The organism is uncultured Oceanisphaera sp., from assembly GCF_947495715.1.
Classification (GTDB): domain Bacteria; phylum Pseudomonadota; class Gammaproteobacteria; order Enterobacterales; family Aeromonadaceae; genus Oceanimonas; species Oceanimonas sediminis.
Genome location: NZ_CANLZU010000001.1, coordinates 1 through 230,686, shown reverse-complemented (window position 1 = coordinate 230,686; position 230,686 = coordinate 1). Strand labels below are relative to the sequence as shown.

Sequence of the window (230,686 nt, the reverse complement as noted above, 5' to 3'; positions counted from 1 at the left end):
ATCGAACAGAAAACGCCTTTCAGTGTGACCGTACTGGAATTGAAAGATCTGACCGAGCATCATCATCGCTTCGGATTCGAGGTGGCGGATCGTCTGTTGCAGGTTTTCTGTCAGCGCCTGCAACAGAGCCTGCAATCCCATGAGTTTATTGCACAGCCCCGGCAGGAAGGGCTGGTGATACTGGGGCGGGGCGTGGTCTCGCTGGAAGAAGTTCGAGCGCAGCTGTCCCGTTTTCGTCAGGCACTGACCGATAAGGTGTCCATCGATGCCCATGACTTTTACCTGACGCCGCTCATGGGGGTGGTGCTGTATCCGGCGGATGCGGACAACCTGGTGGACTTGCGGGCCCGAGGGGAGCTGGCGCTGGAGTTGTGTCGGCGAGAGCGGCTGCCCTATGTGTTTTTCGACCCCTCGCTGCTGAAGGAAATGTCGCGTCGCCAGCAGCTGGCCATCGATCTGCCGGCGGCACTGAACAGTAACGCCCTGAGCCTGCAGCTACAGCCGCTGATAGAAAAGCCCGGCGGCGATTGTCGTGGGCTGCAGGCGCTGTTGAGCTGGCATCATCCGGGATTCGGGATTATTCCAACGACAGAGCTGATGCGGGTCACCGAGCAATATCACTTGTCGGAGCGGCTGTTCATGTGGTTTTTGCAGCAGATCTGCCGACAGTTGCCGCTGTGGAAAGTACAGGGCACGCCGTCCGTGTTTGTCAGCCTGACGGTGCCGCCGGCGCTGTTTCGAACCGGGCTGGATCAAACGATTATGCCGGTGTTGCAACAATACGGGCTGCCGGCCGAGGCACTGGTGCTGGATATCAATGAAAATGTGGCGATGCAGGATACGCGTGAGGCACTGGAGGTGATGCAAGGGCTCAGGGCGGCGGGCATTCGCATCGCGCTGACGGAATTCGGTAGTGGTCGTTCGGCCTGGGGAACCCTGTCGCAACTCCCGCTCAGCTGGCTGAAGCTGGATGCCACCTTCTGCAGCGGCATTGAACGCGAGGGCGAGCCTCGCCGGCAGCTGGAGACCTTGTTTGCCCTGGCGGGTGTACTGCAGCAACCGCTGATTTGCTGCGGTGTTGATCATGCGGCGGAGCTTGAGGTGCTTGAAAACATGGGCCAGCCGTTGCTGGTGCAGGGAGATGCGGTGGCCGAGATCTTGCCGGCCGAAGACGTGGGCGGCTGGCTCAAGCGCCGCCAGCCTGGATAGCCGGCGGCGCGATACCGGCAAGGGCTCAAGACAGTCGGGAGAAATGACTGAGGGTTTCGGCCAGCAGCTGGATCTTGTGCACCATGCGTGACAACAGATCCTGATATTCCTCATCGGTGGCCGTTGCCAGCAGTTCCAGCTCTTCCGCCAGCTCGGCCACATAGGGCATGAAATGATCCGCATGGGTGATGAACTGGCTGTCTTCCCGCAGTACGGCACTGAACTTGGCCTGGCCACGAGTGCGCAGCTCGGCCAGTTTTTTGTCTGCATCAATCGCCTGGTGATACAGCTCTTTCAGGGTGTCGTTCAGTTTTGCGGTCACGGAGTCGTGCATATCGGTTCCTTATTGTTAATTTAGGGTCGGTTCAAGACCCAGATCGATGGGCGTCTTGCTGTGTTCACCGCCGATTTCGCGCACCAGCTTGGGTACCAGAAAGCCGGGCAGCCGGGCCAGCATGTCGGCCAGCAAGGCGGTTGCCTGCCGGTCGTTTACCGCGAAGTGTGCGGCGCCTTCAACCTGGTCCAGCTGATGCAGATAATAGGGCATCACCCCGGCCTCAAACAGTCGTTCCGACAATTGGCACAGAGCCTCGGCATCATCATTCACCCCGGCCAGCAGCACACTCTGGTTGAGCAGGGTAATGCCGCCGTGGCGCCAGGGAGCAAGCCGGGTGATCAGCTCGTCGTCGATTTCATTGGCATGGTTGATGTGCAGCACCATCACCGCCTGCAGCCGGCTTTGCGCGAGTCGCTGTTGCAGTGCCTCGGTCAACCGGGCCGGAATCACCACCGGCAGCCGAGTATGAATACGCAGCCGCTTCAGGTGAGGAATGGCTTCCAGGCCGGTGATCAGGGTGTCGAGGTGATCGTCTCTGGCCATCAGCGGGTCACCGCCCGAGAGGATCACTTCATTGATCTCGGGATGGGCGGCAATGTAGTCCAGCGCCTCGCGCCAGCCGTCGCGGCCCGGGCTGTTGTCTGCGTAGGGAAAGTGGCGGCGAAAGCAGTAGCGGCAGTTCACCGCGCAACCCCCACGCACTACCAGCAGCACTCGAGACTCATATTTGTGCAGCAGACCGGGCAGGGCGCTGTCGTGCTCGTCGAGCGGATCGGTCACAAAGCCGGGCACCTGCTCGAATTCTTCACCGAGGGGAAGTACCTGACGCAGCAGGGGATCCTGGGCGTCACCCGGCCGCATCTTGTCGGCAAAGGGGCGGGGCACCCGCATCGGAAACAGCTGCCGAGCCCGAAAGCCGGCCTGCCACGGGGCCGCGTCGATCTGCAGGTAATGCAACAGCTGCTCGGGAGAGGTAAAGGCCTGGCCAAGTTCTTTTTGCCAGTTAATATGTAAATCGCCCCCATTTACGGGTATCATTGCCGGCATTTTCTGCAACTCTGTCAAACTCACGAGGGTAAAATGGCCTCTTATAGTACCAATGATTTCCGTGCCGGCCTAAAGATTATGCTGGATGGCGAGCCCTGTGCCATTGTCGAAAACGAATTCGTCAAGCCCGGTAAAGGTCAGGCGTTCAGCCGGGTGAAGATCCGTCGTCTGCTCAATGGCAAGATGCTGGAAAAAACCTTCAAATCCGGTGACACCGTAGAAGCCGCCGACGTGGTGGATATGGAACTGGCCTATCTGTACAACGATGGCGAGTTCTATCACTTCATGAACAACGAGACCTTCGAACAGCTGGCCGCCGACGAGAAAGCCGTTTCTGATGCCAAGCTGTGGCTGAAGGAACAGGACGTGTGCACCCTGACCCTGTGGAACGGCGCCGCAATTTCCGTGACGCCGCCCAACTTCGTTGAGCTGGAAGTAGTGGAAACCGATCCGGGCCTGAAAGGCGACACCGCCGGCACCGGCGGCAAGCCCGCTACCCTGACCACCGGCGCCGTAGTACGAGTGCCGCTGTTCATTCAGATTGGTGAAGTGCTGAAGGTGGATACCCGCTCCGGTGAATACGTTTCCCGCGTGAAGTAAGCCTGACGCTTTGCTCAATAAAAAAACGGCGCCTTTGGGCGCCGTTTTTTATTGAGCAAAGCGGTGAGGAGTGAAGCGTAAAGAGTGAGGGGAAAACATGTTTAACCCCTCACCCCTCACCCCTCACATCTTATTCCTTGCCGTAGACGTTGTTTTCCTGTTCCCGCACCTGAATAAAGGTGGTGCGCTTGGTCAGCTCTTTCAGGTGCTGGGCTCCCACATAGGTACAGGTTGAACGAACGCCGCCCAGAATGTCCTGAATGGTGTCTTCTACCGGACCGCGAAACGCCAGCTCGACCGTTTTGCCTTCTGCCGCGCGATACTTGGCCACGCCACCGGCGTGCTTGTCCATGGCGCTGGAAGAGCTCATGCCGTAGAACTTCATGAAGGTCTTGCCATCGCGCTCGACCAGCTCGCCGCCGCATTCTTCGTGGGCCGCCAGCATGCCACCCAGCATCACGAAGTCGGCGCCGCCACCAAAGGCCTTGGCCACGTCGCCGGGGCAGGTACAGCCACCGTCACCGATGATCTGGCCACCCAGACCGTGAGCCGCATCGGCGCATTCGATAATGGCCGACAGCTGCGGGTAGCCGACGCCGGTCTTGACCCGGGTGGTACAAACGGAGCCCGGACCTATGCCGACCTTGACGATATCGGCGCCGCACAGGATCAGCTCTTCCACCATTTCACCGGTGACCACGTTACCGGCAATGATGGTGTGTTTTGGCCACTGCTTGCGAGCCTTGCTGACAAAGGCGGCGAAATGCTCGCTGTAACCGTTGGCTACGTCGATGCAGATAAAGCCAAGCTCATCCGACAACGCCAGTACCTGCTGCAGCTTCTCGAAGTCTTTTTCGGAGGTGCCGCTGGAGACGATAACGTTCTGCAGTACATCGGCGCCTTCTTCCTGAACAAATGCCTGCCACTCGGCCACCGAGTAATGCTTGTGTACCGCGGTCAGGATCCGGTGACGGGCCAGAGCGCGGGCCATGGCAAAGGTGGCCACGGTATCCATATTGGCGGCAATAACCGGCACACCGGACCAGCGACGACCTGAATGTTTAAACACGAATTCGCGGCCCAGCTCTACCTGAGAACGGCTGTTGAGAGTAGAGCGCTTGGGGCGAAACAGCACATCGCTAAAGCCCAGTTTCAAGTCTTGTTCGATACGCATGGTATTACCTCAGTAAGTGACAGGCACAAAAAAACCGGGGGTTTCTTAGGCCCCCGGTTTTCAGCATTGTAGGTGTGCGAAAACTTTTTGCAACTATCCTGACTCATTATTCAAGAAATTAATCGGCCGGCTCAGGCCAGCCCCGGCGGTGAACGGCGAGTCATGGCCGCCGCCCGAGCGCAATGGTGCTGTTATTTTGTACGCTTTTACGCCATGCTGTTAGCATCCTGGCAGGGAGGGTTTCGTTATGTTCAAGATTCTGGGGCTGGATCATCTGGTGCTGAGGGTGAGGCAGCCGGCGCGGATGCTGGATTTTTACTGTCGTATTCTTGGTTGTACTCTGGAACGGGAAAAAAGTGACATCGGCCTCTATCAACTACGGGCCGGAGCACAGCTGATCGATCTGGTCGATATTCGCGGGCCGCTGGGGGGAGATGGCGAAACTCCCGAACGGTGCAAGGCCAATATGGATCACTTTTGTCTTAACATCGATCCTTTCGATGCGGATGAGCTCTGTACCTATCTGTCATTGAACGGGGTGATCTTCGAAGCACCGGTGCTGCGTTACGGGGCCGGAGGTGAAGGTCTCTCCGTTTATCTGTTCGATCCCGAAGGAAACCAGATAGAGCTGAAAGGCGCCCGTTAAGCTGGCAAGCGCCCATATTAAGAGTAAAATCCGCTTATTTGGGCGCTATTTACATGACATCGCACATGACTTCCATTGCCTGGCCACCTACGGCCAGCCTCCCTTTTTTACAACAACGTGCTCGCCTGCTGGCGCGGATCCGCGGCTTTTTTGCCGAGCGTGGCGTGCTGGAAGTCGAGACCCCGACCCTGGCCAGCGCCGGCGTGACCGATGTGCACCTGGACAATTTCGAGACCCGTTTTGTCGGCCCCGGCATGGCCGAGGGGCTGGCGCTCTACCTGCAAACCTCACCGGAATTTCACATGAAGCGGCTGCTGGCGGCGGGCAGTGGTGCCATCTACCAGATCTGCAAGGCCTACCGTAACGAAGAGTCGGGGCGGTTGCATAATCCGGAATTTACCATGCTGGAATGGTATAGACCCGGTTTCGATCATCATCGGTTGATGGATGAAATGGCCGACTTGCTGCAGGTCGTACTGGGCGGCGATGTGCCCACGCGACTCAGCTATCGGCAGGCATTTATCGATACTCTTGGGGTGTGTCCGCTGACCGGCTCGCTGGACCAGTTGCGTGCCGCCGGTCTGGGTCTGGGAGCCGACGATCTGGTGGGCAGAGAAGAGCACAGAGATACCCTGTTGCAGCTGCTGTTTGCACTGGGAGTCGAGCCTCGCATCGGCCAGCGCGAGCCGTGTTTCGTCTACCACTTTCCCGCCAGCCAGGCGGCACTGGCCCGCATCAGCCCGACCGATGACCGGGTGGCCGAGCGGTTCGAGGTCTACTTCAAGGGCATAGAGCTGGCCAACGGCTTTCATGAACTCAGCGATGCCGGCGAGCAACGCCGCCGGTTCGAGCAGGATAACCGGGATCGTTTAGAGCGTGGCCTGCCGTGTCGGCCGGTGGATGACTATCTGCTGGCGGCGCTGGAAGCCGGGCTGCCGGACTGTGCCGGGGTGGCGCTGGGCATCGATCGGCTGATCATGCTGGCGCTCGGTGCCGAACGGCTGGAGCAGGTGATCGCCTTTCCGGTTACCCGCGCCTGATAACCGGGCGCAATCACGGCCTGAACCGTATTCAGCAGGCCGGAGTGTCACTAAGCGTGTTGATGCGGCTGATTACGAGTGTTGGCCCTCATTACCGTAATGCTTTCGCATTACCGCCATATAACGCAGGCTGGCCTCGGTGGACGGGGTTAGCTCTCCCGTGGCTTGAGGTGTGACCAGCAGGTTGCCGTTTGCTTCACGGGTGACCAGCCCCATGTTTTCCAGCCGACCGACTTTTCTGCGTACCGTCTCCCGGGCGATGCCGCTGCATTCTGCCACCGACTGAATATTGATGGGCCGGCTCACGGGCGTGGGCCGGTCGTGTGCCGTGAACTGGGCATAGGTCATGGCGCTGGCCAGGCGTGCCGGCTGAGTACGGGTGCCGATAATGCCAAGAATCAGCATCAGGTCGAGATCGCCGTCAAACTGCTGTCGTAGCTGGATCAGCAACTCGGTCAGCGCCTCCACATGCGCCGGCCATATTCGTTCAAAATGGGTGGTGAGATGATCGTCGTCGATTGCCATGCCGTTTTATATCTTTGTAAAAAAAGAAAAAATGATTACCCATTTTGGGTGTCCCCGACGTTGTTGGCAAGCGGACTTTGGCCGACACTATACCTTGAATAAAGCGCCTGGGGCCGGTTGGGGCCACAACAGACTCAAACAAACAAGAGTGGCAGAAACATGGGATGGAAAAACGCAGTGCTCGGTCTGCTGAGTGCAGCCGGGCTGTTGGCCGGCCTGGCCGGTTGTGATCGGGACGTGCCGCCAGTAGCCACCGAAGAAGTGGTACGGCCGGCGCAGATCATGCAGGTAGGTGCCGGTGTCGGCGAGGCGAGCCTGCGTTTTCCGGGCCGGGTGCGCGCGGTGCAGCGGGCGGAACTGGCCTTTAATGTGCCCGGGCGTATTGTGGAATTGCCGGTACGAGAAGGGCAACGGGTGGAGCGGGGCGCGCTGGTGGCCAGACTCGACGGAGAAAATTACCAAATTCGCCTGAACTCGGCCGAGGCCGAATTCGGCAAGGCCCGTACCGACTTTAACCGGGTTAACCGCATCTGGCAGCAAAGCCAGGCGGTGGCCCGGGCCGAGGTGGATCAAAAACGCACCGCCATGGAGGTGGCCCGGGCGGGCTACCTGGCGGCCAAAAAGGACATGGATGACACGCGGCTGCTGGCGCCCTTCGCCGGTGTGATCACCCGCCGCCAGGTGGAAAACTTCAGCAATGTGCAGGCCAAGCAGTCGGTGCTGAGTCTGCAGGACACCCAAAACCTCGAAATCGTGATTAGCGTGCCCGAGCGGGTGGTGCGTACCGCCCCCCGGCAGGTGGAAGGAGTTGCCGTGTTTGCCGACAAGCCCGGGCAGCCGCTGCCGGTGCGGCTGAAGTCGTTCTCCGCCGAGGCCGATCCCCAGACCCAGAGCTACGAGGCGGTACTGGCGCTGGACGCCGAGGCCGGCTTTATCCTGCTGCCGGGCATGTCGGTGGAAGTGCTGCCAACAGCGATGAAACAAACAGAAGCCGGTCCGGTCATGATCCCGTTGCGGGCGGTGGTGGCCGGCCCCGATGGCGACACCAGTGTGTGGAAGGTCAACCCCGAGAGTGAGCGAGTTGAGCGTCAGCCGGTTACCCTTGGCCGGGTGCGGGGCAACAGCGTGGTGGTACAAGTCGGCCTCAATCACGGCGAGCGCATTGTCACTGCCGGTGTCAGCCAGTTGCGGGAAGGCACCAGGGTGCGTCCGCTGCAACCGACTCCCTGAACAAGGAGCTTCCCGTGAATATTGCCGAACATACCCTGGCCAGGCGCACCATTGCCTGGATGGCCTGCCTGTTGTTGCTGGTGGGCGGTTACATCAGTTATCAGAGCCTGGCGCGTTATGAAGATCCGGAATTTGTCATTCGCCAGGCGGTGATCTCCACCCCGTATCCCGGCGCGCTGCCGACGCAGGTGGCGGAAGAGGTCACCGAAGTGATTGAAGACGCGGTGCAGCAACTGCAGGAGCTGAAAGAAGTGACCTCGGTGTCGCGCATGGGCGACTCCCTGGTCAAGGTGGACATAGACATGCGCTTTGCCCACAGCACCCGGGAGCTGGAGCAGGTGTGGGACAAGCTCAGGCGCAAGGTGAGCGACGCCCAGCGCAAGCTGCCACCGGGGGCGGGCCCCTCGGTGGTGAACGACGACTTCGGTGATGTGTACGCCCTGTTTTTTGCGGTCACCGGCGAGGGCTTTACCCTGCAGCACATCAAGGACTACCTGCAGGGGCTGGAGCGGGAGCTGCTGCAGGTACCGGGCGTGGCCCGGGTGGCCACCCTGGGGGCACCCCAGGAGGCTATTTATCTGGAAATCTCCGCCGCTCGGGCCGCCCGCCTGGATGTATCCCTGGACAGCATTTATCAGACCCTGCGCCGGCAAAATGTCATCACCGACGCGGGAGATCTGCAAATTGGCCCCCAGCGGGTGTATTTCAGCCCCACCGGACAGGCCGACTCGGTGGCGGCGCTGGGCAACCTGGCGTTGACCTCCCAGGATGGCGATCGGGTGGTATTTCTGAAAGATCTGGCCAGTATTACCCGGGCCGAAAGCGAGCCGCCCCATGCACTGATGAAATACGACGGCCGGCCGGCCATTGGCCTGGGTATCTCTCAGGTGACCGGCGGCAACGTGGTGGATATGGGCGATGCGGTACGAGCCCGACTGATGGAGCTTGAAGGCGAACGGCCACTGGGTATGGAGCTGAATGAAGTCTCCTACCAGTCCGACTCGGTGCGGGAATCGGTGAACGGCTTTGTGGCCAACCTGGCGGCGGCGGTGGCCATAGTAGTGCTGGTGCTGGTGGTGTTTATGGGGCTGCGCAGCGGCATTATCGTGGGCGCCGTGCTGCTGCTGACGGTGGCCGGTACCCTGATCGCCATGAAGCTCGATGGCATTGCCATGCAACGGGTATCGCTGGGGGCGTTGATCATCGCCCTGGGCATGCTGGTGGACAATGCCATCGTGGTGACCGACGGCATTCTGGTGCGGATGCAAAAGGGCGAGCGGGCCGGCCGGGCCGCCGTTGCCGTGGTGCAGGCCACCCAATGGCCGTTGCTGGGGGGCACCGCCGTGGGCATTCTGGCGTTCAGCGCCATTGGCCTGTCGCCCACCGACATGGGCGAATACGCCGGTTCCCTGTTCTGGGTGATCCTCTATTCCATGCTGCTGAGTTGGCTGTTTGCGGTTACGTTGACGCCGTTGTTCTGTGTGGCGCTGCTGAAAGTGTCGCCGTCGGCAAATGATGCTCCCGAGTCGAGCGTGCTGGCGCGCTATCGCGTTTTGCTGCGTGGGGCCCTGCGTCATCGCGCCCTGACCGGCGGCCTGCTGCTGGCGCTGCTGGCCGGTGCCGTGTTCGGCTTTAAATGGGTGCAGCCGGGCTTTATGCCGGAGTCGGCCCGGCCTCAGTTTGTGGTAGACATGTATCTGCCACAGGGGACCGATATTCGGGAAACCGAGGCGGAACTGGCGCGCATGAGCGACTTTGTGCAAGAGCAGGATGGCGTGACTCACGTCACCGGCTTTATCGGTCAGGGCGGGCTGCGCTTTATGCTCACCTACGGACCGGAAGATCCCAACACCAGCTACGGCCAGTTGCTGGTGGATGTAGAGGATCCCACCCGGATTGCCGACATGGTGGCCGGGCTGCAGCAGCAGTTGTCTGCGCGTCATCCGCTGGCCGACATCAAGGTGTGGAAGTTTATGCTGGGCCGGGGCGGTGGCAAGAAAATAGAAGCCGCCTTCATGGGACCGGATCCGGTGGTGCTGCGCCAACTGGCCGAAGAGGCCAAGGCCATCATGGCCCAGGACGAGGGCGCCATTGCCATTCAGGATAACTGGCGTGAAAAGGTACCGGTATTGCGTCCTGTGGTGGATGAAGTGGCTGCCCGCCGGGCCGGGCTGACCCTTACCGACATCAGTCAGGCCATCAATCGCGCCTTCAGCGGCGAGCGTATTGGGGTGTATCGCGAAGGAGACCAGCTGATCCCCATCATCTCCCGGGCACCGGCCGCCGAGCGGGCCAGTGCCGACATGGTGGAAAACGTGCAGGTTTACAGCCCCACGGCCAAACGGTATGTGCCGGTCGGTCAGCTGGTCACGGCGGTGAAGCTGGAATGGGTGGACGCCATGATACGGCGGGTGGACCGGTTCCCTACCATCAAGGCCCAGGCCGATCCGCTGCCGGGCGAGCTGTCGGGACCACTGCTGGAGCGGCTGCGACCGAATATTGAGGCCATGGCCCTGCCGCCCGGTTACCGGCTGGAATGGCATGGAGAAGACAAGGCTTCGAAAGAAGCCAATGAAGGCCTGCTGTTGTCGGCGCCCTATGGCTTCAGTGCCATGATACTGGCGGTGGTGGTGATGTTTAACGCCCTGCGCCAGCCCCTGGTGATATGGCTGACCGCGCCCCTGGCCATTATCGGCGTCACCGTCGGCCTGCTGGTGTTTCAGGTGCCGTTCGAGTTTATGGCTATTCTGGGTCTGCTGAGCCTGATTGGCATGTTGGTGAAAAACGCCATCGTGTTGGTGGATCAGGCGGATGCGGAAATCGGTGACGGCAAGGCGGGCTTTGCCGCCGTGGTGGACGCCGCCGTCAGCCGGGCCCGGCCGGTGTTTCTGGGCGCATTGACCACCATACTGGGGGTGGCACCGCTGTTGATGGATCCCTTCTTTAAAAGCATGGCGGTTACCATCATGTTCGGTCTGGCCTTTGCCACCGTGATTACCCTGGTGGTGGTGCCGCTGCTGTATGTGGTGATTTTCCGGATCAAGTCCGCATAATCGGCAAAACAGTGCTGCATCGGCCTGTTGTGATACCAATCTGGAAAACTAACTGATCTACTTGGCTTCACGGTAAAGGTCGAACGAAGGGTCCACTCCACCGACACGCTGAACCGCATCCCTGCGACGCTCAGCACATGACGTCCTGTCATGTAATGGTCGCTGGAGTAGAACCCTTCATCCTTCCTAATGCTGCGGAGTCGCCTGTGGAGCGACCTGCAGACCACTCGGTGCTAAGAAGAGGCAACAGAGAGCGACTCCCGAGACCGTGAAATGCCAAGGATGGCATTTCCGAGCCCCCATGGATGGGTTTATGGCGTGTCGTGGGAGGTGACTCTGTTTCCTCTCGTCTCCAGCTTTAAAATAAATCATATTTTTATTTAGATTGGTATTAAAGGGATCAGATTACGAGCAAGTCAGGCTCTTCTGTTGTGCCGGCCATACATACTCGGTTACGGCCACTGTTTTTGGCCTGATAAAGGGCCTCGTCAGCGGATTGCAGCAGATCTTTAATACCTTGATGTCGGCTTGATAAGGTGGCGACGCCCAGCGACACGGCAAACCTGATCTCGGCTCCGCTGGATACCGTGACCGGCAGTTCCGCCAGGGTCTTGCGAATCAGCTCTGCCTTGTGCGCTCCCTGCTGCAGTGGCGTGTCGGGCAGCAGGATCACGAACTCTTCACCGCCGAAACGGGCCAGAATATCGGTGCGCCTGAGGGCAAGCCGGCAATGTTCAGCCAGCGCGATCAGTACTTCATCGCCGGCATCGTGACCGTAAGTGTCATTCACCTTCTTGAAGTGATCGATATCGAGTGTTAACACCGTTAGCGGTGAACCGCTTCGGTTGGCGCGGATCATTTCTCGTTCGGCCTGTTCATAAAACCAGCGGCGGTTGGCGGTGCCGGTGAGCGGATCCTTGTAGGCCAGTTGTTGAAGCTGTTGCTCCAGTCGGGCCTGTTCGGTCACGTTCTGCATGCTGAAGCGGCTAAGCTCAAGGGTACGCTCATCATTAAGACGGGATGAAACACTGCAAGACATCACCTGAGGGGCCCCATGCTTGGTTTTCATGGTCACGCGAAAATGATGTTTTTCATCTTTAAACATGTTTTTCAGTAAGACCGGCGCATCTTTTTGAACCTCGTTATCGACCAGCTCAATCAGTTTTAAGCGATTGATCAGCTCTTCTCGCCGGTAACCCAGATATTTCAGTGCCTGCTTGTTGATATTGGAAATGCGGCCGTCCTCTGCCAGGGTGACGTAGCCGATAGGTGCGTTTTCGTAAAGATCCCTGAAGTACTCCAGTTGCATCTGTTCAAGCCGAGCTTTTTCCCGAGCATGGTGTTTATTGCGCACCAACAGGTACACTTTTATCAGCACCATCATAAAAAGCCCTGCGAGTGCCGCTTTGAACCAGGGGTGAAGGTAAATGGCCCCAGACTGCCATTGCCGAGGGGCTGACTGTACCATCATGAGCCACTGAGAGGCCCAGAGATCGCTGATCAGACCAAGGTTGCTGACATAGCGGCCACCGACCGTTTTTTCGTAGATATTGGCCATATCCAGCCACAGATAACTAAACAGGTTGTTTTGTATATTGGCCGTACCATGCCGGTTGGTTTGCATTTCTTGCCACAGTTTTGGCTGCCAGGTCGCTGCTATCAGATCAGGACGTTCGCGCATCCAGCCCCATTCATTGACCGGATCGTGATTGACCATCCAGTAGCCATCGGCGTTCAGCAGCATGGCCCTGTCGTCTTGTGGAAACAGCTCGATAAACTGATTGAGCATGGCAGCGGCGCGTAAGTTCAGTACCAGTAGCCCGGCGGGTTCGCCCCGAGTGTTTTGCATCATGCCCACCAGGCGTATCGTTGGCTTGAATGGTTTTTCCAGTTCACCCTGCTCGGTGTTGAGATCAAGCGGTGACAGATAAACCTGGCCGGGCGCCAGTTTCAGCCCTTGCTGGATATAGTAACGATGCCGTTTGTTCTGCAGTCCGGATTCGGGTACCGCAACAGGCCCTGCATGGGTATTGTTGATGCGAATACGCTCTTGCCCCTGCAAGTCAATAATACGGATTTGATCGTAGCGACCGAAGATGCTGGCGCGGTTAATAAACGCCTGCGTCAGCCGTTGCCGGTTCTCGCCGGTGGGAGCATCAGGGTAACCCAGATCAAATGCCATGATGGACAATAGCCGAGTGTCTTGCACGGCGACCATCAGGTGTTCATGGAACGTGGTTTTGGCGGCATTCATCAGGTGCTGGTGCCGGCTCAGGGCCTGCTGCTGCAGTCCTTTGTCATACATTTTTTTACTCATCCAGAGAACGGCGGCCAGCACTGTCCATGCGAGCAGCAACCACCATAAAAAGCGCTTAAGCATTATTAACCCGTTATTGTTATATATAGTCTTTTTTGTATCCGATTGAGACACTATACCAACTTGGTGCAACTTTGTCCGAAGGTAAAAGGCAGTCACTTGCATTGATGAGGATCAAGAAATGCGTCTTTTTCATGAAAAAATGATGGCGCTGTCTTCAGAGTAAGTCGAATCGGCGTTCTGATACCGGCCTCATACCTTACTCTCTTCAAGCCGTACCGACGGATTGTGCTGTCCGGATCGCGGAAGTTTGACGCCAACCGGATAGATGCGAGAATACGGCCTCCTCGTGTGTGCTGTTGAGGTTCCGGATCAGGGTATCAAATGAAATATAAGTCTCAGTACGGGTATCAAGGCAGTGTTTGGCTGGTTAGTTTTTTAAAATCAAAGAGATAAGTGCAATATGCTGCTGATGATCGATAATCGACATTCAAGTCCGTTAGTATCCATTACGGTCTCTTGGTAAAGCCTTTAAGTGTTAAATATCAGCATTTTAGCTCCATTTTAGGTTTTTTTCGTCTATTGCCATCCATGAAAATTGCGGGTATCGTTGCGGGTATCGAAATTAGGATACCCGCATTATGCCGCTGACAGATGCCAAAGTTCGCAACACCAAGCCTACCGAAAAGCCGCAGAAGCTGGCGGATGGTCAGGGCCTCTACCTAGAGGTTAGGCCTTCAGGCTCCAAGCTGTGGCGGTATCGTTACCGTATTGCCGGCAAAGAGAATGTCTTTGCCATTGGCGAGTACCCAACCTTAAGCCTGGCTGGCGCACGCACCGAGCATGACAAGGCGAGAGGCCTAGTCAAGCAAGGGCTACACCCGGCGCACCACAGACAATCCGAGCGCCTGGTGAACCGGGAGGCAAATGCCAACACCTTTGAGTCGCTGGCGCGAGAATGGATAGACAAGAAAGCTTCTAGCTGGACTCCTTACTATCTACGCCAGGTTGAACGCTTTTTGGCGGCGGATGTGTTTCCTTATATCGGAAAGCTTCCCATTCGCAATGTGACGGCGGCCCTCCTGCTGAAAATTATTCAGCGTGTGGAGAAGCGGGGAGCGGAAACCGTGGCCCTGCTGATCCGTCAGTGGTCTTCTGCCATCTTTCGCTATGCGGTTGCCACTTTGAGGGCTGACCACGATCCTGCCGCCGCTTTGAAAGGCGCTATTCACCGGCCCAAGGTAGAACACCGCAAGCCACTTACTAGAGACCAGATCGTTCAGTTCATCAAGGCGCTGGACGAATATGGTGGTTACAGAGCGACTGTGATAGCCCTTCGGCTGATGCTGCTGACCTTTGTGCGCACCGTAGAGCTACGCAAAGCAGAATGGCATGAATTTGATTTCGAGCGGGCCGAGTGGCGGATCCCGGCAGAAAAAATGAAGATGCGTCAGCCCCACATAGTGCCGCTTTCCCGTCAGGCAGTTGAGTTACTGCGGGAACTGCATACCTTCACCGGGGGCCGTCCGTTGTTGTTTCCTAACTTACGTAACCCGGATACCTGTATGACCCCAACCACCCTGAACCGTGCCCTGGAGCGAATGGGATTCAGCGGCAAGGGTAGCATTGGCTTTTCGGCTCACGGCTTTCGTGCCACGGCCTCTACCTTGCTGAACGAAATGGGCTACCGCTCCGATGTGATTGAGCGCCAGCTAGCTCACGCTGAACGGAACAAGGTCAGAGCCAGCTACAACCAGGCTCAGTATTTGGACGAACGCAAAATCATGATGCAGGTATGGGCGGATTTGATTGACGGGTTGGCATGTAGTGAGCTGCCTGCAGGGAAGATGCAATGACACACCGGATAACAAAAAATGAGCACATTGAAAGACATATGGCTTCGTTGCTGAGTAATGAACAGGTGCCAGCCATGACAGCCGGCAGAGCAGCCTTGGTTGAGTTGATGCGTCGCTACCTGGGTGGACTGCTTGATACAGTTGTTACCCTGCTGGAAGTGCATAAACTAATGTACTTTATGCAGGAAGCTGGTGAGCCATTGCGTCTGAAATATAAAAAGCTCCGTATGTTCCTTATGCGGAAAATCTACATCATGTGCTGAATTTGATTGAAGGTCACTTGGTATCTGGCTATGCCGACGGCAGTGATGCACCCGAAAAGCAGCTAACCTTGATGCCCGGTGCTGCTGAACAAGCTTCCGAATTTTTGAAACGTTCACCTGAAACCAGTGCTCGCTTTGATAAGGTTGCTGATTTGGTGGAAGGGTTTGAATCGCCTTTTGGACTGGAACTACTATCAACAGTGCATTGGGTGATGAAGCATAATACGGCAAGCTCAGTAGATGATGTGGTTTGCCAGACTTATGCGTGGAGTGAACGTAAACAGTAATTTAGCCCTCGCCAAATTTCCCTAGCAGTTAATGTTTTAAGTAAAAAAGGGATGAGTTACTACCGCGTAATGTGGATGGTGTGAATAAAATTGCTGGCTTACATAGTGAAAAAAGAGAATGAATGGGAGTGATACAGAAATCACTCCCATTTTTTACCATCTTTCAGCCTATCCTTGTTTTATCAATTGATAGGTGGTGTTATCCCAAATCCAAGTTTCACCAGGCTTGCCCGGAAGCTCCATAATGATTTTGCTCCCTTCAGTTTTTGTATCGATAAGATCACTGCAGGTTCCAAAACTTGGAGTGATCAGGGGCTGACTATGATGGTGAGATACAAGCAGCATGTGCATGGCCGGGCAGCCAGTACCGCCAGTCACTAATTGAATAACGGATACCTTATTATCACTGGTGGTGTACTCTTTTACTACACTGGCACTGTAATAATCATTGACAGTAAATACTGGCTCGTCATCCAGATAAATACTAGTGACATAGCTGCTCTCATCAGTATTCAGGCTGACTTTGAGGGCGGGTAGAGCTGTTGCTTTTTCAAACTGGGGCTCAAAGTAGGTATGACCATTGTTGTAGGTAACAGAGGCACCATTGAATCGTATTTTCTGCCCCACCTTATCAATCAGGTAGTCGTAGACATCATCGGTATCTGCCAGGTCGATGGTGTCTCCATTGTCCGTTTCCAGCCAGAAGTCCATGGAAGCATATTTTACCGTACCTTCTGCAATGCCCGGGATCTTTGATTCAATAGTCAGGTCAGCCATGGCTGATGTGCTAAGCAAGGTAAATGCTAAACCCACTGCAGAAATTCGTTTTTTCATGTGCTCTTTCCTTGTTGTTATAGAGATGACATTAAGTGCCGCTTTGAGTGTTTTATTTTTGAAACTATGCCAAAAAATTAAATGAAAGATCCAGTCGAACTGGCTGAAAGGGTGAAGTTGTGACGAAAGTGGTGTTATTTTAATTTTTACCTGTAATCTCCGCGGAAAAGTCGTATGAATCGCAGTCAATTGCGCGATGCTAACGTCATAGCGGGCGAGCTGGTGTCGGCGATTATCGGAAAACTTGGTAATGTAAATCAGTCATGATATTACTGATAAATTTGCTGTGCGTTGGCGCCAGGCTGGTCACTTCTCTGCTCAGTAATGATGCAATGTCACCCGAGCGATGGGGCCCAGGACCCTGTTTAGTCATGGCGCGAATTGGTTAAGGTATTGTTTAGTATGTTTCTCTAAAATCGGCACATACGGTACAGTTTCTGCCATTATCTTTTGCCTGATAGAGCAGTGTGTCGGCGAGGCGCATGGCTTCTTCCAGTTCACGGTCTTTACTCAGGCTGAAAAGACCAATGCTGACGGTGATAGACAGCGAAATCTGCTCATCATATTCAATTCTGGTTTGCCGCAACACCTGATGCAGGCGTTCTGCCGCCTGCCAGGCTTCGCTTTCTGTGGTGTCTGGCAGCAGAACAACAAATTCTTCTCCTCCCCAGCGACCGATTAAATCGGACTGGCGAAACACATTCCTGCAAACTTGGGCGAAGTGTTCAATGACCCTGTCCCCAGCTTTATGGCCAAAGTCGTCGTTGATTACTTTAAAATAATCCAGATCCATCATCATTAAGGCCGCCGGTGACTGGCCTCGCTGAATAAGAGCATGCTCTTGGCTCAGGCGTTCTTCAAATGCTCGGCGATTGTAAAGGCCGGTAAGTGGATCAGTGGCTGCCAAGTGGGTCAGCTCCTGCTGGGCAGATTGTAACTGTTGAATCAATCCGGACTGCGCCTGTTGTACGCGTATCAACTCCAGGTTTCTCATCACTTGATTGGCCAGCGTGGAGAGAGCGACCCGTTGTATTTCAGTCAGCTCCCGAGGGCGGTGATCAAGCACACACAGGGTTCCCAGGGGAAGGCCCCCCGGACTTTTGAGCGGTGTGCCGGCATAAAAGCGTACAAATGGCTTTCCTGTCACTAGTGGGTTATGGACAAAGCGAGGATCCTGACTGGTATCAGGTATGATAAATAACTCCGACTGTAGAAGAACATGGGCACAAATAGAGATATTCAGTGGCGTTTCCTTTACTCCCAGCCCTTTTTCGGATTTAAACCATTGCCGGTTACGACCTACAAAGTTAATCACGGCAATGGGAGTATCGCAGATCAATGACGCCAGCTCTGTTATTTCGTCAAACGCGGTATCCGGTGGCGTGTCCAGAATACAGTAGGACGCCAGTGTGGCAAGACGAGCTTCTTCGTCGTAAACGTTAATGTCGCAGTGCTGGGAGGTGCAAGATACCATGGTGAATACCGTTTAGTAATTGAGCCAAAATAAACTCAGGCTGTCAGCCATGCCTGAAGAATAAGCAATAGTAGTGTATTTCCCTGTTATGTACCTTAGCGAATGGCCTCAACACGTTCATCGGCCGCTTGTACCACCGATACATCCTGGCCATAAGGCATTCGAATAGTGGGAATGTAACAGGCCTCATTCGTGCTCTTCGACAATACTGGGCAGAGCAATTGGCTAGCTCGCCTGCAATGCGCGTCGCGCAGTTACACTGTTGAGTAAAGAGTACAACGATGTTCTAGAAATAAAAAAATAAGAACAAGAAGGTATTAGAACTGAAACTTAGGCCGATGAAGCTTGAACCTGAGCCGGGGACATCCATGACTAATTATCCTTGGGAGCGGGAATTTAAATGACCTTACAGCTAAGGTGTAAGGTCACCAGACCGAATAAATAAATTCAGCCAATATTACTACCTTCTGGTAGAGACTCACACACCTTTAAGTTTGCATCTACAAAATCACTCCAAGAGTACATATGACTAAGTAATCAAGCATAACTTATGTGGAAATTATTCCCAACTCCCTTGAGTAGAGTTGATACTTCATTTACTAACTCGTCTTTGCTCCAGGAAGTGAAGCTGCGCCAGTGATATTTCGCATGTTTCCACAATATTTCGATCAGATTCAATTCCGGGCTGTATGGCGGTAGATAAAGCAGCACAAACAGGTGTTCATACAGCCATTTATCGCGCATCGTTGGGTCAATAAAGTGATGAATGGAAGCATTATCCATCACCACGATAGTGACTTTATCCTGACTGGATGATTGTGCCAATTTATCCAAAAATGGAACGACATGCAGCCGTTTCACCGAGTGCTCAAAAAGCTCAAAGTGTAACGCTTCAGTGGCATAATCCAGCGCGCCAATCACATTCACGCGTTTACGTCCGACGCTGGCATCAGCGAGATGTGCCACACCGAGCGGTGACCAGGCTCGCTGTACACTCGGTATACAGGAGAAGCCACTTTCATCGCAGTAGAGAAGCTCTATTTTGCCTGCCTTGGCCGCCTCTCGATATCCCGCCAAGCGGTCTTTTGCTGCTTGGAAGGCGACGTTGTCTCTTTTTTTTCGAGACTGAGCCGAGTTCGTTTGAAAGAGAGCTTTCTGGCTCTCAGTCCAGCAGAAAGGCGATCCAAACTAAATGAAGGGGCATCAGGATAAAGGTCGCGGACACGAGCGGCAATCTTGGCTAGCGTCAGTGGCTCAGCACGAGCGATTTCTGCGGCAGCATCCAGCATGTCAGCCGTTAGCTTGGGAGGCCGGCCGCCTTTATGGCCCGTCAAAATGCCAGCCAAGCCCTTGGTTCGCCAGCCTTTTGCCCAGTTGTAAATCGGCTGATCGCTCATCCGAAACAGCTGGGTAATCTGCACAACAGTAGCGCCATCATTCAGAGCAAGTAGCGCCAGTGCTCTTCGCCTGAAGTCCGGGAAGGGATGATGTTTTGACATCTGCTCCAGAGTGATGACCTCTTCAGCTGTCAGTGGTTTTCCTAACAAATTTCGTTTCATACCGGGCCCCACAAGATGGCATCTATGATGACAGTATAGATCCACTTCGGTTATGCCGTATTACTTATAGTTTTTATCATACTGAACCTTCACCCTACAGATCTCAGGTCTTTCATTGTAGATAGAACAAAGTTTGGTCACTTTATCTAAGTGACGACAAACACCATCACCTCTATCGAGGTATCTCGTCAACTCAGATAGATGTACGTTGGAGCAGCATTTTCCGCACTGATAACACGGAAACTCTTTATTTTCCTTGTTCATCATAAACCTTTGAGCCAACTGCGAAGACTATCCACATTTCCAGGCTCAAATGGAATCTCTATCGAACGTTTATTGATCTCCGCTGCAAGTATAAGACTTCTTTCATACTCACTATTTTCCAATAGTAAGTCATCTGTAAATTTTGCTATGCTTTTTACATCAAGGTTAAATTCGAGACTGGCAAGTTCAATCAAATAACGATCTAGTTCTGCATTTACTTTTTGGAAGTATTCAAGAGTTTGACGTGCTTCGTTCTTAAATTGATCAAGGAAACGCCATACTTTTTGCATTACTTCGCTATGATCCAAAAAGTAAGTAATTCCTAAAGTAATTAGCCCTGTTGCTATAGCGCTTACAAAAGCTGCTAGCTCAATACCAAATGGAAAAGTCATCACTGATGCTAGGGTTTGATTTATGATTACACCTAGGGAAACAGAAGCTCCAATTGATAACACTCTAATTACTTCTCTGGTTAATTCACCTACAGTAAGTTTATTGGGGTTGAAAAAGATCAATTTGGCAGCAGAAACAAGGCTTGACCATAGCTCGCGAATTAATCTTCCAATTTGTCGGTGAGTGGTCATAAATATATTGATGAACGTCGTTGTTAAACTGGATAGTAATCCTGAAAGTATGCCGTCTTTAAATATTTCAAGAACGTTCCTGAATCTTGATTTAACTCTTTCCCAAATGTCAGATAGTAAGATTTTAAGGTTCGTTATGAAATCTTTAAATTCAAAGTTTGATTTTGTTTTTTCATACAAGTGAGGAATGCCTTCTCGTAACTCAAACCATATCTCAGCTAAAATTAAACCTATAGCTTGCCTTAACCCCATGTTAAATCCAGCGGTTGCTGATGCAAGAGCAGTGTCTTTAAAAAAACGACTACTTTTATAATATTCTTCATTGATCTGTTGGTCGTAAACTAACCGTGCTTTTTTATCAGCCTTTCTCATTTCTTCATGATTGAGACTCTCGAGAACCTCAATATGTTCTTTTTCTTTTTTTATTTTATCTTCTAATTTACGTTTGTTGTGACGCTGCTCTGGTGTATCTGAGGGAATTGAATTCAGCTTTTCTTGATTGTTTTGTATTCTTTCTTTTTTACTATTTATAGTCTTAGGTAAAATTTCGTCTAAGAACTTATCCATTGAGTGGTTTGATTTAAGATTATTAACATATGAATGTGTTGATTGAAAGTTTGATTCTTGGTTGGCAAGGTTAACGCCATCTATTCCTGCCAAAACGCGTCCTGCATCATTATGTACTTCATGGGATGATATGATGTGATCTAGCTGTCTGTTTTCATTTTCATTCATCAATGTATTGCGATATGTATCGTGCAATTGACCATTTACTTGTGATTTTTTATCATCTTTCCCTTTATTAATGTAGTTGTTGTGAGTGTGATATAAATCTACCTTTACGCTTTCCCCTTTGCTATTTATATAGGCAGGTTTATATTCTCCACGGTTTTCATGTTCATTTTTTATGTGCTCCGGAATATAAATATCAGAGTCACTATTATAATGCTTTCTAATGTTGTTGATGGTAGTAACATCACCACCTTTCTTATCTTCAAAAAGAAGAGGGTCAATCCCGAACGAGCTAATAAGGCTTTGTAGTATAGTTCTATTTAATTCTTCTTTTAATTGAAGTTCAGCACGGACTGAGACGGACATTTCGAAAATTCTCCTTTTTAAAAAGGTGGCTAGGCCACCTTTTTTATTAATTGAATATCATTGAGCTTTGTTTAGAGTTTTCAAGAACCTTGTCGATAGCATCGCTGTTGATAACTTTCATTCCTTCTTTATCTGTCTCTACTTCAACAACTTTGTCTTCGCCAATAGCAATCTCGCCATTGCGATTGTATTTCGGCTTAAATAGGGGAGTGGTGATGATGTCTGTTAGAATTGCCGCTACTTGGTAGCCATTGTTTACAACCAGGAGCAATTCTTTCTCTAATGCGTTTATGTCACCACCTGAGTTTTTATAGGTGTTAATTTGTTTCAGTTCTTCAAAGTAACCTAAAAATATCTCATGGATACGGGATGTTTCAGCATAGAGCTGCTCGACATAGTGTTTAACCTTAAGAAGGTTAGTTTTTCCCTTTGACATCTTATCTATGGCATTGGCAACTTCTTCGCGAGTATCCCTTGCAGCATTTAAAGCGTCTTCCGCATGGGAAGCAAATGCCCAACCAGCAATAGCAAGAATGGGAGCAGCAACAACGCCTCCTAGTACCATGGCCCCACCTGCCATACCAAAGCCACCGGCAGCAATGGAGCCGCCACCAATTGCTGCCATGGTCGCGTTGTATGCTGCTGCACCAGAAAGAGCGGCAATAGGAGTGCCTGTTGATGCTGCCGCGAGAGTCATAACACCACCGTCTAGCGAATCCCCTCATAATTTCCTTTGGGGTCATAGAGGTAGACGCGCATCCTGCCGTTTGATCTAATGAATTTCGCCAAAAACACATTAGTTCTCAACGCCCCGATGAGGAGAATGCAGGATGCGCGATGTTCATATTCTACAAGAATTGCTGGCAAAACAGTGCCCGGAAATTCATCAAAAGCGGCTGACTTCACTCATGGTCGCCACTTCAGCCTTGCTGGAGGGAGACACTTTGTCTTTGACCGCGTTGGGGCGCAGCATCAATGGTGCTGCGTCAGCTAAACATTCCATCAAGCGGATCGACCGCCTGCTGGGAAATCCTCATCTGCACAGCGAACGCTTGGCGTTGTATCGCTGGCATGCAAGCAACCTGTGCGGACTCAACCCCATGCCGGTCATACTGATTGATTGGTCTGATGTTCGTGAGCAACTTCGACATATGACTCTCAGGGCATCGATCGTACTCAAAGGCCGCTCCATCACACTGTATGAGCGCGCATTTGCGTGGGAAGATTACAACTCGCCGCGCAGTCACAACCGATTTTTGCGTGAGCTGGCGAGTATCCTACCTTCGGGGGCCACGCCTTTGCTGATCACCGATGCAGGCTATCGTAATACCTGGTTTCGCGAAGTGGCTTCCTACGGCTGGTACTGGCTGGGCCGGGTTCGAGGTAATGTTGCCTTTACTTCAGCCAGTCGGAAACAGTGGTGCTCAAACAAAACCCTGTATCCCAATGCCAACCACAAACCCCGCTATATCGGGCTGGTAGATCTAGCCAGAAAGTCTCCTATTCGCTGCCATCTGTACTTGTATAAAAGTAGTGCCAAGGGACGTAAAGACCGGCGCACTGCCAGCTCGGGCAGCAAGCACACTGCGCAACGAGAATATCTGAAAGGCAGTAAAGAGCCCTGGTTGCTGGCGACCAATCTTCCGACTGACTTATTCAGTGCGGCACAAGTGGTCAGGTTTTACGCCAAACGGATGCAGATAGAAGAATCATTCCGGGATCTGAAAAGTCCCCTGTACGGATTTGGCCTTCGGCACAGCCGAACACGCTGTCCACGGCGCTACGATATCCTGCTGCTCATCGCCTTATTGGCTGAAATCATCCTGTGGTGGTTTGGTCTGGCCGCTCAACAAGCGGGCTGGCAGCGTCACTTTCAAGCCAATACCATCCGACACAGAGCTGTGCTGTCATCAGTCCGGCTCGGTAAAGAGATCCGAAGGCGGCCGAAGTATCCTATCACCGAGCAGATGCTGTACTGGGCAAGACTGGAGTTAATGCGCCTGGCTCATAGTGCGGGTATCAGCGAATTATGAGGGGATCCTCCAGCACCACCGTATACTGCATACGCGGCTGCTGCACCTCCTACTCCGGCTGTGGCAACTTTTCCTACATAGGTAGTAGCAGATAATGCAAGTCCATCAATTTTATCCAGTTTATGTTGGGGGATATCAATTGATAAGTCTTTGTGTTCTGAGTTATTTATTTTTGCCAGCAAATCCTTTGCGATAGTGCGGAATTCTTTGAACTCACTTCCGATTTGGAGCTGTAATTCGCCCAGCTCTGTTAGACTTTCGGTAACGCTATCATTAATAATGTCAAAATTATTCTTAGCCTCTCTATAATTCTTCTTGGTGGAGTCTAGAATATCGTTAGCTAAGGATTTATCTTTATATCCATCATAACCTTTTTTAGCACCAAAGCCTGCGGCAGCTATGGCAGCACCAGCAAGAATAAAAGGTAACGGCATAATTAATTCTCCAAAAGTGCATAAGCTTCTTGAGTAAGAAGTAATTGTTGCTTTACCCATGACTCAAGGTTTTGCAGATGTGCAGTGGAAATTGCGAGTTTTTTAGCAACTTGAGTAATGAAATCTTTTTCAATATCTTGGTAATTCTCATCTGCATGAGCCACACCAATCAATTCCAGCATGAATGCTGTTTTTTGCTTTTCTTCTGCGAACAGAGCATGCAAAGAATCAATGTTAACATCGGAGTCAGGATTGAGGTTGTTACAACATTGTTGGCGTAGAGTGTCGAGTAAAAGTTGCTCTCTTTGATCTATGTAATTGTCGGCAGTGATTAGCTTTTTTGAAAGAGACAATAACGCTTCTTGCTGAGAGCTGCTTAATAATTGAACAAACATTTCGTTTCCCCTGAGGTTTTTATTCTTTAACAGTCAGCTATCCCGGACTGTCGTTCGAGCTAAGTTGAGTATCTCAATGCAGTGCGACATTTTGTGTCGCACTGCATCAATTTACACTTGCTACTATGAAATTTATTTTTAGGGGAGTCTAGCTAATATTGAGTGACTAATGTGGCAAGTTACTCCAAAATCGCTTTCAGCAGCGCATCCCTGGAGTCCAGGTAGAACTGGATATCGATCTTGGTCGCCATGTCGTCGGATAAATCGTAAAGCTGCCGGCGGGCGGTCACGGGCATCAGCAGTGTGCTGGCTCCCTTTTCTACCGCCAGTTCGGCGATATTCACCGCGCTGTTAATGGGCTCTATAGAGCCGCCCAGGTTGATTTCGCCTACCACCACCAGGCCACCCTTCACCGACTTTTTCAGCAGGCTGCTGCACATGGCGATGAGGGCTGCTACGCCCAGCTTGGAGCCTTTCTTGGCGGCATCGAAGGCCCGTAGCTGTACGCTGTATTCGTGGGAGCGGGGATCCCTGTCTCCCACTAGCTGCTGCGCGCGGGAGTAAAGGTTCTGCTCCGCATAGCGCATCGATTCCTTGAAGGCCGCAGGGGCGGGGTTATTCAGAATTTTCACGCCCGATCCCGGTCCTTCGTTTACCTCAATGCGATACAGTCCGGCGTTGTCGTCAATATCCGAGCCGCCTTCGCTGATGGTCCAGATTTGACCCGGCTCCAGCGGATCATCACCAATTTCGTTGTCGGCCCGTAACTCCGGCGTAGCCACAAACTTTTCAATGCCATCGTCACCGATGAAATAGCTGAAATGGGTATTGCGGAACTCGGCTGCACCTACCCGCTTTTGCTGCTCTTTTACCCGGCGACGCACTTCCAGGCCCAGACGGGTGGCCCATTCCAGGTCTGCATCGGACACCGGCATATCCGGATCGGGATACAGCAGCTTCAGCAGGCCGGAAACGGTCTTGTTCACCGCATTGGTGTCGCGGCCACTGAGGGCACCACCCAGGTGAACCCGGTTTTGCATGGCCGATACCCGGCTTTGAAAGCGCAGCCGGCTCATGCACTCGGAGAAAAAGTCGCTGACCAGGCCAAAATGATCGGTAGTTAGCTCCTTACTCATTTTGGGTACATCCCAGCCGGGCAGATAGCAATGAATGCGGTCCATCCAGGCGGTATCGTCGCGCATTTCCGCGGGAAGGGGGCCAAACAGGTGGCCCACCCGCTGCTGGTGCTCTACATCCACATCAAAGTTGCCTACAAACACCATGGAGCCATCGGCGCGAATGCTTTCCTTGCCGCGGCTGAATTCGCCGGACTCCATGTAGCCTTTCATGATGTTGATGCCTTCCTTGGTGTCGAAGGAAATACCGCTCACTTCATCGAAACAGACCACATCGTACTGACAGACCAAACCACGCTGGCCACTGGCGTTGTTGACGAACATTTTGGCAATGGTGGCCTTGCCCCCGGAAATCAGGTGAGCATAGGGGGATACCTGCTGGAACAGGTGGCTTTTACCGGTACCACGCGGGCCCAGCTCCACCAGGTTATAGTTGCGCTCCACAAAGGGCACCATACGCAGCAGTACAGCGTCTTTAGACCTGTCCGACAGGGCTTCGGACTCCAGGCCGATGGAGCGGATCAGAAAGTCGCGCCACTCCTGGCTGTCAAAATGACGGCGGGCATCGGCCATCACCTCCAGCACATTGCGCTTGGACAGCTGAATGGGCCGTAACTCGGCAATACCAAAGGCGTTGCCTTTTTCCTCGGCAATGATGGGGTCGTACTCCAGCGTGACTTCGGCATAAAAGCCGCCGGTCAGTAGGCGTTCATTGTCATCAACGATTTTATCGGCAATTCTCACCCGGTTCAGGTTCAGGCTGGGCAGGGAGGCAACATAGCCCCCTTCCTTTTCAACAAAGCGCACGCTGACAATGTCGATAAGCTTTACCGCGCCGGCCTTGTAGGCCTTTGCCTTGAACAGCTCTTCTTCACCGGCGCGCACCGTGCGTGAGGCTAGCTGCCGCTGCACGATTTCCAGCCCTTCTTCAATTTCGTCCGGATCCGTGCTGGCACAATAGCGCCCCAGCATAAACTCCACCACATAGGTGGGCACCGGAAACTGGCGGGCAAAGGTTCTCACCAGATCCTTGCGAACAAGGTAGCCTTCAAAGGCCTCGGCGGCTTTTCTGTCCAGTTGGTCCAGCTCCACTATTCATCTCCTGCCAAGGTTGGTTTTTTTGCCAAAAGGTTGCCCTGGGCGTCCAGCAGCACCAGTACCGCTGACGTTTGTTCATACTGGTCATCCACCATCAGGCTGCACTTGCCGTCTTTGAGCGGTTTGCGTGTGCAAATCTCGGAGTCCGGATCTGCCGGATGGGTGCGAAGCACGGCCACCACAGTGTCGGCATTGGTTTCCGCTTTTACCTTGCATACCAGCCCCAGCCAGCGAATGTCGGTAACAGACGCCGTCACCGTACTGGCAGCGGCGACCGGCTGCTGATTTTCCAGCTCAATCACGGGAGTCAGGCATTCCTGCAGACTCAGGCCGCCATGGTCATAGTGCCGGCCGGCAACAAAGCTTCTGGCACCGGGGGCCATGGCCACACTTACCTGCGGGTTCCAGTACCAGCCCACCTGCATAAAGCCGCTGGCTACCGACTGCTTCAGCAGGGCGCACCGGCTCCAGCGGGTTTCCGTCAGGTGTTTGGGCAGATCAACCTTGGCCATGGGCTCCGGGGTCAGCATCCAGCCATGGTCGGTCACAATACGGATTTTGCGCCAACCGGCGGCCAGCAGCTCTTCAACCCGTTCCACAATTTCACCCAGCAAGGCATCGATGCGAGCGGCCAGTTTCAGGCCTCTGACATGGCCTTCCTTGTCGATGTCGCCACTCTGCACCCAGGCATTGGTACTCGGGTCACCGGTTTCACCTTCGGACAGATACACCCAGCCTTTTTCGGCCAGGAATTTCTTCAGGTAGTGAGACGAGAAGGGAGTGTCATTGTCCACCAGGCTGGGCTGAAAATCCTTATCGTCGGGGCGTCCGGTAATGCGCTCATGCACCGGGGTAACGGCGGCTTTTGCCGTGGCCGTGACCGAGGGCAGGGCGGCCCAGTCATGGCCCAGGCGCACCTCACCGAGGTGCTCAAGGCACTGGGTTAGTCGCTGGGCAATATCAAAGCGCAGGCCATCGACAAAGAACACCAGCTCACCGGCAGGCTGGTATTCCGCCGTGGCCTCTTTGGCCACCAGATCTCCCGCATAGCCTTTTTGCCGCACCAGCTCCTGAAAGGTGCGGGTGGTTTCGTCGAGCCAGGGGGTATACATCTGTGCCAGCAGGGCCTGGATCAGATTTTGTTGACCTGGACTCAGCGGATAGGCCAGTGCCCGCAATAAATGATCGTCGGCTTGCCAGTAGCGCTCCCGGTATTGCTGTCCCATTTCTTCCATGGAGATACCGGAAAACTCTGTGTCGGTGAGCCGGGCGAGTTGGGCCAGGTGCTCCAGCACACCCGCCAGTGGAGACAGCCCCAGCGCGTGCCAGATCCACAGGCGGCGATCCTGATGCTGCTTTTCCAGGGCGAGAATTTGCTGGCGTACCTCCGCCGAGCCAAGGGGCAGAAGTTGGCTCAGTGCCTGCTCCAGGGCACTTTCTTCGGCCTGGTTAATCACCGGATAGCTTGAGCCGTCTGCAGCAAGGTCGGGCTCCACCTTCAGCAGCAGCTGGGGCAGACTGCCGTAGTGATGACAGCTTTCTACAAAGCGCTGCCACACTCCTTCCCAGATGCCCTGACGCTGGCAGAGCAACTCGGCGGCGGTGAGAGTCCCGTCGCGTTCCGGGCTGAAGTGGTATTCGGTTTCGCAGATCCCCAGCAGAGCCTGCCAGCGGCCGCCGTCCCAGCGCTCCTGCATGGCCTTGCTGTCGTTCATCCAGCTCAGCAAATCACGCACCGGATCACTGGAAATCAGCTTGTTGAAATCGGCGGCCTCCAGCCGGCGGTTATCCAGATCTTCCCGTTCACTTTCCAGCACTTCGGGCAGCACGCGCAGCATGGCCTGATGGGTGTTATCGTCTCTGGCCACATCCAGGCCGGCTCCGCCATTGGCGGAAGACAGAAAAGCCGTTACCGTCCAGTCGCGGCCAGCACTGTTATAGGCCCACCAGCAGCCCCGGTATTGCAGCTCGGCCAGGGGCATCAGGGCTTTGGGACATTCGGCAATGGCCCGCAAGTCCCGACGCTCAAGGCCCGGCAGATAAATGATGGGAGTGCGATCTTCGGGCAGCTCAAACTCGGGCAGCGCTCGTTCAATCACACACTTTATCCAGATGGCTGGCCCCTGTTTCTTGTTGGGGGCGTAGTCACCCAGCACCACCAGCTCGGGCATGGCGGACTGCAGCAGCGGCAGGGCGCTTTCCCACTGGCGTTGTTTGTCGGTCCAGAGGATCACGCTGGGCGCGACCTGAATATTGGAGTTATAGGTAGCGCTGGTCCGCACTTCGTCGGCCAGCAAATCAATCAGTTTCATAGCAGTCCCTGGCGGTTCGCTTCATGCCACACAAAAGGTGATTTCTTTTTCAAATAATCAGACGGCAGACCATGTTCCAGATAATCCTGGTACCAGCTCACACGCAACTCGCGACACTGCTGGTCATCAAGTCGCAGTCGCTCGATGGTATCCTCAACCAGACGCCTTGCTTTAGCAGCCAACCTCGGGTTTGGATAAATATGTCCGGTGGAAAGCTGAAGCCGGAACAAATCAGGCGCAAGATAGAAAGGATCCAGCACATCGTTAGCCGCACCTTTACGGCTATTCATGGTTGAGCATGCCAAACGATAGTTACCCCACTCATAGGCCAAGCCAGCATTGGTTGACTTGGCAATAAAATGATCAACACTTCCGGCACCCATCACTCGCTCAAAGTAAACACCAAGGTAGGCACAGATGCCGGTGTAGGAATGGTGCAGATCAGTCAAACACTCTCGCCAGTAGGGTGGGATATCGGCTTTAGGCGGTAAGGGCTTTCCCAAAGGAAAGCCTTTCTTTTTAAGATATTTCAAACCTTTACGTCGTACACGCGCATCAAAATTAGCGGGCTCTGGCTGCGCCACCACAGGAATCATTGCAGCCACCCCTGTTTTTCACCCACGTAACGCCAGCGAATCCAGAATGGATCCGTATCACCCAGCAAAGTCCGCAATTTGGCATCAAGCTTCTTCGCCAGTTGTTCATCAATGACTTCTTCCGACAGGATCTTTGCCGCTTGCTCCAGAGTCTGTTCGGCCTCTAATGACCGCGCACTTCCCAAATCAAAGGCTTCACTGATTAACCAGCGTGAAGCATCACCGTGACGAACAAACGGGCGGTTGCGTAATACAACCTGTCCGTACTCCAGATCAAGGTCATACCAGCAGTCCGTTCCAGGGTCAAAGCTTGGTTCGACCGACGCCATCACCAACGGAGAATGAGTGACCGTAATCAGCTGTACACGAGCGTTAGCGGCCAGCATCTGCATGACCTCAAGTAACGAAGGGATGACGGAGCGCTGCCAACGCGGATGCAGATGGGCTTCCACCTCATCAATCAGGAAGGTAACCCGTGTTTCAGGTTCCAGCCCCTTCAGCTCGACCGCTTTCAGGTGCTCTTCCCAGCACCACACAAGAAAATATGCCAGTGCAATAATCCTGCGCATACCAGCTGACACATGCAGAATGGGAACATCCATGCCATAAGGCATCTTGATGGTTGGCATATCACGCGCGTCGGTCAGGCTAATGCGGGTCAGAGGCCCAGGTGCAAGCTGTTCATCCTTACTGGGTGAAAGCTGACGCAAGACAGCCTGCAGGCTTTGAAAGGCACGGCCATTTTCTTTTTGCCAACCTGCCCAGTCGCGGATAAGACCATTACACAACCAGTTACCATCGGCATCCTGCAGGCCATCCCAAACTTCCTTGGGCGCGAAGACATAAGCATCTTTTCTTCCAGCCGGGTTTTCCTTGTCACGCCAATAGTTTCTTTCCGGATCCCATACCGCAAAGCTGCCATCTGACATGGCATAGATGACCAAACCTGATTTTACCGGGCGGCCCTTGGAGCGTTGCCAGTTTTGTGAATCGCGATCAAAGATACGGCTGCCTGCCTTATCGCCACTGACCGCAAGCACTTCAAGGTCGATAACGGCATCCTGCTTCTTATCATTTGGCAAAGCCATGCGCCCAGAGGTCAGTCGGGGGTTAACCTCAGCCGGCCAGGTGCCCGTCATTGCCCACCAGGCAATATCCAGCAAAAAACTTTTGCCCAGGCCGTTGTCGCCGGTAATCAGGTTCAGACGATCGCCGAACTCCAGTTCCATAACAGGGGCCGGGCCGACATTGGTCAATTTCAGTTCTTTAATCATGATCAAACCTGCGGTTGCGGTTGTAGTTGCCCCAGACGCTGCAGCCAGCGTTCAAAATCCTCGGCATTCAGGCGTTTGAACACGGAGGCACCCTGTTCGCGCTCCACCACGATCAGATCTTCAATGGAAAACTCATTAAGCAGCGGCACCGATTGGGTAGAGATAATCACCTGAGTGCGGGTGGCCGCCGAGCGGATCAGGGCACCCAGCAGGGTAATGGCATAAGGATGCAGCCCCAGCTCCGGCTCATCGATGATGATGGTGGTGGACGGGTTGGGCTGCAGCAGGGCGGTAACCAGGCAGATAAAACGAATGGAGCCGTCCGACAGCTGGCTGGGCCACAGCGAATAATCACTGTCGTTTTGCTTCCAGAGCAGGCGTATTTGCTGCTCTTCCGTGGCCAGTGTTTCGGGCTTGAGCACAAAGTCATCAAAAAACGGCACGGCCAGGCGCACCGTTTTGCGAATGCGGTTATATACCGTGGGCGCTTCCTGCCGCAGCCGGTAGAGAAAGGCGGCCAGGTTGGCGGCATCCTTGCGCAGATACTCGTTGTCGTGCAGGGCACAGCGGCGCTTAACCCCGGCGGTATCGCTGGGGTCGTGAAAGTGATACACCTTCCAGCCGGAGGTGGTGAGCGCCGAGGTTTCCTTGATGCCGTAGCTGAGCACGCGCTCGGCTCCGCCCTGCTTGCTGGTCCACAGCTGCAGCCGGCCCTTCACCAGCTCCGACAGCATACGAAAATAGGCCACAAAGTTGCTTTTGCCGGCACCATTGGCACCAATCAGCACATTTAGTGAGCCCAGCCGCAGCTGGTCCATATGGCGAATGGACTTGAAGCCGCTGATCGACAGGTTGTTGATTGCACTCATATTCGTGTTCCAGATTCAGATAGCCAAACCGCCGCCCGGGTGTTCCAGGCCGGCGGTGCCGTGATATGCCGCTACCCGGATTATGCCCGATTCTGAGCGGCTTTTTTCCCTGCCATGCTCAGGTGGTGGTCGTTGATGCGATCGCCTTCCTTGCCGCCGTATTCCAGGCCCAGGTGATACCAGGGGGCGGAGGGCACGTCGCTGCCGCGGTCCTTGGTCCATTTGATATTGGGTTTGGCGCGCAGTATGCCGGCGTCTTTTTTGCCCATGTCTTTGGCGGTCATAAAGGGGCGAATGTTCAGGCGTACGCCGTCGTTAAGATCGGGCTCCCAGCCAATGGGCTGCTCGGCGAGCGGCTTCCAGCGCACGAAAATATCGTAGGGGGCTTCGCCTTCGAGAATGGCTTCCAGCTCTTTTTTTAGGCTTTCGGCGGCGGCCAGGCGTACATCGGCGCCGTCTTCGCCATTGGCCATGGCGCTTTGCTGGCTGCGGATCCAGTCGCCCAAATAGGTGTAGATCAGCCGCTCCAGGCCGGCCTTGTCGAGCTTGTGGTAATTGACCAGGGCGCTGAAGCCATCTTTCAGGCCGTCCCAGATGTGCCAGATAAAGGGTCTATGCTGGAACAGTTTGCAGTGCTGCTCAAAGAACTTGTCGCGCAGCCAGAGGCTGAGTGACTTGCTGCCTACTGTGTCCAGCAGACGTTGCTTGAGCGGGGTGGTCCAGGCCTGGCCGTAGGCATCCTGCAGCAGGGCTTCCAGCCGAATATCGGCGGCCTTTTCACCGCGCACCGCGGGCAGACAGACGATGCCATCGTCGTCGGCATGGATCAGCAGCTTGTCGCTTTCTCCCAGCCAGTGCAGCATCTCCTGGGCCAGCTCCATGTCGTCATCCAGCTCCGCCGGCCAGCTGTAACCCAGCAGGCGGGCCACCGCCACCTGCAGCACGGTGTCGTCTACCCGCAGTTCGCCCTGGGCGGTCCATTTTTTTTCTTCATCCCAGACCACGGAGCCACAGGGATGGCCATGGAAGATCCACTGAGTGGGATCATTGCTATAGGGTTGAGGCAGGCCATTGGGGTATTGCTGTTCGGCGACTTTGGTCCAATGTTCAAGGTCGAAAGGGATCTTTACTAATGTTGCATTAGTAACGTTTTTCTTTTTATCTATTTTGCGTACTTCATCGTGAAAGTTAGGACTAGAGCAAAATGTCCAAATCGCAGCAAGGTGTTTATCATCTGCAGGGATAATTGCTGCGCTTGATTGATCGTATTTGTCACCAGAATAGAGCGTTGCAGGTAGCGATCTAGTCTGGCGTATTGCAACTCCCTTTTTCTCCCAAGCTTCTACACCTTGAATCCTTGCCTGACTTGAAGTGCTGAGGCTACCATTTGAACCTTCCCATCGAACCATGCCATCCCTTCCATTAAAATGTCTCGATAAGTCACAAGGTAGCTGGAAAAACTTCCAAGTTTTTTGGTTTTTGTGTTCAAACACTTCCCAGTATTGATATAGATATCTTGGGGCATCACCATTCTGGAGCCCTACATAAGAGCCTGCATAGGTCAATAGTAAAGGTGTTTTTGAAGTCTCAAATAAACCAATCCTATAATCTGGGTTTTTAAGTTGTTGATGCTGTTGGTAAAGTTCTGGCTTGACTTCTAGCAGGGTTTTGCTTTTGTTGCTGGGTGTTTTAATTTTTGTTGCATTAATTCCAAAGTAAAGATTGTTATTTTCTGGCTCGTTTCTAGTAAAAGATATTAATGCAGTGAAGGCCCCGGAAGCTTGAGGGCTTTCAAAGGCGTGCTCGCCTAAGTCAACTAGACTATTCCAAGTTGCATTCATTAAAAGCTCTTTCCGGACTTTTTCGTATGATTTCAGGAATAACCATTCGTGGGGCGTGACTGCTGTTAGTGTTCCTCCGTTTGCAAGCATCTCTTTGAGGCGTAGAATAAAGGCGGTTGCTAAGTTTGCTTTTCCTGAATGGTGATGTGTTTCAATATGCTTTTGAAGCTTAAGATCTAGCTGTTTTGTTTCTTTGAATGGAACATTAGTCGCTATCCACTGATACTTTTCGACAAGTAAGTTGGCTGCTTTTGCAGTTCCTTGAGCAACTACATTCATCTCATTTGTGTCAAAGCTCTCTTTTCCAGAAAGAGCTTGAGTGAGCGTGGTGGCTACTACAGACCAGTCTAACTCAAAAAAGGAGTCTTTGTTCAACCCAAGTTCTGGCTGTATTAAGCTGCCAAGGATTGGAGCGTCACGGAACTGCTCATACAAAATATCGAGAGCCAAACAAAGATCTTCATCTTCTCCAGCCAAGGCGAGCCATTCATCTTTTTTCGCGCTAACTGGCAAACCACTGCAGGCCAGGTGCAGCTCGGGCAGGGTGCGATAGCCGCCGGCACCGGGGTAGCGCCAGGCTTCCAGCGCCACCGCAAAGGCCGCCAGCTCCACACAGCGCTGGTCCAGCTCCAGGCCGTGCAGGTTTTCGCTCAGTACCCGAACGATGGCGGTGCGGGCATCCAGGTTTTCCAGCGTCATGCGCATGGGCACCAGCATTAAAAAGGCCGCCACCAGAAAATGGCCGGAGCCACAACAGGGATCCAGGGCTTTCAGATCGCTCAGGCGTTTGGGCCAGGCGTCAAAGGTGCCGGAGGCGGGTTGCCATTGCTGGGTAGCGTCGTCTTTTACAAAGCGCAGGTAGCTTAAAGGCACGCCGGGAATGGCGGCCTGGTCGCGCAGCGTTTGTTCGCTCTGGGCCTTGTGCCAGTCGCTGTCTTTTGATGAGAGCGACAGCCGCTGGCCGGCCCACCAGGCCCCCAGGCTGTTGTCGAGCAAAAAGCTCACCATATAGGGCTCGGTAAACAGCTGGGTGACCGGCGACAGCTCGTCGGCACCGATTTTTACCTCGGACTTGTTCACTTCTTCTTTGCGTTTGCTCTGCCAGAACTGGTATACCCAGCCCAGGCTGTCCTGGGCCTGAAAGGTCTCCAGGGCCAGGCCGGTGACCAGTTGCTCCAGGGTGCGCTGGTGCTCGGGGGCCAGCTCCAGCTCAAACACCGGTGAGTCGATACGAAAGATCTGCGGCAGCATTTTGGAGGCCAGCACCCCGGCCAGCTCCCAGCCGCTGGTGCAGCGGGCTTCCTGCTCGTCCCGGGCAATGTCCGGCTCCTGCACCAGCTCGTTGCACTCCGCCAGGGTCAGGGCGGTATGCTGGTCGTACATCAGCAGCTGGTTCTGCTCCAGAAAACGGGCAAACAGCATGCGGTGCCAGTGCTCGTAGGCCACCTCGGCCACCAGCTTGCCGGTGCTTTGCTGGCCATTGCTCTGCTTGATGTCGCCCAGCTGGCGGCCATGGGCCCGCAGCCGGTTACGCAACTGCTTTTGCTCATCGCTCAGGTAGTCGGCGGCCTTGGCATCGCCCACGCCCAGGCGGGCCAGGGCCTGGGCCGCGGCCCGCTCGGCCACCTCCCGCGCCTTGATAACGGTGGCTTCCAGCGCCCGGCGCAGGGTTTTTTCCAGAGGAATACGGCTGTTCATGGTTGCATTGATTGGTGTGTTCATCAGAAGGTCACCGGTCCGTCACTGAGTTTGTCGAGGATCTGCTGTTTTACCTGAGCCAGCCACGCATCCACTTCGGCTTCGCTTTCAAAGGTGGTGCGGGGCAGGCTGATGCGCTGCAGCTTGGGCTGCAGCAGTTGCACCGCTTCCAGCCGGGCGCTGTCGAATTTGCTGGCCAGGGAGTCGGTGCGATCGCGCCATTGCTCCAGGCTGACTTCGGTCAGGGCGTCGATAATGGCGTCTGCATCGTTCAGCCCGGGCTGGGGCAGGGCCAGCAGGTTGCGTTTGCTCAGCATGGCGTTTTGCTGCTCGGGGCTGAGCTGCTGCCAGTGGCTGTCGGCCTCCAGCTGGGCCAGGCAATGGGCATGCTGGCTGCAGTAGGCATCAATATGGTGGTTGATGGCATTGCGCAGATTGGTGACCAGTTGCTGGATCAGGCTGCGGGTGGGGTTGGGCTCGTCCAGTATGGAACGACGGGCCAGAATGGCGTCCACCTCCTCTTGTACCTGCTCATGAAAGGACAAGTCTTTGCTCAGCCTGAGCAGCTCACACAGCTGGGTCCAGTCTTCCCGGCGGGAGGCGATGCGCTCGGCGGTGCCGGCCCAGTTGGTGATGGCGGTTTTAATGTCGTCCTGATGGTCCAACACCAGCTTGAGCTGGGCATTGTTGGACTGACGGGCCAGCTCATCAAAGACGGTGGTGCTTGGGTGCTCGGGGAAGGGCGCTCCCCCCCCGGCTCTGGTCGCCAGGCTGCGGCCTTTTTCAATCAGCTCTACCAGTTTGCTGCCTTCTTCCCCGGATTGGCAGGGAATGCCGCAGGCGGTGAGTACGCCACGAATTTTGATTAAATCCACCGGGCGTATGGTAATGCTCTCGGGCTTGAAGCCGGTCTGGGCAATGTGCTTGCGTTCCAGCTTGCTGAGCGGCACGGCATTGCCGCTGGCGTCTTCGGTGATCAGAATGCCGGCGGCCACCAGGGTAAAGAGGGCGCCGTCTATGGCATCCTGAGGCCAGCCGTAAGGGGCTTGCTGAAACTGCTCGCGAATTTCCTTGCCCTTTTTCGATACGCCGATAAAGCGCTTGATCTGGGCGCACACCGGGTGCTGCTCCGGATCGCCCTTGAACTCGACCGCTTCCAGGGCGTTCTGGCCACCGTCCTTGCCGGCACGGGTAAAGACGGTGCCCCAGCCGGTGTGGTCGGCGGCGTCAAATTCACGGTACAGGCGGATTAACGAGGCTCGGGCGGCGGTGTCTACTCTGTCGGTAATGGTGTTGCCGTCCACTTCGCTGCCACCGGACTGCAGCACCAGAACGCCGTCGAAAATTTCGCGCAGCAGCGCCTCCACCTGTTTTTTGGCGTCTCGGTGGCGGGTTTCCATGGCGGTGCGGGCATCCTTGCCGGCGTCGGTGTTGGGAATGCCGCGCTTTTGCAGGGTGGCGTCCGCCGCATGCTCGGCAATAATGGCGTTGGTCAGCTCGGAGCGGTTGCGGGCCGGCACAAACAGAAAAATGGTGGGCTCGGCGGGCGGACGGCGGCGGGCTTCACTGACAAAGCTCTTTTCGTCCATGCTCCAGCCGTCCTGCAGCCAGACGTAAATCTTTTTGTCGGCGTCTGCCGGCAGCTCGGCCTCGGTGCAGAGGAGCACCTGGCGCGGCTCGTTGCATTTGCCCTGGGTCAGGCGCACCTGGGCAATTTGGCTGCGCACGGTTTTGTGCAGCAGATCGACGCGAATGTTTTCAATGCGCTGCATGTTGCCGCGCAAGTCGGCCTCTTCCTGGCGGAAGGTGTCGTACCACTGGGCGCTTTCCTGGGTTTGCAGCCGGTATTCGGTGCCCACGCTGGTTTTCATGGCCATTACCAGGCCGTCGTCGGCCAGGGCCTGCAGCAGCTGGGGCACTCGAGTGCGAATGGCGTCTTTGCCGTTGCTCAGGTTGTCGATCAGCAGGTCCGAGAGCATATCGGCGGTGGCCCGCACGCCGCAGTCGGCGGTGGGATCGGTGGGCAGTTTGCCGATAAGCAGGATCAGAGCCAGAATGCGGCCCTTGAGCTGATCCTGTTCGTTGCCGGCAGAGAAGCGGCCAATGACTTCGGAAATTTCCTTGGAAATCACCCCGGTTTGCAGCAGGTTTACCGCAATCTGGTTGTAGATGAAATCGGCGGGCACCACATGGCCCAGAGGCTCATCGGCGGTGGCCTGGGCGGCCTCGTGGATCACCTTGAGCTGGTTGCGCAGCTGCGACACTGTGCCGGTGGTATCCACAATGCGCAGCACCTTTTCCCAGAAGCGGCGGCGCACCGGCAGCAGCGGGTAGTCCGCCAGCATGACCTGTTCATCGTCGCGGTGATGTTCAATTTTGGTGCCGCGCAGCTGGCGTGAAATTTCTCCCAGGTGGTTTTTCAGCACCTGATCCAGCTCGGGCTTGGCGGATTCCTTTTTCTGCAGGATCACCTTGCGGATCACCGACTCCACGTCGGTGTCGGACAGCTGAATGGGGATCTGAAAGCGGCCCATCAGGCGCTGCAGGTTGGGCATGCCGGACAGCGCACTTTGTCCGGTGGCGACAAACAGCAGCTTGTTGGCAAACGCCGAGTGTTTGCAGCAGGTTTCCACCACTTCCTGCACCTGGTGCGCCTTTTCGGCGTCGGTGCCCACGTATTGCTGCACCTCGTCCAGCACAATCAGGGTGGCGGGGAACTGGCCATCCTGTGACAGGGCCTCGGCGATGGCATCCACCATTTGTTTGTTGGTGACATCCTGCACATGAGGGTATTGCTCTTTCAGCAACTGGCGCATTTGTTTGATGTCGGAGGCCAGGGTGTTGTCCACCTCCAGCAGTGCGCCGGCAATGCTGCGAGACATATAGAGGTCGTCCAGCTCGTCGAGCCAGTCGTCGTCTTCTGCTTCCACCAGGGCTTTTACCTGGTCCAGTAGGCCTTCTTTTTTCAGCCACAGCACAAAGCGGGCCTGGTGATATTGTTCGGGCAGGCCGGCCGATTTGAATACGATGTTGAGCAGCGCCAGGCGCACGTTGTTGTCGGCGCCGGCCCCCAAAGTGCCGGAGGCGGCATGCAGGCCACCGTGGCGGGCGGCGGTGATGCTGAGCTCCTTCAGGTGATCCTGAATTTCCTGAGGCAAATCGGCAATGTCCCGGGCCGAGACGCCACCGCCGAACGGCTGGTTTACCCACAGCGCCCGCAGCATTTTGGCCAGGTGGGATTTACCCGAGCCAAAGAAGCCGGAAATCCACACACCGGGCTGCTCGTGGCCGTCGGCCAGGTTGCGCAGATAGGTGGAGAGAATTTTCTCCATGCCGGCTTCGTATTCGCCATCGCACACGAAGGTTTCGAGTTCGTAGCGCAGGGTATTCAGGGCCTGGGCGGACTGATCGTCCTTAACCTCGGCCACGCCGTTGTTGGCCAGCCGGTTTTTGGTTGGGTCGAGCTGGTAAATATCGCGGTTAAGCATCCTGTTCGTGCTCCTTTGTTTTTTTATTGTTAGTTGTCTGCGGTAATGGCGGTGGCCTGATAGCCCCAGCCGTCCCTGGCATCCAGCAGCCGGTAGGTGTTGTCTGTGTATTCACCGGGAAACAGCACCAGCAGCCGGCCCGGAACATGCACCGACAGCTGTTTTACAAAGTCCGAGACCGAGGCAAAGCCAAACAGAGTGCTGCAGCCAATGAGGGCAACCAGGGTGTTCTCATTGGCCTGCTCGCCAATTTTCTCGGCCAGCATGTCGACGGCCTGGCGGGCAAACTTTTTGTATTTGGGGGCCAGACTCTCGGGCTCTTCAAAGTAATCCTCGCGGTATTTCTGGCTGGCCATCCACTCGGGAAACAGGCGGGTGATATCCAGCTCCAGCCATTGGTGTCCGGCACTTGCCGTAGCCAGGCGAAACTCTTCCACTCGTGCACGCAGCTTCAGCTCGTCTTCCTTGTGGTAAACGGCAAACAGCACGCGCTGTTCATCGGCCAGCCCCGGCATCCAGGGAATGTTGATAAAACCAGAAAAGCTTTTAATCAGTCGGTTCAGTCGGTTACTCATACAGCCAGGTCTCCTCTTCCTTGGTGAGGTAGCCCGGGAAAGTAACTTCCACGACCTCACTGGAGTGTTTGAATGTGATCAGTCCCGCATGGCTGGCCATTCTGGCGTGCTCCAGCAGTCGCTCGGTCCGGCACTCCAGCATGCGTGCCCACTCGGTAGTAAACAAGCGGTTGCCCGTTGCCCCCTGCAAATATCCTATAAACAGGGCAAAGGCCACGTTGACGGGCCGAATAACCGGCTCGCTGCGCGACTTTTTGGTTCTGCCCTTGAGGTAGCCGGCTTTGGTCCAGGTGCCGTTAACATTCTGCGCCAGGGACTTGAGAGTAGCGGGGCTGAAACGGTCCGGGCACTGCTCTGCCAGTATCTGCTCCATCTGTTCGCGAACGATGGGCTGGCCCAGCTCCAGAGACAGTATTTTGGCTTTGGACAAACGCAATAAAGAGTCGCGTGTCAGGCTCATCTGGCAGGCCAGTACAGTCCGCGCCTGTTCATCGCACTCCCAAAGGCGGCGAAACACGCGAAACAGCGGAAGATCAGGGCTCATGCCGTACAAATCCACCAGGTGCTTCCAGGTGAGCTGGCGGGCCTTTTCGGTAGGCTTGTGCAGTACGTTGAAGTGCTCGATATCTTCCTGATACTGGGCTGGACTTGCCTCGGGAGGCCGCCCTTCAAATAGGGTTGTGATTTCAGCCAGCATCATGGTGCGGCTGGCGTGGGCACCGTTGCGGCCGTATTTAAAGCCGAATTTTTCCTGTGTTGCCTGGGGTGTCATATCGGCTTGGGCTCCTTGTTAAAACCGGGTGCCAGGGTGAAATTGGACAAAACGTCAGTGTGCTTTTGAATTAGTGCCGAGACGTTGCGTAACCACAGATGATGCTCTGTTGCAGACAGATGGTGGTTTGCGGAAGCATCGACATTCCAGTATCTGAGCAGATATCCGGCGCGGGCGGCTCGGGTGGTCAGCTGCAGACTGTAGTGGCCATGCCGTTCTGCCATGCCATAGTCGTGAGCAACGGCCTCGGGGTAGGCCAACCCTGGGTGTGGCACCAGCTCAAGTGTCAGCAGGGTATTCCAGGCCAGATCGGCGTCTTGTTGTTCGTGACTTTGTACCGCCGGCGAGTTGCTCTGCTCGACACCAACAATGCGCATGCAGGCGAAATCCCGAAAGCTTTCATGCTTGCGGTCGTAGGCCCGCAGATACCAGCGCTTGCCGTTGTTGGCGAGGCTATGGGGTACCAAAGTGCGTTCGCTGCTGCCCGAGCTCAGCGACAAATAGTGAATCTTTACCGCCTGCTGCTGGCTGATGGTCCGGCTGAGCGGGGCCAGTATGTCTGGAGGGGGAGTGCTCAGATCCGGCATATCTTCACAAAAACCGTCACTGGCCGCTTCTGTGATGACGCCGTTACCAAAGCCATGAGCCAGTATGTTCAGTACTGTCCGGCTGTCGTGCTCAAACAAAGGCTGAAAATCAGATGTGCGATGGTAGCGTTTGTCTTCGTGACGCATTTCCAGGTTATCGGGAGCCAGGTCGCGGTAGAGGGTGAAATCCCGGGTGCCGGAAGCCACGGCGGTGCCGAAGTGCGCCATCAGCTCGCCACGGCCAACCGAGCCATGGTATTGCAGGCAGAAATCGATAAACGCCAAGCGTTCGCGCTGAGCGTGAGAATGACTGCTGAGTTGAGCAGAAAGGGCCGGCACTGTTATCCCGTTATTTTAATAGAAGAAGCGTACCTTAAGACATCCAGGAGAGGGGTGCAATCATTTTGATTTCCTCCGGATGGCAAGAGGTATTTTGGTGAAAGTGGCCTTTATTCAGTACGGTATTGCCATTCTGGCCTTCTTACCACCCCGGGTAGCGCTCTTCAATCCATAGTGAAATGTCTGTGTTTTCATTGTCGTCATAAACCGCTGGCACGAAGCTGATATCCGCAGCCATCTGGGTAATTACTTCTCTCAGTTCCAGCTCGGCCAGCCAGTGCGCGGGAATGGCTTCTGGGCCATGGATGAGGCCCAGCAGGTTGCCGGCGATCATGCCAGTACTGTCGCTGTCGCCGCTATGATTAACGGCCATGGTGATCCCATCTTCCAGGTTGTGGGCGCATAGGGCACACCAAAGGCCGATGGCCAGGGCTTCTTCTGCTACCCAACCACCTCCCAGTTTTTCAATGCCCTTCGGGGTAGGGCGGGCTCCTTCTTGATGAAGCTTTAGTACCAGTTCAAGTATTGTTTTTGTTTCTGCCATTCCAGGCAGGTCGCCATGCTCTTTCAGGGAGCTCGAGCATGCTTCTAGCAGAGACATGGAATGCTGCCAGATGCGTTGCAATATGTCGGCAAATAGTCCGGCTGCTAGATAGCCAGTGGGATGGCCATGGGTGAGCCTGGCGGTGTCACTGGCAAGCTCAAAGGCTCCACTAAAAAAAGCGCAAGGCGCCACCCGCATCACGCCACCACATCCCTTGCTGTTGTTTACCGCCGGCTCACCAAAGCTTGAGCTGAGGCGCAGAGCATTCACGCAGGTATTGCCCGGCGCCCTTCTTGCCCAGAGGGCACTTTCCTTGATTAGCCAGCCGTCTTTACCCACATTTGTTGTCGGTGAGATATTTTGGGTAAGTAGCCACCGCAAAAGGGCATGATGGACCACGGCAGGAGGATGGCAGATTCCTCGAGATTCCGCTCGCACCACGGCACGGAGTAGTCCTTCTGCTGTAAACAGCATCATCTGGGTATCGTCGGTGATGGCACCTTTGCGACCGTAAGCTTTGGTCATAGCACGGATACCTTGAGAGCCGAATTCGTACAGAATGTTTGTCCAGCTCATAAACTCTACAGCAGCGCCAAGTGCATCCCCTGCGGCGCCACCGAGTAGACAACCGAGGATGCGAGCAGGGTCACGGGCAAATAGTCCGGGACTAGTCGCAATACTCCATTTGTTAGAGAAGTCTGACGTCAACGGTAACGGATGAATATGGCCTTGTTCGTCCTGTCCCCAGAGCAGGGGGCGTGGATAGTGGGGGCTGCACTGGATGACTCGCAGTCTCTGACTTGTGTGATTATGCTGCAGACAATGGAATAGCATTGGCTTAATTGTGTTGGACATGTTTAGTGCTCTTGGTCGGTGAAATAATAGCTGAGCTCTTTGTCTTTAGCATACTTTTGTGTCGGGTAACGGCGAAAATATGTGCCAAGGTGACAAAAGTTGGGCCTGAAGTTGGCATAGAAACAAACCCTGTTTTTGAAATGTCGGTAAAGCGAATAGCTGGACGATAGGACATGCTGGCGACACTTGGCGTCGCTTGTTAGGCCAGGCGAGGATCGTTACTCTGTGGAGCAACGACAAGATAACGACCAGGGAGCGGCACTGACCCACGAGATCCTGAAGGAACGCCAACGCAGAGAACGAGAGACCCACACGGAGTGGCTGGCCCTGCGGGTACACCGATCCCTGATTTGGCTGCACCGGGCTGAACAGTGTGATGACGAAGACGGCCGCTTTGTATTCCTGTGGATTACCTTTAACGCAGCCTATGCCAACGAACTAGGCGAACAGCGCATGCTGGAAGGGGATAAATTCAATCGTTATCTGGCCGGCTGGTGGAGCTGGACACGAGGCGGCAGCTTTACGATCTGGTCTGGCAGCGTTATTCCGGGGCCATTCGAGTGTTGCTCGACAATCCCTATGTCTATCAGCCGTTCTGGGATCATTGCAATGGCCTGGCGACGGGAGAAAACTGGGGAAACCGATTTGCCGCTGCCAAGCGGTTTGCCAATGCGGCGCTGGCTGGTAAGGAAGCGGCCAGTGTGCTGGCAGTGGTGTTTAACCGGCTGTATACCCTGCGCACGAGCTGATCCTGGAATAGCCACATGAACCGACAGCAACTGCGCGACGCTAACGCCATTTTGGGGGAGCTGGTGCCGGTGATCATCGGCATCATGATGGACCATGCCGAGCTGGTATGGGGCGAAGCCAGTTATCCCTCGGTCAGCTGACATTCCTCCCGGGCATACATGGCCATCATCCTGCTGGCCTGCTCGGCGATGGCTTCTCGCCATTCAATAGGCTCTAATACTTCCACCCGGGCGCCAAAGCCCATTAGCCACCACTGGGTTTGCTGATCGTTGGGTACGGTGGCGGTGAGGGTGACCCAGCCGTTCTCGTCGGGCTTGGACAGCTGTTGCTGTTCGCTGACCGGGGTTTCCGCCAGAGTCCAGCCCACGCTTGGATCGATTCTGGCTACCAGTTGCACCTGTTGCCGGTCCAGCGGATAGCCGAAGGCGCCGTCGGCGATGTAGTTTTCCACTCTAAAGGTGGGGTGAGGCCGAAAAGATGATTCGCTCGGTGCCAGTTGCTGAATGCGGTGCAGGGCGAACTGGCGAATGTCTTCATAGTCGTTCACCGTGGCCAGCAGGTAGCTGACGCTATGGCGCACCACCAGCCCCTGGGGGTGCAGGGTGAACTGTTTTACTTCCTGTTTTTGTCTGCTGAGATAATGCACCTTTATCGCCTGGCGCTGGAGCAGGGCATCGCTGATGCCCTGCCACACCAGCGGGGTGATGGCCGCCGGCAGCAGTGCCTTGCCATTGGGAATGGCGCGCACCTGGCGGACCCATTCAGCAAAGCCATTTTCTCGCAGGCCGTCCAGAAACTTGCGTGCGTCGTGAAACTGAGGGCTGAGCTTGTCTACCGCTATTTGGGGCAACAGGCCCTTGAGGTATTCCTCCGCCAGCACTAGGGTCAGGGCGGTGGCGGTGTCCATGGCGGGCAGGGTGCTTTTGAAATTCGGGTCGAACGACCAGCGGTAGGGCCGTTCGCTCTGGTCGCAGATGAGCGGATAATGTCCGGATATTTTTTCCAGATCCCGCTGAATGGAGCGAAGGTTGACCGTGAAGCCCTTTTCTTCGAGCAGGGTTTGCAGGGTGGTTGTGGCCTTGTATTGGGGCGCACGCGGGATCAATTGCAACATGGCAATATGGCGGAAAAGGGTGTCCATGAGTGTTCCTGTTGTTGTATCGGCATCCTGACGTAAGCGGCAGAATACCCCATAAAGTGTTGTTTGTGTCTGTGGTTTGCGGGCGGTTCACACCGACTGTTAGGCCGGCTCTGTCGGCCTCAGTCGCCTATGGCCGCAAAGCCGATGGGCCTGGACTGCTCCCGGGTTTTCAGGGCGTGTTCCTGCTCCAGCCCGGCGAGCAGATTTTCCGGACTCAGGCGCTCGCCCCTCACGCTATATCGACGTAGCACGGCGGCGAAATCGCCTGGAGTCAGTTGCTCAAGCCGGATCAGGGCCGAATGCAGATGGGCGGCTTCCTGCTTCTGGAATTCCCCCTGTAGTTGCTGGCCCAGTACCGTATTGAAATACATCCAGGCCTGCTCTGCGTTGAAATAGTCAAAGCCTATCTTGAAGTCGAACCGGCGCAGGGCGTCCGCGTCCAGGTGATCCATAAAGTTGGTAGCCATCACCAGAATGCCTGGATATTGCTCCATTTGAACCAATAATTCGTTGACCTGACTCACTTCCCAGTTGCGCACAGCGCTGGCGCGGCTGGCCAGGAGGCTGTCAGACTCGTCAATCAGCAGGATGCCGCCACAGGCTTTGGCCTCGGCAAAGGCTGCGGCCAGCTTTTGCTCAGTGCCTTCCACATAGGGGGCGAGCAGGTCGGAGGCCTTTTTGGTGACCAGGGGTCTTTCCAACGCGTCGGCCAGGTGGCCCGCCATGGCGCTCTTGCCGGTGCCGGGGGGACCATAAAGGCACAGCCGGCCCATGCCGCTGCGTTTCAGCTCCCGGATGATGGGCCCCTGCGCAGTGTCGGTGGCGCATAGCGCTGGGTTGAACAGTGAAGGTTGGCGCTGCTGACTCAGCCGCTTCCAACGGTAGCCCAGGGCCTGATACAGGTTGGCCAGAATGTCTTCCATAGCGTTCTCCACTTTTTTAGCCTTGCGATATCCGAGTTTTTTTACCACCCAGGCCTTCCGGCCCTCGCAGGTCTGCTCGTTGAGCACGTCTTCCACCTCGTCGAACAGCACCAGGCTGTGGTTATCCTGGCGCAACACCTGCTGGCTGTTGGACAAAGGTGGTCAACAGGCTGCGAGGTCCGTCTTCCTCATACAGCAGAATGTCGTCCAGGCCGCGCATCAGCTCCAGGCCGTTGCCATGGCGCTCGGTCTGAACTAGGCCGCCCATCCAGTGTTGGTGCAGCAGCTCCAAGGTGTTGCTCAGCACATTGTCCAGCGGCACCAGCACCAGAAATGCCAGCATGTTGAGTTCAGCCTCTTCCAGTCCTAGGCTGTCGCCCAGCTGACGTCGGAAGGGGCCAGTGTGGATGCGTCCAGCCCGGGCTCCAGGGATTGCAGCAGTTCGTCCAACTCGTGGCGGTGTTTGCTCAAGGCCAGCCGGGCTCCGCCGGCCAGCACCAGCAGGCGCAGCGCCCACAGCAAGGGCAGCGGCGGGTGGGGTGAGTGTGACAACGCGCAAGTCTGTAGGCGTTTGCGCGGATGGTGGGGAAGGGTGTGCAGTGGTGGCATCGGCTGCTCCTGAAATGGGGAGGAGCCATCAGAGTATGGGGGCGGGCGACGTTTCGTGTCGTTTGGGTTGGTGCCCTGTCACCTGTCCGCCACGCAGGCGCTGTACCAACTGTCCAGACAGTGTTTTGACAGTAGCAACGGCAAGTAGAGATTGATTGCATTACTCGGAACAAAAAAAAAGCGACTCGCTGTCGCTTTTTTGCTTTTCAGTCCCCAAACCACTCCCGCAGCTTGCGGTCGGCTTGCAGCTCTACCTCGGCATCCACGTACAGCGAGATGGTGACCAGGGCGGCGCTCAGCACCGCTAGGTCATCGCTGTAGCCAATCACGAAAACAGCATCCGGAATGGCATCCAATGGGATGAGGAAGTAGGCCAGTGCACCATACACCACCGTCTTGGCCCAGAGCGGGGTCTCCGGCTTCTGGGCTGCGTAGTGCAGACACAGGCAGTGGCGGATCACTTCTTTACCTGCCCGGCGCAGGTTGGTCCTGAGCTTGCGCCAGAACCGTTGCTCGTTGAACTGGGGCTCCAGCTCATTTGGGTTGAACTCCATGGGGACTCCTTGGGTTAAATCTGGCCGCGCTCAGCCAGAGACACGCAGCCTTCCAAGCCAACAACCACATGATCCAGGGTGCGGATATCGACCAAGTTAAGCGCATCGCGCAGGCGCTGGGTAATGGCCACGTCCGCCCGGCTTGGCTCGGGATCGCCGGAAGGGTGGTTGTGCACAAAGATGGCGGCGGCTGCGTTGCAGGTTAAAGCCAGCTTGACCACCTCCCTGGGGTAAACGCTGGCGGCGTCGATGGTGCCGCGAAACAGCTGCTCGAAGCGCAGTATGCGGTGCTGGTTGTCGAGCAGGACCACCGCAAAAATTTCATGCTCGCATTCCTGCAGCAGGGTTTGCAGCGCCTCAAAGGTTTTGCTCGGGGCGTCGAGTACCCTGCCCTTAGCCAGCCGCCGGCGGGCCAGCTTGTGGGCCATGTGCAGAATGTCGGCCTCGGTCACCGGACCGGGGGCCAGGTAAGTGCCGGACTGCTCACCGGCGATAAAGATGTTATTGCTCATGGGATCCTCCAGGCATAAAAAAACGCCGCTCAATGGCGGCGCAGGAAAGGGATATGTATAACCAGGGCGTGAGGGCTAGAAGCGTTTCACTTCCAGATAAACTGAAACGACAACAATGATGATTAACAGCCCCCAGGCAAGCCATTCAATCCAGGGTTTGTTCATTCTGAGTCTCGTTTTTACTTGGTTGATGGAACGACAGTGCCGAGTTTGTTGGTCAGGCGAGTAGCCTTGACCAGTGTGGCAGGTTTGGCGTCTTGGGCAAGCTCAGGATGCTCGGTTTGCTCCGGGTAGAACTCGTCCAGTAACAGCGGGACTTCATCTTCACCGTCTTCAAACTGGCCGTTGTACAGCAGTTGCCTGGCGGTGTGTTCCAGGCTGGCCATGTCCACGCCAGCCTGCCGGTAGTGCTCGGCTTCCTGCAAGGCCGTGCTGACCGCTTTCGCCAGGGTGTCCTCGTCGCGCAGGGTTAAATCCACGTAGTACACCGGAGTGCGGTAAGACTGGGTTGTGCTCTTGGCCCTGAGCTTGAGTTGCAGTGCCAAGTGCCGGGTATGGCCACCGGTTACCGCCTCAAAGTACCTGAGCCGGGCCGCCAGGGTTCGCACCGAGTTGTAACCCGTGGTGCGAAAGATAAAGCTGCCCAGCTCGTCGTTCTGGCCTTCCACCTGCAGATTAAGGCGACCATAAAGCTTGCAGCCCTGCTCATGGGCAAAGCGGCAATACTCCGGCCCCGGGCAAGTCACTTCTTCTATTCCTCCTTCATTAACGCGTTTGGCGCTCTCGCCATTACCCACGCACAATGGCCGTCCGGTACTGCGATCAAAGGCGCTGTACTCGGCCCGCAGGTTCAGATCACTGTCGTTGAACAATACTCGCACCGGGATCGCCCGGATCTTGCCGTTGGCCGCCGTTTCAGCGTATTGCTGGTGCAGCGGATGCAGCATCCAGCCGTTACGGTTTTGAACCTGGGTGGTGAGGGTAAAGCTGTCGTCCTTTTCCGGCAGCCACTTGTCGTTTTTGTTGACCAGCTTGCCAATGCTGATCCGCCCAATAATGGGCGGTGTGATGGCCAGTCCCTTGATCATGACTTGCTCCTTTGCAGTTGCACGGTAAAGCGGCGAGAGCCGGGTACGGTTTTGCTGCAATGCTGCAGCCATTCAGGATGGGAGTTACTGAGCTTTTCGATATCGGGCACCACCCGATCACGGCTGCGTTTCCAGCTGATCTTTCCTTCCTGAAATACCGCTCCGCCGGCATCGCCCAGGGCGGCCTGAAGTTGTTGCTTGAGCCTGGACTCCCGGGCTTCGGCTTCTTCCTTCTTCTCCTTGGCACTTAGAAAGTGGCTGAACAGGGTGTTCATTTCCGCCGATTCGGTGAGATCCAGCACCGGTGTCTTGTCTTCGGGATAAAGCGCCTGCAGGGCCTGGCCGGCGTCTGCCGAACCGTCCGGCTCCGGCTGAGTGGCGTTGACCACGTGTTGCCAGAAGGCATTTTCCCGCCGAATGAGATCGGCAATTTTGTCGTCGTCCCGATTGATGCGGTAGATACGAAAATCCTGCCCGGCGATCAGTACCGCCACATCGGCCCAGGCGTGACCAGTGACGGCCAGCTGATGCAGCACCTGGCACTGATAGGCGAGGGGAATGCCCTGCTCCCACTGGGGCGCGGAGTGATAGCCGGCGGTCTTGATCTCCAGCGTGCCCACGCCATCGGGGTGTCCCAGCACTTCCCGATCCAGGTTGGCGAGCATGAAGGGATGATCCGGGTGCTGCAGCACCGCATTCACCCGGCGCACCTTGAGCTTGGTGCGTTGGGCATAAACGTAAGCCAGCACCGGCTCCAGCGTGGTGCCCCAGAACACCGCTTCGTTGTTGCTCAGGTCTGGGGCAGGACGACGATTAGTTTTCTCCAGCCAGAGTGACAAGGGGCTCTTGTAGGAAGAGAGTCCAATGGCCACGGCGGCATCGGATGAGCCAATACCGGACTGGCGCACCTGCAGCCATTGTTGGTGAGTGAGTGCCTTGGTGTCTGCCAGACGCAGGGCTTGAGAGTAACGAGTTTTCATGATGAGTCTCCTTAACGCATAAAGGCCCTGCTGGCTTTTGCCAGCAGGGCCTATGGGGGCTGTGTGAGTAATGAATTCAGGAAAGTAGGGCCATGGCCTGGCCGTAGGCTTTTTGCTTGAGCTGGGATCCGAGCCCAAACCAGGCGGAGTCGAGCCGGTTGTCTTGGCTGCGGGCACGGCGGTGATGATCCACAAACTCGGTCATGGCGTTCACCAGGCCCCAGGCGGTGTTTTTGCTGGAAGCCAGGTCAGCGCCCATACCGGCACCGTCGTACAGGCTCAGCAATTGCTGCATGGGTTTGGAAGGGGATAAATCGGTTTCACTTAAACATGGGTCGTCCAGCACTTCAGCAAAGAAGCGGTGCGCTTCTTCCGGTGAAACAGGGCGTTGGCTCATGGCCTTCAGGTCGCACATGAAGGTATCCCAGCTCGACAGGCCCAGCCCCAGGGCCTCTTTTACCTGTTTGGGGTTAAACACGGTGGAGTGGGGCACCTTGATGGCCCCGGCTTTCTGGTTAACGGCCACCTGCAAAGTGTTGTTGCACACCACCCGCACCGAGGTGAACTGTGCCGTGGTACACAGGGTGCCATCGCAACTGGTGGCCAGCAGCAGATAGCCCTTGATGTGATCGTTCCCCTTGAGCTTGTCTGCCTGGCCGGTTTTGGCCAGCGCCCACAGCTTGCGACCGCCTTTGAGCACACCGGCGGTTTCCAGCTCAAAGCCACCGGCATGCACCAGGTCTTTATAGAAATGCAGCACCTCCTTGGGCTGCACTACCTTGTAGCGATTGGATACCACCGACAGCGGGGCCAGAGTATCGGAGCGATACAGCACCTGAGCACCTTCGTGACTGCGCAGGAACAGTCCGTCATCGGCGGCGTTGAACATGACATCGCTTTGCTTGATGGACCAGTCCATGCCGGCCTCCTTGAGCCAGACCGACAGCGGCTGCTGGCGACTGAGCTGATTGCCCAGTCCATGCCAGGGCGTTTGGCCCACGTAGGCCATGGATTCGACGAGGTGAGACATAACAAATACTCCATTGACGCCTGGGAGGCCCAGACGAGGGGGGATTGGGCTGTGAGGCCCTGCAAATATCAGTAGGGTGATATGTTTTTGAAATAAACTTGAATGGTCTGCTTGCAGGGCTATAGACTTGCTACTGGTTTGGCTTGGTGGTGGTGTTGCCGTCTCGCAGAGCGATACGTTCGAGAATCCATTCCTGGATTTCACCTTCTATCCAGGCCACAGCACGTTCACCCAGGGGGACAGGTTTAGGGAAACTATCCTCGGATATGAACTTGTAGATAGTAGAACGAGCCAGCCCAGTGCAATCCATGACTTCTTTAAGTTTGATTAATCTCATGACGAACTCCGGTTGTTTTGGTCATGACATATGCCAGCTGTGTACAAATTTACGTTAGGTATCTGGTAGCGGAGTGGCTAAGGGTGATGCTGCTCTATTTTTGTGAGCAGCCAAAGCATCGCCGTCCATCACTGCGGTCTTTACTCTCAACCTTTGCTAGATAACTGGCTCGATAGTAAACCTCCTGATATTCCTGGAGGTGGTTAACAAGGTCGTTTCTGTTCATCTGGTAGAAGGGGTTCTGAGGGATGTGAACCAAGTGGTTTCTATTATCTGCATCTAGACCTAATGCACTATTCCATGCTTTACGGACCATATTGACCAGCACGTTGCTTTCGTTTTTATAACTCCCAATGAAGCGATAGGTGTCCTTGTTGAGAAATAGCATGACATGGTAGTGCTCCTTATGATTTTCACTCCTTTCTCTTGCCCATATGGACCGCAATGTGCACTTATGCACCCTGACGCCGGCCTTAATTCTCTTGCTCTGGTCATGATTAAGCTGAGCTTTTAGTGAGGCGAAAAACCTGGAGATGAGCTCCTCTTTGCTATTGGTGAAAAATACAGGGCTGTCTCTCTCCAGGTGACAAGCTGAAACTGAAGGCATCCTCAAATCCACCCTTATGGCAAGTGTTCTCGGGTGTTCGGTCAGTGCTTTTTCTAGGGTTTCCTTGATCCGAGAAAGGTGGCTCTGGTTCAGCTCTCCCCGATGACTAATTACTGTTGAGGGTGCGGTTGGTGATTGGCTTGGTTTGCTGTTCATTCTTCTTTCTTCCTATGGTCGTAGTCCATAGGAGTAGGCTTCAGTGTAATAATATATTTCTGATGATATTTGGGTTCGTTACTTCCCCTTGTGGGTTTGGGGGGGGGGCTGGCATGCATCTCTAAGGCTATAGAGTGATGATGGTTATATTAGACAAACCGACACGTTACTGAATCCTAGGGCTCAGCTAACAAAAGGGGACGCCTGGAAAATCACAAGCCTTAACGAGCAATGCTGAGGGAAGGGCGCTCTGGAGTTAACCACCATGAGCTCAATAAAGTAAGAAGTATAAGCTTAAATTAGCTGTGTTTTACCTGTAAGTTTCTGATTTTAATTGTTTATTGCCATTTTAATTAATGGTAAATAAGTCTGTAAAAACTAGATAATCTTACGTAATTTCGTTTGCAAAATTTCGTTAAATTAGTAAAAATTTACGTAGTAATATTTATTTTTTAGAGCTCCAGATGGCTAGGTGTTCACTCTGGCATTTTCTCTTCTACTGCTTGAGGTCGTAGGTCGTAGGTCGTAGGTCGTGGGTTTGTAGAATTACTATTTTTTTGTGTTAGGGGGGCTCAGCGAGGTAAGAGCCTCTTAATTTTTTTATAGTTGAGGTTTTAAATGGCAGTTCATACCACAGGCGGTGACCCGCTGTTGAAGATTAAAGATATAACTCTGCTTAAAGTCTGCAGAGACTATTTGGTGAGAGTAGGGATGCTCAATGGCTCTGAGACTTGCTGGCCTAATGTTGAAGGTTACGTGAACGATATCAACGGGTCTGTGCATAGGTATATTGAAAGCACAGAAGTGCGAAATGAGTTTATTGGGCAGGTTATCTCCAATGCTAAATCACAATGCTTTTCCAGTGATAGTGTTAACTGGCTTAGAGAGAGTCCTGAAGCATGCTGCTGGTTATGGGTTAAGATTAGAATTGGTTGCTTTCATGATTACTTCAGAAGGCACCATGTAAATGATAATTATGTGCCAGGTTCAACAATGTACACCCAATATGGTAGTGTTGAAAAAGTTATTTGGGAACCCCTCGGATATAAGAATCTTGGTTTTGATATAATGCCTGAGCCCTCATCGCATGAAGCTAGGTTACGGTTGGTGATAGAGTACCTTAATAGGTTCTCAGATGATTTTGAATATAAAAGTAAACTGCTTTCTTCAGCCCACATAGAATGGACGAATATCTACACCATAATCGATCAGTTAAGATGGTTGGATAGGAAAAATGAGGAGCAATGTGAATGGGTGTGGGATTACATTTACTCTAATATTCTTGTGAAGTATAAGTGGGACTTTATAGATGATATTTATATAACACCCCCGACAGTCCCGTATGAAAAATATTTATATTCTTATGCTTTTTTTTACAACTGGCTTATTCCTGATTCAAGTAAAGAACTGTTTGTCTATAAAATTAAAAATGCGTGGGGGCAAAAAAAGTTTAGAAAGAAAAAGGCAGCCAAAAGGAGTATTAATACATATATAGATGTAGAGGTTGGAAAAAAGCTTGATGAATTGGTTGAACACTATGATCTGACGATACATAGAACATTAGAAATGCTTATAAAAAAAGAATACGAAAGGCTGAAGGGGAAAGGGGGGAGCTTTTAGTAACATGCTGAGATTTGTGTTAAGTGAATAGTGGCGCTGTTGGTCAAGTCAGAGCCGGAACAGCCTGTCCCGATTGGGCTTATCGCCCTTAGCTGGCCGGCTGACGAGCAGGCATGGTGACCTTGTTCATTACCCTTCACTCCGCGCTGACCTGACCGTTGTAGTGACGCGGACTGAGCTTGGGGATCACCAGCTGTTTGTAACGGGACATTGCTGCTTCTGCCAGCGACTGCTGATGGTAGCTTTCACGCTTACGGTCTGGACGCGCTTGCTGATACTTCTGTAACTCGAAGAGGTCAGGGGGACATCCATCAATTGGAAAATGGAGTTGATGAACCCTTCCAGCGCCCGTAATGGCAAGCCGAAGAAGGCCTTGAGCATGAGCGCCGTTTTAATGGCGCTATCGCTGTAGATGAAGCCACGCCCGCGGCGGCCATGGTGCTGGTGGCAATGCCATTGCTCAATGGTTTGCTCCTCAACCCAGATGGTCAGTGAACCGCGCATGTCAAAGCCCGATTGTACTGCCGCCAATTGCTGAATCTCAAGGCTGACTGTTCAAGGAGCGGTGCAACCGAAGTTTGACGCCAACGGGATAGATGCGAAAATACGGCATCCTCATGTGTGCTGTTGAGGTCTCGGTCCTGGGTATCAAATGAAATTGCGGGTATCAAAGCGGGTATCAAAGCAGTATAAGGCTTTACTGTTTCAATGAAATCAAAGAGATAACTTCAATATGCTGCTGATGATCGATAACTACGACTCTTTTACCTACAACCTGGTGCAGTATTTCGGCGAGCTGGGGCAAGAGGTGCTGGTACGCCGTAACGATGAGATTGGTCTGGACGAGATTGCCGTGCTGCAACCGGCCGGGCTGGTGATTTCGCCCGGCCCCTGCACGCCGCTTGAGGCAGGCATTTCACTGATGGCCATCGAACACTTTGCCGGTCGGCTGCCCATTCTCGGCGTCTGCCTCGGGCATCAGGCCATTGCCCAGGCCTTTGGCGGTCAGGTGGTACGCGCACGACGAGTGATGCACGGCAAGACCTCGGCCATTCGTCATACGGCGCAGGGGCTGTTTGCCGGCTTGCCGGATCCACTTACCGTAACCCGCTATCATTCGCTGGTGGTCGAGTCTGCCAGCCTGCCGGACTGTTTCGAGCTGACCGCCTGGACCGAGAACGAGGCCGGCGAGCGGGACGAAATCATGGGCATGCAACACCGTACCCTGCCACTGCACAGCGTGCAGTTTCATCCCGAAAGCATCCTGACCGAAGGCGGGCACCGGCTGCTGAACAACTTCCTCGCACTGATTTAAGCCTTGCGCCTTCCTTTTATGTTGCCGGCAGTGTATTAGAAATTCTACTGGCGGCTCCCGGTATTAGTTTTATTTATCGGGGCTATCAGTGTTTTTCGTTCGTCAGCGTTCTGCAGAGCGGGAATAATGGTGTTTCCACCTTCTTTTGGTGGTCTTCGGATAATTTTTTTAATTGCCCGTTTATGCAGCCCGGGTCCGTCTTCATTGCCGGGCTGACGTTTTTAGTGCGAGCTTATGCAATATCAATGACTATATTTTTCAAATGCGCCGAACAAATGACTGAAATGTTCGCGTCATGTAGAGACAAGTCACCATTGGTTTGCAATAATGCTTGCGAATTTACATGGATTTAACTTTTATCGCAGAGCAAGCTGCGGTATTCGAGGAGCAAAGCATGTCTGATATGGCAGTCACCCGCGAAGTATTCGACCAGGTCATGGTTCCCAACTATTCTCCTGCCGAGGTGATCCCGGTCCGAGGCCAGGGCGCCCGGGTATGGGATCAGCAAAACCGTGAGTATATCGATTTTGCCGGTGGCATTGCGGTCAACTGTCTGGGCCACTGTCATCCGGCACTGGTTGGCGCACTGAAAGAGCAGGGTGAAAAACTCTGGCATCTGAGCAACGTCATGACCAACGAGCCGGCCCTGCGCCTGGCCAGCAAGCTGGTTGATGCCACCTTTGCCGACAAGGTCTATTTCTGTAACTCCGGCGCCGAAGCCAATGAAGCGGCCTTCAAGCTGGCCCGTCGTTATGCCATCGACCATTTCGGCGCGGAAAAAACCCAGATCATCGCCTTCAAGCAGGGTTTCCACGGTCGTACCTTCTTTACCGTGACCGTGGGCGGCCAGGCGGCCTATTCCGACGGTTTCGGCCCCAAGCCGGCCGACGTTGATCATGTGTCCTACAACGATCTGGACGCGCTCAAGGCGATTATCTCCGATAAAACCTGCGCGGTGGTGATGGAGCCGCTGCAGGGCGAGGGCGGCATCATCAGCCCGGATCCGGCCTTCGCCAAGGCGGTACGTGAGCTGTGCGATCGGCACAATGCGCTGCTGGTGTACGACGAAGTACAGACGGGTGTCGGCCGTACCGGCGATCTCTATGCGTACATGGGGCTGGATGTCATTCCCGATATTCTGACCAGCGCCAAGGCACTGGGTGGCGGTTTCCCCATCGGCGCCATGCTGACCACCGACAAGATTGCCGCTTCGCTCAAGGTCGGTACCCACGGCTCCACCTACGGTGGTAACCCACTGGCCTGTGCGGTGGCCGAGGCGGCGTTCGATACCGTCAACACCGATACGGTACTGCAAGGCGTAAAAGAGCGTGAAGCCTGGTATCGGGAAGGTCTGGAAGCCATCAATGCCAAGTATCACTGCTTCGAGCAGGTGCGTGGCAAGGGGCTGCTGCTGGGCTGCGTGCTGAACGAACAGTATCAGGGCCGTGCCCGTGACTTTTTGCTGGCGGCGATGGAAGAGCAGTTGATGGTGCTGGTTGCCGGCGCCAACGTGGTTCGTTTCGCTCCTTCTCTGGTGATCACCAAGGAAGAAGTGGCTGAGGGTCTGGCCCGTTTCGAGCGCGCCGTGGCCCGGGTTGTTAACGGATAAACTATTCCGACGACAGGAATTCAGAGCGGGGCAGCGTCGCCTCGCTCTGGTCGTCAATTTTGTGATAAGGAGTTCTGCATGTTGGTGATTCGACCCATCGAGCAGAGAGATTTCCCCACCCTCAAGCAGATCGCCATTGAATCCGGCCACGGTTTTACCTCGCTGCCAGTGAACGATGAATTACTGCAAAACAAGATAGATCAGTCCCTCGCTTCTTTTGCCAGTCGACCGGCGGGCAAGGGAGAGTGCCTGTATTTCTTTGTAGCGGAAGACAGCGACACCGGCGAGGTGCTGGGTACCACAGCGCTGGAGGCGGCCGTGGGTCTGTCTTCTCCCTTCTATACCTATCTGTTGGGCAAGCAGGTGCACAGCTCGCCGAGGCTGGGTATCTACAACGTGGTCGATACCCTGACCCTGACCAACGATTTCACCGGTGTCAGCGAGCTGTGCACCCTGTTCCTTCGGGAGCAGGCGCGGCAGGGTCTGAACGGCCGGCTGTTGTCCAAGTGCCGCTTCCTGTTTCTGGCCGAGTTTTCCGAGCTGTTCGATGACCGGGTGATGGCGGAGATGCGCGGCGTGTCCGATGAACAGGGCAAGAGTCCGTTCTGGAACTGGTTGCAAGAGCACTTTTTCTCCATGGACTTCCCGACGGTGGATTACCTGACCGGTATCGGCCAGAAAGGCTTTATCGCCGATCTGATGCCAAAATACCCGATCTACGTCAACCTGCTGTCGAAAGAGGCCCGGGCAGTCATCGGCAAACCCCATGACAAGACCCGCCCGGCGGTACGACTGCTGGAAGAAGAAGGCTTCACCTGTCGTGGTTATGTCGACATCTTCGATGCGGGCCCCAGCGTGGAATGTGATTTGCGCCAAATCCGTACCGTGCGTAACAGCCGTCAGCTGAAGGTGCATGTCGGCGAGCCGGTGGATAGCGGCACGCATCTGATCAGCAACACCCGGTTCGATGGTTTCCGGGCGCTGATCGGGGATCTGGCAGTTAATGAAGAAAAAGCCCAGGCGGTGATAACCGAAGAGGTTGCCCGCTTGCTCAAGGTGGAAGACGGCGATACCGTCCGGGTAGTGGAGATGAATCGATGACTGAAGCAGTACAATACATTAATGGCCAGTGGCTGGCAGGAGAAGGTGACGTCTTCGTCTCACTGGATCCGGCCAGGAATGAAGAGATCTGGCAGGGTGCTGCCGCCAGCACCGAGCAGGTGGCGGCCGCCATTGCTGCCGCACGTGACGCAGCCGTGGCCTGGGCCGATACCGGTGTTGAACAACGCCTGGCCATTGCCAAGCGCTACGCCGAGCTGCTGACCGAGCACAAGGAACATCTGGCCCGCATTATCGCCCGTGAAACCGGTAAACCCCTGTGGGAAACCCTGACCGAGGCGGCGGCCATGGTCGGCAAGGTCGGCATTTCCGAGAAAGCCTATTTCGAGCGTACCGGCACGGTAGAAAATCCCATGCCCGGTGCCCGCGCCTTCGTGCGCCACAAGCCTCATGGCGTGGTAGCGGTATTCGGTCCCTATAATTTTCCCGGCCATTTGCCCAACGGCCACATAGTACCGGCGCTGATTGCCGGTAATACCGTGGTGTTCAAGCCGTCCGAGCTGACCCCGATGGTGGCGCAGGAAATGGTCAAACTGTGGGAGCAGGCCGGCCTGCCCGCCGGCGTGCTCAATCTGGTACAGGGTGAAGTAGATACCGGCAAGGCGCTGGCGGCACATCCGGGTATCGACGGCCTCTTCTTCACCGGCTCGTCGCGCACCGGCAACCTGCTGCATAATCAGTTTTCCGGCCAGCCCGGCAAGATACTGGCGCTGGAAATGGGTGGTAACAACCCGCTGGTGGTGACCCAGGTGGAAGACGTGGACGCCGCCGTGCACACCATAGTGCAGTCTGCCTTTATTACTTCCGGCCAGCGTTGCACCTGTTCTCGTCGTCTGCTGTTGCCGAACGGCGATGCCGGTGATCGCATTCTGGCCCGGTTGCTGGACGTGACCAGAGCCATCAAGGTCGGTGTGTACGACGCCGAGCCGCAGCCGTTCATGGGTGCCATGATCTCGCAGCAGGCCGCCAGGTCCATGGTGGCGGCCCAGGCGCACCTGCTGGCGCTGGGGGGCGAGTCTTTGCTGATGCTTAAATCCTTGCAGGCCGGTACCGGTCTGGTCTCGCCGGGGATTATCGACGTGACCGCCATTGCCGAGCTGCCGGACGAAGAATACTTCGGTCCGCTGCTGCAGGTAATCCGTTATGACGAGCTGCCCGAGGCGCTGGCGATTGCCAACAACACCCGCTACGGCCTGTCGGCGGGTCTGCTGTCCGACAGCGCCGACGACTGGGATTACTTCTTCCGTCGCATTCGGGCCGGCATCGTCAACTGGAACAAGCCGATCACCGGCGCCTCCAGTGCCGCGCCTTTCGGTGGCATCGGCGACAGCGGCAACCACAGAGCCAGCGCCTATTACGCCGCCGACTACTGCGCCTATCCGGTGGCCTCGGTGGAAGAGGACAAGGTCAGCATGCCGGCCACATTGTCGCCGGGCCTGACTTTTTAATTTCTATCGGGCCTGAACAAACCAAAGGGGAACGCCATGGCGTTCCCCTTTTTGTCTTTATGTCCTTGTTTACGCTTTTGTTCAGAAGGTCAACTGCAGCTCGGCCCACCATTGACGGCCGGGTTCATTGATGCGCGTGGTTTGTGGGTTGGCCCCTGCGACATACCGTTCCTGCTTATTGATAAACTCGCTGTATTCCTTGTCGAGCAGATTATCGACGCCGGCCGCCAGCTTCAGTTGCGGGTTGAGCTGCCAGCCGCCATTGAGCGAGAACACACTGAAGCCGGAAGAAGCACCGATATCCTGGCCGATGATATTGCCCTGGCCCTCAACAAAGCGGCTCTGGCCGGCCACATTGCGCATCAGCAATGCCAGCTCATAATCGCCGTTGTCGAACATCAGGCTGGTGTTGAGTTCAAGGGGGGGAGTCTGGCCCAGAGGCAGGCCGTCGCTGTGATTCTGACCATGGGTATAAGCCAGGTTACTGCCGAGTGACCACTCTGGTGTGAACTGCCAGCTGAATTCGACCTCGCCGCCAACACGACGCGCGTCCACGTTGCGGGCCTGCGGGGCGGCCAGGTTGTCTACCAGAATGAAGTCGTCGATATAACCGGCAAACAGTGAGAGCGATCCGCTCAGTGGGCCCTCCCGATACATAACGCCGGTATCGAGTTGATGGTTGGTTTCACTGTTCAGCGCGCCATTGCGGTTACGCTCCCAGTAATCGGGAGCACGCTCGGCCTGGCCGTAACCCGCATACCAGGTCCAGGCCTGCTGCTGATGCTCGAGGCGCACAAAGCCGGCCTGCAGTTGGTAGTCCTGCTTCTTGAGCGGGTTGGTTGCCGGCAGTTGCTCAAAGCGCGCCTGGGTATGGTCGAGCCGCAGGCCGCTTATCAGCCGCTGGTGTTCGTTGAGTTGCCAGTGGTCTTCTGCAAAGACCCCCAGGTTTTCAAAAGACTGGGTATCGGTATAGGGCGCCTGAGTATAGCGTTCGGCGGCGGCTTCGGTCATGCCTTTGCCCATTCGCGAGCGATGATTATCCTCCATCCAGTCAATCCCGACCTGAGTCTGGTGTGTGCCCAGATTCAGCTCGGCCATCAGTCTGGCGGTATCCGTGCTGCGCTCCGGATTCATCGCCATAAACATGCCGCTGTTGGGGCGCAGGCTGTAGTTGTCCATCACATGATCCACCAGACTGTGGCCGTATTGCAGTTGCAGTTTGCCGAGCCAGGGTGTGATGGCCTGACGTTCCAGTTTGATGCCCCAGGCATCCCGATCGAACTGGCTGCCATCCATGTTTCGATCGGCGTAGGCGGCCTGGCCCCGGCTACGGTCGTAAGACAGCTCCAGCAGGCTCAGCTCGTCGGGCGTCAGCCCCAGCTGCACACTCTGGCTGTTCTTGTCATAAGACGAATGTACCCGGTTGCCGGCGCCGTCTTTATAATCACCCGCCTCGTTGTGATTGGCGTTGAGATGCAGGTAACCCAGGCGATTGCCCGCATCCAGCGCGGTAAAGGCATCAAACCGGTCGGCACTGCCGGTGGTGAGGCCGCCACTCAGGTTAAACGCCGCCTCGTCGTAATAGCGGGGATGGCGCAAAAACCGAATGGAGCCGGCCACCAGTCCAGGCCCCTGGGTTACGGTTTGTGGGCCCTTGGTGATCACCACTTCGTCAAACGAGCGGGGAAACAGATAGGCGGTAGGTGGATCCATGCGCGCGGCGCAGCCACCCAGCACGTAACTGTTGTCGCTGGTGATGGCCAGACGCGAGCCGCCGAGCCCGCGAAACAAGGGGTCTCCGGCCATGCCGCCCTTGCGGGTGATGCTCATGTTGGGCACGGTTTTCAGCAGGCCGGCACCATCGGCTGCCGGTATCGGCTGTACCGGTGCTTTTGGATCCAGGCTGACGCGGGTAGGGCGGCTCAACGGCGATGCGGTGATGACGATACTGGTGGCGGCAGAGCTTGAAAGCGGTTCATCGGATTGTCCATGAGCATGGCTCATGGCGAACAGGGGGAGCGTCAGAGTAAAAAGAGCATGGTGTTTCATGGGCGTTGCCGTTAGCCTTCTGTTTGTTGATTTGTTTATCGTTTAGAAAAAAGTGTTTGCATAAAAGGTGCGTGTTTCGAGTAACGGCGGCAGACTTTATGAGTATGAGGCCTCGGCTTCAATGCGACATATTGTCGCAGTCGGCCATGAGCGGCGCGCTATCATGGCGTTGAGGGAACCATACAGAAGGTGGAACAGAGGCCGATGAAACGTGAATCCGGCACCGAACCGGTGGCCGTCCCCTGGCGATCGTTCCGTGTCTTGTCGTTTGTGCCGGCGGTACGCTGGCTGTTTTTTATTGCCCTGTCCGGGGCCCTGTTATTGACCGACTGGCTGCTGTTGCCGGTGCTGGGTGTCGAGTTGGTCTGGTTGCTGCTGGCCTTGTTGTTGTTCAATGTGCTGGCTACCGTGCTGGCATGGCAGCGGCCCCGACTGGGCGGCGTGAAAGAGACCGGCCTGCTGGTCGATATTGTGGTACTGACCCTGGTGGCCTATTTCAGCGGTGGGGCCATGAATCCGGTGGCGTCGCTGTATCTGTTTCCGTTGCTGATTGCGGCGCTGACCTGCTCGGCCAGGTTTGCCTGGCTAAGCGTTGGCGTGGCCATGGTGGGTTATCTGTTGCTGTTCTACTGGTACCGGCCATTGGTGTCGGCGGCGGAGCATGGCGATCATGGCGCGGCGGCACCGCTGTTCAACCTGCATCTGCTTGGCATGTGGCTGACCTTCAGCCTGTCTGCGGTGTTGATCACGGCCTCGGTGTCCTGGCTGATGCGATTGTTGGCCGACAAGGATCGGCAACTGCAGCAGGCCTATCAGAAGCAACAGGAACAGCAGCAGTTTTTGCTGCTGGGTATCGAGTCGGCCTCGGTGGCGCATCAGTTGTCGACGCCGCTCAACAATCTGTTTTTACTGTCCGAAGAGCTGGCGGCCGAGCCGGCGCTGTCCGATGACGGCCGCCAGCATCTGGATACGCTGCATCGGCAGCTGTTACTGTGCCGGGAGGTGTTGTGGCAGCTCAAGCGTAAGGAAGAATCCGCGACCGAACCCGTATTACTGTTCAGTCAGCTGCAAGGCTATCTGGACCGCTGGATCAATCTGAGACCCGATGTACGATATCAATGGCACAATGCACCGCCGGGGAGGGACTATCGAGTGTGGCTGGACGAGTTATTCTGGTCGGCGTTGCTCAACATTCTGGATAATGCCGCCGATGCGGGCGAAAACCGGGTTGAACTTTATACCTCGGTGGTAGACGACAGCCTGCTCGATATCGGCATTTATAACCGTCAGGGTCATTTAAGCGAAGAGCAGTTGGCCCAGGCCGGGCTCAATCAGCAGGAGTCGGAGAAAGCGGCGGGGCTGGGCATGGGCGTCTGGCTGGCGCATGCCACCTTTTCTCGCCTCAATGGCAGCCTGACGCTGCGTAATCATTCCAATGGTGGTGTTTATGCCCGTATTCGGATTCCGCTGCTGCTGGCCGACGAGCCGACAGAGTAAACTTTATGACACAGCCGTAGGTGAGTGAATGCAGCATTTTCTGCTGGTGGATGACGATCCGACCTTTGCCAATCTGCTCGAACGCGGCTTTGCCCGGCGCGGGCTGACGCTGGTGTGGGCCGAAAACGGGGCTGATGCATTGGCGTTGGTAGCCGAACCGGACGGTATCATCCTGGATTTGAATCTGGGGACCGAAAGCGGCCTGCAACTGCTGCCCGAGCTGCATCGGCGCTTTCCTCGCGCCGCTATTCTGGTATTGACCGGTTATGCCAGTATCAGTACTGCCGTCACTGCCATCAAGCTGGGCGCGACCCAGTATTTGCCCAAGCCTGCCGATGTCGACACCATAGTGGCGGCCTTTCAGCAGCCGGAGGCGCCTGCCGAGGTTGCCCCTGACGCACTGGTGGCCTTTCGGCCCTCGGTGCGCAAGCAGTCGTGGGAGTATGTGCAGTTTGTTCTGCAACAGCACGATGGCAATATTTCAGCCGCCGCCAGGGCGCTGAACATGCACCGGCGTACCCTGCAGCGGATGCTGCAAAAAAAACCGGCGATCCGGTAATACCAAAGATGGGTATCAGGATACGCAGGAGCCGATTTCTTCTTCTGTCAGTTTGTATTTGCCGACATAGCCGGAGGTCATGGCATAGAGTAGTGCCCGATAATTCATCCGGAACGACAGCACATCCCCTACCTTTATATCGCACCCCGTGACATCAAGAATAAGATGATCGCTGCTGCCGCCGAGGATGGAAATATCCGGATCGAGCGGGCTCAGATCGGCAACAGGCACGTCCTGCTCTCCCAGGGCCACGATGGCTCTGGTATGTATGCCCCTGTCTATGAATTCGGGGGTTTCACCAAAGGCGTTCTTGCCCAGAGGCCCCCTGGGCAGGGAAGGCTTCTCCTTGACCTCTATGACTTCGGCCTCGAGGGTAAATATGTCTTCATGCATACCCGCTATGTGCCGGCCATAGGCGGTTTCCCGGCCGAAAAACAGAGCCTCTCCCAGCCTGAGTTGATTGATGCCGGGAGGTAGCCGATGCTCGAGCAGCAGGGGTAACAGGCTGGAGTTTCCGCCGGAGACAATGGTCAGGGGATGATTCAGTTCTTTTGCTATCCGGGCTTTCAGGCCGGTCAGCTCCAGCATGATGTCGGCGGTCGGGATCACTCCGCCATAACAGGTGAGGTTGGTGCCGATGCCGAGCCACTCGACATGGTCCTGTTCCAGAATGAAGCGGCCCATCTCAAGCGCCTGATGGGTGCAGACGCCTTCGCGTAGATCTCCCAGCTCAATCATCAGGATGATTTTATGGCGGCGGTTGTCTCTTTGCGCCTCGCGTTGCAGCGCGGCTATGGTGTCCTGCTCCGATACCAGGCTGATATCGGCGTAGCGAACCACCTCGGCGACCTCATGCAGCCCGGGCAGGCGCAGCAGCGTGGTCTGGCAGCTTGATGACATCTGCTTGATACGCCGGAGATTCTCTATTCTCGAGTCGGCGAAGGAGTCGTATCCCTGCCGGATTAGCGTGCCGACAATGTCGGGGTCGGCGCAGGTGACCTTGGTCACCGGAATCCAGCCAACGGAGTTTTTTTGCTGATGGCAGAGCCGATCCAGAAAGGCGGCATTGGCGAGAAGGCGGGATGGATCCCATACCACTCTGGGGAATTTTTTCATTTTACCCTGTTCCTGCTAGGTAGCGGCGTTCGCCGGGCTTGAAATGGAAAAGAGCAGGCCGGGGCCTGCTCATGTCAATCGATACCTGATTGCCGGCTCCGCCGGATAAACGGAGCCGGCGAGGTGAGCCTTAGTGACCGGCCTTCTGCATCATGCCCGGTTCTTCCGTGCTGGTGGTGGTGACGTCATCGGCGCCAGCCGCCACCTGCTCCGAGCTGTTCAGTTTCACGATGGAAAAACCGGTCAGTGCGAAGAGGATGGACAACAGGGGAACGGCGAAGTTGAGTACCGCATAGGGGGCATATTCCAGTGCATGAACCCCCAGAGTAGCCAGGATAAAGACACCGCAGGTATTCCAGGGAATGAATACCGAGGTCAGGGTGCCGCCGTCTTCCAGGGCCCGAGACAGGTTCTTGGAGTGCAGCCCTCTCTCTTTATAGGCGCCGGCAAACATTCTGGAAGGTACCACCACGGAAATATACTGCTCCGAGCACGTCGCATTGGTCATGAAACAGGAAGCGATGGTGGTCGGTATCAGGCTCTTGGCCGAGCGGGACTTGCTGAGGATCTTGGCGACAATGGCCTTCAGCATACCGGTGTTTTCCAGCACGCCGCCCAGGGTCATGGCAACGATGGTCATGGATACCGTATACATCATTGACTCCAGGCCACCCCGGTTGAACAGGCCGTCCACCATCTCGTTACCGGTTTCGATGCTGAAGCCGGCTTGCAGGGCCTTTACCGCGTCTGCGACAGATCCACCCTGGATGAACACCTGGCTGAGGAAACCCAGTGAAATACCCACGATCAGGGCCGGAAGCGCCGGTACCTTACGGGTGACCAGGACAATCACGAACACCGGGATCAGCAGCAGCCAGGGGGAGATGACAAAATTGTCCTGCAATATGGCCATGGTAGTGGCGATGTTCTCGAATTCGCTGGCGCTTGCACCGAAGCTCAGGCCCAGATACCAGTACACGGCCAGAGCAATCAGCAAGCCGGGAATGGTGGTATAGAGCATATGCTTGATATGTTCGAACAGGTCGGTGCCGGTCAGGCCGGCGGCCAGGTTGGTGGTGTCGGACAGGGGCGATAGCTTGTCACCGAAATAGGAGCCGGAAATCACGGCGCCGGCCACCATGGGAGCGGGGATCCCCATGCTGATGCCAATCCCCATGCCGGCGATGCCGATGGTACCCATGGTTGACCAGGAACTACCGATGGCGATGGACACGACGGCACAGATCAGGGTAATGGAGACCAGGAACAAAGAAGGTGAAAGTATCTGCAGCCCGTAATAAATCATGCTGGCGACAATACCACCACCAATCCAGGCGCCGATGGCAACACCCACCAGCATGATAATGACCACGGCCGGCAGCGCCAGCTTGATGCCGCTGTAGATGCTGTCTTCTATTTGTTGCCATTTGTAGCCATGCTTCCAGGCCACCAGAGCGGCAACAGTGGTGCCAAATGCGAGCGGTATATGGGGGCTGCCTTCAAAGATGACAATGGTGACCAGCATGGCACCAACCATCAGGATAATAGGCAGCATCGCCATGGCAAAGGGTATTTTCGGAGTGTTGTTATTCATAGTCCCTCTTACTGAAAAGTGTTGGTGTCGCAGCACAATATTTGTTCAGCGATCCAGGTTAAATCCATGTAACGAGCGGGATTATTGCAAAGTTATGTTTTTTTGTCTTTTTTTTTAGTAATAAAATGGTGTTTTATGTTGCCTGTTGTTTATATTTAGTTATTAAATTTGAATTTATTACCATTTTCTTCTGGTTTTATTGTCTGTTTTTGAATAAATAATCAAATTTATCGTCTGGTTTTGTGCTGGGCGGCCCTATCAAGCGTTATGGAAGGAAAGAGCCGTAGCCTGAGTGTGACTTTATTGGAAAGGCTGCGTTATGCTTTCGGCCATTATTGATGGCTATATAGATATTGGTTAACAAGACGGGGAGTAAAGATAATGAAACTGGCATTTATCGGACTGGGCGTGATGGGCTTTCCCATGGCGGGGCATCTGCAGCAGGCCGGGCACCAGGTGTGCGTTTATAACCGCAATGCAGACAAGGCGGCCGACTGGGTGTCCCGTCATGGCGGCACCCGCGGCGCGACACCGGCGCTGGCCGCCAAAGATGCCGATATGGTGATGCTGTGCGTCGGCAACGACGACGACGTGCGTGCCGTGGTGTATGGCGATGACGGCGTGCTGGCCGGCATCAAGGCGGGGGCGCTGTTGGTGGATCACACCACTACCTCGGCCATGCTGGCCGAAGAGCTGGCGGTGGCGGCGAATAAAGCCGGTGCCCGCTTCATCGATGCGCCGGTGTCCGGTGGCCAGCTGGGCGCAGAAAACGGCGCCCTGACGGTCATGGTGGGCGGCGCCGAGGCGGATGTGGCCGACGCCTCGCCGGTGCTGGCGGCCTATGGCAAAAAAGTGACCCGACTGGGCTCGGTGGGGGCCGGTCAGCGCTGCAAGATGGTGAACCAGATTTGCGTGATTGGCGCGGTGCAGGGCATTGCCGAAGGCTTGATGATCGCCAAAAAGGCCGGGCTGGACATTCCTACCCTGATCGACGTGCTGGCCGGTGGTGCCGCCCAGAGCTGGCAGTTGCAGAACCGGGCCCAGACCATGGCCGAAGGCAAGTTCGATTTCGGTTTTGCCGCCCAGTGGATGCACAAGGATCTGGGCATCTGTCTGGACGAGGCCGAACAGCAGGGGCTGACGCTGCCGCTGACCGAACATGTGCATCAGGTATATGAAAAACTGCTGGCCGACGGTCATGGTCGCTGCGACTCCACCGTGGTGATCAAGGATCTTGAGTCCTGAATTCGAGAAATCGATGAGGGCCGGCGGCGGTATTTTGCAGCAGCATCCTCCGTGTTTTGTGCCGAATACCGGTGAGCACTCTGGTAGTCACGAAAGGGGTCGGCTATGCTGTTGTCGTTTGTCGCCGCAGGCCACAGGCACTTTTCCTTGCGGTAATGTGATGTTTTCCGCAGTTTCTGAACAAAACAACGGCACTTGATATTTGGCCTCAAGACAAAGGCTTTGCTTGAGCCTGAAATTTGAATAGAGTGGGCAACCGCTTAATGCCAAGTGAGAAAGGATCCCCTATGAACAAGACTCAGCTTGTCGATGCAATTGCCGCCAAGGCAGATTTGAGCAAGGCTCAGGCCAAGGCAGCACTGGAAGAAGTACTGAACGGTATCACCCAAAGTCTGAAAGAAGGCGATCCGGTGCAATTGGTTGGTTTTGGTACTTTCAAGGTAAACCATCGCGCAGCTCGTACCGGTCGTAACCCCCAGACCGGCAACGAAATCCAGATTGCCGCCGCCAATGTGCCCGCTTTCGTAGCCGGCAAGGCGCTGAAAGACGCCATCAAGTAACAGCTTCCAAACCCGGCTTTCGCCGGGTTTTTTTATTCTCTGCTTGCTCCTCTTGTCCTTCGATTGTTATAACTGAAGCGAGTCTGTTCCCGCTCAAGGGAGGCTATGATGGAAGTGAACGCGATTCGACAGGTGGCAACGCCATGGGCCGGTGCCCGAGGCTTGACCAAGGGTCTGATGCTGACCGAACTGCATCAGAATGTGTGGAATGGCCAACTGGTGCTGTCGATGGGCATGCCCACCGACATCGACACCCCGCCTCAGGTTATCTACCAGCTGAGATTTGATCATCTGTTTGGCTATCGAGTGCTCGAAGGTGCCGATGTGCTGGATTTTATGGACGATGACGAAACTGACAGCGACAGTCAGATCCAGTTGATTACCCCCTCTCGTTTTCTGACCTGGTTTCACCAGCAGAGTCAGGGCACGCATCTGGATGAAGATATTCAGCATTATCGCATTGCGAGCTGGGATTATTGTGTGGACGTACTGGCGGCTCAGGCGCCGCGGGTACAGCGAAAAGCAGGAGTAACATGAAGGGATTTATTCTGGTTGCCCACGGCAGCCGCCGGGCAGCGGCCAACGAAGAAATTGCGGCGTTTGCCCAAAGTCTGACGGCGACCATGGCCGGGCGCTTCGAGCTGATGACTCATGCGTTCTGGGAGCTGGCCGAGCCTGCTCTGGATCAGGCGATTGACCAGCAGATAGCCGCCGGTGCCAAAGACATCACCTTGTTCCCGTATTTTCTGGCCGAAGGCCGGCATGTGGTCAATGACCTGCCCTCGGTGGTGGTACAGAAGCGGGAGCAGTATCCCGACGTCAATCTGACTCTGTTGCCCCATCTCGGTGCCCTGCCGGGGTTTGCCGACTGGCTGGGGCAACAGCTTTAATCGATTCCCGAACGAAAAAAGAGCCGCTTAAGCGGCTCTTTTTCTTCAGGGCCTGGCCAGATGCCAGACACCGAACTTGCCATCTCCCGACATATCACCCGCTTGCATGTCTTGTTTCCACAGGTACAGCGGCTGTCCCTTGTAGCTCCACTGCAGGATGCCATCGGCCCGGGTCACTATGCCGTAGTCGCCGTCGGCCTGATCATCGGCGGTGGCGGCCAACGGTGGCCAGTTATCGGCACAGCTGTCGTTGCAGTTACTCATTCCGGCCTGGTCTTTATCGAACACATACAGGCTCATGCCGACGTCGTTGGTCAGTATTGCTCCCTCCGGGGTATCGGCCATCTGCACCGGCGCCGCCAGTGCCTGCAGGCTGACGGCCAGGGTTAAACCGATCAGTGCTTGCTTGAACATAGCTCCTCTCCTTGAAGGTTGATTGCCGAATAGATGCGTTACAGAATCGCAACTGGCACCTGATTAGAGAGTAGGCGGTTTTCATGCAAGCTGGTGCCGACTGCCCTTGTTGCTTGAGCCGGATCGACCAATAAAAAAAGAGGCCGGATGGCCTCTTTTTGGTACCTGACGTTCAGCGGGTGACGCTTATTGCTGCTGCTGCTCGCGGGCGATGGCGCGATAGGCGATATCGCTGCGGCAGAATACACCTTGCCACTCAATCTGGCGGGCGGCGACGTAGGCGTTGGCCTGGGCCTCGGTCACGGTGTTGCCCAGGGCGGTGGCGCACAGCACCCGGCCGCCGGAGGTAACCAGCTCGCCGTCCTTGAACTTGGTACCGGCGTGAAACACCTTGGCGACATCGGTTTCGGCCGGAATGCCGGTGATGACATCATTCTGACGGTAGTGGCCGGGATAGCCACCGGCGGCCAGCACCACGCCCACGGAGGCGCGGGGGTCGAAGTCGGCGGTCACCGTGTTCAGCTCACCCTTGCAACCGGCCAGGCACAGTGCCACCAGATCGGACTGCAAACGCAGCATGATCGGCTGGGTTTCCGGATCGCCGAAGCGGCAGTTGAACTCGATCACCTTGGGCTGACCGGCCTTGTCGATCATCAGGCCGGCATAGAGGAAGCCCTTGTAAACATGGCCTTCTTCCGCCATGCCACGCACGGTCGGCATGATCACCTGTTCCATGATGCGATCATGGATTTCCTGCGTCACCACCGGGGCCGGGCTGTAGGCGCCCATGCCACCGGTGTTGGGGCCGGTATCACCGTCGCCGACGCGCTTGTGATCCTGGCTGGTGGCCATCGGCAGCACATGCTCGCCGTCGACCATCACGATGAAAGAGGCTTCTTCACCGTCGAGAAACTCCTCGATCACCACCCGGCTGCCGGCGTCGCCGAAGGCATTGCCGGCCAGCATGTCGCGTACCGCGGCTTCGGCTTCTTCCAGCGTCATGGCCACGATCACGCCCTTGCCGGCGGCCAGGCCGTCGGCCTTGACCACGATGGGGGCGCCTTTCTCGCGCAGGTATTCCAGCGCCGGCTCCACCTGGGTGAAGTTCTGATAGTCGGCGCTGGGAATCTGCTGGCGAGCCAGAAAGTCCTTGGTGAAGGCCTTGGAGCCTTCCAGCTGGGCCGCGGCCGCACTGGGGCCGAAGATGGTCATGCCGTCGGCTTCGAAGGCGTCGACCACACCGGCTACCAGCGGGGCTTCGGGGCCGACGATGGTGAGGCCGACCTGTTCTTTTTTGGCGAAGGCCAGCAGATCCTGAATGTCGGTGGCGGAAATGGCCACGTTGGTCAGGCTGGGTTCGAGCTCGGTGCCGGCATTGCCGGGCGCCACGAATACCTGGCTGACGTTGGGAGACTGGGCGGCTTTCCAGGCCAGGGCGTGTTCACGACCGCCACCGCCGATTACCAATACCTTCATGGTCTGTTCCTTAAAATTATCAAAGCAAACGAAGGAAACTACGGGTCTTTAAAATGCCACTCAGCCGGTAAGAGAGGGGTAGGGGATCTCTCTAAGCCGACCATCACATGACAGGGACGTCATGTGCGAGCGTCACAGGGATGTGCTTGAAGCGTGTCGGCGTGAGATACCCCTACCCCGATAACTAACAACCGCTCAGCAGCACCGCCCGTACTTTCCTGTCAGTGGCGGAAGTGGCGCATGCCGGTGAAGACCATGGTCATGCCGTGTTCGTCGGCGGCCTGGATCACTTCGTCGTCACGCATGGAGCCACCCGGCTGGATCACACAGCTGATACCGGCGGCAGCGGCGGCGTCGATGCCGTCACGGAACGGGAAGAAAGCGTCGGACGCCATCACCGAACCTTCTACCTTCAGAGCTTCATCGGCGGCCTTGATGCCGGCGATTTTGGCCGAGTAGACGCGGCTCATCTGGCCGGCGCCCACGCCGATGGTCTGGGCACCCTTGGCGTAGACGATGGCGTTGGACTTGACGTACTTGGCCACTTTCCAGCAGAACAGCAGATCCTGCAGCTCTTCCTCGGTGGGCTGGCGCTTGCTGACTACCTTGATATCGGCCAGATCGATCATGCCCTGATCCCGGTCCTGCACCAGAATACCGCCGTTGACGCGCTTGATATCACGGCCCTGGGTCTTGGCGCCCCACTGGCCGCATTCCAGCAGACGCACATTTTTCTTGTCGGCCACCACGGCCCGGGCTTCGGCGGAGATGCCGGGGGCGATAATGACTTCTACAAACTGGCGCTCGACAATGGCCTTGGCCGTGGCTTCGTCCAGCTCGCGGTTAAAGGCGATGATGCCACCGAAGGCGGAAGTCGGGTCGGTCTGGTAGGCGCGATCGTAGGCTTCCAGCAGGTTATCGCCCAGTGCCACACCACAGGGGTTGGCGTGCTTGACGATCACACAGGCCGGCACGTCGAATTCCTTCACGCATTCCAGGGCGGTATCGGTATCATTGATGTTGTTGAACGACAGCTCCTTGCCCTGCAGCTGGGTGGCGGTGGCAACGGACGCTTCGTCGATGTCGTTTTCCACATAGAAGGCCGCGCTCTGGTGGCTGTTTTCGCCGTAGCGCAGATCCTGCTTCTTGGTGAACTGGTAGTTGATGGTGCGCGGGAAGGCGGAGTCTTCGCTGGCCGCATGATAGGCCGGCACCATGGTGCCGAAGTAGTTGGCAATCATGCCGTCGTACTGGGCGGTGTGCTCGAAGGCGGCGATAGCCAGGCTGAAACGGGTGGCCTGGGTCAGGCTGTTGTTGCCGGCATCCATTTCGCTCAGCAGGCGGTCGTAATCGCCGGCGTTGACCACTATGGCCACGTCGTTGTGGTTCTTGGCGGCGGCGCGCACCATGGTCGGGCCACCGATATCGATGTTTTCGATCGCATCTTCGAGGGTGCAACCGGCCTTGGCCACGGTGTTGGCGAAGGGGTAGAGGTTAACCACCACCATGTCGATGGGCTGGATGGCATGCTCGGCCATGATGGCGTCGTCCTGACCGCGACGGCCGAGAATGCCGCCGTGTACCTTGGGGTGCAGGGTCTTGACCCGGCCGTCCATCATTTCCGGAAAACCGGTATAGTCGGACACTTCGGTGACCGGCAGGCCCTGTTCGGCCAGCAGGCGGGCGGTGCCACCGGTAGACAGCAGTTCTACGCCGCGGGCGTGCAGGCCCTGGGCGAAGGCGACGATGCCGTGTTTGTCGGACACACTCAGCAGAGCACGGCGAATGGGTCGAGCAGTTTCCATGGGTTCTCGTTCCTTTAACGATCAATCGGGGGGTTTGGTAAAATCGACAACCGGGTCATAATGCCGACTTTACCAAACCGCCTGGTACGCCAGAACGGGCGGCATATTCTACTGTATTTTGCCATGGCTTGTGTGACTATTTGCTTTGGTGTCAAGAGATTTCATGTGTAACGAAACGCGGTTTTCAGCACCTGCCAGGCAGGGAAGGGAGTAGTAGCAAATGTTTCGGATTGGTGAGCTGGCCAAACACTTTGGGGTGAAGGCCGACACCCTGCGTTTTTACGAGAAAGAAGGCTTGCTGTCACCGAGCCTGCGTACCCCGGCGGGCTACCGGCTGTACAGCGAGGAAGACAAGCGGCGGCTGCATTTCATTCTGCGCTGCAAGCGGGTCGGCTTTACTCTCAAAGAGGTGGATGAGCTGCTGTCGCTCAGGGTCAGCAGCTGCAAGGTGACTTGTCGCGAGGTCAAGGCGGTGGCCGACGCCAAGATTACCGACGTGGAAGAGCGGATCAGGGAGCTGGAGCAGTTTCGTGATTCGCTGCGCCAGTTGTCCGACGCCTGCTGTGGCGGCCTGGAAAGCGCCGAGCACTGTTCCATTCTGGAAGCACTGGACGGCAAGCAACTTACCGCCGAGAATAACGCCCGTTAACGCCCCCTGATACGGCAGCATTCGCCGCCGTTTTTCTTTGCTCGTCTTTATCAGGGCAGGAATCTTTCTGTCCGCTCTGCTTTGCGCCGCCTTCGGCATCGTTCACAGGAGTTGTTTATGCATTCTCGTTTTGGCTGGGGACTGAGTGTCAGCCAGTGGTTTATCTTTTTAATGGCCAATGCCCTGGCGCTGCCCATCATTCTGGGGCAGGCCTTTGGCCTGGACAGCGGCGAGATTGCCGGTCTGATGCAGCGCACCCTGATGCTGGTGGGGTTGAGCTCGCTGTTGCAGTCGGCGCTGGGCCATCGTTACACCATTGCCGACGGTCCGGCCGGCTCCTGGGCCATCGTGTTCGTGGTGATGGCCTATATCGGCAAAGAGCAGGGACACGACAGCGCCGAGACCCTGCAGTTGCTGGCCGGTGGCGTACTGGTGGCCGGGGCCATCATGCTGGTGCTGGGTCTGGCCCGACAGGTACACCGATTGTTGTTTCTGTTTACTCCATTGGTGACCGGCTGCTTCATGCTGTTGCTGGTGATCCAGCTGGCCGGGGTGTTTGTGCGTGGTATGGTGACCGATCCGCGCAGCGGCGTGATCAGCCTGCCGGTGGCGCTGGTGGGCTTGCTGGTGTTTCTGGGCGTCCTGCTCTGCTCTTTCAGCCGTCATTCGCTGTTGCGTACCTATGCGGTGATGGTCGGCATAGTGGCGGGCTGGATAGCGTTCGCGCTGTTCGATCTGGCTAACACGACCCTGCCCGAGGCGGCATCGGGACTGCAGTGGCCCGCGCTGTTTGCCTTTGGTCCGCCCCGGCTGGACAGCGGCATGCTGATTGTGGCGGTGCTGTTTTCATTGCTGTTGTTTTCCAACCAGGTGGCGGCGGTGTCGGCCATCAGCGCTGTGGTGAGCGAGAAGCAGCCGGATCTGGACCGGGTGATCAACCGCAGCAGCTCGGCGTCGGGGCTCAGCCATTTCATGGCCGGCAGCCTCTCGACCATTGCCGTGGTACCGCTGCCGGTGACCGCCGGCTTCGTACAGCTCACCGGCGACAGCCGACGCGGCCCCTTCATGCTGGCCTGTGTGCTGCTGGCGCTGGTGGCCCTGTTTCCGCAGGCGGTGGGCTTTCTGTCACTGCTGCCGGCGCCGGTGGCCAATGCCGCCCTGCTGGCCACCTTTATCAAGCTGGTGGCGCTGGCCTTTCAGATGCTGACCAAGCAGCCGCTGGACAACCGCGCCAGCACCATCATCGGGGTGTCGCTGTTGCTGGGCGTGGGCTGCATGTTCCTGCCGCCGGAGCTGTATCGCCACCTGCCGGGCCTGGCCCAGTACCTGCTGGGTAACGGCCTGCTGACCGGCACCCTGCTGGCACTGAGCATGGAAAAGCTGTGGCCGACTCAGCGTTAACGGATCACCAGCACGGTGCAGTCGGCGTGACGCACCACCTTTGATGCATTGGAGCCAAGGAGGTAGGTCTTGGCGCCGGGGCGGGACGCCGGCATCACGATAAGCTCGATGTCGTGCTTTCTGGCCTGGGCGAGAATGGTGTCGTACACCACCCCGTGCTTGATGCGGATTTTGCCCTGATGCTCTGCCGGAATATTGGCCTGCATGAAGTCGTCGAGCTGCTGTTCGACGACCTTGTTCAGGTTGTCGATCAGCTCGCTGGAATACAGCGGTGCGGCGGCATGGTGAATGCGGGCCGAATTGACGTACAACAGGTGGATCTGCCCCTGCGGGTGGCACAGCTTGAGGGCCGACGCCACAACCTGCGGGTAGAGCGCCTGATGCTCGAAATCCAGCGGTAACAGTATTTGCTTGAACATAAGTGCGTTATCCCATCAGTTTGTTAGGCAGCCAGGTGACGAGTTCCGGTACCAGCATGCAGAGCACCAGTACGCCCAGCTTGAGCATGACAAAGGGCAATACCGACTTGTAGATGTCCATCATGGTCACCCCGGGAGGCGCTATGCCCTTGAGGTAGAACAGGGCGAAGCCGTAGGGCGGGGTCTGCACCGCTATCTCTATGTTCAGAATCATCAGAATACCGAACCAGATAGGATCGTAGCCCAGACCGATGGCGATAGGGGTAAACAGCGGCGCACAGATCAGCACGATGATCATCTCGTCGATGATGAAGCCGAGCAGCAACATGATGAGCTGCATCATCAGGATGATCATGATGGGGGGCAGATCCAGACCGGCGGCAAAGTCGGCCACCATGCCCTGTACGCCCATCAGCAGGTGAAAGTTGCTGAACACCGAGGCGCCCAGCACGATCCAGATGGCCACGCTCACCAGCAGGGCGGTTTCGATACCGGAACGCTTCATCATCTTGAGCTTGAAGCGTTTGTACATGAGGGCCAGCAACAGGGCACCGACCACGCCGATGGCACCGGATTCGGTGGGGGTGGCAATGCCGGTGATGATGCTGCCCAGCACCAGCACGATTAGCGCCAGCGCCATGAAGCCGTCGCGCAGGGTGATGAAGCGCTCGCGGGCGTTTTTGGGCACGTCCAGGGCATGGCCCACGGGGGCGCGGCCGGGGTTCAGTTTGCAGGAGATCACCACATAGAGCACCATGACGGTGATGGAGATCAGGGCCGGCACCAGGGCGGCAACGAACATCTTGCCGACCGAGGTCTGGGTGGTGGAGCTGAACAGTATCATCGGAATGCTGGGCGGGATCAGAATGCCCAGCCCACCGCCGGCCATGATCACACCGAGTGCCAGCTTCTTGTCGTAGCCGCGCTCCAGCATGGGGCGCAGGGCTATGCTGCCGGAAGTCATGATGCCGGCACCGATGATACCGACCATGGCACCAATCATGGAACAGACGCCGATGACGCTGATGGCCAGCGAGCCGCGAATACGGCCGATAACCAGCTGGCTGGCCTTGAACATGGCATCGCCGATGCCGGAGCGGGTCAGCAGCTGGCCCATGTAGATATAGAGCGGAATCGCCAGCAGCACGAAGCTGAACAGGGTGCTCTCTATGGTCGTCGGTATTATGTTGAAAATACCATCGCCCCAGGTGGCATAGCCAATCAGCATGGCCACGCCACCCAGCGCCAGGCCCACCTGGGCACCCAGCGCAAAGGAAATCAGTACGCCCAGCAACAGCAGGCCGGTCAATAACTCGATACTCATTATTCTTCGTCCTCGGACAACAGGGGCTCGCCGGTGATCAATTGCCAGAGGTCTTTCAGCATGTCACTGGACAATTGCAGTAAAAACAGCAGGGCGGCGGCGGTGACCATCACCCAGAAGTGGCCGATGGAAGGACCCCATTCGGACTGGCGGGTATAGCCGAAATCGATGGCCTCCAGCGCCTTTTCCCAGCTTTTGCTGGCCACGATGATCAAAAAGAATCCGCCGAGGGTATTGGACACCAGATCGAAGATGTTCTTGGTTCGCTGGGATACCGACAGGTAGAGGATATCGACGTTGATATGCGCTTTTTTCAGCTGGCCACTGGCACCGCACAGGGCGCCGATATAACCGAACAGAAACAAAGACACGTCGTAGGCCCACATGGTCGGGCTGTTGAGTACGTAACGGGAAAACACTTCAAAGGCAAGGGTCGCCGCCAGCAGAGGAAGGGCCAGGGCGATGGTCTGACCGACGGTCGACACCAGGAGCCCGACCCCTTTGCACCATAAACAAAGTAGTTTTTTCATTATGCATCCATGGAATGAAAACAGCAGCCCCGCCGCAGCGGGGCTATCTCATCGGAAGGGGGTTACTTCATCAGCTTTACGAGGCGAGAGCTGTATTGGTCGGTCTCGCCATAGTGAGCCCAAACGGCTTCGGCCGCCTGCTGCCACTGGGCCTGGTCGGCGTCGGACGCCTCCGGGCTCCAGATCATGCCCATTTTCTGCATGTCGGCGACGGCTTCCTGCTCCCATTGGACGGATTTTTCTGCCTGCTCTTTGGCGTGCCACTGGCTGGCCTCGCGCACGACCTGTTTCAGGTCGTCCGGCAGCTTGTTCCAGGAATTCTTGTTCACCAGCACGGGCAGGGCCTGGGCGCTGGACACCGGCAGCGGATACATGAACTTGGCGACTTCGGCAAAGTTGCCGTCGCGGTGGTCGATCAGGTTGGAGCCGATGGTGCCGTCAATCACCCCGGTGGCCAGGCTGGTATAGACTTCGCCCCAGGCCAGGTTGACCGGAGAGGCGCCCAGCTCGCGGAAGAAGCGACCGTAGGCACCCGGAGCGCGGATCTTCAGGCCCTTGAAGTCTTCGACAGACTCGATTTTGGTCTTGGTGATGACGTAGACGCCGGGCTGGAAGTAGGGAGCCAGCCACACCAGGCCATGGCGGTCATAAGCCTCGGTCAGTACCTCGGACCAGCCTTTTTCATAGAACTGGGCATTCAGCTCTTCCAGGCTGCTGTTGGTGCCGGGCAGGCCAACCTCGACCACACCGAAGGGGATTTCACCGGCATGCATGGGCTGAAAGGGGGCCGCCATGTCGAGCAGGCCGGACTTGGTAGCACCGATAATGCCGTTGGTGTCGACGCCTTCACCGGCATACAGCATGTTGATTTTCATGCGGCCGTTGGAGTCGGCTTCTATCTTGTCGGCAAAAGACTGATAGACATCACCGAAGGCGGTGCCGCGAGAATACAGGTTGGTAAAGCGCCAGCTCACGTCGGCGGCCATGGCCTCCATGGTGATGCCCATGCCGGCAACGGCAAGCAGGGAAGCGGCGATTTTGGTGCGGGTGGAGCTCCAGATACGAGTCATGATGGTAGTCCCTTGTGTTATCACATTCCATTGCTCTGAGGTGAACTCAAAGTCTGTTTTGGTGTTTTGGTATCGATTCCCCCTTGGGGTGACATGCAGTCTGCGCCAGCCTCCAAAGGGGATAAATACATAATCATTCATGTTTGGTTTGAACTCAGTCAAACAAACAGCGGGAAACTACGCGATTATCAGCAGTAAGCACCATAATGGTGCATAAATGAAGCAGATTAGTTTGCTGTTGTGTGAGGTGGGTCACGCAGCGGAGCCGGCCGAAGGCCGGACTCAGGGCGCAATACCGCTAGTTAACGGGATCGATTGGCTTTCAAGCCGACCTTCTGCGCCATGGATGGCGCGGAGGGTCGGCGGAGCAGATCCCTTTATTTTCTCTGATGCCAAGGAGTTGCCTGTTAGCGTCGTTTACAGGCAACTCGGTGCTCGAGAAGAGGCAACAGAGATCGACTGCCACGACCATGAAATGCCATGGACGGCATTTCCTGAGCCCTCAGGGATGAGTTTATGGCGTGTCGTGGGAGGCGGCTGTGTTGCCTCTGAGCTCGGGTTTAAAAATGAACAGATCTGGTATTAGGACTCAGGGCGCGGCTTTCAGGTGGGCGTGCAGCAGTTGCAGAAACAGCGATTTCAATCGGCTCTGGCGACCATGCAGGCGGGTGATGGCGGTAATGCCCAGATCATGATTTTTCTGCTCCGGCAGCAGCGCTTTCATGCGACCGCTTTCAACCCAGCGGCGGGCGAAGCTCTCGGGCAGAAAGCCGATATACTGGCCAGACAGGATCAGGGCGGCTCTGGGTTCGTAATGATAGGCTCGCCCCGCCAGGCGCATGTCGGCCAGCTGGGCGCTGGACTCGGCATTGGTGTAAATGCCGGGGTGGATCAGCTTGCTGTCGGCCAGCTGCTGCGCTATGTCCTCGTCGTTGTCGACCGCGAACAGCGGGTGGCGATCGCTGCAGTATAAAAAGCAGCGCACCTTGTACAGATGGTGGTACTCCAGCCCTTCCAGATCCCGGTGATAGTGAATAAAGCCGATATCCGCATCTTCATTCAATACTCGCCGTTCTATCTCGCCCATGTGGGCGACATCCACGCTGACATTGACGTCGGGTGCCTGACAGCCCAGCGCCGCAAACACATCGGCCATCGGAAACTCGTCTTCCAGCCAGATGTTGTCACTGGAGACGATTTTCAGCTCGCCGGTCAGTTGCTCGTGCAGCTCGTTAACGGTGTAGCGAAATTCTTCCAGCCGGGAAAACAGCCGTTTGGCGGACTCGTAGATCACCATGCCGTCGTCGGTGAGGGCAAACCCGGAGCGGCCCCGTCGGCAGAGCTTGAGCTTGAGCCGGTTTTCCAGGTTGGCCATGTGCACACTGATGGTGGAACGGCTGATATTGAGCTCGGTCTCGGCCGCCGAAAAGCCGCCGCATTCCACCACCGTCTTGAACAGCTTCAGCAGACGTATTTCATAATCACCGATTTGGCCCAGTACGGGACGGTTTGGCTGGCTCATAGTTTGATAATCTTAAATGTGAATGTTGATACGTGATCATTTATGCGACTTTGAGCGCAAGGCTAACATGCAATCAAAATATGGCCAACGACGGCGCAGGGGCGGTCACGGTAATCGGCATTTTTAACTCGATTCTGTGATGGCGGTGCCGGTTAGGTGGCCGGTGGTCGGCCCATAGTAACGGGGCGGCATGGAATTACACCGAGCACAGTTTTGAGAGGCACAGTTTCCTATGAGCATGAATTCAGTCAACCGCACCCTGGTAAAAAATGCCGGGCACATTGCCGGCGAATGGTGCCAGGCCGACAGCGGCGCCACCATTGCCGTTTACAACCCGGCCACCGGCGAGCAACTGGGCCAGGTGCCCAACATGGGCGTGTTCGAGACCCGCGCGGCCATCGACGCGGCCAGCCAGGCCCTGGTTGGCTGGTCGGCCCTGGCGCCCAAAGAGCGTGCCCGGCTGCTGCGTGCCTGGTATGACCTTATCATCGAGCACAAGGAAGATCTGGCGCTGCTGATGACCCTGGAGCAGGGCAAGCCGCTGTTCGAGACCCGGGGCGAGGTGATGTATGGCGCTTCCTATATCGAATGGTATGCGGAAGAAGGCAAGCGCGCCTATGGCAAGGTGTTTGCCGCCCCCACTGCCGACAAGCGGGCGCTGAGCATTCAGCAGCCGATAGGCGTCGTGGCCGCCATCACGCCCTGGAATTTCCCCAATGCCATGATCACCCGCAAGATTGCTCCGGCGCTGGCCGCCGGTTGCACCATAGTGGTCAAGCCGTCGGAAGAAACCCCTTTCTCTGCCCTGGCGCTGATGGCGCTGGCCGAGCAGGCCGGCATTCCCGCCGGTGTCATCAACATGATTACCTCCAGCCAGGCCGCCGCCGTGGGCAAGACACTGACCGACGACAGCCGGATACGCAAGCTGTCGTTTACCGGCTCTACCCGGGTCGGCAAGCTGCTCTATGCCCAGAGCGCCGAGACGGTGAAGAAACTCAGCCTGGAGCTGGGCGGCAACGCGCCCTTTATCGTGTTCGACGATGCGGATCTGGATGCCGCCGTGGCCGGTGCCGTGATCTCCAAGTTTCGCAATGCCGGCCAGACCTGTGTCTGTGCCAACCGCATTCTGGTGCAGGACGGTATTCACGATGCCTTCGTGGCCCGTTTCAAGGCTGCGGTCGAGCAGCTGGTGGTCGGCAACGGCCTGAATGATGCCACCACTCTGGGCCCGGTGATCAACCAGGCGGCGATCGACAAAATTGCCGGCATGGTCGATACCGCCCAGTCGCAAGGCGCCACCCTGGTGACCGGTGGCCAGCGTCATGAGGCGGGTGCGCTGTTCTTCGCGCCGACCATTCTGACCGGCGTGACCCAGCAAATGGACATCGCCCGTCAGGAAATCTTCGGCCCTGTGGCTCCGGTCATTCGTTTCAAGGACGACGCCGAGGCGATCAATATTGCCAACGACACTCCTTACGGCCTGGCCGCCTATTTCTATACCGAAAGCCACAGCCGCATCTGGAAAGTGGCCGAGGCACTGGAATACGGCATGGTTGGCATCAACGAAGGCATTCTGTCCAACGAAATCGCGCCGTTCGGCGGGGTCAAGGAATCCGGCCAGGGTCGCGAAGGCTCCTCCCAGGGACTGGAAGACTACATGGAAACCAAATATTTGTGCATGGGCGGCATCCGCTAAGCCACCTTTCAGGAGACAGAACAATGAGCAAGAATCAGCAACTGCAACAGCGTAAAGATGCCGTCTTCGCACGGGGCATGGGTAACATGGCCGCCGTGTATGTGGATCACGCCAAAAACAACGAAATCTGGGACGTGGAAGGCCGTCGCTATATCGACTTCGCCGCCGGTATCGCCGTGGTCAACACCGGCCACAGCCACCCGCGCATTCAGGCCGCCGTGGCCGAGCAGCTGGGCCGTTTCAGCCACACCTGTGCCATGGTCACCCCCTACGAGAGCGCGGTGGCCCTGGCCGAAAAACTGGTCGAGCTGGCACCCGGCGACACCCGCAAAAAAGCCATTTTCGTCACCACCGGTGCCGAAGCGGTAGAAAACGCGGTCAAGATTGCCCGCGCCCACACCAAACGCAGCGGCATTATCGCCTTCAACGGCGGTTTTCACGGTCGCACCAACATGACCATGGGGCTGACCGGCAAGGTAGCCCCCTACAAGGCCGGTTTCGGACCTTTTCCGGGCGAGATTTATCACCTGCCGTATCCCAACGCCTATCATGGCGTGACCGCCGAGCAGTCATTGAAGGCGCTCGACGAGCTGTTTCATTGCGACATCGAACCGGGTCGGGTGGCGGCACTGATCATCGAGCCGGTACAGGGCGAGGGCGGTTTCTACCAGGCGCCACCGGCATTCCTGCAGCAGCTGCGCACCCTCTGCGATCAGCATGGCATCGTAATGGTGTGTGACGAAATACAGACCGGCTTCGCCCGTACCGGCAAGCTGTTTGCCACCGAATATGCCGGCATAGAGCCGGATCTGATGACCATGGCCAAGGGCATTGCCGGTGGCTTTCCGCTGGCCGCGGTGGTGGGCAAGGCCGACATCATGGATGCCGCCAACCCGGGTGGTCTGGGTGGCACCTATGCGGCCTTCCCTCTGGCCTGTGCCGCGGGTCTGGAAGTGCTGAACATCATCGAGGAAGAACAGCTGTGCGACAAGGCACTGGCTATCGGTGAGCTGATGAACAAACGCCTGAGCGAGCTGCAGGCGAAGTATCCTCACCATATCGGCCAGGTTCGCAACCTGGGCGCCATGGTGGCGATGGAGCTGGTTCACAATGGGGATGTGGAGCAGCCCAATGCCGAGCTGACTAGGGCGATGGTGGCCAAGGGCATCGAGAAGGGAGTGATCCTGTTGTCTTGTGGGGTACGAGGCAACGTGATCCGCTTTTTGCCGCCCTTGACCTCGCCGCTGGACGTGGTCGGTGAAGGTCTGGATCTGCTGGAGCAAGTGCTGGCAGAGCTGATCTGATAGCTATACGTCGTAGTCAATACTTTTGGCGGGCCACCTTGGCCCGCTTTTTTTATCCGCCCTCAGCGGCGAAAAGCATAGATGACAATAATGTCATTGTTATGTCAGCCTTTCGTCAGCGCCGGCTTGTTATTCTGTTTCCCGTCAACCACATCCAGCCGAATAACGAGGAAACACCATGCTTAACATGACCCGCTTTATTATTGCCATCAGCGCCGCCGCCCTGGCCCCGCAAGCCGCCTTTGCCTCCGCCGATCAGGTTCCTGCAAAGGTGTGTTTCAGTACCGCCAGCCACTTCACCGACGGGGTGGATCTGCATCAGGCAAGACTGCACGGCAATGACGGAGCCGCTGAGCAATGCACTTCGGCGCAGGTGTTTCTGAATGCAAACAGCGACTTCAGCGATGGCGTCGATCTGTTGCAGAACAAAATGGCACATCGTGATGCCGAGCAAAACCGGGGTGAAGCCGGCAAGGTATATCTCAATACCGCCAACAACGGCAGCGATGGCGTAGACCGTTTTCACCAGCGTATGGAAAATCTTGGCTGGTAACGCACGAGCGCAGACACAGGGCCGTGTCTTTCTTCTCTGAGGTGATTGTTTTCATACCCAAAAACGAACCTTCGGCGCGCAAGCGCCTTCGCCCCATCGATAGTCTTCCCCGCGTCTTGCGTGCGCCCTCCATGCCTTTTGTCGCTCAGCGGAGCCTTCCGTCTGACATTAGCGACTTCCTTCAGATTCCCGCCCTTCAATGCTCATTATTCTGCTTATACCAATCTAAATAAAAATATGATCTGTTTCCAAGCTGGACACGAGAGGAAACAGAGTCACCTCCCACGACACGCCATAAACCCATCCATGGGGGCTCGGGAAATGCCATCCTTGCATTTCACGGTCGTGGGAGCCGATCTCTGTTGCCTCTCCTTAAGCACCGAGTTGTCTGCAGACCGCTCCAACAGGCGACGCCGCAGCAGAGGGGCGGATGAAGGGTTCTACTCCAGCGACCATCACATGACAGGATGTCATGTGCTGAGCGTCACATGGAGGTGCTTGCAGCGTGTCGGTGGAGTGGATCCTTCGTTCGACCTTTACAGGTCAGCGAAACAGATCAGTTAGTTTTACAGATTGGTATTACCAGTTGACTCGCCATCAAAAAACAGTTGACCTTACCATGGTGGTAAGGCTGATACTGAAGGCTCACGATAGTGTTCAACCGATAGTGTTCAATGAGGAAACCGAAATGATCAGTTTTACCCTGCCCGACATGACCTGTGGCCATTGTGTTGGCGTGCTCAATCAGACGTTGATAGAGCTGGATCCCGACTGCGAGCTGGAATTCGACCTGCTGAATCACATTATCAAGGTAGAGAGCAGCATCCCCCGCGAGCAGCTGGCTGACGCCCTGACCGAGGCGGGTTATCCACCCGCATAAGTTGCCTGACCCGGTGCAAATTCCGGGTTTTGACGGGAGCGCCATCATGAGCAGAACTCCTGACAAGGGGCGCAACCCCAGCGACAAACAACTGCGGGAAGCCGACAGGGTGCAGCTGCTGCATCCGTTACAGCAGCGAGAGCATCCTTCTGCCGTGCCTGCGGATCATGACCAATTGGCCCATATCAATACCTACGGCGCCTTGCCGGATTACTATATCGACCAGCCCTTTATCTGCCGGGTCTGTGGCAAACGGGAGATCTGGAAGGCCCGGGATCAGAAGTGGTATTACGAGGAAGCGAAGGGCCATATCGACGCCATTGCGGTGGAGTGTCATGGTTGCCGCAAGGCCAGAAAACAGGGCCGCGGGCCTGAGGTTCACGAATGAACATAGGTGAAGCCGCAAAAAAGGCCGGTGTCTCGGCCAAGATGATCCGTCATTACGAACAGATAAAGCTGCTGCAGCCGGCCGGGCGAACCGCCGCCGGTTACCGGCAGTACGACGAACCGGATATAGAACGACTCAAGTTCATTCGCCAGGCGCGCTTGCTGGGCTTTTCCATTCGCCAGATAGATGAATTGCTCGGTCTTTGGCAGAACCCGCAGCGGTCCAGCCGGGCGGTAAAGCTAGTGGCGCAACAGCACCTGCAGGAGGTGGAGCACAAGATGCGCGAACTGGCGCTGATGCAGGCCACGCTGCAGCAGATGATAACCGCCTGTCCGGGCGATGAGGGATCGAACTGCGCCATTCTCGAACAGCTGTCGTCACCGACACCGCCAGCAGTGAATACTTCAGAAAAGTAAGCCGCTATGGCTTGACCTTGCCATGGTGGCAAGCCTTACGCTCGCCTGATGTTACTGACTCGAGGAACAACCGTATGACCTCATCGAATCCCCCTCTTTCTTCTTTCGAACCGGAATCCGGCCGTCGCGTGCAACTGCCCATCGTCGGCATGAGCTGTGCTTCTTGTGTGCGGCGGGTGGAGCAGGCGCTGCTCAAGGTGCCCGGCGTACAGCAGGCGACGGTCAACCTGGCCAATGAAAAGGCCGAGGTTCTGCTGGATGATGACACACCACTCGATTCCCTGACCGGGGCGGTGGGGAAAGCCGGCTATCAGACTCGCACCGAGCAGTTCGAACTGGCCATCATCGGCATGAGCTGCGCCTCCTGTGTAGGGCGGGTAGAAAAGGCGCTGCTCATGCTGCCCGGTGTGCTGTCGGCCAGCGTCAATCTGGCGGCAGAAAGCGCGCAAATAGCCGCATTGGCGGGCAATGTGAATGAACAACAGTTGATGGCGGCGGTAAGCAAGGCCGGTTATGAAGCGGCGCCGCGATCTGCCGAGCGGGATGACGACTCGGCTCGGCGCGCTCGCGAGCAGCAAGGGCTCAAGCGCTCTCTGTGGCTGTCGGCATTGCTGACCGCGCCGGTGTTCGTGCTGGAAATGGGCGCGCATTTCGTGCCGGGCATGCACCCGTGGATTATGGACACCCTGGGCCAGCCGCTGAACTGGGGCATTCAGTTTGTACTGGCCACCCTGGTGTTGTTTGGTCCGGGTCTGCGTTTTCTTCGCCATGGCCTGCCGGCGCTGTGGCGGGCGGCACCGGACATGAATTCGCTGGTGGCGATGGGCAGCCTGTCGGCCTGGGTTTACTCGGTGGTGGCGACCTTCGCCGGTGACTGGTTGCCCCAGGGCAGCAGGCATGTATATTTCGAGGCGGCGGCGGTGATCGTCACCCTGATCCTGCTCGGTCGTTATCTGGAGGCCAGAGCCAAGGGCAGAACCGGCGAGGCCATTCAACGGCTGCTCAGCCTGCAGGTAACCACGGCGCGGGTGAAACGCAACGGCGAAGCCCAAGAGGTGCCGCTGGCTCAGGTCAGGGTTGGCGATCTGGTGCTGGTGCGCCCCGGCGAGCGGGTGCCGGTAGACGGCACAGTGCAGGACGGCAGCTCCTATGTGGACGAGTCCATGCTCACCGGCGAACCGGTGCCGGTAGCAAAGACCGTGGGTGACGAGGTGGTGGGCGGCACCATCAACAAGAACGGCGCCCTGAGCTTCGAGGCGACCAAGGTGGGTGGCGATACCTTTCTGGCCCAGATCATCCGCATGGTAGAGCAGGCTCAGGGTGCCAAGCTGCCGATTCAGGCGCTGGTCGACAAGGTGACGGCGGTGTTTGTGCCGGTGGTGATGGCGGTGGCGGCGCTGACCTTTGTGCTTTGGATGTGGCTGGGCCCGAGCCCGGCACTGAGTCTGGCGCTGATCAACGGGGTGGCGGTGCTGATTATTGCCTGCCCCTGTGCCATGGGGCTGGCCACACCGACCTCCATCATGGTGGGCACCGGGCGGGCCGCCGAGCTGGGGGTACTGTTTCGCAAGGGGCAGGCACTGCAGACCCTGCGCAACGCGCGGGTGATCGCCCTCGACAAGACCGGCACCCTCACCAGGGGGCAGCCGGAACTGACCGACTTGCAGGTGCTGCCCGATTTCGATGAAGACGAGGTACTGGCACTGGTGGCGGCGGTAGAGCAACATTCGGAGCATCCGATTGCCGAGGCCATCGTCGCCGCCGCAACCAAGAAAAAGCTGGCGCTGGCTGACCCCGAACAGTTCCAGTCCCACTCTGGGCTGGGGGTAAGTGCCACCGTCGAGGGACGGCAAGTGGAAGTGGGCGCTGACCGTTATATGACACAGCTGGGCCATGAACTGGAGGCGCTGGCTGATGCGGCAGAGCAGTTGGCCCGCGAAGGAAAAAGTCCGCTTTATGCCGTTATCGACGGCCGGCTGGCGGCCATTATCGCGGTGGCCGATCCGATCAAGGAGGGCACTCCGGCGGCCATTGAGGCGCTGCACAAACTGGGGCTGAAGGTGGCGATGATCACCGGTGACAATCGCCATACCGCCGATGCCATTGCAAGGCAGCTGGGCATCGATGAAGTTGAAGCCGAGGTAATGCCGGACGGCAAGGTGGCGGCACTGCGGCGATTGCGTGACCAGCACGGGCCCGTGGCCTTTGTCGGCGATGGTATCAACGATGCGCCGGCGCTGGCTGAGGCGGATGTGGGGCTGGCCATCGGCACCGGCACCGATATTGCCATTGAGGCGGCAGAAGTGGTGCTGATGACTGGTGACCTGCGTGCGGTGCCCAATGCGCTGGCCATCAGTCGGGCCACCCTGCGCAACATTCGCCAGAACCTGTTCTGGGCCTTCGCCTACAACGTCTGCCTGATTCCGGTGGCGGCCGGTGCCTTGTATCCGGGGTTCGGCATTCAGCTGTCCCCCATGCTGGCGGCGGGCGCCATGGCCATGTCCAGCGTCTTCGTGGTCGGCAACGCCCTGCGGCTGAAAAAGTTCAGGGCGGTCAGCAAGCAAAACCAGTGATGCTCAGGGCGATATGTTGTTATTCAGCCATGAGCTCGATCCTGCTTGATCATATCGGCGCACTTTTCGCCGATCATGATCGAGGGCGCATTGGTATTACCGGATACGATTAGCGGCATGATCGAGGCGTCGGCAACCCTGAGCCGGTTGGCCAGCACACATCCTGCCGAGCCTGCGCCCACCACGATACCACCATGATATAGTCGAACTCTCCAAAAGTTTCATCTTGATGCAGACCCGCGATGTGATTACTCATACATGGCTCCAACAGTTTCGGCCGATCTGTCAGCGATCTGACATTCTGTCGGTAAATTACCCATCCAATAGAATTTATTTTCGATACTTTTTGTATCGTTTATTTATTTTTTGTTTGTTGACATAAAACATTTTGGTTAATATAGTCTCACTTGTTAAGTTTTTGTAAGTTTTTATCAAACCAAGGATGAGGTTACCTATGAAAATCACTCCGTTTATCCTGTCGTCAGTGGTATTGGCCATGTCTGTCAGTCCGGTCGTGATGGCTGAATACACAGGCCCCAAGATCAAGATGAAGCTGGCACACACGGCTCCGCCGGGTAATCACATTACTCAGGCCTATGAAAAATTTGCCGATCTGGTTAAAGAAAAATCAGATAGCCGGATAAGGATTCAGGTATTTCCGGGGGCGATTCTTGGTAGTGATCGCGTGCTGATAGAAGGGGCGCAGAGAGGGACGCTGGAGATAGGCGTTAGCTCGACACCGAACCTGGCAGGCTTTTCTCGCCTTTTCCAAGTCTTTGACTTGCCATACATCACCAGCCCTGAGCACCAGGATAAGCTTTACAAATCGCTGGACAAGGGGGGGCCGCTGAATACCTACTTCGAGCAAGCGTCGAATGATATTGGTTTGCAGCCAATTATGTACGCAGAATATGGCTATCGTAATTTTGTCTCGACCAGTAAACCGCTAACCGGTCCAGACTCACTATCCGGGTTAAAAATGAGGACTACTGACTCACCGGTAGAAGTGGCGGTGGCCAAGGCATTAGGCGCGAATCCGGCTCCTATTGCCTGGGGAGAGGTATATACGGCTTTGCAGCAGGGCACCATAGATGCGGAAGGCAACACTTTTCCGCACATGTTTGGTGCCAAGCACCATGAAAATCTCGAATATGCGGTGACCTCGGCCCATAACTATGGCATGCAGGTGGCAATGGCCAATAAGAAATGGTGGGATTCACTTCCTGTCGAAGCTAGGGAAGTCATTGAAGAAGCGGCTCAGGAAGCGGTTACTTATCAGCGGACAGAAGCTTATCCTGCAAACGAGGATAAAGCCCGACAGGGAATGTTAGAGGCTGGTATTACTATTCACCAAACAACGGCGGAAGAAAATGCCAGATTTCGTGAGCTGACCCGACCGGTATTTGAAGAATTTGCAGCCAATCTGCCGAAGGACCTTATCGATATGGTACAGGATACCCAACAGTAAAATTATCTATCAATGCGTAGCGGTACCGGAAAATGATTAATCGGCCGGTTGCCGAATAACGGGTGGGAATGGTATTCCCACCTTATTGATTGCTGAAGGTGTAGTGCCGGAGCTGCTTTATGGAAATGCTAAAGCAAAGCGAAATACAGGATGTTCGTGAGCGAAAATATTCATTTTTGAATGTGCTAAATAACCTTGAAAAACCTTTTCTTTTCGTTGGTTTGATTCTGATGATTCTAATTATCAATTATCAGACGTTTTTCAGATACGGTATATCCACTCTTCTGGAACTGATTGCTACTCCGGGCTTTGAGCGGTTTTTCGGTAGCTGGCTGGATACAGAAGTACTGCGTGATAACATCAAGGGGGCTGTCGGGTGGGGCGTCTGGACCGAAGAGCTGGCAAGATATGTTTTTATCTGGATTTCATATCTTGCAGTATCTATATCCATCCTTACAAGAGGTGGAATTCGGGTTGATGTGTTACACAACAGGCTTTCACTGCGCTGGCAGAGTATTGTCTGGATAATGATTGACTGTTGTACTCTGGTACTGGTGTTTCTTTTTTCTTATATGGGTCTTGATTATGTAAAAATGCAGTTGGCTATGCCACAAGTAACACCCGCTTTGCAGATAGGTTATTACATTCCCTACCTGATATTGCCTATTGGGTTTGGCCTGATGTCGGTGCGTACCTTGCAGACACTGTGGCAACAGAGCAGAAAGATGACACTGTCAGATGTTGTGCTGGGCATGGCGTTGTCGCTATTGCTGTTTTTGCCTGTATTGTTGTCTGAAGACTGGAATGCACCTCTGCTGTTGTTCGGTTACTTTACTTTTTTTCTTGTTTTGGGCGTGCCTATTGCTTTTTCCTTGGGGTTGGCGGGCCTGACCACTGTGCTGGGGGCCGGCACCCTGCCGGTGGATTATCTGGCTCAGATTGCCTTTTCTTCGATCGACTCCTTCCCCATCATGGCCATTCCTTTCTTTATTGCGGCCGGAGTATTCATGGGGGCCGGGGGCTTGTCCAGGCGGCTATTGGCACTGGGTGATGAACTGGTAGGCGCCTTGCCTGGCGGTATGGCACTGGCCAGTATCATGACCTGTATCTTCTTCGCCTCGATCAGCGGCTCGGGCCCGGCGACAGTGGCGGCCATCGGCTCCATTACCATACCGGCCATGATAGCCCGGGGATATGATAAATATTTCTCTGCTACCGTGGTGGCTTGCGCCGGAGCGATTGGGGTGATTATTCCGCCCAGCAACCCCTTTGTGGTCTACGGGGTGTCGGCTCAGGTCTCCATCGGCAAGCTGTTTATCGCCGGTATCATACCCGGTCTGATCATGGGCGTGGCCCTGATGGTCGTTGCCTACCTTATCTCCAGGAAAAATGGCTGGTATGGTGAGGTGCGGGAGCGTTCACTAAAAACCTTCATGAATGCGGCCTGGCAAGCCAAGTGGGCCTTGATGGTGCCGGTGATCGTGTTGGGCGGTATCTATGGCGGCATCATGACGCCAACGGAAGCCGCCGCCGTTGCCGCCTTGTATGGCCTGTTTGTGGGTATCTGTATTCATAAGGAGCTGACTTTAAACAAACTTTGGTCCTCGGCTCAGGATGCCGCCGGTATTTCATCCATCATTATATTGCTGATGGCGATGGCGACCATTTTTGGCAATATCATGACCATTGAGCAGATCCCCGAGTTTATTGCCGATTCTATTCTGGCTTTGACCTCAAACAAGATTGTCATTCTGATCATGATAAATATCTTCCTGCTCTGGATTGGTATTTTCATGGAAGCACTGGCAGCCATCGTTATTCTTACACCGATTTTACTGCCATTGGTCATAGCGGTGGGGGTAGACCCGATTCATTTCGGGGTGATGATGGTCATGAATCTGGCAATTGGATTCATTACGCCACCGGTAGGGGTGAATCTGTTCGTGGCCAGTGGTATCGCCAACGTCAGTATTGGTGGTCTTGCCAGAACTATCTGGGTGTATCTGCTGGTGATGATAGCGGTGCTGATGCTGGTTACCTATATCCCGGAAATATCATTGTTTTTATTATGATGGTTTCTTTAACACAAGCGGAGCCTGATGGCTTCGCTTTTATTTTTTAGGGCTACAAAGATAAAGGAGCCATCTTTGACTATCAGTTCAATGACAGTTGCGGCGGCCTGCCTGACAACGGCCAACATGGCCGGGCAGGACGGGGGGAAATCGGTCTGTTTTGCGGCCGTTGATGCCTCGGGAGCCCTGATTTATCTGTACCGGATGGATGGAGCGCCCGAACGGCTGATCAATATTGCAATAGGCAAGGCCTATACGGCGGCCAGGATGGGGGCATCTACCGAGGCCTTCAGACAGAGGCTGTGGAACGAGCAGTTGTCTCTGGCGGATTTTCTGGATGAAAAATTCACCTCTCTGCCAGGCGGGCTGCCCTTGTTTGAGAAGGAGCAACTGGTCGGCGCGATTGGCGTCAGCGGCCGAGCCCTGGAGGAAGATGTGGTCCTTTGTCGGCAGTTCGCGGAACGTATCCAGGTATCCCTATGATAAACTGCCTGAAAATTCATTCAGGAGGGCTTATGAGCACATCAGCCAGTGCAACCAACTCAACTCTGCTTCGTGCTTTTGCCTTGATCGAGGAAATGCTCAAGGAGGACAGGGCGACCACGGCGGCAGACTTGTGTCAGCGTCTTGATGTGCCCAAGCCAACAATACACCGCATTATCGGCCAGCTGGAGCAGGAAGGTCTGTTGCAGAAAGAACCCGATGGCCGTCACTTTAGTCCGGGACCGCGCTTGAGAAAAATGGCGCTGGGCGTGCTGGCCCAGCGCAGTGTCGGGGCTCCGAGACGGGCGGTGCTGCAGAAACTGGCCGAAGAGCTGGGAGAAACCTGTAATATTGCTCTGTTGGATGGCCATGAACTGGTCTATTTCGAACGGGTCGAAACCAACTGGCCGGTACGGATACAGCTGCATCCGGGGTCACGTATGCCATTACACAGTACCGCAGCCGGAAAGCTATTGTTGGCATTAATGCCACTACATAAACGCAAGGCTTTATTAAGGGGCTTGTCTTTGGATGCTCATACCCGACATACCATTACCGACGGGGAACAGTTGGAGCTTGAACTGGAGAAGATTGCCGCCAATACCCTGAGTATTGATAATGAAGAAATGTTTGAAGGCATGGTGGCTTTTGCCGTGCCCATTTATGACGAGGTAGGGCAGGTACGCGCGGCAGTCGCCGTACATGCCCCTACCGCCCGCAAGCCGCTGAACAGCCTGATGGAGTGGGCTCCGACCCTGCGCCGTGCCGCCGTCCAGCTGCAGGTGGTACTGGACTTATAGTCTTTCTTTTATTTCTGCGTGAAATAGGCAATAAGGCTCCGTTATTTTGTTGTTTATGTCTGTAACTGCGCCTTTATTTTTGCCAGCAACCGGATGCCGGGTTCGATTTTTTCGAGCGGTATCGCCGAGAGGCCTATTTTGAGGTAGTTTTTCGGCAGATGGTTGCCGAAATGGTAGCTATCGGCAGAGATCAGCAGCAGCCCTTCTTTTGCCGCTCTTTGCTTCAGCAGTCCTGCATCTATATGTTCTGGCAGTTCCAGCCAGCAAGAAGAGCCGCTGATGGGGGAGCTGACGCAGTTGGGCAGGTGCTGCTTTAACGCCTGCGCCAGGCATTCCCCTCGCTCCTGAAATACCCGCGCCAGTTTTCGCAATAGGGCATCGTGATAACCCTGGGCCAGAAACAGCGCCACGGCGCGCTGGTTATTGAGTGGCGGGTGACGCAGCATCAGTTGGCGAAGGTTACGGGCTTCCTGGATCAGGGCGCTGGGGCCGACCAGAAATCCCATGCGCAATCCGGGAGCCAGTGTCTTGGACAGGCTGCCGATATAAAGTACCCGTTCGGCCTTGTCCAGGCTCTTCAGGGCCGGGGTTGGATGGGTATCGAAGTTCATTTCCATCTCATAGTCATCTTCAATGACGATGAAACCCTGTTGTTGTGCCGCTTCCAATAGTGCGAGCCGTCGTGCCAGCGGCATGGTTACTGCGGTCGGACACTGGTGGCTGGGGGTCAGGTAGACGGCATCACATTCGTTCAGCTGCTCATCAACCACCATGCCATCTCCGTCGATCCTCAGGCTTTTCACTCGGGCATTGAACACCCGGGCGATATGGCCGGCACTGACATAACCGGGATCTTCAATACCGAAACAGGATTGGTCGTCCAGTAGTAACTGGGCCAGCAGATAGATAGCCTGCTGTGAGCCAACGGTGACCAGAATTTCCTCACTGCTTGCCTGTATGCCCCGGCTCGGCAGGATGCGTTTCTGCAGCTGTTCGATCAACTGGGGGTCGTCGCTGTCGTAACGATCCGAGCTCCAGTCACGGATAGCCTGCACACTGACGGCGTCCTTCCAGCATTTACGCCAGCTATCGATGGGAAACAGGCTGGTATCCAGCTGACCGTAAACAAAGGGGTATTGATAGCTTTGCCAGGAATGAGACTGACTGGCATTGGTCTGATGGCCGGGTTTTACCTTAAGCCGCTCAAGCCAGTTTACCTTGTCGATATGGGGTTCTGCAGGCATGGCCCGGGAGGTATCAAGGTGACCACCGACAAACTGGGCATTGACGTAATAACCGCTGCGCTCACGTGAAATAAGGTAACCATCCGAGACCAATTCATCATAAACCAGCACTATGGTATTACGCGCTACATTCAGATTTTTGGCCAGGCTACGACAAGAAGGGAGCGGTTTGTTCGGAGGTAAAAAGCCACCCAGTATGGCACTGACCAAGTGTTCCCGGACCTGCTGTTGCAGGGTCGCCTGACTACCTCTGTCGAGATGGAAAAGTGCCGACATCCAGTGGCCTCCGTGGTGAACTGTGAGTGAACGCGCAGGGCATCGATAAAGCTATCGGAACCCCTGCAACCCGCCAGTGATACCCTTTTTTACGGCTTTTATATCTCGATATTTACATAAAAATACACTTAAATCATTTAAAATGAGTGCTTATTTCTCATTTTTTATCTGCCATATTCACAGCCAGAATCCCAGCAGCATGAAGGCCGGTATCAATACCAGTAGCGGGCACTTGAAGGCGCGCAGGGCCAGCAGGCCTAGGGCGGCGGCGGCCAGCGCCGGGGCGCCGGTGACGCTGCTGACAAACACCGGCTGATACAAGGCCGCCAGCAATAATCCCACCACGGCGGCATTAATGCCTTGTACCGCACCGGCCATGAGCGGCCGCGCCGCCAATGCCTGCCAGCTGTGCTGCAATGCCAGCACCAGCAGAAAGCCGGGCAGAAACACCCCGAACGTCGCCACCAGTGCCCCCAGTATCGGCGCCGTTGGCAACAGTTCGGCGCCTAAAAAGCTCGCCAGGGTAAACATGGGGCCGGGCATGGCCTGGGCCGCCGCATAACCGGTCAGAAACACGTCCTGTGACAACTGCTCAGCCAGCAGTCCCTGCAGCAGCGGCAGTACCACATGGCCGCCGCCAAACACCAGGCTGCCGGCCTGATAAAAGTCGGCAAATATCGCCGCCGTGCCGGTGAGTGCCAGCAGCGGCATCACCAGCAGCAAGCCCAGAAACAGTAACAGAAATGGCAGGTTGAGGCCGAGTGGCTGGCCGGGTTCGGCATGCTCTTTTTTCAGCAACAGGGCACCGGTCAGCGCCGCCGCCAGCAGCACCACAAACTGACCGGCCAGTCCCGGCTGTAGCCACAGCAGGGCGGCGCTCAACACGGCGATGGTCAGGGTCAGCCGTTGGCGGCAGAACTGACCGGCCATGGTCAGTACCGCATCGGCCACCACCACCAGTGCAAACAGCTTGAGTCCGGTCACGATGGCCAGGGCTGCCGGTTGGCTGGCCCAGGTTTGCCCGGCCAGGGCCAGCCCCAGCATCAACAGAAAAGAGGGCAGGGTGAAACCGGCAAACGCCGCCAGGGCCCCCGTGAGCCCGGCGCGTTGGTAGCCGATGGCAAAGCCCAGCTGGCTGGAGGCAGGGCCGGGCAGAAACTGGCACAGGGCGAGGGTAGAAGCGAAACGATCCTGCGGTATCCAACCGAGTTTTTGCACGAAATGGCGTTGAAAATAGCCGATGTGAGCGGCGGGGCCGCCGAAGCTTATCCAGCCGAGTTTAAAGAATTGCCAGAATACATGGAGCATAAGATCAGATCGCAAGTGGGTACCCTGTCGCTATCATAACTTCCCGGCATGACAATCTCATGACAAATACGAAAAAATGGGAGTTTGGTTTAAATTCGTATTTAATTTACATCAATAGGCAGGTATTCGTATGCCCGATAAGTTAGGATGTCGCCTATTTTTATGGCAACAGCTTCTTGTGATAACTGCGTCATCCGGAATGTTTTGCATGCTTGCTAATTCGGGTACCGAGGCCATCAATATCCGTCGCCTTTTCGCATCCAACTAACAAGCTGAATATGACCACAGTGGTATAGAGCACATGTTATTTTATCAACGAGCAGCGTTGCTGCTGATCGGTTATTTTCTGCTGGCCGAATTTGGCATGTGGCTGGCGGTTCCGCCCATCTATACGGCGCCGGTGTGGCCGGCCACCGGGCTGGCGCTGTTCTGTCTGCTGCTATGGGGACTGCGCTACGGGCCCGTGGTATGGCTGGCCGCCTTTGCTTCGGATTTGTTCCATAAAATCGTTATCGCCGGTCACGTCCTGGATACCTCCATACTGGCGTTGACGTCGATCACCGCCATCGGCTCCATGCTGACTGCCCTCGTGGGGGCCAGGGGCATGGCGCTGCTGGTGACGGACAAACCGGGCAGTGTCAGCGAATGGCGGGTGATGCGGGCGCTGTTGTTGGCGGCGCCGCTCGCCGCTTCCTTGTCGGCGACCATTGGCATCGGCAGCATGTATTTTTTGCAATCGCTGCCGCCGGACTCTCTGACTGGTAACTGGCTCACCTGGTGGATGTCCGAGTGCCTGGGAATCCTGATGGTCACCCCCATCATGTTGCCGCTGGCCTATCGGCAGCATGATGGGCTCAAAGATCACGCCAGAAGGCTGCAGTGGCTGCCGTTGCTGTTCATCGTGCTGGTGGTCATGGTCTTCCATACCCTGGGCAAGAGCGAACAGCTGGAGTTTCGACAGCGTTTTGCCTCCTACAGCGAACTGGTGCATGAGCACTTTGAACGGGGGCTGTTCGCCCTGAGCGATTCGGTCAATGGCGTCGCCGCCTTCATGAACAGTAGCGAAGAGGTCAATCTGGATGAATTCAAACGTTTTGCGCAGCATTCTCTGAAAACCAGAGGTATTGAAGGTCTGGGCTGGGCACCGCTGGTACCGATTGAGCAACGCAACGAGTTTGAAGCGCAAGCGAAGCATCTTCGGCAGACCGCATTTTCCATTGCCGACAACGATGGTCAGGGTAATCTGGTGCCTGCCGGCGAGCGTTCCTACTATTATCCCTTTCTGTTTATCTCTATTCGAAACGGACACACTATTGCAGCCGGATATGATCTGGGCAGCGAAGATCCCGACCAGCTGGCAATGGCCATCAGGAGTGGCCGTGCCGTTTTGCTGGAACGGCGGGCGTTTTATGAAGAAAATCCGAACCGCCCCGACGACTGGCGCTATTTGCTACCGGTATACCGCACCGGTTTTGATTCGAGTGGGGCGAACGAGGCGGCAAGGGAAGAGGCTTTTATCGGCTTCGCGGTAGGATTGATTTATTTCAATGACTTATTGGCCGATCTGGCACAACGAGTCGAGAGCATAGGAGTGAGTTTCTGTATCACGCTTAGTGCTTTAGATGGCGGATCACCGGTGCAGTTGATGGACACTCGCCTGCCCATTCATCTGGAGCAAGAGCCGGACTGGAGTAATCATCCGGAGTTTCTGGCCGATAAACGGCTTGATATCAAAAGCTGGTCGGTCGCACCCTGGCAGCCGGCACAGTCCACCATTATGCAGGTATTTATTGTCGCCATTGTGGTGCTGATGCTGTTATTGACGGCTTATGCGATCATCACCGCCGGCCACAATATGCGTATTGCAGAGCGGGTCAAACGCCGCACCCTGGCATTGAAAAAGACCAAGCAAGAGTTGGCCGACATATTAAATAACATGGCGAGTTATATTGTTGAACTCGATCGGGGCGGCTTTATTGTCAGGATGAACAAGGCGCTGCTCGATGCTTATGGTCAGCCTGAATCCAGGTTAATCGGGCGGCATTTCACCCTGAGCCCCTGGTTCGACGACTTGCCTGAAGAACAGCAGGCTCTGTCCGGGGACTTTCAACACGCACTGCAGGGCAACAGGGTGCGACGGGACGTGCAATTACGCCGGCAAAACGGTGAGCTTTTCACTCTCGATCTCAATATCATTCCTATCTCAAATAATGAATCGACTATCGACAAGCTGATCGTATCGGCCATCGATATCACCGAGCGTAAAACGACCGAAGAACAGCTTAAAAATAATAAAAAATTATTGAACCGGGTGATTGAAGGCAGCGAGCTGGGCTACTGGGACTGGAACCTCGCCACCAACCAACTGGTAGTTAAGGGCCACTATGGCCGTATGCTGGGCTATGACAACGGCCAGTTCATCAATGGCGAAGACTTCTTCCGTCTGCTGCATCCGGAAGACAAACTCAGGGTGAGGCAACTGTTTGACCAGTATTATCGCCGGCAGAGCGATTACTTTCTGGCCGAATGCCGACTGCTTTCCGCCAGTGGAAACTGGCACTGGATTCGATCGCGCGGAAAAATCGTGCAATATGACGGCGCCGGCCAGGCCATGACCATGGCAGGCGTGAATGTCGATATTCATCAGGAAAAGCTGATTGAAATCGAATTGCACGACAGCAAGGCCCAGCTGGTGGCGCTGAACCAGTCGCTGGAGGAGCTGGTGGAAAGCCGAACCCGGGAGCTGCAGCTGCTTGCCGAACAGCTTGAACACAGAGTCACCGAACGCACCAAACAGCTGGAGCAAGCCAGACAGGATGCCGAGCAGGCCAACCAGTCCAAGTCCTATTTTCTGGCGACCATGAGCCATGAAATTCGCACTCCCCTGAACGGGGTGGTGGGCATGCTCGATGTACTGGCCCGGACCGAACTCACTCGCAGCCAGCACGACATGCTGAACCTGATCCACTACTCGGCCGTTTCCCTGTCCGAGCTGATTAATGCGATTCTGGAGTTCTCGAAGATAGAGTCGGGAAAACTGGATCTGGAAAAACAGCCGCTTTCGATTCCCGCCGTGGTGGAGCAGACCTGCCAGATGCTCGATCAGCAAGCGAGGATACTGGGGGCCGAGCTGACCCTGTTTATCGATCCGGTGCTGCCCGGCCGGGTGCTCGGTGACAGCCTGCGTATTCGTCAGATACTGATTAATCTGGTGGGGAATGCCATCAAGTTTTCCGGCAGCAGCCGGCCCGGCAAGGTGTCGGTCAGAACCTCCCTGTCTGCCAGCGGGGTTTCTTCCATCAGGATACAGTTCGACGTGGCCGATAACGGTATCGGCATAGACCCGGCGGTGCAATCGACCCTGTTCGATGCCTTTACCCAGGCCGACTCTTCCACCACCCGGCGTTTCGGCGGTACCGGCCTGGGACTGACCATTACCCATCATCTGGTACAGCTGTTGGGCGGCGACATCAAGCTGCAGAGTGAGCCGGGAGCGGGCAGCTGCTTTACGGTCTCGTTGCCCTTCGAGCTGGATGACGATAATACGGACAGTACGGTTAGCGCATCCGTGCTCGATGGGCTCTCCTGCCTGGTGATTGGGGGCAACGAAGGCATTGCCGAGGATCTGCTCTGTTATCTTCAGCACGAAAATGCTCAAGTACATTATGCTGCGGATATCGAGGCCGCTGCCCGGATGAGCGAGTGCTATCCTCCCGGTATGTGCATCTGGGTTTATGATGCCACTCGGCAGCAGTTTCCCACCGAACAGCTGCGGACGGCGGCTTCATCGTGGCCCGACCGGCAGGTTCGCTTTGTGACGCTGGAGCGGGGGGCCCGCCGGCATGCTCGCCAGGTGGCCGCCGATCACGTCATGATGGATGCCAATGTGCTCAAGCGGGCCGCCTTTCTCGATGCCGTGGCCGGTGCTGCCGGGTATATCCGGTTGCCGGAGCGGTACTATGCGACAGAGAAAGTGGTCAGGGCGGGCAGAGAGCCGTTAACCGGCCGTCATGAGGCGTCGATTCTGGTAGCCGAAGACAACGAAGTAAATCAGAAGGTAATTCGCCAGCAGTTACTGTTGTTGGGTTATACCGCCGATATTGCCAATAACGGGGTTGAAGCCATCGAGCTGTGGCGAAAGAAACCCTATGATCTGCTGATCACCGATCTCCACATGCCGGAGATGGATGGCTACCAGTTGACCCGGCAGATCCGGGAGCAAGAAAACGGGGCCTCGCCCATGTCCATAGTGGCGCTGAGCGCCAATGCCTTCAAGGAGGAAATTGCGCGTTGTCTTGAACAGGGAATGAATGATTATCTGAGCAAGCCGATGGAGCTGCAGAAGCTGAAGGCCATGCTTGAACGCTGGTTGCCTGAACATGAGGACGAGTCACCGCCCGTTGCGGGTACTGAAACCGATCCGACAGAGGCGGTGGATATAAGCAGACTGAAAGCATTGATCGGGGATGATGAGTCCATCTTTCAGGAATTGCTTACCGATTACCTGCAAAGCCTGAAAGAGAATCAGGTCTCGATGGCGGATGCCTGGAAGCAAAGAGACATGAAACGGTTAGGGGATATCGCTCACACCCTGAAATCCTCTTCGCGCTCGGTGGGGGCCATTACTCTGGGGGATTGCTGTGACCAGATAGAAGTGGCTTGTCATGGCGCTCGGCCGGCCATGACGCCGGAGATGCTGCAGGCGTTCTACGCTGAGGCCGAACGAGTCATTGGTTTTATCGAAAAAAGAATAAAAGAATAAAAGAATAATTGCACGGGATGTTATGAATAAAAATGATGACATGAAAGTATTGATTGTTGATGACGATCTGTTTTCGTTGAAGTTGCTGGCGCACATGGTCGGACAACATGGCGATTACCGGGTGGATATCTGCAAGAGTGCCATAGGAGTCCTTGAAAAGATTGGCTCCGGTGTGCAATGCCCCGATCTTATCTTCATGGATCTGAACATGCCGGAGATGGATGGTCTCGAGCTGATAAGGCGGTTGGCCGGCTGCGGCTATACGGGCGCGCTCGTTCTGGTCAGCGGCCAGAGCAAACGTATTCTTAAAGCATCGGAAGAGCTTTCCCGCTCCTATGGCATCAATGTACTCGGCCACCTGGAAAAACCGGTGTGCTCGACACAGCTGTCCTTGATGCTGGGCAGACTTGAAATATGCGAGCAAGCGCCGCTTAAAAAGGAGCAGCAGTTTTCGATTGAAGAAATTCTATGTGCCATCGAAAACAGAGAGTTTATTAATTACTATCAGCCCAAGGTGTCTTTGTCGGGTGCCGAGGTCAAGGGAGTCGAGGCGCTGGTTCGCTGGCGGCACCCGGAGCATGGCATCATTTTTCCCGATCAGTTTATTCATCTGGTTGAACACCATGGCTATATCAATGAGTTAACTCGGCTGGTGCTGGCTAACGCGATCGATGATGCGCAGCGCTGGCGTACCAGAGGTGACACTTTTCCGGTGGCCATCAATATCTCCATGCTGAGTCTTTCATCCTTTGATTTCATGGACAGTCTCTGCCAGTTGATCGACGGCAAGGGCATGTCTTCCGGTGATTTTCTGTTTGAAGTCACCGAAAGCAGGGCGCTGGATGACAGGCGTCAGCCGCTCGAAATCATGACCAGGCTGAAACTGAAGGGGTTCGAGCTGGCCATAGATGACTTCGGCACGGCGTATTCCAATCTGAGCAAGCTAAGCGACTATCCCTTTGGCGAATTGAAGATAGACAGATCCTTTATCAACGGCATTGCCAATAGTTCGTCGAAGGCCAACTTTTACCATGCCTGCCTCGCCCTGGCCGGAGAATATGGCATGACGGTAGTGGCTGAAGGGGTGGAGACCCATGAAGACTGGGCGTTTTTAAAGAGCACCGGCTGTGACATGGCGCAAGGTTATTTTATTTCCAGACCCATGCCGGCCGACGCCATGCCTGTATGGTTATCAGGATGGAAAATTGAATTTTTAGCGTAATGGTTTATTTCAAGGAGCCGTAATAGCCATGCCAGTCAATAAAAAAGATGTTATTTTTATTGCGACCAACAGCCATAGCACGGCAGAGGTTGTCAACAAGATGCTGGCTGTAGAGTTTGAACATATTGTAGTGTCAACCTCGATCGACCACGTTGTGGGCGAGTTTGATAGGGCTGATGCAAATGTTATCTTGCTGGCATACAAGGATGTTGAACAATCGGAAAATGTCTATGGAGAGCTTTGTCTCCGAAGTCGACATTTACATTCAAAGCCCTATAAGTGCCTGCTCTTATGCAACAAGTTGGAGGCGAAACTGGCCTATGAACTGTGTCGATCCCGAAAATTTGATAACTATATCGTATTCTGGCCGTTGTCTTATGATCCTTTCCGTTTGTTGATGTCTGTTCACCAGGCGATTACGGAGATCAATGAAACCTATCAGCTCAGAGAGAAAGTAACATTCTCTTCCGAACAGGATAAGGCGCTGACCGATCTGGAGGCGCTTTTTGTCAGGCAGGTGGAAGGCAGTCATACCTTTTCGGTCAAGGTGAATAACGCGGTTGAAACGGTAGAAAAAAATATTCGGCGGGTCATCGGTGAGGTTGAGCATGCAAAAGAGGCTGTCTCCGGCTTCTGGTCTAACGATGAAGCTGAAGATCATAATAGGGAAAATACGCCTGTTTACAGTCTTGACCGGATAAGACAGGGGGTTGAAAGTATCAGAAGCTTTGCCAACGAGCTTGATGCCTTTTCATCCGACAATGTTCGTTCATCCTATCAGTTGTCTCAAGCGTCACCCAAATCCAGAATCAGTGTCATGGTAGTTGAGGACGATGCCTTTCAGCGTAATCTGCTGCTCGCACTGTTGCGATCTGATGATTATGATGTTGACTTTGCGGCCAGCGGAGAAGAAGCGATAAACCTGCTGCAGCGATCCACACCGGATCTTATCCTGATGGATATCATGATGCCGGGTATCAGCGGCATTGAAACCACCCGCTTCATCAAGGCAAACTCCTGGACCAAGAACATTCCTATCATCATTATCAGCGGTAAAAATGAGAGAGATGTCATTCTGGAATGCATTAATCTGGGTGCCAGCAGTTTTGTACTTAAGCCGTTTAACCGGCAAACGATCATGAAAAAAGTATCGGCAGTATTGAATATCAATCAGTAGGCATGCCGGGAGGCGTCCTATGTTTTATTGATTTACATCAATAAAACATAGGACGCACGATGCATCGATTCTTGCTCTTGGGTATAGTCGGCGCTTCGGTGACAAGGAGAGCTCGCCACCATGGCTGGACGCCCAACCACAATCAAGCGCTATCTGCTGAATCGTACCCTGTTTTTTTCCATTATCGGCTTCTTGTTGTTGCTGCTGGTGGCAAATCAGGCCTATCAGAGCAGTATTCGGGAAAATGCCCATCAGGTAGCTTCCTCGGTGGCAAAGAATACCTTCAATTCCATGTATCTCATCATGAGTCAGGGCTGGACCCGATCACAGCTGGAATCGTTTCTGAGCGAGCTGGAGTCCGGCAGCCTCGAGGGCAACATTCGTATCAACCTGTACCGGGGCGGTCTGGTCGATGTCCGCTTCGGCGAGATAGCGCAGCCGGCGCTGGATAGTTCGTTGCACAGTGTGCTGTCGACCGGGCAGGTGGCCGCCTTCGATCAGGGCGAACACCTGCGTTACCTTTATCCGCTCAATGCCCGTGAAAACTGTCTGGCCTGTCATACCAATGCCCAGGTAGGCGATACCCTGGGGGTGATCGAGGTACAGCAGGATTTGTCGGCCCAGCTCGGCATGGCCAACCGTAATTTGCTCTATTACCTGTTGCTGCTGTCTCCGCTGCCGTTACTGTTTGCCTTCTGGGCGGTGCGCCGGGTCAGCCTGCATATCAACGATTCGGTTCAGCAGCTTTCTCGCAGTATCGAACAGGTCGAAACCCTGTCCGACCTGTCTCGTATGGGTGAAGGGCGCAGCGATTTTCGTTTTAAAGAGATGAACAGTATTTTCGGTCAGGTCGAGCAACTGGCCGACAAGCTGCGCAATATTGCGGTAGACAAGGATCTGCTGGAATTCGAGATCCGCCTGCTGGAAAAGTTCGTCATTACCTCGGAAGTGGTGCGTGACTGGCGCGAGTATGTCAACGTGCTGATGATTGACATCAACAAGGTGCTGGATATTTACACCATGTTCTCCATCTTCAAGGTGGATGATGAGTTGTTTGACCTGGAGATTTTCTGGCTGCATCCACCCAGCCCGCAAACCCTGAACATGATGGAACAGGCGGTGCTGCACCGGCTCAGAGCCCAGGACTCCCTGTTCCGCCACAGCGAATTCAAGCTGCATCACAACATGGTGCAGGGGGGCAGTGAAGTGGTTATCGAGCTGGATACTCATGATATTGAACTGCAGACCAAATCCCTGCTGGTGGAAACCCCGAAAATCGGCGGTATTGTCGGCATCGGGGTGCAGGCGGATATCGTCAAGGACAGAACCAAGGTGCTGGTGCTGGAGAGTATCCTGTCTACCCTGCTCAACGTGGTGGGGTCGGTCAAGGCCATCTACAAATACACCCGGGATCTGGAATATTACGCGACCCGGGATCCGCTCACCAATCTCTATAACCAGCGTATGTTCTGGGAACTGCTTGAATATGAGCTGGATCGCAGCCGCCGACACGAGTATCCGGTGGCCATGCTGCTGCTGGATCTGGACAACTTCAAATCGATTAACGATGGTTACGGCCATGCCAGTGGTGATCGGTTGCTGACCGAGCTGTCGGTCTTGCTCAAGCAGCAACTGGGCAATGGCGATGTGCTGGCCCGTTATGGTGGTGACGAGTTTGTGGTGGTGCTGCCCGAGGCCGATATGGAGCGGGCCGGGCAGGTGAGCGAGCAGATCCTGCAGGCGCTGGACAGCTTTGTGATGGAATACGACGGCAGCATGCTGAAAACGAGCTGTTCCATTGGTGTGGGCCTGTATCCCGACCATGCAGACAATGCCAAAGAACTGTTCATGTTCGTGGATAACCTGATGTACCGCGCCAAGGCGCAGGGAAAAAACCGGGTCAGCTTGCCGAAAGAGCAGGATGTGGCAGACGTTTTCCGCGATATGAGCGAAAAGACCCAGCTGGTGAACCAGGCTATCGAACAGCGAACCCTGCTGCCGGTGTTTCAGCCGATATTGCCGATGAGTGATGGCGAGCCGGGGGCGGTGGAAGTGCTGAGTCGCATTCGGCTGGCGGATGACAGCCTGATGAATGCCGGTGAGTTCATCGAAATTGCCGAGTCCATGGGCAAGGTACATCTGCTCGATTATATCGTGATGGAAAAGGCCTTTGCCCAGGTAAGCGCGACCGGTTATCGAGGGTTGCTGTTTATCAACCTGTCGCCACGATCTGTGCTGGTCAGTGATTTTCTGGGCCGGGTAGACAGGCTGGTTGCGCAGTATGCAATGTGCCCGGGCCGTATCGTGTTCGAGATCACCGAAAGAGATACGATAAAGAGTATGGTGTTGCTGGAGAAGTTTATTCGGGCACTGAAAGATGCCGGTTTTTTACTGGCAATCGATGATTTTGGCTCGGGTTTTTCGTCTTTTCATTACCTGAAGCATTTACCGATCGACTTTGTAAAAATCGAAGGCGAGTTTATCGCCAACATGGCCAATGACAGTCGGGACATGGCGTTTGTCAGCAGTATCACGCAGTTGGCAAAGCAGTTGGGTGTGAAAACGGTGGCGGAATACGTGGAAACGCAGGAGGTGCTGGCTCTGGTGCAGGCGACCGGTATCGATTATGCCCAGGGCTATCATATCGGCCGGCCCATTCCGGATTTGGCCGAGGCCATGATTAGACTTGGATGAGACATTTTTGTCGCCCCGTTGAGTCTATACTCTGAATGGTTATCAACTCGGCAAGAGGAAAACGAAGATGGTGAAGATATTACTGGCAACCCTGATTTCGATAGGCTTGGCTGTCGGTCTGGCAGGTTGTAACACCTTTGCCGGTGCCGGCAAGGATATCCAGCAGGGGGGCGAGGCGGTGGAAGAAGCCGCGCGTGATGTGCAGAGCAACTACTGAACTGATAACGACGGATTAATCCGAATGAAAACAGCCCGCGGATCGATTGATCCGCGGGCTGTTTTATTTGCTTAGCCGAAGCGCTGCTGCAGGTAGGCGATGATGTCGTTCGACTCATACATCCAGCGGCTTTCGCCGTTTTCCTCGATGCGCAGGCAGGGGGACTTGATGCGCCCGCCGCCGGCCTGCAGCTCGTCTCTATGCGGGGAGCCGGGCTGAACATTACGCAGTGCTATGGGCAGGTTCAGCTTGTGCATGTTGCGACGAACCTTGATACAGAAGGGACAGCGCGGCAGCTGATACAGTGCCAGTTGCTCGCAGGCTTCATCCACCTGTTGCTGTGCTTGTGGTGCTCGGCGCATTTTGGTAGGACGAGTAATAAAATCACCCAGCTGCCAAATCCTCCCAATCCCATTACGTAATACTTTTACCAGCATGACGGCTCCTTTTTATGAGCAGCCACGACCGCTCATCAGATGATCAAAAAAGGGATTGTATCTGAAACGCGCCGTTTTTTCGCTATTTCAGCCGGTCGTCGACCGAGGCCATGATGCGGCGTGCCCGGGCCATGACCGGGGTATCCACCATGTTGCCGCTTACCGCCACCACGGCGCCCTTGACCCTTTGTTCCGCCTCCAGAATATGTTTGGCCCAGGAAATCTGGGCGCTGGTGGGCGTCAGCGCCTGTCGGGCCGGTGCCACCTGGGCCGGATGAATCAGCAGAAGCCCGCCACATCCCAGCCGCATGCCCTGACGAATGTAGGCGGTCAGTCCCTTGGGGTCGTGAATGGCGGTATAAATGGCGTCCAGAGGTGCCGCCAGCCCATGAATGCGTGAACATATCACCAGCTGACTGCGGGCAAACAGAAAGGCCGATTCGTCGAGCGGTTCTCCCGCCGGTGGCGGATAGTCCATACCGAGATCCAGCGCCAAATCCAGTTTGCCGAACAGCAGCCGGGCCACACCGGGGGCGGCGGCAATGTCGTTCAGTCGGGTAAAGGCCAGCGCCGATTCAATAAAGGGTAACAGGGGTTTTTCGGTGATATGAGCCAGCTCTTGCAGCGCCTCGGGATCTTCGGCCTTGGGCACTACTATGGCGGCCACCGCCGGGGAGCGGCAAAGGGCACTGTCCTGATTAAACCAGGGGCTGCCGGTGCCGTTGATGCGCACCAGCACCGAGTTGGCGGCCTGTTTGTCCAGCCAGCCGCTCAGGGTGGCGCTGGCGGCGTCTTTTTCTGCCGCCGGTACCGCGTCTTCCAAGTCGATGATGATGGCGTCGGCCCCGCTGGCCAGAGCCTTGTCGAAACGTTCCGGCCGGTTGGCCGGAACAAACAGCAGCGTTTGCAGCGCATTGATATCCATAAAAACCCCCTGTCAATCCGGGCAGGGTTGCCCTGAAGATGTGCAACGGAGTCTTCTGTTTAGAGCAGTTCGTCAAGACTGTAAACCGCGAGAGTCGGATTGTGGGATCCGGTCGCCATTAGAGGCTCTGATGCGGGCCGAATACCTCGTAATGCAGGCGTGCGTCTTCGATGCCCCAGGCCGACAGCTGTTCCTTGACCATGGCCATGAAGGGCAGGGGGCCGCAGAAGTAATAATGGGCACCGTCCTGAATGATGGCGTCTTTTACCTGGCTCAAGTCCATCAGCCCTTCGGCGTGATAGTCTTCGGCCGGCTGATCGTTTTCGGCCGGGGTACGATACCAGACATGGGTATTCAGGTTGGCGTGGGCCTGGCGACGCCGTTGAATATCGTCCTTGAAGGCATGCTGGGCGCCGTTTTCGCAGGCGTGCAGCCAGTGAACGTCGGCCTGATGGCCCTGGCTGAGCAGCTGGTCGAGCATGGCGCGCATCGGCGTCAGACCCACGCCGCCGGAGAGCAGCACGACCGGCGTGTCGGCACTGACTTCCATGAAGAAGTCACCGGCCGGTGGCAGCACCTGCAGGGTGTCGCCAACCCGTACCTGATCGTGCATGAAGTTGGAAGCCACGCCACCCGGTTCGCGCTTGACGGCAATGCGATACTCCCGGCCGTTGGCGGCCTGACACAGGGAATATTGACGATATTCCTTGTGTTCGAGGACGGGGCTGTCCAGGTGCAGGTTCAGGTACTGGCCCGGCAGGTAATCGGCCACGGCGCCGCCGTCGGCCGGAGTCAGCAGGAAGCTTACGATTTGCTCGCTCTCCGCTTGCTTTTCCTTTACCACAAAGGCCCGGGTGCCACGCCAGCCGCCGGCCTTGCTTTCGTTGCCCTGATAGATCTGCTCTTCACGACCGATAAAAATTTCGGCCAGGGCACCGTAGGCCTGAGCCCAGGCGTCGATGACTTCGGGCGTAGCCGCATCGGGAGCCAGTTCCTTGATGGTTTCCAGCAGGTGATGGCCGACGATGGCGTACTGCTCGGGCTTGATGGCAAAGCCGGTATGCTTTTGGGCAATGCGCTCTACCGCCGCACTCAGCACCGCCGGGTTATCGATGTTTTTGGCATAGGCCAGCACGGCGGTAAACAGGGCGGCGGGCTGGCGGCCTGTTTTCTGGTGACTGAGGTTGAATACGTCTTTCAGCTCCGGGTTGTCACGGAACATGCGCTGGTAGAAGTGCTCGGTCAGGGCGGTGTTGGCAGACTCCAGCAAAGGGACTGTGCTTTTGACGATGTCGATGGTGCGGCTATCCAGCATGATATGGCTCTCTTTAAGTGATATTCAGGATGCAACTTAAGCGGCATATTATAGCTATATTTGATATGCATCAATACGGAGTCGAAATTTATTCGAGGGCGTCGGCCACTTTTTATCGGGTTAAATGGAGTAACTCCTTGATTGCTGCTTGCATTTACAGACCCAGAGGTAACAATGCTTTTTTTGTTACCTCCACAGGATGTCAGGTGATGACCCAGGATTCCCGTTTACAGCAGGTATTGGCGCTGATTGACGCCGAAAATCGCGAAGATCCCAATCAGGAGCTGGCCGACGGTCAGCATTGGCCGAAGGAGTATCTGTATAGTTGCCGAATGAGCGACACTCTGGCGCAATTTATGCCGAATGCACCGGAACTGCTGCAAATTGCCTGTCGGGCGCAGCACATCAAGCGCTGGAGTATTCCGCGATCCGACTACCCGATGGATAAGGCCGGTTACAAACGCTGGCGCACTGATCTGGCGCAATTTCATGGTGATCTGACCGCCAACCTGATGGCAAAAGTCGGTTACGGCGAAGACGAGCAGCAACGAGTCAAGGAGCTGCTGCTGAAAAAGCAACTTAAGCGGGATCCGCTGGTGCAGGCGCTGGAAGACGTAATTTGTCTGGTGTTTATTCGTTATTACCTGGCCGACTTCGCGACACGACACCAGGAAGACAAGCTAATCGATATCATTGGCAAAACCTGGGGCAAGATGTCGCCGGACGGTCACGCCGCCGCCCTGCAAGTGCCGCTTGCTCCTGCCATGCAGGCCCTGGTCGGCAAGGCGCTGCAGGGATAAATCATCCCGGATATTGCTCTCTTTCGGAGCATGGCGGGAGAGGCGGTCTGGCGGTATTCGCTCTGGTTCAGGGGGCGCGTGCAAGGTGGATAGCTAAAAAGATATCTATTGTATATACAAACTATATGAATCGTTAATGTGTATTTAATGTTAATTTTTTGTGAGTGCCTGGTGTTGTTCGGGCACCGAGAATACATCGATAAAGGGACTTGATTATATGAGGGAGTGGATCCTATGAATGCCATTGTTCTGGCCATCCTGGTGATGGTTGCGTTATGCCTGGCTCGGGTATCTGTGGTGTTTTCGCTGGTGGTCGCCGCCCTGATTGGCGGGCTCTGGGCCGGCATGTCGGTAGAGCAGGTGATTGGCGCCTTTAACGACGGTCTGGGCGGCGGCGCCACCGTCGCGCTGGCCTATGCCACCCTGGGGGCCTTTGCGGTGGCGCTGTCGCGTACCGGTATTACCGATCTGGTGGCCAACAAGGCCCTGGGCTGGGTCGGTACCCGGCGCGAGCCGGGCCAGCTGAGCGGCGTAAAATGGTTGATATTCGGTGCCCTGATCATCGTGGGTGCCGCTTCCGGTACCGTGGTGCCGGTACATATCGCCTTTATTCCCATTCTGGTACCGCCGTTGCTGGGGCTGATGAGCATGCTGAAGCTGGATCGCCGCGCCGTGGCCTGTGTGATCACCTTCAGTATCACCATCATGTACATGACCACCCCGGTGGGGTTTGGCACCATTTTCCTCAACGATATTCTGACCAACAGCGTCAACCAGGCCGGTGACGGGCTGGGCATGCATATCACACCGGGCATGGCGCCCAAGGCGATGCTGCTGCCCGCATTGGGTATGGTGCTGGGGCTGGGGGTTGCGGTGCTGTTCAGCTATCGTCGGCCGCGAGATTACCAGCATCAGCAGGTCGCCGTTAAAGAGCAGGGCACACCACAAACCCGGCTCAGTCGCAAACAACTGCTGATGATTATCGCCGCCATTGTCGGTGCCCTGGTGGTGCAATTGAGCACCGGCTCCATGGTGCTGGGCGGTCTGCTGGGTTTTGCCCTGCTGTCGATGAATGGCCTGTTCAAGTGGAAGGATCAGGACGACGTCTTTACCCAGGGCATGCGATTGATGGCGCTGATTGGCTTTATCATGATTGCCGCCTCGGGGTTTGCCGGGGTAATGAAGGCCTCTGGTGCCATTCCCGAACTGGTGGCCGGCTCCGGTGAACTGATTGGCAACAGCCCGCCGCTGGCGGCACTGGTCATGCTGCTGGTGGGGCTCTTCATTACCATGGGCATTGGCTCCTCGTTCTCTACCATTCCCATTATCGCCGCTATTTATGTGCCGCTGGCCATCAGCTTCGGTTTTTCACCCCTGGCGACGCTGGCGCTGGTGGGCACCGCCGGTGCCCTGGGTGATGCGGGGTCACCGGCCTCCGACTCGACCCTGGGACCAACCGCCGGCCTGAACGCGGACGGTCAGCACGATCATATTCGTGATTCTGTGATCCCCACCTTCATTCATTACAACATTCCGTTGGTGATCTTCGGTTGGATAGCGGCGCAGGTATTGTAAGCCATAAGCCATAAGCCATAAGCCATAAGCCGTAAGACCCCGGGTTCAACCTGAACCCGGGGTCTTACGGTTTTTTTATGCCTGATTATTCAGCCCGGCGACGCTGTCGAGAAACAGCCGGGCGGGGATGGAGAGCGGAAATTCTCGGGAGCGGGCCAGCACCACCCGCTGGGGCGGAAATTCATCCTGCAATGGTCGGCAGGCCAAAGGTTCACCGTCGTAGCTTTGATCGCCCGCCGGGCGGGTGCAGGACAGCGCCACCCCATGACCATGCGCCACCAGCCCTCGCTGCATCTCGAACGAGGCGGTGGTGTGTATCTGGCGTGGCTTGAGATCCTGATGCCAGAACAGTGACATGAAATACTCCCGGGTCAGCGGCATGTCCTGCAGTATCAGGGTCTCAGCCGCTATTTCCGCCAGACCGAGTACCGGCTTGGCGGCAAGCGCGTGACCGGCCGGCAACAGGGCATAGGGCTTCAGCTCGTCCAGCACCTGCACTTCTGTCTGCTGGGGCAGGCCCAGTTCATAACTCAGTGCCAGCTCGGCCTTGCCCTGTTTGAGCGCCTGGCTGACCCCGGCCAGATCCTGCTCTTGCATCACCACTCGAATGTGGGGGTAACGCCGCTCGAATTCGCTGACCAGCCGGGGCAGGTAATAAGGCGCTATGTCCCGAAAACAGCAAATGACCAGTTGCCCCTCTACTTCTGTTTCATGCTCATGCCGGCGGGCCAGCAGGTTATGAGACAGGGTGAGGATCTGGCGCGCTTTCTTGAGTAATTCTTCCCCCCTGGGGGTCAGGCTGACTCCCTGGCCGCGATGGCGTTGAAACAGCGGCTGGTTAAGCAGACTCTCCAGCTGATGAATGGCGATGGACACCGACGGCTGAGATACATGCAATGCCTCGGCGGCTTTGCTGATGCTGCCATGCTGGGCCACGGACACAAAATAACTCAATTGACGGAAGGTGAAGGGAATAGCCATTGGTCTATGTACTTAATATAAAAAGTGTATTTTTATACTATGTAATGGAAGTGTTAAAGTCGATTCATTACTCATGAAGAGAAAGGAAAACAGCATGAATATGCCGGTAACCGCACAGTCTTCAGCCAAAAAAATGTGGCTGACACCAGAGCAAAAGGCGGCGTATGAGCGCGATGGCGCCATCGTGATCAAGGGCGTGTTCAAGGACTGGATTGAACCACTGCGTGCCGGCTTCGACAGGGTGCTGAACGACCCCAGCGAGCATGGCCGTGAAAACGTCACCGGCAACGATACCGGCCGTTTCTTTGAGGATTACTGCAACTGGCAGCGTATTCCCGAGTTCAAACGGTGGATCGAGCAGTCGCCGGGGGCCGCCATCGTCGGCGAAGCCACCGGCTCGGAGCGTATTCAGGTGTTTCATGAGCACATTCTGGTGAAAGAGCCGGGTACCTCCAAGGCCACTCCCTGGCATCAGGACCTGCCCTATTACTGCGTCGACGGCGAGCAGACCGGCAGCTACTGGATACCGCTGGATCCCATCACCCCGGAAAACGCCCTGCAGGTGGTACTGGGCTCCCACCGCTGGCCCAGGCTGGTACGGCCGAGCAAATGGTCGACCAATGCCTCCTGGTACAAGGAAGACAGCCACTTCATGGAAATGCCGGATATCGACGGCGGCGACTTCGAGATCATGATCCCCGAAATGGAGCTGGGCGATGCCTTGCTGTTCAACTTCAAGACGGTACACGGCGCCCCGGGCAACCAGACCATGAATCGTCGCCGGGCCTTTTCTACCCGCTTCATGGGCGACGATGTGCGTTATGTAGACCGTGGTGGCGCCACCTCGCCGCCGTTTGACGGTATAAACCTGCAAACCGGCGACAAGATGCGGGAAGACTGGTTCCCGGTGGTGTGGCAACGCTAAGCCTGGCTGTAAACCAGAAAAGCCCGCCATACGGCGGGCTTTTGCATTGAACGGCGGCGATTAGACCAGTTACATCCAGTATGTGTGCATATTCAGAGTCCTCACTCCTGAGGCAACACAGCCGCCTCTCACGACACGCTACGAGTACATCCCTGTATGCTCGGAAATACCATCCATGGTATTTCACGGTCGTGGGAGGCGATCTCTGTTACCTCTTTTGGAGCGCCGAGTTATCCGCAGGAGGTGTTAACAGACGACCCGGCTGTATCAAGGAGGGCAAAGGGATCTGCTCAGCCGACCTTCTGTTTCATGGATGAAACAGAGAGCGTACATGGATGTATTCATAGCGAGTCGGCGGAGCGGGCCCTTTGGCCGACATATCAACGTTTAGCAGCACTATTGGCGGTTAACCGCCGAAGAAGTGTCGGCTGAGCGCCGCGGCTATGATACCGGCGGTAATGGCCGGCAGCGGCTTTTTCAGCACCAGCATGGTCAGTGCCGTGGCCAGCAGCGCCATGCGGGCGCCGATATCGCCGTTGACCGCCAGCGGCGTCAGAATGGCCACCAGTACCGAGCCGGACATGGCGCTGATAAACTGCTGCACCCTATGGTTGATGGGGATCAGCGACATCACGAAAACGCCGCCCCAGCGGGTGGCCAGGGTCACGACGGCCATGACGCCGATAATCAGCAGGGTGCCTGAACCGGCGGTTTCCAGTGTCATTTTGGTTTTTTCTCCATCCACAGGGCGCCGAGCAGGCCGCCCGACAGGGCGCCCACCACTACATGACTGTTGGCGGGCAGCCACCAGTAGGCCATCATCGCCGACGCGCCCGCCACGACCCAGATAATGAAGGTGCGCAGATCTTTGCGTCCGCCCAGGGTCATGGCCAGCAGAAAGCAGCCCAGCACCATGTCCAGCCCTATGCTGAACGGGTCTTCGATGGCGCTGCCGAAATAGAGGCCGAGCCAGGTACCGATCATCCAGAACGACCAGATGGCCAGACCGCCGCCAAACAGAATGCCCAATGCCCGCTCGCCCTTGTGAAAGCCCTGCATCGCCATGGCCCAGTTGGCATCGGAGGCAAACAGCATGATGGCGTAGCGCTTGGGTAACGACAGATGGCGTAGCCAGGGATAGAGGCTGGCGCCCATCAGCAGATGACGGGCGTTGATGGCAAAGGTGGTGATGATCAGCGGCACCAGCGGCACCTGGGTGCCCCAGATGTCCAGCGCGGCAAACTGGGAGGTACCGGCAAACACCAGCGCGCTCATCAACACTATGCTGCCTTCGCTCAAGCCTTCCTGCGCGGCGGCCAGGCCAAAGGCCAGCCCGAAGGCGGCCACAAAAAAGGAGAGTGGTAACAGCTGCTTGAAGCCAAACCAGGCATCGGCTGGCTCCAGTCGCGCCTGTTCGGCGTAAGTGTCCATAACGGTCTCGGGGCTCATGCTGTGCAAAGCCGACAAGAATACCATCATGCAGGGTGAGGGGCGAGGCGGCAGGCTCACAGTTCGGTGCCGACCTCAGCGGCAGGCCGGAATACGTGCCGCAGTTTACCGTTTCCCGGACGGCGTCGGGCATGGCTTGTCGTATTTGAATTTCATATAGGTAATGCCGGGAGCCATCACCAGACGCCAGGCTAACTCCACGTCTTCCGAAAACTCATCGTCAAACCGCTTTACGCTACTGATCAAACATTCAAGCCAGCGATCATAAAATTCTGGATGAATGTCCAGATGGTCACGGTTGTGCCTTTCGGCGATGCGGCGAATCGCACCGTCAGCCTGGCCACTGGCATAAAAAGCAAACAGGCTGTAGAAGGACTTTTTCAACATGCTTTGCTGAACCGCCATGTCGGTATTTGCAAAACGTTGGGCGATTCTTTCGTCATCATGCAGAAATCGATGATAGAAGGCGCCGAAAAAATCGGTTCCATCCTTGCGGGTGCGTAAAACGCGTTCGTAACTGTCATCAAAGATTTGTTCAAAACTCATATCACGCCCTTGTCACTCTACCCTATGTTTTACCTTGCCTGAAAAAGTCGCGAAACATGACCCAAACAAATGGAGTCTTGCTCGGTGGCAAGCATGCGGGCGCGCCGTTGCCGAATTTCCAGCTGGATTTGAACATCATTATAGCTGGTTCGATGGTCCTCGATGCAGTTGACATCAGTCAACAAAAAGCCCGCATCATGCGGGCTTTGGTGTTGTTCATCGGGTAAACAGTGTTACTTGGTGACTTTTTTGTACTTGATGCGCTTGGGCTGCACGGATTCGGCGCCGTAGGTTTTCTTCTTCCAGTCTTCGTATTCGGTGAAGTTGCCTTCGAAGAATTCCACCTTGCCCTCGTCCTGGTAATCCAGGATGTGGGTAGCGATGCGGTCGAGGAACCAGCGATCGTGCGAAATCACCATGGCGCAACCGGGGAATTCCAGCAGGGCGTTTTCCAGCGCGCGCAGGGTTTCGATGTCCAGATCGTTGGTCGGTTCATCCAGCAGCAGCACGTTGCCGCCGGTCTGCAGCAGTTTGGCCATGTGCAGGCGGCCACGTTCACCACCGGACAGCTCGCCGACCCGCTTCTGCTGGTCGATGCCCTTGAAGTTGAACCGTCCCAGATAGGCGCGGCTGGGGATCTCCAGGTTGCCGATGCGCAGCATATCCTGGCCATTGGCCACTTCTTCCCACACGGTTTTGCTGTCGTCCATGCTGTCACGGAACTGCTCGACCGAAGCCAGCTGTACCGACTCACCCAGGGTGATGCTGCCTGAGTCCGGCTGCTCGGCACCGGTCATCATGCGGAACAGGGTGGACTTACCGGCGCCGTTGGGGCCGATAATACCGACGATGGCGCCCTTGGGGATGCTGAACGACAGATCGTCGATCAGCACCCGGTCGCCGTAGGACTTGGTCAGGTGCTCGACTTCGATCACCTGATCACCCAAGCGCGGGCCGGGCGGAATGAACAGTTCGTTGGTTTCGTTACGCTTCTGGAAGTCCTGATTCTGCAGTTCTTCAAAGCGGGCCATACGGGCCTTGGACTTGGCCTGACGACCTTTCGGATTCTGACGAACCCATTCCAGTTCTTTCTGGATCGACTTCTGGCGGGCGGCCTCGGAAGACTGCTCCTGCGACAGACGCGCGTCTTTCTGCTCCAGCCAGGAAGAGTAGTTGCCTTCCCACGGAATACCCTCGCCCCGGTCCAGCTCCAGGATCCAACCGGCCACGTTATCGAGGAAATAACGATCGTGGGTAATGGCCACGACGGTGCCTTCGTAGTCGTGCAGGAAGCGCTCCAGCCAGGCCACGGACTCGGCGTCCAGGTGGTTGGTGGGTTCGTCCAGCAGCAGCATGTCCGGTTTTTCCAGCAGCAGCTGACACATGGCCACCCGGCGGCGTTCACCACCGGACAGCTTGTCGATGGTGGCTTCCCAGGGCGGCAGACGCAGGGCGTCGGCGGCGCGTTCCAGCTGGTTGTCCAGGTTGTGGCCGTCGTGGGCCTGAATGATGGCTTCCAGCTGACCCTGACGCTTGGCCAGTTTGTCGAAGTCGGCGTCCGGATCCGCATAGGCGGTGTAGACTTCGTCCAGCTCTTTCAGCGCGCCGGCCACTTCGGAAACCGCTTCTTCGATGGCTTCGCGTACCGTCTGCTCCGGCTTGAGCTTAGGCTCCTGGGGCAGGTAGCCGATGTTGATGCCGGGCTGGGGGCGGGCTTCGCCCTCGATTTCGGTATCCAGGCCGGCCATGATGCGCAGCAGCGTGGATTTACCGGCGCCGTTCAGACCCAGTACGCCAATCTTGGCGCCGGGGAAAAACGACAGGGAGATATTCTTCAGAATATGACGCTTGGGCGGAACTACCTTGCCCACGCGATTCATGCTGTAAACAAATTGAGCCATTTATGATTGTCCTGATAAATCAGTGAGTTGACAGGCCGTCTTGACAGGTGATGGTGGCAGGCTGTGCCAGGTATGCCAAACCTGCGGCCAACGCAGGGCCATGGCGCTATATGGTACTTGGCTGGGCGGGGAATGCCAGTGTCCGAAAGCGGAGAAACGGGAATTTCACGAGGGTGCGGTACTTTGAATGTTCATGCAAGTCGGGCAAAGGGCCAGCTCCGCCGACTCGCCGTAATAGAAGGTCGGCAGAGCAGATCGCTTTGCTCCTCTTATAGGCCTCGATGCAGCCGGCAGACGACTCGGGAATCAAGAAGAGGCAACCTGTTGCCTCTTAATGCAGCAAGCTAATTTGTGGCTATCAGGACTTGTTCTTCAGGGTTTCCTTGAAAGATTGGTCTACAAACTCGCCGCTGGCCGGATTGAACTCCTGGCCATCAAAGGTGGTTTTCATGGTGATTTCGCCGTTGATCAATTGTTTCGCCAGCTCGTCCAGCTTCGCTTTTACCTCGGGCGAGACATCGTCGGCCAGGGTCAGCTTGACCACGTCACCCTGGCCCAGACCGATTTCGGTGATCTGGTTGGGTTGCCATTCGCCGGTGGTGTAGTCCTGGGCGGCGTTGAGGATGGCCACGCTGGCATCGGCCACCGCCGAGCCGACGAAGGTCGGGTCAACCGGGGTCCAGTCGGACACGTTGCCGATGTGGCGCACCTTGCCGTCGTGCGACTTGATCTCGTCAATCACCCCCTGACGCCCGGCGTTGAGCATGGTGTAGATGACGTCGGCACCCTTGGCGATTTCTGCAGCCGCCGCCTCACCGTTGATGCTGGTGTTATCCAGATCACCGGTAAACCAGGTCAGGAACCGGGCATCGGGATTGACGTGCTTCACGCCGTCATAAAAGGCGGCGCGGCCGATCAGACCCGGCGTGGGCCAGGCACCGGAAATATGGCCCACCACGTCGGACTCGGTAGTCAGGCCGGCCAGGGCACCGGCCAGCCAGGCGGAGTCTTCCTGGCGCACCACATAGCTGGACAGGTTGGGGCCCTGCACATGGCCCTGAATGACCACAAACTTGATATCGGGAAACTCCTGGCTCACGGTTTGGGCCGGGCCGTTGCACTGGCCGCCGTGGGCGATGATCATGTCGGGGCCTTCCTGGGCCAGCTTGCGCATGGCGTCGGTCAGCAGTACCGGATCCGAAGTGGCGGAGATATTGGATACATAACTGGCGTTAACATCCAGCTCGGCCTGGATCTTCTCATAGCCCCGATAGGCGGCCTGCATAAAGCCGTTGTCGTTGTGTTTACCGGGGATCAACACGGCAATGTCGGCCTTGTCGGCGGCCATGGCCTGAGCCAGGGGAGCCAGGGTCAGACCGGCGGCGATCAGCAGAGTACTTCCAAATTTGTACATGGTGTTGTCCTTCATTTGTCTCGGCGTGTGTGCGTTTTATGAGTTTTTTGTATTCATTTATTTCAGGTCGTGAAGTTACCTAATGGTTTCACATTTGTTAATGATGATGGTGTTCAACTGCGAGTGCGGTCACAGAAAAGGGGAGGGCTGAAATAAACGAAAAGAAAAAAGGGGGTAGAAAGAGACAGGATCGCATCCCTGCGATCGGGTTATTCGTCGTCGCGTTTACTGCTCCAGCGGGTGAGGCCGGCGGAGATAACGGTATTGCCGAAGAAGCCCCAGTCCATCCAGGACGGTTTGTCGGCATGCTTGTCGATACTGGCGGCGGCTCCCAGCAGTGGCAGCCACAAGGCGGCCAGCAAGGAGCAGGTCAGCACGCCTTTTCTTACTTTTATTTTTTGTTTTTTTGGTTTCATCAGGGCACTCCCGAATCAAGGGAGCTCGGTTATAGCACAGAGCCTGCGGCCCCAGAAGTTAAATAAACGGCCACTATTTGCCTGGATGCTGGCAGATCCAGAGCATGGCATCGCGTACCTGCCCTGGCGGCTATTCTGCCGCCGAAAAGGCCTCGGCCAGGCTGATAAAGGCCCGGGCGGCGGCACTCTGATAGGCCCCTTTTCTCAACAGCAATACGGCGTTTCGCTTCAGCTCTGCCGGTGTCAGCGTCAGTGCGAGCAGATCTTCTCGTTGCTGCGTGACCTGGGCCGGCAGCAGTGAAGCCAGCGGCGTGTTTCTCACCATCTCGATCACCGCGTTCACCGAGTTGGCTTCCATCATCACCTTTGGCTGCAGTTCGTGCTGGCGACAGTAACTGTCTATCTGCTCGCGGGTGGCAAACTCGGCATTAAGTAGCGCCAGCGACAGGGTGCCGAGGGTGGGGGCGTCCAGACTTTGCTGCCCGGCCAGCGGATGATCCCGGTTGATCACCAGCGCCAGCCGTTCTTCCAGCAGAAACCGGGACTCGATATCGGCGTTGTGTACGTCGTCGAAGGCGATGCCCAGATCGAAGTCGTCATCGAGCAGTCGCTCTTCCATTCGCTCCTGCGACATCTCCTCGATTTGCAGCCTGATATTGGCATAACGCCGATGAAAGCGGCGTACCAGCGGGCCAATCAGGTAGGGCGTAAAGGTGGGAGTGATGGCAATGCGCAGGGTGCCACGGCTGAGATCGTTCACATCGTGGATGGCCCGCTTGCCTTCTTCCAGATCACGCAGCGCCCGGCGGGCGTAGCCGGCATAGACGTGACCGGCATCGGTCAGCGTTATGCGGCGCCCCGAACGGTCGAACAGGCGGGTGCCCAGGCTTTCTTCCAGTTGTTTGATCTGCTGGGACAGCGCCGGCTGCGAGACATACAGCGCCGCGGCGGCGCGGGTGAAGTTGCGGTGTTCGGCGACGGCGAGAAAGTAGTGGATATGACGCAACAGCATGGTATTACCTATAAGTAGGGCTTATCGCTTGTATTGTAAATGGGTATTTCACCTTATGAAACAGGCGGCGTAATCTTCAGCCATCGATTAGCGAATGGCCCGGAGAAACCCGCCATGAAAGAGATCATCGAAGGCTTTTTGAAGTTCCGCAAAGACGTGTACCCGGCGCATCAAGATCTGTTCAAGGGGTTGGCGCATCAGCAGAGTCCGCGCACCCTGTTCATTTCCTGCTCCGACAGCCGTCTGGTACCGGAGCTGGTGACCCAGCATCAACCCGGTGGCCTGTTTGTTATCCGCAATGCCGGCAACATCGTGCCCTCTTACGGGCCCGAGCCGGGCGGAGTCACGGCCTCGGTGGAATATGCGGTCACCGCGCTGCAGGTAACGGATGTGGTGATCTGTGGCCATTCGGATTGCGGCGCCATGAAGGCCATTGCCACCTGTGCCTGCATGGACTCGATGCCGGCGGTTGGCAGCTGGTTGCGCTATGCCGACTCGGCCCGCATCGTCAATCAGGCCCGCCATCACAACAGCGAGCGCGAGCGCATCGAGGCAATGGTGCATGAAAACGTCATCGCCCAGCTCGCTAATATTCAGACCCATCCCTCGGTGCGCCTGGCGCTGGAAGAAGGCCGGCTATTCCTGCACGGCTGGGTGTACGACATCGAATCGGGACACATAGAAACCTATGACGGCACCCGTCGCACTTTTGTGCCGCTGGCCGAGCATACCGAAGTTTGCGCCACACCGGTGCAGTTTGCCACGGCGGTGTAACGCCCCTGGTTCTTATCGGCAATCTTGAATTTTTACCAACAACCCAAGTTCTATCCACCAACCTATAGAGGTATCACCATGATCCACTCTCAAAACAGTAAAGACGCACGCCAGGCCCTGACCGACCGAATTCTGGCCATCAAAGGTGCCAAAGACCTGTCGTTTGCCCAGATCACCGAAGGCACCGGTCTGAGCACCACCTACGTGACGGCTGCGCTGCTGGGCCAGCATCCGCTGCCGGCCGATGCTGCTGCCGTGGTAGCCGACAAACTGGAGCTGGATGCCGATGCGGCGGCCCTGCTGCAGACCATTCCGATGCGCGGTAGCCTGGAGCAGGGCGTGCCGACCGACCCCACCGTGTACCGTTTTTACGAGATGCTGCAGGTGTACGGCACTACCTTCAAGGCGCTGGTACATGAAGAGTTTGGCGACGGCATCATCAGCGCCATCAACTTCAAGGTTGATATCAAGAAGGTGGAAGATCCGGAAGGCGGCTCACGCGCCGTGATCACCCTGGATGGCAAGTACCTGCCTTACAAGCCGTTCTGATAATTCATAAACCGTTTTGATGATTCGGTAAATGATACGCCGGTGCCAGCCACCGGCGTTTTCCCGCCCTGACTCGCCTCCCTTCTTCGTTTCACTCCACTGTGTTTTACCGCTGCTCCGTACACGAGGCCTTACACTTTGTTAGGCTGAGGCTTGCGCTTTTCAGGGGGTCGGCATTTTCAAAAAGAATGTTGTACAAGCAAATATTGTTTGTATAAGATTTCTCTCTGGTTGTACAAAGTCTGGTTGTTTGTATAAGAACTTCCTCGGTTTGATTATTTCCTGCTCATTCTTTTTTACAGCATTTTGAAAGTAAGGTTTTTTTGCTGTGCTTGCTGTGCTTGCTGTGTGATGGCGTCGCCGTGCCGAATGGCGGTACTGGATAAGGTACCTTGTGGCGGCCTTCCAACCTGATGCCCCTAATGGAGCCTGATGATGATGATGTTGCGTAAGTGGTCGATTAAAACACGTTTGCTGGTTCTGACAGGGTTATTGCTGCTGGGCTGTCTGTTGATGGCACTCAGCGGACTGACGGCGCTGCAGCGCAGCGTGGCGGGTCTTGATACCGTGTATCAGGACAGGGTGGTACCGCTGCAGGATCTCAAGGTGATTGCCGATATGTATGCGGTCAATATTGTGGGCAGCAGCCAGAAGGTGCGCAGTGGCGATCAGTCCCATGCTCAGGCGCTGAACGAACTGAAGGAAGCGGGTCGCCAGATAGATGAACACTGGCGTCTTTACAGTGCTACCCAGATGATACCGGAAGAGGCGCGGCTGGTGGATGAGCTGGCGCCGCTGATGAAGGCGGCCGAAGCGCCCTTGTCCCGCCTTGCCGACATACTTCGCCGGCAGGATGAGGCCAGCCTTAACCGGTTTATTCGGCAGGAGCTGTATCAGCTGATCGATCCTCTGAGCGAACGCTTCAACCGGCTGATGGAAATTCAGCTGGAGCAGTCCCGGCAGGAGTACAACCATGCCCACACCGCCTTCGAACAAACCCGCAATGGTGTGATTGGCCGGCTGCTGGTGATGCTGGTGCTGGGGGGCGGTCTGGCGCTGTGGTTGATCCGCAGCATCACTCAGCCACTGGACACGCTTAAAGCGGCGGCGGCTCAGGTGGCAGAGGGCGATCTGCGCCATGCCGTGGAGTGCAGCGGTAATGATGAAATTGCTCAGGTGCAGCAGTCGGTGCGGGATATGCAGCTGGCCCTGAATAGCACCCTGCGGGAAATTCAGGGCTCGTCCACCCAATTGGCGGCGGCGGCGGAAGAGCTGCATGTGGTGACCGGGGAAACCACCAGAGGCATTAATCAGCAAAACGATGAAGTCCAGATGGCCGCCACGGCGGTCACCGAAATGTCGGCGGCGGTGGAAGAAGTGGCCGGTAACGCCAATCGCACTTCATCGGCTTCGAGTGAAACATCACGGGTGGCAGAAGAAGGACGGCAACAGGTCACGGCGACCCGTGGCGTGATCGATCAACTGGCGGATCGGCTGGACAGCACCTCCGGCACCGTGGAACGACTGGCCACCGAAGCGACCAATATCGGTCAGATACTGGATGTGATTCAGGCCATTGCCGAGCAGACCAACCTGCTGGCGCTGAACGCGGCCATTGAAGCGGCCCGGGCCGGTGAGGCGGGTCGCGGTTTTGCGGTGGTGGCCGATGAGGTGCGCAATCTGGCCCAGCGCACCCAGAGTTCCACCGCCGAAATTGAACGCATTATTTCCACCATTCAGCGGGCCACCGGCGAATCGGTGAGTGAAATGCAGCAAAGTGCGGATTATGCCGGACGCAGCAGAGCCATGGCCGGTGACGCGGAGCAGGCGCTGAATCGCATCGCCGAGCGGGTGGGAGAGATTAACGACATGAATCTGGTGATTGCCAGCGCGGCGGAAGAGCAGGCCCAGGTGGCCCGGGAGATAGATCGCAATCTGGTCACCATCAGCAGCATTGCCGAGCAAAGTGCCACCGGTGTGACCCAGACCTCGTCGGCCAGCGACGAGCTGGCGCAACTGGCAGGACAGATGAGTCAGCTGGTGGGGCGTTTTCGCCTGTCATAATTCCGGTCGGTGCTACACCGGCACGGGATGACTGCCGGTGCTGCGCAGGCGGGGAGTCTCGGCCGATGCCGCCGCGCAGACCAGCAGTAACAAGGTCATCGGTCAGCGCGTCGTTATTGCCCTTCCTCCATCAGGATCTGGGTGGCCTGAATCTGGTGTTCCTGTAAAAAAGCCAGCAGCTTCAGCATGTGGTCGACGGTGACTTCCTTGTCGGAGGCCAGCACCAGCTCGGCGTCTTTCAGCGTTTCCAGCTGGCTGAGCAGCACGGGCCTGAACTGTTCCCAGTCTGGGTATTGTTCTCCCTGCAGCGCCCAGGCGGGACTGCCGGTCAGCAAATTGATGGTAACTGTTTTGTTGTCCTGCATACTGCTCAGGGCCTCGCTGTCGGTTTTGGGCAGATCCACTTCCAGTGTTTGCAGCGGAATATTGGCGGTGAGCAGCAGAAATACCAATACGATAAAGATGATATCGAGTAACGGGGTTATATCCGGTGTCAGCGCGCGCCAGCCGGCGTGGGCGGGTTCGGGGCGACCAATCATGTAGCGCTGCCTCCGAGTCTTACTCCTTCCAGATACAGGTTGCACTGGTTCAGCTCATCGGTCAGCTTGTCGAGCAGACGATCGGCCCACAGCCCGAACAGCTGGGCGCCGGCAATGGCGGGCAGGGCAATCAGCAGGCCGGCGGCGGTGGTGCTCATGGCCAGACCCAGGCCATCGGCCAGCAGCGCCGGGGTGACGGGATCGCCGCTTTCACCGATGCTCCTGAACATCTCTATCAGCCCCAGCACGGTGCCGAGCAACCCCAGCAGCGGGCTGATAACCCCCACCAGCGTCAGTACCCGCAAACCGCCATGCAGGCGGCGCCGCTGTTGCTGCAGCCAGACCGAGGCCAGGTCTTCCCGCGTGGTTTTGTCACAGTCCCGGTGGCGCACCAGCAGGCTGCACCCTTGCAGGATCTGCGATTTTGGGGCGGCAATGTCTGCCTCCGGGTAGGCGTTGCCATGCAGCCGCAGGCGACGTTTTTCCTGTTCGCCGCTAAGGCTGATCCACAGCAGAGACAGGCTCCGCTCCAGCCAGAGCGCCAGCGTAAGCACAGAGCACAGGATTAACGGCCAGCTCATCAGGCCCAGTTGTTGATGCAGTTGATTCAAGAATGACATGAGTTAGTCCAATTTAAAGCGAATGGGAATATGAACACGGTGAGTGATGCTTCTGCCGTTTTCTACGTAGGCGGAAAAACGCCATTTGGCGATGGCTTTCAGAGCGGTTTTATCGAGCGAATGCACGCCGGAAGAGCGGGCCAGTATTCGTTTGGTTTGTTTACCGTTTTCATCCAGCCACACCTCGATCAACACAGTGCCTTCCTGGCCTCGACGGCGCGCCCGGGACGGATAGGGAATCGGCGCCGGCCGGGTTTTGAAGCTAGGCTTTTCGATACGTCTGGGTGTACTGTCTTTGGCGGAGACAGGCTGTGGCTTGGGCTCGACGCGGGTTGCCGGTGCTGCAGGCGGTGGTGACTCGGCCGCAGGCTGAACCGCTGGCGGAGACTTTGGCGTTGGCTGCGGCTTGGGCTGTGGTGTGGGTTTCGGCGCAGGTTTTGGCTTGGGTTTTGGCACCGGTGCCGGCTTGGGCTCAGGTTTGGGCGTCGGTTTTACCATCGGTTCGGGGGTTACCGCGGGCTCGGGCTTTACCACAGGCTCGGGCTTTTTTTGCATCACGGTTGGCAGCATTTGCACGCTGATTGGACCTGGGGCGGTGTCGGATGAGATGGAGATGGTCTGATCTTCCTGCTCCATGGCCTGAACCAGCAGTCCATGCAGCAAAAGAGAGGCCAGTACAAACAGCGTGTAGCGTCGAACGTTCAAGCTCAAACCCCGGATATAAAAAGAGAATAATTAGGTTTTGTCGCCACAGGATACGGATTTTAAATACGATGTCTATTGCAAATGGTAATGAGTTGTATTTGTTTGTGGTGGGATTCAGAAGTAAAAGTGTGCCGCTATTCGCCACGATCGTTGCCGACGCCCACGTAGCCGGGTCTGGGTTATCCTGAAGAGTCGGGTGAAGGTCGCATTTGGCCGGGTTATCGGGTTAATGCCGGTTAGCGAGTGGCCGATAACCCGACCTGGCGTTACTATTCGCGCAAACGCACTGAAGGAATAACCACATGGTTGATAAAGCAGAAAAGCAGGCACGCCTGCAGGGCCGGCTGGAACCTGAAATTCGCGAGTTTCGCGATCGAATGCGTACCCTGGTGCTGGCCACCGTGGATGACGAGGGCACACCCAATGTCAGCTATGCGCCCTTCGCCCTGCGTGAAGACGGCTATTACATTCTGATCAGCGAGCTGGCCCGGCATACCAAAAACCTGCTGGCCAATCCGAAAATATCGCTGATGATGGTGGAAGACGAGCAGGGCTGCCACCAGCTGTTTGCCCGCAAGCGGCTGACCTTTGATGCTCGCCCGGAACGGGTGACCCGTGACACGCCCGAATGGCAGGCCGGCATAGCGGCGCTGCATGACCGCTTTGGCGACACCGTATCTGGACTCAGCGGGTTGGCGGATTTTCATCTGTTTCGGCTGGTACCGCTCAAGGGGCTGTTCGTCAAGGGCTTCGGTCAGGCTTTCGCCGTCAGTGGCGACGATCTGGTGGATGTACTGCATCTGACCGACGGGCACAAGCCGGTTGCAACCGCCGAGTAATGATATGGAATAATACCCGTCAAAAGCCCGTGAGTGCCTGAATTCACCGGGCTTTTTCTTTTTTGTTTGCAACCGAATCGGCTCTGTGCCACAACATGACGCATACTGTTAAAAGATTGAACCGAACAAACAAGGAAGGACGACCCATGGCTGCAAACTCTGTTGGCGATATCATGGCCCGCGATTTACTGACTCTGGATCAGAGTGCCACCCTCAAGGATGCCCATGATTTGATGCGGGAAAAAAGCATTCGTCATATTCCGGTGGTCGACAGGCTCACCGGCAAACTGCTGGGAGTGCTGACGCAGAAACGCATGATTGCCACCGTGATGAGCCTGCTGTCCGATTATGGCGTCAGTGCGCTGGAGCGGCGCGAACGCCAGTGCCGGGTGGTAGAGATTATCGATCCCGACGTTGAAAGTGTCGACGTCAAGGCGCCCCTGAGCGAAGTGGTGCCGTTTTTTCTCAGCAACAAGCATGGCTGCCTGACGGTGGTGGATGACGAACAGCGTCTGACCGGCATCGTCACCTCTTCCGACTTCGTGCGGTTGTGCGCCGAACTGCTGAAAGAACGTAACGCATAGTGATGAGTCGTAAGCGACCAGTCTGTATTTGAAGCTCGGTCGAAACAATCGGACAAAGGGCCCGCTCCGCCGACTCGCCGTAAACCCATCCATGGGGGCTCCGCCGCGCCATCCCTGGCGCGGAGGGTCGACGGAGCAGATCCCTTTATCCTCCCTGATATATCGGCGTCACCCGGTTAATAGGTATAACGGAGGGTCAGGAGTCAGGCTTGTGGGCGGGGTAGTGGATCAGGTTGTAAAACACCACCGGCGTCTCGCCCTGGTTGCGATAACCGTGAGGCCGGTCGGCGTGAAAACGCACTGCCGCGCCCGGCGCCAGCGGCTGCCAGTGCCCTTCCAGTAACAATTCCATTTCTCCCCGTTGCACGATGACATGCTCGATGACGCCGCTTTCGTGCGGCTCCGAACGGCGTTCATAGCCGGGCAGCAGCGTCAGCTCCAGCATCTCGAAACCAAATCTGGCTTCAAAGGGAAACAGCGGCGCCACCAGCATGCCGTCACCGGCCGGTTGCTGGCGCAGTGTGTCCGGTTGTCGGTAGAGCGGGCCGGAATCTGGCTCGGGCGTCGGCTCCAGAAAGGTCGACAACGAGGTGTTGAACCCACCGGCGATCTTCCACAGGGTGGCAACGGTGGGGCTGGACTCGCCCCGTTCAATCTGGCCCAGCATGGCCTTGCTGACCCCGGTTTCGGCGGCGCAGCGGTCCAGGCTCCAGCCCCGCTGTTGACGCTGTGCTCGCAGGCGGGTGGCAAGGTATTGATTGGGCTCCGGCATGAGACGCTTCCTGACTGAATTTGGTGGTTGTGCGTTATAGCATACCTTTGCTAGCATGAATTTTCTGTGCGTTATAACGTACAAACTCATCAACTCAGGGTACTCCACATGCGTGCGGCCATCAGTCTTTCTCATTTTTCCGCCGGTTTTATCGCCGTGCTGGTGGGCTATAGCAGCTCGGCGGCCATTATTTTTCAGGCAGCGGCGTCAGCCGGGGCCAGCCAGGCCGAAATCAGTTCCTGGACGTGGGCGCTGGGGCTGGGGGCGGGGGTGACCAGTATCTGGTTTTCTCTGCGCTACCGGGAGCCGATACTCACCGCCTGGTCGACGCCGGGGGCGGCACTGCTGGTGACCGCCCTGGCCGGGGTGCCGATGAGCGAGGCCATCGGTGCCTTTCTGTTCAGCTCGGGGTTGATCCTGCTGTGCGGCGTGACCGGCTGGTTCGATAAAATCATGCGACTGATGCCGGCAGGGCTGGCGGCGGCCATGCTGGGTGGGGTGCTGCTGAACTTTGGTCTGGACTTGTTTGCCTCGGCCGAGACCCAGCCCTGGCTGGTGGGGGCCATGCTGGTGACCTATCTGGCACTGCGTCGGCGCTGGCCGCGCTATGTGATTCCGCTCAGCCTGCTGGTCGGGTTGGCTGTGGCCGGGGGCGCCGGTCTGCTGCGCTTCGACGGCTTCGAGTGGCAGCTGGCCCGGCCGGTGCTGATGCTGCCGAGCTTCTCCCTTGCCACACTGCTCGGTGTCGGCATTCCGCTGTTCATGGTGACCATGGCCTCGCAGAATGTGCCGGGGGTGGCGGTACTGCGGGCTCACGGCTATCACACACCGGCATCACCGCTAATCGGCTGGACCGGCGTTACCGGCCTGCTGCTGGCGCCCTTCGGCGGTTTTGCCCTTAATCTGGCGGCCATCAGTGCGGCGATTTGCATGGGCAAGGAAGTGGATGCCAGTCCGGGCCAGCGCTACAAGGCGGCGGTGTGGGCCGGGATCTTTTATCTGTTGATGGGCTTGTTTGGTGCCACCGTGGTGGGGCTGTTTGCCGCCCTGCCAACGGAGCTGGTGATGGCCATCGCCGGCCTGGCCTTGCTCGGCACCATCGGCAACAGCCTGACGGTCGCCATGGCCAACGAGCAGGAGCGGGATGCGGCGCTGCTGACCTTCATGATCACCGCCTCGGGCCTGGCGCTGTTTGGTATCGGCAGCGCCTTCTGGGGGCTGGTGATCGGCGGCGGCGTGCACTGGCTGAACCGGCGGCATCGGCACTAAAAAGCCGCCTCGAAGGGCGGCCAAGGATGTTGGCTTGCGTGGAGATATCGCCATCAGGGCATGATAACGGTATCAATCACGTGAATCACCCCGTTGCTGGCTTCAATATCGGCCTGAGTCACGGTGGCGTCATCCACCATCACCTTGCCGTCCATGGTGCTAATGGTGATGTCGCCGCCCTGTACCGTGGTGGCGCTATCTGCCTTCATGGCGTCGGCGGCCATGACCTTGCCGGGAACCACATGATAGGTCAGTACCGCGGTCAGCTTGTCCTTGTTCTCGGGCTTGAGCAGATCTTCAACGGTACCGGCCGGCAGTTTGGCAAAGGCATCATCGGTGGGGGCAAAGACGGTAAAGGGGCCTTCTCCCTTGAGGGTGTCCACCAAATCCGCCGCTTTTACCGCGGTGACCAGGGTAGAAAAGCTGCCCGCCTCGACGGCGGTATCGACGATGTCTTTCTTTTCTTCATGGTGGGCGGCGAGGGCGACGCCTGCACTCAGCAGCAGGGCCAGGGCGGTCAGGGTTTTACTCATGCGAATTGCCAGCGTATTCATACTTCCTCCAGACAAATGTCGTTGATTCAGGGTGACGCTTAACAAACGATTGACCATCGTGACACGCAAGTATGGCGCATATTGCTCACGACGGAGCAGTAAACCCGGGGGAGGGAGAAGAACTTTCGCAAGCGAGGGTAAAAATGAGACTCAGCCAGAAAAAATAACCCCGGCGAGTGCCGGGGTTGTTGTTTAGTCGTCGTGGCGACCGTGACGCTGGGGCTGGTTGGGCCGGTTATTGCGTGGTGCCTTGTTGTTGGCGCCGCGCGGGTTCTGGCCGCGGCCACCACCGTTGCCGCGACCGCCATTACCACGGCCACGGTTGTTGGCGGCGGGCTTGGCGGGAGGCGGCTGCTGGCTGTCGGGCAGCGGCTCGTAACCGGGCATGATTTCCAGCTCGACCGTCTGCTTGGTCAGCCGTTCGATGGCCTTGAGCAACGGCTTTTCTTCGAAGCAGATCAGCGACATGGCTTCGCCCTGGCTGCCGGCACGACCGGTACGGCCTATGCGGTGCACATAGTCTTCCGCCACATGGGGCAGCTCGTAGTTGACCACGTGGGGCAGCTCGCTGATGTCGATGCCACGGGCGGCGATATCGGTGGCCACCAGCACGCGCAGCTTGCCTTCCTTGAACTGGCTCAGGGCGCGGGTACGGGCACCCTGGCTCTTGTCGCCATGAATGGCCATGGCCGGCAGGCCGTCTTTGTCGAGCTGCATCGCCAGGCGGTTGGCGCCGTGCTTGGTGCGGGTAAACACCAGTACCTGACGCCAGTTGTTGTGGCCAATCAGGTAGCTGAGCAGGGCGCGTTTTTTATTTTTGTCCACGCCGTAAAAACGCTGGGCAATGGTATCGGCGGTGGCATTGCGGGTGGCCACTTCGATATGTTCCGGCTCGTTGAGCAGGTCTTCGGCCAGTTGTTTGATCTCGTTGGAGAAGGTAGCAGAGAACAGCAGGTTCTGCCGTTTTATCGGCATCTTGGCAATAATACGACGAATGTCGCGAATAAAGCCCATGTCGAGCATGCGATCCGCTTCGTCCAGCACCAGCATTTCCACCTGAGACAGGTCGATGGAGCGCTGGGAAACGTGATCCAGTAGGCGACCCGGGGTGGCGACCACGATATCGACCTTGCGGCCCAGAGCCTTCATCTGCGGGTTGATGCTGACGCCGCCAAACATGGCCAGAGTACGCAGGTCGCTGTGTTTGGCGTAGGCACGCAGGTTTTCTTCCACCTGGGCGGCCAACTCACGAGTGGGGGTCAGCACCAGAGCACGAACCGGCGCGCGGCCATTGGCCAGCGGCTTGGCCTTGGTTTCACTCAGGCGTTGCAGCATGGGCAGACCGAAGCCGGCGGTTTTACCGGTGCCGGTCTGGGCGCCGGCCAGCAGATCGCCGCCTTTGAGCACCAGCGGAATAGCCTGGCGCTGGATAGGGGTCGGCTCTGTGTAACCACATTCATTGATGGCTTGAACGAGCTGGGCGTTCAGGCCGAGGGAAGCAAAAGACATGAGACTCCGAACAAATAAGGTCCTGGCGGACGATTGAGAGGCATTGCCGGTGGGCAAACTGCCACCATGATAACAGAAAAGCGCGGCAGGCTATAACAAAGGCGTACTCAGGCCTGAGGGCTGGGTCAATCGGGTAAAGGGCTCCACTCTGCCGACACGCGATGAATACATCCATGTACGCTCTCCGTTTCGTCCCTGAAACGGAAGGTCGGCTGAGCCGATCCCTTTGCCCTCCCTGCGGCCTGTCGCTCAGTTCGGGTGCCAGCCTGCGTTCAGGTAATGCTGTGGTGTGTCGGTGAAGATCATGTCTACGCCCCAGTCGGCAAGGGTGGTGGCCTTGTCCAGGTTGTTGACGGTATAGCAATTCAGCCGGTAACCGGCCGCCTTTATCTCCCGGGCGCGAGCGCGGGTCAGGTGGCGATGGTGGCAGTGCAGGGCGGTGCCGTTCATCCGTTGCAGCCGAGTTTGCCAGTCGGCGGGAATGCGCTCCACCAGCAGGGCGCGGGCAATGTCGGGCGCTAATGTCTGCATATGATGCAGGCAATCGGGCTCGAAGCTGGAAAACAGCAGGCTGCCGGGATCGAAAGCATGCTGTCTTATTACCTCGCTGACCCGACGGCAAAGCCGTGCCGCATCATCCTGCGGGTAGAGCTTGAGTTCGATATTGACCCGGATGCCGAGCGTGGCGGCGAGGGCGAGATAATCCAGCAACTGCGGAATGTGCTCGCCGGCGAAGGCGGGCGAGAACCAGCTGCCCGCATCGAGCCGGGCGAGTTCATGCCAGTCGTACTGGCGCAGCCAGCCGGTGCCGTCGGTGCAGCGCCTGAGCTTTTCGTCGTGAAACACCACCACCTGGCGGTCCTTGGTCAGCTGAACATCGATCTCCACCCACTCAAGGCCCAGCTGATGCGCCGCCTGCAATCCGGCCAGGGTATTTTCCGGGGCCAGGCTGGCCACGCCTCTGTGTCCGCACAAGATCATGACGCTCTCCTCTCTTTTTTCAGTGGCCGCCGCTGCGAGACCATAGCTGGATGACCGCCACCCCGGCGATAATGAGTCCCATGCCGAGCAGGGCGGGCAGGTCCGGAGTCTGCCGATAAAACAGCACCGCCAGCAGGGTGACCAGCACGATGCCGGCACCGGACCAGATGGCGTAGGCAATGCCCACCGGCACCGTATTCATTACCAGCCCCAGCAGCCAGAAGGCGGTGCCATAGCCGGTAATCACCAGCAGGCTTGGCCCGAGGCGGCTGAAGCCGTGAGATGCCTTGAGGGCGGTGGTGGCGATGACCTCGGCGATGATGGCCAGGGTCAGTAACAGATAGGCGTTCAATGGTGGCTCCCTTGCAGATATGTTCGGCAATGTGCCCGATTCAGGCCGGGAGATCAAAGCAGAATCACTCAGCCTCTGCCGGGCGAAAGCGTCGGTCACGTCCTCATTCAGCAACCGGACTCGCCGACAGTGAAGGACGGCAAGGGCTCGTTTGCAAGCCGGGCGATGGGCAGGGCGCCGACCTTCAGCGACCAGAGCGGCGCGGCGGCGGGCGCTTCACTCGGAGTGACCGGGTAAATAAGCGCAATCTTGAGTTGGGGCGCCCGTAGTTGCAGCCGCTGGGCGGTACCCAGGCCGTCACCGATATGAAAACGGCCCACGGTCAGCATCACCCGTTGGCCGGGGTGGGCCTGCAGGTAGCGGTCTATGCTCTCGGCCATGGTGTCATCCCAACTGGTCTGGGCGGCAAACTGAAACTCGCTCGGTGCCTGACCGTGATGGCGGGCCGCCATGAATCGGGCCTTGTAGCCGTCATCCACCAGCGTCAGGCGTTCGGCCACCCAGGCGCGGTGGTCGGCGGGCAGCCTGTTCAGATAATCGGGGCCCTTGCGTCCGATGCAGCGCACAATATGGCGCGGCGCGTTGGCGGCCAGCACCTCGATGCCCGCCTGGCGAGCCAGCTCAATCAGCGGCCGATAGTCGCTGCGATAACCGGGCCAGGCCTTGCTTCGCTCGATAAAGGCATCCTCTCCCAGCTTGCCCGCCAGGTAGTCGTCGAGTACGGCCTGCCGATCGCGACTGAACTGCTCCATGGCCAGGGCCATCGGCCGGGGCTGGTTCAGTAAGCGGGCCAGCAACTCGGCCTGAAAACGATGCACGGCCTGGTGACCGTGCAGTTCGCCCACCATCACCACATCGGCGCCGGCGAGCCGGCGGGCGGCCTGGTCGAGCGACAAGGGTTGCCCTTGCGGGTCGTGCAGCTGGTAGTCGAACAGGGTAGCCGGCGGGCGCGCTTCGGCCTGACAACCGGCCAGCAGAAAAAGGGTAAACAGCATGAGCAGACGCATGAGACCACCTTGGTGTGATTAGGGAACAGCAATTAAGTCATAAAGTTATTATCATAGGGCGCATTATTCTATAACTCCGTATCTGACATGGCGCCTGCATTCTGGCTTTCATCCTTTTTTGCCATCTATTACTTCGGTTACGGCATCTTTCTGCCCTACTGGTCATTGTGGCTCGATCACGTTGGTGCCGAGGCCGGTTTTATCGGCGTGCTGCTGGGTGTCGGTATGGCCACGCGTTGCGTGGGAAACCTGGTAGTCATGAGTCGGGTTCGCGCCGCCGCTCACCTGTTGCCGGCGGTGCGCTGGCTCGGTTTGTTGAGCCTGCTGTGTTTTGCCGGCTTTTATGGCAGTCAGTCCAGCGTGGCACTGTTGCTGCTGATGGTGCTGGTGAATCTGATCTACCCGGCCATCATGCCGGTAGGCGAGGCCATTGCCAGCCGGTTGATTGTGCAGGTGCACCTGGATTACGGCAAATCCCGGTTGTGGGGGGCGGTGGCCTTTATCGTCGCCAATATCGTGGTGGGGGCACTAAGCGGTAATCTGGGGCCGCAGTGGGTGCTGCACAGCATGGTGCTGGCGCTGGTGTTGCTGCAGTTACTCAGCCTGGTGCCCATGAACCCGGGCCCGGTTGACAGCCATATCGGCCGGCCGGGCGACTCCATTTTGCAGGTGTGGCGACGTCCCGGCGTGCCGCGTTTTCTGTTGATCGTGGGACTGTTGCAGGGCAGCCATGCCTTTTACTATGGTTTCAGCGCCCTGTACTGGCAGCAGCAGGGGTACAGCACCACCATGATCGGTTATCTGTGGGGGCTGGGCGTGGTGGCCGAAATTGTGGTGCTGGCCATGAACAAACGCTGGTTCGAGCGCTTCAACGCCCGTCAGTTGTTGCTGGCCGGAGCCGCTTGTGCCCTGTTACGCTGGGGGCTGCTGGGCAGTACCACCACGCTTGGCTGGCTGATGTTTGCCCAGCTGCTGCACGCCGGCAGCTTTTGTTTGAGCCACCTGGGGGCGATGCGTTATATCAGTCGGGATCTGGACGGCGAGGCGGTGTTCGGTGCCCAGGCCTTGTATGCGGCGCTGGCGATGGGGCTGACCGTGGCCCTGTTGCTGGTGCTGTGTGGCCAGTTGTACCCGTTGATTGGTGGGCGAACGTTCTGGTTGATGGCGTTGGCGGTGCTGCCGGCATTCTGGGCGCTGCGACGTTCTCTGATACCCCATTCACAGGAGGCCTGATGCAGGGCTGGACCGTCATTAATATTGCGCTGGCTTATCTGGCGCTGCTGTTTCTGTGTGCCTGGCTGGGCGACAAGCTGCGGATGGGAGCGGGCGTCAAGCGCCTGCGCCCGCTGCTGTACAGCTTTTCACTGGCGGTGTATTGCTCCTCCTGGAGCTTCTTCGGCACCGTTGGCCAGGCCAGCACCGATACCTGGTCTTACTTCTCGATTTATCTCGGCCCCATTCTGATGTTTACCCTGGCCGGACCGCTGATTGCGCGGCTGATCGAGGTGGCCAAACGCGAGCATATTACCTCCATTGCCGACTTTATCGCGGCCCGTTACGGCAAATCCCAGCGCCTGGCGGTGTACGTGACCCTGATTGCCATTGTAGGGGTATTGCCCTACATAGCGCTGCAGCTCAAGGCCATCGTGATGGCGCTGAATCTTATGGCGCCGGATGTGGTGGGCGGTGAAGGCAATGATGCCAGTGAAGTGGCCCTGATGGTCACCTTGCTGTTTGCCCTGTTCATTCTGCTGTTTGGCACCCGCCATATCGACGCCACCGAGCATCAGCGCGGCGTCATGATGGCGATTGCGGTCGAGTCGCTGGTCAAGCTGGTGGCCTTTATCGTGGTGGGCGGCTTCGCCCTCTGGTTGATTCTGGTTTACCCCAATCAGCAACGGATGATGATCGCCGAGGATTTCATCGGTAACTTCACCAACGTTACCGGCGCCAATCTGCTCGACATGGGGGTATACACCCTGCTGTCGATGAGCGCGGTAATCTGCTTGCCGCGCCAGTTTCATGTCACCGTGGTGGAACATCACGACCCGGCGGATTTGCGCTGGGCCCGGCGGCTGTTCCCGGTTTATCTGCTGCTGATGGGACTGTTTGTGTTGCCGCTGGCGCTGGCCGGTCAGCAGTGGCTGGCGGCCGATACTTCGCCCGATACCTATGTTATCAGTCTGCCGCTGGCATTGGATCATCCGGGGCTGGCGGTGCTGGCCTTTATCGGCGGCGCCTCGGCCGCCACCGGCATGATGATTATCTCGACCATAGCGCTGGCGATCATGGTCAGCAACGATCTGGTGTTGCCGATGATATTGCGTCGTCGTCAGTTTCAGGGCGCCGGTTTCGAGGATTTTTCCCAACTGCTGCTGAACGTGCGCCGTACCGCCATCATCGTGATCATGGCCACCGCCTGGCTGGTGTTTCTCTGGCTGGGAGATATCAGCAGCCTGTCGCGCATCGGTTATCTGAGCTTCGCCGCCATCGCCCAGTTTATGCCGGCGCTGGTGCTGGGCTTGCTGTGGCGTGGCGGCAACCGACGCGGTGCCTACTGGGGCCTGAGCCTGGGTATGGTGATGTGGCTGCTGAATCTGATGGCCGAAACCGGCCTCTTTGCCGGTGATGCCGACAGCAACGTGCTGCTGTGGGTGCTGACGCCACCGGCGTGGGGCATGGTCGGCGGAATGAACTCGGTCACCTGGGGCATACTGCTCAGCCTGGTGTTCAATCTGGCCGGTTACCTGGTGGGGTCCTGGCTGTCGGTGCCCTCGGTCAGCGAGCGCTTTCAGGCGGCGGCCTTTGTCGGCCGGCAGAGTCGGGATGACGGTGATGTATACCGGGCCAAGGTGTCGGTGCAGGAGCTGGAACAACTGGCCTCCCGCTTCGTGGGTGAGGCGAGAGTCGTTCGGGCCTTTTCTCGCTATGCCGGTGAGCAGGGCACCCTGGAAGGCAGCATGCAGGCACCGGCCAGCCTGATCCGTCATACCGAGCGGGTGTTGGCCGGGGTGTTTGGCGCCTCTTCGGCCCGGCTGGTGCTGTCATCGGCGTTGCAGGGCCGTTCCATGGAGCTGGAAGAGCTGGCCGCCATTGTCGATGAAGCCGGCGATGTGTTTCGCTTTAACCGCGGCTTGCTGCAGGGGGCTATCGAGCACATAGGCCAGGGCATCTCGGTGGTGGACAAGGAGCTGAACCTGGTGGCCTGGAATCGTCGCTACATCGAGCTGTTTTCCTATCCGCCCGGTTTGATTCGGGCGGGACGGCCGATTGCCGACATCATTCGTTACAATGCGGAAAAAGGGCTTTGTGGTTCGGGCCCGGTGGCCGAGCACGTGGCCCGGCGGGTGAATCACATGAAGGCCGGCAGCGCCCATGTGTCGGCCCGAACCCGGCCCGATGGCCGGGTTATCGAAATGCAGGGCAACCCCATGCCTGGCGGCGGTTTCGTGATGACCTTCAACGACATCACCACCTTTCGTCAGGCGGAGCAGCTGCTCAAGGACGCCAACGTGGTGCTGGAGGCCAGAGTCGCAGAGCGTACCCGGGAGCTGTCGACGGTCAATGAGCAGTTGCTGGCGGCGACCCACAAGGCCGAACGGCTCAGTGCCTCCAAGAGCCGTTTTCTGGCGGCGGTGAGCCATGATCTGATGCAGCCGTTAAACGCGGCCAAGCTGTTTACCTCGTCCTGGCTGGAAACCTCGGGCGACGATGAAAGCCGTCGGCTGGCCGGCCACATCGACCGCTCGCTGGCGGCGGCCGAAGACCTGATTGGCGATCTGCTCGATATGTCGCGGCTGGAGTCGGGCAAGCTGACGGCCAAGCTCGGAGACTTTGCGCTCAATAACCTGTTCGATACCCTCAAGGCGGAGTTTGGCGTGCTAGCCGAGCAGGATGGTGGCCGCTTCGATGTGGTGGCGACCAATCTTGGCGTGCACAGCGATGCGCGGCTGTTGCGCCGTATTCTGCAGAACTTTCTTACCAATGCGCTGCGCTATAACCCGGGTGGGCGTATTGTTCTGGGCCTGCGCCGCTGCCATGACGAAGAGAAAGGCGACGCGCTGCGCATTGAAGTGTGGGACAACGGTCCGGGTATCGCCCCCGATAAACAGGAAGTGATATTTGACGAATTCATGCGCCTGGAACATGGTCAGCGCCATCATCAGCAGGGACTGGGGCTGGGGCTGGCCATCGCCCAGGGGCTGGCGGTGATGCTGGGCCATCGGCTGGCGGTACGCTCAACGGAAGGCAAGGGCTCGGTGTTCAGCGTAACCGTGCCCCGCGCGATACCCGGAGCCGAGCAGGAAAATCCGCTGCCTGCGCCGCTACCGGCCAGCAGCAACAGTCAGCTGGCGGGGCTACGGGTGTTGTGTATCGACAACGACACCGACATTCTCACCGCCATGTCGGGCCTGTTGACCCGCTGGGGCTGCCAGGTGCAACTGGCTCTGAATGGCGTAGAGGCACTCCGGCACTGCCATAACGGTTTTGAACCGCAGGTAATACTGTCGGATTATCATCTGGATGAAGGAGAAACCGGGGTGGCGCTGATAGAGATGCTGCGCCGGGAATTCGACCCCGTGCCCACAGTGATGATCAGCGCCGACCGCCAGCCGGAGTTGCAGGCCCGGTGTCGGGAGCTGGGGCTGAGTTATCTCAGTAAACCGGTGAAACCGCTTAAACTGCGGGCGCTGCTGCAGCACCTGGCGAAGAGCGGGGATTAGGAATTAGGGATTAGGGATGAGGGACTAGGGATTAGGGACTTGGGATTCGAAAGTTTACCCTGCCATTCCCCATTCCCCATTCCCCATTCCCGGCCCGGCTATGATTAAAATTCGCTCCCTTCCTGCTGGGACAGGGCGATCACCGCCTGGGTGCGATTCTTGACATTCAGCTTGCGGAAAATGGCGGTAACGTGGGCCTTGATGGTGGCCTCCGATACCGCCAGTTCGTAGGCGATCTGCTTGTTGAGCATGCCTTCGGACAGCATGGTCAGTACCTTGAATTGCTGCGGCGTCAGGCTGGCCAGGCGCTCGGCAATATCGTTTTCGGGGGCATTGTCGAGGCTGATTCCCTCGGGAAACCAGGGCTCGCCTTCGAGAATGGTGTTGAGGGCGCTGACCAGGGTGCGCATGGGGGCGGACTTGGGAATAAAACCCATCGCACCGAAGCGCATGGCCTGTTGCACCACCGCCGGCTCTTCGCTGGCCGAGACCACCACCACCGGCAGATCCGGATACTGGTTGCGCAGCAGCGCCAGGCCGGAAAAACCACTGGCGCCGGGCATCTTGAGATCCAGCAACAGCAGATCGACCTCGTCGACGTCGCCCAGCAGCCGCATCAGGTTATCGATACTGTCGACTTCCAGCAGTTCGGCTCCGCTGATAGCCAGCTCAACGGCCTGGTGCAGGGCGTTGCGAAACAGGGGGTGATCATCGGCAATAATTATGCGGTAGTCCGTTTCCATGTCGTATCCAAATCCTGTGTCTGTGAGTAGGTAATGGAAACCGATTCCATCGTTTTCCCTGTTATGATAGGGCTTCGGCTTTGGTCTGAGAACTGCCTATGCTTATTTTCGTGATGCGGAAGGTAAACGAAGCCGGAAGTGGCGCTTGCGGCCGGCTGGGTAATCCGGGCTGGCGATGATGTTGGTGTTTTCTCTGCCGGGCTTGATTGGTGTATGGTTGGCGCAGACATTGCCGCCTGTTCAGGCAGAACATTGTATGAGGAAAGCCAAATGCTTAAAAAAGTCCTGTTGAGTCTGTTTGGTCTGATGGTAACCGGGGCGGCTGCGGCCAAGGATATTGACCATCTGAAGGCCGAGTTTTCCGTGTTGCTGAACGGCGATCCGACCCGGGGGGTAAATACCCTGACCATAGATCGCAACAAGAATCGCTACCATGTGCATTTTTCACTGGCGCACTGGCTGCTGGATGTAGAGCAGAAAGCCAGTTTCAACTGGCAGGACTGCTCCGCCCGCCCGGATACCTTCAGCTATAAGGCCAAGGCGCTGGGGATTCGGCGTGAAGAGCGACTGGTGTTCGATCCCCAGACCAGCATGGTGCTTTATCAGGGTAGGGACGGTGACAAGCTGCTGTCGACCGACGGCGGTGCCTTTGACTCGGTCAGCTTTTTCTTCGAGGCACGTTGCGATCTGATGGCCGGCAAAACCACCCTTAGCTACCCGGTGGTGCGGGACGGCGAAATCAAGCAGACCGCCTTCAAGGTGGTGGGCAGGGAAGCAGTCAAGACCGGTGTGGGTACCTTCGACAGTCTGATCGTCGAGCGGGACAGAGGCAACAGCAAACGTAAAACCCGGTTCTGGGTGGCGCCAGAGCTGGATTATCAGCTGGTGCAGATCAGCCACGAAGAAAATCGCCAGCTGGCGGTGACGGTCACGCTGGACAAGCTCAGTTATACCTTGCGAGACCAGCCAACAACGCTTGCCGAACACCAGGGCCAGTGACTCAGCCGGCGGCGGCCGAGGTGACCGCGAGTGCCGTATCGCAGCAAATTCGGCAGCGACCGGTTTCCTTGGCCTGATACAGGCATTGGTCGGCGCGGATCAGCAGTTGGCTGATGTCGTCTTCGGGGGTGGCTTCGGTCAGACCGCCGCTGAAGGTAAAGCCGATGGTTCTGTCGGCAAGGTACAGTGGCGTTTGTGCAATGCTGTCCAGCAGTCGCTGGGCCAGTTGCATAGCCTGCTGGTGCTGGGTTTGTGGCAGTATCAGTAAAAACTCCTCGCCGCCGATACGGGCCAGTACATCTGTGTCTCGTATGGCTTTGCGGCCGGTAACGGCAAAATGACGCAGCACCTTGTCGCCAATGTCATGACCATGCTGGTCGTTGACGTGCTTGAAGTGATCGATATCGATCATCACGATGCAGAAGGGATGATGATAACGCTGCAGATTGGCCAGCTCATAGCGCATCAGTGCCTCGGCGGCCCGCCGGTTCGGACATTGGGTCAGGGCATCGGTGGTGGCCTGTTGCTTTAACTGCTGGTTAAGACGCAATAATTCATTATTGGCCCGGCTTATGGCCAGGCCGTGCCGCCGGTTGCGCTTCAGCGTCAGTATGGTCAGTAATCCGCCCCAAAAAGAGCCGGTGCCCGCCAGGGTGATGATGGCCGCCAGGTTGTCTTTGTCCCGGGTCTGACGATAAATGGACTCGGCATCGGCGAGTGCGTGCACCTGATAGTATTCATTTTCGCTGGCGTAGCTGACCAGCAGTACCGGTTGACGTTCGGATCCGAGCAGCAGCACTTCGGAGTGCAGCGGGCTGATGCGAGTCGGCAGGGGGCTGGGAGGCAGCTCCGACTCTGTCGTAACTATCGGCTCCTTGCCGAGGGAGTGGCGCAGCCAGTCGGGGTTATTCGCCAGTACAATAATGCCGTTGGCATCGGTCACCAGCAGCTCGAGGCGATATGCGCTGAGGCTGACCGGTGTGGCGTTGGCGCAGATCAACAGTGTTACCGAGCCATTTTTCGTGACCGGTGTGGCGTGATAAATCCTGGCCTGTTGTTGTTCGGGATCGAAAATCAGACGAGACAGAGGACGGTTACCGTCGGTATAGCGATTGAAATCAGGTGGTGACGGGCTGGCGGTACTCTGTGCCAGTACCTTGCCCCGCCGGTCGAGCAGCCAGATACCGGCGAGATCGAAAATACTGCCGAATTGATCCATATCGGCCTGCAAGGCGGTGCTATTGCGGGAGTTTTTCAGAAAAAGCCGCAGACTGGATAATGATGACAGGGATTGGGCAATCTCCCCGGTCTGCCTGCGATCCTGTTGCAGGCCTTCGAGGGTGGTGGCGGCCACCTGGGTGCTCTGCAGCTTCAGTTCCTGTAACTGGTTTTGAATGCGCAGCTCAATCCAGTGTCGGCTGATAAACCAGCTCGACAGCGCCAGTGCCACCAGCAGCAAGCTAGTGGCCACAAACGAATAGTGATCCTGTGGTAGCCAACGAGATAGTCCGGGCAGTTTCATCCATGTTCCTGCATTGTCTCTGGGACTGATGAGTATTGTCATTCTAGTCAAGAAAGCCCGGAGCCGGCGGTTTTTGACCATCTGTTCGTAGGAATCTCGCTTTTACAGCCTGCGTATAGCGGCATCGGTGCTAATTATTTGAGCCATAGAGTATTATTGGCAATATTATCCGTTGTTGCGCCCATCAAACCGGAAAGGAGTCTTTCTTTGATTTTACCGAGCATGCTGGTGCTGTTACTGGCCGCCTGGAACCTTGACTGGCGAGCCTGGCTGGCGGACAAGACCCGTCAGCATTTGAGTTTTGGCGCGGCCATCGCCCTGGTACCGCTGTGGATGCTGCAGGCCGGCGTCAAGGACGGGCTGGAGGTGCACTTTCTCGGCCTGACCACCATGGTGCTGATGCTTGGCTGGCGAATGGGTGTGCTGATGGGCACCCTGAGCCTGCTGCTGATTACCCTGTTCGGTTTTGAACCCTGGCCGGATTTTGGAGCCAACTGGTTGCTGGGAGTGATAGTGCCGCTGTCGTTCAGCTATTTCGTGTTTCTGCTGACCTATAGCTATTTGTATCGGCATCTGTTCGTCTACATCTTCGTTGCCGGATTCTTCAATGCGGCCCTGACCATAGCGCTCAAGATGCTGACCTTTGCCGGTTATATGGTGTGGTCCGGACAATACAGCTGGCAGGTGGTGATGGATAATTACGTCGGCATTATGCCGCTGCTGCTGTTTCCCGAAGCCCTGCTCAACGGCATGGCCATTACCCTGCTGGTGGTGTTCAAACCCCGATGGATGAATACTTTTTTCGATCGCGACTATCTGATTAACAAGTAGGGCTCTTCTGATGGCGGTGTCTGTCTGGTAGTCTGCTCCGATAACTCAATCTGAAGTGAGAAACTGATGACCCCTCGAGTATTGAAACCACTTGCCTCCATACTGGCGCTGGGCCTGCTGGCCGCGACGCCGGCCCAGGCGGACATGAGCCGTGAAGAGTTCCAGAAACTGGTGCGCGAAACCTTGCTGGAGCAGCCGGAAATCCTGCGCGAAGCCATTATCAAGCTGGAAGAAAAAGACAAGATGGCCCAGCAGCAGGAGTTTGCCAAGCAACTGAAGCAGCAGTCGGCCCAGCTGTTTGCCAATCGCACCGACGGCATCATGGGCAACCCCAGGGGCAAGATAGAAATGGTGTACTTCACCGACTATAACTGCCCTTATTGCCGCCGCCTGAACAAGAGCCTGAACGAAGTGATTGCCGACGAGCCGGAGCTGAAGGTGATCGTCAAGGATATCGGTATTCTGGGGCCCGACTCGGTACAGGCGGCACGACTGGCGCTGGCCGCCGCCCAAGAGGCGCCTCGTCAGTATGAAGAGCTGCACCAGGCGTTGATGAGCCAGCAACGGGTGCAGACGGCCGCCCTGGCCACCATTGCCGACAAGGCCGGGCTGGATGCCAAGGCACTGCAGAAGACCGCCGACAGCAAGGACATTGCCGACAAGCTGAGCCAGAACCTGAGCCTGTTCCGCAGCCTGGGACTTAACGGCACCCCGGCACTGGTGTTCCCCGACGGCACCCTGATCCCGGGCGCCATCGATGCCGCCGCCCTGAAGGACCTGCTGAAAGACAAATCGTAAATTAAGGTGGGGATTCGGGATCAGGGATTGGGGACTGGAAAGATCCCCGAGCCACAATCCATTCTGCAGACACCGGCGTAACCCGCGATGGACTCCCGCCTTCTCGGGAGTGACGGTTTCGTAGATGGTGCTGCATGTAGCATTGTTTGCCCGGGATAAACCCGGGCCTACAATATCCCCAGTCCCCAGTCCCCAGTCCCCAGTCCCCAGTCCCCAGTCCCCAGTCCCCAGTCCCCAGTCCCCAGTCCCCAGTCCCGGCTCTTACTTCCAGCTGGCTTTACGCTTGGCGTTTTGCAGTTTTTCGTAGGTGGCCAGCAGCGCCTGATGGGCGGCAAAGTCCTGCAGGCTTTCGTCGGCCAGGGTCAGACCGTGGAAACGGGCGCTGCCGTCCAGCTGCTGCCATACCTGTTCAACGGTGTCGGTACCGAACATGCTCTCGAAAGCCGAACGGTATTGGGCCGGTTCGCGCTCTTCCGACAGGTGCAGTTCCAGTGCCGCTTTCAGGCAGCGATAGTAACGATGGCGCTCGTCGGTAAAGACAGATGCGTTGAAGCTCAGGGTCCAGTCGGCGTATTCCAGTGCGGTTTCCTGCTCACCGGCGGCCAGTGCCAGCATGCACTTGAGCTCGCCCACCCGCAGGGTATGCCAGGCGGTGCCCTTGTTCGGTGCTATGCCGATCAGTTCGCGCACCCGGGTAAAGTCGTCCAGCCCTTCTTCTTCCAGCAGTTCGTACAGGCCCATCAGTTGCTCGGCGTCCGCATCGCTGGCCGGCAGGCTCAGCAGGGTGGCGCGCAGGCCGGCGCCCATGCTGTTGTTGGCCAGTTGCAAATCTTCTACCGGGTAGATATCGGACATGCCGGGCACCAGAATACGACAGGCATACACGCCCAGGTGCTCGTAATCGGCGATGTACACCGGCTGCTCCAGCTGGTTGAAGATGGCCATCAGGTGATTGAATTCCTGCTCCGAGCTGCCGCTGAAGTCCCAGTCGGCAAATTCATAATCGGCCTCATCCTTGAACATGTCCCAGCTGATCAAGCCGGAAGAATCGATGAAGTGGGTTTCCAGGTTGTGGTGATCCGCAATTTCGTCATCTTCGAAAGACGGCGGCACGAACACGTCCAGATCCTTCAGGCTGCGGCCCTGCAGCAGCTCGGTCACGGTACGCTCCAGCGCCACTTCGAAGCGCGGGTGAGCACCGAAGGAGGCAAAACAGGTGCTGTTGCTCGGGTTGAACAACACCACGCAGATCACCGGATAAGCGCCGCCCAGTGAGGCGTCGAAGGCATGAATGGGGAAGCCTTCCGCTTCCAGTGCCGCTATGGGCTCCTGAATATGCGGATAGCGGGCCATCACCTCGGCCGGAATGGCCGGCAGGCTGATACGCTCGGCAATGATGCGGTTCTTGATATGGCGCTCGAACACCTCGGACAACCCTTGAGTCCGGGCCTCGGTGCGGGTGTTGCCGGCGCTCATGCCGTTGGAGACATAGAGGTTGCCGACGATGTTCATCGGAATATACACGGTCTGGTTATCACCCTGACGCTCGAAGGGCAGGGCACAGATGCCACGTTCTTCGTTGCCGGACTGCAGATCGATCAGCATGTCGGCGGTCAGCTCGCCGTCGGGATCGTAAAAGCCGCGGGTATAGTCGTCGAGCACACCGGCGGGCAGGCCGTTGTCGGCCGGCAGCGTAAACCACTTTTCGTTGGGGTAGTGCACGAAGTCGCCGTTGGCTATGTCCTGGCCCAGATAGAAATCGGCGAAGAAGTAGTTGGTGGCCAGACGCTCGAAATATTCACCCAGTGCCGAGGCCAGCGCCGCTTTTTTGCTGGCACCCTTGCCGTTGGTGAAGCACAGCGGGCAGTCTTTGTCGCGAATATGTACCGACCACACATTGGGAACCGGGTTGAGCCAGGAGGCTTCCTCGATATCAAAGCCCAGGGTACTCAGCTGCTGCTGAAAATAGCTGATGGAATCCTCTAGCGCGGCGTCTTTGCTGGGGATAAAGGTTTTCATGGGGGAGTCCTTGGGTGTGATCGGCAAAAATGGGGGCAGATCCTAACCCGCGCACAGAAATTGAACAAGTGGCATCATGAAAAGGGTGGTCGAGAAAACAGGGCTGCCTCTTCTTGAGCACCGAGTGCCCGCAGACGGCGTCAACAGGCAACGCCGGAGCATCACTGAGGACGAAGGGATCTGCTCCACCGACCATCACATGACAGGGATGTCATGTGCTGAGCGTCACAGGGAGGTGCTTGAGCGGGTCGGTGGAGCGGGCCCTTTGTCCGATGTTAACTCAATCAGCAGCAGTCGTTTAACCTGCCGACCACGAAAAAGCCCGCCGGGTGGCGGGCTTTTGAACACCAAAACCAAGACGTCGCTTACGGCAGCAGGTGCAGCATGCGGCGCAGCGGCTCGGCGGCACCCCACAGCAGCTGGTCGCCAACCGAGAAGGCAGACAGGTATTGCGGGCCCATGTTCAGCTTGCGCAGACGGCCAACCGGTACACTCAGGGTGCCGGTCACGGCGGCCGGGGTCAGTTCTTCCATCGACAGCTGACGGTCGTTGGGAATCACCTTGACCCAGTCGTTGTGGCTGGCCAGCAGCTTCTCGACTTCTGAGATGGAGATGTCTTCTTTCAGCTTGATGGTAAACGACTGGCTGTGACAACGCAGGGCGCCGACACGCACGCACAGGCCGTCAACCGGAATCGCCTGCTCTTGGCCCAGGATCTTGTTGGTTTCGGCCTGGCCTTTCCATTCTTCGCGGCTCTGGCCGTTTTCCAGTTGGGAGTCGATCCAGGGGATCAGGCTGCCGGCCAGTGGCACACCGAAGTTGTCGACCGGCAAATCGCCGCTGCGGGTCTTCTCGGTGACTTTGCGTTCCAGCTCGAGAATGGCGGAGGCCGGATCGGCCAGCTCGTCGGCCACTTCGTCCCGCAGCATGCCCATCTGGGTGATCAGCTCGCGCATGTGACGAGCACCGCCGCCGGAGGCCGCCTGATAGGTGGAGACTGCCACCCATTCGACCAGATCTTTTTCGAACAGGCCGCCCAGCGCCATCAGCATCAGGCTGACGGTGCAGTTGCCGCCGACGAAGGTTTTGGCGCCATTGTCCAGCGCTTGTTGAATCTGCTTGCCGTTGACCGGATCCAGCACGATCAGCGCTTCATCGTCCATGCGCAGGGCAGAGGCGGCGTCAATCCAGTAGCCGTTCCAGCCGGCGGCACGCAGCTTGGGGTAGACTTCCTTGGTGTAATCGCCGCCCTGGCAGGTCAGTACCACATCCAGCGCCTTGAGGGCCTCGATGTCGTAGGCGTTCTGCAGGGTACCGGCATCGGTGCCGAAGTCGGGGGCAGGCTGACCCGCCTGAGAGGTGGTGAAAAAAACCGGTTTAATACGCGAAAAATCACCTTCTTCCACCATACGGCTCATCAATACCGAGCCCACCATACCGCGCCAACCGACCAGACCTACCGTTTTCATCATCAAATGTCCTTCCCTTGGAAGTGAATAAATAAAATGCCCTAGGGTCTGTTGACCTTTCGCGGTGAAATTTTGTTCGAGTTAAACGCGTTTTTATCGCGGCGAGAGGGGAGTAGCCTAGCCATTCTAAGCAAAGCCCTCTCAACAAAGAGAAAAGCGCGTTTAGCCGAACCCGCAGGGCAGCGCTTGTGGGGGCTTGCTACTGCGTTATCGCTTATTTATGTAGCGTGACTACATGGCATAAGCGCTGCCTTGTATCAAGCCCCCACAAACTGCTGCAAAAATCATCTCGAAAGGTCAACAGACCCTAATAACCATACTGATTGAGCAAAAAGGTGCAAGAAATAAAGGAAAGACGGCGGTAGCGACTCAGCCGCCTAGCGACAGAAAGGCGAGAATGAAAACCGGCGCCGCCAGGCTCAGGATAAAGCCGGAGACGATGGCTACCGGCACTATGGCCACACCGCCGGAGCGTTGCAACACCGGCAGGGTAAAGTCCATGGCGGTGGCACCGCCGTAGCCGATGGCGCAGGACGGATGTCGGCGCATCAGCGCCGGAATCATCATGATGGCGACCAGCTCCCGGGCCAGATCGTTGAGGAAGGCGGCGCTGCCCATCACCGGCCCCAGCTGGTCGCTGATCAGGATGCCCGACAGCGAATACCAGCCATAGCCGGACGAAAAGGCCAGGCCATGACTCAGCGGCATGTTCAGCAGCCAGGCTCCGGCCAGGCCGCCGCCCCAGGAGCTGACCATGACCACCAGGGCTATGGTCAGGCCCCAGGGATTGAGCAATATCTGCCGCAGTTTCATGCCGGAGTTACGCAATTGAATGCCGATCAGCAACAACAGCAACATCAGGGCCCACTCGCTCAGGGTGTCGACCGCAAACCATTCCGGGTCGAGAAACTGCCCCAGCACCACACCGGCGAGAATGACCAGGCACAGCCAGACCGAGTCCAGCAGTAGCGACCATTTGCTGATAACAGGCGCGCCTCGCTCGCCGCTGACCCGGCCGCGACGTACATCCAGCAGCCAGAGTCCGGCCAGGTTGGCGAGGGTCGTACAGACAAGAAACACCACACAGACGGTAAAAATGGTGCCCAGGTGGGCGGTCAGGTTATCGACGAAGGCCAGGCTGATCCCCATCAGGAACAGGATCAGATAAACCATGCGTGCCACCGACACATTGATAACATGCAGGATCGACTGGGAACGGCAGGGGACACAATAGCCCAGCGCCAGAGGCAACAACACGATAAGTAAGCCGGAGTACATAGGGTTTATCTTCCAATTTGTTGATTCAGCGGGTTTTTTAACCGCTATATTCCATTGACGACAGGATACGTGAGCCGAAATGGAAAAAAAAGCCGAAATATGTGCGGTGTGGCTTTGTGCTCGGTGTCGGGATCGCGCGCAATCATCGTGAAGCTGCCGACGGCAGTTAATGCAGCAAAAACATTCCTGCTTGATAATTTATTCGATATTTTTGCATAATATTATACTGCCAGTGAGGGGTTATTGTGTATAAAAAACCAACTTGCAGGCTTTTTAAAAGTAGATTCTGTTGTTATTAGGGCAAACAGATGGTAGTTTTCTTCACAGCGGTTAACAAGCTGTTAACCATGAACGCAACTATGCCGCCTTGTCGGCATCGGGAACAAGGGTCTAACGGATGAGTAAAGCTGCCCTGGAAGTGTCGGGACTGCACAAACACTACGGCTCCCTGGAAGTGCTGAAAGGCATCGATTTAAAAGCCGACAACGGCGACGTTATTTCCATTATTGGTTCTTCCGGATCCGGTAAGTCCACCTTTCTACGCTGTATCAATCTGCTGGAAACCCCATCGGCCGGTGAAGTACGGCTGCATGGCGAGTTGATCGAAATGCGCACCAACAAGGCCGGCGAACGTGAGCCGGTCAGTATGCGTCAGGTCGAGCGCATTCGCTCCCGGCTGGCCATGGTGTTCCAGAGTTTCAATTTATGGTCCCATATGACTATATTGGAGAACATCATCGAAGTGCCGGTGCATGTGCTCAAGGTGCCGAAGAAAGAGGCCATCGAAAAGGCCGAGGCGCTGCTGCAAAAGGTCGGGCTCTACGAACGGCGGGAATATTACCCCAGCCACTTGTCGGGCGGTCAGCAGCAGCGGGCGGCGATTGCCCGGGCGCTGGCGGTGGATCCCGAGGTGATGTTGTTTGATGAACCCACGTCGGCGCTGGATCCCGAGCTGGTCGGTGAGGTACTGGGCGTCATGCGGGGGCTGGCCGAAGAAGGCCGCACCATGCTGGTGGTGACCCACGAAATGAGTTTTGCCCGGGAAGTCTCCAACCAGCTGATATTTTTGCATCAGGGTCTGGTGGAAGAGCAGGGCGATCCCAAGCAGGTGTTTGCCAACCCCAGCTCGGAGCGATTCAAGCAGTTTATATCGTCGTCCTATTGAAACCGGCGAATAATAAACCATTGATACAAGGCGTAATACAAGGAGCAAGACTTATGAAAAAACTGTTGGTAGCAGGCGCCATCATGGCCAGCCTGGCGGCAGGCGCGGTTCAGGCAAAGGAATGGAAAACCGTACGTTTTGGTATTGAAGGCGCTTATCCTCCGTTCTCCTGGACCGATGAAAGCGGTGAGCTGCAGGGCTTTGACGTGGACATGGCCAATGCATTGTGCGAGCAGATGCAGGTGAAGTGCGAGCTGGTGGCACAGGACTGGGATGGCATTATTCCGGCACTGCTGGCGCGTAAATACGACGCCATTATTGCCGCCATGTCGATCACCGAAGAGCGCAAGCGTACCGTGGACTTTACCGGTAAATACGCGCTGGTCCCCAACAAGTTCGTGACCAAAAAAGGCACCACGCTCGATCTGAGCAAGGAAGGCCTCAAGGGCAAGAAGGTGGGGGTACAAATCGCCACCACTCACGACAAGTACCTGACCGACAACTTCGGCCGTGATGTATCGCTGGTGCGCTACGGTAACGCCGATGAAGCCTATCTGGATCTGAAGTCCGGCCGTATCGATTATGTGTTCCTGGATGCGACGGCGATCGAGGAAGGCCTGCTCAACAAGGAAGGTGGCGATAAGTTCGAGTTTGTCGGCCCTTCGGTCACCGATGAGCAATGGTTCGGCGAAGGCTTCGGTATTGCGGTACGCAAGCAGGATCAGCAGCTGAAAAACATGCTCAACCAGGCCATTCAGGATCTGCGTGAAAACGGCAAATACGAAGAAGTGAACAACAAGTACTTTGAATACGACGTTTACGGCGGTTAATCAGCGTTTATCGGCCCCGTTTCGGGGCCGATATGATAGGACATCGTTATGCTGGATCTGAAAGGATACGAAGGCGCCCTGATGGAAGGGGCGGCAGTCACCATACAGGTGGCCCTGTTATCATTACTGCTGGCGGTTACCCTGGGATTGCTGGGGGCGCTGGCCAAACTCTCCTCATTCAAACCTGCCCGCTGGCTCGCCACCGGTTACACCACTGTCATTCGGGGCATTCCCGATCTGGTGCTGATGATGCTGATTTTCTTCGGCGGTCAGGTACTACTCAATAATTCACTCTATTCGCTCAACGAGAAGCTGAACAACTGGATCGGCGGCGGCGATCCCGCCCATGAATGGGTCAGTTATTTGCCCGACTATGTGGAAATCAGCCCCTTCATGGCCGGCATCGTTACCATTGGCTTTATCTTCGGCGCCTACATGACCGAAACCTTTCGCGGCGCCATTCTGGCGGTGGACAAGGGCGAGCTGGAAGCGGCCCGCGCCTATGGAATGCGCTCGACCCTGGTGTTTCGCCGCATTCTGTTTCCGCAGATGATGCGCCACGCCCTGCCCGGGCTGGGTAACAACTGGCTGGTATTGCTCAAGACCACGGCATTGGTGTCGATCATCGGTTTGGACGACATGGTGCGCAAGGCCTCGCTGGCGGCGGGCGCTACCCAGCTGCCCTTTACCTTTTACATGGCGGTGGCGGTGATCTTCCTGCTGTTTACCACCCTGTCTACCTCCATGCTCAAATGGGCAGAACGTCACTACGCCATTCAGACGAGGTAAGAAATGGATTTTTCAATCATCATCAATGAATGGACCGTCTACTGGCAGGGGCTTTATACCACCCTGTTTCTGGTGGCCATCTCGCTGTTGCTGGGTCTGCTGATTGCGGTGCCGCTGGGCATATTGCGCAACAGTGCCAACTGGCTGCTCAAGGGACCGGCCTGGGCCTATATCTACTTCTTTCGCGGCACGCCGCTGCTGGTACAGCTGTTTCTGATTTATTACGGCGCCGGGCAGTGGGTCTGGTTGCGGGAGTCCGCCGCCTGGGAGCTGTTCAGTCAGGCCTGGTTCTGTGCCATTCTGGCCTTTACGCTCAATACCAGCGCCTATACCGCCGAGATTATTCGTGGCTCGATCAATGCCATGCCCAAGGGGCAGATTGAAGCGGCCTATGCCTATGGCATGAACCGAATGACCACCTTGCGGCGCATCATACTGCCCAACTCGTTTCGTCGGGCCCTGCCGGCCTACAGTAACGAGGTGATATTCATGCTGCACGGCTCGGCGGTGGCGGGGGTGATCACCATAGTGGATCTCACCGGCGCGGCGCGGATCGTCAATTCGCGCTACTACTCGCCCTTCGAGGCTTTTCTGGCGGCGGGTCTGGTATACATGTGTCTGACCTTTCTGCTGGTCTGGGGCTTTCGCCGGCTTGAAAACCGCTGGTCCCGGCACCTTCAGCCCAGAACAAACTAAAGGCGCCAAGAGCAGCTGTCAGCCTTAAGCTGTAAGCGATCAGCCAAAGATAAAAACAGTGCCAAGCCAAATAAAAAAACCGAGCCAGTGTAGGCTCGGTTTTTTTCTTGCGGCTGACAGCTTAACGCCTATCGTTGCCTGTTATACCAATCTGGAAAACTAACTGGTCTATTTAGTTGCCCTGTAAAGGTCGAACGAAGGGTCAACTCCACCGACACGCTAAACCGCATCCCTGCGACGCTCAGCACATGACGTCCTGTCATGTGATGCTCGCTGGAGTAGAACCCTTCATCCGCCCCTCTGCTGCGGCGTCGGCTGGGAGCGTCCTGCAGACAACGCGGTGCTTAAGGAGAGGCAACAGGGATTGCCTCAGCCGACCGTCAAATGCCAGGGATGGCATTTGCTGAGCGTCACAGGGACGTGCTTGCAGCGTGTCGGAGGAGGCAACCCTGTTGCCTCTTATTCCACACGTTGATCTGTGACCAAGAGACAGGCTATAGCTGTAAGCGGTCAAAAAAACGAGTCTGCGGCAGACTCGGTTTTTTGTCTTTTCTTACGGCTGATCGCTTACCGCTTACGGCTTTGTTTTTTCTTTTTTCTTGCGAATACTCAGCCCCAGCTCGCGACCGCGAAACTTGGCGTAGTAGGTATTGCCGATGAACATGGTGCTGGCCAGCAGCAGTTCGACCAGCGCCAGCCAGCGCTCGCCTTCATCCACCCACAGCAGGGTGGCCGAGTGCAGAAAATACGGCATCAGCAGGTAAACGGCCCAGGCATGGGTATAGGGATTGCCCTTGATCATGCCTTTCATGGGAATAAACAACCAGGGCAGCCACATCACCAGCATGAAACCGACGCCGAGATCCGGGTGCGGGGAGAGCAGGCTGTGCCAGAGGGCAACCCAGATAATCAGGCCAAGGTAGCCGGTCAGTGCCAGCAGACGTGCCAGTTTGATGTTCATTACAGAATGTCCAGTACCTGCTCGGGCGGACGACCCAGGGCAGCTTGGTTGTTGTTGACCACGATGGGACGCTCGATCAGCCGGGGATGAGCGGTCATGGCGGCGAGCAGCGCGTCTTCATCCTGCACATCGGCCAGCCCCAGATCCTTGTATTCCTGCTCCTTGGTGCGCATCAGCTCCCGGGCCGAACTCATGCCCAGCTGGGTCAGCAGAGTCTTGAGTTGATCTGCGCCGGGTGGGGTATCGAGATATTTGATAATCTCGGGGTTCAGCCCTTTTTGTTCCAGCAGGGCGAGGGTTTCCCGACTCTTGGAACAGCGGGGGTTATGATAGATTGTCAGGCTCATTCTGAACTCCTGTGACCATGTGGTCGCTATGTTTCGGGTGATATGCGGGTGATAACTAGGATGATTGTATAAAAGCTGGTGCGGAGGGTACAGCATATGGGCAGACAGCAGGCTTTGTTTTTGGCGGTGTCGTGTTTGACGACGACGTTGTTGGCGACCTCGTTGGTGGGGTGTGGTGACGCGGCCACCCTGACCTTGTCGAATGGTGAACGTCGCGAGTTGAACGATTATCGAGGCCGGTGGCTGGTGGTGAACTATTTTGCCGAGTGGTGCGCCCCCTGCCTGCGGGAAATGCCCTTATTGAATGAGCTTAATGAGCGGAACGAACTCAGCGACGCCGAGGGTCCGGCGGTATTGGCGGTGAGCTTTGATGCTCTGCCGCCTGCCGAGCTGGATCGTCTGAAAACGGACTATCGAATGACGATGCCGGTGGTCGCCAGCCTGGCAGGCCCCTGGCCGTTTGAAACACCGCGGGCACTGCCGACCACCCTGGTGATCAACCCGCGCGGCAAGCTGGTCGACAGCCATCAGGGCGAGCTGAAAGCGGAAGATCTGGCTCGCTGGCAGGCCCAATACTGGGATTAGGGACTGGTGATCAGGGACTGGGAATTCGGCTCAAGCTGCCACTTTAGTCGGCAGGGCCTGCGCAGCAGGCCTTTTAAGCGTTGAGCAGACCTGCTGCGCAGGTCCCGCCAGCTGAAACGGCGGCTACAAAGGACAGTCCCTAATCCCTAGTCCCGCTCTCGAATCAGTTTCTCAACGCATCCCAGTCTTTTTGCTGCTGGCGTAGTTGTTCCAGCCGGGCGCCGAGGCGGGCGCGCTGCATGGCGTCTTTGGACAGATTGGCGGCTATTTCCATCTGATCCACCGCCAGATCGTAACGACCTTTCAGCGCCGCCACTTCGGCCTGAGCCTGACGGAAAGAAGACTCGTCACTCAGCGGCCGGTAGGCCTGAGCAATCAGCTCCCAGGCCAGCAGATTTTCCGGATAACGGCGCAGATAGTTGTCTAGCAGGGAGGCGGCGTCCTGATGACGACCCGCCTGCATCAGGCTGTCGGCCAGGTTGATGATCACCACCTGATTATCGGGGCGCTGTTTCCGGGCTTGCTGTAACCGGGCGATGGCACTGTCGAAGCGGTCTTGGGCGTTATCCAGATCGGTCAGCGCATCGAGAATAAAGATGTTGTTGGCGTGACGGCTTGCTAAAGCTTCCAGCAGGGGACGCGCCTTGTCGTATTCATTAACCTGCAACAGCGCCAGCGCCTGACCATAACGGGCGGCATCGGCTTGCCAGTTGCCGCCCTCAACGGCGGCCTGTTCAAAGAAGCGCTGTAAATCAACGGCACCGGATTGCTGAAAACGCACCATGATTCTGGCCTTGGCCAACTGAAACTCCAGGCTGGCCGGGTAGTTTTTGGCCGGATAGTCCTGGGCCCGGCTGCGGGCTTCGGCAATGCGGCTGGTGGGCAGCGGGTGGGTCAGCAGCATGGGCGGCGGCGTGCTGGCAAACTGATACTTGTCGGCCAGTTTCTGGAAAAAACCGGCCATGGCAGTGGGATCGAAGCCGGCGTTGTAGAGCAGACGCAGGCCGATGCGATCCGCCTCGAATTCATTGTCCCGGGTATAGTTGATGGCCGACTGCATCTTCAGACCCAGGGTGGTCTGCAGTGCGGCCATGCCCGCCTGTGGGTTGACCACCGCCAGCGCCACCGAGCCCACCAGTCCGGCGATAGTCAGCGGGGTACTGCGCGACTGGGATTCCAGATAGCGGGCGATATGGCGCTGGGTAACGTGGGTAATTTCGTGGGCGATAACCGAGGCCAGCTCGCTTTCGTTTTCTGCATACAGGAACAAGCCGGTATGCAGCTGCAGCACGCCACCGAGAAAGGCGCTGGCGTTGATGCTGTCGTCACGGATCAACAGAAACCGGAATGGAAACCGGACCGAGTCGGCCTGAGACAATAGTTTGAGACCCAGATCGGTGACGTATTCGTTGAGCACGGGATCGTTGCTTACCGGCTGATTGGAACGGGCAAAGCGGATAAACGCCTGACCAAAGCGGGCTTCCCGCTCCACCGACATGGCGCTGACGCCGGCGGTGCCGATATCGGGCAGACTGTTGGCGGCCTGTAGCGGCGTCAGTGTCAGCAGAGAAAAAGCCAACGCCAGCCTGGTGGCATGAAAACCCATTCTTGTTACCTGGTTGATGGTGCACTCCCTGCAGAATACTCGCCCCAATAAGGGGGAACAAGCATTGTTTGGTAGCCATAACAAAGGGATAATGCCTTTCTTTTTTGGCCGGAGGAACGGTGGAAATACTGGATGCGAGTGCCTGGCGCTGTCCGCTGCCGTTGCTTCGGGTAAAGCTTTGGCTGAAAGCGGCCGAGGCCGGGCAGCAGTTACGGCTGTTACTGAGAGACTCGGGCTCTCGTCAGGATATACCCGCTTATGTTTCGCGCATGGGCCACGCCGTTGAGGTGTTGGCCGACGATGGCGAAATGCTGATATTGATGATTACCAAGGCATCATGAGGAAGTTATTACATGCTGGATATTCTTAAGCATTGGTATCGACAGCGGTTTTCCGACCCCGGTGCCGTTGCATTGTTCCTGAGCCTGCTGTTCGGCTTTGTGGTGGTGTATTTCATGGGCCATATACTGGCCCCCTTTTTTGCCGCCGTGGTCATTGCCTATCTGTTGGACTGGCCGGTCAGCCGAATGGAGCGACTGGGGCTGATGCGCTGGCTGGCTGCCGCCGTGGTGCAGCTGCTGTTTGCCGTGATGGTGATATTGTCGCTGATCAGCATAGTACCCACCTTTTTGTCGCAAACGGCCAATCTGGCCCGGGAAATTCCCGCCATGATCGGCCGTTCCCAAGAGCTGCTGCTTACGCTGCCTGAGCGGTATCCGGAGTTGGTGGACGTGACCCTGATCCAGAATGTGCTGGATGACTTGCGCGCTCGCCTGCTGGGCTCGGCAGACGCCATTCTCAGCGTATCACTCAGCTCGCTGACCAATGCGGCGGTGTTGATGGTGTATCTGATCCTGGTGTCGGTGCTGGTGTTTTTCATGCTCAAGGACAAGCGGGCCTTGTTACAGAGCACCAACCGTTTTCTGCCTGAAAACCGGGAGCTGGTATCGCGGGTGTGGCACGAAATGAACGTGCAGATCGCCAACTATGTACGCGGCAAGGTGATTGAAATCCTCATCGTGGGCTCGGTCAGTTATCTGACCTTCATGCTGCTGGACCTGCGCTATCCGCTGCTGCTGGCGGTACTGGTGGGTTTTTCGGTGCTCATTCCCTACATCGGCGCGGCGGCGGCCACGGTGCCGGTGGCCATGGTGGGGCTGTTTCAGTGGGGCTTTACGCCGCCCTTCTTTTACCTGATTGTCGCCTACGGCATCATTCAGGCGCTGGATGGCAACGTGCTGGTGCCGATCCTGTTTTCGGAGGCGGTCAACCTGCACCCCATCGCCATTATCGTGGCGGTGCTGGTGTTTGGTGGCCTCTGGGGATTCTGGGGGGTGTTCTTTGCCATTCCTCTGGCCACCCTGGTCAAGGCGGTGATCAACGCCTGGCCCAGGCAGGATGATCTACCGGCCAACATAAATAATTAATGCAAAAGCAATAAGGAAAATACAGTGAGAGAACACTTTGGCTCGCGCTTCGGCTTCATCATGGCCGCCGCCGGGGCGGCCGTCGGGCTGGGCAATATCTGGGGCTTTCCGACACAGGCGGCCAGCAATGGCGGTGGCGCCTTTCTGATCGCCTATCTGGTGCTGGTGATGATGCTGGCCTTCCCGATGCTGGTGATGGAAGTGGCCATCGGTCGTTACGGCCAGGCCAATCCGGTGGACTCGGTGCGCAAGCTGGGTCGTACTCCGCTGCAAAAGGCCATGGCCTCGCTGGTGGGCTATGCGGGCATGCTGGTGCCGAGCCTGGTGCTGTCGTTCTATGCCATTGTGGCCGGTTGGCTGCTGGCCTTTCTGGCGGCGGCGGTGACCCGCATTCTGGGCTGGGATACCGCCACCGAATGGCTGCAGGCCTTTGGACTGGGGCGCAACATCGTCTGGACCCTGGTGTTCTATCTGCTCACCATTCTGGTGGTGCAGGCCGGGGTACGCCGGGGCATAGAGCGCTGGTCGGCGCGGCTGATGCCGGCGCTGTTTGTGCTGTTTCTGTTGCTGTTCTTCTACATACTGACCCAGGACGGCGCCATGACCGGCCTGAAGCACTATCTGGTGCCGGACTTCAGCAAGGTGCTGGAGCCTGAGCTGCTGATCAGCGCCATGGGCCAGGCCTTTTTCTCGCTGACCATCGGCGGTTGCTCCATGCTGATGTACGGCTCTTACCTGAACAGGCACGAGAACATACCGCGCACCGCCTTTCAGGTGACGCTGCTCGATACCGGCGTGGCCTTTCTGGCCGGACTGGTGATACTGCCGGCGATGTTTGTGGCCATGAACAACGGCGTGACCATCTTCGCGGAAGACGGCAGTCTGCTCAGCTCCGATACCCTGGTGTTTGTGGTGCTGCCGGCGCTGTTCGATACCATGGGGCCGATAGGGCTGGTGATGGCACTGGTGTTCTTCGTGCTGATGGGCATCGCCGCGCTGACCTCGTCCATTTCCATGCTGGAAGTACCGGTGTCTTACAGTATCGAGCGCTTCAAGACCTCGCGTCCGTTGATGACCTGGCTGCTGGGCGGTGCGCTGGCGCTGTTCAGCGTGGTCATCTGCCTGAATTTCGGTGCCCTGTTCGGCTTTGTGATCCGGCTGTCGACCCAGAATATTCAGCCGCTGGTCGGCCTGGGCTTCTGTGTGCTGGGCGGCTGGATGTGGGGGCGGGCCAAGTTGTTTGAAGAGTTGGTGCAGGGCAACCCCGAACTGGCATCCAGTGTATTCTGGCGCATCTGGCCCTGGTATGTGCGCATCGTGTGCCCGCTGCTGGTGCTGCTGGTGATCGGCTCCAGCTGGTAAGGCGTGAAGGCCTGTGAGGGGTGAGGAGAGAAGCGTGAGGGGTAAAAGACGAACAATGTCTTTGGCAGGTTACCTCACTCTTTACGCCTCACCCCTTACGCTGTTAGTACAGCATGCTGTACAGCTTGCGACGGTAGCGGGAGGCGACCGGGTCGGCGCCCATGGTGGTGAGCATGTCCAGAAAGTGCTTTCTGGCTTCGCCAAAGGCCAGGTCTTTTTGCAGTACCTCGGTCAGTAACTGCAGGGCTTCTTCCTGTCGGCCGGCCTGAAAATACAGTACCGCCAGCTCTTCTTTCAATTGCAGAGCGTCTGGCTTGGCGGAAAGCTTCTGCTCCAGCTCACGCAGCTCGGGGCTGTCGGCGGCTTCTTCGGCCAATTCCAGACGAGCCAGAATATGCTGATACTGACCATCCTGATCCGCCATGCCGATGGTGGCCAGCAGCTGCTTGGTTTCTTCCAGCTTGTTGAGCGCCAGCGCCGCTTCGGCCAGACAGAGGCGAATGGTGGCCGTGTCTTCCAGCGCCCGGGCCTGTTGCAGCAGACCATAGGCGGCTTGCGGATCCATGCCCAGCATCTGCTTGGCCCTATCCAGCAGCAGCTCGGCTTCGTTGGGCTGATAGGACTGCAGAAACTGCTTGATGCCGTTTTCATCCTGCGGCCCTTCCAGCACATCGACCGGCTGACCGTCCTTGAATGCCACCATGGCGGGCAGCCCACGCAGACCCAGCTGTGAGGCCAGACTCTGCAATTGCGGATCTTCCACATCAACCTTGGCCAGATCGATATGACTGTTGTCGGCGCCGATAAGGCGCTCCAGCAGCGGCGTCATGGGCTGGCATTCGGGCACCGCCTGGGCGTGAAAATAAATCACCACCGTCTTGTTCATGGATGCTTCGATAAGCGCTTGCTGAAAATTCTGCACATTGATGTCAACGATCATAAACAGGGTCTCACTCAGGAGTTATGAATTTGGGAGTCTAGGGATAAATTGGGTTGCGGTCCGGTGATTTCAAGCTCACAAGGCAAATCGCTCAGGCGGAGCAGGGTGGGCTCGGCTCGAGCCATAGCGTCGGTGATCCCGCTTCGCTCATCCATGGCGAGGGTCAGCCAGCTGTGCCCCAGCGCATATTGATGCAGCCGGTAACGGTGTTGCTCCAGGGTGGCGCATCTTGTGTCCGGTTGCCAGTGTACCCGCTGCAGATTGTTGGCGATGCCGCCGCCGTGGGCCTTGAGCACCGCCTCCTTGACCGTCCACAGGCGGGTGAAGTCGGCGGATGCGGTCTGGCTCAGGCTCAGCCATTGCTGCTCCTGCTCGCTCAGGTAACGACGAGCCAGGCGGGTTATCTGCGCCGGTGACAGCTGTCGGCCTTCAACATCGACCCCCAGGCTGTTTTGATTGCCGATGGTCAGCGCCAGGGTATCGCCACTGTGGCTGATATTGAAATGCCAGCCAGGCTGTTCCAGCAGCGGTTTTCCTCTGGCATCGATATGAATGGCGATACGCTCCGGTGCCTCCGATAGCCGGTCGGCAAGCAGCTGGCGCAGCAGGTAACGGCCCAGTACAAACAGCCTGGCCTGGCGCGGGTGCCGAATGCCGTCGAGCCGGGTGAGCTCGGCATGAGAGAGTGTTTTTTGGGCATTAATGGGCAGGCTGACACCGAGACTGTTGCAAATTAATAATTCGGTAAAAATATCTTTGTTTTTGCTCATATTATTTTTGCCAAACCCCCGAGATCTGCACTAGTATCTTTGAGATTGATAGCTGATTGCCATGACTCATATGAAAAAGGTAATTGTTCTTAGCAGTTTATTGCTGCTTGCCGGTTGCAGCAGCACTCCCCAATCTGAGTCAGGAAAAAAGACAGCTGGAAAAAAACCGTCTTCTTCCCTGACTTACAGTATCAGCACCGGTTCGATGAAGACCAGGCAGGCCTCGGTTCGAAATCTGCATCAGGTCTATCAGCGCTGGCGTGGTGTGCCATATCGTTTTGGCGGCGTTGATGCCGAAGGTATCGACTGTTCGGCCTTTACTCGTACTCTGTATCAGGAAGTATACGGGATGGAGCTGCCCAGAAGTACCTACGAGCAGGTCACCCTGGGGCGCCCGGTAAGCAAGAAGGAATTGCAACCGGGCGATCTGGTGTTTTTCCGTACCGGTCGTACCCGGCATAACGGTGTTTATGTGGGAGATGGCAAGTTTGCCCACGCCTCATCCAGTGTCGGGGTCACCATTTCCCGGCTGGATAATGTGTATTGGCGCAGTCGCTACTGGCAGGCCCGACGTTTGCTCGACGAACGGTAAAACCGGGATTAGGGGGGATCCGGGATTCGAGTCCCCAATCCCTTGAACCCCGATCCCGGTCTTAATCACTCACCCTGAAAACGATTCAAGTCGTCCATCACCTGCAACAGCAATGACAGTTCCGGGTTGGCGTTCGGCTCGGTTTTATAGTCCCTTGCCCGCAACAACTGAACGTCGCCCTGACGGTTAAACAGGGTAATGTCATCCTGTTGATAGATAACATATTCTTCTTCATCCGACGCCAGCCGCCAGCGATTAACGTCTGCCTTGAACAAGGATTGGCCGGTACTGTAACTACGCAGCGGACTCTGTACGCCCAGCGCCTGGCGCAGCAGGGTGGGCACCAGATCCAGCTGGCTGGTCGGGTGATCGTAGCGGGCCGGCTGGCGTTCACCCGGCCAGTCGACAACCAGAGGCACTCGCAGCTGATAGGGCGAGTAGGCGTTACCGAACCCCCAGGTATTATTGTCGTTATCGTTGAACTCCATACCGTGGCCGGAGGTAACGATGATCAGGGTGTCGCGCTCATCAACCTGTCTGACTTTTGACAGTAACTGTCCCAGCAGGCGATCGGTATAGAACACCGAATTGCGATAGCGGTTGAACAGGGCCTCGCGTTGCTCGTCTCGATAGGCCTGAGCCGGGTTAAGTTGCTGCAGCGAAGGCTGGAAGGGTCCTTTAATACCGGCGGGCAGATCCAGCGAGTTGAGTGCATCCAGGTAGACGAAAGAAAACCAGGGCCGTTCGTTATCCTGTTGTTCCAGCCAGTGACCGAAGTCGTTGACGGCCTGGCGATCACCTTCGGCACCGGCGGCAGCCGGGTCGAATGACTGATTGCGCAGGGTCGAAAAAATGGCATTACGGTACAGTGCTTTATTCAGGCCGCCGCTGGCAAAGAGGCCGAAACGATAATCCTGACGCTGCAGTTCATCGATCAACACCGGGGCTATGCCTTCCTGCTCGGTATCGCGCTGGTAATGAGACGGCAGACTGTAAAACAGACTGAACAGGGACGAGCGGGGCTGATTACCGGCACTCAGATGGTTATCGAACCGCAGATGACGATGAGCGAAACGATTCAGGTTGGGCATGGTAATGGCATCGAGCTGATCGGCGCGCAAGCCATCCGCCACCACCAACAGAATGTTGGGCGAGGTATCCGGCGCCTGTACCGACAGCGGGCGCAGCGGGTAATTCAATCGTCGCCGGGGTTGCTCTGCCACCTGTTGCGACAACTGGCGATATTGATCTTCATCCAGCCAGCCCTGCTTGATGAGGAAGCTCTTGGCCGTCATCGGGTAAGACAGTGGGAAATTGGCTTTCTGATTGGTGATCGGGGTGTATACCAGCGCATCGGCCCAGATATGGACGCTGTGGGTAAGAAAAAAACTCACCAGCAGCGGGAGCGCCAGGGGCAGAGCCAGCGAACGACGACGACGCTGGCTCCAGCGCCAGAGCCAGCCGGCCAGCCAGAGTTCAAACAGAAACAGCACCGGCACCCACACAAACAGCCAGCCCCAGCCCGACGCTTCCTCGGCCTGGGCTTGTTCCAGCAGCAGTTGCCAGACGGTCGGGTTAAGATGAAACCTGAACAGGCTGAATACCTGGGTGTCTACCAGCAGCAGGGTCAGCGCCCCGGTGGCAATGGCGGCCCCCAATAACTGTACGGCTCGTACTTTCGGGAACAGAAAGGTCAGCGGAAACAGCGTCAGCAGATAGGTAAAGAAGGTGAGAAAGGCGAAATGCCCAATCCAGCTGACCAGCATATAGCCGCCACCCAACAGGGTGTCGGGCCAGCCGGCAAGCAGCAGGTAACGACTCGACACCGCCAGTGCCAGCAGGATATTGAAAAGCACCATCCAGTGACCCCACCCGATCAGGCGAGAGACATTGTCGCGATAGAGATTACCGGTATCGAGCATCGTTCAGCCGTTTCTGTTGGCAAAAGGGCGCTTAGTGAGCCCCTTTCTGGGTGTCAACCGAGCTGGTGAGTACCTTGGCGAACTTGTCGGCAATGGCCTTGCGCTGCCCCGGGTTTATCTGGGTATTGATGATGTGGGTAGCCAGATTACCCAGCACCATCAACCGCAGGTCGGCGGGGGCCAGATGTTTGTCCATCACGGCTTCCAGCTCGCTCAGAAGTTGATCAAATTGTTTGTCGTACTTGGAAATAACAGGCATGGGCGTTCAATCATGTAACTTGGTAACAGGACGACTATAATACCCCACCCCTTCTGGCAACTCTATGGCAATCTGTTATGAGCCTGGACATCGAACACATCATAGTACACTCCCTGTTTCTGGATGAGCAGGGCCAAACCCGGCTGGCTACCCGGGAGCAGGAGCTGGCCACCGGGCCGGCGGTTAACCAATTGATGGGCGAGCTGCATCACATCTACAACACCAAGGCCGGCAAGGTATTCGGCTATTTCAATGAAGAAGACACCGGCTTTCGCGATCTGGTGCGGCGGGTGGAAGATCAAAGCCTGAATTTTGCCGCCTTTACGCATCAGGCGGCCGAGCGGCTGCTGGCCGAGCTGAACCGGCTGGACATGAGCGAGCAGGGGGTGCTGCTGTTTGTGCGCTATCAGTGGCTGGGGGCGCACTATCTGCTGATTGCGCTGCTGGACAACAAGGACAGCGTTACCGTGACCGAAAAGCTGGAAGTCAGCCAGGCCAGCTATCTGGATCTGGGCAAGATGCAACTGGCGGCCCGGCTGGATTTGACCGAGCTGCAGAGCCGCCCCGACTCGCATCGTTATTTCTCCTTTATCAAGGGGCGGGCCGGGCGCAAGGTGTCGGACTTTTTCCTGAACTTCCTCTCCTGTGTCGAAGGCATGGATCCCAAGGCCCAGAGCCAGGGCCTGCTGAAGGCGGTGGACGAGTTCTGTGAATCCCGCCAGCTCAGCAAGGAAGAAAAGCAGGAGAGCAAGGCGCTGGTAAACAAGTATTGCCGCGAGCAATTGAAGGAAGGTGAAGAGCTGGAGCTGCGCGAACTGTCGGCAGAGCTGGGTACCGACGACGATCTGGACTTCTACCAGTTTGTGAGCGAAGAGTACCAGCTGGAAGACAAGTTTCCGGTCGACCGCTCCGCGCTCAAGGGGTTGACCAAATACGTCGGCTCCGGTGGCGGCCTGACCATCAGCTTCGATCAAAAATTGCTCGGCGAGCGTATTCAGTATGATGCGGCCACCGACACCCTGGTGATTCAAGGCGTACCGCCCAACCTGAAGTCGCAGCTCAAAAGCGGGGACTAGGGATCAGGGAATGGGGAGTCCCTCTTCCCCATTCCCCATTCCCCATTCCCGGTTTTACGAGCGGATCAGGTGATCGAAGGCGCCGAGGGCGGCGGTGGCACCGGCACCCATGGAAATCACGATTTGCTTGTAGGGCACGGTAGTGGCGTCACCGGCGGCGAACACGCCGGTCATGGAGGTGGCGCCTTTGGCGTCGATCATCACCTCGCCAACGCGGGTCAGCTCGACTTCCGATCCCTGCAGAAATTCGGTATTGGGCACCAGCCCTATCTGCACGAAGATGCCGGCCACATTCAATTGTTTGTTCTCGCCACCGACACGGTCGGTATAGTGCATGCCGGTCACCTTGTTGCCGTCACCCACCACCTTTGTGGTCTGGGCGTTGGTGATGATGTCGATATTGCCCATGGCGCGCGCCTTGCGCTGTAAGACCTCGTCGGCGCGCAGGGTATCGGCAAACTCCACCACGGTGACATGCTCGACCAGCCCGGCCAGATCGATGGCCGCTTCAATGCCCGAGTTACCGCCACCGACCACCGCCACCCGCTTGCCCTTGAAGAAGGGCCCGTCGCAGTGGGGGCAGTAGGCCACGCCCTTGTTACGGTATTCCGTTTCGCCGGGTACATTCAGCTCGCGCCAGCGGGCGCCGGTCGCCAAAATCACCGAACGGCTCTTGAGAGTAGCACCACTGGCCAGCGGGATTTCGATGAGTTCGCCCCGAGTAATACCGGCGGCGCGCTGATCGGTGATCAGTTCTACCCCGTATTCCCTGACGTGTTGTTCCAGGCTGGCGGCCAGCTTGGGGCCTTCGGTATAGGGGATCGAGATAAAGTTTTCGATACCGACGGTATCCATGACCTGGCCGCCGAAGCGCTCGGCCACCAGGCCGGTACGAATGCCCTTGCGGGCGGCATAAATGGCGGCCGCGGCACCGGCGGGCCCGCCGCCTACTACCAGTACGTCAAAGGGGGCCTGTTCATTCAGCTCGGCGGCCTTGCGGCTGGCGGCGCCGGTATCGAGCTTGCCAACGATCTCTTCCAGGCTCATGCGGCCCTGACCAAAATGCTCACCGTTCAGGTATACCGAGGGTACCGCCATGATCTGGCGCTGATTGACTTCGTCCTGGAACAGGGCACCGTCGATCATCTCGTGGGTGATGTTCGTATTCAGGGTGGCCATCAGGTTCAATGCCTGCACCACATCCGGGCAGTTCTGACAGGACAGGGAAATATAGGTCTCAAAATGGTACTCGCCTTCGAGGTTGCGGATTTGTTGCTGCAACTCGGGGGCGACCTTGGACGGATGACCGCCGGCTTGCAGCAGGGCCAGTACCAGTGACGTAAATTCGTGGCCCATGGGAATACCGGCGAAGCTGACGCGGGGGGCCTGATTGGCAGCGGCAATGCTCATGCTGGGTGTGCGCTTGCCGATGGTTTCCCGCAGGCTGATATGGGGAGAGAGTTGGCTGATTTCGCCAGCCAGCTCGAGTAATTCTCTGGACTTGGGGTTATGGTCACCGGACACGCTGATCTCGATGGGAGAGACGATGTTCTGCAGGTAAGTGTCCAGCTGTTGCTTGAGATTGGCATCTAACATGTTCGTGTCCTGTGCGGAATGAGTTGTACGAGGGGGCTATCTACGGATGACCAGGCGGATGTTTACCATCGGGGCAGGGCGCCGCTACGCCAACACGCAGCAAGTACCTCCTTGTATGCTCGGCGATGGCATCCATGCCATCGACGGTTGGCTTATACGACTCCCTGTCCCTCCTGTATGTAACTGTGTCGCGGATCTAAGTCTTAGATCTTGCCGACCAGATCCAGAGACGGAGCCAGCGTGGCGTCGCCTTCCTGCCATTTGGCGGGGCAAACCTCGCCCGGATGGGCGGCAACATACTGGGCAGCCTTGATCTTGCGCACCAGATCGGAGGCATCACGGCCTATGCCTTCGGCGGTCACTTCGATGGCCTGGATCACGCCCTGCGGATCGATGATAAAGGTGGCGCGATCCGCCAGGCCCTGGCCTTCACGCATGACGCCAAAGTTGTTGGTGATGGTGCCGGTCTGATCGCCCACCATGTAGTACTGGATTTTGCCGATGGTGTCGGAGCTGTCGTGCCATGCCTTGTGAGTGAAGTGGGTATCGGTAGAAACCGAGAATACTTCTACGCCCATGCGCTGCAGCTCGGCGTAATGATCGGCCAGATCACCCAGCTCGGTGGGGCAGACGAAGGTGAAATCGGCCGGGTAGAAGAACACCACGGACCACTTGTCTTTCAGATGGGCTTCGGTCACCTCCACAAAGTTGCCCTTGTGATAGGCCTGAGCGGTGAAGGGTTTGATTTCGGTGTTGATAGCAACGGACATGTTGGCTCCTTGAGTTTCATTATTGGGTGTGTGTTGCGAACGATGTCCATAGTAGAAGGTGTGGATTGATTTGTTAATGCACTCATTTCTATTTAATTGATAGTATTTAACTATTGATTGGGGGGATCCACTTTCGTGGTCAGGCTCTGCTCCTTTTCGAATGGAAGTGCATCAATCCCGTTGTTTTTACCTGCCGAGTCACTCTTGATGAAAATGATAAAACAACGACAAGTCGATGTGCTCTTGTATTCGGGAAGCGTCATTGCTGTTTTTTGTGCAGTTGCAAAATTTGAAATTTTCATTAGCCATGCCTTGCATGACGCCTTGGTTTAATCGGGCTTGATCCGTCTTTCTTACCGAGTCAGCTCGACACTCATAACATTGGAGTAATGTCGGGAAAATTTATTGCATATGAATTTTAATTTCGTAATTAAATTACAGTGTGGAGTGTCTTGGTCCAATCCTTGCTCTTGTTAAGGCCAGTACTTACGGGCGTTGTGGCCATCATACTTTAGTTTTAAGTGTCATGGATTATGTGATTAATGTTGTATTTTTGTGAAATCACAACTTGATCTTCCGTCGTTTTTTAAGCAAGTTAATAGTCGTACCGCAACGCAGAACAAACGGAAACGACAAACCAGGCTGGCAGCACGGACTCGAGCTGCATCGCCAATAAAATAAAAAAGGTTGCGGAGCAAAAAGACGAAGACCACTGCACCATACCGGTCATCCGGATCCTGGTTATCCGATGTGCCGGTGTGACAGGGAAGTGAACAGGCTCTGAAAAAGAACCTTAACCCGACAGAACAGGAACGAGACCATGCCATACGCAAGCGAAATTGATGCACTCACCTCTTTGATCAAGCAAAACCCGACCTGGAGCGCCATTAAGCCGGAACATGCCGCCCGTATGCGTGCCCAGAACAAATTCAAGACCGGGCTGGATATTGCCAAGTACACCGCAAAAATCATGCGTGAAGACATGGCGAACTACGATAATGACAGTTCCCAGTACACCCAGTCGCTCGGCTGCTGGCATGGCTTTATCGGTCAGCAGAAGATGATTTCCATCAAGAAACATTTCGGCAGCACCAAGCGTCGTTACCTGTATCTGTCCGGCTGGATGGTCGCGGCCCTGCGTTCCGAATTCGGTCCGCTGCCGGATCAGTCCATGCACGAGAAAACGGCGGTCTCCGGGTTGATCGAAGAGCTGTACACCTTTTTGCGCCAGGCCGATTCCTGGGAGCTGAACCACCTGTTCCGTGCCCTGGAAGATGCCCAGCAGGCCGGTGATCACGCCAAGGTAAAAGAGATCCAGGCGGACATCGATAATCACGAAACCCACATAGTACCGATAGTGGCGGATATCGACGCCGGCTTCGGCAACGCAGAAGCCACCTATCTGCTGGCCAAGCAGATGATTGAAGCGGGCGCCTGCTGTATTCAGATTGAAAACCAGGTGTCCGACGAGAAGCAATGTGGCCACCAGGACGGCAAGGTGACCGTGCCGCACGCCGACTTCCTCGCCAAGATCAATGCCGTTCGCCTGGCGTTTCTGGAGCTGGGTGTCGACGATGGCGTTATCGTGGCGCGTACCGACTCCCTCGGTGCCGGTCTGACCAAGCAGATTGCGGTGACCAACGAGCCGGGCGATCTGGGCGACCAGTACAACAGCTTCATCGACGGTGACGAAATCACCAGTGCCGACGACATCAATAACGGTGACGTGGTTATCAAGCAGAACGGCAAGCTGGTCAAGCCCAAGCGTCTGGCCTCCGGTCTGTTCCAGTTCAAGGAAGGCTCGGGTGAAGACCGGGTGGTGATGGACTGTATCGCCAGCCTGCAGAACGGTGCCGACCTGCTGTGGATTGAAACCGAAAAGCCGCACGTCGGCCAGATTGCCAACATGGTGAATCGCATCCGTGAAGTGGTACCCAATGCCAAGCTGGTTTACAACAACAGCCCGTCGTTCAACTGGACGCTGAACTTCCGTCAGCAGGTGTTCGATGCCTGGGCTGCCGAAGGCAAGGATGTGTCCGGCTATGACCGTGCCAGACTGATGAGTGCCGATTATGACACTACCGATCTGGCCAAGCAGGCGGATGAGTGGACTGCCAACTTCCAGCGCGATTCTGCCCGCGAAGCCGGTATCTTCCATCACCTGATTACGCTGCCGACTTACCATACTGCGGCACTGTCGACCGACAATCTGGCCAAGGGCTACTTCGGAGACGAAGGCATGCTGGCCTATGTGGCCGGTGTTCAGCGCCAGGAAATTCGTCAGGGCATTGCCACCGTCAAGCATCAGGACATGGCCGGCTCCAACATCGGCGATGATCACAAGGAATTCTTCGCCGGTGAAGCGGCGCTGAAGGCCGGTGGTAAAGACAACACCATGGGTCAGTTCGAAAACATCTGATGATGGTCATCAGTAACCAATAACACCAACTAAGTCTATCTCGTTTTTGGCAGCCATCAGGCTGCCTTTTTTATGCGTACAGTGCTTCACTCCCACCCGCGGCATTCCCGGCAGACTGTTAATCAGGTGTTATAATTGGCGGCATATCAAGCGGGTAGCAGGGCGCAGGCTTGAGCCCGTTTCAGACTCGCCCGGCCAATGATGGGAGTGACGTCATGACCAACCCGAGCAATACCTCCGGCTCCATGGTGCATCAGGCCCGGTTTACCGATGCCCAGGCGCTGAATATTCCCACCCTCGGCATTTTGCAGGAAGACGGCACCCTGTTTGCCGGTGCCTCGTCGCCGGTACTGGACCGAGACACGGCACTGAAAATATACGAGAGCATGGTGTTTATTCGTATTCTGGACGAACGCATGCTGGCGGCCCAGCGTCAGGGCCGGATCAGCTTCTATATGCAGTGCCTGGGCGAAGAAGCCACCACAGTTGCCAGTGCCGCCGCCCTGAATCGAAAAGACATGATCATGGCCCAGTATCGGGAGCAGGGCGCATTGCATTATCGCGGCTTCAGCCTGACCCAGTTCATGAACCAGTTGCTGTCGAACGAGCGGGATCTGGGCAAGGGACGGCAGATGCCGGTGCATTACGGCAGCCGTGAACTGCATTTCATGACCATCTCCTCGCCGCTGGGTACCCAGATCCCCCAGGCCAGCGGTTATGCCTATGCTCAAAAGCTGCGGGGAGAAAGCAACGTCACGCTTTGCTATTTTGGCGAAGGGGCGGCCTCGGAAGGGGACTTTCATGCGGGCCTGAACATGGCGGCCGTGCTGCAGGCGCCGGTGATATTTTTCTGTCGCAACAACGGTTATGCCATTTCTACTCCCGCCAACGAGCAGTTTATCGGTGACGGCATTGCCTGTCGGGCCGTGGGTTACGGCATGCAGGCCATTCGGGTCGACGGCGCCGATGTGCTGGCGGTCTACGAGGCTACGCGGCTGGCCCGCAAGCTGGCGCTGGAGCAGCAGGAGCCGGTGCTGGTAGAAGCCATTGCCTACCGACTGGGAGCCCATTCGTCGTCCGACGATCCCAGCGGTTATCGCTCCCGGGAAGAAGAGGAACGCTGGCGCAGGCAGGATCCCATCGCCCGTTATCGCCTGTGGTTGCAGCATCAGGATTGGCTGGACGAAGCGGCGGATCAGATTGCCACCGACGCCCTGCGCCAGGAAGTGCTGGAAGAGCTGAAAGCCGCCGAACAATTGGCCAAGCCACATATCGATACCCTGGTAAGCGATGTTTATGCCACGCCCACCCTGATGCTGAAGGAGCAGCTCGAACAATTGAAAGCGCATGTTCGACAATATCCGGATGCCTATCCGCTGAGTGCGGGGAGGTTTGAATAATGGCACAGATGAACATGCTGCAGGCCATCAACCAGGCACTGGATCTGGCGATGGCCAGAGACCAGGATGTGCTTTGTTTCGGTGAAGATGTCGGCCATTTCGGCGGCGTTTTCCGGGCGACCAGCAAGCTGCAGGACAAATACGGCGCCCGGCGGTGTTTCAATACCCCGCTCACCGAGCAGGGCATTATCGGCTTTGCCAACGGCATGGCGGCGCGGGGGCTGAAGCCGGTGGCAGAAATCCAGTTTGCCGATTATATCTATCCGGCATTCGACCAAATCATCAACGAAACCGCCAAATACCGCTACCGCTCCGGCAATCAGTTCGACGTGGGCGGGCTGGTGATCCGCACGCCCTACGGTGGCGGCATTGCCGGTGGCCATTACCACAGCCAGTCACCGGAAGCCTACTTTGCCCATACGGCGGGCCTGAGAGTGGTGATACCGCGGGATCCGGCTCAGGCCAAGGGATTGTTGCTGGCGGCCATTGCCTGTCCGGATCCGGTGCTGTTCATGGAGCCCAAGCGGCTGTACCGGGCCGCGGTGGGCGAGGTGGACGAAGACTACTATGAAGTACCCCTGGGTGAGGCCGAAGTGGTGCAGCAGGGAACGGATGTCACCGTGCTGGCCTGGGGAGCCCAGATGGAGGTGGCGGCCAAGGCGGTGGCTCTGGCCGAGCAGGAGGGCATTTCCTGCGAGCTGATTGATCTGCGCAGCATACTGCCGTGGGATGCGGATAAGGTGGCCGAGTCGGTGAATAAAACCGGGCGGCTGGTGATCACCCACGAGGCGCCGCTTACCGGTGGCTTTGCCGGCGAAATTGCCGCCACCATACAGCAACGCTGCTTTCTGTATCTGGAAAGTCCCATCGCTCGGGTGTGCGGTCTGGATACGCCTTATCCACTGGCATTGGAAAAGGAATACATGGCGGATCATCTCAAGATCCATGCCGCCATCGTGCGCACATTCAATTTTTGAGGGGGCAGCATGAAGCAGGACTTTTATCTGCCGGATATCGGTGAAGGCATAGTGGAATGCGAGCTGGTGGAATGGCTGGTCGAAGAAGGCGACAGTGTCGCCGAAGATCAGGCGATTTGCGATGTAATGACCGACAAGGCGCTGGTGCAGATACCGGCGATGCACAGCGGTACCGTGACGCACTTGTATGTGTCCAAGGGAGAGATGGCCCGGGTGCATGCGCCCTTGTTTGAAATGGAAGTAGCGGGGCGTGCGAATGGCGAGTCGGCGCCCGAAGTGCCTGAGCCGGTCAAAAAGTCTGAGCCGGTCACCGAGCCTGAAGCGGCCCCGGAGCATGAACAGGTACAGGTACCCGAGTCGAAGCCAGAGCCCACACCCGAAACTGTCTCTGATTCTAATCGCGGCGATCATGAATCGCAGGCATTGCCCGAGGGGGGCAAGGTGTTGGCCAGTCCGGCGGTACGGCGTCTGGCGCGCGAGCAGGAGCTGGATTTGAAGCGGGTTGTCGGCTCCGGCGACAAGGGCCGCATCTACAAGGAAGACATCGAGGCTTATCTGGCGGAGCAAACACAACCGCAGGCCGCCAGCCCTCGGCGGGTCGAGCCAAAGCGCCGCGACGAGCATGCCCCGTCGCACAGCGAAGCCCTCACCGGCATTGCGGCGGCCATGGCCCGGCAGATGACGGCCTCGCTGGCGATTCCGCAATTTACCTTCTGTGACGAGCTGGAGCTGGGCGAGTTGCTGCGCGTGAAGCAGCGGCTGGTGCCGGTATTTGCCGAGCAGGACATCAAGCTGACCCTGCTGCCGTTTTTTATCAAGGCGCTGTCACTGGCCTTGAACGAGTTTCCGCTGCTTAACAGCCGACTCAACGAGGAGGCGACCGAAGTCAGTTATCTGCCGGATCATCATATCGGGGTGGCGGTGGATACCGACGCCGGTTTGCTGGTGCCGGTGCTGCGTGACTGCCAGCGACGATCCCTGCTGGAGATGGCGGTCGAACTGGAACGACTGACCACGGCGGCGCGGGCCGGTCGACTGGCCCCGGCCGAACTGCAGGGCGCCAGCATTACTCTCTCCAATATCGGTGCCCTCGGCGGTGTGGTGTCCAGCCCCATCGTCAGCCCGCCGCAGGTTGCCATTGCCGCTTTGGGACGGTTGCAGCAGTTGCCGCGCTTCAACGAGGCCGGTGAGGTGGTCACCCGGAATCTGATGATGGTGTGCTGGTCGGCGGATCATCGACTCATCGATGGCGCCACCATGGCTCGCTTCAACCGGCGTTGGTACCGGTATCTGGAGCAACCGGAACGCATGCTGGCACAATTGAGCTAGCGTGCTAGCTCCATCAAGCGAATGGCGGGGGGAGTCATGAGTCTCCATCGGCTGCGTAATTTCTATATTCCCGAAGAGCAGTCCATTTACCTGCTCAATGCCAACGACGCCAGAAAACTGAAAGACTGGATTGCCTTGTGCGTCAGCCAGCTGGAAAAGCTGGGCTATCGTCATATCAGCCTGGTCGGCCACGGTGCCTACGGTTTCACCTTTGCCGGTACCGCCGAGCCGGGTGAGGAATATGCCTTCAAGTTTTCGCGTATCACGCTGCCCGAAGCCATTCGGGAACGGCTGGCCGATGAGGCCTACATGCTGTCGCAGATACAACACCCGCGGGTGCCTCGTTACATCACCTATCAGCGCTTGAAAAAACAGGGCATTCTGATGATGACCCGGGCCGAAGGGCTGGATCTGGAGCAATACAGTCTGCAGCAGGGTCGTTTGCCGGCCCGCTTGCTGATCGACATCGCCGCCCAGCTGGCCGATATTCTGCAAGCCCTGCGTGAGCACCGAAAGGACGGTCAGTCCGCCCCCATAGTGCACGGTGATATCAAGCCATCCAATATCGTGTTTGATGCCGCCAGTGGTCACATCTGTCTGGTCGACTGGGGCTCGTCGGTATTCGCCCAGCTCGACCGGGAAGGGCAGTTTGTCTCTACCAACGTGATGCAATTGATGTCGGCGGATCTGCAGCACAGCAATGCCCGGCTGGGCGATGTTTATTTCATCGGGCCCGAACAACGGGAGGGCGCTCAGTCCAGCCCGCGTTTCGACGAGCAGGGCGTGGCGGCCACCCTGTATGCGCTGGCGTCGGGTCAGTCCTGCCGTTTTGGCAGCCAGGCCATACCGGCGACCAGCCTGGGGTTGCCGAAGGAGTTCGCGCTGATGCTGGATGGCCTGTTGGGCGACGATGCCGGGATCCGGCAGCGGGCGGGCGATCACTTCATTGCCGCCATGCCGCGATTGAAACGACTGGTGCTGCCCGAGCTGCCACTGTTTGACGACAGCCCCCTGTTGCCGGTGTGGAGCAGCCCCGAGCGCCACGAAATGGATACGGTAGTGTATTCGTCACGCAAGTCGTTTTTGCGCGAACGCAGCGAAGAAGCCGACATCCATTACGTGGACGATGCGCAGCTGGAGCGTTACTACAAAAACTACCTGGTGGGCATGGGCGACACCGAAAAGGCCTTTGTGGCGGCGGTCAGCCGCCTGGGGCGTTATCCGGTGGTGGGCGGGCTGGCGTTGCACTGGCAGGAAGAGGGGCTGTACATCGACTCCAGCCTCAACCTTTACGATGAGCAGATGCGGCCTGCCTTTGCGCTGGCGGTCAACAACGTGGTGATGTTGGCGCGAAGCATCGATAAAGTCGGTTTGTTCAAGGCCTGCCTGTTCAACGCGCGCAATACCCTTCATTTGAGCCGAAAAACGCCGGATCTGCCGTTCGTACCACCGGCGGAGACTCGCATTCCCTATCGGTTGGCGGCCATTCCCAGTACCGACGATGCCAGCCGTCAGCACTCCTATTTTGAAGATGGGCGGGATCCGGACGAACAGCTGGTGTTGCCCGCCGCCATCATGGCGGTGCTCGCCCGGCTGAACGGGATTCATCATACCGGCTGTATCATCTTCGAGGTGACGCCACTGTATATGAAGCTGCACAGCTATTATCGGCTGCTGGATGCCGGCGCCGAGACGGAGTTTGCCGATTTGTTGCGCCAGATAGTGGCACTGATACCGCAGATTGACGATCAGGGAGTGGGCGGCTTCATGAAGTTGCCGCACAAGAATACCCGGTTGTTCAGCCACCAGCCGGTGCAGCCGACGCTTTTCTACCCGGCCAATCCCAGGGCTCAGGGTTGTCGGGACTGATCCAGTACAAAAGACTGCAGTTCGGGGTAAAAGCCGAGAAAAGCCTGCTCCATGGCGGAATAGTGTTGCTGAAGCAGCGGTGCGCATTGGGGCAGGGGCGTGGGGCGGCGAAAACGACGATCGATACGGCCAAGGGCGAGGGTAATGCCGTCCAGACTTTGGTAGCTGGCCAGCAAGTTATGTTGCTTGAGGCGTTCCACCAAAGTGACCATGGCGTCCGGCCAATCTTTATCCGGCATCAGCTGCCGGTGGCTGTAGGCGATGAATTCTTCCAGTGGCCAGTCATGGTAACGAGCCCAGTGGCGGGCAAGAAAGTGGTCGAACATCATGTCCATGATGATGCCGCCATAGCGACGAAAGGGGCTGGGCAGGGCACGAACCGCCTCTGCATGCAGCGGATGGGCGTCGGTAAAGCTGTCGATGCGTCGGTGCAGCCGAATACCCAGCTGCAGGGAGCAAGGCAATCGAGGGTCGATACTGCCCCGGGCATATTCACCGAGCAGGGCGCCTGGCAGGCTGGTATTGCTGATATGTGCCAGATGCAGATGAGCCAGGTAATTCACCGGGCTTCCTGCTCGTCTTCGCCTTCCCGAGTCATCGCCAGATCCAGATCGTCGTCATCAAACTCGTCAGGTGATTGCTCGGCCAGCTGGGTATCCAGCACCTCCAGCAGGTGGATGGCCACAGTCACAAAATCACTGTCGGTCACTATGCCCACCAGTTTGCCCTTGTCGACCACCGGCAAACAACCGTACTTGCATTTTTGCAGGTAAAGGGCCGCTTCGCGGACACCGGCGCGGGGGCTGACGGTGGTGACCCCTTTTATCATGACCTCGCTAAGCTGATGCTGCTGCAGGAAGGCGCCGTTGTTGCCTTTTTCCAGGCTCGACTCCTGCGCGGCCAGAATGTCTCGCTGGCTGACCAGCCCCATCAGCTTATCTCCTTCCTGCACCGTCAGGTGGCGGATATGATGACGCTGCATCAGGGTGCGGGCCTCGGCCAGCGTAGCCGATGGCGGCAGGCCGATGACATTGTGTGACATAATTTCAGAGACGATCGCGGGCATCATCTTTCTCCTCTCTTTTATATCAAGATAGCTCAACCGGACGGCCGGGGAAGCGTAGCCTCCTGCGGCACCGGCATGGCCGGTCAGTAATGTCCATTATGCTCCAACCCCGGCCGAATTGCCTTGATCCCGTGGGGCGGCCTCACTAGACTAGCGCCCGTTATGACAAGAGGTTGTGTATGCTGGTCCGCGATTTTTCCTTTGAGCTCCCCGACGAACTGATAGCCCGCCATCCGATGCCGGAACGTTCCGCCAGTAGGCTGTTGCAGCTGAACGGCAACGGTGGTGACATCACCCATGGTCAGTTCGCCGAGATCCTGAATCTGGTCAACCCCGGCGATCTGCTGGTGTTCAACAACACCCGGGTGATTCCGGCTCGTCTGTTCGGCCACAAGGCCAGCGGCGGCAAGCTGGAAGTGCTGGTCGAGCGGGTACTGGACGACAAGCGGGTACTGGCGCATGTGCGTGCCTCGAAGGCGCCCAAACCGGGCACCGCTCTGATCCTGGAACCAAACGTGCAGGCCACCATGCTGGCGCGCCATGACGCCCTGTTCGAGATCGAATTTCACGACGACAGACCGGTACTCGAGATCCTCGAAGCTGTCGGCCACATGCCGCTGCCACCCTATATCGACCGGCCCGATACCGATGCCGATAAAGAGCGTTATCAGACCGTTTACAACGAAAAGCCCGGCGCCGTGGCCGCACCGACCGCCGGCCTGCACTTCGACCAGCCGCTGCTGGACGCGCTGACCGCCAAAGGTGCCGAGCTGGCCTTCGTTACTCTGCACGTGGGTGCCGGTACCTTTCAGCCGGTACGGGTCGAGCAGGTACTCGATCACAAGATGCATGCGGAATATATCGAGGTACCGCCACAAGTGGTGGCACAGATAGAAGCCACTCGTGCCCGGGGCGGCCGGGTCATTGCCGTGGGCACCACCTCGGTACGCTCGCTGGAAAGTGCCGCCCAGGCCACCATGGCCCGTGGCGAGCCATTGGCGCCTTTTTATGGTGACACCGATATCTTTATCTACCCCGGCTATCGTTTTCAGCTGGTGGATGCCATGGTCACCAATTTCCATCTGCCCGAGTCGACCCTGCTCATGCTGGTCAGCGCCTTTGCCGGCTACGACCACATTATTGAAGCCTACCGGCAGGCTGTGGCCGAGCGTTATCGTTTCTTCAGCTACGGTGATGCCATGTTTATTACCCGGCAGACCCAGCCGTAAAGAACCGTAAGGTGTGAGGCGTAAGGTGTGAGGGGCAAAGAGTAAGACATTGGTTTTTCACCTCACTCCTCACGATTTACCCCTCACCTGTTTTAGAAATAAGGTCGGACTGTTTATCCGGCCAGTGAGGTAACTGATGAAATTTGAACTGCAAACTACCGATGGCGGCGCCCGCCGTGGCCGCCTGATTTTCGACCGTGGCGTGGTGGAAACCCCGGCCTTCATGCCCGTGGGCACCTACGGCACCGTCAAGGGCATGACCCCGGAAGAAGTCGCCGACACCGGCGCCCAGATCCTGCTCGGCAACACCTTCCACCTCTGGGTTCGCCCGGGTCAGGAGGTGATGAAGATGCACGGTGATCTGCATGATTTCATGAACTGGCAGGGCCCCATTCTCACCGACTCCGGCGGTTTTCAGGTGTTCAGCCTGGGTGATATTCGCAAGATCACCGAAGAAGGTGTTCATTTCCGCAACCCGGTCAACGGCGACAAGATTTTCCTGTCACCCGAAGTGTCGATGGAAATCCAGTACGATCTGGGCTCCGACGTCGTGATGATCATGGACGAATGCACGCCTTATCCGGCGACCTGGGAAGCGGCCAAGAAGTCGATGGAAATGTCTCTGCGCTGGGCCAAGCGCTCGCGGGATCATTTCGACAAGCAGGGTAACAAGAACGCCCTGTTCGGCATCATCCAGGGCGGTGTCTATGAAGATCTGCGCGACGAGTCGCTGGCCGGTCTGCTCGACATCGGCTTCGACGGCTATGCGGTCGGCGGCCTGGCGGTAGGCGAGCCCAAGCACGAAATGCACAAGGTGCTGGAGCATACCTGCCCGAACATTCCGGCCGACAAGCCCCGTTATCTGATGGGGGTGGGCAAGCCGGAAGATCTGGTAGAAGGGGTGCGCCGGGGCATCGACATGTTCGACTGCGTCATGCCGACCCGCAATGCCCGCAATGGCCATCTGTTTACCACCGAAGGGGTGGTAAAAATCCGTAACGCCAAGCACAAGACCGACACCGGCCCGCTGGATACGGACTGCGATTGCTATACCTGCAAGAATTATTCGCGCTCTTATCTGCATCATCTGGACAAGTGCAACGAGATCCTGGGTGCACGTTTAAACACCATTCATAATCTCAGATTCTATCAAAGAGTTATGGAAGGTTTACGTGGAGCCATAGAGCAGGGTAAATTAGACGACTTTGTAGCTGACTTCTATGCGCGCCAGGGTAAAGCCGTGCCGCCACTGGGTCAGACTGCAGGTGAAAACGACGAATGAAGAACGGATGAGGGAAGGTGTCAGCTAAGTCGACCGTGACATGCCATGGATGGCATGTCCGAGCCCCCAGGGATGGGTTTATGGCGTGTCGACGTGCTGTGCCTTCCCTCACCGGTGCACAACACCGATATAACAGCTTTTAACCATCAATAACGAGGAACTGAAAAGAATGGATATTATCTCCAACGCTTACGCCCAGGACGGAGCCGCCGGTGGCGGTATGGAAATGATCATCATGCTGGTGGTATTCGGCCTGATCTTCTATTTCATGATTTTCCGCCCCCAGTCCAAGCGGGTCAAAGAGCACAAGAGCCTGATGTCTTCCCTGAGCAAGGGTGACGAAGTGCTGACCAACGGTGGCCTGGTAGGCAAGATTGCCAAAATCTCCGCAGAAAACGACTACGTATTGCTGAACCTGAGCGAGCAGAGCCAGGTCACCATCAAGAAGGACTTCATCACCGCTGTTCTTCCCAAGGGCTCTATCCAGTCCCTTTAATTCTCTGTCGAGGAGCACAGCGTGTTAAATCGATATCCGCTGTGGAAATACTTGATGGTGATCGCCGTGATCACCATCAGTTTTCTGTATGCAGCACCCAATCTATTTGGTGAAGACCCTGCCTTGCAGGTGTCTGGCTCCCGTGGCACTGAAGTGACCCCTGCCGTCCTGACTCAGGCTCAGCAGACGTTAAGCAAGGCCGGCATCGCGGTGAAGAGCGCGGCTTTGGCCGATGATCAGTTACTTATCCGTTTCCGCAATACCGACGATCAGCTCAAGGGCAAGGATCTGGTGGCGGATGCGTTGGGTGATGGTTACATCACCGCCCTCAACCTGGCGCCGTCGACGCCCTCCTGGCTTGAAGCCATCGGCGCCGGCCCGCTCAAACTGGGCCTCGATTTACGTGGTGGCGTGCACTTCCTGATGGAAGTGGACATGGACGAAGCGCTGAGCCGGGTGCAGGAGCAAACGGTGCAGGACTTCCGTACCGACTTGCGCGAACAGCGGCTGCGTTATTCCGGTGTACTGGCCAAAGACGGTGGCACCCTGGTGGTATTCCGTGATGCGGACACCCGTGACCAGGCGCTCAGTCATCTGCGCGGCCGCTATCCGGGCCTGATGTTCTCCGATCGCGATAATGGCGAGAGCTTCGGGTTGTTCGCGGTAATGAGCGAGCAGCGGCTGAAGGAAGTGAAAGAATACGCCCTGCAGCAAAACATCACCATCATCCGCAATCGGGTCAACGAGCTGGGTGTGGCCGAGCCGCTGGTGCAGCGTCAGGGTGCCGAGCGCATCGTGGTGCAGTTGCCGGGTATTCAGGACACCGCCCGCGCCAAGGAAATTCTTGGTGCTACCGCGACCCTGGAATTCCGCCTGGTGGATGAAAATGCCGATGTGGCCGCCGCCAACGCGGGTCGGGTTCCGCCCAACAGCGAGCTGCTGCGTGACCGTGACGGTCGCCCCGTGGTGTTGAAAAAGCGCATCATCCTGACCGGTGAGCATATCGTCGATGCCAGCTCCGGCATGGATGAATTCAGCCGTCCGCAGGTGAATATCAGCCTGGATGCCCCCGGTGGCAGCCGCATGGCCGATTTTACCAAGGATAACGTCGGTCGCCCCATGGCGACGGTGTTTACCGAGTACAAAACCGGTGATGAGCTGAATGAAGATGGCACGCGCCAGTTCCGCAAACAGCAGGAAGTGATCAACGTCGCCACCATTCAGTCGCGACTGGGCCGCAGTTTCCGTATCACCGGCATCGATTCCATGGCGGAAGCCCAGAACCTGGCGCTGTTGTTGCGGGCCGGCGCCCTGATTGCGCCCATCCAGATAGTGGAAGAGCGCACCATAGGCCCGAGCCTGGGCAAGCAGAACGTGGAAAACGGCCTGATGGCCATGGTCTATGGCATGCTGGCGGTGGTGTTGTTCATGACCATCTATTACCGCAAGTTCGGCCTGGTGGCCAATGGGGCGCTGCTGGCCAACCTGGTGATCATCATCGGGGTGATGTCGATGGTGCCGGGGGCAACCATGACGCTGCCGGGCATTGCCGGTATCGTGCTGACCATCGGTATGTCGGTGGATGCCAATGTGCTTATCTTCGAGCGTATCCGTGAGGAACTGCGCGACGGGCGCGGGGTGCAACAGGCGATTCATATCGGCTATGACAAGGCGCTCGGCACCATTGCCGATGCCAACATCACCACGCTTATCACCGCCATCATACTGTTTGCGGTGGGCACCGGCCCCATCAAGGGCTTCGCCGTGACCCTGATGATCGGTATTCTTGCCTCCATGTTTACCGCCATTGTCGGTACCCGGGCCCTGGTTAACCTGCTCTGGGGCGGCAAGCGTCTCAGCAAACTGTCGATATGAGGAAATAACCGATGTTTGAGATCCTCAAAACCCGGGCGCCCATTCGCTTCATGCACTATTCAAAGGCGGCGACTGCATTGTCGCTGGCCTTGATAGCGTTGTGCTTTTTCAGCCTCTTTACTCGAGGCCTGAACTGGGGCCTGGACTTCACCGGCGGTACCGTGGTTGAAGCCGCTTTCGAGCAGGCGGTCGAGCTGGACCAGGTGCGTAACAGCCTGGAACAGGTCGGCTTGCCGGGGGCCACCGTGCAGAACTTCGGCACCAGCCGGGATGTGTTGATTAGGCTGGCCCCGCAGGAAGGCGTGGATGTACAGCAGCAGGGCGAATCGGTCATGGCTGCCATGGCGCAGGTGTCCGAATCCGTCGAGATGAAGCGACTGGAGTTTGTCGGCCCCGCCATCGGTGCCGAGCTGGCCGAACAGGGTGGCCTGGCCATTCTGGTTGCCTTGCTCTGTATCCTGATGTATGTCGGCATGCGTTTCGAGTGGCGTCTGGCCTCCGGTGCCGTGCTGTCGCTGGCTCACGATGTGATCATTACGCTGGGCGTGTTCTCCTGGATGCAAATCGAGGTGGATCTGACCATAGTGGCGGCCTTGCTGACGGTGGTGGGCTACTCACTCAACGACACCATAGTGGTGTTCGACCGGGTGCGGGAAAACTTTCGCCGGGTGCGCAATACCACGACCGCCGAGGTGTTTAACGAGGCCATTACCGAAACCCTGAGCCGAACCCTGATCACCTCGGCCACCACCCTGGTGGTGGTGGTGGCGCTGTTCCTCAAGGGCGGGGCGCTGATCCACGGTTTTGCCACCGCACTTTTGCTGGGCATCGGATTCGGTACCTATTCTTCCATCTATATCGCCAGTGCCTGGGCCATGTTGCTCGGGGTACAACGGGAGCATATGCTGCCGCCGCAGGTAGAGAAGGAAGGGGCGGATCAAGAGCCGTTAGCCTGACAGCATGAAACCCAAGGGGCCCGGCGGGCCCCTTTTTGTTATGAAATGCATTTGCAACATGACAAACGTCGTGGAGCTGCATAACATGTGGTCATAATAAGACAAGTTCGGAGCCGTCTTGAACGACAGATTATTGCTTGCTCCCCTGGCGCTTCTGGGCCTGGTGCTGGTTGGCTGCAGCGCACCCCGGGTGGTGACTCCCACCCTGGTGCTGCCGGTACCCATGCAGGTTTCCTATGAAAGCGAGCTGGGGATTGCCCGCCTGGGGCAGATGCTGAATTCACCGGGACTGACGCCCGAGCAACGTGCCGAGCTGTTTTTTCAGCGCGGCGTGGTATTCGACCGGGTCGGCCTGCGGGCCATGGCCCGGCTGGACTTTAACCGAGCCCTGCGGGAAAGACCCGATTTTGCCGATGCCTACAACCTCAACGGTGTCTATCTGACCCAGAATCAGGAGTTCGACGAAGCCTATGAAGCCTTCGACTCGGCGCTGGAGCTGGCGCCGGAGTACGCCTATGCCAACCTGAACCGGGGTATTGCGCTGTATTACGGCGGCCGGCCCACCCTGGCGGCGCGGGATCTGAAAACCTTCCTCGACGAAGATCCCGCCGACCCTTACCGGTTGCTGTGGTGGTATCTGGCATTGGAGCAGACCGATAGCGATGCGGCACTGGAGGCGTTACGCAGCCATCAGCAGATCCATGGTTCCGACGAATGGGCCTGGGATATCGTCAATGTCTATCTGGGCACCATGAGTGATGAACAGTTGCTCAACCGGATCTCGGAAGAAAGCGAAGATAACCAGGAGCTGGCCGAACGGTTGTGCGAAGCCTATTTCTATCTGGCCAAGCAGGCCCAGCGCAACGAGCAGCCGGAGCAGGCCATGGTGTATTTCAAGCTGGCCCTGGCCACCAACATCTATGACTTTGTCGAACACCGCTACTCACTGCTGGAGCTGGATCTCATCGGCGAACAGGCCCGGCTGAAACGCTGAAAGGCGGGCTTGCTTCCTCGTTATGACTGCACCATGTCTGCCGGTGACGGCAGCCACTCCATGCCCGGCAACTGGTTCCAGTAGCCATTGCAGTAGCGGGAGTTCAGCGGGTATCTCTCCGGCCGGCGTTGCTGCTGCTCAAAACGACCAATCCATTGCAGACATTCCCTGCTGTGGGCGCTGATGCGTACCGCATCCACCCAGTCGGTCATGGTCGGCACCTCGTTGATCAGGTTATAGCAATAGCCAGATTGGGTCTGAATGCCGTTGAGGTTAAAGGCCGCTTGCCCTTCCTGGGTCAGTGCCTGACGGCCGCCGGGATAATCGATGCAGACCAGCTCGCAGTCATCCTTGAGCCGATTCTCGGCCCGGGCGGTAAAACAGCGGGCAGAATAGGCCAGCGGCAGGTAACCATAGCCGAACACTTCCAGCTTGAAACGCTCCCTTATGCCGTCTGCTTCGGCCGCCCGATGAATGCCCAGCAGCCAGTCCCGCGACAGCTCCACCGGTGGCACCCAGGTGGTCATGCCCTTGTTCAGCAGCAGGCGCAGGGTATCCAGGTTGTAGACGTTGAGCGCCGGGCCCGCGACAAAGGGCAAGCCATGCTCATGGGCCAGCTGAACCGCGCCCAGATCATTGGCTTCGATGGTCAGCTCGCCGTTATCACACAGTTTCCTGATGGCCAGCAACTCGGCCGGTGACTGGATCAGCGCCAGGGTGGAGTACACCACCTCCTTGCCCGCCCGCTGTAGTTCCCGGCCCAGGGCCAGCCAGTCGGCCGACTTGAATTCACGGCGTTTGGGACAAACGGTTTCTCCCAGGTAAATACGCCGGCAGGGCTGGCTTAGCGCCTGTTGATAAAATGATTCCAGCTCGGCTTTGGGCCAGAAAAACAGCATGGGCCCGAGATGAATATGCATGATGTCTCCTATTGCCATTTACGATGGTAGGCACCCAGGGTGGTCTGGCTGCCTTCGGACAGGGTGGCGAGTTGCTCATGCCAGGCCGCCTTGACCGCGTAGCCGTCGGGGTTGGCCAGATAGCTGTCCAGCGCCTGGCGCCATACACGGGTGACCTGGGTGGTATAGGCCGGGCTGCGCTGGCGTCCTTCTATCTTGACCGACTTGATGCCGAGTTTGGCCAGGCTGGGGATCAGACTCAGGGTGTTCAGGCTGGTGGGCTCTTCCAGAGTATGAAAACGCTTGCCATCCACCTCGAAACGGCCTTTGCACAGGGTGGGGTAGCCGGCCTGCTCGTCAGGGCCGAAGCTGTCGATCAAGACCCCGTTGAGGCGGGATTCAAGCTGTTCTCCTTTTTCCTCCCAGCGTACATAACGGGCCGGTGAACAGGCGCCCACCGTATTGGGACTTTCGCCGGTCAGGTAGGAAGAGAGATAACAACGTCCTTCCGCCATGATGCACAGGCTGCCGAAGGCAAAGACTTCCAGCTCGGCGTCCGTCTCTTTGGCAATTTGACGTACCTGCTGGATAGAGAGTACCCGGGGCAGTACCACGCGTTTGACGCCGTAATTCTGCTGAAAAAAGCGGATGGCGGCGGCATTGGTCGCACTTGCCTGCACCGACAGGTGCAGCTCGGTGTCCGGATATTGACTGGCGGCATAGGCGAGTACCGCAGGGTCGGCAATGATCAGCGCATCGGCACCCAGTGCCACCGCCTGATCCACCGCGCCCTGCCAGAGCCGCTGCTTGCCCTGATGGGCGAAGGTATTGATGGCGACATGCAGCTTGCGTCTGTGCCGCCCGAGATAATCCACACCGTCACGCAAATCCCGTTCGCTGAAGTTCAGTCCGGCGAAATGGCGGGCATTGGTCTGATCTTTAAAACCGATGTAAACCGCATCGGCACCCTGGTCGACGGCGGCTTTCAGGGCCGGCAGGCTGCCGGCGGGGCATAGTAGTTCCATCTTGTTCACTCCGGGTCAGAAGCGGGCAGTCTAGAGAGGAACGGATAACGAGTATTTGATTTGAGACAAAAAGGGGTATTTGATTTGGCGCAGCATTAACAGCATGAGTTTGTGTTGTGATAGTGCTTTTACGGAAGAGGAATCATCTATGCTAGCGCTTGTTTGTCGAGATATTTGTCAACATGCCCCGTCGCTGCTGAAAATTCCCCTGCACCGCCTGCCTCATCGTCTGCAGGGGCCGCTGCTCGAGCAGTTGCTCAACCGGGTGCTGGCCGAGCCGTTGCAACGAGGGCAGCTGGATTTTCTGACCGGCGCCCGGTTGCAGGTGCTGGTGCCGGATCTGGATTATCGGCTCACCCTGACACTGGAGCAGGGGCGTTTGCGCAGCCTGGCCACCCACGAGGCCGATGTGATTATTCGAAGCGAATTGCAGGACTTGATCCGTCTCAGTACCGGAGAGCTGGATCCGGATACGCTGTTTTTTCGACGTCGCTTGCTGATCACCGGCGATACCGAGCTGGGTCTGGCATGCAAGAACATGCTGGATAGTCTGGATCCGGATGGTCAGCCGGCCTGGTTCCGCCGTTTGCTGGGGCTGATGTCCGCCGTGGTGCGCCAGGCCGATATGGCGGTGCAGACAAAAGCCGGACGAGGTGAGGATAACACCTGAATCCGGGCGGTGGCTGTGCTAATATCCTGCGCCTTAAGCACCCTTGGATCTCATGAATATGCTTGAGCAAATTCGCGTTGTGTTGGTCAACACCTCACATACCGGTAATATCGGCTCTGCCGCCCGTGCCATGAAAACCATGGGCCTGGGCGACTTGTGGCTGGTCGATCCGGTCAGCTCCCCGGACAGCCAGGCCGTTTCCCTCGCCGCCGGCGCCAGCGACGTGCTGGGCAGAGCCCGCATCGTACCGACGCTGGCCGAGGCGGTGGCCGACTGTGGTCTGGTCATCGGTGCCAGCGCCCGTTCGCGCACCTTGTCCTGGCCCATGCTGGATGCCCGGGAAGCGGGCGAAAAAGCCATGATTGAAGCCCCTCGGCACAAGGTGGCGCTGGTGTTTGGCCGGGAGCGAACCGGACTCAGCAATGAAGAGCTGCAGCTGTGCCATTTTCACATGGCCATTCCGGCCAACCCGGAATACAGCTCGCTTAACCTGGCGATGGCGGTGCAGACCCTGAGTTATGAAGTACGCATGGCCTGGCTGGCCCGCGAGCAGGCCGCGACGGGCCAGATAAAAGGTGACACCGATGCCGAGCCGGAGTATCCGTTGTCCGAAGATCTGGAACGTTTCTATCAGCATCTGGAGCAAACCCTGCTGAACACCGGCTTTATCATCAAGCCTCATCCGGGACAGGTGATGACCAAGTTGCGGCGGCTGTTCAACCGGGCGCGGCCGGAAGATCACGAGCTGAACATACTGCGCGGCATCCTGACGTCGGTGGATAAAAAAGGCCGCTGACCGGGGCCGAATAGCCGAGTGCTTTGGTAGGACTTATACTTGACTGAAACACTCGGGTATGACACCCTGAGCCCATGTCTGAAAACGGTTTAATCACATGAGACTGACATCAAAAGGTCGTTATGCGGTAACAGCCATGCTGGATGTGGCGTTGCACGGAGAATCCGGCCCGGTGTCCCTGGCCCATATCTCCGAGCGACAGGGTATTTCCCTGTCCTATCTCGAGCAGCTGTTTGCCCGTTTGCGCAAGCAGGGGCTGGTCAGCAGTGTGCGGGGTCCCGGTGGTGGTTATCTGCTGGGTATGAAACCGGCCGCCATTTCCGTCGGGGCGGTAATCGCCGCTGTCGATGAGTCGGTGGATGCCACCAAGTGTCAGGGTAAGGGCGATTGTCTGAGTGGCAATCAGTGTCTGACCCATTCGCTCTGGTGTGCACTCAGTGATCGCATCAGCAACTTCCTCGATGGCATCAGTCTGGCCGAGCTGGTTAACCAGCAGGATGTCCGGCTGATTTCCGAGCAGCAAGACAGTAATCTGAATCTGTTGACTCTGGACTAGCCCGAGTAGCAGCAAGTGAGCCTGAAACATTCAATTTTAAATGTCGATGACAAGACTGCCGAACAGGGCAGCGTTGAACGGAGAATATGATGAAACTGCCCATTTATCTCGACTATGCGGCTACCTGCCCGGTAGACCCTCGCGTCGCCGAAAAAATGATGCAATGCCTGACCCAAGACGGTGTTTTCGGTAACCCGGCTTCTCGCTCGCACCGCTTCGGTTGGCAGGCGGAAGAGCTGGTCGATATTGCCCGTAACCAGATTGCGGATTTGATCAATGCCGACCCGCGCGAAATCGTGTTCACCTCCGGTGCCACCGAGTCCGATAACCTGGCCATCAAGGGCATTGCCAATTTTTATGGCAAGAAAGGCAAGCACATCATTACCTCCAAGACCGAGCATAAAGCGGTGCTGGATCCCTGCCGTCAGCTGGAGCGTGAAGGTTTCGAAGTCACTTATCTTGAGCCTCAGCCCAACGGTCTGTTCACCCTGGCACAAATCGAAAATGCCCTGCGCGATGACACCATTCTGGTGAGCATCATGCACGTGAACAACGAAACCGGCGTTATCCAGGACGTGAAAGCCATCGGCGAGCTGTGCCGCAGCCGCAAGATCATGTTCCATGTGGATGCCGCCCAGAGTGCCGGCAAGACCGACATCGACGTGCAGGACATGAACATCGATTTGCTCTCTCTGTCTGCCCACAAGATTTACGGCCCCAAGGGTATCGGTGCGCTGTATGTTTGCCGTAAACCGCGGGTTCGTCTGGAAGCCCAGATGCACGGTGGCGGTCACGAGCGCGGCATGCGCTCCGGTACCCTGGCCACCCACCAGATTGTCGGCATGGGTGAAGCCTTCCGCATCGCCAAGGAAGAAATGCACGCCGAAGGCGAGCGGATTCTGGCGCTGCGCAACCGTCTGTATGACGGCATCAAAGACATCGAAGAAGTCTATGTCAACGGCGACCTGGAACAGCGGGTACCGGGCATTTTCAACATCAGCTTCGCCTATGTCGAAGGTGAGTCACTGATCATGGCGCTGAAAGACCTGGCGGTCTCTTCCGGTTCGGCCTGTACCTCTGCCAGCCTGGAACCGTCTTATGTACTGCGTGCCCTGGGTCTGAACGATGAGCTGGCACACAGCTCCATTCGCTTCAGTATCGGTCGCTTTACCACCGAAGAACAGATTGACTATGCCGTGCGTCTGGTCAATGAGGCCATCGGCCGCCTGCGTGACATGTCTCCGCTGTGGGAAATGTTCAAGGACGGAATAGATCTGGATCAAGTTGAATGGGCACACCATTAAGGTGTCTAAATCATTGAAGCATGGGTGAGGAACTAAATCATGGCTTACAGCGAAAAAGTAATAGATCACTATGAAAACCCCCGCAACGTCGGTGGTTTCGACAAAAACGATCCTAGCATCGCAACCGGCATGGTCGGTGCGCCGGCCTGTGGCGACGTGATGAAGCTGCAGCTGAAGATCAGCGACGCAGGCATCATCGAAGACGCCAAGTTCAAGACTTACGGCTGTGGCTCTGCCATCGCCTCCAGCTCGCTGATCACCGAATGGGTGAAAGGCAAGAACCTGGACGAAGCGGCCAGCATCAAGAATACCCAGATTGCGGAAGAACTGGCCCTGCCACCGGTGAAAATCCACTGCTCCATTCTCGCAGAGGATGCCATCAAGGCAGCGATTGACGATTACAAGAAGAAGAAAAACCTGGCGTAAGACGGAGACACCATGGCGATCACCATTACCGATGCAGCTGCACAACGGGTGCAGACTTTTCTGAACAACAGAGGCAAGGGCCTGGGACTGCGGCTGGGGGTCAAGACTTCCGGTTGCTCCGGCCTGGCCTATGTGCTGGAATTCGTCGACGAATTGTCCGAAGGCGACCAGGTGTTCGAGCATGGCGAGGTCAAGGTGATCGTCGACAGCAAAAGCCTGGTGTATCTGGACGGCACCGAACTCGACTTCGCGAAGGAAGGCCTGAACGAGGGCTTTAAATTCAACAACCCCAATATCGACGGGGAATGTGGTTGCGGCGAAAGCTTTAACGTTTAAGGACCCCGGCATGAACTACTTCGAGCTGTTTGGCTTACCGGCAGAGTTTGCCCTCGACAGCCAGACACTGGCCGACACCTATCGCCAGCTGCAGATGCAGTTTCATCCCGACAAGTTTGCCTCCCGCCCCGAGCGGGAGCGCCTTCAGGCGGTACAACGTGCCGCCCAGATCAATGATGCGTTCACCACCCTCAAGCAGCCCCTTAGCCGTGCCGAATATCTGCTGTCCCTGCAGGGATTCGATATCCGTGCCGAACAACAGACCCTGAAGGATCCGTTGTTTCTGATGCAACAGATGGAATGGCGCGAGCAACTGGAAGACATTGCCGGTGCTGAGGATGTGTTTGGCGCCATCATGGCGTTTGATCGGGAGCTGCAACAGGCGTCTGCCGATTTCTATGCCGAGCTGGAGCAACAGCTTGTCTCGTCACGCTGGCCGGATGCTGCCGATACGGTACGCAAACTTAAATTCATGACCAAGCTGCATGCCGAACTCGAACGTTTGGAAGATGCGCAGCAGGAATTCTGAACCTCATGGCATTATTACAAATTTCCGAGCCGGGCCAGAGCGCGGCTCCGCATGAACACAAGTGGGCGATCGGTATCGATCTTGGTACCACCAACTCTCTGGTGGCCGTGGTACGCAGCGGCCTGCCCGAGACCCTGACTGATGATCAGGGGCGCGACCTGTTGCCTTCGGTGGTGCACTACACCCAGGACGGTCTGCGGGTTGGTCATGACGCCAAGCACGAAGCCGAGTTTGATCCTGAGCACACCATCGCCTCGGTAAAACGGCTGATGGGCAAGGCATTGGCGGATATTCCCCGTCATCGGCTGCCTTATTCGTTCAGGGAAACCGGCACCGGCGTCATCGAGTTGAACACCCCTCTGGGGGCGGTCAATCCGGTGCAGGTGTCGGCCGAGATCCTGAAAACGCTGGCACAAAGAGCCGAGCACAGCCTGGGCAACCCGGTTCAGGGCGCCGTGATTACCGTGCCGGCCTATTTCGATGATGCCCAGCGTCAGGGCACCAAGGATGCGGCCCGTCTTGCCGGTCTGGAAGTGCTGCGGTTGCTCAACGAGCCCACCGCCGCCGCCATCGCCTATGGCCTGGACTCCGGTCAGGAAGGGGTGATTGCGGTTTATGATCTGGGTGGCGGTACCTTCGATATCTCCATTCTGCGTCTGCACAAGGGCGTGTTCGAGGTGCTGGCCACCGGCGGCGACTCCTCCCTGGGCGGCGATGACTTCGATCATGCGCTGGCCGACTGGATTCAGCAGCAGGCCAATATCAGCGACATGACCCCCACCCAGCAGCGTAACCTGCTGGACGCGGCCTGTGCCGCCAAGCAGGCACTCACCGACAGCGACAGCGTCTCGGTAAGCTGGGCCGGCTGGCAGGGCACCCTGACTCGCGCCGACTTCGATGCCTTGATCCTGCCCTGGGTCAACAAGACCCTGATGGCGTGCCGTCGGGCCCTGAAAGACGCCGGCGTCACCGCCGATGAAGTACGGGAAGTGGTGATGGTTGGCGGCTCTACCCGGGTGCCGCTGGTGCGCAGTCGGGTTGGCGAGTTTTTTGCGCGCGAACCCCTGACCAGCCTGGATCCGGACAAGGTGGTCGCCATCGGTGCCGCCATTCAGGCCGATGTGCTGATCGGCAACAAGCCGGACAGCGACATGCTGCTGCTGGACGTGATTCCGCTGTCGCTGGGGCTGGAAACCATGGGTGGCCTGGTGGAGAAAATCATTCCGCGCAACACCACCATACCGGTGGCCCGGGCGCAGGAATTCACCACCTTCAAGGACGGTCAGACCGCCATGGCCATTCATGTGGTGCAGGGCGAGCGTGAGCTGGTGGCCGATTGCCGCTCTCTGGCCCGTTTTAACCTGACCGACATTCCGCCGATGGCCGCCGGTGCCGCCCACATTCGGGTCACTTTTCAGGTGGATGCGGATGGTTTGCTGTCGGTCAGCGCCATGGAAAAGTCTTCCGGGGTGCAGGCCGCCATCGAAGTGAAGCCGTCTTACGGGCTGAACGAAGCAGACATCGCCACCATGCTGAGCGCGTCTTTCGAACACGCCAAAGAAGACATAGACGCGCGCATGCTGGCCGAACAGAAAGTGGAAGCGGCGCGGGTGATTGAAAATATCGTCAGCGCGTTGGCCACCGACGGTGACGAACTGCTCAGCGAGCAGGAACGCGCCGAGATCCTGGCTTCTGTCGAGTCGCTGCAGCGAAGCGCCGAAGGACAGGATCTGGATGCCATCAAGGTGGCGATAGAAGAAACCGACAAGCAAACGGCCGATTTTGCTGCCCGCCGAATGGATGCTTCCATTCGCCGCGCGCTGGCCGGCCAACGAGTGGATAAGGTGTAACGATGCCGAAGATTGTTTTTCTGCCCCATGCCGAGCTGTGTCCCGAAGGGGCCGCGCTCGAGGCCAAGCTGGGTGAAACCGTACTGGATGTGGCCCTGCGCAATGGTATCGACATTGAGCACGCCTGCGAAAAGTCCTGTGCCTGTACTACCTGTCATGTCATAGTGCGGGAAGGCTTTGATTCGTTGGAAGAAAGCTGCGAACTGGAAGATGATATGCTGGACAAGGCCTGGGGTCTCGAACCCGAGTCGCGTCTGGGGTGTCAGGCCCGGGTCAGCGAAGAGGATCTGGTAGTAGAGATCCCCAAATATACCGTGAACATGGTATCCGAAGGTCATTGACCGGGGAGGGCGTATGAGTCTTAAATGGACCGACAGTCGCGAAATAGCACTGGAGTTGCTGGATGCCTATCCGGAGACGGACCCCAAAACGGTGCGCTTTACCGACCTGCACCAGTGGATCTGCGAGCTGGAAGACTTTGATGACGATCCCGCTCATTCCAGCGAACGCATCCTCGAGGCCATCATCATGGTCTGGATGGATGAATACGAATAAGCTACAAGCTATAAGCTTGAAGCCGTAAGCTGCCCGAGTGGTTGGTGGACTTGGGCTTATGGTTGTTGGTTTTTCAGGCGCCGATTCTTTCGGCGTAAAACCTTCAAGCTTCGCGGAATTGACAAACACAACGCAGCTCCTGTAACTGCGGTTGTGTTACTTACAGCTGACAGCTTATCGCTTTCTTTTGAGCCACAGTTCTTCTGTGGCTTTTTCCGTTTTTCAGTCAACAGAACAAGGAATGATCATGCCTGCAATGATGAAGGTCGTACTCTGTGCCGAAGCCGCTCCTGCGCAATGGGGCGACAAGGCACTGTTGAGTTTTAAGGACGATGAAGCCCGGGTTCATGTACCCAATGCCGCCGAGCAGGAGCGCAAGGCGCAGCAGGCCGGGCGCAAGCTTGATGCCATGGGTATCAAGGCGGTACAACTGAGCGGCGATGGCTGGCAGCTGGAAAGCCGCTGGGCCTTTGCCCTGGGTTTCTATAATGCCCGTGGCGGTCAGCAACTGGAGTGGGGCGAGATGTCCGCCGATGAGCTGGTCGAGCTGGAAGCCCGCAACCTGTCTTCCCGCTGGGTACGGAAGATGATCAATGGCACCCCGGAAGAGGTGTATCCGGCCTTTCTCGCCGCCGAGGCGGGCAAGTTCATTCAATCGCTGGCCCCCGATGCGGTCAGCTATCGCACCTACAGCGGCGAGCAGCTAAAGGATCTGGGTTATGTGGGTATCTATGAAGTCGGCCGGGGCAGCGAGCGTCCGCCGACCCTGCTGGAGCTGGACTTCAACCCGACGGGCGACGCCAATGCGCCGGTTGCCGCGGCGCTGGTGGGCAAGGGCATTACCTTCGACTCCGGCGGTTACAGCCTCAAGTCGTCCGACGGCATGGCGGTGATGAAGTCCGACATGGGCGGCGCCGCCACCGTGACCGGCGCCCTGGCATTGGCCATTCAGCGCGGCCTGCAGCAGCGGGTCAAGCTGTTCCTGTGCTGTGCCGAAAACCTGGTCTCCGGCCATGCTTTCAAGCTGGGTGACATCCTCACCTACAAGAACGGCATCACAGTCGAGATCCTCAACACCGATGCGGAAGGCCGCCTGGTACTGGCCGATGGTCTGCTGGCCGCCGGCGCCACCGGTGCGCCCTTTATCCTGGATGCGGCTACGCTGACCGGCGCCGCCAAGATGGCCCTGGGCCGGGATTACAACGCCGTGTTCAGCATGAACGAGACGCTGGCCCAGAGCACGGTGCAGGCGGCTCGAGCCGAGCATGAGAAAGCCTGGCATCTGCCGCTGGAGCCGTTCCATGTAGGGCAGCTGACCTCGTCGTTTGCCGACATGGCCAACATTCACGGTGGCGAAGGCATGGCCGGCGCCTCTACCGCCGCCGCCTTCCTGTCGCGCTTCGTGCCGGAAAACGGCTGTCAGTGGGTACACATGGACTTGTCCGGTTCTTACCAGAAGTCGGCCAACGATCTGTGGGCGGCCGGTGGCAAGGGCCACGGCGTGCGGACCATCGCCGCCATGCTGGCCCAGATATGCGAAGGTACCGGCTAATACCAAACTGATTAAATAACAGATCTATTTGATTACTCTGCAAAGGTCGGACAAAGGGCCAGCTCCGCCGACACGCCGTGAATACTTCCATGTAGGCTCAGCCGCACCATCCGTGGTGCGGATGGTCGGCTGAGCAGATCCCTTTGTCCTCCCTGATACCGCAGAGTCATCTGTTGGCACTGTCTACAGGCAACTCGAAGCTCAGGAAGAGGCAACAGAGACGACCTCCCACGACCGTGAAATGCCAGGGATGGCATTTCCGAGCCCTCAGGGATGAGTTTATGGAGTGTCGTGGGAGGCGGCTGTATTGCCTCTGAGCAGATCCTTTTTCCCTCGCTGAGACATCAGCGTCGTCTGTTTGTGCTGCCAACTTCGGGGGCAATTAAATTATCCGGCAATGGTGTTAACTTGAGTCGGCTTTACGTATAATTCCGCGCGTTTTATTCTGTCCTATTTATCATTTAAGGAACAAACATGGCTATCGAACGTACTTTTTCCATCATCAAGCCTGATGCCGTAGCAAAGAACCTGATCGGTGCCATCTATCACCGTTTTGAAACTGCCGGCCTGAAAATCGTTGCCGCCAAAATGGTACACCTGAGCCAGGAACAGGCTGAAGGTTTCTACGCCGAGCACAGCGAGCGTCCTTTCTTCAAGGCGCTGGTCAGCTTCATGACTTCCGGCCCGGTAATGGTTCAGGTTCTGGAAGGCGAGAACGCCGTACTGCGTCACCGTGAAATCATGGGCGCCACCAACCCGGCCGACGCCCTGGCCGGTACCCTGCGTGCCGACTATGCCGACAGCATCGACGAAAACGCCGTGCACGGCTCCGATGCCGCCGCTTCTGCCGCGCGCGAAATCGCTTATTTCTTCAGCGACGAAGAACTGTGCCCGCGTACCCGCTAAGGGATAAGGTTCGGTGAATAAAAAAGGAGCTTCGGCTCCTTTTTTTGTGTCCGGCATCCTGCTGTTATGAATTTTTTGTTAATTGTGTACGATTTATCTGTGAAAAATGTTTACATTATTTTTTACATAAATCATTATGTTGATGTGGTTATCGTATACACAATATGAACATGCAGGGAGCAATAATGACTACAAAATCATCGGCCCGTCCTTCACAGGCCCGTCCAGAAGATGAAAACCTCGGTGTTGGTGCCAATATCGCTTACGGTTTTCAGCACGTACTGACCATGTATGGTGGCATTATTGCCGTGCCGCTTATCGTGGGGCAGGCTGCGGGCCTGGGCTCGGCGGAAATCGGCATGTTGATCGCCGCCTCATTGTTTATCGGTGGTATCGCCACCTTGCTGCAAACCATGGGCTTGCCCTTCTTCGGTTGTCAGTTGCCGCTGGTACAGGGTGTGTCCTTCGCCAGCGTGGCGACCATAGTAGCTATCGTGACCTCTGGCGGGGGCCTGCCATCGGTGTTTGGCGCCGTGATTGCCGCTTCGGTGATTGGCTTTCTGATCACCCCCATCTTTTCCAAAATCATCAAATTCTTTCCGCCACTGGTCACCGGGGCGGTCATTACCACCATAGGTCTGACGCTGATGCCGGTGGCGGCGCGCTGGGCCATGGGTGGCAACAGCCGGGCCGAAGACTTCGGCAGCATGACCAACATCGGCCTGGCTGCCATGACGCTGGCCATGGTGCTGGTGCTGAGCAAGCTGGGTAATGCGGCCATCAGCCGTCTGTCCATTCTGCTGGCCATGGTGTTCGGTACCCTGGGGGCCTGGGCCATGGGGCTGGTTGATTTCTCCCGCGTGCTGGACGGCCCGGTGTTTGCCTTTCCGACCCCGTTCCACTTCGGTGCACCGGTGTTTGAAGTGGCGGCCATTATCTCCATGCTGATTGTGGTGCTGGTGATTCTGGTGGAAACCTCGGCCGATATTCTGGCGGTGGGTGACATCATCGACACCAAGGTCGACTCTCGCCGTCTGGGCGATGGCCTGCGCGCCGACATGATTTCCAGTGCCGTGGCGCCGCTGTTCGGCTCTTTCACCCAGAGCGCCTTTGCCCAGAACGTGGGGCTGGTGGCGGTAACCGGCGTCAAGAGCCGTTACGTGGTGGCCTTTGCCGGTCTGATCCTGATGACACTGGGTCTGATGCCCATCATGGGCCGTGTAATTGCCACCGTACCGACTTCCGTCCTGGGTGGCGCCGGTATCGTGTTGTTCGGCACCGTGGCCGCCAGTGGTATTCGCACCCTGGCCAAGGTGAACTATCACAACAACATGAACCTGATTATCGTGGCCACTTCTATCGGTTTCGGCATGTTGCCCATCGCGGCACCTTCTTTCTATCATCACTTCCCGGACTGGTTTGCCACCATCTTCCACTCCGGCATCAGCTCTACCGCCATCATGGCCATACTGTTGAACCTGCTGTTCAACCACGTGAAAGTGGGTAACTCGGACAAACAGTCGGTCTTCTCCGCCGGTACCGAGCGCACCATTCGTCAGGAAGACATTTCCTGCCTGAGCGAAGGGGATTACTTCACCGATGGCAAGCTGTTCGATGCCGACGGTAATGAAGTGACCATCGAGGGCAGCAAGAAAACCCGCTCTTCGGCCAGGATCGACACCAATAAACCGCTCACCGATCACTAAGCCCGGAACGACTCTCTTCCGCCACTCGAAGGAGGAGAGGCGACAGGGGTGAAAGAATCGGTCAGCCACGCCGCCTCGTTATGAGGCGGCGTTTTATTTTGCGGGCTTTCGCAGCGGTCGAAGTGCCACTACTGGCAACCCCATGCTAAATTCTGTACAATTTCGCGCCCTGTGGGCCCTGGTCAGAAAGCGAGAGGCAACCGATGAGTGAAACAAAAATAAACCTGCTGGATCTGGATCGTGATGGCATGCGTGCGTTCTTCAGTGAACTGGGCGAGAAGCCGTTCCGGGCCGATCAGGTGATGAAATGGATTTATCACTTCGGTTGTGACGATTTCGAGCAGATGACCAATATCAACAAGGTGCTGCGCGCCAAGCTGCAGCAGCGGGCCGAGATCCGCGCGCCGGAAATCAGCGTCGAGAAAAAATCCGCCGACGGCACCATCAAGTGGGCCATGCTGGTGGGCGGTCAGGAAGTGGAAACCGTCTATATACCCGATGGCGACCGCGCCACCCTGTGCGTGTCTTCCCAGGTGGGTTGTGCGCTGGATTGCAAATTCTGCTCCACCGCTCAGCAGGGCTTCAACCGTAACCTCAAGGTGTCCGAGATCATCGGCCAGGTATGGCGTGCCGCCAGCCGGGTGGGCTTTGTGCGTGATTCGGGTCGCAAGCCGATCACCAATGTGGTGATGATGGGCATGGGCGAGCCGCTGCTCAACCTGAACAACGTGGTACCGGCGATGAAACTGATGCTGGAAGACTACGGTTTCGGTCTGTCCAAGCGCCGGGTCACCCTGTCTACTTCCGGTGTGGTACCGGCGCTGGACAAGATGGCTGACATGATTGATGTGGCGCTGGCGGTGTCTTTGCACGCTCCCAACGACAAGCTGCGCTCCGAGATCATGCCGATCAACGACAAGTACAATATTGCCGAGTTGATCGCCAGCATTCGTCGTTACCTTGCGGTATCCAACGCCAATCATGGCAAGGTGACCATCGAATACGTGCTGCTTGATCACGTCAACGACGACATGCAGCATGCCCACGAGCTTGCCGAGCTGTTGAAAGACCTGCCCTGCAAGATCAACCTGATTCCGTTCAATCCCTTCCCGGGCAATGATTACGGCAAGCCGAGCAACAGCCGTATCGATCGCTTCAACAAGGTGCTGATGCAATACGGTAACACCGTGACCATTCGCAAGACCCGCGGCGACGACATCGATGCCGCCTGTGGCCAGCTGGTCGGCGATGTGATCGATCGTACCAAGCGCACCATGAAAAAACGGATGCAGGAACAAAGTATATCCGTCACAATGGTTTAAGAAAAAAACCATTGGTGTAAAGGGAATGCGAACGCTTATTCTGTTGCCCGCGCTGCTGATGGGATCCATCTTGAGTGGTTGTGTTCATGAAACCACTTATTTGTCTGATGGACGTCAGTCCCGGGAAGTGATGTTCGCGCCGTCGGAAGCGGCGTTAACTCGAATGAATCTTGGTTTGGCCTACTTGCGGCGCGGAGATACGGAGCAGGCCAAGTTTAATCTTGACCGGGCCCTGACTCAGGATCCGCAGAATGCCGACGTTCACCTTGCTCGCGCCTGGTTTTATCAGTCGGTATCGGATGTTGAACAGGCTGAACACAGTTACCGCCAGGTGCTGAAGCTGGACCCCAACCATGGCGATGGCCTGAACAATTACGGCGTTTTTCTGTGTGGACGGGAACGTTTCGATGACGCGGATGTCATGTTCAGAAGGGCGATAGTGTCACCTGGCTATGTACAGGTGGCAGACAGCTACGAAAATGCGGCCATGTGCGCCATTCGAGGTGGTAAACCAGCGGTTGCTCTCGACTATTTCAGGCTGGCGCTGGAGTACAGTCCGGCCAGATCGAAGGCCCTGCTGGGGATGGCCGAACTGCTGGCAGAGCAGGGGGATAACGGGGATGCACTCGACTATCTTGCCCGCTATCGCAACGAGCATCAGCCCAGTGCACAGAGCTTATGGTTAACAGTGCGTACCGCAGAGGCACAAGGCAGTGTGGCGCAAGCCCGGCTGGCCGGTGCCGAGCTGGTACGGTTATTTCCGGATTCAGAACAGGCCAGGCGATTCTTATCAAATGACTATTAACGAAGCAGATCCGCAGCCTCAGGCTGAAGCAGAATCAGAACCAGTAGTAACAGCTGGCCCCGGCGCCCTGTTGCGTGAAGCGCGAGAAGCCAAGGGGTGGACGCAGGCTGAAGTGGCCCGTCGCCTTAACCTGAGGCTGGCGGTCATCGAGTCTATCGACGGCGATCAATACAAGGCCGGGGTTGCACTTACCTTTTTGCGTGGCTACGTCAAAGCCTATGCCAAGGTGGTGGGGGTCAGTGAACAACAGGCGCTGGCCGCCTTCGATAGCATGAGTGGCATCGAACAGATCAAGGCCTCAGCCCCCATGCAGAGCTTTTCCAGAAAAACCCGGCAGCAGGCCAGCGACAACTGGCTCAAACGGATCAGCTGGCTGGTGCTGCTTGGCTTGATTGGTTCCTTGTTTTACTGGTGGTGGCAGGACAGCGGCTCCAGCTACATGGTACCCAGCTTTGAGCCTGCAACCGAGCAACAGGAGGTGTCGACACCCGAGGCGGATATTCCGGTGGTTGCTCCCCAATTGACGCTTCCTCCCGCCCCGGCGGATGAAATGGATACCACGGCGGAGGTGACGCCGCCTTCTTCGGCGCCGGTTGCGGCAACCGAGAATCAGCCGGCAGACGTTAGCACGCCGGTCGTAGCAGAGACCCTTGAGGCGACTGTCGAGCCGGAAGTCGAAACGCCGGCGGCCGATCCCCGCCTGCTGACCATGCGCTTTACCGACGATTGCTGGATCAAGGTGACCGACAGCCAAGGACGGGTGTTGTCCGAAGGAGTACAAAAGGCCAGCCAGTCGCTTAACCTGGAAGGGGAGCCGCCGTTTCGTCTGACGCTGGGTGCGCCGCAGGCGGCCAGCATCGAGTATATGAACCAGGCGGTGGATATGTCCGCTTTCCGCGCCGGCCGGGTAGCCCGCCTGACCGTACCGAAACCCTGATTAATGCAAGAGTAAATGATGTCCCTACATGAAACCCCCATCGTTCGTCGCCTGTCCAAACAAATTCGCGTTGGCTCTGTGCTGGTGGGGGGAGATGCCCCCATCAGCGTGCAGACCATGACCAATACCCTGACCACGGATGTCGCGGCGACCCTGGCCCAGATTCGGGCGGTAGAAAAGGCCGGTGCCGACATAGTGCGGATCTCGGTACCGACCATGGAGGCGGCCGAGGCTTTCAAGTTGATTCGTGCCGGCACCAGCATGCCGCTGGTGGCCGATATTCATTTTGATTATCGCATCGCCCTGCAAGTGGCCGAATATGGCGCCGATTGTCTGCGTATCAACCCGGGTAACATCGGCCGCGAAGACCGGATTCGGGCGGTGGTGGACTGCGCGCGGGACAAGGGTATTCCCATTCGCATCGGCGTCAACGGCGGCTCGCTGGAAAAGGATCTGCAGGAAAAATACGGCGAGCCCACCCCGGCGGCGCTGGTGGAGTCGGCGCTGCGCCATGTGGAGATTCTGGACCGACTCAACTTCGATCAGTTCAAGGTCAGCGTCAAGGCCTCCGATGTCTTCCTGGCGGTGGGTGCCTATCGGGAGCTGGCGCGTCAGATTGAGCAGCCGTTGCACCTGGGCATCACCGAAGCCGGTGGTTTTCGCAGCGGTGCGGTCAAGTCCGCCATCGGCCTGGGCATGCTGCTGGCCGAAGGCATCGGCGACACCCTGCGCATCTCGCTGGCGGCCGATCCGGTAGAAGAAATCAAGGTCGGTTTTGATATTCTCAAGTCCCTGCGCATTCGCTCCCGGGGCATCAACTTCATCGCCTGTCCGTCCTGCTCCCGTCAGGAATTTGATGTGATCAGCACCGTCAACGAGCTGGAAAGCCGGCTGGAAGACATAGTGGTACCGATGGACGTGTCCATTATCGGCTGCGTGGTCAATGGCCCCGGCGAGGCGCTGATTTCCGATCTCGGTCTGGCCGGGGCCCAGCGCAAGAGCGCCCTCTACGATGGGGGCGAGCGGGTGGGGCGGCTCGACAACACCAGCCTGGTAGACGAGCTGGAAAGCCGTATTCGGGCCAAGGTGGCGATGATGGATCCGGCCGCCCGTATTCCGGTGCAGGGCAAAGACTGAGGCTGGATGAAGAAGCGGACACAACTGCTCTCACGCCGACACGCCGTAAACCCATCCCTGGGGGCTCGGACATGCCATCCATGGCATGTCACGGTCGGCTTAGTGAACAGCTGAATCCGCTTATCAAGCTTTGCGGCACCACCTCTAGCATTCAATTTATTTTAAGCCGTCAACCATAGAGATATTTTCGTGGCCAAACAGATTCAAGCAATTCGTGGAATGAACGACTGCCTGCCGGAACAGACACCGGCCTGGCAACAGGCAGAAACGGTACTGCGTGACCTTATGCGTGCCTATGGTTACGCCGAAGTGCGCATGCCGATCATGGAAGTCACCGGCCTGTTCAAGCGGGCCATCGGCGAAGTGACCGACGTGGTCGAAAAGGAAATGTATACCTTCGACGATCGCAACGGCGACAGCATGACCCTGCGCCCGGAAGGCACCGCCGGTTGTGTGCGCGCCGGTATCGAGCACGGCCTGCTTTACAACCAGGAACGCCGCATGTGGTACATGGGTCCCATGTTCCGCTACGAGCGCCCCCAGAAAGGCCGCTATCGCCAGTTTCATCAATTCGGGGTTGAAGTATTCGGGCTGCAGGGCCCGGACATCGACGCCGAGCTGATCATGCTCACCGCCCGGCTGTGGAAGCAGCTCGGCGTCAGCGAGCATCTGGTACTGCAGTTGAACAGCCTGGGTCAGCCCGAAGAGCGGGCCGAATACCGCCAGGCGCTGGTGGCGTACCTGGAGCAGCATAAAGACCAGCTGGACGAAGACAGCCAGCGCCGACTGTACACCAACCCCCTGCGGGTGCTGGACAGCAAGAACCCGCAGGTTCAGGCGTTGCTGCAGGACGCACCGGTCCTCGGCGACTATTTCGGCGAGCAGACCCGGGCCCACTTCGAGGGGCTGAAGGCGCTGCTGACGTCCGCCGGTATCGACTTCGAAATCAATCCGCGCCTGGTGCGGGGCCTGGACTATTACAACCTGACCGTGTTCGAGTGGGTGACCGAAAGCCTGGGTGCTCAGGGCACCGTCTGTGGCGGCGGCCGTTACGACGGCCTGGTAGAGCAGCTGGGTGGCCAGGCCACGCCGGCGGTGGGCTTCGCCATGGGCATGGAACGACTGGTGCTGCTGCTGGACACCCTCAACCAGATTGAAACACAGCCGGCGCTGGCCGATGTGTATCTGGCGATGATGGGCGACAACAGCCAGGTGGCCGGCTTTGCCCTGGCCGAGCAGTTGCGTGATCAGCTGCCGGGTCTGCGGGTGATGAGCCACTGTGGTGGCGGCAATTTCAAGAAACAGCTGAAGCGGGCCGACAAGAGCGGTGCGGGCATCGCGTTGATCCTGGGTGAAGATGAGATTGCCCGGGGCGAAGTGACGGTCAAGTATCTGCGCGGCCAGGGCGAGCAACAGACGCTGGCGGTGAACGACATGATTGAACAGCTCAAGAAGGGGATCTAAGTGGATATCAACAGCACGGAAGAGCAGCAACTCGAGACCCTTAAACTGTGGTGGCAGGAATATGGCAAGTCCATCATCCTAGGAGCCGTGATAGGCCTGGGTGGCTTGTTTGGCTGGCGTTATTACCAGAGTCATCAGATTGAGACACGCGCCGCCGGCGCCGATGCCTTTGCACAGGTAAGCGAGCAACTGGCCAGCAAAGGCCCGGCGGCGTTCGACGACACCGCGGCCTTTGTCGAGCAGAACCGGGGCAACAGTTATGGCGAGCTGGCAGCCCTGCTGCTGGCGGCCGAAGCGGTCAAGGCCAACAAGCTGGATCTGGCGCAACAACAGCTGGAACTGGCCCTGGCCGGCACCGATGATGCGGCGCTGTCTGACACCATTCGCCTGCGCCTGGCCCGGGTGTTACTGGCACAAAATGAACTGGCCGAGGCCCAGTCCACTCTTGATGCCATCACGGCCGATGCCTTCGCCGCCCAGCGCAGCGAAGTGCAGGGCGACATCCTGATGGCCGAAGGCAAGGGCGACGACGCTCGTGACGCCTATCGCGCGGCGCGGGATGCGGGTGGCCTGAATGATAATCCGGGTCTGCAGCTGAAGCTGGACAATCTGGCGGTCTCTGCCGAGCTGAGTGACGAGGAATGATCATGCATAAACGGTTGACCATGATGTTGCCGCTGGTACTGGGCTTGGGCCTGAGCGCCTGTTCCAGCCAGCCGGAAGTGGCACCGGCAAGTCCCTTGCCCGACATCAACAATACCCTGGATACCGACGCACGCTGGTCGACCTCGGTCGGCAATGGCGTCGGCGACTTTTATTCCCAGCTCAGCCCGGTGGTTGACGGCGAGCGGGTATTTGCCGCCTCCCGCGACGGCGTGCTGGCCGCCTATGCGCGTGACAGCGGTGATCGCGCGTGGCAGCTGCGGCTGGACAAGCTGGATATCAATGAAAACCAGCGCAGCCCGCGTATTTCCGGCGGTCTGACCGCCGCCTACGGCAACCTGTACTTTGGCTCCGAAAACGGCATTGTCTACGCCGTTTCCCAGTCGGACGGCAAGCTGCTGTGGACCCGTGACGTGCCCGGTGAGGTGCTGGCCGCCCCGGCGGTGGACGAGGGCAAGGTGGTGGTGCACACCAGCGCCGGTAATCTGGTGGCGCTGGATGCGGTCAGTGGCGAGCAGCAGTGGCAGTTACGTAACGAGCAGCCCAGCCTGACCCTGCGCAGCATGGCCACCCCGGTCACCACCGGCGGCGCCGTGCTCTACGGCCGGGCCGACGGCCGGCTGGGGATAGCCCTGCTGGCCAATGGTCAGCCGGTGCGCGATACCCGCATTGCCAGCCCTCGCGGTGCCACCGAGCTGGAGCGCATGGTCGATGTGGCGGCAAAACCGGTGATTCTGGGCGATATCCTGTTCACTATCGCTTATAATGGCCAATTGACCGCCCATCAGCTGATTTCGGGCCAGGAATTGTGGAAGCGCCAGTACCAGGGCTCTCAGGATCTGAGCACCGATGGTCGCCAGCTCTATATCAGCGACAGCCGTAGCCACTTGTTTGCAGTGGATGCGCGCAGTGGCATGGAGTTGTGGTCGAATACCGAGCTGGAAAATCGCCAGCTGACGGCCTCGGTGGTGTTCGGTGATTATCTGGTAGCAGGTGACGCCGAAGGTTATCTGTACTGGTTTGATCGTCAAAGTGGCGTGCTCAAGTCCTTGCTGCGTATCGACAGCGAGGGGCTGTATGTGGCGCCTCTCGTGGCCGGCGATACCCTTTATGTGCAAAGCCGCGGCGGCGATCTGGTGGCCATCGGCCAGCCTTGATCCCGGCACAAGTGACACACCGGCTCCTGATCTCGGATCAGGAGCCGTTATTGTTTTTTGGAGACTGATTTTATGATGCCAGTAGTGGCTCTGGTGGGCCGCCCCAATGTGGGCAAATCCACCCTGTTTAACCGCCTGACCCGTACCCGGGACGCGCTGGTGGCGAACTTTCCCGGTCTGACCCGGGACCGAAAATATGGCCAGGCCAAGATTGGCGAGCTGGAATTTATCGTGGTCGACACCGGTGGTATCGACGGCACCGAAGAAGGCATAGAGCTGAAAATGGCCGCGCAGTCACTGGCCGCCATCGACGAAGCGGATGTGGTGCTGTTCATGGTCGATGCCCGCGCCGGCCTGACCTCGGCCGATGAAGCCATTGCCGCCCACCTGCGTCGCTGCCAGAAAGACACCCTTCTGGTGGTGAACAAAACCGACGGTATCGATGCCGACTCTGCCGTCAGTGAATTTTATCAGCTGGGCCTGGGCGAGCTTTATCCCATCGCCGCGACCCATGGCCGGGGCGTGCTGAGCCTGCTGGAAACCGCACTGGCTCCCCAGCTGGAAGAGCGGGCGGCCAAAGAGGAAGCCGAAGCACAGGCCCTGGCCGACGCGCAAGCCGAAGACGACACAGCCGAAACCGGTGAATTCGATTTCGAGCAGGTGGACTTCGACGGCGACGACATCGACAGCGTTATCGCGGCGATGGACAAGATTGACGAAGCACAGGAGGTGCCGTTCGACGATCTGCCCATCAAGCTGGCCATCGTCGGTCGCCCCAATGTGGGCAAGTCGACCCTGACCAACCGTATTCTCGGTGAAGACCGGGTGGTGGTGTACGACATGCCGGGCACCACCCGCGATTCCGTTTACATTCCGATGAAGCGGGACGAGCAGGACTATATACTGATCGATACCGCCGGGGTACGCCGTCGGGGCAGAGTGCATGAAACCGTCGAAAAATTTTCGGTGATCAAAACCCTGAAGGCGATTGAAGACGCCAACGTGGTGTTGCTGGTGCTGGATGCCCGTGAAGGCATTTCCGATCAGGATCTCAGCCTGCTGGGCTTCGTGCTCAACGCCGGTCGCAGCATCGTGCTGGCAGTCAACAAGTGGGATGGCCTGAATGAGGACGTGAAGGACGATATCAAGCGTGAGCTGGATCGCCGCCTCGGCTTTATCGACTTTGCCCGTCTGCACTTCATCTCGGCGCTGCACGGCAGTGGCGTGGGCAACCTGTTCGGCTCCGTGATAGAGGCGTATCAGTCCGCTACCAAGCGGGTCAACACCTCCATGCTGACCCGCATCATGATGATGGCGCAGGAAGATCACCAGCCGCCGCTGGTACGCGGTCGCCGGGTCAAGCTCAAGTACGCCCATGCCGGTGGCTACAACCCGCCGCGCATCATAGTGCACGGCAACCAGGTCAAGGATCTGCCGGAGTCCTACAAGCGTTACCTTATCAACTACTTCCGTCGTTCGCTGCAGGTGATGGGAACGCCGATTCGGGTCGAGTTCAATGAAGGTGCCAACCCGTACGAGGGCATCAAGAACAAGCTGACCGAAACCCAGATGCGCAAACGTAAACGGATGATGCGTTTCAACAAGAAAAAATAATCACTCAAACGCCGGCTCAGCCGGCGTTTTTTTATTGGAAAAAGTGAGGGGATAGGGGTGAGGAGTGAGGTGTAAACAAGCACCGCATGCAGATTGGGCCTTACTCTTCACCCCTCACCCCTCACCCCTCACCCCTCACCCCTCACCCCTCACCCCTCACCCCTCACCCCTCACCCCTCACCCCTCAAGTAAAGTTCTTGGTCTAGTATGGATAGCAGGGGTCAAGGGGCCCTGTATGGATAACAGGAGGTTTTATGTACAGTTCACTGTTGGTGGCCGTGGACGGCTCGGAACATAGCAGAAAAGCGCTGACGCTGGCATGCCATCTGGCGCGTCAGGACGATGCCACGGTACATATTCTGCATGTTCCCGAGGTCTTGCCCCATGAAGCGACCCTGATCTGGGGCATTGGTGCCGTAGCCATCGGAGATGAACTCAAGGAGATGGATGCGGCCGGCAAGAAAGTGCTCGCCGGTGCCGAAGCCGAGGCCCGAAAACTCGGAGTGAAACATCTCCAGACGCATACCGCGCGGGGTGAGCCGGCGCGTGCCATCATGCACGAGGCGAAGGCGCTGGATGTCGATGTGATCGTCATGGGCTGTCGCGGGCTGGGAGATCTGGCGGGCTTGATGATGGGCAGCGTATCTCACAAGGTGAACCACGGTGCCGAGTGCGGGGTGATTACGGTACGTTAATGGCTGTTCTGTGCTGGTTTATGTTCAGGCAGGACAGGGAGTTCATACAGGAAGTGACGGCGGCGTCAGGCCGCCGAGTCGACGTTGATCTGGGTAAGAAAATAGGCATTGTTACGGCGCAGTATTTTACGGCGAACATCCTGCAGCAGTATTTTACGGCGGTGTGACCAGTTGGCCGGCTTGCGCTGTTTAAGCAGGGCGCGTCTTCGTTTCAACATGGTGAATTCCTCTTTAAATCGATACGGGCCGCCGGCGAGGTTATCGGCGCTCGGCGGCATAATATAATGTGGCGTTACAGCACTAAATATCAGGTTGCTGGGCCCGGGTAAAGTGACATTACCGTTAACTTTCCGGTTCTGCCGACGGGCTCTCATGCTGGGCGGTCAGGCCCGGGTCTGTGCCCGGGTTGTCCTGCCACAGCAGGCTCTGGTAATACTGCCGGATATTGTTGACAAACTGCCGTGTTTCCCGGCCGCGGGCATAACCGTAGCGGGTTTTTTTGTACCATCTGGGTTGATGCAGCAACGGCAGACTCTCCTTCACCGCAGTCCAGGAATTCGGATCCTGCTCGCGCAGTCGGGTCAGTCTGCGGGCATCCAGCAAATGGCCCAGACCGATATTATAGGCGGCCATCGCAAACCAGACCCGTTCACTGTCGGGAATGGCATCCGGCAACCGCGCTATCAGCGAGGCAAGATAATGCGCGCCGCCACGAATGCTTTGCTCCGGATCCAGCCGGTCGGAGACACCCACCTGTCTGGCGGTGTCTTCGGTCAGCATCATCATGCCACGCACGCCGGTATAAGAGCGGGCTTCTGGGTCCCAGTGCGACTCCTGGTAGCTGATGGCCGCCAGCAGCCGCCAGTCCAGCTCCCCCGCATAACGTTCGAACAACGGCTGGTAGTTGGGCAGTATGGTTTCCGTTCGGCGCAAAAAAGTGCGGGTATCGACGTAATCGAAGCTCTGCACATGACCGAAATATTTTTCATTCAGTCGCGCCAGGGTGCCGCTTGTCTGTTGCCGGTTGAAAAAAGTCAGCATCCGGCCGAGCAGGCTGTCGTCTGCCCGTCGGTCCAGCACCCAGGCCACCGGTTGCGGCTCACCCAGAGTAAAGGCGGCCTCGATATTGGGATAATAACGCTGGGTGCGAGCCAGCAGAATATCGGCCACCAGGGTATGATCCGCTCCCCCTTCGGCGACCTGACGCAGCAGGTCTTCCGCATCTGTATCCCGGCGGGTTTCCCAGTGCAGTTCCGGTAACTCCCGTTGCAGCTGGTGCAGCGATTCGGCCTGGCTGGAGCCTGCCAGTACCCGGACTTCTCCCTCAATCTGGCTGGGATCCTTCGGCCGGGCGCTGCCCTTGCGATACACCAGCGTCTGGGCGATGTCATAATAGCTGGGGCCAAAGCGATACTGGGCTCGCCGCTGCGGCGTGCTGGTCAGGCCGGCGGCCAGCATGTCGACCTTGCCGGTGTCGAGCAGGCCAAACAGCTCGTCCAGGCTGTAGGCGGGCACCATGGTCAGCTCCACGTCCAGCGAGTCGGCAAATCCCTGTGCCAGCTCGTAATCCAGCCCTTCTTGCTGACCATCGCGCAAAAAGTAATAGAGCGGATGATAGAGGGTACCGACCCGCAAGGTGCCACGGTCCTGAATCTGTTGCTGCTGGGTCTGATTTTTTGGGTGAAGGTCGCAGCCGCTCAGGGTGATTAACCCCAGCAGCAGTGTGGCGTTGAACAGCATCGGCAGTCGGCGCAAAACAAATCCTCATACAAGACGACTGGCATCTTATAGCAGAAGTTAACCGTCTCGTCAGGCAAGAGCTGTCTTTTCGGGCAACTTTGCGGAACAAACGACGGGAAATGGGCGTCGACAGAGCAGGGGGGTAAACCTATAATACCGCCAATTTCTCAACCCCCCATTCACTCACGCTTTGAGAACTGCCACTATGGAAATACTGAGAGGCTCACCGGCCTTATCCGGTTTCAGAACCCGGGCCCTGGTTCGCCGCGCCCAGCAGCAGAAGCTGCCGCTGGCTGCCATTGAAACCGAGTATGTGCACTTTGTTGCGCTGAACGCCAACCTCGAGGCCGACAGTCGACAAACCCTGAGCCAGCTGCTCGACAGCCCCGCTCGGGGCGTTACCCCTGCCGCCGGCAGCCTGCTGGTGGTGGTTACTCCCCGTCCCGGCACCCTGTCTCCCTGGTCTACTAAAGCCACCGATATTGCGCGTAACTGCGGCCTGACCCAGGTCAAGCGTATCGAGCGCGGCATCTGCTATTACCTGAGCTTCGAGCGCACTCCGAGTGCCGCCGAACTGACGGCGGTGTCGGCCATGCTGCACGATCGCATGACCGAAGTGACCCTGGATGCGCCGGAAGATGCCAGCTGCCTGTTTGCCGAAGCCGAGCCGGCACCGGTGACGGCGGTAGACATCCTGACCGGTGGTCGTGACGCCCTGGCCGAGGCCAACCTGCGATTGGGTCTGGCACTGGCCGAAGACGAAATCGATTATCTGTATGACGGCTTTACCGCCCTGGGCCGTAATCCCAACGATATCGAACTCTACATGTTCGCTCAGGCCAACTCGGAGCATTGTCGGCACAAGATTTTCAACGCCGACTGGACCATCGACGGCGTCGAACAGCCCAAGTCGCTGTTCAAGATGATCAAGAACACCTTCGAGCAGACGCCCGAGCATGTGCTGTCTGCCTATAAAGACAACGCGGCGGTGATGACCGGCTCACCCGCCGGGCGTTTCTTCGCCAGCGCCGAGTCCGGTGAATATCGCTACCATCAGGAAGACATTCATATTCTGATGAAGGTGGAAACCCACAACCACCCCACCGCCATTTCGCCTTATGCGGGTGCGGCCACCGGCTCCGGTGGCGAAATTCGCGACGAAGGCGCCACCGGCCGTGGCTCCAAGCCCAAGGCCGGCCTGGTCGGCTTCAGCGTGTCCAACCTCAAGATACCGGGCTATGCTCGTCCCTGGGAGCAGGACTTCGGCAAGCCGGAACGTATCGTCAGCCCGCTCGATATCATGATCGACGGTCCGCTGGGCGGCGCCGCCTTCAACAACGAATTCGGCCGTCCGGCCCTGCTCGGCTACTTCCGTACCTTTGAAGAAAAGGTGTCCAGCTTCAACGGCGAAGAAGTGCGCGGCTATCACAAGCCGATCATGCTGGCCGGTGGTCTGGGCAACATTCGTGGCGAACACGTACAGAAAGGCGAAATCACCGTCGGTGCCAAGCTGGTGGTGCTGGGTGGCCCGGCGATGAACATCGGCCTGGGCGGCGGTGCCGCTTCCTCCATGGCCTCCGGCCAGTCGTGCGAAAACCTGGACTTTGCCTCGGTACAGCGAGACAACCCGGAAATGGAACGCCGCTGTCAGGAAGTCATCGATCGTTGCTGGGGCATGGGCGAAAACAACCCCATTCAGTTTATCCACGATGTGGGCGCGGGCGGTTTGTCCAACGCCATGCCCGAGCTGGTTAACGACGGCGGCCGTGGCGGACGTTTCGATCTGCGCAGTGTTCCCAACGACGAGCCGGGCATGAGCCCGCTGCAAATCTGGTGTAACGAGTCCCAGGAACGTTACGTGATGTCGGTGGCGAACGATCGCATGGCCGAGTTTGAAGCCATCTGTCGCCGCGAGCGGGCACCCTTTGCCGTGGTCGGTGAAGCCACTGCCGAGCCGCACCTGAGCCTGCACGACAGCCACTTCGACAATCAGCCTATCGACATGCCGCTGGAAGTGCTGCTGGGCAAGGCGCCCAAGATGCAGCGTGACGTGACCAAGGCCCAGCACCGAAGCCCGGCGCTGGAGCTGAGCGGTATCGAGCTCAAGGAAGCGGCCGAGCGGGTCATGACCCTGCCGACCGTGGCCGACAAGGGCTTTCTGATCACCATCGGCGACCGTACCGTGACCGGTCTGGTGGCGCGGGATCAGATGGTGGGCCCCTGGCAGGTGCCGGTCGCCGACTGTGCCGTGACTGCCGCGGCCTTCGACACCTACGCCGGTGAGGCCATGTCGATGGGCGAGCGCGCCCCGGTGGCCCTGCTCGACTACGCCGCCTCGGCCCGGCTGGCGGTGGCGGAAGCCATCACCAACATCGCCGCGACCGACATCGGCGAGCTCAAGCACATCAAGCTGTCTGCCAACTGGATGTCTGCCGCCGGCCACCCCGGTGAAGACGCCGGCCTGTATGAAGCGGTCAAGGCCGTGGGCGAAGAGCTGTGCCCCGAGCTGGAACTGACCATACCGGTGGGCAAAGACTCCATGTCGATGAAAACCGGCTGGCAGGAAAACGGTGAAGACAAGACGGTCACCTCTCCGCTGTCGCTGGTGATCACCGCCTTCGCCAGGGTCAACGACGTGCGTGCCACCGTCACCCCCTGGTTGCGTACCGATCTGGGCGATACCGACCTGATCCTGGTTGACCTGGGCAACGGCAAGAACCGTCTGGGTGCATCGGCTTTGGCCCAGGTATATCGTCAGCTGGGTGATCAGCCCGCCGACCTGGACAGCCCGGAAGCGCTGAAAGGCTTTTTCTATGCCATTCAGGCGCTGCTGGCCGAAAGCAAGCTGCTGGCCTACCACGACAAGGGCGATGGCGGTCTGTTCGCGACCCTGGCGGAAATGGCCTTCGCCGGTAACATCGGCCTGGATGTCGAGCTGGATCTGCTGGGGGCCGATCAGCTGGCGGCCCTGTTCAACGAAGAACTGGGTGCCGTGCTGCAGGTGCGTCGCGAAGACAAGGAAGCGGTGCTGACCTGTCTGGCCGGTCATGGCCTGGCTGCCTGCAGCCATGTCATCGGTCAGCCGAATCAGGACGATCAGCTGCGCTTCTTCTTCGCCGGTGAAGAAGTCTATGCCGAGTCTCGCACCGAGCTGCGCCGCCTGTGGTCCGAAACCAGCTACCGTATGCAGTCGCTGCGTGACAACCCGGACTGCGCCCAGAGCGAGTTCGAGGCCAAGCTGGAAGCGGATAACCCCGGCCTGTCGGTGTCGCTCAGCTTCGATCCCAAGGAAGATATCGCCGCGCCCTTTATTGCCAAGGGCGAGCATCCGCGCATGGCCATACTGCGCGAGCAGGGCGTCAATTCCCACGTGGAGATGGCCGCCGCCTTCGATCGTGCCGGCTTTGCCGCCGTCGACGTGCACATGAGCGACCTGCAAAGCGGTCGCTATCGTCTGGACGAGTTTGCCGGCATGGTCGCCTGTGGTGGCTTCTCGTACGGTGACGTGCTGGGCGCCGGCGGTGGCTGGGCCAAGTCGGTGTTGTTCAACGAGGCGCTGCGGGCGCAATTTGAAGCCTTCTTTGCCCGTGAAGACAGCTTCGCCCTCGGTGTGTGCAACGGTTGTCAGATGTTGTCGCGGCTGCGGGATCTGATCCCCGGTGCGGCGCACTGGCCGGACTTTGTACGCAATACCTCCGAGCGTTTCGAAGCCCGCTTCAGCCTGGTGGAAGTGCAGGAGTCGCCCAGCCTGTTCCTGTCCGGCATGGCCGGCTCTCGCCTGCCCATCGCCGTGTCTCACGGCGAAGGCCGGGTGCAGACCCTCAATGCCGACATCAACGCCATCGAGGCCAGCGGTACCGTGGCCCTGCGTTTCGTGGACCACCACGGCCAGGCTACCGAGCGTTATCCGTTCAACCCCAACGGCTCTGCCAACGGCATTACCGGCCTGACCAGTCAGGACGGTCGGGTCACCATCATGATGCCGCACCCGGAGCGGGTGTTCCGCACCGTGGCCAACTCCTGGCACCCGGATGGCTGGGGCGAAGACGGCGGCTGGATGCGCATCTTCCGCAACGCCCGTAAAAATCTCGGTTAAATTTGCAACTTGCTTCCAATAATAAAAAGCCCGCAGCGATGCGGGCTTTTTATTTCTCAAGTGAGTCTGTAATATGACTGCACCCGAAAAAAACACTTCATACACCGCCTCGGAGTGCCAGTCATCGGGCAATGAACGGCAGAGGCCGTTTTCATTTACTCGTTCAATTATCTGAGTACCGACATGGATGACACTTTGTTATTGACCACGCTGAACGCCGGAGTCCGGGCCGGCAGCGAAAGCGTGCAGGAACGGGCCGCGACCTCGCTGAATCTGACTCGGCAGATCATGCATCATACCCGTGAAGGCATAGTGCTGATGGACGCCCGCGGCCGGGTGCTGGAAGTGAACCCGGCCTTCTGTCGGCTCAGCGAGCTGGATGCGGCCGATATTGAAGGGCGCCATCTCACCCGGATCAACGAGTCGCTGCACGGGCGCCGCTACTATCAGGACATCTGGCTGCGGCTGCAACAGCAGGGAGACTGGCAGGGCGAGGTACAGCATCATAACCGTGACGGCCAGCTGGTAACCCACTGGCTGATACTGCGGCTGGTCAGAAATCATGACGGGCGGATCGTCTACATCATCGGCATTCTCGACGATATCAGCCAGCTCAGACAATCCGAAGACCAGCTCAGTTACCTGGCCCATCACGACGCCCTGACCGATACCGCCAACCGCACCTTTTTGCTGAGCTGGTTCGACGAGGTGACGGCGGCGCTTGCGCCACAGGAAACCTTGTCATTGTTGTTTATCGATCTGGATCGCTTCAAGCCGATTAACGACAGCTTCGGCCATGGAGTGGGGGATGAGGTGCTCAAGGTGCTGGCGGCCCGGCTGCAAACCCGGATTGAGGCCAATGAAATGGTGGCCCGTATCGGCGGTGACGAGTTTGTGATGATCTGGCGCGGTACCATGACCAGAACGGAGCTGATGACCAGAGCCACGAGCTTGCTGGAGCAGATCCAGCGGCCGGTGCTGGTGGGCGGTTATGAGCTGAGCGTGGGCGCCAGCATCGGTATCAGTTTTTACCCCGAGCACGGGCGCGATATCGATACCCTGCTGCGTTATGCGGATACCGCCATGTATCAGGCCAAACGCTATGGCAGCACCAAGATCTGCCTGTTTGACGGTGTTCAACTCTCTTATCTGGAGCAACAGCAGCGGTTGACGACCGAATTTCATCGGGCACTCGAGGAGCACCAGTTATTTCTGGAATATCAGCCGACCCTGGCAACGAATGACCACCGGCTGGTCAGTGTCGAGGCGCTGTTGCGCTGGCGTCACCCCGAGCTGGGCGTTTTGTATCCGGATCAATTTCTGTCGGCGGTCAAGGCGGCCGGGCTGCTGCTGCCGCTGGCCGAGTGGGTCTTTACCGAGGCGGCTCGACAAGTTGGCCTTTGGCAGCAACAGCACCACTGGCAGGGGCGAGTCAGCATCAATCTGAGTGGCCTGGAGCTGGAACAACAAAAAGTAGGTCGCTTACTGGCGCTGCTGCAACGCCACGGGGTGGCTCCCGAGCATTTCATACTGGAGTTGTGCGGCGATTTCATGATGCGCCGCAGCGAGTCGCTGACCGGCATGCTCAACGGCCTGAGAGACGCCGGTATCAAGGTGTTTCTGAATAATGTGGGCAGAGGGCGCTTCAACTTCAGCAAGCTCGGGCAACTACCGATAGATGGTATCAAGCTGGATCACAGCCTGCTGACGGAGAGTTTTGACAGCCTGGATCGCTCGGTTATTCGCTCGTTACTCTTGTTGTCCCGGACGCTGGGCATCGGGGTGGTCGCCTGTGGCGTCGAGCATGAGGAACAGATGCGGTTTCTGCGCCAGTACGGCTGTGACGCGGTTCAGGGGCGACTGCTGGCGTCTCCGGTAGGCCCGCACGAACTGGACGCCTTTATCGCCGCCAGTGGCGCGGTGGATGCGGGTGGTGACTATTCTATTCCGCGCAATGACAGCTGACCCGGGGCTATCTCCAGGCTCAGCACCCTGTCTTTCAGCTGGCGCTGCAGGGGATCGGTGTCATCCAGGGTGTAGACCGGGTACTGGGACAGATAACTCGCGAGTCCCTGCAGCAGCAAGGGCAGCATCATGCTGGCCTGAGGCGAGCTGGTCTGCTGATTCAGCCGATAGCTCAGCAGCTGGAATTCATCCAGAAACAAGGCACCCTGCTCGCTGTCGTAGCGGGGGCGGGCACTGAAGTCACCCTCTATATCCCAGTGACTGCGTTGCTGACCCTGCTGCATCGACAGTATTCCCTGCCCCTGTACTCTGGCCTTGTCCGCTTCCTGTCGGCCCAGCTCGACACTGAGCTGTTTCAGCTCAATCCCCGCCGATAGCCAGGAGCCGAGAGAAACCGGAAACTCCTTGCCAAGCTGCTGGTTCAACTGCTGATTGAGTTGTTGCTCGGTCAGGATCAGACTTTGTGCCCAGGACAGGCCGCTGATGCCGAAAGTGATTAAAAAAACTATAATTTTCATCAGTCTGTATCCCTTTCTCGATTTTCTGTACCTTAATCAGTCTGCACCGTCCCGCTTTAGAGGAGCAAGGCATTTTTGAGTGATTATATCTATACCGCCCTGGGTTGGCTGCTGTTTGCGGCGCACACCAGCCTGGTAATAGGGGTGACGCTCAGGGTCATCATGAAGCGTCGTCCGGTCGGTGTCTCTCTGGCCTGGCTGGCGCTGATCTATGCCATTCCCATTCTGGGGGTGGCAACCTATATTCTGTTTGGCGAAGTACGGCTGGGTCGCAAGCGGGCAGACAGGGCCAAGGCCATGTATCGGCCCTATGCGGACTGGATCAACGTGCTGGTGGCGCGCTTTCCCGGCCAGAAGTTTGAGGTCAGCGATCCGGCCCGGCCCATTTATGAGCTGGTCAAGGCACGGCTTAACATGCCGATGCTGAGCGGCAATGGCATGACGCTGCTGCAGCAGCCGGATGAAATACTGTCGACCTTGCAGGCCGATATTCGGGCGGCGCGCAGTTCCTGTTATCTCGAATACTATATCTGGTATGCGGGGGGGCGAGCCGACGATATTGCCTTCGAGCTGATGAATGCGGCCCGTCGGGGGCTGGACTGCCGGCTGTTGCTGGACTCGGTCGGCAGCGCCGATTTTTTTCGAAGTTCCTGGCCGCGGCGATTGCGGGAAGCGGGCGTCAAGGTGATAGAGGTGCTGCCGGTGGGCACCTTCCGCTTGCTGTTCGAGCGTCAGGATCTGCGCATGCACCGCAAGCTGGTGGTGATTGATGACGATATTGCCTACACCGGCTCCATGAACCTGGTGGATCCGGCCTGCTTTAAACAACACGCGGGCGTGGGGCAATGGGTCGACATCATGCTGCGCATCCGTGGGCCCATAGTGCCCATCTTCTGGTCGCTGTTCGTGTGGGACTGGGAAATGGAAACCGGCGAGCGGCTGCTGGAGCAGCTGGAATATCACCCTATCAGCTGTCTGGACAACCAGCTCAAGCTGCAGCTGCTGCCTTCGGGTCCCTTCATGGGCGGCGATGCCATTCAGCAGAGTCTGCTGACCGCCATCTATCAGGCCCGGCGACGACTGGTGCTGATTACCCCTTACTTCGTGCCCGACGATGCGCTGGTGGCGGCCCTGTGCTCGGCGGCGGATCGCGGGGTAGAAGTGCAACTGGTACTGCCGGCCAGGAACGACTCGCGCATGGTCAACTATGCCTGCAATGCCTTCTTCGACGAGTTGCTGCAGGCGGGCGTGGAAATTCACCTGTACGGCGCCGGCCTGCTGCATACCAAGTGTGTGCTGGTGGATCATCAGTTTGCACTGGTGGGCACGGTGAACCTGGACAAGCGCAGCCTGTGGCTGAATTTCGAAATGACGCTGCTGGTGGACGATGGTGCGGCGATGGGGGAGTTGCTGCAGTTGGCAGACAGTTACCTGAGCGATGCCCAGCCGGTCTCCTGGCTGGAGTGGCGCCAGCGGCCGCTGCGCCGTCGGGTGGCGGAAAACCTGTTCTACCTGTTGAGCCCGCTGCTGTAACGGTAATGTGAGGGGTAAAGTGTGAGGCGTGAGGGGTAAAACACCGAATCTACAGACCCGGTGTTTTTCTTTCAGCCTTTTTAGCCGTCATCCTGACGTACGTCAGGATCCTGGTTTTCTTTTAGCTCGTTAACTCAAGATTTTCGTATTGTGGAGTTGCTTGTTCACCTCACCCCTCACCCCTCACATTTTATTGTTGGTAATGCTTGAGGAAGCGGGCGAGGCGGCCGATGGCATCTTCCAGCTCTTCTACCCGCGGCAGGGTGACCAGACGGAAGTGGTCCGGGGTGGGCCAGTTGAAACCGGTGCCCTGCACCAGCAGCATCTTTTCCTGCAGCAGCAGGTCATACACCATCTTCTGATCGTCCTTGATGTTGTACATCTTGGGATCCAGCCGGGGGAACAGGTAGATGGCGCCCTTGGGCTTGACGCAGCTCACGCCCGGAATCTCGTTCAGCAGCTCCCAGGCCCGATCCCGCTGCTGGCGCAGGCGCCCGCCGGGCAACACCAGCTCGTTGATGCTTTGATAGCCGCCCAGTGCCGCCTGAATGGAATGCTGCATAGGCACGTTGGCGCACAGTCGCATGGACGACAGTATCTCCAGCCCTTCGATATAGCCCTTGGCCTGATGCTTGGGACCACTCAGCATCATCCAGCCCTGGCGGAAGCCGGCGGCACGATAGCTCTTCGACAAACCGTTGAAGGTGGCGACCAGCACGTCGTCACACAGGGTGCACACCGAATGGTGGGCTACATCGTCATAGAGGATCTTGTCGTAGATTTCATCGGCGAAGATGATGAGCTTGTTCTGGCGGGCGATCTCGATCACTTCCAGCAGAAACTCGCTGCCGTAAACCGCGCCGGTGGGATTATTGGGGTTGATCAGCACTATGCCCCGGGTCCGCGGGGTGATTTTGGACTTGATGTCGTCCAGATCCGGGTACCAGTCGGCCTGCTCGTCACAGAGGTAGTGCACCGCCTTGCCGCCGGACAGGGTGACGGAGGCAGTCCACAGCGGATAGTCGGGCGAGGGCACCAGAATTTCGTCGCCGTTGTTCAGCAATGCCTGCATTGCCATCATGATCAGCTCCGACACCCCGTTGCCGATATAGATATCGTCCAGATCCGTGGTGCGCAGGCCTTTCTGCTGGTAATACTGCATCACCGCCTTGCGCGCCGAAAACAGCCCCTTGGAGTCGCAATAGCCCTGGCTGGTCGGCAGGTTGACGATGATGTCTTTTTGCAGCTCTTCCGGTGCATCGAAGCCGAAGGGAGCGGGGTTGCCGATATTGAGCTTGAGGATCCGATGGCCTTCGTCTTCCAGGCGACGGGCTTCTTTGTGAACGGGTCCGCGAATGTCGTAACAGACGTTGTCCAGCTTGTGCGATTTTTCTACGGAATACATGGGTACTGACGGCCTCGGATTACACATCGGCCCGGATTGTCACCGGCAAGCAAAATGCCACCCGGCGACATGATGTTCATGCGCAGTGGGCAAAATAAGCAATCCGGGAGACACCGGCCGATAAAGACTAGTGATATGTTCCATGATGAGACTTTGTAGCCGGGATGAAAAGAGTAATCAGCGACTTGTGACGAAAAAAGACAATAGGGCGTGAGGAGTGAGGGGGTAAGAAGTGAGGAGGACAAGCAAAAGAGTGGTTTTCTGGCCGCCGTGTTTTACCCCTCACGCCTCGCCACTCACCCCTCACGTCTCAGCCCTTACTGATACAGTCCCAGGTGGACCTTGGCGTGGGCTTCAAACTCGGTGTAACCGCCGATGTGCTGCTGGTCGATGAAGATCTGCGGTACGGTTTCTACCGGCTTGCCGACGGTTTTTTCCAGATCTTCCTTGGAAATGCCTTCGGCGTGAATGTCGATGTAACGGAAGCTGAAATCATCCCGTTCCTCGGTCAGTTTTTCTGCCAGCTCTTTGGCACGAACACAAAAGGGGCAACCGGGACGACCGAAAATCACTGTAAACATGGGCTCTCTCCTGACTGATTAATTTATTCATTCATTTAACAGGCACAGTATAAGGACGGTGCTCTCGTTCTATAAATCGTTAGTTTGTTGCTGATTGATTGGTTTTAACAATGGAATCTGGCGTCACCACCGACTCCAGCCAGCGGCGCTCGAAGCGCCGGGCGGGCCATTCCCCCTGGCCGGCGGCAATGTTCTTTTCATGTTGCGGGCTGATGGACAAGCCATTCTGCAACAGCACGAACGCCTTGCGCCGGCCGCCATCGGTATCGATAAAGCCGACCAGATTCTGCACATGGGCTATGGTGCCGGTTTTGGCCATGATTTTGCCCTTGAGTGCCGGGCCGAGCACGCTGCGACGATAGCGCAGGGTGCCGCTTTCACCGCTGACCGGCAACACACCCATCAGCCAGTTGGCGCGGGGATCCTGTGCCATTACCAGCAACACCGCCAGCAGATCGTCGGCGCGCAGCAGATTGTGGGAAGACAGCCCCGAGCCATCCGCCAGCCAGGAAGGACCCAGATCGATGCCGGCCTTCTGCTTGAGAATGTCGCGCACCGCCTGGGTACCGTTACGGAAGCTGCCGGGCTGATTAAAGTGCTCGGCACCGAGAGTACGCAGCAGGCTGTCGGCATAAAGATTATCGGAATGCTCCAGGATCCGACGGCTCAGTTCCCGAAGCTCGGGCGAGTGGTGATGGGCCAGGGCGGGCCAGTCACCGGCCTCGATGCGGCTGGCCTTGATGCCGCCGGATACGCGAATGCCGGCCTGGCTCAGGGCCCAGCGCGTCAGCTGCTCGCCCCAGGCGTCCACATCCTGAATGGCAAAGCGCAGGGGCCAGGGATCCTTGCGTGGGCCGATACAACCGGTGAGGCGATACCGGTTGGGCGGGCTCATGTCCACTTCCAGTTCGCAGAAGCGGCGCTTCTGTTCGGCACGACTCAGCACCTCGACCTGGGCGCTGACCTTCACCGGCTGATGCGCCGGCACGGTCGCGCGGGCCGCCTGTCCGGTGCGGGCATAGAGGGCGCCCTGCACGCAGTTGCGATCCAGGATCAGCGCCGATACCGGCGAGGTATAGCAGACGCTCAAATCGTTCCACGACCAGCCGTTACCGCGATCGTAGCCGCCGAAACGTTGCTGATTGAGTAATACATTGCCGCTTACCTGACGCACACCGGTGCGTTTCAGCAGATCGCGCAACTGCTCTCTGGTCAACGAGGGATCACCGACGAAATCGATCAGCAGATCGCCGACCAGCTTGCCGTTTTGCAGCTTGCCCCGGTAGTGAACGCGGGTCTGGTAACGCCAGTCTGGGCCCAGCGCCAGGGCGCCGGCCAATGTGGTAACCAGCTTTTGGGTCGAGGCCGGTTTCAGCAGCAGATTCGGATTATGGGCCGACTCTATCTGGCCGGTGGCGGCATCGGCCAGAATCCAGGCCGCCTGGCCGTGTTCTGGCGGCGTGACTGCCTGCACGGAAACACTGAAGATGATGGCGGCAAGGCCGGTTATATAACGATGCATACTTCTCTTTAAGGTCATGGGCCTTCACGGTAACGAGCATGTTAAAGGGAGTGGGCGGTACGAAACCGGCCCTGATAATCGAACAGGGTTTCCTTTATTCGCCAGCCGCGTTTATGGCTTCTGGCAATCACGAAGTCCGGGTGACGAAAGCGCGAGGCCGAGGCCACGACTTCTGCCAGCGAGGCAAACTCCGGCTCCAGTCCGGGGGCCGGCCAATGCGGGCGCACAAATTCCAGAAAAAAACGACCGCGCCTACCCTTGTTGTCGAAAGCATACCATTGCTGCAGCTCGGTGCCATCCTCGTCGTGATAGGTGACCTTCAGTGCCGGTCCGAACTTGCCGCTGCTTTCTGCCAGGCTCAGGCCCGCACAGCGCAGCACCAGCGCATCCTTCAGCGCCAGTGCCTCTTTCAGCTTCTTGTCCGGATCCACCAACAGGTGGCCGCAGTCGTTGCACTCCCGGGCGGCGATGTCGTTTTCCGCCAGACACTGGGGGCAGGACTTGAAGCGAAAACGGTAACCGCAGGGCTCACCGGGTTCGCCTTCGTCATTCTCAAACAGGCCCTGACAGCGGCGGCCGAAGTGTTCCAGTACCCGGCCGTCGCTGTCAGTCTTGCCCCAGAAGATATTGGCGAAGCCGCAGGCGGGGCACAGCACCTGCACCTGGGTGGTGTCCGGGTGGGGGCGGGGCTCGCCCACATCGGGGGCGAAGATATCCATGTTGTTACCCGCGTAATCCAGCACCAGACAGTCGGTCTTGTCGGGGCTGAGACGCAGGCCCCGGCCGATGATCTGCTGGTAAAGCGCCACCGACTGAGTGGGACGCAGCAGGGCAATCACATCCACGTGGGGGGCATCGAAGCCGGTGGTCAGCACCGAGACGTTGACCAGATACTTCAGCTCTCGCGCCTTGAAGCGGTGAATAATGGCATCCCGCTCCGGCCCGGGAGTGTCGCCGGTGATCAGCGCCGTTTCTTCTTTCGGCAGCAGGCCGGCCACCTCGGCGGCGTGGCGTACCGTGCTGGCAAACACCATGACCCCGACCCGGTCGGCGGCGTAGTCCTGAATTTGCTGCACTATGTGCGGGGTGACTCTGGGCTGGCGCGCCAGCTCCTTCTCCAGCTGTTGCTCGGTAAAGAGTCCCTGCTCATACAGGCGGGAAAAGTCATAGTGCACCACGGGGGCGTCTATCAGCTCGGGCCGACACAGATAGCCCTGTTTGATCATCAGCCGCAGCGGCAGTTCGAAGAGGCAGTGTTTGAAGAAGCGTTTTGAGCGGCTGCGTACCATGCCGTGATAATGAGTCTGGTAAATCCAGCCCAGTCCCAGCCGATAGGGGGTGGCGGTCAGGCCCAGCACCTTGAGCCGGGCATTGGACTGGCGCAGGTGTTTGATCACCTTAAGATACTGGCTGTCGTCGTCATCGGATACCCGGTGGCATTCGTCGATCACCACCAGGCTGAAGTTCGCGAAATGCTCCAGATTGCGCGCCACCGACTGCACAGAGCCGAACACCACCTGGGTGTGGGCCTGCTTCCGGCCGAGGCCGGCGGAGAAGATCGCCGCGGGCTGGCCGTAACTCTGATATTTGGCGTGGTTCTGCTCCACCAGCTCCTTGACGTGCGCCAGCACCAGCACCCGACCACGGGCGATGCGCGCCAGCTCGGCGATTACCAGGCTCTTGCCGGCACCGGTGGGCAGCACCAGCACCGCCGGATCGTCATGACGACGAAAATACTCCAGGGTGCGATTCACCGCATCCTGCTGATAGGGGCGAAGGGTAAACATATGTTCTCTCTGCGTTTTATTCGGCATTATCACGCTGAGCACGAAGATATAGCAGCTGTAAGCCTGTCTTTTAGTTAGTCACAAGTCATTGAGAATGACCGCCATGCGAAGCAGCAGCGCGGTTGCGCTCCGCCGACACGCTTCAAGCCCATCCATGGGACGCTCGGCAAATGCCGTCCCTGGCATTTAACGGTCGGCTCCGGCAATCCCCGCTGCCACTTCGTGAAGCTGCTGTGCTGCCTGTCAGATACTGAACGTCAACTCCGTGCTCAACCAAGGAGTGGTCTGTCAGTGGTGCTCACCGACGACTCGGCGCCTAAAAAGAGGTGACTGGGATAGCCTCAGCCGACCATCACATGACAGGACGTCATGTGCTGAGCGTCGCAGGGATGCGGTTTAGCGTGTCGGAAGAGGCTACCCAGTTGCCTCTGAGCATATCTTATGGGCTGACAGAGTTGTGACTAAGAGACAGGCTCAACGCTTACAGCAATGAAACACGTCAGGCCTCACTTTTGTCTCGGAATAAGGTATCTTTAGCGTCTATCCGAGAAATAACCGAGGCAAACATCTTTATGATCATCAAACCCAAGGTCCGTGGCTTTATCTGTACCACCACCCATCCGGTCGGTTGTGAGGCGAATGTACGCGAGCAGATCGCCTACGTCAAAGCCAAGGGCCAGCTTGAACAGGGTCCCAAAAAGGTACTGGTGATCGGCGCGTCCACCGGTTATGGTCTGGCTTCCCGCATCAACGCCGCCTTCGGCAGCGGTGCCGCCACCATTGGCGTTTTCTTTGAAAAGCCGGCCACCGAGAAAAAGACCGGCTCCGCCGGTTGGTATAACGCCGCCGCCTTCGACAAGGTCGCCAAGGAAGAAGGCCTGTACGCCAAGAGCATCAACGGCGATGCCTTCTCCAACGAATGCCGCGATCAGGTGATCGAGCTGATCAAACAGGATCTGGGTCAGATTGACCTGGTGGTGTATTCCCTGGCCTCGCCGGTACGCAAAATGCCCGACTCCGGCGAACTGGTGCGCTCCGCCCTCAAGCCGATTGGCGAACCCTACAAGTCTACCGCCCTGGACACCAACAAGGACGTGCTGGTAGAAGCCGTGGTCGAGCCGGCCAACGAGCAGGAAATTGCCGATACCATAAAGGTAATGGGCGGTCAGGACTGGGAACTGTGGATGAACGCGCTGGCCGATGCCGGTGTGCTGGCCGACGGTGCCAAGTCCGTCGCCTATTCCTACATCGGTACCGATCTGACCTGGCCGATTTACTGGCACGGCACCCTGGGCAAGGCCAAGGAAGATCTGGATCGCGCCGCCCACGCTATCGATGCCAAGCTCAAGGCCAAAGGCGGCAACGCCCATGTGGCGGTGTTGAAGTCGGTGGTGACTCAGGCCTCCGCCGCCATCCCGGTCATGCCGCTGTATATCTCCATGGCCTTCAAGATCATGAAAGAGCAGGGCATTCACGAAGGCTGTATCGAGCAGATTCAGCGTCTGTTTGAAACCCGCCTTTACAGCGGCGAGCAGGCGCCGGTCGACGAGCAGAACCGCCTGCGTCTGGACGACTGGGAATTGCGTGACGAAGTACAGAACGCCTGCCGCGAGATCTGGGCCCAGGTACAGGACGACAACATCTACCAGCTGACCGACTATCAGGGCTACAAGGACGAGTTTCTGCGTCTGTTCGGTTTCGGCCTGACCGGCGTGGATTACGATGCCGACGTCAGCCCCGAAGTCGAGTTCGAGGTGATCGAACTGGCCTGATGCCGCGTCGATAATCATCAAAAGCCCCGGCCGGATATGACCCGCCGGGGCTTTTTATTGGGTTCGTTTGTCGGTCATGATGTTCGAGCGTACAGTGATAACAACGTCAACCGTAACGGGCGTTGCTTGCGTCAGGCGACCTCTACCCGGTTTTTGCCGGCATGTTTGGCGGCATACAGCGCGGTGTCGGAGCGGCTTAGCCATTCGGTAGCATGAGGAATGGCGTTATTCAGCGTGGCAATTCCGGAACTGATGGTATAGCGAATCTCCATGTTCCGGGTCGTTATCACCGCGGCTTCGACGGCCTGTCGCAGACGTTCGGCGATGACCACGGCGCCTTCGGTATCGGTTTCCGGCAATATAATGCCGAATTCCTCGCCGCCGTAGCGCCCCGATTGATCGGTACTGCGCAAGACGGCGCGAATGGTGGCGGCAAGGTGACGAATCACCTCATCACCGACCGGGTGACCATATCGATCGTTGATTGACTTGAAGTTGTCGATATCGATCAGCACCAGACTGCAGGGATGGCCATAGCGCTGGTATCGGGAAAACTCGCTATCGAGCTGGTTTTCCCAGGCGCCCCGGTTCAGCAGGCCGGTCAGGTTGTCGGTGATGCTCAGCCGGGCCAGCTTTTTGTTGGCTTGTTCCAGCGCCAGTCGGCTGCTGGCCACATCGGTGACATCGTAGATCATCAGGCAAACCCGCTTTACGCTGCCATCCGGCTCGGCCAGCGGGCTGATGGTCAGGTTCTGATACATGATGGGCTCGGTACCGGTGACCGGACGGCTGGTGCCAAAGCGAAACAGGTAGGGACGCAGCTCCCAGGAGGTGAAAGCCCGGGTTTTCAGAGTGACCACGGTGTCCACCTTGCGGCGCAGCCAGGTCTGGGGCAGATCGGGAAACAGGCTGAACAGGTTTTTATCCCGAACTGCGGTCGAGGTCAGGCCGCTGTGGTTTTCCATGAAGCCATTCCACAGCTGTATCTGGAAGTCCAGATCCAGTACCACCAGGCCGATTTCGACCGACTCCAGCATATCCACCAGAAAGTGAAAGGCATGTGCATCCAGTTTGTCGAGAGACATGGTTTACTCCGTCAGGTAAATCAACCGTTGCTCCAGCCGGTTGACCGAGTCTTCTGTCAGTAGCACCAGAAGGTTGCAGGAAATATGTTGCTGTTCCAGTTCGTAAGGAATTTCGATGCACAACAGTTGCTCGGCCTGCTGACGATGATGTTCGAGCAGAACCTCGAGCTGCTGGTGTTGTCCGAGAATGGTTGGCTGATCCAGCCCGAAGTGGATATCCAGCTGATCGCCCAGTCCCTTGAGAAAGGCACCAAACAGTATGCTCGACATGTCCATCAGAATTTCCATGTCCGGAGCCGGATTATCGGGTTCGTCATAATGCAGCAAACGCGCCATGGCCTCGATACTGGAATCGGAGAACAACAGCAGTGCTTCGCCGGACACACCGGCACCGACAAACCCCTGGCAAACGGCAGAGTACTGGCTGTTGCCCTCTACCGCCGAAATCGCCATGCTCAGTTCGCTGCGGGCGATCATCGCCACCTTGGGAACGGGTTGCAGAATAAACACATCCAGCAGCCGGGCCAGCAGGTTCGAGGCCTGCCCCATGGCGACATTGGCCAACTCCTGCAAGTAATCCTGCAACGACAGCGTGAGCGAGGGCAAGGCCTCGGGCGGCGTTTGGCGGGCGCCGCTATTGGGTTGATAAAGCCCGTATTCGGTCAGCAGCCGGGTCAGCTCGTCGGTATCGATGGGCTTCTTGATGAAACCGATGGCGCCCAGCGCCTTGACCCGCGACATTGCCTGAGGCTGAATATCACCGGAAACCACCACAGTGATGACCTGCAACTCCTGCTTCCTGATGGCCTCCAATACGCCGTAACCGTCCAGTACCGGCATGTTGAGATCGAGAAACAAGACATCGGTACCCTGATTATGCAGCAGCTCAAGGGCTTCACTCCCCTGGCTGGCAAACCGGATCTGTACGTCCCAGTCGGAAGGCAGTGTTCTTGCCATTTGCTTGCGCGCCAGGGCGGAGTCGTCACAAATCAGAATGCGGATTGTCATGCCATGGGACCTGCGCTGATAAAAAGAATAGATAGATGGTCTGAGCTGAAGAGAATGATTCAAACATACATCGAGTTCGCAGGACAGAAAATAACGGGGACTCTTTTCCATTTTTATGCGCCGGGTTCTTTTTACCAATAAAGCGGAGGAGCGAAATGATGCTGACGGTAGGGTGATAAGTCATGCAGCATAACAGGCATGGTGCTGTCGTCATTCCACATCGGTGATGAGATCTTACTTAAGGTGTTCAAATAAAGATGAACAGGTATTTTCACCGAGGCTCACCCTATAATGAAATATAAACAAATAATTATAATTGGTTGAAAAATGAACAACTTTTTCTCTCTGGGACGATGGATGCCGGGGCTGGTCACCCTGCTGGGATACCAGCGGGCCTGGTTGTTGCCGGATGTGCGGGCCGGGGTATCGGTAGCGGCAGTGGCGCTACCGGTGGCCATCGCCTACGCGGAGCTGACCGGTGTTGGTGCCGTGGTCGGGCTCTATTCCTGTATTCTGCCTATGCTTGCCTACGCCTTGTTCGGCACCTCTCGTCAGCTGATTATCGGCCCGGATGCGGCCACCTGTGCGGTCATTGCCGCCGTGGTCACGCCGCTGGCGGCGGGGGATCCTACCCGCCACTGGCAACTGGTGATGACCATGACCGCCATGACCGGTTTCTGGTGTCTGGTGGCCAGTCGATTAAAGCTGGGGGTGCTGGCCGACTTTTTATCCCGCCCCATTCTGATGGGGCTGCTGAACGGGGTGGCCATCACCATTATCGTCGGTCAGTTGTCCAGCGTGTTCGGCTTCAGCTTTACCCAGTCGGGTCTGATTGAACGACTGCTGGCGGCGCCCGATTATGTCTCCCATATCCATACTTCGACCCTGAGTATCAGCCTGCTGACGCTGGTGGTGATGCTGCTGAGCCGGCGTTTTCGGCCGCAGTGGCCCAGCTCCCTGCTGGGACTGGCCGTCGCCACCACCCTGCTGTGGGGGCTGGATCCTTCGCGGCTCGAGGTGGCGGTGGTCGGCTCCCTGAGTGGCGGCATTCCTCAGCTGCAGCTTCCCGAATTTCCTCCGGGTCTGATTCGGGAGCTGGTGCTGCCGGCGCTTAACCTGGCCATGGTGAGCTTTGTGTCCATGATGCTGACGGCGCGCAGCTTTGCCGCCAAGAACGGCTACGATATCGATGCCGACAAGGAATTCCGGGCGCTGGGTTTTGCCAACCTGGCGTCGGCGATGTCTCAGGGCTTTGCCATCAGCGGCGCCGACTCGCGGACCGCGGTGAACGATGCCAACGGCGGCAAGAGTCAGCTGGTCTCCATTGTGGCGGCGCTGGTGATTGCGGTAGTGACCTTTTTTCTGACCGCGCCGTTGCAGTACATTCCTACCGCCGCCCTGGGGGTGGTGCTGATCATGGCGTCGTTGTCGCTGACCGACTTCAAAGGTCTGTGGGCGTTGCGCCATTCGGATAAATCGGCTTTCTGGCTGGCCTGGATTACCTTTGCCAGCGTGTTGTTCATGGGGGTGATCCCCGGCATTACCCTGGCGGTGCTACTGGGCCTGTTCCAGTTTCTGCGCAATGTGATGCGCCCGACCGATCAACTGATGGGCATGAACGATGAAGGCATAGTGCATACCCTGGGCCATAACGAAGAAGTCAAGGCCATCACCGGGGTGCTGATTTATCGCTTCAATTCACCGCTGACCTACTTCAACGCCGCCTATTTCAAGCGGCGGGTCTTGCTGCTGCTGGGCGGTGAGCATCATCCGCCCAAGTGCCTGATCATCGATGCGGTTTCCTGCTTTACCCATCAGGATATCAGCGTAATGAGCATGGTGGGGGAGCTTCATAAAGAACTGAAACGACGCGGGGTACATATGGTGATGGCCGGAAGGCGAGGTCAGATGACGCACTGGCTGAAACAGGCCGGTATTCGGGTCGGGGAAGAAGGTATTCAGGTCTATCCCGACCTGTATCAGGCGTTGCGTATCAGCCGCCATCACTGGGCATCGGAGCCCGGTGATGGCGCGGAAGACAAGGAGCCGAAAGAGAATAACGCAGACAAACAAGCGGCCAGCCCCCCGGCAGGGATGCAGTCGGGCGCGTCGGCGTCGACCGATACCGGCGTAAAGAGGCAGATGATCGAGCCGGAGTCGGCAGCCGCCATCAACACCCGGCAAGAGCGAGTCGACGAGTCGGTGGCATTACCGGTAACGGCCTTCCATCGGCGGGACTTTCCGCTATGACGCCAAGGCAAAGTCGACTCCTGTGGTTACCCCCGCCGGCCGTGCTGGCGCTGACGGCCACCATGATGTGGCTGACCGAGCAACAGGCGAGCCACTGGACGGTCTCTTTTTTCGGGCAGCAGGGGATAGCGATCCTTATCATGCTGACCGGGCTGGCGCTGATGCTGCTGGCGGTGTGGCAATTGCACCGGGCCCGGACGACGGTATTGCCGTTCAACCCGGGCAAGACTAGCAATTTGGTGACTAATGGTATTTTTGGTTATTCGCGCAATCCCGTTTATCTGGGCGACTCCCTGCTGTTGCTGGCCTGGGCCGTCTGGCTCGGTAATGGCCTCGGTCTGCTGTGGTTGCCGTTGTTTGTCGGTTATATGAACCGGGTACAGATAGGGGCGGAAGAAGGGGCGCTGGCGGCAAAATTTGGTGCCGATTATCATGATTACTGCCGTCGGGTGCGGCGTTGGCTATAGGACGGAGTCCGACACGAGACATGAAGCGGTCGGGCTTGCGAGCGACTGCCGGCAACTTTACACTGACCGCTTTTCATCATAGCGCCTGCCCGGGCAGGCGACAGCAAGAGATCTCCGACCCCATGAGCGAAGACAAGAGCGCGACCCGCCTCAATAAATTCATCAGCGAAACCGGCATCTGTTCCCGGCGTGAAGCCGACCGGTTAATCGAGCAGGGCCGAGTCACGGTCAATGGCGACGTGGCGGGCATGGGCGTCAAGGTCACCGATGCCGATCAGGTGACTGTCAACGGCAAGCCCTTGCGCGCCAAGCCGAAGGCGGTGTATCTGGTTTACAACAAGCCGATTGGCATTACCTGCACCACCGACAGGGCGATTCCGGAAAACATCGTCGATGCGGTCAACTACAAGGCGCGTATCTTTCCCATCGGGCGGCTCGACAAGCCTTCCTGCGGCCTGATTCTGCTGACCAACGACGGCGATATCGTCAACAAGATACTGCGCGCCGGCAATGCCCACGAGAAGGAATATATCGTCTCGATGGACAAGCCAGTCACCGACGACTTTGTTGCCCGCATGAGCGCCGGGGTGCCGATACTCGACACCGTGACCAAGCCCTGCAAGGTCAGAAAGGTCGGTCCCAAGACCATCAATATCATCCTGACCCAGGGCCTGAACCGGCAGATCCGCCGCATGGCCGAATACCTGGGCTTCAGCGTAACCAGCCTCAGACGAGTGAGGATCATGAACATCGAGCTGGGCGGACTGAAGTCCGGTCAGTGGCGTGAAGTCACGCCTCGGGAGCTGGCGCTGATCAACAGCATGATCGGTGACTCGAGTAAAACCGAAGAAGCCTCCATTCTCCAACAGCCCAAAGCCGCCCGCCAGGGCCCGCGCATCAAGGACAAACCGGCGACGGCCAGCCGTGGTAAACCGGCCAGGACCGGTAGCGGACGCGATCGACGTTCAGCTCCGCCTGGGGCCGGCCGGCCCGGCTCGCGTTCAAATGCCCGGCCAGGCAGCCGCACCGGCGGCAAAAAGACCGGACGTTAAACGCGGGTTACCGAGGGGATTAGGGACTGGGGATTAGGGATTGGCTGCTGTTTCAGCTGGCGCCGGGCAGCTCCTCCCCCTTGGCAGCGGGGCCGCAGATATGACTGCGGGCTTTCCCCAGGGGGAGGCGGGGTGGGGGTGTCATTTCTGACTGGACATCGAAACGGCAGAAAATGCAGGTATTTTGCAGTAACCCCTCCCTAACCCTCCCCTTGCGTTGCATCTCGCTGTGGTTCTGCGCAATCCGAGCCTAAGGGGAGGGAGCTGAGCGGCGCCGAGCTTACCATCGATACGGAACGGCTCCTCCCACTTGGCAGCGGGGCCGCAGATATGACTGCGGGCTTTCCCCAGGGGGAGGCGGGGTGGGGGTGTCACTTTTAACCGAGCTGTCGGGCTTCGATACCAGACCTCGTCTGGTCGGTGATTACTGCCGAGTGTATACTGGCCGCCACTCCGGGCGTATTTAACGAATAACAGGGAACAGGCCGTTATGATCCCAAGGATAGATCTGCAGCAGCAGATAACCCCTACCTATTTTGCTTTTCTCGACGCACTGGCCGAGAGCGGCTTTCGTGGCGATATTGAACGCAGCTATGCCAGCCGGCTGGCGGTCGCCACCGACAACAGTGTTTACCAGAGTCTGCCACAGGCGGTGGTTTTTCCGCGCTCGACGCAGGATTTGGTGGTCATGCTGGGTCTGGCGGCCAAAACCGCCTATCAGGACATCAAGTTTGCCCCCCGCGGTGGGGGCACCGGTACCAACGGCCAGTCGCTGAACGACAACATAGTGGTGGACCTGTCCCGTCACATGCATCAGTTGCTCAACATCGATGCGGACGGGCGCCGAGTTCGGGTGCAAACCGGCATGGTCAAAGACAGACTCAACCAGCTGGTGGCACCGCACAACCTCTTCTTCTCTCCGGACCTGTCGACCAGCAACAGGGCAACTCTCGGCGGCATGATCAACACCGATGCCTCCGGTCAGGGCTCCCTGGTCTACGGTAAAACCTCGGATCATGTGCTGGGCGTCACCGCGGTGCTGGTGGATGGCACCATCATCGAAACCGGCCCCGTCTCCGGTGAGGCGCTGGACAAGAAACTGGAAGAAGACAGCCGGGAGGCGGAGCTCTATCGCTGTGTGTATCACAGCGTGACCGGGCATGCCGGTGAAATAGAAACACGTTTTCCCAAGCTGAATCGCTTCCTTACCGGCTACGATCTCAGGCACGTCTATGACAAGGCCAGCCATACCCTGGATTTGACCCGCATCCTGTGCGGCTCCGAAGGCTCGCTGGCTTTTATTGCCGAAGCCTGGCTCGATCTCACTCCCATCCCGACCTATCGCACCCTGGTCAACGTCAAGTACGACAGCTTTCAGTCGGCGCTGCGCAACGCGCCGCTGATGGTAGAGGCCAAGGCACTGTCGGTGGAAACCGTGGATTCCCGAGTGCTGGGTCTGGCGCGGGAAGACATCATCTGGCATTCGGTCAGCGATCTCATTCAGGACGTGCCGGGCAAGGTGATGGACGGCCTCAACATGGTGGAATACGCCGATCAGGACGGTGACGCCCAGCGCGAGAAGGTCGAGGCGCTCTGTGCCCGGCTTGATGGCCTGATCGAGCGGGGCGAGGCGGGCATCATCGGCTATCAGGTGTGTGACGATCTGGCCTCGCTCAACCGTATCTATGCCATGCGCAAGAAGGCGGTAGGGCTGCTCGGCAATACCAAGGGCCGCAAGAAGCCGATCGCCTTCGTGGAAGACACCGCGGTGCCGCCCGAAAACCTGGCCGACTATATTGTCGAGTTCCGTGCCCTGCTGGATGAGCACGGCCTGCAATATGGCATGTTCGGCCACGTAGATGCGGGCGTGCTGCACGTGCGTCCGGCGCTCGACATGACGGATCCCGAGCAGGAGGTGATGCTGCGCAGAATCTCCGACCAGGTGAACGCGCTTACCGCCAAATACGGCGGCCTGATGTGGGGCGAGCACGGCAAGGGCTATCGTTCCGAATACAGCCCCACCTTTTTCGGTGAAACCCTGTTTACCGAGCTGCGTCGCATCAAGTCGGCCTTCGACCCCTTCAATCGGCTCAACCCCGGCAAGATCTGCACTCCGCTCGACAGCCTGGATCAATTGGTGTCGGTCGACGCCACCAAGCGCGGTTTCTATGACCGCCAGATTCCGGTCAATGTGCGCGACGGTTTTACCCAGCCGATGGACTGCAACGGCAACGGCCTGTGTTTCGACTTCGATGTGCGCTCCCCCATGTGCCCCTCGATGAAGCTGAGCGCCGACCGTCGCCATTCGCCCAAGGGGCGGGCCGGTCTGGTGCGCGAATGGCTGCGCCAGCTGGCGGCCCAGGGTTTCGATCCCATGGCCGAAGAAGCGGCGGTAATGAGCCGCGGTGCCAGCGTCAAGGGCCTGGTGGAGCGGGTGAAATACACCTGGCAGAAAAGCCGGGGCGAATACGACTTCTCCCACGAAGTGAAAGAGGCGATGGACGGCTGTCTGGCCTGCAAGGCCTGCTCCAGCCAGTGCCCGATCAAGGTGGATGTGCCCACCTTCCGCGCCCGCTTTCTGCAGCTGTATCACCAGCGCTATCAGCGCCCGCCCAAGGATTACATGGTGTCCTGGGTCGAAAGTTATACCCCCTGGATGGCGAAGGCGCCCAGGCTGGTCAACCCGGTGATGAGCAACAAATGGGTGCAGCGCGGCGCCAGCTCGCTGCTGGGCATGGTGGACATGCCGCTGGTGAGCGACCCCAGCCTGAAAAACCTGCTGGCAACCGGCCCGGCGGCGCGGTTCGACATGGCCGAGCTGCAGGCATTGAGTGATGAGCAGAAGGCAAAAAACCTGCTGATCGTGCAGGACCCCTTCACCTCCTTCTACGATGCCAGGGTAGTGTTCGATCTGGTACAGCTGGCCACCGCGCTTGGCTTCCACCCTGTGGTGCTGCCGTTCAAACCCAACGGCAAGCCGGCCCACGTCAAAGGCTTTTTGCGTCGCTTCGCCGGCATGGCCGCCGACAGCGCTCAGTTCCTCAACCATCTGGCCCGGCTCGGCATTCCGCTGGTGGGCGTCGACCCGTCGCTGGTGCTTTGTTATCGGGACGAATACACCAAGGTGCTGGGTCCGGCCCGGGGCGAGTTCGAGGTGCTGCTGCCGCAGGAGTGGCTGCTGCAACAACTGGAGCGGCTGCCGGCCAGAACGCCGGCTGGCGAGCCCTGGTATCTGTTTGCCCATTGCACCGAAAAAACCGCGCTGCCGGCTACTCATCAGGACTGGGGCCGGATCTTTGCCCATTTGGGCGCCAAACTGGAGCCGGTGGCCGTGGGTTGCTGCGGCATGGCCGGCACCTATGGCCACGAGCGGGAGCATGCAGAAGGTTCCAGAGAGCTGTATGGCATGAGCTGGGCCGAGCCGATGAACAAACTGCCGCGCGACCGGTGCATGGCCACCGGTTTTTCCTGCCGCAGTCAGGTCAAGCGCATCGAAGGACAAAACATCAAACACCCGGTGCAGGCGCTGCTAAGCTTGTTGGCTTGAGTCTGACGCAGGATGTGAGGGGAAAGGTGTGAGGAGAGAGGGGAAACACACAGGGTCTGCAGATTCGGTCTTGTGCTCCTCACACCTCACACCTCACCCCTCACAATATTTTCGAATAAGGAGAAATAATGGGATTGATACTGGGATTGATTATCGGTGGTCTGGCGGGCTGGATCGCCGGTAACCTGATGAAGGGGCGGGGTTTCGGCCTGCTGGGCAATATTCTGGTCGGCCTGGTGGGCGGCTTTCTCGGCGGCGTGGTGTTTCGGCTGCTGGGGCTGGCGGCTACCGGCGTGATTGGCTCCCTGATCATGTCGGTACTCGGCGCCGTCCTGCTGATTTTCATTGTTGGAAAGATAAAAAGCCGACGTTGAGAGAGGGGCAGGGGTTAGGCGGGGAATAGGGATTAGGGAATCGGGAGTGGACCTTTCCCAATCCCTATTCCCTATTCCCTATTCCCTATTCCCAATCCCTATTCCCTGCAGTTAAATATGTGGAAAGATGAATTTACGCTGGACAATTCCCCCCAATTAACAGAGAATGCGCCCTCAGCCCAGTTGGGCATGACCTTTTGTGATGTGGGTCACGATATTCAAGCCGTAATGTGTTGCTTGAACATCGTAATAACCCGCCTATTCGGCATGCTACGTGGTGATGCATCAGATGTATTCGCCAAGACCCTGGGTTTTAGTAGCTGCCAAAATATGTGCGTTGAAGCGGGTTATATTGCGTTTTTTAGGAACATAACGCATCACGTCCGCGCCAAACGACGCGACCCTTGTCGGGTTGCCCGTCCCCTCCATTTGGGCGCGACGACACAAGTCTGGCAGATCGACATCCATGATGAGAAAGACGGACTGGTTTTTACCGGAACGTTAACCATGGCGGTGTTGAGACAAAAACGGCCAGATTAGCCTTGTGAATCTTAGTGTTAAACACACTCTGTAAAGGGAAACCCTCGTCTTTGGCGAGAATAGGTTGTCCCTGGCCTTTTACTGTATCAGTCCGCCGACATTCTATTAATTCGGAACTGTTAAATGACAAATACTTCTATTGTACCTGCTACCGACGCACCTGCTTTCACCGAGCTGGGTCTGGCCCCTGAAGTCTTAAAAGCACTGACCGATGCCGGTTACGTGACGCCTTCTGCCATTCAGGCTGCCGCCATTCCTACTCTGTTAAGCGGTCAGGACGTATTGGGTCTGGCTCAAACCGGTACCGGTAAAACAGCGGCATTCGCATTGCCGCTGCTGAGCACCATCACCGGTGGCAATGCCACCCCGCAGGTACTGGTACTGGCGCCGACTCGCGAACTGGCCATTCAGGTTGCCGAGTCTTTCGAAGGCTACGCCAAGTACCGCAAAGACATTCGTATTCTGTCCATCTACGGTGGCCAGGCATATGATTCGCAAATTCGCGCCCTGAAGCGCGGCGTCGACATCGTGGTCGGCACCCCGGGCCGGGTGATGGACCACATGCGTCGTGGCACCCTGAAGCTGGACAATCTGAAAGCACTGGTACTGGACGAAGCAGATGAAATGCTGCGCATGGGCTTTATCGACGACGTTGAATGGATTCTGGAACAGACTCCGTCTACCCGTCAGATTGCCCTGTTCTCGGCCACCATGCCGCCGGCCATTCAGCGTGTTGCGCAAAAGTACCTGAAAAACCCGAAAGAAGTGCGCATCGAAAACAAGACCCGTACCAACTCCAGCATTCGTCAGCGTTACTGGTTTGTGCGTGGCATGAACAAGCACGAAGGTCTGTGCCGTCTGGTCGAGACCGAAAACATGGATGCCATGCTGGTATTCGTGCGTACTCGTAAAGATGCCGAAGATCTGGCCGACATGATGAGTCGTGAAGGTCACGCCTGTGAAGCTCTGCACGGTGATATTCCGCAGAAACTGCGTGAAAAGGTGATCGAGCGTCTGAAAAACGGTCGTCTGAACATACTGGTAGCCACCGACGTCGTCGCCCGTGGTCTGGACGTCGAGCGTATCAGCCATGTGGTCAACTTCGACATGCCGCACGACAACGAGTCTTACGTACACCGTATCGGTCGTACCGGTCGTGCCGGTCGTGAAGGTGACGCCATCCTGTTTGTAACCGGTCGTGAAAAGCGCGGTCTGTACAACCTGGAACGTCATACTCGCCAGCCGATTGAAGAAATGCAGATGCCGTCTGCCGACGAGATCAACAAGATCCGTGCCGAGCGCTTCAAGACTCGTCTGCGTGTCAGCGTTGAAGCCGATGAGAAATCACTGGCACCGTTCGTCGAGATGATCGAGTCGCTGCAGGCCGAAGGCATGGACAGCTCTCAGCTGGCCGCCGGTCTGGCCCGTTTGCTGCAGGGTGACCGTCCTCTGTTCATGGAAGATCGTCCGCAGGCCGCTCGTCGTCCCGATGTACGTGAAAACCGTGAGCGTGGCGAACGCAGCGAGCGTCCGCGTACCCCTCGTGGCGGCCGTGACGATGTGTCCGGTGTGGTCATGGAAACCTTCCGCGTAGACGTGGGTCGGGTACACGGCGTCAAGCCGGGTCACCTGGTGGGTGCCATCGCCAACGAGGCGGATCTGGAATCCCGTTACATCGGCCAGATCCAGATTCACGACGATTTCTCTACCGTTGATCTGCCGGAAGGCATGACTGCCGACGTGCAGAAGGTACTGCAGAACGTGCGTGTTTGTCAGCGTCCGCTGAACCTGGCCAAGTACGAGGGTGGCCCGCTGCCCCGTCGCAGCTTCCGTCCCAACGACGATCGCAAGCCGCGTTCACCGCGTCGTAACGACAAGCGTCTGAACGGTTAATCACCGCTTCACACCGCGATTAAAAGGCCTGCCGGGTAACCGGCAGGCCTTTTTGCTGTGCGGGGGAAAGCGGCGCCTACGGCCGCCGTATTTCGTAGATACTCTGTTGGACGTCAAGATTTTATATGCTCTTCACTGAATAATAATGTTGAGTCAAAGGGTGTTTCTGTT

Annotated in this window: 207 protein-coding genes and 2 pseudogenes (1 of these 209 cut by a window edge); 110 read left to right on the top strand and 99 right to left on the bottom strand. The window is 57.3% G+C overall.

The genetic code is table 11. The annotated features are described in order from the left end of the window. Positions 1-1,209, top strand: partial view of an EAL domain-containing protein gene (locus Q0753_RS01040; protein WP_298715938.1) — the 3' portion only. 726 nt of this gene lie to the left of the window's left edge; 1,209 of the gene's 1,935 nt are visible here — the last part of the coding sequence; the start codon falls outside the window, past its left edge; it ends in the stop codon at positions 1,207-1,209. Between the two features lie 25 nt (positions 1,210-1,234). On the opposite strand, the gene Q0753_RS01035 is transcribed toward Q0753_RS01040, so the two are convergent. Further along, positions 1,235-1,543, bottom strand: a complete 309-nt coding sequence (locus Q0753_RS01035; RefSeq protein ID WP_298715936.1) for a hypothetical protein — start codon at positions 1,541-1,543, stop codon at positions 1,235-1,237. Between the two features lie 15 nt (positions 1,544-1,558). Next, entirely contained in the window at positions 1,559-2,584 is a 1,026-nt protein-coding gene (gene epmB, locus Q0753_RS01030; RefSeq protein ID WP_298715934.1) for an EF-P beta-lysylation protein EpmB, read from the bottom strand. Positions 2,585-2,626: 42 nt separating this feature from the next. Here epmB and efp point away from each other — a divergent pair, with 42 nt between their 5' ends. Beyond that, a complete protein-coding gene (gene efp / locus Q0753_RS01025) occupies positions 2,627-3,193 on the top strand; it encodes an elongation factor P (RefSeq protein WP_071471633.1) in 567 nt (188 codons plus the stop codon). Positions 3,194-3,323: 130 nt separating this feature from the next. Here efp and Q0753_RS01020 read toward each other — a convergent pair whose 3' ends face one another. Continuing rightward, the gene (locus Q0753_RS01020; RefSeq protein ID WP_298715930.1) at positions 3,324-4,367 is read right to left on the bottom strand and encodes a GMP reductase; all 1,044 of its coding nucleotides are present in this window, start codon (positions 4,365-4,367) and stop codon (positions 3,324-3,326) included. Positions 4,368-4,614: 247 nt separating this feature from the next. Between Q0753_RS01020 and Q0753_RS01015 the strand changes: the two genes are divergently transcribed. Together Q0753_RS01015 and epmA are read left to right on the top strand one after the other, a co-directional pair. Then, a complete protein-coding gene (locus Q0753_RS01015; protein WP_298715928.1) occupies positions 4,615-5,013 on the top strand; it encodes a VOC family protein in 399 nt (132 codons plus the stop codon). 53 nt (positions 5,014-5,066) lie between these two features. Continuing rightward, positions 5,067-6,053, top strand: a complete 987-nt coding sequence (gene epmA / locus Q0753_RS01010) for an elongation factor P--(R)-beta-lysine ligase (protein WP_298715926.1) — start codon at positions 5,067-5,069, stop codon at positions 6,051-6,053. Positions 6,054-6,125: 72 nt separating this feature from the next. Here the strand turns inward: epmA and Q0753_RS01005 are convergent, their stop codons facing one another. Then, positions 6,126-6,578: a hypothetical protein gene (locus tag Q0753_RS01005; protein ID WP_298715924.1), complete on the bottom strand. Its 453-nt coding sequence runs from the start codon at positions 6,576-6,578 to the stop codon at positions 6,126-6,128. A gap of 159 nt (positions 6,579-6,737) precedes the next feature. Between Q0753_RS01005 and Q0753_RS01000 the strand changes: the two genes are divergently transcribed. Next, positions 6,738-7,808: an efflux RND transporter periplasmic adaptor subunit gene (locus Q0753_RS01000; RefSeq protein WP_298715922.1), complete on the top strand. Its 1,071-nt coding sequence runs from the start codon at positions 6,738-6,740 to the stop codon at positions 7,806-7,808. Positions 7,809-7,822: 14 nt separating this feature from the next. Then, positions 7,823-10,861, top strand: coding sequence for an efflux RND transporter permease subunit (locus Q0753_RS00995; RefSeq protein ID WP_298715920.1), 3,039 nt, complete (start codon positions 7,823-7,825; stop codon positions 10,859-10,861). Between the two features lie 400 nt (positions 10,862-11,261). Here the strand turns inward: Q0753_RS00995 and Q0753_RS00990 are convergent, their stop codons facing one another. Continuing rightward, a complete protein-coding gene (locus Q0753_RS00990) occupies positions 11,262-13,166 on the bottom strand; it encodes a sensor domain-containing diguanylate cyclase (protein WP_298715918.1) in 1,905 nt (634 codons plus the stop codon). Positions 13,167-13,819: 653 nt separating this feature from the next. On the opposite strand from Q0753_RS00990, the gene Q0753_RS00985 reads away from it, so the two are divergent. The 3 genes from Q0753_RS00985 to Q0753_RS00975 are packed head-to-tail and all read left to right on the top strand — an operon-like array spanning position 13,820 to position 15,584. Next, positions 13,820-15,034 (top strand): integrase arm-type DNA-binding domain-containing protein, encoded by a 1,215-nt coding sequence (locus Q0753_RS00985; protein ID WP_298715916.1) that lies wholly within the window; start codon positions 13,820-13,822, stop codon positions 15,032-15,034. Continuing rightward, the gene (locus Q0753_RS00980) at positions 15,031-15,297 is read left to right on the top strand and encodes a hypothetical protein (RefSeq protein ID WP_298715914.1); all 267 of its coding nucleotides are present in this window, start codon (positions 15,031-15,033) and stop codon (positions 15,295-15,297) included. Before Q0753_RS00985 ends, Q0753_RS00980 begins: the two co-directional genes overlap by 4 nt. Continuing rightward, complete coding sequence (locus Q0753_RS00975) at positions 15,291-15,584, top strand: hypothetical protein (RefSeq protein ID WP_298715912.1); 294 nt, start codon at positions 15,291-15,293, stop codon at positions 15,582-15,584. The genes Q0753_RS00980 and Q0753_RS00975 overlap by 7 nt, the downstream gene beginning before the upstream one ends. Before the next feature lie 168 nt (positions 15,585-15,752). Here the strand turns inward: Q0753_RS00975 and Q0753_RS00970 are convergent, their stop codons facing one another. From Q0753_RS00970 to Q0753_RS00945, 7 genes are all read right to left on the bottom strand, one after another. After that, positions 15,753-16,418 carry a hypothetical protein gene (locus tag Q0753_RS00970; protein WP_298715910.1) on the bottom strand — a complete coding sequence of 222 codons (666 nt, stop codon included), beginning with the start codon at positions 16,416-16,418 and terminating at the stop codon, positions 15,753-15,755. Between the two features lie 397 nt (positions 16,419-16,815). Next, positions 16,816-17,892, bottom strand: coding sequence for a sensor domain-containing diguanylate cyclase (locus tag Q0753_RS00965; RefSeq protein ID WP_298715908.1), 1,077 nt, complete (start codon positions 17,890-17,892; stop codon positions 16,816-16,818). Positions 17,893-18,429: 537 nt separating this feature from the next. After that, a complete protein-coding gene (locus tag Q0753_RS00960; RefSeq protein ID WP_298715906.1) occupies positions 18,430-18,969 on the bottom strand; it encodes an IS630 family transposase in 540 nt (179 codons plus the stop codon). Continuing rightward, the gene (locus Q0753_RS00955; RefSeq protein WP_298715904.1) at positions 18,930-19,451 is read right to left on the bottom strand and encodes a helix-turn-helix domain-containing protein; all 522 of its coding nucleotides are present in this window, start codon (positions 19,449-19,451) and stop codon (positions 18,930-18,932) included. Before Q0753_RS00955 ends, Q0753_RS00960 begins: the two co-directional genes overlap by 40 nt. Positions 19,452-19,511: 60 nt before the next feature. Then, complete coding sequence (locus Q0753_RS16670) at positions 19,512-19,715, bottom strand: YkgJ family cysteine cluster protein (RefSeq protein WP_367179482.1); 204 nt, start codon at positions 19,713-19,715, stop codon at positions 19,512-19,514. Next, positions 19,715-21,397 (bottom strand): hypothetical protein, encoded by a 1,683-nt coding sequence (locus tag Q0753_RS00950; RefSeq protein ID WP_298715902.1) that lies wholly within the window; start codon positions 21,395-21,397, stop codon positions 19,715-19,717. The genes Q0753_RS16670 and Q0753_RS00950 overlap by 1 nt, the downstream gene beginning before the upstream one ends. A gap of 46 nt (positions 21,398-21,443) precedes the next feature. Then, positions 21,444-22,094 (bottom strand): hypothetical protein, encoded by a 651-nt coding sequence (locus Q0753_RS00945; RefSeq protein WP_298715900.1) that lies wholly within the window; start codon positions 22,092-22,094, stop codon positions 21,444-21,446. A gap of 133 nt (positions 22,095-22,227) precedes the next feature. On the opposite strand from Q0753_RS00945, the gene Q0753_RS00940 reads away from it, so the two are divergent. Then, complete coding sequence (locus Q0753_RS00940; protein WP_298715898.1) at positions 22,228-23,430, top strand: IS4 family transposase; 1,203 nt, start codon at positions 22,228-22,230, stop codon at positions 23,428-23,430. On the opposite strand, the gene Q0753_RS00935 is transcribed toward Q0753_RS00940, so the two are convergent. The 13 genes from Q0753_RS00935 to Q0753_RS00875 form a co-directional block, all read right to left on the bottom strand. Then, a complete protein-coding gene (locus Q0753_RS00935; protein ID WP_298715896.1) occupies positions 23,403-23,864 on the bottom strand; it encodes a hypothetical protein in 462 nt (153 codons plus the stop codon). The genes Q0753_RS00940 and Q0753_RS00935 overlap by 28 nt on opposite strands. A gap of 2 nt (positions 23,865-23,866) precedes the next feature. Next, positions 23,867-24,259, bottom strand: coding sequence for a TerB family tellurite resistance protein (locus tag Q0753_RS00930; RefSeq protein ID WP_298715894.1), 393 nt, complete (start codon positions 24,257-24,259; stop codon positions 23,867-23,869). Positions 24,260-24,438: 179 nt separating this feature from the next. Further along, positions 24,439-26,487, bottom strand: a complete 2,049-nt coding sequence (gene brxL, locus Q0753_RS00925) for a protease Lon-related BREX system protein BrxL (RefSeq protein ID WP_298715892.1) — start codon at positions 26,485-26,487, stop codon at positions 24,439-24,441. Next, positions 26,487-28,805 carry a BREX-1 system phosphatase PglZ type B gene (gene pglZ / locus Q0753_RS00920; protein WP_298715890.1) on the bottom strand — a complete coding sequence of 773 codons (2,319 nt, stop codon included), beginning with the start codon at positions 28,803-28,805 and terminating at the stop codon, positions 26,487-26,489. The genes brxL and pglZ overlap by 1 nt, the downstream gene beginning before the upstream one ends. After that, positions 28,802-29,401 (bottom strand): hypothetical protein, encoded by a 600-nt coding sequence (locus Q0753_RS00915; RefSeq protein WP_298715888.1) that lies wholly within the window; start codon positions 29,399-29,401, stop codon positions 28,802-28,804. The genes pglZ and Q0753_RS00915 overlap by 4 nt, the downstream gene beginning before the upstream one ends. Further along, positions 29,398-30,675: an AAA family ATPase gene (locus Q0753_RS00910; protein ID WP_298715886.1), complete on the bottom strand. Its 1,278-nt coding sequence runs from the start codon at positions 30,673-30,675 to the stop codon at positions 29,398-29,400. Before Q0753_RS00910 ends, Q0753_RS00915 begins: the two co-directional genes overlap by 4 nt. 2 nt (positions 30,676-30,677) lie before the next feature. Beyond that, a complete protein-coding gene (locus tag Q0753_RS00905) occupies positions 30,678-31,544 on the bottom strand; it encodes an AAA family ATPase (RefSeq protein ID WP_298715884.1) in 867 nt (288 codons plus the stop codon). An 80-nt stretch (positions 31,545-31,624) separates the two neighbouring features. Next, on the bottom strand, positions 31,625-35,011 hold the full coding sequence (locus Q0753_RS00900) for an N-6 DNA methylase (RefSeq protein ID WP_298715882.1): 3,387 nt from the start codon (positions 35,009-35,011) through the stop codon (positions 31,625-31,627). A 95-nt stretch (positions 35,012-35,106) separates the two neighbouring features. Continuing rightward, the gene (brxC, locus tag Q0753_RS00895; protein WP_298715881.1) at positions 35,107-38,571 is read right to left on the bottom strand and encodes a BREX system P-loop protein BrxC; all 3,465 of its coding nucleotides are present in this window, start codon (positions 38,569-38,571) and stop codon (positions 35,107-35,109) included. 29 nt (positions 38,572-38,600) lie between these two features. Then, positions 38,601-39,146, bottom strand: coding sequence for a DUF1788 domain-containing protein (locus tag Q0753_RS00890; RefSeq protein ID WP_298715880.1), 546 nt, complete (start codon positions 39,144-39,146; stop codon positions 38,601-38,603). Then, positions 39,139-39,918, bottom strand: coding sequence for a hypothetical protein (locus Q0753_RS00885; RefSeq protein ID WP_298715879.1), 780 nt, complete (start codon positions 39,916-39,918; stop codon positions 39,139-39,141). Before Q0753_RS00885 ends, Q0753_RS00890 begins: the two co-directional genes overlap by 8 nt. Further along, positions 39,915-40,790 carry a WYL domain-containing protein gene (locus Q0753_RS00880; RefSeq protein ID WP_298715877.1) on the bottom strand — a complete coding sequence of 292 codons (876 nt, stop codon included), beginning with the start codon at positions 40,788-40,790 and terminating at the stop codon, positions 39,915-39,917. The genes Q0753_RS00885 and Q0753_RS00880 overlap by 4 nt, the downstream gene beginning before the upstream one ends. Positions 40,791-40,986: 196 nt before the next feature. Further along, positions 40,987-42,243 carry an ADP-ribosylglycohydrolase family protein gene (locus Q0753_RS00875; RefSeq protein WP_298715875.1) on the bottom strand — a complete coding sequence of 419 codons (1,257 nt, stop codon included), beginning with the start codon at positions 42,241-42,243 and terminating at the stop codon, positions 40,987-40,989. 494 nt (positions 42,244-42,737) lie between these two features. On the opposite strand from Q0753_RS00875, the gene Q0753_RS00870 reads away from it, so the two are divergent. After that, complete coding sequence (locus Q0753_RS00870) at positions 42,738-42,992, top strand: hypothetical protein (protein WP_298715873.1); 255 nt, start codon at positions 42,738-42,740, stop codon at positions 42,990-42,992. 15 nt (positions 42,993-43,007) lie between these two features. Further along, positions 43,008-43,133 (top strand): hypothetical protein, encoded by a 126-nt coding sequence (locus Q0753_RS00865; RefSeq protein WP_298715870.1) that lies wholly within the window; start codon positions 43,008-43,010, stop codon positions 43,131-43,133. Here the strand turns inward: Q0753_RS00865 and Q0753_RS00860 are convergent. The 11 genes from Q0753_RS00860 to Q0753_RS00810 all read right to left on the bottom strand — a co-directional run bounded on the left by Q0753_RS00860 (position 43,115) and on the right by Q0753_RS00810 (position 50,930). Then, positions 43,115-44,134, bottom strand: a complete 1,020-nt coding sequence (locus tag Q0753_RS00860; RefSeq protein ID WP_298715868.1) for a WYL domain-containing protein — start codon at positions 44,132-44,134, stop codon at positions 43,115-43,117. The genes Q0753_RS00865 and Q0753_RS00860 overlap by 19 nt on opposite strands. A gap of 119 nt (positions 44,135-44,253) precedes the next feature. Further along, a complete protein-coding gene (locus tag Q0753_RS00855; protein ID WP_298715866.1) occupies positions 44,254-45,213 on the bottom strand; it encodes an ATP-binding protein in 960 nt (319 codons plus the stop codon). Then, positions 45,179-45,400, bottom strand: a complete 222-nt coding sequence (locus Q0753_RS00850; RefSeq protein WP_298715864.1) for a hypothetical protein — start codon at positions 45,398-45,400, stop codon at positions 45,179-45,181. The genes Q0753_RS00855 and Q0753_RS00850 overlap by 35 nt, the downstream gene beginning before the upstream one ends. 23 nt (positions 45,401-45,423) lie before the next feature. After that, positions 45,424-45,609, bottom strand: coding sequence for a hypothetical protein (locus Q0753_RS00845; protein WP_298715862.1), 186 nt, complete (start codon positions 45,607-45,609; stop codon positions 45,424-45,426). Positions 45,610-45,872: 263 nt separating this feature from the next. After that, entirely contained in the window at positions 45,873-46,220 is a 348-nt protein-coding gene (locus tag Q0753_RS00840) for a YkvA family protein (RefSeq protein WP_298715860.1), read from the bottom strand. 14 nt (positions 46,221-46,234) lie between these two features. Beyond that, positions 46,235-46,732: a DNA repair protein RadC gene (radC, locus tag Q0753_RS00835; protein ID WP_298715858.1), complete on the bottom strand. Its 498-nt coding sequence runs from the start codon at positions 46,730-46,732 to the stop codon at positions 46,235-46,237. 179 nt (positions 46,733-46,911) lie between these two features. Beyond that, entirely contained in the window at positions 46,912-47,820 is a 909-nt protein-coding gene (locus Q0753_RS00830) for a hypothetical protein (RefSeq protein WP_298715856.1), read from the bottom strand. Beyond that, positions 47,817-48,800 carry a lambda-exonuclease family protein gene (locus Q0753_RS00825; RefSeq protein WP_298715854.1) on the bottom strand — a complete coding sequence of 328 codons (984 nt, stop codon included), beginning with the start codon at positions 48,798-48,800 and terminating at the stop codon, positions 47,817-47,819. The genes Q0753_RS00830 and Q0753_RS00825 overlap by 4 nt, the downstream gene beginning before the upstream one ends. A 76-nt stretch (positions 48,801-48,876) precedes the next feature. Further along, positions 48,877-49,830, bottom strand: coding sequence for a DUF932 domain-containing protein (locus Q0753_RS00820; RefSeq protein ID WP_298715853.1), 954 nt, complete (start codon positions 49,828-49,830; stop codon positions 48,877-48,879). A 130-nt stretch (positions 49,831-49,960) separates the two neighbouring features. Beyond that, a complete protein-coding gene (locus Q0753_RS00815; RefSeq protein ID WP_298715851.1) occupies positions 49,961-50,167 on the bottom strand; it encodes an AlpA family transcriptional regulator in 207 nt (68 codons plus the stop codon). Between the two features lie 94 nt (positions 50,168-50,261). Then, entirely contained in the window at positions 50,262-50,930 is a 669-nt protein-coding gene (locus Q0753_RS00810) for an inovirus Gp2 family protein (protein WP_298715849.1), read from the bottom strand. A gap of 618 nt (positions 50,931-51,548) precedes the next feature. Between Q0753_RS00810 and Q0753_RS00805 the strand changes: the two genes are divergently transcribed. Next, positions 51,549-52,550 (top strand): hypothetical protein, encoded by a 1,002-nt coding sequence (locus tag Q0753_RS00805; protein WP_298715847.1) that lies wholly within the window; start codon positions 51,549-51,551, stop codon positions 52,548-52,550. A gap of 243 nt (positions 52,551-52,793) precedes the next feature. Here Q0753_RS00805 and Q0753_RS00800 read toward each other — a convergent pair. Then, positions 52,794-53,095, bottom strand: a pseudogene (locus Q0753_RS00800) (transposase); the annotation flags it as partial. A 188-nt stretch (positions 53,096-53,283) separates the two neighbouring features. Between Q0753_RS00800 and Q0753_RS00795 the strand changes: the two are divergent. The 4 genes from Q0753_RS00795 to astD all read left to right on the top strand — a co-directional run bounded on the left by Q0753_RS00795 (position 53,284) and on the right by astD (position 58,041). Beyond that, positions 53,284-53,865 carry an aminodeoxychorismate/anthranilate synthase component II gene (locus Q0753_RS00795; RefSeq protein ID WP_298715845.1) on the top strand — a complete coding sequence of 194 codons (582 nt, stop codon included), beginning with the start codon at positions 53,284-53,286 and terminating at the stop codon, positions 53,863-53,865. A 394-nt stretch (positions 53,866-54,259) separates the two neighbouring features. Beyond that, positions 54,260-55,474, top strand: coding sequence for an aspartate aminotransferase family protein (locus Q0753_RS00790; RefSeq protein WP_298715843.1), 1,215 nt, complete (start codon positions 54,260-54,262; stop codon positions 55,472-55,474). Between the two features lie 78 nt (positions 55,475-55,552). Further along, positions 55,553-56,575 (top strand): arginine N-succinyltransferase, encoded by a 1,023-nt coding sequence (gene astA, locus Q0753_RS00785; protein WP_298715839.1) that lies wholly within the window; start codon positions 55,553-55,555, stop codon positions 56,573-56,575. Then, positions 56,572-58,041, top strand: coding sequence for a succinylglutamate-semialdehyde dehydrogenase (astD, locus tag Q0753_RS00780; protein WP_298715837.1), 1,470 nt, complete (start codon positions 56,572-56,574; stop codon positions 58,039-58,041). Before astA ends, astD begins: the two co-directional genes overlap by 4 nt. 81 nt (positions 58,042-58,122) lie before the next feature. Here the strand turns inward: astD and Q0753_RS00775 are convergent, their stop codons facing one another. Continuing rightward, positions 58,123-60,090: a TonB-dependent copper receptor gene (locus tag Q0753_RS00775; protein WP_298715835.1), complete on the bottom strand. Its 1,968-nt coding sequence runs from the start codon at positions 60,088-60,090 to the stop codon at positions 58,123-58,125. A 204-nt stretch (positions 60,091-60,294) separates the two neighbouring features. On the opposite strand from Q0753_RS00775, the gene Q0753_RS00770 reads away from it, so the two are divergent. Next, positions 60,295-61,587: a sensor histidine kinase gene (locus Q0753_RS00770; RefSeq protein ID WP_298715834.1), complete on the top strand. Its 1,293-nt coding sequence runs from the start codon at positions 60,295-60,297 to the stop codon at positions 61,585-61,587. Between the two features lie 28 nt (positions 61,588-61,615). Beyond that, positions 61,616-62,146: a response regulator gene (locus tag Q0753_RS00765; protein WP_298715832.1), complete on the top strand. Its 531-nt coding sequence runs from the start codon at positions 61,616-61,618 to the stop codon at positions 62,144-62,146. A gap of 15 nt (positions 62,147-62,161) precedes the next feature. Here the strand turns inward: Q0753_RS00765 and Q0753_RS00760 are convergent, their stop codons facing one another. Continuing rightward, positions 62,162-63,262: an alanine/ornithine racemase family PLP-dependent enzyme gene (locus Q0753_RS00760; RefSeq protein ID WP_298715830.1), complete on the bottom strand. Its 1,101-nt coding sequence runs from the start codon at positions 63,260-63,262 to the stop codon at positions 62,162-62,164. 130 nt (positions 63,263-63,392) lie between these two features. After that, positions 63,393-64,856 carry a Na+/H+ antiporter NhaC gene (gene nhaC, locus Q0753_RS00755; RefSeq protein WP_298715827.1) on the bottom strand — a complete coding sequence of 488 codons (1,464 nt, stop codon included), beginning with the start codon at positions 64,854-64,856 and terminating at the stop codon, positions 63,393-63,395. Positions 64,857-65,237: 381 nt separating this feature from the next. Here nhaC and Q0753_RS00750 point away from each other — a divergent pair, with 381 nt between their 5' ends. The 4 genes from Q0753_RS00750 (at position 65,238) to Q0753_RS00735 (ending at position 67,551) form a co-directional block, all read left to right on the top strand. Further along, complete coding sequence (locus Q0753_RS00750) at positions 65,238-66,101, top strand: NAD(P)-dependent oxidoreductase (RefSeq protein ID WP_298715825.1); 864 nt, start codon at positions 65,238-65,240, stop codon at positions 66,099-66,101. Positions 66,102-66,388: 287 nt separating this feature from the next. Further along, positions 66,389-66,661, top strand: a complete 273-nt coding sequence (gene hupA, locus Q0753_RS00745; protein WP_204796192.1) for a nucleoid-associated protein HU-alpha — start codon at positions 66,389-66,391, stop codon at positions 66,659-66,661. A gap of 105 nt (positions 66,662-66,766) precedes the next feature. Continuing rightward, entirely contained in the window at positions 66,767-67,198 is a 432-nt protein-coding gene (locus Q0753_RS00740; protein WP_298715821.1) for a hypothetical protein, read from the top strand. Beyond that, positions 67,195-67,551 (top strand): CbiX/SirB N-terminal domain-containing protein, encoded by a 357-nt coding sequence (locus Q0753_RS00735; protein WP_298715819.1) that lies wholly within the window; start codon positions 67,195-67,197, stop codon positions 67,549-67,551. The genes Q0753_RS00740 and Q0753_RS00735 overlap by 4 nt, the downstream gene beginning before the upstream one ends. A 45-nt stretch (positions 67,552-67,596) precedes the next feature. Here Q0753_RS00735 and Q0753_RS00730 read toward each other — a convergent pair whose 3' ends face one another. From Q0753_RS00730 to purH, 3 genes are all read right to left on the bottom strand, one after another. Beyond that, positions 67,597-67,965: a hypothetical protein gene (locus tag Q0753_RS00730; protein WP_298715817.1), complete on the bottom strand. Its 369-nt coding sequence runs from the start codon at positions 67,963-67,965 to the stop codon at positions 67,597-67,599. A gap of 186 nt (positions 67,966-68,151) precedes the next feature. Beyond that, positions 68,152-69,441 carry a phosphoribosylamine--glycine ligase gene (gene purD, locus Q0753_RS00725; RefSeq protein WP_298715815.1) on the bottom strand — a complete coding sequence of 430 codons (1,290 nt, stop codon included), beginning with the start codon at positions 69,439-69,441 and terminating at the stop codon, positions 68,152-68,154. A 221-nt stretch (positions 69,442-69,662) separates the two neighbouring features. Further along, positions 69,663-71,246: a bifunctional phosphoribosylaminoimidazolecarboxamide formyltransferase/IMP cyclohydrolase gene (gene purH / locus Q0753_RS00720; RefSeq protein ID WP_298715813.1), complete on the bottom strand. Its 1,584-nt coding sequence runs from the start codon at positions 71,244-71,246 to the stop codon at positions 69,663-69,665. A 220-nt stretch (positions 71,247-71,466) separates the two neighbouring features. Here purH and zntR point away from each other — a divergent pair, with 220 nt between their 5' ends. Both zntR and Q0753_RS00710 read left to right on the top strand, forming a co-directional pair. Then, the gene (gene zntR / locus Q0753_RS00715; RefSeq protein WP_298715811.1) at positions 71,467-71,895 is read left to right on the top strand and encodes a Zn(2+)-responsive transcriptional regulator; all 429 of its coding nucleotides are present in this window, start codon (positions 71,467-71,469) and stop codon (positions 71,893-71,895) included. 117 nt (positions 71,896-72,012) lie between these two features. Further along, positions 72,013-73,296, top strand: coding sequence for a purine/pyrimidine permease (locus tag Q0753_RS00710; protein ID WP_298715809.1), 1,284 nt, complete (start codon positions 72,013-72,015; stop codon positions 73,294-73,296). Here the strand turns inward: Q0753_RS00710 and Q0753_RS00705 are convergent. From Q0753_RS00705 to Q0753_RS00685, 5 genes are all read right to left on the bottom strand, one after another. Continuing rightward, positions 73,293-73,715 carry a universal stress protein gene (locus Q0753_RS00705; RefSeq protein ID WP_298715805.1) on the bottom strand — a complete coding sequence of 141 codons (423 nt, stop codon included), beginning with the start codon at positions 73,713-73,715 and terminating at the stop codon, positions 73,293-73,295. The genes Q0753_RS00710 and Q0753_RS00705 overlap by 4 nt on opposite strands. A 7-nt stretch (positions 73,716-73,722) precedes the next feature. Continuing rightward, entirely contained in the window at positions 73,723-75,039 is a 1,317-nt protein-coding gene (locus Q0753_RS00700; protein ID WP_298715803.1) for a TRAP transporter large permease subunit, read from the bottom strand. Further along, positions 75,039-75,569 (bottom strand): TRAP transporter small permease subunit, encoded by a 531-nt coding sequence (locus Q0753_RS00695; protein ID WP_298715801.1) that lies wholly within the window; start codon positions 75,567-75,569, stop codon positions 75,039-75,041. Before Q0753_RS00695 ends, Q0753_RS00700 begins: the two co-directional genes overlap by 1 nt. A gap of 62 nt (positions 75,570-75,631) precedes the next feature. Beyond that, positions 75,632-76,639: a TRAP transporter substrate-binding protein DctP gene (dctP, locus tag Q0753_RS00690; protein ID WP_298715799.1), complete on the bottom strand. Its 1,008-nt coding sequence runs from the start codon at positions 76,637-76,639 to the stop codon at positions 75,632-75,634. 589 nt (positions 76,640-77,228) lie between these two features. After that, complete coding sequence (locus tag Q0753_RS00685) at positions 77,229-78,161, bottom strand: LysR family transcriptional regulator (RefSeq protein ID WP_298715796.1); 933 nt, start codon at positions 78,159-78,161, stop codon at positions 77,229-77,231. A gap of 232 nt (positions 78,162-78,393) precedes the next feature. On the opposite strand from Q0753_RS00685, the gene Q0753_RS00680 reads away from it, so the two are divergent. From Q0753_RS00680 to Q0753_RS00650, 7 genes are all read left to right on the top strand, one after another. Continuing rightward, a complete protein-coding gene (locus tag Q0753_RS00680; protein ID WP_298715794.1) occupies positions 78,394-79,857 on the top strand; it encodes an NAD-dependent succinate-semialdehyde dehydrogenase in 1,464 nt (487 codons plus the stop codon). A 23-nt stretch (positions 79,858-79,880) separates the two neighbouring features. Then, a complete protein-coding gene (gene gabT / locus Q0753_RS00675) occupies positions 79,881-81,161 on the top strand; it encodes a 4-aminobutyrate--2-oxoglutarate transaminase (RefSeq protein WP_298715792.1) in 1,281 nt (426 codons plus the stop codon). A gap of 178 nt (positions 81,162-81,339) precedes the next feature. Next, entirely contained in the window at positions 81,340-81,714 is a 375-nt protein-coding gene (locus Q0753_RS00670; protein WP_298715790.1) for a hypothetical protein, read from the top strand. A gap of 688 nt (positions 81,715-82,402) precedes the next feature. After that, positions 82,403-82,594: a heavy-metal-associated domain-containing protein gene (locus Q0753_RS00665; protein WP_298715786.1), complete on the top strand. Its 192-nt coding sequence runs from the start codon at positions 82,403-82,405 to the stop codon at positions 82,592-82,594. A 46-nt stretch (positions 82,595-82,640) separates the two neighbouring features. After that, entirely contained in the window at positions 82,641-82,982 is a 342-nt protein-coding gene (locus Q0753_RS00660; protein ID WP_298715784.1) for a zinc-ribbon domain containing protein, read from the top strand. After that, the gene (cueR, locus tag Q0753_RS00655) at positions 82,979-83,398 is read left to right on the top strand and encodes a Cu(I)-responsive transcriptional regulator (RefSeq protein WP_298715782.1); all 420 of its coding nucleotides are present in this window, start codon (positions 82,979-82,981) and stop codon (positions 83,396-83,398) included. The genes Q0753_RS00660 and cueR overlap by 4 nt, the downstream gene beginning before the upstream one ends. A 74-nt stretch (positions 83,399-83,472) precedes the next feature. Beyond that, the gene (locus Q0753_RS00650; RefSeq protein ID WP_298715780.1) at positions 83,473-85,971 is read left to right on the top strand and encodes a heavy metal translocating P-type ATPase; all 2,499 of its coding nucleotides are present in this window, start codon (positions 83,473-83,475) and stop codon (positions 85,969-85,971) included. A 23-nt stretch (positions 85,972-85,994) separates the two neighbouring features. On the opposite strand, the gene Q0753_RS00645 is transcribed toward Q0753_RS00650, so the two are convergent. Then, entirely contained in the window at positions 85,995-86,156 is a 162-nt protein-coding gene (locus tag Q0753_RS00645) for a GMC oxidoreductase (protein WP_298715778.1), read from the bottom strand. Between the two features lie 269 nt (positions 86,157-86,425). Between Q0753_RS00645 and Q0753_RS00640 the strand changes: the two genes are divergently transcribed. From Q0753_RS00640 to Q0753_RS00625, 4 genes are all read left to right on the top strand, one after another. After that, positions 86,426-87,439: a TRAP transporter substrate-binding protein gene (locus Q0753_RS00640; RefSeq protein ID WP_298715776.1), complete on the top strand. Its 1,014-nt coding sequence runs from the start codon at positions 86,426-86,428 to the stop codon at positions 87,437-87,439. A 119-nt stretch (positions 87,440-87,558) separates the two neighbouring features. Then, positions 87,559-89,511 (top strand): TRAP transporter large permease subunit, encoded by a 1,953-nt coding sequence (locus Q0753_RS00635; RefSeq protein ID WP_298715774.1) that lies wholly within the window; start codon positions 87,559-87,561, stop codon positions 89,509-89,511. A gap of 75 nt (positions 89,512-89,586) precedes the next feature. Then, positions 89,587-89,994 carry a heme-binding protein gene (locus Q0753_RS00630; protein ID WP_298715772.1) on the top strand — a complete coding sequence of 136 codons (408 nt, stop codon included), beginning with the start codon at positions 89,587-89,589 and terminating at the stop codon, positions 89,992-89,994. Between the two features lie 32 nt (positions 89,995-90,026). Next, positions 90,027-90,794 carry an IclR family transcriptional regulator gene (locus Q0753_RS00625; RefSeq protein ID WP_298715770.1) on the top strand — a complete coding sequence of 256 codons (768 nt, stop codon included), beginning with the start codon at positions 90,027-90,029 and terminating at the stop codon, positions 90,792-90,794. A 53-nt stretch (positions 90,795-90,847) separates the two neighbouring features. On the opposite strand, the gene Q0753_RS00620 is transcribed toward Q0753_RS00625, so the two are convergent. Then, a complete protein-coding gene (locus Q0753_RS00620) occupies positions 90,848-92,314 on the bottom strand; it encodes a PLP-dependent aminotransferase family protein (protein WP_298715768.1) in 1,467 nt (488 codons plus the stop codon). A gap of 177 nt (positions 92,315-92,491) precedes the next feature. Then, the gene (gene chrA, locus Q0753_RS00615; protein WP_298716070.1) at positions 92,492-93,622 is read right to left on the bottom strand and encodes a chromate efflux transporter; all 1,131 of its coding nucleotides are present in this window, start codon (positions 93,620-93,622) and stop codon (positions 92,492-92,494) included. 301 nt (positions 93,623-93,923) lie between these two features. On the opposite strand from chrA, the gene Q0753_RS00610 reads away from it, so the two are divergent. The 5 genes from Q0753_RS00610 (at position 93,924) to Q0753_RS00590 (ending at position 103,694) form a co-directional block, all read left to right on the top strand. Continuing rightward, positions 93,924-98,384, top strand: coding sequence for an ATP-binding protein (locus Q0753_RS00610; protein WP_298715766.1), 4,461 nt, complete (start codon positions 93,924-93,926; stop codon positions 98,382-98,384). Between the two features lie 22 nt (positions 98,385-98,406). Further along, positions 98,407-99,606 carry an EAL domain-containing response regulator gene (locus Q0753_RS00605; RefSeq protein ID WP_298715764.1) on the top strand — a complete coding sequence of 400 codons (1,200 nt, stop codon included), beginning with the start codon at positions 98,407-98,409 and terminating at the stop codon, positions 99,604-99,606. Between the two features lie 28 nt (positions 99,607-99,634). Beyond that, positions 99,635-100,783 carry a response regulator gene (locus Q0753_RS00600; RefSeq protein ID WP_298715762.1) on the top strand — a complete coding sequence of 383 codons (1,149 nt, stop codon included), beginning with the start codon at positions 99,635-99,637 and terminating at the stop codon, positions 100,781-100,783. Positions 100,784-100,903: 120 nt separating this feature from the next. Then, positions 100,904-103,477 carry a bifunctional diguanylate cyclase/phosphodiesterase gene (locus tag Q0753_RS00595; RefSeq protein ID WP_298715760.1) on the top strand — a complete coding sequence of 858 codons (2,574 nt, stop codon included), beginning with the start codon at positions 100,904-100,906 and terminating at the stop codon, positions 103,475-103,477. A gap of 67 nt (positions 103,478-103,544) precedes the next feature. Next, entirely contained in the window at positions 103,545-103,694 is a 150-nt protein-coding gene (locus tag Q0753_RS00590) for an entericidin A/B family lipoprotein (protein ID WP_298715757.1), read from the top strand. A 71-nt stretch (positions 103,695-103,765) separates the two neighbouring features. Here the strand turns inward: Q0753_RS00590 and Q0753_RS00585 are convergent, their stop codons facing one another. From Q0753_RS00585 to hmpA, 3 genes are all read right to left on the bottom strand, one after another. Continuing rightward, positions 103,766-104,131 carry a glutathione S-transferase N-terminal domain-containing protein gene (locus Q0753_RS00585; protein ID WP_298715755.1) on the bottom strand — a complete coding sequence of 122 codons (366 nt, stop codon included), beginning with the start codon at positions 104,129-104,131 and terminating at the stop codon, positions 103,766-103,768. Between the two features lie 82 nt (positions 104,132-104,213). Next, positions 104,214-105,056 carry a CoA ester lyase gene (locus tag Q0753_RS00580; protein WP_298715753.1) on the bottom strand — a complete coding sequence of 281 codons (843 nt, stop codon included), beginning with the start codon at positions 105,054-105,056 and terminating at the stop codon, positions 104,214-104,216. Between the two features lie 118 nt (positions 105,057-105,174). Continuing rightward, positions 105,175-106,371, bottom strand: coding sequence for an NO-inducible flavohemoprotein (gene hmpA / locus Q0753_RS00575; protein WP_298715751.1), 1,197 nt, complete (start codon positions 106,369-106,371; stop codon positions 105,175-105,177). 209 nt (positions 106,372-106,580) lie between these two features. Between hmpA and Q0753_RS00570 the strand changes: the two genes are divergently transcribed. Beyond that, a complete protein-coding gene (locus tag Q0753_RS00570) occupies positions 106,581-107,171 on the top strand; it encodes a DUF4202 domain-containing protein (RefSeq protein ID WP_298715749.1) in 591 nt (196 codons plus the stop codon). Positions 107,172-107,405: 234 nt separating this feature from the next. Next, on the top strand, positions 107,406-108,746 hold the full coding sequence (locus Q0753_RS00565; protein WP_298715748.1) for a Na+/H+ antiporter NhaC family protein: 1,341 nt from the start codon (positions 107,406-107,408) through the stop codon (positions 108,744-108,746). 75 nt (positions 108,747-108,821) lie between these two features. Here Q0753_RS00565 and Q0753_RS00560 read toward each other — a convergent pair whose 3' ends face one another. Then, positions 108,822-109,727 carry a LysR substrate-binding domain-containing protein gene (locus tag Q0753_RS00560; protein WP_298715746.1) on the bottom strand — a complete coding sequence of 302 codons (906 nt, stop codon included), beginning with the start codon at positions 109,725-109,727 and terminating at the stop codon, positions 108,822-108,824. A gap of 94 nt (positions 109,728-109,821) precedes the next feature. Here Q0753_RS00560 and Q0753_RS00555 point away from each other — a divergent pair, with 94 nt between their 5' ends. Then, positions 109,822-110,652: a phytanoyl-CoA dioxygenase family protein gene (locus Q0753_RS00555; protein ID WP_298715744.1), complete on the top strand. Its 831-nt coding sequence runs from the start codon at positions 109,822-109,824 to the stop codon at positions 110,650-110,652. Between the two features lie 406 nt (positions 110,653-111,058). On the opposite strand, the gene Q0753_RS00550 is transcribed toward Q0753_RS00555, so the two are convergent. From Q0753_RS00550 to Q0753_RS00540, 3 genes are all read right to left on the bottom strand, one after another. Beyond that, positions 111,059-111,376: an AzlD family protein gene (locus Q0753_RS00550; protein ID WP_298715742.1), complete on the bottom strand. Its 318-nt coding sequence runs from the start codon at positions 111,374-111,376 to the stop codon at positions 111,059-111,061. Further along, positions 111,373-112,083 (bottom strand): AzlC family ABC transporter permease, encoded by a 711-nt coding sequence (locus Q0753_RS00545; RefSeq protein WP_298715740.1) that lies wholly within the window; start codon positions 112,081-112,083, stop codon positions 111,373-111,375. The genes Q0753_RS00550 and Q0753_RS00545 overlap by 4 nt, the downstream gene beginning before the upstream one ends. A 123-nt stretch (positions 112,084-112,206) precedes the next feature. After that, positions 112,207-112,647: a globin gene (locus Q0753_RS00540; protein ID WP_298715738.1), complete on the bottom strand. Its 441-nt coding sequence runs from the start codon at positions 112,645-112,647 to the stop codon at positions 112,207-112,209. Positions 112,648-112,703: 56 nt separating this feature from the next. Here Q0753_RS00540 and Q0753_RS00535 point away from each other — a divergent pair, with 56 nt between their 5' ends. Beyond that, positions 112,704-112,874: a hypothetical protein gene (locus Q0753_RS00535; RefSeq protein WP_298715736.1), complete on the top strand. Its 171-nt coding sequence runs from the start codon at positions 112,704-112,706 to the stop codon at positions 112,872-112,874. A 6-nt stretch (positions 112,875-112,880) separates the two neighbouring features. Here Q0753_RS00535 and ettA read toward each other — a convergent pair whose 3' ends face one another. The 4 genes from ettA to cynR all read right to left on the bottom strand — a co-directional run bounded on the left by ettA (position 112,881) and on the right by cynR (position 117,390). Further along, positions 112,881-114,548 (bottom strand): energy-dependent translational throttle protein EttA, encoded by a 1,668-nt coding sequence (gene ettA / locus Q0753_RS00530; protein ID WP_298715734.1) that lies wholly within the window; start codon positions 114,546-114,548, stop codon positions 112,881-112,883. A 358-nt stretch (positions 114,549-114,906) separates the two neighbouring features. Further along, positions 114,907-115,962: a BMP family protein gene (locus Q0753_RS00525; protein ID WP_298715732.1), complete on the bottom strand. Its 1,056-nt coding sequence runs from the start codon at positions 115,960-115,962 to the stop codon at positions 114,907-114,909. Between the two features lie 209 nt (positions 115,963-116,171). Further along, complete coding sequence (locus Q0753_RS00520) at positions 116,172-116,378, bottom strand: hypothetical protein (protein ID WP_298715730.1); 207 nt, start codon at positions 116,376-116,378, stop codon at positions 116,172-116,174. A 130-nt stretch (positions 116,379-116,508) separates the two neighbouring features. Next, positions 116,509-117,390, bottom strand: coding sequence for a transcriptional regulator CynR (gene cynR, locus Q0753_RS00515; RefSeq protein ID WP_298715727.1), 882 nt, complete (start codon positions 117,388-117,390; stop codon positions 116,509-116,511). 114 nt (positions 117,391-117,504) lie between these two features. On the opposite strand from cynR, the gene Q0753_RS00510 reads away from it, so the two are divergent. The 3 genes from Q0753_RS00510 to Q0753_RS00500 all read left to right on the top strand — a co-directional run bounded on the left by Q0753_RS00510 (position 117,505) and on the right by Q0753_RS00500 (position 120,777). Then, the gene (locus Q0753_RS00510; protein WP_298715725.1) at positions 117,505-118,164 is read left to right on the top strand and encodes a carbonic anhydrase; all 660 of its coding nucleotides are present in this window, start codon (positions 117,505-117,507) and stop codon (positions 118,162-118,164) included. Between the two features lie 78 nt (positions 118,165-118,242). After that, entirely contained in the window at positions 118,243-118,713 is a 471-nt protein-coding gene (cynS, locus tag Q0753_RS00505; RefSeq protein WP_298715723.1) for a cyanase, read from the top strand. Positions 118,714-119,145: 432 nt separating this feature from the next. Next, the gene (locus Q0753_RS00500; protein ID WP_298715721.1) at positions 119,146-120,777 is read left to right on the top strand and encodes a methyl-accepting chemotaxis protein; all 1,632 of its coding nucleotides are present in this window, start codon (positions 119,146-119,148) and stop codon (positions 120,775-120,777) included. A gap of 113 nt (positions 120,778-120,890) precedes the next feature. On the opposite strand, the gene Q0753_RS00495 is transcribed toward Q0753_RS00500, so the two are convergent. The 3 genes from Q0753_RS00495 to Q0753_RS00485 are packed head-to-tail and all read right to left on the bottom strand — an operon-like array spanning position 120,891 to position 122,572. Continuing rightward, positions 120,891-121,316, bottom strand: a complete 426-nt coding sequence (locus Q0753_RS00495; RefSeq protein ID WP_298715719.1) for a biopolymer transporter ExbD — start codon at positions 121,314-121,316, stop codon at positions 120,891-120,893. Then, a complete protein-coding gene (locus Q0753_RS00490) occupies positions 121,313-121,936 on the bottom strand; it encodes a MotA/TolQ/ExbB proton channel family protein (RefSeq protein ID WP_298715718.1) in 624 nt (207 codons plus the stop codon). The genes Q0753_RS00495 and Q0753_RS00490 overlap by 4 nt, the downstream gene beginning before the upstream one ends. 3 nt (positions 121,937-121,939) lie before the next feature. Then, positions 121,940-122,572: an energy transducer TonB gene (locus Q0753_RS00485; RefSeq protein ID WP_298715716.1), complete on the bottom strand. Its 633-nt coding sequence runs from the start codon at positions 122,570-122,572 to the stop codon at positions 121,940-121,942. Positions 122,573-122,943: 371 nt separating this feature from the next. On the opposite strand from Q0753_RS00485, the gene hutZ reads away from it, so the two are divergent. Then, the gene (gene hutZ, locus Q0753_RS00480; RefSeq protein ID WP_298715714.1) at positions 122,944-123,480 is read left to right on the top strand and encodes a heme utilization protein HutZ; all 537 of its coding nucleotides are present in this window, start codon (positions 122,944-122,946) and stop codon (positions 123,478-123,480) included. Between the two features lie 146 nt (positions 123,481-123,626). Next, positions 123,627-124,064: a CBS domain-containing protein gene (locus Q0753_RS00475; protein ID WP_298715712.1), complete on the top strand. Its 438-nt coding sequence runs from the start codon at positions 123,627-123,629 to the stop codon at positions 124,062-124,064. Between the two features lie 196 nt (positions 124,065-124,260). On the opposite strand, the gene Q0753_RS00470 is transcribed toward Q0753_RS00475, so the two are convergent. Further along, the gene (locus tag Q0753_RS00470) at positions 124,261-124,836 is read right to left on the bottom strand and encodes a helix-turn-helix domain-containing protein (RefSeq protein ID WP_298715711.1); all 576 of its coding nucleotides are present in this window, start codon (positions 124,834-124,836) and stop codon (positions 124,261-124,263) included. A 108-nt stretch (positions 124,837-124,944) separates the two neighbouring features. Here Q0753_RS00470 and Q0753_RS00465 point away from each other — a divergent pair, with 108 nt between their 5' ends. Then, complete coding sequence (locus Q0753_RS00465) at positions 124,945-126,105, top strand: benzoate/H(+) symporter BenE family transporter (protein ID WP_298715707.1); 1,161 nt, start codon at positions 124,945-124,947, stop codon at positions 126,103-126,105. Between the two features lie 53 nt (positions 126,106-126,158). Here Q0753_RS00465 and Q0753_RS00460 read toward each other — a convergent pair whose 3' ends face one another. The 5 genes from Q0753_RS00460 to Q0753_RS00440 form a co-directional block, all read right to left on the bottom strand. Next, on the bottom strand, positions 126,159-126,659 hold the full coding sequence (locus Q0753_RS00460) for a fasciclin domain-containing protein (protein WP_298715705.1): 501 nt from the start codon (positions 126,657-126,659) through the stop codon (positions 126,159-126,161). A 192-nt stretch (positions 126,660-126,851) separates the two neighbouring features. Next, positions 126,852-128,168: a DEAD/DEAH box helicase gene (locus tag Q0753_RS00455; RefSeq protein WP_298715703.1), complete on the bottom strand. Its 1,317-nt coding sequence runs from the start codon at positions 128,166-128,168 to the stop codon at positions 126,852-126,854. A gap of 249 nt (positions 128,169-128,417) precedes the next feature. After that, positions 128,418-129,149 (bottom strand): glycerophosphoryl diester phosphodiesterase, encoded by a 732-nt coding sequence (locus Q0753_RS00450; protein WP_298715701.1) that lies wholly within the window; start codon positions 129,147-129,149, stop codon positions 128,418-128,420. Positions 129,150-129,168: 19 nt separating this feature from the next. Continuing rightward, a complete protein-coding gene (locus Q0753_RS00445; protein ID WP_298715699.1) occupies positions 129,169-129,501 on the bottom strand; it encodes an SMR family transporter in 333 nt (110 codons plus the stop codon). 107 nt (positions 129,502-129,608) lie between these two features. After that, a complete protein-coding gene (locus Q0753_RS00440) occupies positions 129,609-130,508 on the bottom strand; it encodes a ChaN family lipoprotein (protein WP_298715698.1) in 900 nt (299 codons plus the stop codon). Positions 130,509-130,595: 87 nt separating this feature from the next. Between Q0753_RS00440 and Q0753_RS00435 the strand changes: the two genes are divergently transcribed. Both Q0753_RS00435 and Q0753_RS00430 read left to right on the top strand, forming a co-directional pair. After that, positions 130,596-131,741: a 3-phenylpropionate MFS transporter gene (locus tag Q0753_RS00435; RefSeq protein ID WP_298715696.1), complete on the top strand. Its 1,146-nt coding sequence runs from the start codon at positions 130,596-130,598 to the stop codon at positions 131,739-131,741. Then, on the top strand, positions 131,738-135,232 hold the full coding sequence (locus Q0753_RS00430) for a PAS domain-containing hybrid sensor histidine kinase/response regulator (protein WP_298716068.1): 3,495 nt from the start codon (positions 131,738-131,740) through the stop codon (positions 135,230-135,232). Before Q0753_RS00435 ends, Q0753_RS00430 begins: the two co-directional genes overlap by 4 nt. 104 nt (positions 135,233-135,336) lie before the next feature. Here Q0753_RS00430 and Q0753_RS00425 read toward each other — a convergent pair whose 3' ends face one another. Next, a complete protein-coding gene (locus Q0753_RS00425; RefSeq protein WP_298715695.1) occupies positions 135,337-135,975 on the bottom strand; it encodes a response regulator transcription factor in 639 nt (212 codons plus the stop codon). Positions 135,976-136,245: 270 nt separating this feature from the next. Between Q0753_RS00425 and Q0753_RS00420 the strand changes: the two genes are divergently transcribed. Then, positions 136,246-136,974 (top strand): DUF3108 domain-containing protein, encoded by a 729-nt coding sequence (locus tag Q0753_RS00420; RefSeq protein ID WP_298715693.1) that lies wholly within the window; start codon positions 136,246-136,248, stop codon positions 136,972-136,974. Position 136,975: 1 nt separating this feature from the next. Here Q0753_RS00420 and Q0753_RS00415 read toward each other — a convergent pair whose 3' ends face one another. Further along, a complete protein-coding gene (locus tag Q0753_RS00415) occupies positions 136,976-138,496 on the bottom strand; it encodes a sensor domain-containing diguanylate cyclase (RefSeq protein ID WP_298715673.1) in 1,521 nt (506 codons plus the stop codon). Positions 138,497-138,652: 156 nt separating this feature from the next. On the opposite strand from Q0753_RS00415, the gene Q0753_RS00410 reads away from it, so the two are divergent. Then, on the top strand, positions 138,653-139,327 hold the full coding sequence (locus Q0753_RS00410; protein ID WP_298715670.1) for an energy-coupling factor ABC transporter permease: 675 nt from the start codon (positions 138,653-138,655) through the stop codon (positions 139,325-139,327). A gap of 66 nt (positions 139,328-139,393) precedes the next feature. Beyond that, positions 139,394-140,125 (top strand): DsbA family protein, encoded by a 732-nt coding sequence (locus Q0753_RS00405; RefSeq protein ID WP_298715668.1) that lies wholly within the window; start codon positions 139,394-139,396, stop codon positions 140,123-140,125. Positions 140,126-140,386: 261 nt separating this feature from the next. Here the strand turns inward: Q0753_RS00405 and ycaO are convergent, their stop codons facing one another. The 3 genes from ycaO to Q0753_RS00390 form a co-directional block, all read right to left on the bottom strand. Beyond that, on the bottom strand, positions 140,387-142,144 hold the full coding sequence (ycaO, locus tag Q0753_RS00400; protein ID WP_298715665.1) for a 30S ribosomal protein S12 methylthiotransferase accessory factor YcaO: 1,758 nt from the start codon (positions 142,142-142,144) through the stop codon (positions 140,387-140,389). 365 nt (positions 142,145-142,509) lie between these two features. Beyond that, positions 142,510-143,613, bottom strand: a complete 1,104-nt coding sequence (gene asd, locus Q0753_RS00395) for an aspartate-semialdehyde dehydrogenase (protein WP_298716066.1) — start codon at positions 143,611-143,613, stop codon at positions 142,510-142,512. 369 nt (positions 143,614-143,982) lie between these two features. Next, on the bottom strand, positions 143,983-144,891 hold the full coding sequence (locus Q0753_RS00390; protein WP_298715663.1) for a lysine exporter LysO family protein: 909 nt from the start codon (positions 144,889-144,891) through the stop codon (positions 143,983-143,985). Between the two features lie 397 nt (positions 144,892-145,288). On the opposite strand from Q0753_RS00390, the gene Q0753_RS00385 reads away from it, so the two are divergent. The 4 genes from Q0753_RS00385 to Q0753_RS00370 are packed head-to-tail and all read left to right on the top strand — an operon-like array spanning position 145,289 to position 148,371. Further along, positions 145,289-146,056: an ABC transporter ATP-binding protein gene (locus Q0753_RS00385; RefSeq protein ID WP_298715661.1), complete on the top strand. Its 768-nt coding sequence runs from the start codon at positions 145,289-145,291 to the stop codon at positions 146,054-146,056. Between the two features lie 53 nt (positions 146,057-146,109). After that, a complete protein-coding gene (locus tag Q0753_RS00380) occupies positions 146,110-146,886 on the top strand; it encodes an ABC transporter substrate-binding protein (protein ID WP_298715659.1) in 777 nt (258 codons plus the stop codon). A gap of 48 nt (positions 146,887-146,934) precedes the next feature. Continuing rightward, entirely contained in the window at positions 146,935-147,675 is a 741-nt protein-coding gene (locus Q0753_RS00375) for an ABC transporter permease (protein ID WP_298715657.1), read from the top strand. A 3-nt stretch (positions 147,676-147,678) separates the two neighbouring features. Continuing rightward, positions 147,679-148,371, top strand: coding sequence for an ABC transporter permease (locus Q0753_RS00370; RefSeq protein WP_298715655.1), 693 nt, complete (start codon positions 147,679-147,681; stop codon positions 148,369-148,371). Positions 148,372-148,945: 574 nt separating this feature from the next. Here the strand turns inward: Q0753_RS00370 and Q0753_RS00365 are convergent. Together Q0753_RS00365 and arsC are read right to left on the bottom strand one after the other, a co-directional pair. Beyond that, on the bottom strand, positions 148,946-149,332 hold the full coding sequence (locus Q0753_RS00365) for a DUF2069 domain-containing protein (RefSeq protein ID WP_298715653.1): 387 nt from the start codon (positions 149,330-149,332) through the stop codon (positions 148,946-148,948). Then, positions 149,332-149,679 carry an arsenate reductase (glutaredoxin) gene (arsC, locus tag Q0753_RS00360; RefSeq protein ID WP_298715651.1) on the bottom strand — a complete coding sequence of 116 codons (348 nt, stop codon included), beginning with the start codon at positions 149,677-149,679 and terminating at the stop codon, positions 149,332-149,334. Before arsC ends, Q0753_RS00365 begins: the two co-directional genes overlap by 1 nt. A 126-nt stretch (positions 149,680-149,805) precedes the next feature. Here arsC and Q0753_RS00355 point away from each other — a divergent pair, with 126 nt between their 5' ends. Then, positions 149,806-150,264, top strand: coding sequence for a TlpA disulfide reductase family protein (locus tag Q0753_RS00355; protein ID WP_298716064.1), 459 nt, complete (start codon positions 149,806-149,808; stop codon positions 150,262-150,264). A 163-nt stretch (positions 150,265-150,427) separates the two neighbouring features. On the opposite strand, the gene Q0753_RS00350 is transcribed toward Q0753_RS00355, so the two are convergent. Continuing rightward, a complete protein-coding gene (locus tag Q0753_RS00350; protein ID WP_298715648.1) occupies positions 150,428-151,870 on the bottom strand; it encodes a M48 family metalloprotease in 1,443 nt (480 codons plus the stop codon). 119 nt (positions 151,871-151,989) lie between these two features. On the opposite strand from Q0753_RS00350, the gene Q0753_RS00345 reads away from it, so the two are divergent. The 3 genes from Q0753_RS00345 to Q0753_RS00335 are packed head-to-tail and all read left to right on the top strand — an operon-like array spanning position 151,990 to position 154,659. After that, positions 151,990-152,211, top strand: a complete 222-nt coding sequence (locus Q0753_RS00345; RefSeq protein ID WP_298715645.1) for a sulfurtransferase TusA family protein — start codon at positions 151,990-151,992, stop codon at positions 152,209-152,211. A gap of 12 nt (positions 152,212-152,223) precedes the next feature. Further along, entirely contained in the window at positions 152,224-153,297 is a 1,074-nt protein-coding gene (locus tag Q0753_RS00340; protein ID WP_298715643.1) for an AI-2E family transporter, read from the top strand. A gap of 24 nt (positions 153,298-153,321) precedes the next feature. Continuing rightward, on the top strand, positions 153,322-154,659 hold the full coding sequence (locus tag Q0753_RS00335; protein ID WP_298715641.1) for a sodium-dependent transporter: 1,338 nt from the start codon (positions 153,322-153,324) through the stop codon (positions 154,657-154,659). 103 nt (positions 154,660-154,762) lie between these two features. Here the strand turns inward: Q0753_RS00335 and Q0753_RS00330 are convergent, their stop codons facing one another. After that, on the bottom strand, positions 154,763-155,599 hold the full coding sequence (locus Q0753_RS00330) for a tetratricopeptide repeat protein (protein WP_298715639.1): 837 nt from the start codon (positions 155,597-155,599) through the stop codon (positions 154,763-154,765). Positions 155,600-155,613: 14 nt separating this feature from the next. Next, complete coding sequence (locus tag Q0753_RS00325; protein ID WP_298715637.1) at positions 155,614-156,369, bottom strand: 4'-phosphopantetheinyl transferase superfamily protein; 756 nt, start codon at positions 156,367-156,369, stop codon at positions 155,614-155,616. Positions 156,370-156,574: 205 nt separating this feature from the next. On the opposite strand from Q0753_RS00325, the gene Q0753_RS00320 reads away from it, so the two are divergent. After that, positions 156,575-156,961 (top strand): NlpC/P60 family protein, encoded by a 387-nt coding sequence (locus Q0753_RS00320; protein ID WP_298715635.1) that lies wholly within the window; start codon positions 156,575-156,577, stop codon positions 156,959-156,961. 65 nt (positions 156,962-157,026) lie between these two features. Here the strand turns inward: Q0753_RS00320 and Q0753_RS00315 are convergent, their stop codons facing one another. Then, positions 157,027-158,883 carry a DUF3413 domain-containing protein gene (locus tag Q0753_RS00315; RefSeq protein WP_298715633.1) on the bottom strand — a complete coding sequence of 619 codons (1,857 nt, stop codon included), beginning with the start codon at positions 158,881-158,883 and terminating at the stop codon, positions 157,027-157,029. 31 nt (positions 158,884-158,914) lie between these two features. Then, on the bottom strand, positions 158,915-159,142 hold the full coding sequence (locus tag Q0753_RS00310) for a DUF1414 domain-containing protein (protein ID WP_298715631.1): 228 nt from the start codon (positions 159,140-159,142) through the stop codon (positions 158,915-158,917). A gap of 77 nt (positions 159,143-159,219) precedes the next feature. On the opposite strand from Q0753_RS00310, the gene yejK reads away from it, so the two are divergent. Next, positions 159,220-160,218, top strand: a complete 999-nt coding sequence (gene yejK, locus Q0753_RS00305; protein WP_298715629.1) for a nucleoid-associated protein YejK — start codon at positions 159,220-159,222, stop codon at positions 160,216-160,218. 54 nt (positions 160,219-160,272) lie between these two features. Here yejK and ahpF read toward each other — a convergent pair whose 3' ends face one another. The 3 genes from ahpF to Q0753_RS00290 all read right to left on the bottom strand — a co-directional run bounded on the left by ahpF (position 160,273) and on the right by Q0753_RS00290 (position 162,886). Next, positions 160,273-161,814 (bottom strand): alkyl hydroperoxide reductase subunit F, encoded by a 1,542-nt coding sequence (gene ahpF / locus Q0753_RS00300; RefSeq protein ID WP_298715627.1) that lies wholly within the window; start codon positions 161,812-161,814, stop codon positions 160,273-160,275. Between the two features lie 203 nt (positions 161,815-162,017). Further along, positions 162,018-162,584, bottom strand: coding sequence for an alkyl hydroperoxide reductase subunit C (gene ahpC / locus Q0753_RS00295; RefSeq protein WP_298715625.1), 567 nt, complete (start codon positions 162,582-162,584; stop codon positions 162,018-162,020). A gap of 110 nt (positions 162,585-162,694) precedes the next feature. Next, positions 162,695-162,886, bottom strand: coding sequence for a hypothetical protein (locus Q0753_RS00290; RefSeq protein WP_298715623.1), 192 nt, complete (start codon positions 162,884-162,886; stop codon positions 162,695-162,697). A gap of 518 nt (positions 162,887-163,404) precedes the next feature. On the opposite strand from Q0753_RS00290, the gene Q0753_RS00285 reads away from it, so the two are divergent. The 5 genes from Q0753_RS00285 to Q0753_RS00265 all read left to right on the top strand — a co-directional run bounded on the left by Q0753_RS00285 (position 163,405) and on the right by Q0753_RS00265 (position 170,578). After that, complete coding sequence (locus Q0753_RS00285; RefSeq protein ID WP_298715621.1) at positions 163,405-165,003, top strand: isocitrate lyase; 1,599 nt, start codon at positions 163,405-163,407, stop codon at positions 165,001-165,003. 215 nt (positions 165,004-165,218) lie between these two features. After that, positions 165,219-166,403 carry a thiamine pyrophosphate-dependent dehydrogenase E1 component subunit alpha gene (locus Q0753_RS00280; protein WP_298715619.1) on the top strand — a complete coding sequence of 395 codons (1,185 nt, stop codon included), beginning with the start codon at positions 165,219-165,221 and terminating at the stop codon, positions 166,401-166,403. Continuing rightward, positions 166,403-167,380, top strand: a complete 978-nt coding sequence (locus Q0753_RS00275; RefSeq protein WP_298715617.1) for a transketolase C-terminal domain-containing protein — start codon at positions 166,403-166,405, stop codon at positions 167,378-167,380. The genes Q0753_RS00280 and Q0753_RS00275 overlap by 1 nt, the downstream gene beginning before the upstream one ends. A gap of 9 nt (positions 167,381-167,389) precedes the next feature. Then, on the top strand, positions 167,390-168,709 hold the full coding sequence (locus Q0753_RS00270) for a 2-oxo acid dehydrogenase subunit E2 (RefSeq protein ID WP_298715615.1): 1,320 nt from the start codon (positions 167,390-167,392) through the stop codon (positions 168,707-168,709). Positions 168,710-168,745: 36 nt separating this feature from the next. After that, on the top strand, positions 168,746-170,578 hold the full coding sequence (locus Q0753_RS00265) for a phosphotransferase (RefSeq protein ID WP_298715613.1): 1,833 nt from the start codon (positions 168,746-168,748) through the stop codon (positions 170,576-170,578). Here Q0753_RS00265 and Q0753_RS00260 read toward each other — a convergent pair. After that, on the bottom strand, positions 170,560-171,141 hold the full coding sequence (locus tag Q0753_RS00260) for an ACP phosphodiesterase (RefSeq protein ID WP_298715611.1): 582 nt from the start codon (positions 171,139-171,141) through the stop codon (positions 170,560-170,562). The two genes, Q0753_RS00265 and Q0753_RS00260, sit on opposite strands and share 19 nt — an antisense overlap. Then, positions 171,138-171,647 carry a CBS domain-containing protein gene (locus Q0753_RS00255; protein ID WP_298715609.1) on the bottom strand — a complete coding sequence of 170 codons (510 nt, stop codon included), beginning with the start codon at positions 171,645-171,647 and terminating at the stop codon, positions 171,138-171,140. The genes Q0753_RS00260 and Q0753_RS00255 overlap by 4 nt, the downstream gene beginning before the upstream one ends. A 176-nt stretch (positions 171,648-171,823) precedes the next feature. Between Q0753_RS00255 and queA the strand changes: the two genes are divergently transcribed. The 6 genes from queA to nlpI all read left to right on the top strand — a co-directional run bounded on the left by queA (position 171,824) and on the right by nlpI (position 178,476). Then, positions 171,824-172,873 carry a tRNA preQ1(34) S-adenosylmethionine ribosyltransferase-isomerase QueA gene (gene queA, locus Q0753_RS00250; protein ID WP_298715607.1) on the top strand — a complete coding sequence of 350 codons (1,050 nt, stop codon included), beginning with the start codon at positions 171,824-171,826 and terminating at the stop codon, positions 172,871-172,873. Between the two features lie 136 nt (positions 172,874-173,009). Then, positions 173,010-174,155 carry a tRNA guanosine(34) transglycosylase Tgt gene (gene tgt / locus Q0753_RS00245; RefSeq protein ID WP_298715605.1) on the top strand — a complete coding sequence of 382 codons (1,146 nt, stop codon included), beginning with the start codon at positions 173,010-173,012 and terminating at the stop codon, positions 174,153-174,155. 169 nt (positions 174,156-174,324) lie between these two features. Further along, positions 174,325-174,651 carry a preprotein translocase subunit YajC gene (gene yajC / locus Q0753_RS00240; RefSeq protein WP_298715603.1) on the top strand — a complete coding sequence of 109 codons (327 nt, stop codon included), beginning with the start codon at positions 174,325-174,327 and terminating at the stop codon, positions 174,649-174,651. A 21-nt stretch (positions 174,652-174,672) separates the two neighbouring features. Continuing rightward, complete coding sequence (secD, locus tag Q0753_RS00235) at positions 174,673-176,526, top strand: protein translocase subunit SecD (protein WP_298715601.1); 1,854 nt, start codon at positions 174,673-174,675, stop codon at positions 176,524-176,526. Positions 176,527-176,537: 11 nt separating this feature from the next. Next, positions 176,538-177,482 (top strand): protein translocase subunit SecF, encoded by a 945-nt coding sequence (gene secF / locus Q0753_RS00230; RefSeq protein WP_298715599.1) that lies wholly within the window; start codon positions 176,538-176,540, stop codon positions 177,480-177,482. Positions 177,483-177,600: 118 nt separating this feature from the next. Further along, positions 177,601-178,476 carry a lipoprotein NlpI gene (gene nlpI / locus Q0753_RS00225; RefSeq protein WP_298715597.1) on the top strand — a complete coding sequence of 292 codons (876 nt, stop codon included), beginning with the start codon at positions 177,601-177,603 and terminating at the stop codon, positions 178,474-178,476. Positions 178,477-178,496: 20 nt separating this feature from the next. Here nlpI and Q0753_RS00220 read toward each other — a convergent pair whose 3' ends face one another. Further along, positions 178,497-179,396, bottom strand: coding sequence for a U32 family peptidase (locus Q0753_RS00220; protein WP_298715595.1), 900 nt, complete (start codon positions 179,394-179,396; stop codon positions 178,497-178,499). An 8-nt stretch (positions 179,397-179,404) separates the two neighbouring features. Then, positions 179,405-180,400, bottom strand: a complete 996-nt coding sequence (locus Q0753_RS00215) for a peptidase U32 family protein (protein ID WP_298715592.1) — start codon at positions 180,398-180,400, stop codon at positions 179,405-179,407. A gap of 148 nt (positions 180,401-180,548) precedes the next feature. Between Q0753_RS00215 and Q0753_RS00210 the strand changes: the two genes are divergently transcribed. The 22 genes from Q0753_RS00210 to Q0753_RS00105 all read left to right on the top strand — a co-directional run bounded on the left by Q0753_RS00210 (position 180,549) and on the right by Q0753_RS00105 (position 201,380). Continuing rightward, positions 180,549-181,070: an SCP2 sterol-binding domain-containing protein gene (locus tag Q0753_RS00210; RefSeq protein WP_298715590.1), complete on the top strand. Its 522-nt coding sequence runs from the start codon at positions 180,549-180,551 to the stop codon at positions 181,068-181,070. 58 nt (positions 181,071-181,128) lie between these two features. Further along, positions 181,129-181,866 (top strand): tRNA (cytosine(32)/uridine(32)-2'-O)-methyltransferase TrmJ, encoded by a 738-nt coding sequence (gene trmJ / locus Q0753_RS00205; RefSeq protein ID WP_298715587.1) that lies wholly within the window; start codon positions 181,129-181,131, stop codon positions 181,864-181,866. Between the two features lie 97 nt (positions 181,867-181,963). Then, the gene (iscR, locus tag Q0753_RS00200) at positions 181,964-182,422 is read left to right on the top strand and encodes a Fe-S cluster assembly transcriptional regulator IscR (RefSeq protein ID WP_298715585.1); all 459 of its coding nucleotides are present in this window, start codon (positions 181,964-181,966) and stop codon (positions 182,420-182,422) included. An 89-nt stretch (positions 182,423-182,511) separates the two neighbouring features. Further along, the gene (locus tag Q0753_RS00195; RefSeq protein WP_298715583.1) at positions 182,512-183,726 is read left to right on the top strand and encodes an IscS subfamily cysteine desulfurase; all 1,215 of its coding nucleotides are present in this window, start codon (positions 182,512-182,514) and stop codon (positions 183,724-183,726) included. Between the two features lie 39 nt (positions 183,727-183,765). Beyond that, on the top strand, positions 183,766-184,152 hold the full coding sequence (gene iscU, locus Q0753_RS00190) for a Fe-S cluster assembly scaffold IscU (protein WP_298715581.1): 387 nt from the start codon (positions 183,766-183,768) through the stop codon (positions 184,150-184,152). Between the two features lie 12 nt (positions 184,153-184,164). Further along, positions 184,165-184,488 (top strand): iron-sulfur cluster assembly protein IscA, encoded by a 324-nt coding sequence (gene iscA / locus Q0753_RS00185; protein WP_104485303.1) that lies wholly within the window; start codon positions 184,165-184,167, stop codon positions 184,486-184,488. A gap of 10 nt (positions 184,489-184,498) precedes the next feature. Further along, positions 184,499-185,017, top strand: coding sequence for a co-chaperone HscB (hscB, locus tag Q0753_RS00180; protein WP_298715577.1), 519 nt, complete (start codon positions 184,499-184,501; stop codon positions 185,015-185,017). 5 nt (positions 185,018-185,022) lie between these two features. After that, a complete protein-coding gene (hscA, locus tag Q0753_RS00175) occupies positions 185,023-186,867 on the top strand; it encodes a Fe-S protein assembly chaperone HscA (protein ID WP_298715575.1) in 1,845 nt (614 codons plus the stop codon). Positions 186,868-186,869: 2 nt separating this feature from the next. After that, positions 186,870-187,208 (top strand): ISC system 2Fe-2S type ferredoxin, encoded by a 339-nt coding sequence (fdx, locus tag Q0753_RS00170; protein ID WP_104485300.1) that lies wholly within the window; start codon positions 186,870-186,872, stop codon positions 187,206-187,208. A gap of 13 nt (positions 187,209-187,221) precedes the next feature. Next, positions 187,222-187,422, top strand: a complete 201-nt coding sequence (gene iscX / locus Q0753_RS00165) for a Fe-S cluster assembly protein IscX (protein ID WP_071471226.1) — start codon at positions 187,222-187,224, stop codon at positions 187,420-187,422. A gap of 247 nt (positions 187,423-187,669) precedes the next feature. Beyond that, positions 187,670-188,974, top strand: coding sequence for an aminopeptidase PepB (gene pepB / locus Q0753_RS00160; RefSeq protein ID WP_298715565.1), 1,305 nt, complete (start codon positions 187,670-187,672; stop codon positions 188,972-188,974). A 474-nt stretch (positions 188,975-189,448) separates the two neighbouring features. Beyond that, entirely contained in the window at positions 189,449-189,880 is a 432-nt protein-coding gene (ndk, locus tag Q0753_RS00155) for a nucleoside-diphosphate kinase (protein WP_298715563.1), read from the top strand. A gap of 185 nt (positions 189,881-190,065) precedes the next feature. Beyond that, positions 190,066-191,586, top strand: coding sequence for a nucleobase:cation symporter-2 family protein (locus tag Q0753_RS00150; protein ID WP_298715561.1), 1,521 nt, complete (start codon positions 190,066-190,068; stop codon positions 191,584-191,586). Between the two features lie 203 nt (positions 191,587-191,789). Next, positions 191,790-192,908 carry a bifunctional tRNA (adenosine(37)-C2)-methyltransferase TrmG/ribosomal RNA large subunit methyltransferase RlmN gene (locus Q0753_RS00145; protein WP_298715560.1) on the top strand — a complete coding sequence of 373 codons (1,119 nt, stop codon included), beginning with the start codon at positions 191,790-191,792 and terminating at the stop codon, positions 192,906-192,908. 25 nt (positions 192,909-192,933) lie between these two features. Beyond that, positions 192,934-193,713: a type IV pilus biogenesis/stability protein PilW gene (pilW, locus tag Q0753_RS00140; protein ID WP_298715558.1), complete on the top strand. Its 780-nt coding sequence runs from the start codon at positions 192,934-192,936 to the stop codon at positions 193,711-193,713. Next, complete coding sequence (locus tag Q0753_RS00135; RefSeq protein ID WP_298715556.1) at positions 193,703-194,650, top strand: RodZ domain-containing protein; 948 nt, start codon at positions 193,703-193,705, stop codon at positions 194,648-194,650. The genes pilW and Q0753_RS00135 overlap by 11 nt, the downstream gene beginning before the upstream one ends. A gap of 18 nt (positions 194,651-194,668) precedes the next feature. Next, the gene (gene ispG, locus Q0753_RS00130) at positions 194,669-195,787 is read left to right on the top strand and encodes a flavodoxin-dependent (E)-4-hydroxy-3-methylbut-2-enyl-diphosphate synthase (RefSeq protein ID WP_298716061.1); all 1,119 of its coding nucleotides are present in this window, start codon (positions 194,669-194,671) and stop codon (positions 195,785-195,787) included. A gap of 189 nt (positions 195,788-195,976) precedes the next feature. Then, positions 195,977-197,251 (top strand): histidine--tRNA ligase, encoded by a 1,275-nt coding sequence (gene hisS / locus Q0753_RS00125; protein ID WP_298715554.1) that lies wholly within the window; start codon positions 195,977-195,979, stop codon positions 197,249-197,251. Beyond that, the gene (locus Q0753_RS00120) at positions 197,252-197,896 is read left to right on the top strand and encodes a tetratricopeptide repeat protein (RefSeq protein ID WP_298715552.1); all 645 of its coding nucleotides are present in this window, start codon (positions 197,252-197,254) and stop codon (positions 197,894-197,896) included. A gap of 2 nt (positions 197,897-197,898) precedes the next feature. After that, positions 197,899-199,071, top strand: coding sequence for an outer membrane protein assembly factor BamB (bamB, locus tag Q0753_RS00115; protein ID WP_298715550.1), 1,173 nt, complete (start codon positions 197,899-197,901; stop codon positions 199,069-199,071). Positions 199,072-199,143: 72 nt separating this feature from the next. After that, positions 199,144-200,685: a ribosome biogenesis GTPase Der gene (gene der / locus Q0753_RS00110; RefSeq protein WP_298715548.1), complete on the top strand. Its 1,542-nt coding sequence runs from the start codon at positions 199,144-199,146 to the stop codon at positions 200,683-200,685. Between the two features lie 254 nt (positions 200,686-200,939). Beyond that, positions 200,940-201,380, top strand: coding sequence for a universal stress protein (locus tag Q0753_RS00105; RefSeq protein ID WP_298715546.1), 441 nt, complete (start codon positions 200,940-200,942; stop codon positions 201,378-201,380). Positions 201,381-201,445: 65 nt separating this feature from the next. Here the strand turns inward: Q0753_RS00105 and Q0753_RS00100 are convergent, their stop codons facing one another. Both Q0753_RS00100 and mltF read right to left on the bottom strand, forming a co-directional pair. After that, complete coding sequence (locus Q0753_RS00100; RefSeq protein ID WP_298715543.1) at positions 201,446-201,598, bottom strand: hypothetical protein; 153 nt, start codon at positions 201,596-201,598, stop codon at positions 201,446-201,448. A 124-nt stretch (positions 201,599-201,722) separates the two neighbouring features. After that, positions 201,723-203,135 (bottom strand): membrane-bound lytic murein transglycosylase MltF, encoded by a 1,413-nt coding sequence (gene mltF, locus Q0753_RS00095; protein WP_298715541.1) that lies wholly within the window; start codon positions 203,133-203,135, stop codon positions 201,723-201,725. 190 nt (positions 203,136-203,325) lie between these two features. On the opposite strand from mltF, the gene purL reads away from it, so the two are divergent. Both purL and Q0753_RS00085 read left to right on the top strand, forming a co-directional pair. Continuing rightward, positions 203,326-207,216: a phosphoribosylformylglycinamidine synthase gene (gene purL / locus Q0753_RS00090; protein ID WP_298715539.1), complete on the top strand. Its 3,891-nt coding sequence runs from the start codon at positions 203,326-203,328 to the stop codon at positions 207,214-207,216. A 183-nt stretch (positions 207,217-207,399) separates the two neighbouring features. Beyond that, positions 207,400-209,181 carry an EAL domain-containing protein gene (locus Q0753_RS00085; protein WP_298715537.1) on the top strand — a complete coding sequence of 594 codons (1,782 nt, stop codon included), beginning with the start codon at positions 207,400-207,402 and terminating at the stop codon, positions 209,179-209,181. Here the strand turns inward: Q0753_RS00085 and Q0753_RS00080 are convergent. Next, the gene (locus Q0753_RS00080; protein WP_298715536.1) at positions 209,154-209,699 is read right to left on the bottom strand and encodes a DUF1439 domain-containing protein; all 546 of its coding nucleotides are present in this window, start codon (positions 209,697-209,699) and stop codon (positions 209,154-209,156) included. The genes Q0753_RS00085 and Q0753_RS00080 overlap by 28 nt on opposite strands. Positions 209,700-209,774: 75 nt before the next feature. On the opposite strand from Q0753_RS00080, the gene cls reads away from it, so the two are divergent. Next, positions 209,775-211,232 carry a cardiolipin synthase gene (gene cls, locus Q0753_RS00075; protein ID WP_298715534.1) on the top strand — a complete coding sequence of 486 codons (1,458 nt, stop codon included), beginning with the start codon at positions 209,775-209,777 and terminating at the stop codon, positions 211,230-211,232. A 190-nt stretch (positions 211,233-211,422) separates the two neighbouring features. On the opposite strand, the gene Q0753_RS00070 is transcribed toward cls, so the two are convergent. From Q0753_RS00070 to Q0753_RS00055, 4 genes are all read right to left on the bottom strand, one after another. After that, positions 211,423-212,637, bottom strand: coding sequence for a pyridoxal phosphate-dependent aminotransferase (locus Q0753_RS00070; protein WP_298715532.1), 1,215 nt, complete (start codon positions 212,635-212,637; stop codon positions 211,423-211,425). Between the two features lie 317 nt (positions 212,638-212,954). After that, positions 212,955-213,218 carry a GrxA family glutaredoxin gene (locus Q0753_RS00065; RefSeq protein ID WP_298715530.1) on the bottom strand — a complete coding sequence of 88 codons (264 nt, stop codon included), beginning with the start codon at positions 213,216-213,218 and terminating at the stop codon, positions 212,955-212,957. 79 nt (positions 213,219-213,297) lie between these two features. Beyond that, complete coding sequence (gene dacB / locus Q0753_RS00060; protein ID WP_298715528.1) at positions 213,298-214,740, bottom strand: D-alanyl-D-alanine carboxypeptidase/D-alanyl-D-alanine-endopeptidase; 1,443 nt, start codon at positions 214,738-214,740, stop codon at positions 213,298-213,300. A gap of 41 nt (positions 214,741-214,781) precedes the next feature. After that, positions 214,782-216,527: a DEAD/DEAH box helicase gene (locus tag Q0753_RS00055; protein WP_298715526.1), complete on the bottom strand. Its 1,746-nt coding sequence runs from the start codon at positions 216,525-216,527 to the stop codon at positions 214,782-214,784. A 572-nt stretch (positions 216,528-217,099) separates the two neighbouring features. Between Q0753_RS00055 and fabV the strand changes: the two genes are divergently transcribed. Next, positions 217,100-218,299, top strand: coding sequence for an enoyl-ACP reductase FabV (gene fabV, locus Q0753_RS00050; protein WP_298715524.1), 1,200 nt, complete (start codon positions 217,100-217,102; stop codon positions 218,297-218,299). Between the two features lie 131 nt (positions 218,300-218,430). Here fabV and Q0753_RS00045 read toward each other — a convergent pair whose 3' ends face one another. After that, the gene (locus Q0753_RS00045) at positions 218,431-219,384 is read right to left on the bottom strand and encodes a sensor domain-containing diguanylate cyclase (protein ID WP_298715522.1); all 954 of its coding nucleotides are present in this window, start codon (positions 219,382-219,384) and stop codon (positions 218,431-218,433) included. A 3-nt stretch (positions 219,385-219,387) separates the two neighbouring features. Continuing rightward, entirely contained in the window at positions 219,388-220,392 is a 1,005-nt protein-coding gene (locus Q0753_RS00040; RefSeq protein ID WP_298715520.1) for a response regulator, read from the bottom strand. 327 nt (positions 220,393-220,719) lie between these two features. On the opposite strand from Q0753_RS00040, the pseudogene Q0753_RS00035 reads away from it, so the two are divergent. The 7 genes and pseudogenes from Q0753_RS00035 to Q0753_RS00005 all read left to right on the top strand — a co-directional run. After that, positions 220,720-222,393, top strand: a pseudogene (locus Q0753_RS00035) (SulP family inorganic anion transporter); the annotation flags it as partial. Positions 222,394-222,638: 245 nt separating this feature from the next. Further along, on the top strand, positions 222,639-223,109 hold the full coding sequence (locus Q0753_RS00030) for an isoprenylcysteine carboxylmethyltransferase family protein (RefSeq protein WP_298715518.1): 471 nt from the start codon (positions 222,639-222,641) through the stop codon (positions 223,107-223,109). A gap of 122 nt (positions 223,110-223,231) precedes the next feature. Further along, the gene (gene rluF, locus Q0753_RS00025; protein ID WP_298715516.1) at positions 223,232-224,161 is read left to right on the top strand and encodes a 23S rRNA pseudouridine(2604) synthase RluF; all 930 of its coding nucleotides are present in this window, start codon (positions 223,232-223,234) and stop codon (positions 224,159-224,161) included. Positions 224,162-224,651: 490 nt separating this feature from the next. Continuing rightward, entirely contained in the window at positions 224,652-227,708 is a 3,057-nt protein-coding gene (locus Q0753_RS00020; protein WP_298715514.1) for an FAD-binding and (Fe-S)-binding domain-containing protein, read from the top strand. Positions 227,709-227,836: 128 nt separating this feature from the next. Beyond that, positions 227,837-228,082, top strand: coding sequence for a GlsB/YeaQ/YmgE family stress response membrane protein (locus Q0753_RS00015; protein WP_298715512.1), 246 nt, complete (start codon positions 227,837-227,839; stop codon positions 228,080-228,082). 117 nt (positions 228,083-228,199) lie between these two features. After that, positions 228,200-228,622, top strand: a complete 423-nt coding sequence (locus Q0753_RS00010; RefSeq protein ID WP_298715510.1) for a hotdog domain-containing protein — start codon at positions 228,200-228,202, stop codon at positions 228,620-228,622. A gap of 123 nt (positions 228,623-228,745) precedes the next feature. Further along, positions 228,746-230,515: a DEAD/DEAH box helicase gene (locus Q0753_RS00005; RefSeq protein WP_298715508.1), complete on the top strand. Its 1,770-nt coding sequence runs from the start codon at positions 228,746-228,748 to the stop codon at positions 230,513-230,515. The last annotated feature ends 171 nt before the right edge of the window (positions 230,516-230,686 follow it).

Excerpts from the sequence above, each read along its gene's own strand:
- Q0753_RS00290 (WP_298715623.1), bottom strand. The coding sequence starts at position 162,886 with ATGAAAATTTCAAATTTTGCAACTGCACAAAAAACAGCAATGACGCTT.
- Q0753_RS01005 (WP_298715924.1), bottom strand. The coding sequence starts at position 6,578 with ATGGCAATCGACGACGATCATCTCACCACCCATTTTGAACGAATATGG.
- Q0753_RS00590 (WP_298715757.1), top strand. The coding sequence starts at position 103,545 with ATGGTGAAGATATTACTGGCAACCCTGATTTCGATAGGCTTGGCTGTC.
- Q0753_RS00215 (WP_298715592.1), bottom strand. The coding sequence starts at position 180,400 with ATGGAACTACTATGCCCCGCCGGCAGCCTGCCGGCCCTGAAAGCCGCC.
- Q0753_RS00145 (WP_298715560.1), top strand. The coding sequence starts at position 191,790 with ATGAGTGAAACAAAAATAAACCTGCTGGATCTGGATCGTGATGGCATG.
- Q0753_RS00775 (WP_298715835.1), bottom strand. The coding sequence starts at position 60,090 with ATGAAACACCATGCTCTTTTTACTCTGACGCTCCCCCTGTTCGCCATG.
- Q0753_RS01020 (WP_298715930.1), bottom strand. The coding sequence starts at position 4,367 with ATGCGTATCGAACAAGACTTGAAACTGGGCTTTAGCGATGTGCTGTTT.
- Q0753_RS00485 (WP_298715716.1), bottom strand. The coding sequence starts at position 122,572 with ATGGAGCAGGAAGATCAGACCATCTCCATCTCATCCGACACCGCCCCA.
- Q0753_RS00385 (WP_298715661.1), top strand. The coding sequence starts at position 145,289 with ATGAGTAAAGCTGCCCTGGAAGTGTCGGGACTGCACAAACACTACGGC.
- fdx (WP_104485300.1), top strand. The coding sequence starts at position 186,870 with ATGCCGAAGATTGTTTTTCTGCCCCATGCCGAGCTGTGTCCCGAAGGG.
- Q0753_RS00935 (WP_298715896.1), bottom strand. The coding sequence starts at position 23,864 with ATGCCGTTACCTTTTATTCTTGCTGGTGCTGCCATAGCTGCCGCAGGC.
- Q0753_RS00545 (WP_298715740.1), bottom strand. The coding sequence starts at position 112,083 with ATGGACACTTACGCCGAACAGGCGCGACTGGAGCCAGCCGATGCCTGG.
- Q0753_RS00080 (WP_298715536.1), bottom strand. The coding sequence starts at position 209,699 with ATGAAAATTATAGTTTTTTTAATCACTTTCGGCATCAGCGGCCTGTCC.
- Q0753_RS00420 (WP_298715693.1), top strand. The coding sequence starts at position 136,246 with ATGCTTAAAAAAGTCCTGTTGAGTCTGTTTGGTCTGATGGTAACCGGG.
- ahpC (WP_298715625.1), bottom strand. The coding sequence starts at position 162,584 with ATGTCCGTTGCTATCAACACCGAAATCAAACCCTTCACCGCTCAGGCC.
- Q0753_RS00640 (WP_298715776.1), top strand. The coding sequence starts at position 86,426 with ATGAAAATCACTCCGTTTATCCTGTCGTCAGTGGTATTGGCCATGTCT.
- Q0753_RS00510 (WP_298715725.1), top strand. The coding sequence starts at position 117,505 with ATGAAAGAGATCATCGAAGGCTTTTTGAAGTTCCGCAAAGACGTGTAC.
- Q0753_RS00370 (WP_298715655.1), top strand. The coding sequence starts at position 147,679 with ATGGATTTTTCAATCATCATCAATGAATGGACCGTCTACTGGCAGGGG.
- Q0753_RS00795 (WP_298715845.1), top strand. The coding sequence starts at position 53,284 with ATGCTGCTGATGATCGATAACTACGACTCTTTTACCTACAACCTGGTG.
- rluF (WP_298715516.1), top strand. The coding sequence starts at position 223,232 with ATGAGCGAAGACAAGAGCGCGACCCGCCTCAATAAATTCATCAGCGAA.
- pepB (WP_298715565.1), top strand. The coding sequence starts at position 187,670 with ATGCCTGCAATGATGAAGGTCGTACTCTGTGCCGAAGCCGCTCCTGCG.
- Q0753_RS00330 (WP_298715639.1), bottom strand. The coding sequence starts at position 155,599 with ATGATCGTTGACATCAATGTGCAGAATTTTCAGCAAGCGCTTATCGAA.
- Q0753_RS00055 (WP_298715526.1), bottom strand. The coding sequence starts at position 216,527 with ATGTTTACCCTTCGCCCCTATCAGCAGGATGCGGTGAATCGCACCCTG.
- Q0753_RS00945 (WP_298715900.1), bottom strand. The coding sequence starts at position 22,094 with ATGACTCTCGCGGCAGCATCAACAGGCACTCCTATTGCCGCTCTTTCT.
- Q0753_RS00325 (WP_298715637.1), bottom strand. The coding sequence starts at position 156,369 with ATGAGCAAAAACAAAGATATTTTTACCGAATTATTAATTTGCAACAGT.
- ndk (WP_298715563.1), top strand. The coding sequence starts at position 189,449 with ATGGCTATCGAACGTACTTTTTCCATCATCAAGCCTGATGCCGTAGCA.
- Q0753_RS00085 (WP_298715537.1), top strand. The coding sequence starts at position 207,400 with ATGGATGACACTTTGTTATTGACCACGCTGAACGCCGGAGTCCGGGCC.
- Q0753_RS00955 (WP_298715904.1), bottom strand. The coding sequence starts at position 19,451 with ATGAAACGAAATTTGTTAGGAAAACCACTGACAGCTGAAGAGGTCATC.
- Q0753_RS00285 (WP_298715621.1), top strand. The coding sequence starts at position 163,405 with ATGCCATACGCAAGCGAAATTGATGCACTCACCTCTTTGATCAAGCAA.
- Q0753_RS00100 (WP_298715543.1), bottom strand. The coding sequence starts at position 201,598 with ATGTTGAAACGAAGACGCGCCCTGCTTAAACAGCGCAAGCCGGCCAAC.
- Q0753_RS00555 (WP_298715744.1), top strand. The coding sequence starts at position 109,822 with ATGAATATGCCGGTAACCGCACAGTCTTCAGCCAAAAAAATGTGGCTG.
- Q0753_RS00350 (WP_298715648.1), bottom strand. The coding sequence starts at position 151,870 with ATGGGTTTTCATGCCACCAGGCTGGCGTTGGCTTTTTCTCTGCTGACA.
- iscU (WP_298715581.1), top strand. The coding sequence starts at position 183,766 with ATGGCTTACAGCGAAAAAGTAATAGATCACTATGAAAACCCCCGCAAC.
- iscR (WP_298715585.1), top strand. The coding sequence starts at position 181,964 with ATGAGACTGACATCAAAAGGTCGTTATGCGGTAACAGCCATGCTGGAT.
- Q0753_RS00500 (WP_298715721.1), top strand. The coding sequence starts at position 119,146 with ATGATGATGATGTTGCGTAAGTGGTCGATTAAAACACGTTTGCTGGTT.
- Q0753_RS00890 (WP_298715880.1), bottom strand. The coding sequence starts at position 39,146 with ATGAGTAACCGACTGAACCGACTGATTAAAAGCTTTTCTGGTTTTATC.
- cynS (WP_298715723.1), top strand. The coding sequence starts at position 118,243 with ATGATCCACTCTCAAAACAGTAAAGACGCACGCCAGGCCCTGACCGAC.
- Q0753_RS00710 (WP_298715809.1), top strand. The coding sequence starts at position 72,013 with ATGCATTCTCGTTTTGGCTGGGGACTGAGTGTCAGCCAGTGGTTTATC.
- Q0753_RS00135 (WP_298715556.1), top strand. The coding sequence starts at position 193,703 with ATGACTATTAACGAAGCAGATCCGCAGCCTCAGGCTGAAGCAGAATCA.
- Q0753_RS00980 (WP_298715914.1), top strand. The coding sequence starts at position 15,031 with ATGACACACCGGATAACAAAAAATGAGCACATTGAAAGACATATGGCT.
- queA (WP_298715607.1), top strand. The coding sequence starts at position 171,824 with ATGCTGGTCCGCGATTTTTCCTTTGAGCTCCCCGACGAACTGATAGCC.
- Q0753_RS00280 (WP_298715619.1), top strand. The coding sequence starts at position 165,219 with ATGACCAACCCGAGCAATACCTCCGGCTCCATGGTGCATCAGGCCCGG.
- Q0753_RS00860 (WP_298715868.1), bottom strand. The coding sequence starts at position 44,134 with ATGGACACCCTTTTCCGCCATATTGCCATGTTGCAATTGATCCCGCGT.
- Q0753_RS00765 (WP_298715832.1), top strand. The coding sequence starts at position 61,616 with ATGCAGCATTTTCTGCTGGTGGATGACGATCCGACCTTTGCCAATCTG.
- Q0753_RS00570 (WP_298715749.1), top strand. The coding sequence starts at position 106,581 with ATGACCCAGGATTCCCGTTTACAGCAGGTATTGGCGCTGATTGACGCC.
- Q0753_RS00040 (WP_298715520.1), bottom strand. The coding sequence starts at position 220,392 with ATGACAATCCGCATTCTGATTTGTGACGACTCCGCCCTGGCGCGCAAG.
- purL (WP_298715539.1), top strand. The coding sequence starts at position 203,326 with ATGGAAATACTGAGAGGCTCACCGGCCTTATCCGGTTTCAGAACCCGG.
- Q0753_RS00195 (WP_298715583.1), top strand. The coding sequence starts at position 182,512 with ATGAAACTGCCCATTTATCTCGACTATGCGGCTACCTGCCCGGTAGAC.
- Q0753_RS00560 (WP_298715746.1), bottom strand. The coding sequence starts at position 109,727 with ATGGCTATTCCCTTCACCTTCCGTCAATTGAGTTATTTTGTGTCCGTG.
- Q0753_RS00580 (WP_298715753.1), bottom strand. The coding sequence starts at position 105,056 with ATGGATATCAATGCGCTGCAAACGCTGCTGTTTGTTCCGGCCAACCGG.
- Q0753_RS00695 (WP_298715801.1), bottom strand. The coding sequence starts at position 75,569 with ATGAAAAAACTACTTTGTTTATGGTGCAAAGGGGTCGGGCTCCTGGTG.
- hscA (WP_298715575.1), top strand. The coding sequence starts at position 185,023 with ATGGCATTATTACAAATTTCCGAGCCGGGCCAGAGCGCGGCTCCGCAT.
- Q0753_RS00030 (WP_298715518.1), top strand. The coding sequence starts at position 222,639 with ATGACGCCAAGGCAAAGTCGACTCCTGTGGTTACCCCCGCCGGCCGTG.
- Q0753_RS00020 (WP_298715514.1), top strand. The coding sequence starts at position 224,652 with ATGATCCCAAGGATAGATCTGCAGCAGCAGATAACCCCTACCTATTTT.
- Q0753_RS00210 (WP_298715590.1), top strand. The coding sequence starts at position 180,549 with ATGCTAGCGCTTGTTTGTCGAGATATTTGTCAACATGCCCCGTCGCTG.
- Q0753_RS00650 (WP_298715780.1), top strand. The coding sequence starts at position 83,473 with ATGACCTCATCGAATCCCCCTCTTTCTTCTTTCGAACCGGAATCCGGC.
- Q0753_RS00735 (WP_298715819.1), top strand. The coding sequence starts at position 67,195 with ATGAAGGGATTTATTCTGGTTGCCCACGGCAGCCGCCGGGCAGCGGCC.
- efp (WP_071471633.1), top strand. The coding sequence starts at position 2,627 with ATGGCCTCTTATAGTACCAATGATTTCCGTGCCGGCCTAAAGATTATG.
- Q0753_RS00275 (WP_298715617.1), top strand. The coding sequence starts at position 166,403 with ATGGCACAGATGAACATGCTGCAGGCCATCAACCAGGCACTGGATCTG.
- Q0753_RS00535 (WP_298715736.1), top strand. The coding sequence starts at position 112,704 with ATGACCCAAACAAATGGAGTCTTGCTCGGTGGCAAGCATGCGGGCGCG.
- Q0753_RS00310 (WP_298715631.1), bottom strand. The coding sequence starts at position 159,142 with ATGCCTGTTATTTCCAAGTACGACAAACAATTTGATCAACTTCTGAGC.
- Q0753_RS00465 (WP_298715707.1), top strand. The coding sequence starts at position 124,945 with ATGCGTGCGGCCATCAGTCTTTCTCATTTTTCCGCCGGTTTTATCGCC.
- secF (WP_298715599.1), top strand. The coding sequence starts at position 176,538 with ATGTTTGAGATCCTCAAAACCCGGGCGCCCATTCGCTTCATGCACTAT.
- Q0753_RS00760 (WP_298715830.1), bottom strand. The coding sequence starts at position 63,262 with ATGAAAAAATTCCCCAGAGTGGTATGGGATCCATCCCGCCTTCTCGCC.
- ahpF (WP_298715627.1), bottom strand. The coding sequence starts at position 161,814 with ATGTTAGATGCCAATCTCAAGCAACAGCTGGACACTTACCTGCAGAAC.
- pilW (WP_298715558.1), top strand. The coding sequence starts at position 192,934 with ATGCGAACGCTTATTCTGTTGCCCGCGCTGCTGATGGGATCCATCTTG.
- Q0753_RS00565 (WP_298715748.1), top strand. The coding sequence starts at position 107,406 with ATGAATGCCATTGTTCTGGCCATCCTGGTGATGGTTGCGTTATGCCTG.
- Q0753_RS00455 (WP_298715703.1), bottom strand. The coding sequence starts at position 128,168 with ATGTCTTTTGCTTCCCTCGGCCTGAACGCCCAGCTCGTTCAAGCCATC.
- Q0753_RS00985 (WP_298715916.1), top strand. The coding sequence starts at position 13,820 with ATGCCGCTGACAGATGCCAAAGTTCGCAACACCAAGCCTACCGAAAAG.
- iscA (WP_104485303.1), top strand. The coding sequence starts at position 184,165 with ATGGCGATCACCATTACCGATGCAGCTGCACAACGGGTGCAGACTTTT.
- Q0753_RS00950 (WP_298715902.1), bottom strand. The coding sequence starts at position 21,397 with ATGTCCGTCTCAGTCCGTGCTGAACTTCAATTAAAAGAAGAATTAAAT.
- Q0753_RS00865 (WP_298715870.1), top strand. The coding sequence starts at position 43,008 with ATGAACCGACAGCAACTGCGCGACGCTAACGCCATTTTGGGGGAGCTG.
- Q0753_RS00915 (WP_298715888.1), bottom strand. The coding sequence starts at position 29,401 with ATGATTCCTGTGGTGGCGCAGCCAGAGCCCGCTAATTTTGATGCGCGT.
- hupA (WP_204796192.1), top strand. The coding sequence starts at position 66,389 with ATGAACAAGACTCAGCTTGTCGATGCAATTGCCGCCAAGGCAGATTTG.
- ettA (WP_298715734.1), bottom strand. The coding sequence starts at position 114,548 with ATGGCTCAATTTGTTTACAGCATGAATCGCGTGGGCAAGGTAGTTCCG.
- Q0753_RS00850 (WP_298715864.1), bottom strand. The coding sequence starts at position 45,400 with ATGCTGGCATTTCTGGTGCTGGTGCCGCTGGACAATGTGCTGAGCAAC.
- dctP (WP_298715799.1), bottom strand. The coding sequence starts at position 76,639 with ATGACTCGTATCTGGAGCTCCACCCGCACCAAAATCGCCGCTTCCCTG.
- cynR (WP_298715727.1), bottom strand. The coding sequence starts at position 117,390 with ATGCTGTTGCGTCATATCCACTACTTTCTCGCCGTCGCCGAACACCGC.
- yejK (WP_298715629.1), top strand. The coding sequence starts at position 159,220 with ATGAGCCTGGACATCGAACACATCATAGTACACTCCCTGTTTCTGGAT.
- astD (WP_298715837.1), top strand. The coding sequence starts at position 56,572 with ATGACTGAAGCAGTACAATACATTAATGGCCAGTGGCTGGCAGGAGAA.
- Q0753_RS00875 (WP_298715875.1), bottom strand. The coding sequence starts at position 42,243 with ATGTCCAACACAATTAAGCCAATGCTATTCCATTGTCTGCAGCATAAT.
- Q0753_RS00830 (WP_298715856.1), bottom strand. The coding sequence starts at position 47,820 with ATGATCAAGGGACTGGCCATCACACCGCCCATTATTGGGCGGATCAGC.
- Q0753_RS00660 (WP_298715784.1), top strand. The coding sequence starts at position 82,641 with ATGAGCAGAACTCCTGACAAGGGGCGCAACCCCAGCGACAAACAACTG.
- epmA (WP_298715926.1), top strand. The coding sequence starts at position 5,067 with ATGACATCGCACATGACTTCCATTGCCTGGCCACCTACGGCCAGCCTC.
- nhaC (WP_298715827.1), bottom strand. The coding sequence starts at position 64,856 with ATGAATAACAACACTCCGAAAATACCCTTTGCCATGGCGATGCTGCCT.
- Q0753_RS00320 (WP_298715635.1), top strand. The coding sequence starts at position 156,575 with ATGAAGACCAGGCAGGCCTCGGTTCGAAATCTGCATCAGGTCTATCAG.
- Q0753_RS00770 (WP_298715834.1), top strand. The coding sequence starts at position 60,295 with ATGAAACGTGAATCCGGCACCGAACCGGTGGCCGTCCCCTGGCGATCG.
- Q0753_RS00820 (WP_298715853.1), bottom strand. The coding sequence starts at position 49,830 with ATGTCTCACCTCGTCGAATCCATGGCCTACGTGGGCCAAACGCCCTGG.
- Q0753_RS00460 (WP_298715705.1), bottom strand. The coding sequence starts at position 126,659 with ATGAATACGCTGGCAATTCGCATGAGTAAAACCCTGACCGCCCTGGCC.
- Q0753_RS00885 (WP_298715879.1), bottom strand. The coding sequence starts at position 39,918 with ATGACACCCCAGGCAACACAGGAAAAATTCGGCTTTAAATACGGCCGC.
- hscB (WP_298715577.1), top strand. The coding sequence starts at position 184,499 with ATGAACTACTTCGAGCTGTTTGGCTTACCGGCAGAGTTTGCCCTCGAC.
- Q0753_RS01015 (WP_298715928.1), top strand. The coding sequence starts at position 4,615 with ATGTTCAAGATTCTGGGGCTGGATCATCTGGTGCTGAGGGTGAGGCAG.
- Q0753_RS00905 (WP_298715884.1), bottom strand. The coding sequence starts at position 31,544 with ATGAGTGCAATCAACAACCTGTCGATCAGCGGCTTCAAGTCCATTCGC.
- Q0753_RS00840 (WP_298715860.1), bottom strand. The coding sequence starts at position 46,220 with ATGGAGTTCAACCCAAATGAGCTGGAGCCCCAGTTCAACGAGCAACGG.
- purH (WP_298715813.1), bottom strand. The coding sequence starts at position 71,246 with ATGGAAACTGCTCGACCCATTCGCCGTGCTCTGCTGAGTGTGTCCGAC.
- Q0753_RS00380 (WP_298715659.1), top strand. The coding sequence starts at position 146,110 with ATGAAAAAACTGTTGGTAGCAGGCGCCATCATGGCCAGCCTGGCGGCA.
- Q0753_RS00010 (WP_298715510.1), top strand. The coding sequence starts at position 228,200 with ATGTGGAAAGATGAATTTACGCTGGACAATTCCCCCCAATTAACAGAG.
- Q0753_RS00105 (WP_298715546.1), top strand. The coding sequence starts at position 200,940 with ATGTACAGTTCACTGTTGGTGGCCGTGGACGGCTCGGAACATAGCAGA.
- Q0753_RS00620 (WP_298715768.1), bottom strand. The coding sequence starts at position 92,314 with ATGTCGGCACTTTTCCATCTCGACAGAGGTAGTCAGGCGACCCTGCAA.
- yajC (WP_298715603.1), top strand. The coding sequence starts at position 174,325 with ATGGATATTATCTCCAACGCTTACGCCCAGGACGGAGCCGCCGGTGGC.
- ispG (WP_298716061.1), top strand. The coding sequence starts at position 194,669 with ATGTCCCTACATGAAACCCCCATCGTTCGTCGCCTGTCCAAACAAATT.
- Q0753_RS00365 (WP_298715653.1), bottom strand. The coding sequence starts at position 149,332 with ATGAACATCAAACTGGCACGTCTGCTGGCACTGACCGGCTACCTTGGC.
- Q0753_RS00610 (WP_298715766.1), top strand. The coding sequence starts at position 93,924 with ATGTTATTTTATCAACGAGCAGCGTTGCTGCTGATCGGTTATTTTCTG.
- Q0753_RS00070 (WP_298715532.1), bottom strand. The coding sequence starts at position 212,637 with ATGTATTCCGTAGAAAAATCGCACAAGCTGGACAACGTCTGTTACGAC.
- Q0753_RS00585 (WP_298715755.1), bottom strand. The coding sequence starts at position 104,131 with ATGCTGGTAAAAGTATTACGTAATGGGATTGGGAGGATTTGGCAGCTG.
- Q0753_RS00990 (WP_298715918.1), bottom strand. The coding sequence starts at position 13,166 with ATGTATGACAAAGGACTGCAGCAGCAGGCCCTGAGCCGGCACCAGCAC.
- trmJ (WP_298715587.1), top strand. The coding sequence starts at position 181,129 with ATGCTTGAGCAAATTCGCGTTGTGTTGGTCAACACCTCACATACCGGT.
- Q0753_RS00495 (WP_298715719.1), bottom strand. The coding sequence starts at position 121,316 with ATGATTGGTCGCCCCGAACCCGCCCACGCCGGCTGGCGCGCGCTGACA.
- Q0753_RS00790 (WP_298715843.1), top strand. The coding sequence starts at position 54,260 with ATGTCTGATATGGCAGTCACCCGCGAAGTATTCGACCAGGTCATGGTT.
- hmpA (WP_298715751.1), bottom strand. The coding sequence starts at position 106,371 with ATGCTGGATAGCCGCACCATCGACATCGTCAAAAGCACAGTCCCTTTG.
- Q0753_RS00750 (WP_298715825.1), top strand. The coding sequence starts at position 65,238 with ATGAAACTGGCATTTATCGGACTGGGCGTGATGGGCTTTCCCATGGCG.
- purD (WP_298715815.1), bottom strand. The coding sequence starts at position 69,441 with ATGAAGGTATTGGTAATCGGCGGTGGCGGTCGTGAACACGCCCTGGCC.
- chrA (WP_298716070.1), bottom strand. The coding sequence starts at position 93,622 with ATGCTCCATGTATTCTGGCAATTCTTTAAACTCGGCTGGATAAGCTTC.
- dacB (WP_298715528.1), bottom strand. The coding sequence starts at position 214,740 with ATGCATCGTTATATAACCGGCCTTGCCGCCATCATCTTCAGTGTTTCC.
- Q0753_RS00520 (WP_298715730.1), bottom strand. The coding sequence starts at position 116,378 with ATGAAACCAAAAAAACAAAAAATAAAAGTAAGAAAAGGCGTGCTGACC.
- Q0753_RS01000 (WP_298715922.1), top strand. The coding sequence starts at position 6,738 with ATGGGATGGAAAAACGCAGTGCTCGGTCTGCTGAGTGCAGCCGGGCTG.
- fabV (WP_298715524.1), top strand. The coding sequence starts at position 217,100 with ATGATCATCAAACCCAAGGTCCGTGGCTTTATCTGTACCACCACCCAT.
- Q0753_RS00825 (WP_298715854.1), bottom strand. The coding sequence starts at position 48,800 with ATGAAAACTCGTTACTCTCAAGCCCTGCGTCTGGCAGACACCAAGGCA.
- cueR (WP_298715782.1), top strand. The coding sequence starts at position 82,979 with ATGAACATAGGTGAAGCCGCAAAAAAGGCCGGTGTCTCGGCCAAGATG.
- Q0753_RS00815 (WP_298715851.1), bottom strand. The coding sequence starts at position 50,167 with ATGAGATTAATCAAACTTAAAGAAGTCATGGATTGCACTGGGCTGGCT.
- Q0753_RS00685 (WP_298715796.1), bottom strand. The coding sequence starts at position 78,161 with ATGAGCCAGCCAAACCGTCCCGTACTGGGCCAAATCGGTGATTATGAA.
- Q0753_RS00680 (WP_298715794.1), top strand. The coding sequence starts at position 78,394 with ATGAGCATGAATTCAGTCAACCGCACCCTGGTAAAAAATGCCGGGCAC.
- Q0753_RS00970 (WP_298715910.1), bottom strand. The coding sequence starts at position 16,418 with ATGAAAAAACGAATTTCTGCAGTGGGTTTAGCATTTACCTTGCTTAGC.
- Q0753_RS00730 (WP_298715817.1), bottom strand. The coding sequence starts at position 67,965 with ATGTTCAAGCAAGCACTGATCGGTTTAACCCTGGCCGTCAGCCTGCAG.
- Q0753_RS00475 (WP_298715712.1), top strand. The coding sequence starts at position 123,627 with ATGGCTGCAAACTCTGTTGGCGATATCATGGCCCGCGATTTACTGACT.
- Q0753_RS00065 (WP_298715530.1), bottom strand. The coding sequence starts at position 213,218 with ATGTTTACAGTGATTTTCGGTCGTCCCGGTTGCCCCTTTTGTGTTCGT.
- Q0753_RS00540 (WP_298715738.1), bottom strand. The coding sequence starts at position 112,647 with ATGAGTTTTGAACAAATCTTTGATGACAGTTACGAACGCGTTTTACGC.
- Q0753_RS00930 (WP_298715894.1), bottom strand. The coding sequence starts at position 24,259 with ATGTTTGTTCAATTATTAAGCAGCTCTCAGCAAGAAGCGTTATTGTCT.
- Q0753_RS00805 (WP_298715847.1), top strand. The coding sequence starts at position 51,549 with ATGGCAGTTCATACCACAGGCGGTGACCCGCTGTTGAAGATTAAAGAT.
- Q0753_RS00965 (WP_298715908.1), bottom strand. The coding sequence starts at position 17,892 with ATGGTATCTTGCACCTCCCAGCACTGCGACATTAACGTTTACGACGAA.
- Q0753_RS00005 (WP_298715508.1), top strand. The coding sequence starts at position 228,746 with ATGACAAATACTTCTATTGTACCTGCTACCGACGCACCTGCTTTCACC.
- Q0753_RS00600 (WP_298715762.1), top strand. The coding sequence starts at position 99,635 with ATGCCAGTCAATAAAAAAGATGTTATTTTTATTGCGACCAACAGCCAT.
- Q0753_RS00810 (WP_298715849.1), bottom strand. The coding sequence starts at position 50,930 with ATGAACAGCAAACCAAGCCAATCACCAACCGCACCCTCAACAGTAATT.
- Q0753_RS00415 (WP_298715673.1), bottom strand. The coding sequence starts at position 138,496 with ATGAAACTGCCCGGACTATCTCGTTGGCTACCACAGGATCACTATTCG.
- ycaO (WP_298715665.1), bottom strand. The coding sequence starts at position 142,144 with ATGAAAACCTTTATCCCCAGCAAAGACGCCGCGCTAGAGGATTCCATC.
- Q0753_RS00635 (WP_298715774.1), top strand. The coding sequence starts at position 87,559 with ATGGAAATGCTAAAGCAAAGCGAAATACAGGATGTTCGTGAGCGAAAA.
- Q0753_RS00450 (WP_298715701.1), bottom strand. The coding sequence starts at position 129,149 with ATGATCTTGTGCGGACACAGAGGCGTGGCCAGCCTGGCCCCGGAAAAT.
- Q0753_RS00405 (WP_298715668.1), top strand. The coding sequence starts at position 139,394 with ATGACCCCTCGAGTATTGAAACCACTTGCCTCCATACTGGCGCTGGGC.
- Q0753_RS00910 (WP_298715886.1), bottom strand. The coding sequence starts at position 30,675 with ATGATTAAAGAACTGAAATTGACCAATGTCGGCCCGGCCCCTGTTATG.
- Q0753_RS00425 (WP_298715695.1), bottom strand. The coding sequence starts at position 135,975 with ATGGAAACGGACTACCGCATAATTATTGCCGATGATCACCCCCTGTTT.
- Q0753_RS00670 (WP_298715790.1), top strand. The coding sequence starts at position 81,340 with ATGCTTAACATGACCCGCTTTATTATTGCCATCAGCGCCGCCGCCCTG.
- Q0753_RS00340 (WP_298715643.1), top strand. The coding sequence starts at position 152,224 with ATGCTGGATATTCTTAAGCATTGGTATCGACAGCGGTTTTCCGACCCC.
- Q0753_RS00390 (WP_298715663.1), bottom strand. The coding sequence starts at position 144,891 with ATGTACTCCGGCTTACTTATCGTGTTGTTGCCTCTGGCGCTGGGCTAT.
- Q0753_RS00015 (WP_298715512.1), top strand. The coding sequence starts at position 227,837 with ATGGGATTGATACTGGGATTGATTATCGGTGGTCTGGCGGGCTGGATC.
- iscX (WP_071471226.1), top strand. The coding sequence starts at position 187,222 with ATGAGTCTTAAATGGACCGACAGTCGCGAAATAGCACTGGAGTTGCTG.
- epmB (WP_298715934.1), bottom strand. The coding sequence starts at position 2,584 with ATGATACCCGTAAATGGGGGCGATTTACATATTAACTGGCAAAAAGAA.
- tgt (WP_298715605.1), top strand. The coding sequence starts at position 173,010 with ATGAAATTTGAACTGCAAACTACCGATGGCGGCGCCCGCCGTGGCCGC.
- asd (WP_298716066.1), bottom strand. The coding sequence starts at position 143,613 with ATGAAAACGGTAGGTCTGGTCGGTTGGCGCGGTATGGTGGGCTCGGTA.
- radC (WP_298715858.1), bottom strand. The coding sequence starts at position 46,732 with ATGAGCAATAACATCTTTATCGCCGGTGAGCAGTCCGGCACTTACCTG.
- Q0753_RS00550 (WP_298715742.1), bottom strand. The coding sequence starts at position 111,376 with ATGACACTGGAAACCGCCGGTTCAGGCACCCTGCTGATTATCGGCGTC.
- Q0753_RS00665 (WP_298715786.1), top strand. The coding sequence starts at position 82,403 with ATGATCAGTTTTACCCTGCCCGACATGACCTGTGGCCATTGTGTTGGC.
- Q0753_RS00265 (WP_298715613.1), top strand. The coding sequence starts at position 168,746 with ATGAGTCTCCATCGGCTGCGTAATTTCTATATTCCCGAAGAGCAGTCC.
- Q0753_RS00220 (WP_298715595.1), bottom strand. The coding sequence starts at position 179,396 with ATGCATATTCATCTCGGGCCCATGCTGTTTTTCTGGCCCAAAGCCGAG.
- Q0753_RS00525 (WP_298715732.1), bottom strand. The coding sequence starts at position 115,962 with ATGTACAAATTTGGAAGTACTCTGCTGATCGCCGCCGGTCTGACCCTG.
- Q0753_RS00705 (WP_298715805.1), bottom strand. The coding sequence starts at position 73,715 with ATGTTCAAGCAAATACTGTTACCGCTGGATTTCGAGCATCAGGCGCTC.
- Q0753_RS00940 (WP_298715898.1), top strand. The coding sequence starts at position 22,228 with ATGCGCGATGTTCATATTCTACAAGAATTGCTGGCAAAACAGTGCCCG.
- Q0753_RS00470 (WP_298715711.1), bottom strand. The coding sequence starts at position 124,836 with ATGCCGGAGCCCAATCAATACCTTGCCACCCGCCTGCGAGCACAGCGT.
- Q0753_RS00605 (WP_298715764.1), top strand. The coding sequence starts at position 98,407 with ATGAATAAAAATGATGACATGAAAGTATTGATTGTTGATGACGATCTG.
- Q0753_RS00440 (WP_298715698.1), bottom strand. The coding sequence starts at position 130,508 with ATGCGTCTGCTCATGCTGTTTACCCTTTTTCTGCTGGCCGGTTGTCAG.
- Q0753_RS00595 (WP_298715760.1), top strand. The coding sequence starts at position 100,904 with ATGGCTGGACGCCCAACCACAATCAAGCGCTATCTGCTGAATCGTACC.
- Q0753_RS00150 (WP_298715561.1), top strand. The coding sequence starts at position 190,066 with ATGACTACAAAATCATCGGCCCGTCCTTCACAGGCCCGTCCAGAAGAT.
- zntR (WP_298715811.1), top strand. The coding sequence starts at position 71,467 with ATGTTTCGGATTGGTGAGCTGGCCAAACACTTTGGGGTGAAGGCCGAC.
- brxC (WP_298715881.1), bottom strand. The coding sequence starts at position 38,571 with ATGCTTAACCGCGATATTTACCAGCTCGACCCAACCAAAAACCGGCTG.
- Q0753_RS00740 (WP_298715821.1), top strand. The coding sequence starts at position 66,767 with ATGATGGAAGTGAACGCGATTCGACAGGTGGCAACGCCATGGGCCGGT.
- Q0753_RS01035 (WP_298715936.1), bottom strand. The coding sequence starts at position 1,543 with ATGCACGACTCCGTGACCGCAAAACTGAACGACACCCTGAAAGAGCTG.
- Q0753_RS00270 (WP_298715615.1), top strand. The coding sequence starts at position 167,390 with ATGAAGCAGGACTTTTATCTGCCGGATATCGGTGAAGGCATAGTGGAA.
- der (WP_298715548.1), top strand. The coding sequence starts at position 199,144 with ATGATGCCAGTAGTGGCTCTGGTGGGCCGCCCCAATGTGGGCAAATCC.
- Q0753_RS00315 (WP_298715633.1), bottom strand. The coding sequence starts at position 158,883 with ATGCTCGATACCGGTAATCTCTATCGCGACAATGTCTCTCGCCTGATC.
- bamB (WP_298715550.1), top strand. The coding sequence starts at position 197,899 with ATGCATAAACGGTTGACCATGATGTTGCCGCTGGTACTGGGCTTGGGC.
- astA (WP_298715839.1), top strand. The coding sequence starts at position 55,553 with ATGTTGGTGATTCGACCCATCGAGCAGAGAGATTTCCCCACCCTCAAG.
- Q0753_RS00700 (WP_298715803.1), bottom strand. The coding sequence starts at position 75,039 with ATGAGTATCGAGTTATTGACCGGCCTGCTGTTGCTGGGCGTACTGATT.
- gabT (WP_298715792.1), top strand. The coding sequence starts at position 79,881 with ATGAGCAAGAATCAGCAACTGCAACAGCGTAAAGATGCCGTCTTCGCA.
- Q0753_RS00255 (WP_298715609.1), bottom strand. The coding sequence starts at position 171,647 with ATGATGCCCGCGATCGTCTCTGAAATTATGTCACACAATGTCATCGGC.
- hutZ (WP_298715714.1), top strand. The coding sequence starts at position 122,944 with ATGGTTGATAAAGCAGAAAAGCAGGCACGCCTGCAGGGCCGGCTGGAA.
- pglZ (WP_298715890.1), bottom strand. The coding sequence starts at position 28,805 with ATGAAACTGATTGATTTGCTGGCCGACGAAGTGCGGACCAGCGCTACC.
- Q0753_RS00375 (WP_298715657.1), top strand. The coding sequence starts at position 146,935 with ATGCTGGATCTGAAAGGATACGAAGGCGCCCTGATGGAAGGGGCGGCA.
- arsC (WP_298715651.1), bottom strand. The coding sequence starts at position 149,679 with ATGAGCCTGACAATCTATCATAACCCCCGCTGTTCCAAGAGTCGGGAA.
- Q0753_RS16670 (WP_367179482.1), bottom strand. The coding sequence starts at position 19,715 with ATGAACAAGGAAAATAAAGAGTTTCCGTGTTATCAGTGCGGAAAATGC.
- Q0753_RS00490 (WP_298715718.1), bottom strand. The coding sequence starts at position 121,936 with ATGTCATTCTTGAATCAACTGCATCAACAACTGGGCCTGATGAGCTGG.
- Q0753_RS00625 (WP_298715770.1), top strand. The coding sequence starts at position 90,027 with ATGAGCACATCAGCCAGTGCAACCAACTCAACTCTGCTTCGTGCTTTT.
- Q0753_RS00435 (WP_298715696.1), top strand. The coding sequence starts at position 130,596 with ATGGCGCCTGCATTCTGGCTTTCATCCTTTTTTGCCATCTATTACTTC.
- Q0753_RS00045 (WP_298715522.1), bottom strand. The coding sequence starts at position 219,384 with ATGTCTCTCGACAAACTGGATGCACATGCCTTTCACTTTCTGGTGGAT.